This is a genomic window from Mesorhizobium sp. ES1-6, assembly GCF_020164775.1.
Lineage (GTDB): Bacteria > Pseudomonadota > Alphaproteobacteria > Rhizobiales > Rhizobiaceae > Mesorhizobium.
The window spans coordinates 172,556-390,535 of the sequence record NZ_JAIUGU010000006.1; the positions used below are offsets into that span (position 1 = coordinate 172,556).

Consider the following 217,980-nt stretch of genomic DNA (forward strand, 5'->3'; position numbering starts at 1 on the left):
GCGTGTCACGCCGACCGCGAGCACGATGGTGAAAGCTTCGACGACCTCGACCAGGGAGGCGAGAAATGCCGCCGTGACTGTCGAGAGGATGGGTGTCAGTGTCTGCATGAAACTTCCTGTCTGGCTCGACCTCATTTCGAGGTCGCGGATCGTAATCCAGAATCACCCTGTGCGGCCAGCAGCCCGGAGCGTTTCGAGCGACAGCGCAAGCAGGCGAGTGAAACAGGCCCGGATCAGATCAGGCCAGACATATCGGAGAAGGCCATAGCCTTGCGCAGCACTTCGGCGAAGCGCTCGCCGGCCACCTCGCGCGGGCCGCTGTTGTCGATCGACGTCACGCCAGGACCGGACAAGGTCACATTGGCGCCGCGCGCCAGGCGGGCCAGCACTTCGCCGCGCGACTCGCGGCCGCGCATGGCCAACCGCTCGGCCAGCACCTCGGGCGAGGCGGTGATCTCGACAATCGCCAGATTGGCATAGCGTTCGCGCAAGGTGGGGATGATCGCGCGCGACACGTTGGCGACGGCCACGTGGCCATTGGAAACAGACCAGTCGACATCGGCGGGCAGGCCATAGCGCAGGCCATGCGCTTCCCAGGACACGGCGAAGGCACCGTCGGCCTCGGCCTCGGCGAAGGCGGCGTCGGCCAGCGTGTCGTGGTCCTCGCTCGCCGCGTCGCTCGGCCTGGTGATGACGCGGCGCACGAACTCCAGCTGCGTCTCATCGGCGAAAAGCGCCTTGGCGTAGCCGATCACCGTGTCCTTGCCGGCACCGCTGGGTCCGACGACGGCGACGAAGACGCCGTGACGGATCGGAAAGGTCTCGGCGGACAGTTCGCGTTCGATCAAGGCCGACACCATCATGCCACCCGGCGTCCCTGCCGCCAGACGGTGCGCACGACCGGAACGTGATCGTCGACGCGCACCCGCACCAGATCGGCGCGACGGCCCTGCTCGATGACGCCGCGATCGTCGAGGCCGACGGCTTGCGCCGGGTTCTTCGACACCATGGCGACGGCCTGCGGCAGCGAAATGCCCTCGACCATGTCGCCGAGGAAGAAGGCCGACTGGATCAGGCTGAAGGGGATGTAGTCGGACGACAGGATGTCGAGCAGGCCGTCGCTGGCCAAGGTGCGGGCCGAAACATTGCCGGAATGCGAGGCGCCGCGCATGACATTGGGCGCGCCCATCAGCACGCCGAGCCCGGCGGCCTTCGAGGCCCGCGCCGCTTCCTCGGTGGTGGGGAACTCGGCGACCCGCACGCCCTGCTCGATGGCCTCGTCGACATGAGCCGACGTGGCGTCGTCGTGGCTGGCGAGCACGATGCCGCGCTCCTGGCAGGCGGCGGCGATGAAGACGCGGTTCGGTCCTGAATTGCGTGCCGATTCGCCCATCCGCTTCTCGCAGAATTTCTTGAAATCCTGATCCGAGAGCTTCAGCTTGCGCTGGTAGTAGTAGGCATAGGTTTCAAGATTGACGAACTGGCGCTGGCCCGGCGCATGGTCCATCAGCGACGCCAGTTTCACCCTGCCGTCGGTGTCGAAATTGGCGAAGGCCCTCAGGCAATCCGGTGCCGAGACCTCGCAGCGCAGATGGATGAAATGGTCAGCCCGCAGCCGATCCTGCTGGACACTGTCCTCGATCGCGTCGGCGAGCTTGCGGATGTCGTCCGAAGTGAGGTCGGCGTCCTCGTCCATGCCGACGCGGAGCGCATCGAGCACGGTGGTGATGCCGGCGGTCGCCACCTGGGCGTCATGCGCAAGCACAGCGGCGATCGGATTCCAGCGCACCTTCGGCCGTGGCGCGTAGTGGCCCTCGAGATGGTCGGTGTGGAGCTCGACCAGCCCTGGAATGATGAAGTCGCCACCCATGTCCTCGCCGGCCCGGGAAGCACCGGCATCGATGCCGTCGATAAGGCCGTCACGCAGCACCAGCGACCCTTCGACGATCTCGTCGGGAAGAACGATGCGGGCGTTGGAAAGAACGGTCTCGGCGGTCATTGCGGGTAGTCCCTGGTTGTTGCAGTCGGGTTGGTTCAGGCGATTTTTCGGGCCGGGCGGCGTCCAAGCGCGTGCTGGGAAAGCACCATGAACGGCGCACCGGGTTCCGGTTCGACAAACAATGTCAGCGCATCCACCAGCACGGGCTGCCTCAAGACGTCGGCGAAAAGGCCATCGATCGCCGCGCGCAGACGCGGACTTTCCTGCGGCCCGGCCCGGCCCGAGAGGGTCATGTGGAAGCGGAAGGTCTCGAAGACATAGGGATAGCCCCACTGGCAGAGATTGCGGAACTCGGCCGGCTTCAGCGAATCCGGGCTGCGCCGCTCGATCTCGGCCTCGGACAGCGGCGCGCGAAACCGGTCGAAATCGCGCACGACATCGTCGGCGAAGCGGTTGAGAGGAGGCAGCGGCCCCTCCGGCACCAGCGCGAAGAAGCTGTCGATCTGGCTGACGACCAGGCGCGGGATCGTCACGACAGGCGTCGCCTCGGCAAAATGATCGAGCGCCGCGCGCAGCGAGGTTTCTGTCTCGTTGGCGGCCAGATGGAAGGGCGCTTTCAGCGTCGCGTGGAAGCCGTAGCGGCGCGCCGAGGCGGTGTGGAAGGCCACTTCCGCCGCCGACAGGTCGGCCACCGCCTCAACCGGCCTGGTCGCGGCACCGAACGGGTCGCGGCCGAGCCAGTTGGCGGCGATACGCGCCAGCGGCTCGTCCTGCCTGGGGGTGAAATAGATGGCATAACGCATGGGACGTCCTCGTCAGAAACGTTGCCATAGGTGATTTCCATGACGAATTGACGAAGCTTTGACGGGTTTCCGAAGGCAAATCGACCCTCAGGGTCCTTAGCCGACGATTTTTTCCAAACTGGACCAATAGGTTCCGCCCGAAGCGCGGACCGGTCAGGCCTTCATCAACCATTCGTGCTCGGGCGCGTTGTGGAATTTCCACGTCCGCTTCGGTCCGGCCATGACGTTGAGGTAATAGAGGTCGTAGCCATGGCAGGCGGCACAGGGGTGATAGCCCCTGGGCACCAGCACGACATCGCCGTCCTCGATCGCCATGGCTTCATCCAGGGCGCGATGGCCATCCTTGCCGGCGTCGGTGTAGACGCGCTGGAAGGCAAAGCCCTGCGGCGGGTTGAGGCGGTGGTAGTAGGTTTCCTCGAGATAGGATTCGGCGGGCAGATCGTCCTGGTCGTGCTTGTGCGGCGGGTAGCTCGACGTGTGGCCGCCGGGCGTGATGACCTCGACCACCAGCAGCGAGTCGGCCGGCTGGCCCTCAGGCAGGATGTTGGTGACGTAGCGCGTGTTGGTGCCCTTGCCGCGCACCTCCCGGCCGAGATCGTCCGGTCCGATCACCCGGACCGGCAGGCCGCCGCCAAGGCCGGGTGCCGAGCAGACGGCAAGTTCCAGTTCGGTATCGGCCGTCACCGACCAGTCCGATCCCTGCGGCACGTAGACCGACCACGGCTTGCCCTCGAAGGGCGACATGCGCTCGCCGAGCAGGCCGAGATCGGTGCCGCCGGCTGTTGCCGTACCCTTGCCGGTCACGAAGACCAGGCAGACTTCGCGGTCGTCCGACCGTCCCGAGGCGCTTTCGCCCGGCTTCAGCCGATGCAGATCGAAACCGACATAGGTCCAGCCAGCGCTTTGCGGCGTGACATGCGCGACGCGGCCATTGCCCTTGTCGGCCTTGACGAGCAGTTTCGACATTGTTGTTTCTCCTCTTGGATTGGAACTGGCAGTTGCAGCCATGCCGGCGCTTTCACCGGTTGTTCAAAAGAAGCGTCGCAGACGCCTCGGATTGGCCGAGGCCCTCCCAACTTCGTCATCCTAGGGCGAAGCAGGAGCGAAGCTCCGTCGCGGAGACCCTAGGATCCATTCCGTGACCTCGGTCGAAGGGCGCAAGCGGAGCGAGATTCTGCACCGTCGCAACACTTCCATTTCACGGCATGGATCCTAGGGTCTGCGCCGCGTCGCTACGCTCCTTGCTCCGCCCTAGGATGACGAAGCGGGGAGCGTTTTGGCCAATCACCAACGTATGCGATCCGTTGCGCAGGTATCCAATCCACTGGAACCTCTTCCATCATTCCTTCGGTTCGACGCCGACCGTGGGTTCCTCAGGCGTCGCCTTCGCCTCCTCCACAGGCCTGTACAGATAAAAAAACTGCCAGACGGCATATCCGGCGAAGCCAAGCGCAATCACGCCCCAGAATGGCGTGCCGCTGGCGAACTCGATGATCGACCAGATGACGCAGACCGCGACGACGGCGATGCGCCGCCACAGCGGCCGGAAGAACGGGTGTTCATAATCTTTCATCGCGCCATCCGAGAGTTGCTGAACCAGTTCTCAGATAAGCCACCCGAGGCGACCAATCCAGCCTTCAGGCATTCGGGAAGCCCTGCGTCTCGACGGTGTAGCCGGCAGCCGTCATCACCCGCATCAACTCCTTGTGGCCGACCTGCGCCATCTTGAGCGGCGGGTTCTTCCTCGGATCCTGTTCGGCCTCGACCACGAACCAGCCTTCATAGCCATGGTCGGCGAAGCGCTGCACGATGGCGCCGAAATCGAGCGAACCGTCGCCCGGCACGGTGAAGGCGCCGAGCGCCACGGCGTCGAGGAAGGACTGTTTCGTACGATCAAGCTTGTCGATCACATCCATGCGCACATCCTTCACATGCACATGGCTGATGCGCTTGTGGTGGTTGTCGATGGCGCGCAGTACCTCGCCGCCGGCAAAGGCGAGGTGTCCGGCATCGAGCAGCAGTGGGATGCCTTCGCCGGAATGGCGCATGAAGGCATCGAGCTCCGGCTCGGTCTCGACCACAGCCGCCATGTGATGGTGATAGGACAGCGGCATGCCTTGCCCGGCGCACCATTCGCCGAATTCGGTCAGGCGCCGCGCGTAGGCCTTCATCTCGTCGCCCGACAGCTTCGGCTTGATGGCGAGCGGCTTGGAGCGGTCGCCCTGGATCGAGCGGCCGACCTCGCCATAGACGATGCAGGGCGCGTTGACCGCCTTGAACAGGTCGATCATCGGCTGGATGCGATCCTTGTTGGCGGCCATCTCCTCGTCGACCAGCGTGCCGGAAAACCAGCCGCCGCATAGGGTCACGTCGGCGGCCTTCAGGATCGGCAGCATCACCTTTGGGTCGTTGGGAAAGCGCCGGCCCATTTCCATGCCGGTGAAGCCGGCCGAGCGCGACTGGCGCAGGCACTCTTCCAGCGACACGTCATCGCTCAGTTCGGCAAGATCGTCGTTCCACCACGCGATGGGGGACATGCCCAGTTTGGCTTTCAAGTCGTCACTCCGGGTTAGAACTGCTTGTTACCGTTGGTTGGCGCTGCCCCTCATCCGCCTGCCGGCACCTTCTCCCCGTAGGGACGGGGAGAAGGCAGGAGCTTCAGCGCCGGCGTCAATCGCCGACGCTCTGCATTTGCCGCTTCTCGTCATAGGCCTTGCGCGCCGCGTTCACTTGGCTGCGCGCCGATACCTCGGGCACCGCCACGTCCCACCAATGGCCGCCGGCATCGGTGGAAACCAGCGGATCGGTGTCGATGACCAGCACTGTGGTGCGGTCGTTCTTTTTCGCCTGAGCCAGCGCTGTCTCCAGTCCGGCGATCGACGAAACCTTTTCGGATATCGCGCCCATGCTGGCGGCATGGGCGGCAAAGTCGACATCGGGCAGGATCTCGTGGCGCGAGTCCTTCAGGAGGTTGTTGAAGTTGGCACCGCCGGTCGCCATCTGCAGCCGGTTGATGCAGCCATAACCCCTGTTGTCGAGCAGCACGATGGTCAGTTTCAAACCGAGCATCACCGAGGTGGCGATCTCGGAATTCAGCATCAGGTAGGAGCCGTCGCCGATCATGACGACGACCTCCTCGCCGGGCTTGGCCATCTTGGTGCCGAGCCCGCCGGCGATTTCGTACCCCATGGTCGAGAAGCCGTATTCGGCATGGTAGGAGCCGGGCGCGCCCGCTTGCCAAAGCTTGTGCAATTCGCCGGGCAGGCCGCCGGCGGCATGCAGCAGCGTCACGCCTGATCCCATGGCGCGCTGCACGGCGCCAATCACCTGCGCGTCGGAGGGGAAAGCGGCGTTGGTCGATGCCGTCACCTTGGCGGCATCGGCCTGCCAGGCCGTCTTGCCGGTGGCCGCATTGTCGGTCCAGGCGGCAGGCGCCTTCCAGCCGTGCAGCGCGGCGCCGAGTTCGGCGAGCCCTTCCGCCGCGTCCGCGACCAGCGGCAGCGCCCGATGCTTGCCGGCATCGAAAGGCTGAACGTTGAGCCCGATGATGGTCTTGCCGGAATTCTTGAACAGCGCCCACGAGCCGGTGGTGAAATCCTGCAGGCGCGTGCCGATGGCGAGCACGACGTCGGCCTCTTCCGCCAGCCGGTTGGCGGCCGAGGTGCCGGTGACGCCGACCGCCGCCATGTTGAGCTTGTGATCGTCCGGCAGCGAGGACTTGCCGCCTTGCGTCTCGCAAACCGGAATGCCAGCGCCTTCGGCGAATTTCGCCAGTTCGTCGGAAGCCCGCGAATAGAGAACGCCGCCGCCTGCGATGATCAGCGGCTTCCTGGCGCCCTTGAGTGCGGCGACGGCCGCCGCCAGTTCGCCACGGTCGGGACGCGGCCGGCGCTGGTGCCAGACCCACTCGGCAAAGAAGCTCTCGGGATAGTCATAGGCTTCGGCCTGCACGTCCTGGCAGAGCGACAGCGTCACCGGGCCGCAATCGGCCGGATCGGTCAGCACCTGCATGGCGCGGCCGAGCGCCGGGATGATCTGCTCCGGCCGGGTGATGCGGTCGAAATAGCGCGACACCGGGCGGAAACAGTCGTTGACCGTCGCCGTGCCGTCGGAAAAATCCTCGGCCTGCTGCAGCACCGGATCGGGGATCCGGTTGGCGAAAACGTCGCCCGGCAAAAACAGGATGGGCAACCTGTTTACATGGGCAAGGGCCGCCGCTGTCACCATGTTCAGCGCGCCCGGGCCGATAGACGAGGTCGCGGCCATGAAGCGGCGGCGGAAATTGGCCTTGCCATAAGCGATCGCCGCATGCGCCATCGCCTGCTCGTTGTGGGCGCGGAAGGTCGGCAGCTCGTCGCGCACCTGGTAGAGCGCCTCGCCGATGCCGGCGACATTGCCATGGCCGAAGATAGCCCAGACGCCGCCGAAGATCGGCACCTTGGCGCCGTCGATCTCGGTCATCTGGCGGGACAGGAAGCGGGTCAGCGCCTGCGCCATCGTCAGGCGGATTGTCTTGCTCATGGTTGTTTCCTCCGCAGTCCCTGTGTCGCGGCCTTCTTATGCCGCCTTGCGGCCGCGCGCGGCAAGCCACGCTTCGGTCAACTGTTCGAAGCGCGAGGCCATGTCGGCGACGGCCTCGTCATCGGACATCTTGCCGGAGAGCCACTGTTCGGCGGCATGGACGAAGATGGTGCGGCCGACGGCAAAGCCCTTGACGATGGGCGCCTTGGCGGTGGCGGCAAAAGCCGCCTCCAGCTCGTCCTGCGGCGCCTCCAGCCCAAGCAGGACGATGCCGCGGCACCAGGGATCGTGCTTCAGGATCACCGCCTCGATCTTGGCCCAGGCGCCGCTCGACGCCTGCGGCTCGAGCTTCCACCAGTCCGGCTTGATGCCGAGCGCATAGAGTTCCTCCAGCGCGCGCGGGATCGTCGTGTCGTCGAGCTTGCCATGCTTGCCGGCGATGATCTCGATGAGAAGTTCCCGGCCGACCTTGCGCGCGGCCTCGAACAGCGCGCGCAGCTTCTGCTGCTGCTCTTCCTTCAAGGCCGCCGGATCGTCGGGATGGTAGAAGCACAGGCACTTGATGCAGTGATCGATCGGCCATTCGGCGAGTTGAGAGCCGATGTCCTGCGAGAATTCGAAGCGCAGCGGCCGCGAACCCGGCAGTTCCACCGGCCGGCCGAGCCAGGCGAAGGGATGCCTGGCGAATTCGAACATCGCCTCGCGGCCGTGCTTCTCGTCGATCAGCATGCCGTAGCCGTCGCGGCCGGCGGCGACCTTGGCCGCCGCCTTGACCGCCAGCACCTTGAAATCACGGATGCGCGCCGGATCGGCGCCGGTCTTGGCCGCGACGTCCTCGAGCTGCACACGGTGGTCGCAAGCGAGCGCCATCAGCGAAGGGATGTCGCTGCGGCGAGTGGTTGCCCAATGGATGTGGTTGATCGCCTCGTCCATGCGCAGCGCGCGATGCTTGCTGCCGTTCTTGAGGAAGAACTGCAGTTCCTCGAAGGTCGGATATTCCGGCGCGCACAAGAGCCGGGACACGGCGAAGGCGCCGCAGGCATTGGCCCAGGTCGCCGCGGTTTTGAAACTTTCGCCACCGAGCCAGCCGCGCAGCAGACCGGACATGAAGGCGTCACCTGCGCCCAGGACATTGTAGATCTCGATCGGGAACCCCTCGCCGACGATGCCGTCCTCGAGATCGTCGCTGGTCGGCCCGTCATAGACGATGCAGCCCATGGCGCCGCGCTTCAGGACGATGGTCGCCGAGGACAGGGCGCGGATCGTCTTCAACGCGCTCAGGCAGTCATCGGCGCCGGACGCGATCATGATCTCTTCCTCGGTGCCGACGATGAGATCGCAATCGGGCAGCACCGTCTTCAACTGGGCCGAGACCCGGTCCGACTTGACATAGCGCTCAAAACCTTCGGCATGACCGGCGAGACCCCACAGGTTCGGCCGGTAGTCGATGTCGAAGACAACCTTGCCGCCCCTGGCCTTCATGATACGGATCGCCTTGCGCTGGGCGGCGTCGCTGTTGGGGCGGGAAAAATGCGTGCCGGTGACGACGATGGCGCGGGCCGAGGCGATGAACGCCTCATCGATATCCTCTTCGGCCAGCGCCATGTCGGCGCAGTCGGCGCGGTAGAAGATCATCGGCGAGACGCCTTCGCTCTCGACCGAGAGCAGAACCAGCGCGGTCAGCCGCTCCTTGTCGGTCTTCAGCCCGTCGGTGTTGACGCCTTCGCGTTTCAGCTGTTCGCGGATGAAGCGGCCCATCTGCTCGTCGCCGACGCGCGTCAGCAGCGCCGAGCGCAGGCCGAGCCTTGCCGTGCCGACGGAAATGTTGGCCGGGCAGCCGCCGACCGACTTGGCGAAGGAGGTGATGTCCTCCAGCCGCGATCCGATCTGCTGGCCATAGAGGTCGACGGACGCGCGACCGATGGTGATGACATCGAGCGGCGCCTGTCTTGCGTCCACGGCTTCGCTCATTGGAACCTCCCGTCGGTCTTGTCGTCATGGACAACATTGTTGGGTAACACGCGCGAGCGGCAGCGTGGCGCCGGGAATATGAAATAATAATTCCAATCCATAGTCAATATGGAATGAGCGTTCCCTTGGCTAAAATCGCCTTTTTGGATGTCAGCTCAGGCCTTGCGCTTGCGGCCCACGTCGCGCCGCTTCTCGCCGACGCCGACCGTCAGCGCCATGGCCAGCGCCATTGTCGCCGACAGCGAGCGGAAACCGGCGAAATCCGCCTCGGCAACCTCGAACCAGACCCTGGCGAACTGGGCCAGCGGCGAGAATGAGCTGTCGGTGATGGCAACGATCGGCACGCCCTGCTCGGAAATGGCGCGCGCCTCCTCGATGGTGGCCGGCGCGTAGGGCGAGAAGCTGATGGCGATGACGGCGTCCGCCGGCGTGGCGAAGCCGACCATCTCGGCATTCAGTCCGGCGGCCGATTCGATCAACTGGTTGCGGATCTTCAGCTTGCCCAGCGCGTAGGCGATATAGCTCGCCACCGGATAGGAGCGCCGCTTGGCCAGGACATAGATGGTCTGCGCCTTCGCCAGCAGCGAAATCGCCTCTTCCAGATGCGCGTCGTCCAGCGTGCGGGAAATGTCGTTGAGCGAGGTGCTGGCGGCGGCGATGAACCCGTCGAAGATCGCCCGGTGGCCGGCGCCGCCCTCGGCCTTCGCGCGCAGCGCCTGCAGCCGCTCGTCATAGGAAGAGTTGCGCTCGCGCAACCGCTCGCGGAATACCTGCTGCAGGCTGGTGAAGCCGTCGAAACCGAGTTGCTGGGCGAAGCGGATCAGGGTCGAGGGCTGCACGCCGGCCGAAGCGGCGATGCTGGCGGCGGTGCCGAAAGCGATATCGTCGGGATTGTCGAGCGCATAGGCGGCAATCTGGGCGATGCGCTTGGGCAGGCTCTCACGCCGGTCCAGGATCGTGGCGCGCAGCGTCTCGAAGTCGCGAGGTACCTGTTCGTCCATCGTTCTCCGCCCAAGCCTGTCTGGAGGCCCTCTGTGCCCCATCATAGCGGGCCTGCGCAAGAACGCCATAAAAAATGAGACAGACATTCCATTCCAGAGAAAAATGGACTAATTCATCCACGCAGTATCTACGGCAGCGGAGGAACGAAAAATGGTCGGCGTCGGTCTTATCGGCACGGGCTTCATGGGCAAATGCCACGCCATCGCGTGGAGCGCCGTCGGGGCCGTCTTCCCCGACGCGACCAAGCCACGGCTCGTCCATCTGGGCGAGGTCAACGAGGACCTTGCCAGGCGCAAGGCCGGCGAGTTCGGCTTCGCCAAGGCGTCGGGCGACTGGCGTGCCGTGGTCAACGATCCCGAAGTCGACGTCGTCTCGCTGACGACGCCCAACCAGTTTCATCCCGAAATGGCGATCGCCGTCCTCGAGGCTGGCAAGCATCTGTGGTGCGAAAAGCCGATGGCGCCGAGCTTCGCCGAGGCCGAGGCAATGGCGGCCGCGGCCAAGACTTCAGGCAAGATCGCGGCGCTCGGCTACAATTACATCCAGAGCCCGGCCATACGTCACATCGGCGCGCTGCTCGACGAGAAGATCATCGGCGAGGTCAACCATCTGCGCATCGAGATGGACGAGGACTTCATGGCCGACCCCGAGGCGCTGTTCTTCTGGAAACACGAGGCGACTTCCGGCTATGGCGCGCTCGACGATTTCGCCGTGCATCCGCTGTCGCTGGTCTCAGCACTGTTCGGCCGCGTCGCCAGCGTCATCTGCGACATGGCCAAGCCCTATGCCGACCGCAAGCTGGCGCCAGGCGGGCGCCGCGCGGTCGAGACCTACGATATCGCCAGCGTGCTGATGCACCTGGAAAACGGCATTGCCGGGACGCTGCTGGTCAACCGCTCGGCCTGGGGCCGCAAGGGGCGCATCGCCATCCAGATCTTCGGCTCCAAGGGCTCGATCCTGTTCGACCAGGAGCGGATGAACGAATTCCAGCTCTATTTGACATCGGATCGCCCGACCGAACAGGGCTATCGCACCATCCTGGTGGCGCCGCAGCACAAGCCTTATGACCTTTTCGTGCCAGCGCCCGGCCACAGCCTCGGCTTCAACGATCTCAAGATCATCGAATGCCACGAATTGCTGACACGGCTTGCCGGCAAGCCGGCCCGGCTCATCGAGTTCGCCGAAGGGCTGGAGATCGAGCGCACCGTGCACGCCATGGCAAAGTCGTTCGAGGAAAAGCGCTGGGTGGATGTGCGGTAAGCCGAGCCAGAAGGCAGTCATGCCTATGCCTGCCCAGATCGCCCTTGAAGGACGGCCTGGGCCAGTCGCCTGACACCAGGCGCCGCATCCTCGCGATGCAAGGCGGAGAAGCCAAGAAGAAGGCCGTGACCTGCCACCGGCGCAAGGTGCATCGGGGAAACCGGCAGCACGGTTACGCCGGACCGGCGCGCCGCTTGTGCGATCGAAACATCGTCAAGGCCCTGGGACAACCGCGCGAACAGGTGGACGCCTTGCATCGGCACTTCAATCGCGATGCCCGGCTGATCGACAAATTGTTCTCGCAAAAGCGTCACCAACATGTCGCGCGACGCACGATACGCTTCCCGCAGCCGCCTGAGGTGGCTGGAAAAATGCCCCTCGCTCAGGAAGTCGGCGACCACCAGTTGATGAAACGGGGCAGGAAAGCGGTCGATCAGCACACGCATCGCACGGAAAGCCGGCACCAGCTCTGCCGGGACCACCAGGTAGCCCAGCCGAAAACCTGGCAGCAGCGCCTTGCTGAAGGTGCCGAAATAGATAACCCTGTCGTACTCGTCGACGCCTTGCAGCGCCGCCAGTGGGCGATCGTCGTAGCGAAACTCGCTGTCGTAATCGTCCTCGAGAACCCACGCCCCCTTGGCCGCGGCCCAGTCGATCAAGGCCAGGCGGCGCGCCATCGAAAGGACCGTGCCTGTCGGATATTGGTGTGACGGCGTCACATAGACGGCCCTGACGTTTTCTCCTCGTTTGGCCAGCAAATCCACATTGATCCCTTGCCGGTCAACCGGGACAGGAATGGGCTCGGCGCCTCCGGCCGTAAAGGCCAGACGCGCCGGCGGATAGCTCGGATCCTCGATCGCAATCGTGTCTCGCGGGTCGATCAGGGTACGAATGGCAAGGTCAATCGCCTGCTGGGAGCCGGACGTGATGAAGACGCGGTCGGGTTCGCAGCGTACGCCCCGGGCTGCCGCAAGATAGGTCGCCACCTCACGGCGCAGACGCTCCTCGCCTTGCGGATCCCGATAGTGATCACTGAGCGCTTCGAGATGGCGATGGCCTATGCGTTTGAGAACGGCCCGTGTCCTGTCGTCCGGTTCGGCCCGACCGGTGGCGAAAGGGACCTGGGGCTGCGGGTCCAGCGACGGGTTTCCGATGACCGAGCGTGCGGCGGACGAGATATCGCTCTTTGCCGTTGACCGACTGGTCCGGCGCGTGCGCTCCGCCCGCCCTGGGACATCGGCCGAAACGAAGGTGCCGGAGCCATGGTGGCCTACGACATAGCTCTCGCTCAGCAACGTATCGTAGGCCTCGACAACGACACCGCGCGAGACGCCCCACAACCCGGCCGCCGCCCGCGTCGAGGGCAAGCGTGCGCCGGCTGGCATCCGGCCGGAGACGATCGCGTCGCGCAGGGCGAAATAGAGCTGCCGGCCAATCGAGGCCCGCGACGCGCGGTCGATGGCGATGTCGACCAGATGCGTGGCGCCTTCGTGCCGGCGCGATGCCTTTTCGGCCATGGCGCTCCCCAAGTGGTCCCCGGTCTCCATTTCAAGAGGACGTGTAAATTGATCGAAATCCAAGAGATCACTGTACCACATTTGTCCTGGATATGCAGGCCGTCTTGATTGGAAAGGGGCAGCTCCCATGCGCAGCGCACACGCCTATCTGCTTTTTTTCGCCACCTTGCTCACATCGATGGGCTATGGCGCCACCTTCCTTCTCACGGAGCATTTTCGAGCGCTCGGCGGCAGCGAGATCCAAACCGGCACGACGCTTGGCGGCGCCATGCTGGGGACACTTGTCGGCGTTCCCCTCGTCGGCTGGCTCGCCTGGCGTCTTGGCGCGGGCCGCATGGCCGGACTTGGCGCGGTGCTGGTTGCCGGCGGCTATCTCGGCCTGGCGTCCCTGTCGGCGCTGACGCCCCTGATCAGCGTTGCCGGCTTCTTCATCGGCCTTGGCTGGGGCATTTTCTTCCTGGCCGCGCCCATGGCGCTTTCCATGCGCGTGAACGATCAGGATCGCGGCTTCTGGTTTACGCGCTATGGTGCGTTCCAGATGGGTGGGATCGGCTTGAGCCCGATCGCCGCAACCGCGCTGATCAACGATCTCGGCTTGACGACCGGGCAGGCCTTCGGCGCCGTCGCCCTGGTCTGCCTGGTTGCCGCATCGCTTCTGATGGTGTTTGAAACCATCGCGGTACGGCCGCTTGCCGCGGCGATCAAGGCCGCCGGCAATGATTGGGTGCGGGCACTGCCGGCGTTGCTGCGGACGCGGGCAATGTACCCCATCCTGATGGTCGGGCTTGGCGCTTGCGTGTTTAGCGGGCTGCTGACGTTTCAGACGTCGCTTGTGCGCGGCACCGGGCTGCAGGCCAGCACCTTCTTTGCCACCTATGCGATTACCGTTGTTGCATCCCGGTTCCTGCTCGCACCGGTGATCGGTCGCGCGAAGGGCGATCATGTCGCGATCATCCTGCTGGCGGTGATGATCGCCGGCGTCATTGTCGCCTTCGGACTCACCTATGGCGTGGTGATCCAGATCGCCAGTGCGATCCTGCTGGGTGTCGGCTACGGCCTGGTCTATTCGGTCATCCAGACACAGGTAGTGAACGACGCTCCCGCCGAACACCGAAATGCCGCGCTGACATGGTTCGTCGTTGCTTATTTCCTGGGTGTCTTTGGTTTCCCGGTGCTCGGCGGATGGCTGATCGTCCGTGTAGGGACCAATGAATTTCTGATTGCGGTCCTCCTGTTTGCGATGGCCGAAATCGGACTGGCGCTGCTGCGCGGACAGCGTCTTGCCGCCGCGGGCGCCGAGGCGACATGAGGGCTGCTGCCCTCGCGAGGCCACCTCAGCCGCAGACAGCCGTGTTCGTCTCCCAGCCATTGACCCAGATTTGCCGCAAGCGGTCGCCTTCGCCCTTGAAGCGTAGGCCGGTCGGCTGGCAGTCCTCAATGCGGTCGCTGCGGAAATTGCGGATCGCCTGGCGCAGCTCGCACCAGGCAACGATGTTGGCGGTTTCGGCGTAGTAGATCAGCGCGATCGGGCGGATGAGCCGCTCGGAGGCGCGGCCTGCTTCGTCGCGATAGGATAGGTCGAGCTTTTCCTCGTCGCGGATGGCGCGGCGCACCAGCGCCAGGTCGATCGTGCCGGCGGCGGGCGCGGCAAAGCCCCAGGCGTGCAGCGCATTGGCGTCGAGCGTCTGGCGCAAGGGCGGCGGCACGGCGCCGGCGATCTTGGCGCTGACGCGCTTGGCCGCCTGCTTGAGCTCGTCATCGCCGGTGCGTTCGAGCAAAGCCAGCGACAGCACGATCGCCTCCATCTCCTCGATCGAGAACATCAGCGGCGGCAGGTCGAAGCCGGGACGCAGGATGTAGCCGATGCCGCGGCCGCCCTCGATCGGGACACGCATGGCCTGAAGGGCGGCGATGTCGCGGTAGATCGAGCGGATCGTCACCTCCAACTGCCCGGCAATCGTAGCCGCCGTTACCGGCTGCCTGGCCAGCCGCAGGATCTGGATGATCTCGAACAGGCGCGAGGCCTTGCGCATTTCTCTCACCGGCTGCGATCACAACTGACACATCATCGTCAGTTGGCTCGATCTATAGCATCGCCCATCGGCTTGAAAATCAACAAATTCCTTGGCGGCATGCCGACAAGGGCGACAGGCAACTGACATGAGTTACGCGGAAAATCTCTGGCTTTTCTTTCTTCTCCTGTTCGGCATCATCGCCGTTCCGGGCATGGACATGCTGTTCGTGCTCGCCAATGCGCTGACCGGTGGACGCGACAGGGGCCTGGCCGCGACCGGCGGCATCATGGTCGGCGGCATGGTGCACACGCTGAACGGCGCCGTCGGCGTCGGCCTGCTCATGCATTTCGTGCCTGTTCTGTTCAAACCGCTGCTGATCGCCGGTGCCGCCTACATGGCCTATATCGGCATCACGCTGATGCGCAGCTCCATCACCGTCGGTCATGAAGGGCCCGCCGGCAGCCGTTCCGCATGGAAAGCATTTCGCCAGGGTTTCGTGACCTGCCTGATCAATCCGAAGGCCTATCTCTTCGTGCTGGCCGTCTACCCGCAGTTCCTGAAACCGCACTACGGTCCGATCTGGATGCAGGCGACGATCATGGGTCTGCTGACCGTGCTGACGCAAGCCGCGATCTATGGCGGGCTGGCCATTTCAGCCGGCCGCAGCCGCAGCCTTCTGATCGCCAATCCGCGGGCGACCGCTCTTGCCGGCCGCGCGGCCGGGCTGCTGCTGTTCGTGGTCTCGGTCTTCACCGCATGGGAGGGGCTGAGGGCGGCGTAATCCCAGTCAGCGCCGCCCTTCCCGCATCGCCATAATATCAGGCGGCGCCCTGACGGCTGTCCAGCATGGCGCGCCGCGCCGAGCGGCGCCATTCGACGGCACCGGCAAGGCCATGCAGCACCGTTTCGGTGGTCGCCCAGTCGATGCAGCCATCGGTGATGCTCTGGCCGTAGGTGAGCGGCTGGCCGGGCACGACATCCTGCCGGCCGGCGACGAGATTGCTTTCGATCATGACGCCGATGATGCGCTCGTCGCCCGCCGCCACCTGACTCGCCACGTCAGCCGCCACCTTGGGCTGGTTTTCCGGCTTCTTGGCCGAGTTGGCGTGGCTGACATCGATCATCAGGCGCGGCGCGATGCCGATGCGGGCGAGCTCCACCGAGGCGGCCTCGACGCTTGCCGCGTCATAGTTCGGCTGAACACCGCCGCGCAGGATGACATGGCAATCCTCGTTTCCGGTCGTCGCCGCGATCGCGCTGCGTCCGCCCTTGGTCACCGCCATGAAATGGTGAGGCTGGGCGGCCGACTTCACCGCCTCGCCGGCGATCCTTAGATTGCCGTCGGTGCCGTTCTTGAAGCCGACCGGGCAAGACAGGCCCGAGGCCAGTTCGCGATGGATCTGGCTCTCGGTCGTGCGCGCGCCGATGGCGCCCCAGGCGACGAGGTCGGCAATGTATTGCGGCGTCGTCATGTCGAGGAATTCGGTCGCCGCCGGCAGGCCGAGATTGTTGACGGCCGAAAGCACGTTGCGCGCCATGCGCAGCCCCTTGTCGATGTTGAAGCTGCCGTCGAGGTCGGGATCGTTGATCAGGCCTTTCCAGCCGACCGTCGTGCGCGGCTTCTCGAAATAGACCCGCATGACGATCTCGAGCCGGTCGGACAGGGCCTCGCGCAGCGCCGCCAGACGGCTGGCATAGTCAACGGCCGCGACCGGATCGTGGATGGAACATGGGCCGACGATGACAACAAGTCGATCGTCGGCCCCCGTCAGGATGGAATGGATGGCGTTGCGCGAGGCGGCAACGGTGCGCGTCGCCGTGAGTGAGCGCGGTATCTCGCGCATCACCTCTTCCGGCGTGCTCAGCAGTCTGAGTTCCTTGACCCGAAGGTCGTCTGTGGTGGTCAACACGGCTTTCTGCTCCTGTTTGGGAACCTGCCGGCTGAAACAAAAAAGCCGCCAGGTCTGGCGGCTTGTCGGACTGTTTGCTGCAATCTTCAGATCGAGCGCAATCCTCCCGCCGCCAGCGAGCTGCTAAAGTACCAATAGGTGGCGGTCAGGTGGATCATGCCGTCCATATAGTCGAAGCGGCGGCGTTTGTCACGTGCCTTGGTAACGGCCAATGGGCCGAACTCTCGCGATTTTCGTCATCCCTGGGCGAAGCAGGAGCGAAGCTCCGTCGCGCTGCGAAGCAGTTCCAGGGGTCTGCGCCGCGTCGCTGCGCTCCTTGCTCCGCCCGTGGATGATGAAGTCACAGGCGTCTTCGCTAACACCTCCAATCCCAGCCACGCGATGACGTCGCTGGCGACCTGCCGTGTCGAGTCGTTCATCCGGCCCAGGGGTCGATCAACTCAAGTCCAAAACCCTCGAAATCCTTCGTATTGCGCGTTGCCAAGGTCAGTTGCCCCGCGATTGCAGTGGCTGCGATGAGGCCATCCATGGAAGACAGGCCGCGACCGCTACGCTTGGCAAGGCCCATCAAGTCCCCCCAGGCCAAGGCAACCGCTTCGTCCACCGGCAAAACCCTCTGCTCGAAGCGCTGCGGCAGGTCTCGGGCGAGCCATTCGGCCAATGCCTCGCGTTTGCGACCCTCATCCATGAGGGCGACGCCGCGCCGGATCTCGGCGATAGACACGACACTGATGAATGAATGATCCTCGTCAAGCCCGTCCAGCCACTCCAGAACGCGTTTGTCGGGCGACGGCCTCGTCACCTCGGACAGGACATTCGTGTCGAGCAGCAGCCTCACAGCGGCAGGTCACGCGGTTCGTCGCGCTGACGTTCGAGGTCGAGATCCGCGCCGCGCAGCGGCGAGTCCAGCAGGAACTCCGCAAGCGTGCCCTTGCGCGCGGTCTTGCGCTGCCATTCCTCGGCCGAGACGACAACCACGCTTGGTTTGCCGTTTCTGGTGATTGTCTGCGGCGACGACTGCGCGCGCTCGATAACCTCCGAGAGCCGGGCTTTTGCTCCAGCGACCGTCCAGTTGGTACCTTCCTTGGGTGCGGACAGCATTTCAATCCCCATGACCAGTCTGACTATCTTGACTATATGGGAATGGCGATGCGCCGGCAACAAGGGCCGACGCATCGCGAAGCGGCTTCTGGATGAGAGACTATTCGGTTGCCGCTATTCCGGCGACGACCCCGCAACGCTCTGGTCGTAGTCGACCAGCGATCCGGTCATGACGCCCGATTGTGGGCTGACCATGTAGCTGATCAGCCGCGCCAGCTGGTCCGGCTTGACCAATTGGCCCATCGGCTGCGCCGCTTCGGCCTTCGCCAGCCAGTCGTCCGGTGCGTCGTGCCATTTCTTCTGCACGATGTCCTCGCCTTCGGTGTCCATCCAGCCGGGCAGCACGGCGTTGCAGCGGATGCGGTTGAAGCGATAGGCGTTGGCGACGTTCTTGGTCAGCGTCATCAGCGCGCCCTTGCTGGTCGAATAGGGCGTCAGGAAGGACTGGCCGGTATGCGCCGACATCGACAGCACGTTGACGATCGAGCCGGGGGACTTTTTCTCCAAGAGATGCGCCACCACGCCCTGCATCAGGAAAAACGGGCCGCGCACATTGGTGTCGAAGATCTGGTCGAAAAGCTGTTCCGATGTATCGACAAGCGAGCCGCGCGCAGAGGTGGCGGCGGCGTTGACCAGCGCGTTGATCGTACCGAAATGCGAGAGCGCGGTGGCGACCGCGCGTTTGCAGTCGGCAACATCGGAAACGTCGGCGCTGATGAAGATGGCGTCGACGCCTGATTTCTTGAAATGGGCGACAGCCTTGTCGCCCTTCTCCTGGGAGCGGCCGATGAGCGCCAGCGCCCGGCAGCCCTCGTCGGCCAGCGCCTCGGCGACGGCGAAGCCGATGCCTTGCGCGCCGCCGGTGACGATGGCGCGTGTGTTCGAATTGCGATCGGCGGATGCGCTCATCGCTGTGCTCCTACCTTGGGTCCGAATTTCTGGTTCTTACTTGTCGAGACGAACGGTCATGCCCGTGGTCGCCGACTTCAGCGCCGCATCCGCCAGCCTGAGCGCCACGAGGCCGTCCGCGCCGCTCGGCGCCGCTTTCTTGCCTGATGTCGCAGCGGTGATGAAGGCGGCGATCTCGAGGGCATAAGCGTCGAGATAGCGGGTCATGAAGAAGTCGTGCAGCGGCGGGCGGGTGTAGCCCTTCTCGTTGGCGAGTTCGATCGACACCGGGCGCTGGTTTTCGGCCGCGACCATACCCTTCGAACCATGCACCTCGATGCGCTGGTCGTAGCCATAGGTGGCGCGGCGCGAGTTGGAGATGACCGCCTGCTTGCCCGATGCGGTCTCGAGGATGACGCTGACCGAGTCGAAATCGCCGGCTTCGCCGATCTTCTTGTCGACCAGCACCGAGGCATGGGCGCTGACCGCGACGGGCTCTTCGCCGAGCAGGAAGCGCGCCATGTCGAAATCATGGATAGTCATGTCGCGGAAAATGCCGCCGGAGCGCGCGATGTAGTCGAGCGGCGGGGCGCCGGGATCGCGCGAGGTGATGGTGACCATCTCGACCGTGCCGATGGCGCCGTCGTCGATCGCCTTGCGCACGGCGGCGAAATGCGGATCGAAGCGCCTGTTGAAGCCGACCATCAGCGTCGCCTTGGCCTTGTCGACCACATCAAGGCATTTTTCGACGCGCTTGACATCGAGATCGATCGGCTTCTCGCAGAAGATCGCCTTGCCGGCCTTGGCGAAGCGCTCGATCAGATCGGCATGCGTGTCGGTCGGCGTGCAGATGACGACGGCGTCGATGTCTTTCGATTTTTCGATAGCGTCGATGGTGCGCACCTCGGCGCCATAGGCGCTCGCCAGTTCGCTCGCCGCCTTCTCGAAGGCATCTGCGACGGCGACCAGTTTTGCCTGGGGGTTGGAACCCACGGCGCGGGCGTGGACCTTGCCGATGCGGCCGGCACCAAGGAGGGCGAAGCGAACAGTCATGGAGATCTTCCTCTAGGGGATGGGTTCGAAGCACGGCGCCGGTCATGGGCGCTGGATGATTTTCCGGTCAAGACAAATCGACGGGAAGGCGATGACCATCGCCTCCGCGCCCGGCCCTCAGGCCGCGAGTTCCGCCTCCCCGGTCTTGGCGCCGGTGATGTAGGATACGATGTCCTGCCCGTCGGTGTTCTCCTTGCGCAGATTGGCGACGATGCGGCCGCGCCGGAACACCACGATACGGTCGCAAAGGTCGAACACCTGGCGCATGTTGTGGCTGATCAGGATCAGCGGCTCGCCATTGTCCTTCAGCGTGCGGATGATGTTTTCGACCTGCGCCGTTTCCTGCACGCCAAGGGCCGCCGTCGGCTCGTCCATGATGATCAGCTTGGAGGCGAAGGTCGCCGTCCTGGCGATCGCCACGCACTGGCGCTGGCCACCCGACATATGGCGGATGGTGTTGGATAAATTGGGGATTTTCACCGCCGTGCGGACCAGCGCCGCCTCGGTCGCCTTGCGCATGTATTTACGGTCGAGGATCGAGAATGGCCCGAGATTGAACAGCACCTTTTCGCGGCCGAGGAACAGGTTCGACGGCACGTCGAGATCGTCGGCCAGGGCCAGGTTCTGGAACACCGTCTCGATGCCCGCCTCGCGCGCCTCAATCGGGCCGGCGAAGTTCACTTCCTTGCCGTCGAACCAGACCTGGCCGCTCGTCCGTTGCTCGACGGCGGTGATCTGGCGCACGAAGGTCGACTTGCCGGCGCCGTTGTCGCCCATGATGGCGACATGCTCGCCCTTGCGCAGCTCGAAATTGGCGCCTTCGAGCGCGTGCACGCCGCCATAGCGCTTGGTGAGGTTTTCCGTCTTCAGGACGATGTCTGACATGGTCAAGCCCTCAATGCCCGCATGCGCTGGCGCCACTGGTCGAGAACGACCGCGCCGACGATGATCACGCCCTTGACCATCTCCTGATAGTAGGCGTCGAGGCGCAGGAAGGTGAAGCCGGAGATGATGACGCCGAAGATCAGCGCGCCGATCACCGTGCCGATGATGGAGCCACGGCCGCCCGACAGCGAGACGCCGCCGATGACCGCCATGGCGATGGCGTCGAGTTCGTACATCACGCCCATGCCGGCCTGGGCGGTGAGGTTCTTGGAGGACAGCACCACGGCGGCGAGCGCGGCGAGAATGCCGGCGATGACATAGACGAGGATCTTGTGGTTGGCGATCTTGATGCCCGACATGCGCGCGGCATCCTCGTTGGAGCCGATCGCGTAACAATGCTTGCCATATCGGGTGTAGGTCATGATCAGCTGGAACAGCACGGCCAGCGACAGGAAGATGATGACCGGCATCAGGCCCTTGCCGATTGCCGCGAAACTGTCCGTGGGAAACGAGATCGGCTGCCCCTTCGACCACCATTTGGCAATGCCGCGCGCGGTGACCATCATGCCGAGCGTGGCGATGAAGGGCGGGATGCGCGTGTAGGCGATCAGCGCGCCGTTGACGAGGCCGGCGAGCAGGCCGCAGCCGATCGCCACCAGCACCGGCACGATGACGGGCAGGTCGGTCCAGCCTTGCGCCAGGAACATGGCCTTGGGGTTGGGATTGCCGTTGACGGTCGCGACCTGGGCGAAGCTCATGGCGATCATGGCGGTGGCGCCGACGATCGAGCCCGAGGACAGGTCGATGCCACCTGTAATGATCACCTGCGTGACGCCGATGGCGATGATGCCGACGATCGACACCTGCAGGATGATGATCTGCAGGCGCGCCTCGTTGAAGATGCCGGCGACGTCGGCGCGGGTATTGAACAGGAAGGAGTCGCCGAGGAAGACCCGGCCGATCAGTTCGAAGATGACGACGAGGATGACGAGCGCCAGGAAGACGTTGAATTCGGCCGGCCATGTGCGCTTCCTGGCGTCATAACCGACCCCGCCGACGCCGTGAGATGTTTGTGCCAATCTTCTATCCTCCGTCAGCCGCGGTCGTTCCTCGGGCACCGGTCGGCGTCGAGGGAAAGGGAGCGGCGCTGTCTGCGCGAGAGCGCCGCTCCGTATGTCCGCAGCTCAGTTCTTCTTCAGGAACTTGTCGATGTTGGCCGGCGTGACCAGCTGGAACGGGACATAGACCTTGTGTTCGACCTTCTCGCCCTTGGCGAGTTTCAGCGCCGCATCCAGCGCGCCGGCGCCCTGGCCGGCGGCGTCCTGGAAGACGGTGGCGTCGAGGTCGCCCGCCTGCATGGCTGCAAGCGCGTCCTGGGTGGCGTCGACGCCGCCGACGACAACCGACTTCATGTCGATGTTGGCGGCCTTCATCGCCTGGATGGCGCCGATGGCGCTTTCGTCATTGTTGGCGATGACGCCGTCGAACTTCTTGCCGGTCGACAGCCAGTTGGTCATCAGGTTCTGGGCCTGGTCGCGGTCCCAGTTCGAGGTCTGCTTGTCGATGATCTTGATGAAGCTGCAGTCCGGCGTGGCTATCACCTCTTCGATGTCCTTGGTGCGCTGCACGGCCGCCTGGTTGGAAAGCTCGCCCATGATGACATAGACATTGGCTTCCTTCTTGCCGGCTTCCTTGAACAGGCGGCAGACTTCCTTGGTCTCGAGCGTGCCGGAATCGGCTTCGTTCGAGGCGACGAAGGCCTGGTTGTCGGGCAGCGTGTCGACATTGACCGGCTGGCGGTTGACGTAGACCAGCGGGATCTTGGCCGCGGCCGCCGCATCCGACATCGCCTGCGTGGCCGAGGTGTCGACCGGGTTGACGATGATGGCGTCGACGCCGGAAGCGGCGAAATTCTTGATCTGGTCAAGCTGCTTGGCGACGTCGTTCTGCGCGTCTTCGACCTGCAGCTCGACGCCGCTCATGCCCTTGGCTTGCTCGATCATGCCGTTGCGCAGCACGGTGAGGAAGTTGTCGTCGAACTTGGCCATCGAGACGCCGATCTTGGCGGCCATGGCCGATGAACTCATCAGCGCCGCGAAGGCGACGCCCAAAAGCAGTTTCTTCATTTTAATCTCTCCTCCACTTTGGTGTCCGGTTGCACCGATCTCTCCGGAATCCCCGATCTCCCCGGGGAATCTCTCCCTGCCGTCTCTCTCCCGGGGATGGCGCCTGCCGTTTGCTGCAACGCCAAAGCCTCTGTTTGAAACAGATGTTACGGAACGAAAGAACCAAAATGCATGACTGGTGAAATATTTATTCCATTTCGTCGGGAGGCGTCAAGGGCGATTCCAAACTCGGGCTCGCGATTTTCGGCCGGCTCTGATGGATTCTATCATTTCAGCGGGCCGGTTCATGACGGCGGATCGCTGAAGCGTCCTGTCGCTTCGTCGAAACGCCCTGTCTCTCGTCCTGGCGCGTCCCGGACCCGCTGCGCATTTCCCGAAATGGCGTCAGATGTTTTCCGGCAAATAGATGTCGAAGGGCAGGAAGGTCTGACCCGGCGCATTGGCCGCGCCGGCTTCGATGGCATGCGCCATCCGATCGACGAGCTCACGACAGAGCGCGGCAAGCGGCGTCGAGATCACCATGGTAAGGATGTTGTCGGCGAGCGCCGCGCGCGATTCGGCGTTGATCTCGTTGCAGACGACCACTGGCATGTTGACGGGCTTCGCTGCCCGCAATGCCGAGACGGCGCCTTCCATGCCGCCGCCGGCGACGTAGCAGCCGACGAGATCCGGATATCGTGCCAGAAGATCGATCATCGCATCATGGGTTACCTGGTTGGCCTCCAGATTGACCAACGTCTCCAGCACGGCGAAATCCGGCGCATGCTCGCGGAAGAAGGAACGGAAGCCGATCTCACGCAGCTCGTGGCCATGGAAGCGATGGCTGCCGACGAAGAGGGCGACCTTGCCAGGCGTCCTCGCCGCCCTGGCGATCATCCAGGCCGCGGTGCGGCCGACCTTGCGGTTGTCGAGGCCGACATAACCCTCGCGGACGCCAGCAGCGAAGTCGGACAGCAGGGAGAAGACCGGCAGCCCCCTGGCCTTTAGCGCCTCCACGACCGCGGTCAGCGTCGGATGGTCGGGACCGACCACGGCGATGGCCCGTGATTTCACCGCCAGCCCGCGCATTTGGGCGGCGATTTCGTCCGGCGCCAGGGAACTGGCGAAATCGACGGTCGCGACGCCGCGGAAGCGCTGCGATTGCGCGACCGCCAGTTCGAGTTCCCGCGCGAAGTCGCCATAGAAAACGTCATTACCTCGAAGCAGCAGGAAGCCCAGCCGATACTCGGGCAGTTCCTGGCGCATCCGTTGCTTGATCAGGCCGGCCGCGTGATAGCCGATCTCGGTCGCCGCCTCGTAGACGCGGCGCGCCGTTTCCTCGCGCACCGGCAGTCGATTGTTGAGCACCCGGTCCACCGTGGCGACGCTGACGCCGGAGACGCGCGCCAGATCTGATATCGTCGGCCGTTTCGCCATGATCGCCCTCGTTCGATTGCCCGACAGGCATACATCAACTTGATAGGAAATGATAGAAACTATCTTTGTGATGTTGAGTCTATCATGGCTCGGCGTTATTTCTGAGCATGGAGCCAGTTGTGATCGGCATTCGCATGGCGAATGCCCCTGCCTTGGGAGGCAATCATGTCCATAGCGCCGTCCCGGCGTGACTACAGCCTGATCGGCCGCGACGCCCGGCTTGCCGTCGAAAACGGCCTGTCGGCGGCGCAGTGGTATCACACCGACATTCCCCGCAAGCAGATGAAGGAGCTGATGCAGCGCTCCGATGGGCCGGCGATCCGCGACACCGCGATCTGGCTCGCCGCTCTTATCGTCAGCGGCGCCGGCGGCGCCTGGTTCTGGGGCACGTGGTGGTGCGTGCCGTTCTTCTTCGTCTATGGCGTGCTCTACGGCTCGTCCACCGATTCGCGCTGGCACGAATGCGGCCACGGCACGGCGTTCCGCACGCAGTGGATGAATGACGCGGTCTATCAGATCGCCTGCTTCATGATCATGCGCAATCCGGTGACCTGGCGCTGGAGCCACACACGCCATCACACCGACACCATCATCGTCGGCCGCGATCCCGAAATCTCGGTCATGCGGCCGCCGGATCTGGTGCGCCTCGTCCTCGGCTTTGTCGGCGTGCTCGATGCGTGGCATGCGATGTCGGATATGCTGCGCAACGCCGCCGGCAATATCAGCGCGGCGGAAAAAACCTTCATTCCAGAGCAGGAGCAGAAGAAGGCGATCCGCATTGCCCGCATCTGGACGGCGATCTACGCCGCGACAATTACGCTGGCGCTCTATACCGGATCGTTCCTGCCCTTGATGCTGGTCGGCCTGCCCAGGCTCTACGGCGCCTGGCATCACGTGATGGTCGGCCTGCTGCAGCATGGCGGTCTCGCCGACAACGTCACCGACCATCGGCTGAACAGCCGCACCGTCTACATGAACCCGATCAGCCGCTTCATCTACTGGAACATGAACTACCATGTCGAACATCACATGTTCCCGATGGTGCCCTACCATGCGCTGCCGAAGCTGCACGCGCTGATCAAGCACGATTTGCCGGCACCGACGCCGTCGATCCTGGCCGGCTACCGCGAGATGATCCCAGCCTTCCGCCGCCAGCTGCGCAACGAGGATTACTTCCTCAAGCGCGAGCTGCCGCCGACCGCCAGGCCATACCGCGAGGACTTCCACAACGACGCCGTCGCCGCGGCGGCGGAATGACATCCACGACCGCAGGGGAGGACTGAATGAGCGATTGGGTCGAGGCGTGCTCCGCCGGTGACATCGATGAAGAGGACGTGATGCGCTTCGATCATGGCGGGCGCACCTTCGCCATCTATCGCAGCCCGGACGACGAATATTTCGCCACCGACGGCTTGTGCACGCATGAGAAGGTGCATCTCGCCGACGGGCTGGTGATGGACGACATCATCGAATGCCCCAAGCACAATGGCCGTTTCAACTACAAGACGGGCGCGGCCAAAGGCGCGCCGGTCTGCGTCAACCTCAGGACCTATCCGGTCAAGGTCGATGGCGGCAAAGTGCTGGTTCGGATCGGATGACCGGCATGGCACGCGGAATGGTGATCATCGGGGCCGGCGAATGCGGCGGACGGGCAGCACTCACGCTGCGCGATCTCGGCTATGACGGGCCGGTGACGCTGGTCGGCGACGAGCCGCATCTGCCCTATGAACGGCCGCCTTTGTCCAAGGACGCGATGGTCAGCGACGCGCCCGCGATCAAGGCAATCGCCAGCGACGAGGTCCTGGCCGAAAAATCGATCCGTCACGTCCATTCCGTCCAGGCCGTGGCGATCGATCGCGCGGCGCATGCGGTGCGTCTGTCCGACGGTTCGGTGCTGCCTTACGACAAACTGCTGCTCGCCACCGGCTCGACGCCGCGCAAGCTGCCGATGCCTGGCCTTGGCGGGCGCTGCGTCTATCTCAGGACATTCACCGACGCGCTGGCCATCCGCGCCCATCTCCGCGCCGGCAACCGCATCGCCATCATCGGCGGCGGCTTCATCGGCCTCGAGCTTGCGGCAGCCGCGCGCAAGCTCGGCGCTTCGGTCACCGTCATCGAGGCGCAGCCGCGCATCCTGATGCGCGGCGTGCCGGCCGAGATCGCCGAAATCGTCCACGCCGCGCATGTCGCCGAAGGCGTCGACATCCTGTGCGGCGACGGCATCGGATCCATCGCAGACGACGGCAGAGAGGTGCGCGTGACGCTTGCCGGCGGGCGCGAGATAGCGGCCGATCTCGCTGTCATCGGCATCGGCGCCGTGCCGGTGACCGCGCTCGCGGCGGAAGCCGACCTTGCCATCGACAACGGCATTGCCGTCGACGCCGAGCTGCGCGGCAGCGATCCCGATATTTATGCCGCCGGCGATTGCTGCTCGTTCCCGCTCGCCGTCTATGGCGGCCGCCGCGTGCGGCTGGAAGCCTGGCGCAATGCGCAGGAACAGGGCGCACTGGCGGCCAGGAACATGCTTGGCGCCGGCGAGGCGCATGCGGCGGTGCCGTGGTTCTGGTCGGATCAATATGGCCTCTCCCTGCAGATCGCGGGATTGTCCGACGAAGGCCGCACAGTGGTGCGCCGCGACCTCGGCGACGGCGCCTTCATCCTGTTTCATCTGGCCGAGGACGGCAGGCTGGTGGCGGCGAGCGGCATTGGCCCGGACAATGCGGTGGCCCGCGACATAAGGCTCGCCGAAATGCTGATCGGCAAGCGGGCCAAGCCGGCGCCGGAGGCACTGGGATCGCCTGACATCAAGCTGAAGGCGTTGCTGGCGGCTTGAGCTATCGCGCCAATTGTCGAAGTTGGCGCTGCGCCAACGTCGCGAAGTCCGCTGCTCGCGCAGCCTGAAACCCACGATTCGCGTCTAAAACAGTGCCTTCAGCTCCGGCAGCTTGTCGTTGACCAACCAGCCGTAATAGTTCTCTTCCGGCAACTTCACCGGCTCGCCGGCGGCGCGGCGCCTGTCGTTTTCCGCTTTCAACGCATAGGCGCGCTGCTCGGGATTGCCGACATTGTAGAGCGTGGCGGTCAGCCCCGGATTGCCCGAAATGTCGAAGCCGGCGATGGACTTGTAAGCGTCGATCGACTTCCTGATCGTGGCGGCGACGTAGGGCAGCGTCAGGTCCGGATCCATGATCGTCTTGTAGACCGAATTGGGATCGGAGACGTCGAGTTCCGGCAGCCCCGACACCTTGTGCACGAGATCGCTCATCTGCAGGGCGGTCAGCGGATTGAGCTGGCCAAGGCCGAAGGTCTGGCCGGCATAGTAGGGCTGGAAGAAGGTGGCGCCGAAACGGTTGTCGGGGAAATCCTCGCCGCCGACGGTCTTGCCGCGAAATGAACGGTTCCAGACCTGTTCGCGGCATTCCCACAGATCGTAGCTGTCCGAAATGGCGGCGCATTTCTTGAATTCAGGCCGCTTCACGAAATCGCTGATATCCTCGCCGTCATAGGCGAAGGACAGTTTGCTCGAGAGGTAGGAGATCGCCTTGACGTAATAGGTCTGCAGCCGGTCATAGGCGTCGACATTATAGGTGTGCTCGCCGACGATGGCGCCGACGATGTGCATGGGATCGATGCCATAGGCGCTTGCCGCCTTCTTGATCTTGGCGCGCAGGTCGGCGTCGCTCTGCAGCAGCGCGTAGACCTTGCGGTACTTGGCCTGGAAGGTGGTGTTGGTCGCCTGCGTGCGGCGGCTGGAGGCGCCGGGAATGTCGGGCTGCTCGGCATTGCGGTTTCCCGCCGGCACCAATGTCGCCGCGTCGGCGGCGAAAAGCGTCGCCGCCAGCGTCAAGCCGAGAATGACTGGGATGAGTTTCTTCATGCGCCGCCGCCTGCAAATGTTGCGGGCAAACTAGGTAAAGCTCAGGGTTGAGTCGAGAGCGGCCCTTCAGCGGGCAAGACGAAAGGTGGCCAGATGGTACCATCTGGCCACACATGATCCGGCCGCGGGAGAATCTCGCTCAACCCGTGCCGAAAGGATCCAGCGCCGTTCCTTACAGAATGAAGCGCGACAGATCCGTGTTTCGGGAGAGGTCGCCGACATGCTTCTTGACATAGGCGGCGTCGATGGTGACGGCCGTGCCGTTGCGGTCGGGTGCGTCGTAGGAAATCTCGTCCAGCACCCGCTCCATCACCGTCTGCAGCCGCCGCGCGCCGATATTCTCGATGCTGGCGTTGAGGTCGACGGCGACGCCGGCCAGCGAATCGATGGCATCGTCGGTGAAGGTGAGCTCGACGCCCTCGGTCTTCATCAGCGCGATATACTGCTTGATGAGGCTCGCCTCGGTCTCGGTCAGGATGCGGACGAAGTCGTCCTTTTCCAGCGCGCGCAGTTCGACGCGGATCGGCAGGCGGCCCTGCAGTTCCGGCAACAGGTCGGACGGCTTCGAGACATGGAACGCGCCCGAGGCGATGAAGAGGATGTGATCCGTCTTCAACGGCCCGTATTTGGTCGCCACCGTGGTGCCCTCGACCAGCGGCAGCAGGTCGCGCTGCACGCCTTCGCGCGAAGGGCCGCCGGAAATATCCGACCGCGCCGCGATCTTGTCGATCTCGTCGAGAAAGACGATGCCGTCATTTTCCGCAGCGTCCAGCGCCCGGCGCACGACCTCGTCCTGGTCGAGCAGCTTGTCGGATTCGTCGGCCACCAGCAGGTCGTAGGATTCCTTCACCGTGGTCTTGCGCAGCTTGGTCTTCTTGCCGCCCATCGCCTTCGACAGCATGTCGTTGATGTTGAGCACGCCGATATTGGCGCCCGGCATGCCGGGAATCTCGAAGCCGGGCATGCCGCCATTGCCGGTATCGGCCACCTCGATCTCGATTTCCTTGTCGTCGAGTTCGCCGTCGCGCAGCTTCTTGCGGAAACTGTCGCGGGTGGCCGGGCTCGCGGTCTTGCCGACCAACGCTTCCAGCACGCGTTCCTCGGCATTGACATGGGCGCGCGCTTTGACGTCCTCGCGCATCTTTTCGCGCACCAGGCCGATGGCGATCTCGACCAGATCGCGGATAATCTGCTCGACGTCGCGGCCGACATAGCCGACCTCGGTGAACTTGGTGGCCTCGACCTTGACGAACGGCGCACCGGCGAGCCGCGCCAGGCGGCGCGAGATCTCGGTCTTGCCGACGCCGGTCGGGCCGATCATCAGGATGTTCTTCGGCATCACCTCTTCGCGCATCTGGCCTTCCAGCTGCTGGCGGCGCCAGCGGTTGCGCAAGGCAATGGCCACGGCGCGCTTGGCGTCCTTCTGCCCGATGATGAAGCGGTCGAGTTCGGAAACGATTTCGCGGGGAGAAAATGTGCTCATATCACTAAATTCCACTTTGCCACTGCTTGATGGCCTCGAACGGATGCAGCAGCATGATCACGTTGAGTGTAAGATTATCCCGGATGAGGTAGCCGGTGCCCAGTTCGAAGAGGATGGCGAGGCTGACGATCACCCATATAGGTAGCCTTCGCGCCATCACAAATCCCAGCACCATGGCCAGTGTGTCGGAGACCGAATTGATGATGCTATCGCCGTAATAATCGAGCGAGATGGTGCCGGCGCGGTAGCGGTCGATGATGAACGGGCTGTTCTCCAGCAACTCCCAACCGCCCTCGATCAGAACGGCGAAGGCCAGCCTCAGCCCGATCGGCGAGCGCGGGAACAGGAAGCGTGCCAGCGCATAGAACAGGAAACCGTGGATGATGTGCGAGAAAGTGTACCAGTCCGAAATATGCTGGGAATTCTCCGAACTGTTGACCACGCCATGCCAGAGCTTGACGTAGCCGCAGGTGCAGATCGGCGTCCGGCCCATGAGATACAGCGTGACCGCCTGGAAGAAAATTAGGCCGGCCACGATCAGCAGGCCCATCCGCCAGCTGTTTTCATAGGCAGATAGGTTCTTGTCCTCGCCCGAAGCGTCCATGCCTTATCCCTCTTCCCCGTCTTCGGCATCGATGGCCATCAGCACGACGTCGCCATAGACCGATTGCCTGCGATCAATGGCCCGGAATCCGGCTTTTTCATAGGCGCGTATGGCCCTGAGATTGGCGGGGTCGGGATCGATGACGACACGCGGCACGCCTTCCTCGAACAGGTCTTCGACGAACTGACGCACGATGGCCGAGCCATGGCCGATGCCGATCAGTTCCGGCCGGCCGATCGAGACATCGATGCCCAGCGTGCCGAACGGCTGATCGGCATAGGGATGGCCGTCTTCCATATGCGGGTCATAGCTCTGCAGATAAGCGATCGGCTTTCCGTCGAGCTCGACGATCAGCGGCTCGACGGAGATCGAGTCTATGTGATCGGCAATCTCGGCGATTTCCGTCTCGGGATCGTCCCACCACTCCGCGACATGCGGCTGGGCGAGCCAGCCTGCGATCATCGGCAGGTCCTTCTTGGTGACCGGCCGAAAATCGTAAAGCACCACCCTCTCAGGCGGCATCGAGCGTTTCGACGACGAAATTGTTGTTGGTGTAGACGCAGATGTCGGACGCGATCTGCATCGCCTTGCGGGCGATCTCCTCGGCATCCTTGTCGGAATCCATCAGCGCGCGGGCGGCGGCGAGCGCGTAATTGCCGCCGGAGCCGATGGCCATGACGCCATGTTCGGGCTCCAGCACGTCGCCATTGCCGGTCAGCGCCAGCGAGACCGACTTGTCGGCGACCAGCATCATCGCTTCCAGCCGGCGCAGATAGCGGTCGGTGCGCCAATCCTTGGCGAGCTCGACGCAGGCGCGGGTGAGTTGGTCGGGATATTGTTCGAGCTTGGCTTCGAGCCGCTCCAGAAGCGTGAAGGCGTCGGCGGTCGCGCCGGCGAAACCGGCGATCACGTTGCCGCCCTTGCCGATGCGGCGCACTTTCCTGGCGTTACCCTTCATGATGGTCTGGCCAAGGCTGACCTGGCCGTCGCCGGCGATCACCACCTTGTTGCCCTTGCGCACGGTCACGATGGTCGTGGCGTGCATGGTCAGATTATCAGACATTTCCTGGCTCCGATTCGCGCGATCCCAAAAAGGCGATTGGCGCGGTACGAGTAACTTCGATCGGCCATATGTATGCATGAGGCCAATGATTGCAAACGGCTCGATAGCGACCGGGATCGCAACTGGCAATCGCCGGATCATGCTGCTAGAAGGCTCTCGTTTTCAAGCCAGCGAGCGCTTGAGGCTCGTGAACCGGTCACGATCTGGACCACTGCACAAGGATAGAGCGATGGCGCCCCGTTCCGCCGATGCAAGCCGCAAGACCAAGGAAACCGACATCTCCGTGTCGGTCCATGTCGACGGCTCCGGCAAATCGGACATCAGCACGGGCGTCGGCTTCTTCGACCACATGCTGGACCAGCTGTCGCGCCATTCGCTGATCGATATCACGGTCAAGGCCAAGGGCGACCTGCACATTGACGATCACCATACGGTCGAGGACACCGGCATCGCGCTCGGCCAGGCCTTGACCAAGGCGCTCGGCGAGCGGCGCGGCATCATGCGCTATGCCTCGATCGACCTTGCCATGGACGAGACGCTGACGCGCGCGGCGATCGACGTCTCGGGCCGCCCCTTCCTGGTCTGGAACGTTGCGTTCTCGTCGCCCAAGATCGGCACGTTCGACACCGAACTGGTGCGTGAATTCTTCCAGGCGCTGGCGCAGAACGCCGGCATCACGCTGCATGTCACCAACCATTATGGCGCCAACAACCATCATATCGCCGAGACCTGCTTCAAGGCGGTGGCGCGCGCTCTGCGCGCCGCGCTCGAGCGCGATCCGCGCCAGCCAGACGCGGTTCCCTCCACCAAGGGTTCTTTGAAGGGATAGATTGATGGCCGCCTATGTCGTGATGGAGCCGCCGGGCCGCAGCGAGAAGGTCGAGACAACGGCCTTTGTCCGCGACGGCTTCGCCTGGCTCGGCCTGCTGGTGCCGCCGCTGTGGCTTGCCTGGCACCGGCTGTGGATCGAAGCGGCATTTGCCTTTGTCGTCATGGGCGCGCTTTCGATGCTTGGCCAGAAGCTTGGCCTCGGCGTCGCCGGCTCGCTTTTGTCCCTGCTCGTCTCGCTCTATGTCGGGCTGGAGGGCCAGGGCCTGCGCATCGCGGCGCTGCGCCGCCGCGGCTGGCATGAATGGGGCGTCGTCGAGGCCGGCCGGCTCGGGGACGCCGACATGCGCTACGCCCTGGAGGCCGAGGGGCTTTCGGATGAAGCAGCACCCCCGCCGCCGCGCATCGTTCCGGATGCCGCCCTGGCGCGCCCGGCGCAGCCCGGCATGGCGCTGGGGCTGACCCACATTCCGGGACGGCGCTGAGATGCGGGTTGCGATCATCGATTACGGTTCGGGCAATCTGCGCTCGGCCACCAAGGCCTTCGAGCGCGCCGCGCGCGAGGCCGGCATCGCGGCCGAGATCGATCTGTCGGCGGATGCCGAGCGCGTGCGCACCGCGGACCGCATCGTCCTGCCAGGCGTCGGCGCTTACGCCGACTGCGCGGCCGGCCTACGCGCCGTCGAGGGCATGTGGGAAGCGGTCGAGGAGGTCGCCATCACCAAAGGGCGGCCGTTCCTTGGCATTTGCGTCGGCATGCAGCTGATGTCGCAGCGCGGCCTCGAAAAGACCATCACCGAGGGTTTCGGCTGGATCTCGGGCGACGTCAAGGAGATCCAGCCTTCCGATCCGGCGCTGAAGATCCCGCAGATCGGCTGGAACACGATCGAGCTCACGCGCCAGCACCCGCTGTTTGCCGGCATCCCGACCGGCGTGGCGGGACTGCACGCCTATTTCGTCCATTCCTACCATCTCGATGCAAGGAACCCGGACGAGGTGCTTGCGGTCGCCGACTATGGCGGCCCGGTGACGGCGACCGTCGCCCGCGACAATCTCGCCGGCACGCAGTTCCACCCCGAAAAGAGCCAGGCGCTGGGCCTGGCGCTGATCACCAATTTCCTGCGCTGGAGGCCCTGAGCATGATGAGCAAGAAGGGCGCTTGAACCGATGATCCTGTTTCCCGCCATCGATCTCAAGGACGGCCAGTGCGTGCGCCTCAGGCACGGCGATATGGCGACCGCGACGATTTACAATGATGATCCCGCCGCGCAGGCAAAAGCCTTCGAGGAGCAGGGCTTCGAGTGGCTGCACGTTGTCGACCTCAACGGCGCCTTCAAGGGCCAGAGCGTCAACAGCGCGGCGGTCGGCGCCATCCTCAAGGCGACGAAGAACCCGGTGCAGCTCGGCGGCGGCATCCGCACGCTGGCGCAGATCGAGGACTGGCTCGACCGCGGACTGGCCCGCGTCATCCTCGGCACGGTGGCTGTGCGCAATCCCGACCTGGTCAGGCAGGCCTGCAAGGCGTTTCCGGGCAAGGTCGCCGTCGGCATCGACGCCAAGGGCGGCAAGGTGGCGGTCGAGGGCTGGGCCGAGGCCTCGAGCCTGGGCGTGGTCGAGCTGGCCAGGAAATTCGAGGGCGCCGGCGTGGCCGCCATCATCTACACCGACATCGACCGTGACGGCGTGCTGAGCGGCATCAACTGGGACGCCACCATCGACCTCGCCGATGCGGTGTCGATCCCGGTCATCGCGTCGGGCGGTCTGGCTTCGATCGCCGACATCGTGCGCATGACCATGCCCGACGCGCAAAAACTCGAAGGCGCGATTTCGGGCCGCGCGCTCTATGACGGCCGCATCGACCCGGCAGAGGCGCTGGCGATCCTGCAGGGCATGCCGGCGATGGAGGCGCGGTCGTGAAGGTTTCGCTCATCCTGGCCTCCTATGACAGCGGCCACTATCATGGCGGCATGGGTCAGGGACCCGACGCCCTGATATCGGGCGGGCTCGTCGATGCCCTGACCCTTGCCGGCCATGACGTCACGGTCGAGGATATCGGACGGGTCGGCGACGACCAGGAGCGCGAGATCGCCACGGGCTTTGCCGTCTGCAACGCCGTCTCGGGCGAGGTCCGCATTGCCCGCGACAGGGGGCGGTTTCCCATCGTGCTGGCCGGAAACTGCCTGACGTCCGCCGGTGCCGTTGCCGGCGAAGGCGCCGACGCCATCATCTGGGCAGACCAGCATGGCGACCTCAACACGCCCGAGACGTCCGTATACGGCTTTCTCGACGGCATGGCGCTGTCGACAGTGCTCGGCCTGTGCTGGCGCCCGATGGCGGCGGCCATTCCCGGCTTCAAGCCGATCGATCCTTCACGCTGCGTGCTCGTCAACGCCAGGGATCTCGATCCGGCGGAGGAAAAACTTCTCGAAACATTGCCGGTCATCCGGACGGAATGTCCCGGAGTGGGGCAAGCGACGGAAAGGCTGAAGGCCGCCGGCGCCAACAGCGTGCACATGCATCTCGATCTCGACGTGCACGATCCCCAGGCGCTGCAGGCCAACCGCTACGTCACATCAGGCGGACCGAACCCGGAGCAGCTGCGCGACGCGGCCTGCGCCATGGCGCTCGCGGTGCCGATCGTCGGCATCACCGTTTCGGCCTACGATCCGGCCTTCGATGCCCAGGCCGACGTGCCGCCGCTGGTCGGACAGCTGCTCAACGACCTGCTTGCCACGATAGAGGGCCGCTGATGCTGAAAGCCCGCGTCATCCCTTGCCTCGACGTCAAGGACGGCCGCGTCGTCAAGGGCGTCAATTTCGTCGATCTCATCGACGCCGGCGATCCGGTGGAGGCCGCCAAGGCCTATGATGCCGCCGGCGCCGACGAGCTGTGCTTCCTCGACATCACCGCGTCGTCGGACAATCGCGAGACCATATTCGAGGTCATCGCCCGCACCGCCGAACAATGCTTCATGCCGCTGACCGTCGGCGGCGGCGTGCGCCATGTCGCCGACATCAGGAAATTGCTTTTGGCCGGCGCCGACAAGGTGTCGATCAACACGGCCGCGGTGAACAACCCGGATTTCGTGGCCGAGGCCGCCGACAAGTTCGGCAACCAGTGCATCGTCGTCGCCATCGATGCCAAGAAAGTGTCCGGCCCCGGCGAGGCCGACCGCTGGGAGATATTCACCCATGGCGGACGGGAAAAGACCGGCATCGACGCCGTCGAATTCGCGCGCAAAATGGTCGATCGCGGCGCCGGCGAGATCCTGCTGACCTCGATGGACCGCGACGGCACCAAGGCCGGCTACGACATCGCATTGACCCGCGCGGTGTCGGACGCGGTGCGCGCGCCCGTCATCGCTTCGGGTGGCGTCGGCACCCTCGACCACATGGTCGAAGGCATTCGCGACGGCCATGCGGGCGCCGTGCTGGCGGCGTCCATCTTCCATTTCGGCACCTACACCATCGCGCAAGCCAAGGCGCATATGGCCCAGGCCGGCCTGCCGATGCGGCTGGACTCGCTCGGGGTTCGGCCCTAGAGGCTTCCGGCTAAGAGAAAGGCTCCTTTGGCCATGGCTGAATTTTCGTTCTCCGAACTGGAGGCAATCATCGGGGAACGCGCCCGTTCGGGCGACCCCGACTCGTGGACGGCCAAATTGTTCGCGCGCGGCATGGACAAGGCGGCACAGAAGCTCGGCGAAGAGGCGGTCGAGACCGTCATCGCCGCCGTCAAGGGCGACAAACAGGGCCTCGTTTCGGAAAGCGCCGATCTTATATATCATTGGCTCGTCGTTCTCAGCATCGCGGGCGTTCCGCTGAACGACGTGCTCAGGGAGCTCGAAAGCCGCACCGGGCGTTCGGGCATCGCCGAGAAAGCGTCACGGCCCAAGGGCTGACCGCGAGGGAGGGCAGGTATCTCGATGGATCAGCTCGCGCCAACCGAGAAATATTCCCCGTTTCGCTTTTTCTCGGCCGAGCAATGGTCGCGATTCCGCGCCGACACCCCGCTGACGCTGAGCGAGGACGAATTCCGCCGCCTGCGTTCGCTCAACGACCCGGTCGACCTCGCCGAGGTCACGCGCATCTATCTGTCGCTGTCGCGGCTCTTGTCGGCGCATGTCGAGGCGAGCCAGCTTCTGTTCCGGCAGCGCCAGGCCTTTTTCAATGCCGTTGATGTCGCCAAGACGCCGTTCATCATCGGCATTGCCGGTTCGGTCGCGGTCGGCAAATCGACCACGGCGCGCGTGCTGAAGGAACTTCTGGCGCGCTGGCCGTCGAGCCCCAAGGTCGATCTCATCACCACGGACGGCTTCCTGCTGCCCAACGACGTGCTGCGGCGCGAAAACCTGATGGAGCGCAAGGGTTTCCCCGACAGCTACGATGTCGGCGCGCTGCTGCGTTTCCTGTCGGGCATCAAGTCGGCGTTGCCCGATGTCCGTGCGCCGGTCTATTCGCACCTCACCTATGACGTCATCCCGGGCGAGTTCGTCACCATCGACCGGCCCGACATCCTGATCTTCGAAGGCATCAACGTGCTGCAGCCGGGCAAGCTGCCGCAGGACGGCAAGATCGTGCCCTTCCTGTCGGACTTCTTCGACTTCGCCATCTATATCGATGCCGACGAGAAGCTGATCCACAATTGGTATATTTCCCGCTTCATGCGGCTGCGCGAGACCGCCTTCCGCAACCCGGACTCCTTCTTCCACCGCTATTCGCAGCTGTCGGAGGATGCGGCCAAGGCAATCGCCGAGGGCCTGTGGACCAACATCAACCTGAAGAACCTGCGCGAAAACATCCTGCCGACGCGCGCCCGCGCCGACCTGATCCTGCGCAAGGGCGCCGACCACCTGATCGAGGAAGTGGCGCTGCGCAAATTATAGCCGATAGAACCGGCGTGGCGGGCTTCTCCACCGGCCCGCCACGCCGGCGTTACTGTTCAGCCATTGGCGAACGGCACGGCGACATAGATCTGGCTGCCGTCGCGTTCGACCAGCAACAGCACCGACTTGCGACCCGACTTGCTGGCCTGCGCGATGGCTTGCGTGACCTGCCTGGCGCTCTTCACCGGCGCCTGGTTGACGGCGACGATGATGTCGCCGGGCTGGATACCGGCGGCGCCCGCGGCCTTGTCCGGATTGACGGTGGCAACCACCGCGCCGTGCTCGTTGTCGGCGAGGTTCATCTGCTGGCGAATGTCTGGCGTGATGTCCATCAAGCCAAGGCCGATGGCCGGGGCGCGGGACCCCTGCCCGGCGTCAGGCGCGCTGGAATCGCCATTGGATGCCGTCTTCACGTCGTCGCTGTTGCGTCCGACAGCGACGGAAATCTGCATGGCCTTGCCCTTGCGCCAGACATCCAGCGTTTCCTTGGCACCCGGCGCGACATCGGCGACGGCCCGCGACAGATCCTTGGGATCCTTGACGTCCTGCCCGGCGAAGCTGGTGATGACGTCGCCGGTTTCGACGCCGGCCTTGGCGGCGGGCGAGCCGTCATTGACCCGGGCGACCAACGCACCGGCGGGATGGTCGAGCCCGACGGCGCTGGCCACGTCAGGGGTGACCGGCTGGATCTCGACGCCGAGATAGCCGTATTCGATGTCGCCGCCCTTCATCAGCTTGGCGACCACCTTCTGTGCCTGGTCCGACGGAATGGCGAAGCCGACGCCGACGCTGCCGCCATTGGGCGAATAGATCGCCGTGTTGATGCCCACGACATTGCCGCTGACATCCACCAGCGGGCCGCCGGAATTGCCGTGATTGATCGGCGCGTCGATCTGGATGAAATCGTCGAACGGCCCACTATGCAGATCGCGGCCGCGCGCCGAGACGATACCGGCCGTTACCGTGGTGCCTATGCCGAACGGATTGCCGATCGCCAGCACCTGGTCGCCTGTCATGAGCTTGTCGGAGTCGCCCCATTGCACGGTTGGCAAGGCCCTGCCGGCCTTGATCTGCAGCACGGCGAGATCGTTCTTGGCGTCGTGACCGACAAGCTTGGCCGGAAGCTCCGTACCGTCGTCGAGCGTGACCTTGATCGAGGAGGCGCCGTCGACGACGTGGTTGTTGGTGACGATGGTGCCGTCGGCGCTGACGATGAAGCCCGAACCGAGCGCCTCGGCGCGCGGCGACTGCTGTTGTTGCGGAGGCGTCTTGGGACCAGGCATGCCCTGATCGCCGAAGAACTGGCGGAAATAGTCGTCGAAAGGCGAATTGCCGCCAAAGGGCGAACCGTCGGGCGACCCTTCGCTCATGGCTTCCGGCTGCGCCTTCATGACTGTCGTGACGGTGACGACGGCGGGCTTGGCCGCGGCCACGATGGGCGCGAACGATCCGTTTGGAGCCGTTATTCCGGCGACGGGTGTCTGGGTGGTCGCAACGGCATTGCTCAAGCCGGCACTGCCGGAATTCTGGGCAAACGAGACGACGGCGGGGGAGACGATCAGCGCGGCGCCCAGCAGGGCGGCGACGCGATGCCTACGAAGAATACCAAGGGGTGACATGGTCGTTCTGTCCGGGCGAGAGTTGATCCGGCGCCGCGGCGGCTCCTGGGAGAAAGCGTCCGTCAGCGTGTCGACGACCGGGATGGCCTGTCTCGCCTTACATGGCAGCCGGCCGGATCGACATGAGTTATCTAGGGTCCCGAATGGCCTGAATTAGGGTTTTTGCCCGACCTTACGAAGATTTAATTCAGGGCGCGCTTACGGAGCGCAGATAGGCCGACGCGATCTCACGCATGCGCCTGCCGTCGAAACTCGGGCCGTGGCCGCCATGGCCGATACGGATCGGCAGGTCGAGCAGGCGGCGCATCGTGCCGGCATAGGCCGTCCGGTCGGAGTCCGGCAAATCGTCGATCAGCATGGCGTCATAGATGGCGTCGCCGCTGAAGAACAGGCCATCGGTCTCGTCGAACAGGGCGATCGAATCCGGCGAATGACCCGGAAGATGCAGCACGCGAAATTGCCGGTCGCCGAGATCGACCACGTCGCCCTCATCGAGCGTCCGCGTCAGCGGCGCCGGCGGGATCTTGTAATCCGACGCCTTCCAGCCCGGCTCGGGCAGTTTCGAAACCGCCCCCTCGAGATCGTGGAACATGTAGGCGTAGGTCGCGGCCTCATCCATGCTCTCGAATTGCGCGGCGCTCATCCTCGGCCCGGCCCGCCACGGGAATTCGTGCAGCGAGCCGACGTGATCGAGATGGATATGGGTGGCGACGACCAGAAGCGGCTTGCCTTCGGGCGTCTCTATCCAAGGCGCCAGCGGACAGATGCCCATGCCGGTGTCGACCAGAAGGTCGGCGTCGCGGCCGGTGAAATGCCAGATGTTGGCGCGCACATAGTCGTGCACGAACGGCTCGGTCAGCATCGTCGTCCTGTCGTCGACGATGCTCCTGGAGAACCAGCCCGGCATAGGGGCCGGCATCAGACAAACGGCTTTCCGACCTTGTATTTTTCCGGCACCAGCCGCCTGAGATAGGCCATGCCGGTCTCGGACAGCTGGTTCTCCTCGGGCTTCATGAAATCGTCGGGCATGTGGCGGGTCTTGCCGGCGACGTTCTTCAGCGGCACCTTTTTCAACACTATTTTGCTGCCATCATACTGCAGCGCCACCGAGCCGCCGCCCTGCTCGGCCACGCCGACGGCGAAGGCGCCGGCATCGAAGGCCTCCTGCGCGTCAACCGCGCTGATGGCGCCGACATAGCCGCGCGGCATGTAGCCGAGCGCGTCGACGCGGGCTCGCTTGCCCGGCAGCCCCTCGGCCAATGCCCGTTCGAGCGCCGCCGGCAGGTCGCTGCCCGACAGTTTGACATTGCCGTGCTGGTCGCGTTCGAGCTTGTCCGCCGGCACCAGGCTTTCGACCAGCGCCTTGCCGTCGGCGGTGCTGACGCCTTCCGACACGGCGACGATGCAGCGCTTGTGGCGATCGAGCGTGGCGCGCACGTCGTCGATGAAGCCGGCGGCGGAGAACGGCCGCTCCGGCACGTAGACGAGATGCGGGCCGCTGCCGGGGTCGAGCTGCCAAGCTGCCGCGGCTGCGGTCAGGAAGCCGGCATGCCGGCCCATGACGATGCCGACATAAATGCCGGGCAGGGCGCGGAAATCGAGGTCGACCGAGAGGAAGGCGCCGGCGACGAACTCCGCCGCCGAGATGAAGCCCGGCGTGTGGTCGTTTTCCTCGAGATCGTTGTCGATGGTTTTCGGCGCATGGACGAAGGCGATCTTGCCGCCGGCGGCATCGGTCAGGATCTGCTGCGTGCCCGAGGTGTCGTTGCCGCCGATATAGATGAAGGCATCGGCGCCCGCCTTCTGCAGGCCCTTCAGGATGACCTCGCAATAGGCGGCGTCAGGCTTGTCGCGCGTCGAGCCGAGGGCGGCGCTCGGCGTTCCGGCGATCAGCCGCAGTCGGTCCTCCGGGATGGCGGACAGGTCGACATAGTTGCCGTCACGGATACCGCGCACGCCATGGATGGAGCCCAGCACCTTGGCGCCGGGATGGCGCTTGCGGATCTCCAGCGTGGCGCCGACGACCGTCTGGTTGATGACGGCGGTCGGGCCGCCGCCCTGCGCGATGACGAAGGTTCCGGCCATGCTTGATTTCTCCCCGGGCAATGGTTTTCAAGGCACCTTGGCCTGTCTTGCCGCATCGCGCAACGGGAGAAACGGAGGGCTAAACGATCACATGACGACGACGGGGTTTTTCTTCGACACCCGGCTGTAGAGATCGATGATGTCCTGGTTGATCAGGCGCACGCAGCCCGACGACATCGCCTGGCCGATGCTCCACCATTCGGGCGAACCATGGATGCGGTAGCCTGTGTCCTTGCCGTCCTGGTAGATGTAGAGCGCACGCGCGCCGAGCGGATTGGTGAGGCCGCCGGGCTGGCCGCCCTGCCACTTCACCAGTTCGGGCTTGCGCTGGATCATTTCGGGCGGCGGCGTCCAGGTCGGCCATTCCCGCCCGTACTGGATGTTGGCGCGGCCTGACCAGCGGAAGCCGTCCTTGCCGATGCCGACGCCGTAACGGATGGCGTCGCCGCCCGGCTGGACGAGATAGAGCATGCGTTCCTTGAGATGGACGACGATGGTGCCGGGCGCCTCGCCCGTCGTGTCGACGACGATCTGGCGGCGAAATTCCGGCTTGACCTTGAGATAAGGCACCTCGGGAACGTTGAAGCCGTTGTCGGTCAGCGCGGCGTACATGAGGTCGGGACTGGTGATGTTCTTGTCGACGCTGATCGAGGGGCGGATCGGCCGCACCGAGCCGGTGACCGTATCGTCGAGATGGAGCGCCGGCAGGTCGCCACCACCCGAAGTCGAGCAGCCGGCGACGCCAAGCAGCGCCAGGGCGCCCGCCCCGGACAGGACGGCGCGGCGGGAGAGAAGAAGATCGGTTTCGATTGCGTCGCCGTTTCGTGGCGGCGTCGGACCTTGCGGCAACTCACGCATATACCCAAACCCTACGCTGTCGGCGGGAAGCACGGTCCGGCCGGATGTCAGGCATTTTCATCATTCATGGTTGATAAAGCGTGAATGCCTTGCGCTGCCTGCGTTTGCGTCTTGCCGAGGTGACGTTGCGCCGTCCCGGCGATCGCCGCTCCCGTGTCCCTGCACAAAATCACCTCCATCGGGCCATAATCCCGGCACCGGCGTTTCCTACCTCTTCGGCGACCAGCGAGGGGCCTCCATGTGCAAGACGTTAAAAACCGACATCAAGCTTTTTGCCGCTGCCATTGCCGCGGCCGCCATGGTTCTCGGTGCCAATGTCAGCCTGGCCGATATCGTGAGCACGCTGGGCGGCGCGAACTGACCCCTGGCTGCCGCTGGCGAAACTGACGGCACGGCAATTGCGGCAACGGACGCGGCGGTTTGCGCCCGCAATTTCCTGAAAAACAAAAATCAGGCCTCTTTACATTCTCCCTGGGCTCGGGATTTATCCTTTTCCTTAACCCAAGGGGAGACAGACATGTCCTTCGAAAACTGGGCCGCCTTCGCTGCCGCGTCGACCATCCTTCTCATCATCCCGGGCCCGACAATCCTGTTGGTCGTGTCGTATGCGCTGGGCCAGGGCTGGCGCACCGCCTTGCCGATGGCCGTCGGTGTGGCGCTGGGCGACTTCACCGCCATGACCTTGTCGATGCTGGGCATCGGCGCGCTGCTGGCGGCCTCGGCGACCGTCTTCACCGTCCTGAAGCTGGTCGGCGCCGGCTATCTGATCTATCTCGGCGTGAAACTGTTCCGCGCCGGCGGCGCGCTGAAAGCAGAACCGCGCACCGACGCGGTGTCTTCGGCCAAGATGATGGCGCATACCTGGCTGGTCACCGCGCTCAACCCGAAGAGCATCACCTTCTTCGTCGCCTTCCTGCCGCAGTTTCTCGACCGGCATGCCGATTTCTGGGCGCAGATGCTGATCTTCGAGACGACGTTCCTGGCGCTCGCCTTCGCCAACGCCTTCGGTTACGCGCTGATCGCGGCACGCGCCCGCAACGTGGTGCGCAACCCCAAGGCGATCCGCATCTTCAACCGAACCGGCGGCACGCTGCTGGTCGGCGCCGGCATCGCCACCGTGGCGATGCGTTCCGGCAATTGAGAAACGCTGGCGCGCCCAAGGTGTGTTGAGATTCAGGTCAGGCCGAGCCGAAAATGGCTGATATCGAGAGCCGGAGCGGTGCGGACATGGGTCCGCGAGCACCGGAAGCGCAGATATCAGGCGTTTGCAGGCCGGCATCACCTGAATATCAGCACACCTTGCTTCACCATTTGACGCTGAAACCCAGATTGCCCTCGAGGACGCGGCGTTTGTCGCCGCCGAGATTGGTGGTGTAGTCGCCGGTGGCGAAGATGCTGACCTTGTCGGTTACTTTGGCGACGATGCCGCCACCGAACTCGAACGAGGTCGACCTGCCCTGCGTCGAGATGTCGGTCGCGTCGAAGTTGACCCGATCGGTGCCGCCGAAATCATGCCAGATGTTGGCCTTGAGGTAGGGCTGCAGCGCCATGCCGTTGACGGTGGCCTCGCCGCCCTGCAGCCGAGCGCCCAGCCGGCCGGTGACGCTGCCGTCGCTGTCGAAGGAAACCGAGGAGAAACGGTCCTTGGCATCGTCGAGCGACAGGTGCTGCCAGATCAGTTGCGCCTGCGGTTCGAGCGTCCAACCCTGTGCCAGCGCTATGGGATAGCCGCCTTCCAGCGAGGCGGTCACGCCGGTTCCGCCAATGTCGATGCCGACATCGCGCGACGACGTGGCGTCGCCGCCGAAGAAGGTGGCCATGAGGACGCCGTCGAGGTACCAGCCGCCCTGGCCGATGCGGGTCCAGTAGCCGCCGACGCTGGTGCCGCTGACATCGATGCCGCCGACGGACAGATCATTCTGGCCCAGCGCCTGGCCACGCACGTCACCCTTCATGCTGGCATAGGCGACGAACAGGCCGGCGCGGTCGATCCCGCCAGAGGCGGTTTCGCGTCCGAAGACGTCGAAGCCCGCCTGCAAGCCGAACAAGGTCCCGTCGAAGGACGGCGACACCGTTCCAGACCAGCCCATTTTGGCGTCCTGGCCGTAGATGCGGCCCCAGACCGGCGACAGCTCCGTGTTCGACAACAGGCTCTGTTCGCCGCGCCGCTCGTGGAAGGTGCCGAGCGTCGTCATCGCCAGATGTTCGGCCACCGGCGGCAAGGCCGAATAGGTGGGCACCTCGATACGGTAGAGCAGGATCGTCTCGCCGGCCGCCGGCGTCGGCAGGTCCGGAACGGCGGTCGGCACCACCGGTGGTGGCGGCGGCGGATCCGCCGCCGGCGCTGGCGGTGGTGGCGGCGGCGCCTCGGGCTCTGGATCGCTCGCCTGCACCGGCGGTGTCGAATCGACCGGCGGGTTGTTGATGTCGCCATCGGTCGGCACCGGAACCGGCGGCAGTTCGGAGGGCGGCGGCGGCGGCTCGACCTGGGGCGCCTCCGGCTCCGGTTGCGACGTCGGTTCGAGTGCCGACGGCCCGGCGGCCGGCGTTGCCGGTGTGTTCAGCGTCGAACGCAGATACCAGTTCTCCTCGCTGCCGGCGCTGACGCCGCCCTTAAAGAGATAATATTCGAAGGCGCCGGCGGCGACCGGCGCATCGAGGGCAAAGGCGCCGGCGCTCGATGAGGCTCCGTTGACGGCCTGGACGAGCATAATGCCGTCGGCCGTGGTCTGCGCCCCGGCACCGCCGACATTGACGACGGCAATGCCGGTCGAGCCCGAAGCCGTGCCGCCCGACAGCACCAGCCGGTCGGAAGCGGAGCTGTCGTCGCCGAGTTCGGTCTGCAACAGCAGCAAGCCGCCCATGCCGACATAATTGCCAGAAATGGTCAGGCGGTCGGTGGCGCCGGTGCCGCCATTGGTCAGGTCGATGCGGCCGGCATTGACCACTTCGGCCAATTGTCCCGCGGTAAAGGCCTGGATGGAACTGTTGAAGCCGCCGCCATAGAGCGTGCTTGCTAGGTCGACGCTGAGCTTTCCGGTGCCCGTGCCGCTGTCGCCCAGCACGAGATTGCCGTCGAGGATCAGCTGGGTGTCATTGGTGGCGTCGATGGTTTCCCAGTTCTGGACCCTGGCGATGCCGTCCAGCTTGACGTTGTCGAAGGTGAGCGCATCGGTGCCGAGGCCGCCGTTCAGCGCATCGGCTCCGCCGAGATTGGCCTTGGTGAGGTTGCTCAGCCTGGCTGTATCGTTGTCGGCGCCGAGGTCGACCGAGCCATAGATGATGCCGCCGCCATCCCAGACGAAATTGTCCGCGCCGAAGCTCATCAGCACGTCGCCGCCGACGGTGCCGCCGGTGATCGTCACGCTGTCATTGCCGCCGCTGACGCTGATGTTGCCGCCGATCGTGCCGCCGGAGAGAATGACGGTGTCCTGATCGAACCCGGTGACCAGGTTGCGGTCGATGATGCCGCCCGACATGTTGAAATAGTTCTTGTCGAGCTTCATGTTGACGCGGCCGATGCGGCCGCCGGTCATCACGGCACGGTCGCCATCGTCGAAGAAATCGACGATGCGCCCGCCCGTCATGGTGAAGGTGTCGAGCCCGTCGCCCTGGTTCAGCGAACCGACCTGGCCGCCGCTCATGTTGAAGTCGTCGATGCCGGCGCCCTGCTGGACATTGCCGGCGACCATGCCGCCGCCGATGGTGAAGAAATCCGTGCCGTCGCCCTGGTCGACCAGGCCGGTGATGGTGCCGGACTGCATGTCGATGCGGTCGGTGCCGGGGCCGAAGGTGACGTTGCCGCTCACCTGGCCGGTGCCGCCGGCGGGGAAGTTCAGCGTGTTGTTGCCGCTGGTATCGGTGAGGCCGCCGCCCGAATCGCCGCTATCGCAAGTGAAGGTGTCATTTCCCGGAGACGGAACCAGCACGCATGCGGCGAAGGCCGCTGAGTTAGGCAGCAACACGAGCGCTGTAGTTGCAAGTAAGCTAATAAACCATGGATTGATTCGCTGGGGCTCTGGCCGCAGCAAAGCAATAGCTCGATCGGTGTGCTCCGAACCGTTGTCCGGAAGCTGTATTTTCAAATGCCGCATCGCGTCCCCTCTCAGATCGCGATTACAAGCCCCTTACCCGCGCCGCAATGAAGCCACAATTCGTTCGGTTTACAAAGCCTAATCTGCTTCTCATGGTTGATGAACTGGAAAGACTAGTGGACTAAACCGGGCTAGCACGCGGTTGGCGTGTCCGTGGCCCATGTATTAGGATCGCCTTGGGCCGAAGGATCGAGGCCCTGTCACGGGTCGATCAAAGGACATGGCATGGCAATCAAGGACGCATCCGGTCTCGCATTTTCAGGCGCAACGGAGGCAGGGTTCACGCCCTATAGCCAGGCGGTGCGTGAACTGCTGTGCTTTATCGGCGATCCCGTCGCCTCCGTCGACCGCGCCATCGCGGAAGATCCCGGCTTCGTCATGGCGCATGTCTTCAAGGGCTATCTCTTCGGGCTCGCCACCGAGCGCGAGGCGACGGCCGTGGCCAAGGCTTGCCACGAGGCGGCGCTGCCGCTTGCCGCGACGACGCGCGAGCAGGCGCATGTTTCGGCCCTTGGCCACCTCGCCAACGGGCGTTGGCATCAAGCCAGCCGCATTCTCGAGGACATCGCCATCGAGACCCCGCGCGACGGGCTGGCGCTGCAGGTGGGCCATCAGATCGATTTCTTCACCGGCAATGCCCGCATGCTGCGCGATCGCATCGCCCGTGCCCTGCCATCCTGGCAAAGCGGCATGCCCGGCTACCACGCCATGCTTGGCATGCAGGCGTTCGGGCTGGAGGAAATGGGGGACTATGTCAGGGCCGAGCAGCTTGGCCGCGCGGCGGTCGATATCGAGCCGCGCGACGGCTGGGCGCAGCATGCCGTCGCCCATGTCATGGAAATGCAAAGCCGGCAAAGGGACGGCATTGCCTGGATGCGTGCCAATCCCGAAACCTGGACGAGGGAGAGCTTCCTGCAGGTGCACAATTGGTGGCACCTGGCGCTGTTCCACTATGATCTCGGCGAGACCGACGAAGTGCTGGCGCTCTATGACGGCCCCATCTACAGCGTGCCATCGACGATGGCGCTCAACATGGTCGATGCCTCGGCAATCCTGTGGCGACTCCATCTTGGCGGCATCGATGTCGGCGACCGCTGGGCGGCGATCGCCGCCAACTGGCGCAAGGCCGGCGCCGGCAACTATGCCTTCAACGATGTCCACGCAATGATGGCGTTTGTCGGCGCCGAGCTCGACGGCCCGGCCCGGACCTTGCTCGAGACCCAGGGCGAGGCCATGCACGGCAACGACGACAATGCGAACTTCACAAGGGATGTCGGCCATCCCCTGACGCTCGCCATCAAGGCGTTCGGTGATGGCAATTATGCCGAGACCGTGCGCCTGATCCGGCCAATCCGGGCGATCGCCCACCGTTTCGGCGGCAGCCACGCGCAGCGCGACGTCATCGATTTGACGCTGATCGAGGCGGCCCTGCGCGCCGGTGACGCTGCGCTTGCCAGAGCACTTGCGGCGGAACGGTCGATGGCGCGACCCGACAGTCCGCTGTCGGCGCTCCTTTCACGGCGTGCGGCCGATTTGTCGGAGAATTGACCCGCGACGGTTCTTGCCTTAAAAACTGGCTGAAGCATATTTTTCGGGCTCCGAAAAAAATAAGAACGTGGGAGGAAACCATGTATCTCGGCCTCGACCTGGGCACGTCGGGCGTCAAGGCGCTGCTGATCGACGCCGGACAGGGCGTCATCGGCTCCGGCCATGGCTCACTTGATGTCTCGCGGCCGCATCCCGGCTGGTCCGAGCAGGATCCCCTGCACTGGATACGCGCCTGCGAGGACGCGATCGCCGAACTGAAAGCCTCTCATCCGGCACAGGTCGCGGCGGTGAAAGGCATCGGCCTGTCCGGCCAGATGCATGGCGCGACCTTGCTCGATGCCGCTGATCAGGTGCTGCGCCCCTGCATTCTCTGGAACGATACGCGCAGCCATGTCGAGGCGGCGGCACTCGACGCCGATCCGCGCTTCCGCGCGCTCACCGGCAACATCGTCTTTCCCGGGTTCACCGCGCCCAAGCTCGCCTGGGTGAAGAACAACGAGCCCGCCGTCTTCGCCAAGGTGGCAAAAGTGCTGTTGCCGAAGGACTTCCTGCGGCTCTGGCTGACTGGCGAACATATGTCGGAAATGTCCGACTCGGCCGGTACGTCATGGCTCGATGTCGGCAAGCGCCGCTGGTCACCAGAACTGCTCGCCGCGACATCGCTAGACGAGAAACACATGCCGTCGCTGGTCGAGGGCACCGCGAAGGCCGGCGGCCTGCGCGCCGAATTGGCGTCCAAATGGGGCATCGCGGGCGGCATTCCGGTGGCTGGCGGCGCCGGCGACAACGCGGCTTCCGCCTGCGGCATGGGCACGGTCGGCGCCGGCCATGCCTTTGTTTCGCTCGGCACGTCGGGCGTGCTGTTTGCCGCCAATGCATCCTATCTGCCCAACCCGGCAAGCGCGGTGCACACCTTCTGCCACGCGCTGCCAAACACCTGGCACCAGATGGGCGTCATCCTGTCGGCGACCGATTCGCTCAACTGGCTGTCGGAAATCACCGGCAAGGGCGCCGGCGAGTTGACCGGGGAACTCGGGGAGACGCTGAAAGCGCCGAGCGGCGTGTCCTTCCTGCCCTATCTCTCGGGGGAGCGCACGCCGCATAATGATTCCGCCATTCGCGGTTCCTTCACCGGCCTGGCGCATGAATCCAGCCGCGCCGTGCTGACCCAGGCCGTGCTCGAAGGCGTCGCCTTCGCCTTCCGCGACAGCCTCGAAGCGCTGAAGACGGCCGGCACCAGCTTGACGCGGGTGACCGCGATCGGCGGCGGCTCGCGCTCGCGCTACTGGCTGAAAGCCATCGCCACCGCGCTGCAACTGCCGATCGACATCCCCGCCGACGGCGATTTCGGGGCTGCGTTTGGTGCGGCGAGGCTCGGGCTGATCGCGGCGACGGACGCCGATCCGCTGGCCGTGTGCACGGCGCCAAGGACGGATGCGACGATCGAACCGGATGCCGCGCTTGGTGGGGCGTATGCCGATGCCTATCAACGCTACCGGGCGTTGTATCCGGCGATAAAGGCTGTAACCGCGTGAGTTGGCGCGAGGCGCCCCCCTCTGCCCTGCCGGGCATCTCCCCCTCTAGGGGGGAGATTAGCAGCGTCGACGGCTCAGCCAATCTTGATGGGCTGGTAATTTGCGAAGCCGGAAAAGCCAGCCAATCTCCCCCCTCGAGGGGGAGATGCCCGGCAGGGCAGAGGGGGGCGCCTCGCACCTCCCTTCCTAAGTTAGCCTCACTGCGCCGGCACCTTGTCCAGAAACCCGGTGACGCTCTTCAAGCGCCCGTCCTCGATGAGACCGATATCAGTGCCTTCGATGACGGACGGGACACCCTCCGGGCCGAGATTCCAGGAAAACCGGATCTTGTCGGCAAAGCCGTCCGGCGTGCCCTTAAGCGAGAAGCGGAAGCCGGCAAAGCGCTGCTGGACGCTGGCGATCAGCGCCGCGACGCCTTCATGGCCGTCGCCCTGCATGAGCGGATCTCGATAGCTGACGTCTTCGGTGAAAACAGCCTCGAGCAAGGCTGCCCGGCGGTCGGCATCGCTCTCGTTCCAGGCGGTGATGTAGTTCTGTGCGATCGTGTTGAGGTCGGTCATCATCTGTCTCCTTCGTTTGGCGGTTTTGACAGGACCGTTTTCGACCAGCACCGGCGTGAAACCAATTACGCCTGAGGTAATCGGGCAAAACTATCTTGGAGAGGAAGAGAACCCATGAGCAGCGGATTTTTCGGCGACATCCAGACAATCAAATATGAAGGACCGGATTCGACCAATCCGCTGGCCTATCGTTTCTACAATCCCGACGAAGTGGTCGCCGGTAAGCGGCTGGAGGACCATCTGCGCTTCGCCGTCGCCTACTGGCATTCCTTCGCCTGGCCGGGCGGCGACCCGTTCGGCGGCCAGACCTTCGACCGTCCCTGGTTCCCCAAGGCCGGCGGCGTCGACACGATGGAACTGGCGAAGCTGAAAGCGGACGTCGCCTTCGAGATGTTTTCGCTGCTCGGCGCGCCCTATTTCTGCTTCCACGACGCCGATGTGCGGCCCGAGGGCAGGGATTTCTCCGAAAGCGCTGCCCGCCTGGATGAGATCGCCGATTATTTCGCCGGCAAGATGAAGCAGACCGGCGTCAAGCTGCTCTGGGGCACGGCCAACCTGTTCTCCAATCGCCGCTTCATGTCGGGCGCGGCGACCAATCCCGATCCGGATGTCTTCGCTTACGCGGCAGCGACGGTGAAGAACTGCATCGACGTCACCAAGCGGCTGAAGGGCGAGAACTACGTGCTGTGGGGAGGGCGCGAGGGCTATGAGACGCTGCTCAACACCGACCTTGCCCGCGAGCAGGAACAGGCCGGCCGTTTCCTCAACCTCGTCGTCGATTACAAGCACAAGATCGGCTTCAAGGGCACCATCCTGATCGAGCCGAAGCCGCAGGAGCCGACAAAGCACCAGTACGACTATGATGTCGCGACCGTCTACGGCTTCCTCAAGCGCTTCGGTCTCGAGAAGGAGGTCAAGCTCAACATCGAGCAAGGCCATGCCATTCTGGCCGGCCATTCCTTCGAGCACGAACTGGCCTTGGCCAATGCGCTGGGGGTCTTCGGCTCGATCGACATGAACCGCAACGACTACCAGTCGGGCTGGGACACCGACCAGTTTCCCAACAACGTGCCGGAGATGGCGCTTGCCTATTACCAGGTCCTGCAGGCCGGCGGCTTCAAGACCGGCGGCACCAATTTCGACGCCAAGTTGCGCCGCCAGTCGCTCGACCCCCAGGACCTGCTGATCGGCCATATCGGTGGCATGGATTCTTGCGCACGCGGCCTCAAGGCGGCAGCCAAGATGGTCGAAGACAAGGCGCTGTCGGGTCCGCTGGCGGAGCGCTATGCCGGCTGGAACAGCGCCGAGGCCAAGGCGATGCTTGCGGGCAAGCGCACGCTGGAGGAGATCGCGGAGCGCGTGGTGAAGAAGAAGATCGAGCCGCAGCCGCGCTCCGGCCGCCAGGAACTGCTGGAAAACATCGTCAACCGCTACGTCTGACGCTGCCTGACCATCGGCAATCCAAGCCGGCGTACTATTCGATTCGAAAGCTTGGCGCGCGGAAACCTTTTGCGCGCCATGCTGAAATCGACGACAAGGTTTTGCCCTTGCCGCCTCTCAATGACCTCGCTCCTGCCTTCAAACTGCCGTCACGAATCTCGTATAGATATCGCTCGTGGCGGGAGAGGAAGAAGGAGGCGACCCGATGCAGAACGAACGTGAAATCGACGCCCTGCTCTCACCTGAAGCGGCCGGCTCGATCATCGACCGGCTGATGGCCATGCCGCATCCCCGGGATGGCGCGCGCCGCACCAACGAATGGGACCGCGCCGTCGCCAGCCGCTTGGAGACCCATCTCGCACGGCAGATGCGCTCGCAGATCAACGGCGGCAGCGACCGCCAGAATGCTGCCTGATTCCCGAATCGACCCCGGCCCTAATCAACCGCGGCGAAGCCTGACAGGGGCTTCGCCAAAAGCTCTCGAAAAGGCTCTCGAAAAGGCCGCGGCGGACGAAAAACCCGTCCGCCCGGCAATGTCGGCCATGGCGATCCGCGTGTCGACCACGAGCCGGCGCGCGGCGCCCAGCCGCAGCCTGAGATAATAGGCGCCCGGCGTCTCGCCGATCGACTTTCGAAAGATGCTCTCCAGGGTCCGCGCCGTCACACCGGCGCGCTTGGCGACCGCTTCTATGGTCAGCGGCTGGTCGACATGCGATTCCATCAGCCGGATAGCCTGCGCCAGGCGCGGATCGTAGCCGTCGAGCCGGCCGAGCGAGACCAGCGGCTGCGCATCGGTCGCGGCACGGGCCTGGTCGTAGATGAAGACGCTGGCGACATCGAGCGCCACGGCCATGCCGAGCCGCGTGCGAATGAGATGCAGCATCAGGTCGAAGGTCGGCGACGCGCCGCCCGAGGTGAACACCGGCCCGTCGATGACATAGCGGTCCGGCCGGACGTCGACGCCGGGAAAGGCCGAGGAAAAATCCTCCATGTCCTCCCAATGGGTGGTGGCGCTGCGGCCTTCCAGCAGGCCGGCGCGCGCCACCAGCCAGGTGCCGGCCTCGACACCGCCGCAGGCGCGGGCCGCGCGCGCCGCCCTCCGCAACCCTGAAAGCAGAGCCGACGTCGCGTAATTCTGGGTGCCGAAACCGGCGACGACGACGAGAACGTCGGTTGGCTCGGCCGCGTCGAAACGGCCGCTGACCGCCACCGGCAGGCCGCATGTGGTGACCGGCGCCTCGCCGGTGACCGAGACCAGCTTGAAATCGAACAGGGTCTCGCCGGAGATGCGGTTGGCGGCGCGCAACGGGTCGACGGCCGAGGCGACGCACATGATGGACGACCCGGAAAACACCAGGAACGTCACCTTGAGGGTCTCGCGTTCGGCGCGAAAGACAGATTTTTCGCTTTTGATCATATCGTCTTCGTAAAACGCAAAGCAGTTTCGATCAAGGCAAGCGATGCTTGGTGCCTGTTCGAATGGGAGGAAAGTTCCGATGCCGCTTGCGATGAACCGTGAGGTCTTCATTACCTGTGCCGTGACCGGTTCCGGCGGTTCGCAGGATCGCAGCCCGCATGTGCCGCGCTCACCCAAGCAGATCGCCGATTCGGCCATCGATGCGGCCAAGGCGGGTGCGGCCATCGTCCATTGCCATGTGCGCGATCCTGAAACCGGCAAGCCCCGGCGCGACGTGCATCTCTACCGCGAGGTGACCGAGCGCATCCGCGCGGCGGACGTCGACGTCATCCTGAACCTCACCGCCGGCATGGGAGGCGACATGGTGTTCGGCTCGCCGGAAGCGCCGCTGCCGCTCAACGAAAAGGGCACCGACATGGGCGGCGCCACCAACCGCATGGAGCACGTGCGCCAGTGCCTGCCGGAAATCTGCACGCTCGACTGCGGCACGATGAATTTCGCCGAGGCCGACTATGTGATGACCAACACGCCCGGCATGCTGCGCGCCATGGGCGGCATGATGACGGCGCTGGGCGTCAAGCCGGAGATCGAGGCCTTCGACACCGGGCATCTGTGGTTCGCCAAGCAGCTGGTCGAGGAAGAAGTGCTCAACGCCGACGCGCTGGTGCAGCTCTGCATGGGCGTGCCGTGGGGTGCGCCCGACGACCTCAACACCTTCATGGCCATGGTCAACAACGTGCCCTCGACCTGGAACTGGTCGGCCTTCGCCATCGGCCGCAACCAGATGGCCTATGCGGCGGCGGCGGTGCTCGCCGGCGGCAATGTCCGCGTCGGCCTGGAAGACAATCTCTGGCTCGACAAGGGTGTGCTGGCGACCAATGCGCAACTGGTCGAGCGCGCCGCCTCGATCGTCACCAATCTCGGCGCCCGTATCCTTGGGCCGGAAGAGGTGCGCCAGAAACTCAACCTGACCAAACGGGCGCCGATCGCGGCATAAATTATTCGCAGGGAGGGTCGAAATGGCTACCGTCAAATTCACCGCTATGAAGGATGGCGACAGGCAAGATTACGAGTTCCTGACCGCCCATGAAATCGACTATGCCGCCAGGACCGGCGAGCGGCTGCTCGATGCCCTGGTCCAGCTCGACGAAGGCCTGTCGGGCTACAAGATCACCCGGCTCGGCCATTCGCTGCAGGCGGCGACGCGGGCCTGGCGCGATGGCGCCGACACCGACTGGATCGCCTGCGCCCTGCTGCACGATATCGGCGATATCTACGCGCCCTACAATCACGACGAATATGCCGCGTCGATCCTGAAACCCTTCGTGCGCGAGCAATGCACCTGGGTGGTGGAAAAGCACGGCGACTTCCAGCGGCTCTATTACGCCCATCATCTCGGCGGCAACAGGCACGCGCGCGACCGCTTCGCCGGCCATGCCTATTTCGACGATTGCGACCAGTTTTGCGAGCGCTGGGACCAGTCCAGCTTCGATCCCGATTACGAGACGCTGCCGATCGAGTTCTTCCGGCCCTTCGTTCTCGAAGTCTTCGCCCGCAAGGCCTACGACCCCTCGGTGATCCGCGCCGGCGAGCGCGTGCCCCTCACCGATCCCCAGACAGCCAGCACAAGAACCGGAGCTTCCGCATGAGCATCATCAACAAGGCGGCCGCCATCGGCGGCGGTGTCATCGGCGCCGGCTGGGTGGCGCGGCTGCTCTTGAACGGCATCGACGTCTCCATTTTCGATCCCGATCCCGAAGCCTCGCGCAAGGTCTCGGAAGTGATGAAAGGCGCGCGCCGCGCCTACAGGCAGATGGTGCCCGGCGGCCTGCCCAAGGAGGGCAAGCTCACCTTCGCCAAGACCATCGCCGAAGCGGTGGCCGACGCCGATTTCATCCAGGAGAGCGTGCCGGAACGGCTCGACCTCAAGCACCGCGTGCTGGCCGAGATCGACGCCCATGCGCCGGCCAACGCCATTGTCGGTTCGTCCACATCAGGCATCAGGCCGACCGACATGCAGGTGGCGATGAAGAAGCATCCGGAGCGGCTGGTCGTCGGCCATCCGTTCAACCCGGTCTACCTCCTGCCGCTGGTCGAGATCGTCGGCGGCGACCAGACCTTCCCCGAGGCGATCGAGGTCGCCAAGGAAATCTATGCCTCGATCGGCATGAAGCCGGTCGTCATCCGCAAGGAAATAGAAGCCTTTGTCGGCGACCGCCTGCTCGAAGCCGCCTGGCGCGAGGCGCTGTGGCTGATCAAGGACGGCATCTGCACCGTCGAGGAACTCGACGACATCATGCGCTACGGCTTCGGCCTGCGCTGGGCGCAGATGGGCATGTTCCAGGTCTACCGCGTCGCCGGCGGCGAAGCCGGCATGCGCCACTTCATGGCGCAGTTCGGGCCCTGCCTGAAATGGCCGTGGACCAAGCTGATGGACGTGCCCGAGTTCAACGACGAGCTGGTCGACCTGATCGCCACCCAGTCGGACGACCAGGCACATGGCCTGTCGATCCGCGAGTTGGAAAAGATCCGCGACGACAATCTGGTCGCCATCATGGATGCGCTGTCGAAGCAGAACAAGGGCAAGGGCTGGGGCGCCGGCGCGCTGCACAAGGATTACACCAAACAGCTCGCCAAGCTGGCGGCGAAGAAGCCCGTGGCTTCAAAGGCGGCGGAAAATGCCAAGGCCGCCAAGCCGGTCAAGAAAGCCGAAAAGCCGAAGAAAAAGAAGAAGGGCTGAGAGCATGGATTTCGGTCTTTCGGAAGAGCAGAAGCTCATCGTCGAGACGACGCGTGCCTTCGTCGAGAACGAGCTTTATCCGCATGAGCGCGAGGTCGAGCGCACCGGCGTGTTGCGCCGCGAGCTGATCGAGGAGCTCAAGGCCAAGGCGATCGAGGCCGGGCTCTATGCAGCCAACATGCCGGCCGATGTCGGCGGTGCCGGCCTCGATACGGTGACCTGGCTGCTCTACGAAAAGGAGCTCGGCCGGGCTAATTACGCGCTGCACTGGACCTGCGTGGCGCGCCCCTCCAACATCCTGCTCGCCGGCACGCCGGAGCAGCGCGAAAAGTATCTTTTCCCCTGCATCCGTGGCGAGAAATGGGATTGTCTCGCCATGACCGAGCCCGGCGCAGGCTCCGACCTGCGCGGCATGAAGGCATCAGCCGTGCAGGACGGCGACGACTGGGTGCTGAACGGCACCAAGCATTTTATCTCCCATGCCGATCTCGCCGACTTCGCCATCGTCTTCATGGCCTCGGGCGAGGAAGAAACCACGCGTGGCAAGCGCAAGAAGATCACCGCCTTTTTCGTCGACAAGGGCACCAAGGGTTTCACCGTGCGCGACGGCTATCGCAACGTCTCGCATCGCGGCTATACCAACGCCATCCTCGAATTCGACGATTGCCGGCTGCCGGCATCCCAGGTCCTGGGCGAGGTGCACAAGGGCTTCGACGTCGCCAATTCATGGCTCGGCGCCACGCGCCTGCAGGTCGGCGCCACCTGTCTCGGCCGTGCCGAGCGGGCGCTTGGCCATGCCATCGAATACGCCGCGCAGCGCCAGCAGTTCGGCCAGCAAATCGGCAAGTTCCAGGGCGTGTCGTTCAAGCTCGCCGACATGGCGACGGAACTCAAGGCCGCCGACCTGATGGTCTTCGAAGCTGGCTGGAAGTACGATCAGGGCACCGTCACCGACCAGGACATGGCCATGGCCAAGCTGAAGGCCACCGAAATGCTCGCCTTTGTCGCCGACGAGGCGATCCAGATCCATGGCGGCATGGGGCTGATGGACGACCTGCCACTGGAGCGCATCTGGCGCGACGCCCGGGTCGAGCGCATCTGGGAAGGCACGTCGGAGATTCAGCGACATATTATTTCGCGGGCGCTGCTGCGTCCGTTCGGCGCTTAGAGCATGATCGCCAAAGCCGGGATTCGGTTTTGTCGGCAAACGCGATCGTTTGTCCTGAGATCGCGTTCAAAAAGAAAAGATGACCATGCATAAACTCGAACGTCTCCTGCGCCCGAAATCGATCGCCGTGTTCGGTGGCGTGCAGGCCGCCGCCGTCGTGGCGCAATCGATCAAGATGGGTTTTGCCGGCGAGATCTGGCCGGTGCATCCGACCAAGGACGAGGTCGCCGGCCGCAAGGCCTACCGGTCCGTCGCGGACCTGCCGGGTGCGCCTGACGCGGCCTTTGTCGGCGTCAACCGGCATTTGACCATCGAGGTGATCAAGGCGCTGGCCGAACGCGGCGCCGGCGGCGCCGTCTGCTTTGCCGCCGGATTTCTCGAAACCGAAGCCTATGACGACGACGGCGAACGGCTTCAGGCCGAACTGGTCGCGGCCGCCGGCCAGATGCCGATCATCGGGCCGAACTGCTACGGCCTGATCAACTATGCCGACGGCGCGCTTTTGTGGCCCGACCAGCATGGCGGCATCAGGCTGGACGAGGGCGGCAAGGGCGTCGCCATCATCACCCAGTCCTCCAACATCGCCATCAACATGACGATGCAGAAGCGCGGCCTGCCGATCGCCTTCCTGATGACCGCCGGCAACCAGGCGCAGACCGGCCTGTCCGAAATGGCGCTCGGCCTGATCGAGGACGAGCGCGTCACCTCGCTCGGCCTGCACATCGAAGCTTTCGACTCGGTAGCCGGCTTCGAGCGCCTGGCGGCGCGGGCGCGCGAGCTCAGGAAGCCGATCATCGCCATGAAGGTCGGCCGCTCCGAACAGGCACGGCAGGCCACCGTCTCGCACACCGCCTCGCTCGCCGGCTCGGACGCTGCTTCGGGCGCTTTCCTCAGGCGGCTCGGCATTGCACGGGTCGATTCCATCCCCAGCTTCATCGAGGCGCTGAAGCTGCTGCACATCACCGGGCCGTTGCTCGGCTATACCTTGTCGTCGATGAGCTGCTCGGGCGGCGAGGCCTCGGTCATGGCCGACAGCGCCGAGGGTCGCTGGGTCAACTTCCCGGTGCTGACGGAAACCCATCGCGCCCACGTCAAATCGACGCTCGGGCCGCTGGTCGCGGTGGCCAATCCCCTGGACTACCACACCTTCATCTGGAACAACGAGCCGGCGATGACGGCCACCTTCACCGCCATGGTGTCAGGCGGCTTCGATCTCAACATGCTGGTGCTCGACTTTCCGCGCCCCGACCGCTGCTCGGTGACCGACTGGTGGGCGACGCTGCGCGCCTTCGAATCGGCACTGAAGACCAACAAGGCGCATGGCGCCATCGTCTCGTCGCTGCCCGAGAACCTGCCCGAGGAATACACCGCCGAGCTGATGGCGCGCGGCATGGTGCCGTTGTTCGGCATTTCGGAAGCGATGGACGCCGCGCAGGCCGCCGCCTTCATCGGCTGGGCCTGGCGCGAGCCGCTGGCGCAGCCGGTGGATACGTCCGCCTCCGGAGTCGCCGGTGGCGATCATGTCACGCCCGACGAGGCGCAAGCCAAGGCGCGGTTGATCAAGGCCGGGCTGCCCGTGCCCAGGGGCGAGCGCGCCGGCAATGCGGTCGAGGCGGTGATCTCCTCGATGGCGCTCGGCTTCCCCGTCGCCCTGAAAGCGCTCGGCGTCACCCACAAATCCGAGGTCGGCGCCGTCAGGCTCAACCTCAAGGACGCCGAATCGGTGAGCACCGCGGCGCACGATCTTCTGCCGCTCGGCACCGGGCTCTATGTCGAGCGCATGGTGCGCGACGGCGTCGCCGAACTGATCGTCGGCTTCACACGCGACCCGATGTTCGGCGCTGTCATGACACTAGGCACCGGCGGCGTGCTGGTCGAACTGCTGCGCGACAGCGTCACGTTGATGCTGCCGGCGACCCGCGACGACATCGAGGCGGCGCTACGCGGGCTGAAACTGTTCCCGCTGCTCGAAGGCTATCGCGGCCGGCCGAAAGCCGACGTCGCCGCCGCCATCGACGCGATCGCTGGCATTGCCGCTTTCGTGCAGCAGAATGCCGGCGAGATCGAGGAACTCGACATCAATCCGCTGATCGTCTGCTCGGAAGGCAAGGGCGCCTGGATCGCCGACGCCTTGCTGGTGCTTGGAGAAAAGAAGAATGTCTGACGTCATTTCGACCCGCCGCGAAGGCTCGATCCTCGAGGTCACGCTCGACCGGCCCAAGGCCAATGCGATCGACCTGAAAACCTCACGGCTGATGGGCGAGACCTTCAAGGCGTTCCGCGACGATCCGGACCTGCGCGTCGCCATCGTCAAGACCGCCGGCGACAAGTTCTTCAGCGCCGGCTGGGACCTCAAGGCCGCCGCCTCCGGCGACGCGGTCGATGGCGACTATGGCGTCGGCGGCTTTGCCGGCCTGCAGGAATTGCGCGACCTGAACAAGCCGGTGATCGCCTGCGTCAATGGCATGGCGGTGGGCGGCGGCTTCGAGCTGGCGCTGTCCTGCGATCTCATCTACGCCTCGGACCATTCCTCCTTCGCACTGCCCGAAATCCGCGCCGGCACGCTGGCCGACGCCGCGACGATCAAGCTGCCGAAGCGCATCCCCTACCATGTCGCCATGGACCTTTTGCTCACCGGCCGCTGGATGGATGTCGCCGAGGCGCATCGCTGGGGCCTTGTCAACGAGGTGCTGCCCAAGGAAAAGCTCGAGGACCGCGTCTGGGAGATCGCCCGCCTGCTCGCCAGCGGCCCGCCGCTGGTCTTCGCCGCGATCAAGGAGACGGCCCGGGTGGCAGAATCGCTGACCTTCCAGGATGCGATGAACAAGGTGACGCGCCGGCAATTGGCGACCGTCGATGCGCTCTATGGGTCGGAGGACGGTATGGAGGGGTTCCGTGCTTTCGCGGAAAAGCGCGAGCCGGTGTGGAAGGGGAAGTGACACTGGAGATGACGGCGCCAATCGACCCAGCACCGGTGACCGACTACAGAACCCTCATCGACGCCGAGACCTGGGCCTTCATCGAGCGGACCAATTCCTATTATCCGCCCGACACGATCGACCACACGATCACCCAGCAGCGCGAGATTTATGACCGGATGTGCCGCGAGTTCTTTGCCGGCTATCCGCAAGGCGTGACGGCCGAAACCACGGCCATTGCCGCGCCCGCGCACGATATCCCGATCCGCATCTACCGTAACGCAAGGCCGGACGATGCGGCGATGGTGGTCTACATTCATGGCGGTGGTTTCATCCTCGGCGGTCTGGATAGCCATGACGATGTCTGCGCCGAGCTTTGCGGCCGCACCGGCCACGAAGTGGTCTCGGTCGATTACCGGCTGGCGCCGGAGCATTTGCATCCGGCCGCTTTCGACGATGCGATGAGCGCCTTCGAATGGGCCGCAGGGACCTACAACCGCCCGGTCGTGCTGTGCGGCGACAGCGCCGGCGGCAATCTTTGCGCCGCCGTCGCGCACGCGACGCGTGGCCATGCGAAGAAGCCGATCGGCCAGGTGCTGATCTATCCCGGCCTCGGCGGCGATCGCTCGCGCGGCTCCTATGTGACGCACGCCGAAGCGCCTATGCTGACGGTGCGCGACCTCGAATTCTACAAGCATATCCGCACCGGCGGCACCGACCAGACCGGCGACATCACGCTGTCGCCGCTGGCCGACGCCGATTTCGCCAATTTGCCGCCGACCGTGCTGATCACCGCCGAGTGCGACCCGCTGTCATCCGATGGCGAGGCTTATCGCGACCGCATCGTCGCGGCAGGCGGGCGCGCCACCTGGTTCGAGGAGCCCGGCCTGGTGCACGGCTATCTCAGAGCCCGGCACACGGTCGGCCGCGCCCGCGCGAGCTTCACCCGCATCGTCGACGCGGTGGCGACGCTCGCAAAGGGCGGCTGGACCTGGTAGGGGCCGGGGGCTTTCCCCGCTCAGGAGGCCTTGGCCAGGAAACTCTGATAGTCCGATTTCGCCTGCAGCAGGCGCAGCACGTTCTCGCGCGATCCCCGCACATGCGCGCGCGCCAGGGCGCCGGCCTTGACGGCGTCGCCTGCGCAGATCGCCTCGACGATCTCGGCATGCTCGTCGCGGGCGATCTTCCATTCATCGAGCCACAAGAGTTCGGTCCAGACATAATGCTGGCACTTGTCGAGGATGCCGCACAGCATGCCGTGCAGCATGACATTGCCGCTGATCTCGGCAATGACGCGGTGCAGGTCGATGCCAACCTCCAGTTCCTGGAATTTTTCTCTCGTCGTGCGATCCGGGATGGCGGCCAGCCGCTCGCATTCGGCCAGCATGGCGCGCAGCCGCGCCTTGTCCTTGTCGGTCGCCGCGGTGGCCGCCAGTTCCGTCGCATGGCCGTCGAGCAGTTCGCGGATGTCGAATGCCTCGCGGAACATGTTGATGTCGAACTCGGTGACGGCATAACCCTGGCGCGGCCGGCCGGTGACCAGCCCGTCGCGCTCAAGCCGGTTGAAGGCCTCGCGCACCGGCGTGCGGCTGACATTGAGTTTTGCCGCGATGTCGCTTTCGGTGACGCGCGAGCCTGGCGGAATCTGGCCGGTCACGATCATCGCCTTGAGCGCGGAATAGACCGAGTCGCGCAGCGTGTTTTTGGTTTCCTTGGCCAAGTTCCGTTTCCAGTTCTGCGGCCGCTCTGGCCGGACATTGCCTCGTTTGTAGTCGCAGTCGGCGCAATTTGCCACGCCTTGCGGCCCCGTCCCATCGCGTCGAACTGACCGTGTGGTCGCAGTTGACAACACCGATCTCTCGGCTACATTCGAAATTGTATACAAAATCGCATGCTAAATCAAAAACAAATGGGAACACCGGTCGGAGAACCGAAATGAACAGGATCAGAAAAGTTAGCGTTGTGGCGATCGCGGGCCTCATTGCCTCCACGGCAGTGCCCGCCATCGCCGCCGACACGATCACCGTCGCCTCATGGGGCGGCACCTATCAGGAGGCGCAGACCAAGGCGTTCTTCACCCCGGCTGCTGACGCACTGGGCATCACCATCAAGCAGGACACCACCAACGGCCTCGACGACGTGCGGCTGCAGGTGACCGGCAATGCGGTGAAGTGGGACATCACCGAACTTGGCGCCGACGAATGCGCGCGCGGCTCGAAGGAAGGGCTGTTCGAAAAGCTGGATTACGGCATCATCGACAAGAGCGGCATCAACCCGAAGCTGGTGCATGACGACTGGGTCGGCATTTCCTACACCTCCGTTGTGCTGATCTACCGGACCGACGTCTTCGGCGACAAAGGCCCGAAGACCTGGGCCGACTTCTGGAACGTGGAAAAATTCCCGGGACGGCGCGCGCTGTCGAGCAGCCAGGCGACGGAAACGCTGAGCGTCGCCGCGCTCGCTTCGGGCCTGCCGATCGACAAGGTCTACCCCGTCGACATCGACGGCGCGCTGAAGTCGGTCGACAAGATCCGCGGCCATGTCGATGCCTGGTGGACCTCCGGCGCCCAGGCCATGCAGCTGGTGAAGGACGGCGAGGTCGACATGGCGAGCATCTGGAACGGCCGTGCCGGCACCTTGAAGAAGGAAGGCGCGCCGGTCAGCTTCTCCTTCGACCAGGGCGTGCTTACCGCCGACTGCATGGTCATCCCCAAGGGCGCCAAGAACAAGGAAGCGGCGATGAAGGCACTGGCGATGTTCGTCAGCCCGCAGTTGCAGGCCAATCTGCCGCTCTATGTCGACAATGGGCCGGTCAACGAAAAGGCCTTCGAGACCGGCAAGATCCCGCCGGAGCGGATCAAGGACATCAACTCGGCGCCCGAAAACGTCAAGAAGCAGGTGCTGCAGGATGCCGAGTTCTGGCGCGACAACCTCGTCGAGGCGACGGAAAAGTTCAACAATCTGATCCAGCAATAGGCCGGAATCCCTGGGGCGGCGCTAGCGCCGCCCTGTTCCCTCAGTCTTCTGCCCAGGAGAGAAAAAACTTGTCCATTGCACCATCCGCGCTGCCGATCAGCATGCGCCGGATCGAAAAGAGATTTGGCAGCGTGCCGGTGCTGCGCGACCTGAACCTCGATGTCGAGGCCGGCGAGTTCCTGACCTTGCTCGGCCCCTCCGGCTCGGGAAAGACGACGCTGCTGATGATCCTGGCCGGTTTCGTCAGGGCCAATGGCGGGAGCATCAAGGTCGGCGGCGACGAGATCATCACCACGCCGCCGCACAGGCGCAATATCGGCATGGTGTTCCAGAACTATGCGCTGTTTCCGCATATGAACGTCTTCCACAACATCGCCTTCCCGCTGAAACAGCGCGGCGTCGCGGCCGCCGAGACGGCGCAGCGGGTGGAGAAGGCGCTGGAGCTGGTGAAATTGCTGGGGCTGGGCGAGCGCCGCGTCGACCAGCTTTCCGGCGGCCAACGCCAGCGCGTGGCCCTGGCGCGCGCCATCGTCTTCGAGCCGCGCATCGTCTTGATGGGTGAACCCTTGTCGGCGCTCGACAAGGGCCTGCGTGAGCACATGCAGATCGAGCTGCGCGCGCTTCATCGCCGTCTTGGCATGACCACGGTCTATGTCACGCACGACCAGCGCGAAGCCATCACCATGTCTGACCGCATCGCCGTCATGAATGGCGGCCGCATCGAACAGCTCGACCGGCCCGAAACCCTCTACGCGTCGCCGAAGACGCAATTCGTCGCCGGCTTCATCGGCGAATCGAATTTCGTGCCCGTAGAAAGCCGCAACGGTTCGGTCTGGTATGAAGACAGGAAGATCCGCACCACCGCACCTTCGCCCGCGCCCGGCCGATATCTGATGGTGGTGCGGCCGGAAAAGCTGCGGCTGGTGGCGAATGCCGAACTGGCCGACGGCATCAATGTGCTTAGCGCTACGCTCAGCGACATCATCTACCAGGGCGACAGCTTCGTCTGCTACGCCTCGCTGCGCGACGGCCGCCAACTGACGCTGCGCGACTATTGCCGCAGCGACGTGCTGGCAAAGCTGCCGGCGCCCGGCCAGCCGATCACCCTCGGCCTCGATGCGCAGGACACCATTCTGGTGGCGGCCGAGGGATGAGCGCGCAATCCGCCCTCCTGAAAGAGAGCCCCGGGCCGGCGGGCCAGGATTTCAACGCCAAGGCGCTGCGCGCCGATGCGCGACGCGAGCAGCTCAGGCTGCTGGCGCTGTTGGCGCCAAGCCTGTTCCTCGTCGGCGCCATCATCATCGTGCCCATCGGCTGGCTGTTCTGGCTGTCGCTGTTCGACGAGTCCGGGGCCTTGAGCGCCGCCAACTATGCGCGTTTCTTCGAGCAGGCCTCCTACATCAAGACCTTCATCACCACCTTCAAGGTCGCGTTCATTGTCACCGGCGCCTGCGTCCTGCTTGGCTATCCCCTGGCCTACATGCTGTCGCAACTGCCGCGCCGCGCGGCGTCGATCTGCCTGATCTTCGTCATCCTGCCGTTCTGGACCTCGGTCCTGGTGCGCACCTATGCCTGGCTGGTGATCCTGCAACGCAAGGGCCTGATAAACAGCTGGTTGATCGACCTCGGCGTGATCAGCCAGCCGCTGTCGCTCGCCAACAATCTTTCCGGCGTCGTCATCGGCATGACGCACATCCTTTTGCCGTTCCTGGTGTTGCCGCTCTATGCCTCGATGAAGACCATCGACACCGACTGCCTGCGCGCCGGCATGAACCTCGGCGCCAGTCCGGCCGCTACGTTCCGGCAGATCTTCTTTCCGCTGTCGCTGCCCGGCCTCGCCTCGGGCGTGGTCATCGTCTTCGTGCTCTGCCTCGGCTTCTTCGTCACGCCGGCGCTGATGGGCGGCGGCAAGGTGGTGATGTGGGCGATGCGCATGGAGCAGACCACCAGCCTCTATTCCAACTGGGGCGCCGGCGCGGCACTCGGCGTGGTGCTGCTGGTCGTGACGCTGGCCTTGCTCGGCCTGTTCCAATGGCTGCTCGGCGCACGCACCACCGGCGTTTGGAGCTCGCGATGAGTGGAGATATCGGCCTGCCGATCTCGCACCGGCAACGCCTGTGGCTTTACGCACTCGGCGGCCTCGTGCTTTTGTTCCTGATCGCGCCTTCGGTCATCATCGTCATCATGTCATTCTCGGATTCGACGCTGCTGCAGTTCCCGCCACAGCAATGGTCGCTGCGCTGGTACCAGAGCTATTTCCAGTCGCTGGAATGGCGAGATGCAACCATCGTCTCGGTCAAGGTGGCTGTCATGACGGTGCTGGTGGCGACGCCGCTCGGCACCGCCGCCGCCTATGCGATCAACCGGGGCACGCTGCGCTTCAACGGCACCATCAATGCGCTGCTGACGGCATCGTTGATCATCCCGGTGATCCTGATCGGCATCGGCACCTTTTTCCTCTATGCGCGCATCGGGCTCAACAACACGCTGACCGGGCTGGTCATCGCGCATACGGTGCAGGCGCTGCCGCTGGTGGTGCTGACCGTGCTGTCGGGCCTGCGTTCCTACGACATGAACCAGGAACGCGTCGCGCGAAGCCTCGGCGCCGGGCGCATCGCCGCCTTCTGGCAGGTAACGATGCCGCAGATCCGCTTCTCGATCGTCTCCGGCGCGCTGTTTGCCTTCATCACCTCCTTCGACGAGGTGGTGGTTTCGCTATTCATATCGGGAGGCGAGACCACGACGCTGACACGCCGCATGTTCAATGCGCTGCGCGACCAGATCGACCCGACCATCGCCGCCATCTCGACCTGCCTGATCGTGCTGTCGGTCCTGCTTTTGTCCGTCGCGCAGATCTTCGGACGGCGGCGTTGATTTCACCAAACCAATTCGCAGACGTGACCAGGGGATATCCAGACCAAAATGCGTGACTTTCAATTCCCCGGCCGCTCGCCGGTTCGTGCCACCGAGGCCATGGCCGCCACCTCGCACCCGCTTTCGACCCTTGCGGCGATCGAGATGCTGCGCGCCGGCGGCAACGCCATGGACGCCGCCATCTGCGCCGCCGCCGTACAGGGCGTGGTCGAGCCGCAATCGACCGGGATAGGCGGCGATTGCTTTGTCCTCTACTGCCCCAAGGGACAAAACGAGGTGCTGGCTTTCAACGGTTCCGGCCGAGCGCCGGCAGCCGCGACCGTCGACTGGTATCTGGAAAAGGGTTTCGATAGCATCCCGCTCCAAGGGCCGCATCCCGTCACCGTGCCGGGCGCCATCGACGCCTGGTGCCGGCTGCTCGAGGATCATGGCAGCAAGAACCTGGCCGAGGTGCTGGCGCCGGCGATCCACTATGCCGAGAACGGCTATGTCGTGCACGACCGCGTCGCCTTGGACTGGGCCGACCCGGAAATCGATCTTTCCGCCGACGAACATTGCGCGCGCATCTTCCTGCCGGGCGGCAAGGCGCCGAAGGCCGGCGACGTGCATCGGCAGCCGGAACTCGGCGCCACTTTGCGGATAATCGCTAAGCACGGCCGCGCCGGATTCTATGAAGGCGCCGTCGCCGACGACATGGTGCGCCGGCTCAAGGAATTGGGCGGGCTGCATTCGCATGAAGATTTCGCCGCGACAAGGGGCGACTATGTGGCGCCGGTGAGCATCAGCTATGGCGGCCACGAGATCCACCAGATGCCGCCGAACAACCAGGGCCTGACGGCGCTGTTGATGCTGAACGTGCTGTCGGGCTTCAACCTTAGCGGGCTCGACCCCAACGGCGCCGAGCGCCTGCATCTGGAAATCGAGGCCGGGCGGCTAGCCTACCGCGACCGCGACCGCTACGTCGGCGACCAGGACCATGTCCCGGTGCCGGTGGGAGAGCTTCTGTCGGCGGCCTATGCCGAGCGGCTGCGCGCCGAGATCGACCGCGAGCGCGCCATGACGCATCTGCCTGACGTGCAACTGCCGGGCAGCGACACGGTCTACATCTCGGTCGTCGACCGCGACCGCAACGCGGTCTCCTTCATCAACTCGACCTATTATTCCTTCGGCAGCGGCGTCGTCGGCCCGAAGAGCGGCGTGGTGCTGCAGAACCGCGGCTCGAGCTTCCGCCTCGACGCAGGCCACCCCAACGCCATCGCGCCCGGCAAGCGGCCCATGCACACGATCATGCCCGGCATGGCGACGAGGAATGGCCGCGTGGTGATGCCGTTCGGCGTCATGGGCGGCGGCTACCAGCCGTTCGGCCATGTTCATCTGCTCACCAATATGATCGACTTCGGCATGGACCCGCAGCAGGCGCTGGACGCGCCACGGGTGTTCTTCAATGACGGCATGGTGGAGGCGGAGCGCAACGTGCCCACCGAGGCGATCGAAGGTCTGCGCCGGCGCGGCCACGCCATCACCGAGCCGCACCATCCGCTGGGCGGCGGCCAGGCGGTGCTGATCGACTGGGAGAAGGGAACGCTGACCGGCGCGTCGGACCCGCGCAAGGATGGGATGGCGCTGGGGTATTGAGGATGGCGCGGTGGCGATTGGTTCTGGGACGTTGGCGCTGCCCCTCATCCGCCTGCCGGCACCTTCTCCCCGTAAACGGGGAGAAGAGAGTTAGTCACCGACGTCGCGGCCAGCTTCTTTCGCCCCGTTTACGGGGAGGAATGCCCGGCAGGGCAATGAGGGGCAGCGCGGACGTAGAAAATTTGCCCCGCTGGACTTTCACAAGCTTTGAAACATAGTCGGTGACCATGACCCAAAACCGCACAGACCTCTCCCGCCGCCTCGTCGCCGGCGCCGATGATGCCCCCGCAATCCTGGCGCCTGACCGGCCCACACTGACCCATGGCGGCTTGCGCGCGCTGATCGCGACGACCGCCACTCAGCTCCACGCGCTCGGCATCGGCCGAGGCGACAGGGTGGCGATCGTGCTGCCGAACGGGCCGGAGATGGCGACGGCCTTCATCACGGTGGCGGCCACAGCCTCGACGGCGCCGCTCAACCCCGCCTACCGGGCCGACGAACTCGATTTCTATCTGACCGATATCGGCGCCAAGGCGATCCTCGTCACGGAGACCGAGACCGGCCCGGCGGTGACGGTGGCCGAGCGTCTCGGCATCGGTGTGCTGCGGCTCACCGTGCCGCCTGATGCGCCAGCCGGCAGCTTCGCCATCGAGGGGGCGGCGATCAGCCCACAGGCGGCGCCCGCCATGGCCGGGGACGACGATATCGCGCTGTTGCTGCACACGTCGGGCACGACGTCGCGGCCCAAGCTGGTGCCGCTCAGCCATGCCAATGTCGCGGCCTCCGCCCGCCATATCGGCGCAACGCTCGGCCTGACGGCCAGTGATCGCTGTCTCAACATCATGCCGCTGTTCCACATCCATGGGTTGATCGCGGCGGTGCTGTCGTCGCTCGCCGCCGGCGGCAGCATTTACTGCACGCCGGGCTTCAACGCGCTGCGCTTCTTCCAGTGGCTGAGCGACGCGAAACCAAGCTGGTACACGGCGGTGCCGACCATGCACCAGGCGATCCTGCCGCGCGCGGCGCGCAATGAAGAGGTGCGGGCGACGGCTAGGCTGCGCTTCATCCGCTCGTCCTCGGCGTCGCTGCCGGCGCAGGTGATGGCCGAACTCGAAACGACCTTCGGCTGCCCGGTCATCGAATCCTACGGGATGACCGAGGCCGCGCACCAGATGGCCTCGAACCGGCTGCCGCCGGGCCTTCGCAAGCCGGGCAGTGTCGGCGCATCGGCCGGGCCGGAGGTGGCTGTGATGGCACCGGACGGCCGGCTGCTCGAACCGGGCGAGACGGGCGAGATCGTCATTCGCGGACCCAATGTGACGGCAGGCTACGAGAAGAACCCGGACGCCAACGCCACGGCCTTCGCGCATGGCTGGTTCCACACCGGCGACCAGGGCGTGCTCGACGAGGACGGATATCTCAGGGTCACCGGGCGATTGAAGGAGATCATCAACCGGGGCGGCGAAAAGATCTCGCCGCTCGAGGTCGACGACGTGCTGATGGACCATCCGGCTGTGGCGCAGGTCGTCACCTTCGCCATGCCGCACGAAAAACTTGGCGAGGAGGTGGCGGCGGCGGTGGTGCTGCGCGAAGGCATGAGCGCCAGCGAGAGCGATATCCGCGCCCATGCCGCGACGCGGCTCGCCGATTTCAAAGTGCCGCGCAAGGTGCTGATCCTGGACGAGATCCCGAAGGGCGCGACCGGCAAGCTGCAGCGCATCGGGCTCGCCGCCAAGCTCGGGCTCTAATGCATGTCGCTTGGAAGTGTCCCAGATAGCGGCATGCATGGAATCAAAGGCTCACTAGGATGAAGATCACCATCTTCGGCGCCGGCGCCATCGGCGGTTATCTCGCCGCCAAACTGGCGATCGCCGGCCGCACCGATCTGTCGATCGTCGCCCGCGGCGCCCATCTCGAGGCGATCAAAGAACATGGCCTGCGCCTGATCGAGGACGGGCAGGAAACGACCGCCCCGGTCCGCGCTGCCGACAAGGCGGAAGAGCTTGGCGCGCAGGACTATGTCGTGCTGGCGCTGAAGGCGCATTCCGTCGCGCCGGCGCTCGACCAGATCGCACCGCTGCTTGGGGACCACACATCCGTTGTCACCATGCAGAACGGCGTTCCCTGGTGGTATTTCTACAAGGCCGGCGACGCGCTCGAAGGCACCAGGCTGCATCAGGTCGACCCCGGCGGCACGATCTGGGACCGGCTCGGCCCGCGGCGCGTCATCGGCTCGGTCGTCTATCCCGCCGTCGAAGTCGATGCGCCAGGCCTCATCCGCCATGTCGAAGGCAGGCGCTTCTCGCTCGGCGAGCCCTCCGGCGAGAAGAGCGAGCGGGTGACGCTGCTCGCCGGCGAGATGGTCAAGGCCGGCCTGCAGGCGCCGGTGCGCGACGACATCAGAAGCGAAATCTGGGTAAAACTGTGGGGCAACCTCTCCTTCAACCCGATCTCGGCGCTGACCGGCTCGACGCTTGCCGCAATCGTCGCCGACGAGGGCACCCGCGCGCTCGCCCGCGCCATGATGCTGGAAGCGCAGGCGATCGGCGAAAGCCTCGGCGTCCGCTTCCCCATCGACGTCGACCGCCGCATCAAGGGCGCCGGCGATGTCGGCGAGCACAAGACCTCGATGCTGCAAGACCTGGAACGCGGCCGCCCAATGGAAATCGACGCGCTGGTGGGGGCGGTGCAGGAGCTTGGGCGGCTTACGGGGAAGCCGACGCCAGCTATCGATGGAGTGCTGGCGCTGGTGAAGAGGCTGGCGGTGGAGCGGGGGTGTTATGGGGGATAGAGGCGCGGACACGCCACGAACAGCTGCCGCAACGCCACGCAACCGAGGCGATGCTGGATTGCCGGGAGATCGAGATCGACAAGTTCGATGTCAGGCTGAACGCGGCCTACAACACGCTGATGCAGCGCGAACATGGCGCCGAACGCACACTGCAGCGCGAACAGCGCGCCTGGCTGAAGCACCATCTGCGGGAGGCGCACCGTCTTGCCGCCGATCCAAACAACGGATCGGCCGCCTTCCTCGACTCTCAGGGGTCTGAACTCGATGATTTGAGCGCACGCACGGCCGAACTCGAAAAGCGCGTCCAGAAAAACGGATAGTCGTCCAACCGAGTGCCGAAACGATCAGCCCTTGCCTACGCGATTGAAAAGCCGCGCGTAAACCTCCCCCACAATCCCGCGCCGGAACACCAGCACGCAGACCATGAAGATCAGCCCGGTGGCGATCGTCACCGGGAAACCTGACGTGGCCAGCGTGTTTTCCAGGCCGACGACGAGGCTGGCGCCGATGATCGGGCCGACCATGGTGCCGATGCCGCCGAGAAGCGTCATCAGGATGACCTCGCCCGACATCTGCCAGGTGACGTCGGTGAGGGTGGCGAACTGGAAGACGATCGCCTTGAGCGAGCCGGCGAGCCCGGCCAGCGCAGCGGACATGACGAAGGCGCCGAGTTTGTAGCTGGCTACGGAATAGCCCAGCGAAATGGCGCGGTTCTCGTTTTCGCGGATCGAGCGCAGGATCATGCCGAAGGGCGAATTGACGATCCGCCAGATGGCGAAGACGCCTATCAGGACCACGGCAAGCACGAAATAATACATGTTCATCGAGACGTTCAGGTCGAGGACGCCGAAGAGCATGCCGCGCGGCACGCCCTGGATGCCGTCCTCGCCTTGCGTGAACGGCGCCTGGACGCAAAAGAAGAAGAACATCTGCGACAGCGCCAGCGTGATCATGGCGAAATAGATGCCTTGCCGGCGAATGGCGAAGAAGCCCATGACGAGGCCGAGCAGTGCCGCGCCCGCCATGCCGAGCAGGATGCCGGCTTCGGGCGGCCAGCCCCAGACCTTGACGGCGTGCGCGGTGAAATAGGCGGCGCCGCCGAAGAAGGTGGCGTGGCCGAAGGACAGCAGCCCGGTGTAGCCGAGCAGGAGATTGAAGGCGCAGGCAAACAGCGCGAAGCACAGCATCTTCATCAGGAAGATCGGGTAGACGAAGAAGGGGGCCGCCAGCAGCGCCAGTATGCCGAGCGCGACAATCGTCCATTCAAGTCTCGCCGAGGGTTTGGCCGATGTCTCGCGAAGCGCCAGCTCTGACATGTCGGATGTCCCTTCCGCCATGTCAGGCATCCCTTCCGAACAGGCCGGCGGGCCGGACCAGGAGCACGATCACCATGATGACGAAGACGACGAGGTTGGAGGCCTCGGGGTAGAAGACCTTGGTCAGGCCTTCGGCCAGCCCGAGCATGTAGCCGGTGACGATGGCGCCGAGGATCGAACCCATGCCGCCGACCACGACCACCGCGAAGACGACGATGATGAGGTCCGACCCCATCAGCGGGCTGACCTGGTAGACGGGTGCCGCCAGTATGCCGGCCAGCCCGGCAAGGGCGGAGCCGAGGCCATAAGTGAGGGTCAAAAGCAACGGCACGTTGACGCCGAAGGCCTGGACGAGGCGGGGATTCTCGGTTGCGGCGCGCAGGTAGGAACCGAGCCTGGTCTTCTCGATCAGCGCCCAGGTTCCGAAGCAGACGATCGCCGAGGCGACGACGACCCAGCCGCGATAATTGGGCAGGAACATGAAGCCAAGATTGGTGCCGCCGGCAAGCAGCGGCGGCACGGCGTAGGGGTTTCCCGACACGCCGTAATAGTAGCGGAAGATGCCTTCGAGCACGAGCGCGAGGCCGAAGGTGAAGAGCAGGCCGTAGAGCGGATCAGTGTCGTAGAGCCTGGACAGCGCCAGGCGTTCGACGACGACGCCGAACAGGCCGACGATCAGCGGCGCCAGGATCAGCGCCGGCCAATAGCCGATGCCGAGATAAGTGAGCAGGAGATAGCCTGTGAAGGCGCCCAGCATATATTGAGCGCCATGGGCGAAATTGATGACGCGCAGCAGGCCGAAGATCACGGCCAGGCCAAGGCTCAGCATGGCGTAGAAGGAGCCGTTGATCAGCCCGACCAGCAACTGGCCGAGCAATGCCTGGACGGGGATGCCGAAGATCATCGTCATGGCGCCATCATACACCCAGGATTTCGTGGAGCAGCGTCATGCGATCCGCCAGTTCGCCGGTGGGGAACCCGGCCACGACCTTGCCGTGTTCCATCAGGTAGAAACGGTCGGCGACACGGCTGGCGAAGCGGAAATTCTGCTCGACCAGCAGGATGGTCATGCCGCGCTTCTTCAACGTCACCAAGAGCTCGCGGATGCGCTGCACGATGACAGGTGCGAGGCCCTCGGTCGGTTCGTCCAGGAGCAGCATCTTGACGCCGGTGCGCAGCATGCGCGCGATCGCCAGCATCTGCTGTTCGCCGCCCGACAGCCGCGTGCCGGGACTGTTGCGCCGCTCCTTCAGATTGGGAAAGAGATCGAAGATTTCCTCGACGCTCATGCCGCCCTTAGCGACGACAGGCGGCAGCACCAGGTTCTCGTCGACGGTCAGGGTCGAGAAGATGCCACGTTCCTCCGGCACGAAGCCGATGCCTTGATGGGCGGTGCGGTGCAGCGGCAGCCGCATCAGGTCCACGCCGTCGAAAACGACCTGCCCGGTTCGCCGGCGGATCAGGCCCATGATGGCGCGCAGCGTCGTCGTCTTGCCGACGCCGTTGCGGCCGAGCAGCGTCACCGTCTCGCCGGCAAACACATCCAGGTCGACGCCGTGCAGCGCATGGCCTTCGCCGTACCAGGCGTTGAGGCCGCTGACCGCAAGCAGGGGCGAAGCGCTAGTCATCGGCGGTGCCCATATAGGCAACCTTGACGCGCTCGTCGCGGCTGACGGTGGCGTAGTCGCCGGCGGCAAGCACCTCGCCGCGCTGCATCACCGTTATCCAGTCGCAGAGATCGGCCACCACGGTCAGATTATGCTCGACCATGAGGATGGCGCGGTCCTTGGCCACCGAACGGATGAGGGCGGAAACCGTGGCGACGTCCTCATGACCCATGCCGGCCATCGGCTCGTCGAGCAGCAGCACTTTCGGATCCAGCGCCAGCGTCGTGGCGATCTCGAGCACGCGCTTGCGGCCGTAGGAGAGATCGCTTGCCAGCCTGTTCCTGGCATCGTCGAGACCGAAGGAGCGCAGCAGTTCCATGGCGCGCGGCGTCAACCGGTCGAGTGCGGCCAACGAGCGCCAGAACTGGACGCCAACCCCGGCCGGGCGCTGCAACGCGACGCGCACATTGTCGAGCACGCTGAGATGCGGAAAGATCGCCGATATCTGGAACGAGCGCACCAGCCCCATGCGCGCCACCCTGGCCGGCGGTGTGCGGGTGATGTCCTGGCCGAGCAGCTCGATCCTGCCGCTGGTCGGCGCCAGGAATTTTGTCAGCAGGTTGAAGACGGTGGTCTTGCCGGCGCCGTTGGGTCCGATCAAGGCATGGATCTTGCGATGGCGGACATCGAGGTCGACATTTTTGACGGCGACGAAGCCGGCAAAGTCACGCCGCAGGCCGCGGGCGGAAAGCACCACCCGCGGTTCCTTGCCGGTCAGGTCGGGCGGCGCCATGGCCGCGCCGGTCACTGGGCCGCCGTCGCGCAGCCGCTGTCCTTTTCGCTCAGGAAAGCCTCCTTGCCGGGAATGGTGGCGAGATACTTGTAGTAGTCCCAATCCTTGGTGCTCTCGCTCGGTGCCTTGACCTGGTATAGATACATGTCGTGCACCATGTTGCCTTCGGCCTGCACCTTGCCGCCAGTGATGACGGCGTCGTCGACGGGCAGCGAATGGAGCTGCTTGGCGACCGCTTCGGTCTCGTCGGTGCCGGCCTTGTCGATCGCCTTCAAATATTGCGTCACAGCCGAATAGGTCGCGGCCTGGATCATGTTGGGCATGCGGTTGGTGCGCTTGAAGAAGCGCTGCCCGAATTCGCGGCTCTTGTCGTCGCGGTCCCAGTAATAGCCCTCGGTCAGCACGACGCCTTGCGCGGCCTGCAGGCCGAGCCCATGCACCTCGGCCAGCGTGAACAGAAGCGCTGCCAGGCGCTGGCCGCCCTGGACGATGCCGAATTCGGCCGCCTGCTTGATCGAATTGGAGGTGTCGAGACCGGCATTGGCCAGGCCGATGACCTTTGCGCCCGACGACTGTGCCTGCAGCAGGAAGGACGAATAGTCGGTCGAGCCGAGGGGGTACCGCACTTCGCCCAGTATCTTGCCGCCATGGCTCTCGACAAATTTGGATGTCTGCTCCTTCAGCGAATAGCCGAAGGCATAATCGACGGTGACGAAGAACCAGCTGTCGCCGCCCTGCTGGACGAGGGAGCCGCCGGTTCCCACCGCCTGCGAGTGGGTGTCATAGGCCCAGTGGAAACCGTAGGGCGAGCATTGCTTGCCAGTGAGGTCGGTGGTCGCCGCCCCGGTGACGATGTCGATCTTTTTCTTTTCCTTGGAAATCCCTTGCACGGCGAGCGCGACAGAAGAGGTCGTCAGCTCCATGATGGCGTCGACCTGCTCGGTGTCATACCACTGGCGGGCGATGTTGGAGGCGATATCGGGCTTGTTCTGATGGTCGGCGCTGATGATCTCGACCGGCGCGCCCTGCACCTTGCCGCCGAAATCCTCGACCGCCATCTTGGCTGCTTCGACCGACCATTTGCCGCCGAAATCGGCATAGACGCCGGATTGGTCGTTGAGGATGCCGATCTTGACTTTCCCGTCGGAAATCTCGGCGGCCGAAGCCGGAATAGTGGTGGCCGCGAGGAGCGCGGCGGAAACGACATGGCATAGCTTCATGAGTTTACTTCCTCCCAGTGTGGATGAATCCGTCCGCCCCCTACGATCGTCATCCGCAAGCACAATGGAACATTAGGAAAATGAGGCGGAAGGGCAAGAGGCGGGCGCGGATTTCATGCCGGCGAGCCCGTGCCGATCCGGCCGATAGCATTCCCCCAGCCGGAAGCCGGGGAAGAGACACGAACATGTGAACCGCCCATGCGGGCACGGCTATGAAGCGTTCTCAGGAGGCAATAAGCGCCTTCAGCCCTCGGCGGCGACGAGATGGCCGTCGCCGACATCGCTCAGCGCCAGTTTCAGCGGCGCCTCGCCGATCTTGCGGGTGGCGCTGGGGATTTCCTGGTCGAGGCGGGCGAAACGGCTCCTGCGCCGCGTGGGATCGGGCACCGGCACGGCTTCGATCAGGCGCCTGGTGTAGGGGTGGCGCGGGTTTGAAAAAACCTGGTCGCGCGTGCCCATCTCGACGATCTGGCCGAGATACATGACGGCGACGCGGTCGGAGATGTTCTCGACGACGGCCATGTCGTGCGAAATGAAGAGATAGGCGACGCCGAATTCGCGCTGCAACTCCTTCAACAAGTCGAGCACGCGCGCCTGCACGGAAACGTCGAGCGCCGAGACGCTTTCGTCGGCGATGATCAGTTTTGGCCGCAGCGCCAGGGCGCGGGCGATGCAGACGCGCTGGCGCTGGCCACCGGAAAACTCGTGCGGATAATGCTCCATCTGATCCGATGACAGGCCGACACGGTCGAACAAGGCCGCCACACGCTCGCGGCGCTCCTGCTTCGAGGCGATGCCGTGGATCAGCAGCGGCTCGGCGACGAGATCGCCGACGCGCATGCGCGGGTCGAGCGAGGCGAAGGGGTCCTGGAAGATCATCTGCACGTCGCGGCGAACCGCCTTGCGCTCGTCGCGGCCGAGACCGGACAAATTGCGACCGCCGACGACGATGTCGCCGCTGTACGGCACCAGCCCGGCCAGCGCCTTGGCGGTGGTCGACTTGCCGCAGCCGGATTCGCCGACCAGCGCCAGCGTTTCGTTGGGCGCGATCGAAAAGCTGACGCCCTCGACGGCGTGAACGCGGCGGGTGACCTGGCCAAAGATGCCGCCATGCAGGTCGAAGCGGACGTGGAGGTCTTTTATATCGGCGACATTGGCCGGCATTGCGGCTTCGGCAATCTCTTTCGATGCCTGCCGGCCGACGCCACTGCCGATGCGCGGCACGGCGGCGAGCAGCTCGCGCGTATAATCGGCTCGCGGCCTGGCGAAAATATCCGATGTCTTGCCTTCCTCGACCATGCGGCCGTGGCGCATGATGATGACGCGGTCGGCCATCTCGGCGACCACGCCCATGTCGTGGGTGATGAGAATGACGCTGGTGCCGTGCTTCTTCTGCAGGTCGCGCAGCAATTCCAGCACCTCGCCCTGCACGGTGACGTCGAGCGCCGTCGTCGGCTCGTCGGCGATCAGCACGTCGGGTTCCAGCGCCAACGCCATGGCGATCATCACGCGCTGGCGCATGCCGCCGGACAGCTCGTGCGGAAATTGCCTTAGCCGGCTTTCGGCCTCCGAAATACGCACCGCCTTCAGCGCCTCGATGGCGCGCCGGCGGGCTTGCGTAGGCGACAGGCTGGTATGCGCCTCGATGGATTCGGTGAGCTGGCGGCCGATCGACAGAACCGGATTGAGCGAGGTCATAGGTTCCTGGAAGATCATGGCGATGCGATCGCCGCGAATATGGCGCATCCGGCGTTCGTCGAGTGTGGTGAGGTCGGTGTCGGCCAGATGGATCGAGCCGGCGGAGATGCGCGCCGCGGGCTGCGGCAGCAATTGCATGATCGCCAGCGCCGTCATCGATTTCCCGGAGCCGGACTCGCCGGCGATGCAGAGCGTTTCGCCACGGGCAAGCGCCAGAGAGAGGTTGGAGACGACCTCGCGGGAGCCCTCCTCGCCGCGCACGGAGACGGAGAGATTGGTTATGGTGAGGATGGGGTTGGTGGTCATTGCAGGCGCAGGCTTCCGAGAGGTTTGGCGGGGCACGCCCCCCTCTGTCCTGCCGGACATCTCCCCCTCGAGGGGGGAGATTGGTTGTGACGAGGGCTTTCGCCAATTTTCAACGGCGAGGAATGGGCGCGGCGATAAAGCTGCCGATCTCCCCCCTTGAGGGGGAGATGCCCGGCAGGGCAGAGGGGGGTGCGGCGCCGACCTTTCATTCAAACACGCAGCGCGGAAAGTAGAACGACACCACCCAGTTGGGCATGTCGACGATCTCGCTGATCCTGAGATCGCCGCAGACCGAGGCCAGCATGTAGCCCTCGACCGGATCTATTCCGTAGCGCCCGGCGAGCAGGTCGACCATCTGGGCAACCGCTTCCTTGGCGCCAGCCATCAGGTCCGGCCCGATGCCGGTCGTCACCTCATAGCCCTTGGCGTCGAGATGGCGCGTCACCGGGCCCGATGTGGTGAAGCGCGGCGTCTTCAGCCTGGCGTCCTTGACCAGATCGAGCTTGAGCACGACGTCCATCGGGCTTTCGATCGCCGTGCCGCAGACCTCGCCATCGCCTTGCGCGGCATGCGTGTCGCCGACCGAGAACAGGGCGCCCGCCACCTCCACCGGCAGATAGAGCGTGGTGCCTGCGGCAAGGTCGCGAATGTCGAGATTGCCGCCGACGCGACGTGGCGGCACCACCGAGTGATGACCCATCTCGGCTGGTGCGTTGCCGATGGTGCCGGCGAACGGTTTCAGCGGCACGCGCGCGTTTTTCCCGAACAATGCCGGCTCGAGCGAGGCGGCGTCGTATTTCCAGATGTTCAGCGCCGGCTCCTTGAAGTCGTCGGCGAGCAGACCGAAGCCGGGAATATTCGCCGTCCAGCCGAAGCCGGACGGTTTGAACATCTCGATCGTCACCTTCAGCGCATCGCCCGGCTCGGCGCCCTCGACGAAGATCGGACCGGTGACCGGGTTGATCTGACCAAAGTCGAGCTTGGCGATGTCGGCGACCGTGCTGTCGGGCTGCAACTGGCCGCCCGAGGAATCCAGACACTGGAACTCGATGGTGGAGCCGGGCGCCACACGCTGCGCCGGGACAAACGAATTGTCCCAGCCGAAATGGTGATGGCGCCCGTGGATGGTGTAATCGCAGTTATTGCACATCTTTTACGTACACATTGTCATAGTTGATCGGGATATGGACCGGGTCGACATAGAGGTTGTCGGCACCGCCCATGCGCGCGGACTTCATGGTGAAGCGCTGTTCGTTGAACACCGGCGCCCAGGGCGCATCCTCCATCACCTTGTCGTAGATGGCGCTCCACATCTTGTCGCGCTCGCCCGCCTTGGCCGGGTCCACCACCGAGTCTGCCTCGGCCGCCTTGGCGTCGAGATCCTTGTTGCAATACCACGACCAGTTCCAGCCGCCCGGAACAGCCCCGGCGCAGCCCAGGATCGGTCCGTAGAAGTTCGATGGATCGGGGAAGTCGGCGATCCAGGCCATCCCGCCCGACCAGATCATCGGCGCGCCGGCCTTGTCGCCGCCGGCGGCGATGACGTTGGCTTGCGCCAGGGACTGGATGCTGGCCTTGATGCCGATTGCCGCCAGGTCCTGCTGGATCGCCTGGGCGATGCGCGGGTTGGGATCGGTGTTCATGGCGAACAATTGCGTCTCGAAGCCATCGGGATGACCGGCCTCGGCAAGCAGCGCCTTGGCCTTGGCGACATCATAGGGATAGCCCTTGTATTCCTTGTCGTAGCCCGGCATCGACGGCGGCAGCGGCTGGTTGGCCGGCACGGCACGGCCGTTGATGATCTGGATGATGCGCGCCTTGTTGAGCGCCATGTTGACGGCCTGGCGCACCTTCACATTGTCGAACGGCGCCATTGTGGTGTTCATGGTGACGTAACCGGTGTGCAGCTGACCGCCTTCGACGACGCGCGCCTTCTGCTCGGGATCGGCCATCACCTCCTGGAATTTTGCCGGCGGAATGCCGTCGCCGGGCACGTCGATCTCGCCCTTCTGCAGGCGCAGCAACGCCACGATCGGCTCCTGGCCGATCTCGAAGGTGATCTTGTCGAGATGCGGCAGGCCCTTGTGCCAATAGTCCGGATTGCGTTCGAAGACGATGCGCTGGCCGAGCGTCCACTCGGCGAGTTTGAACGCCCCGGTGCCGACCGGATGCTTGCCGAAATCGGCGCCGTATTTCTCCACCTCTTCCTTCGGCACGACATGCGAGAAATTGATGGCCATGACATGCAGGAAGGTGGCGTCGGGGCGGGTCAGCTCGAACTTGACCGTGTAGGGATCGACGACGGTGACGCCCGACAGCGTCTCGGCCTTACTGGCGGCGACGTCGTCATAGCCCTTGATCGAGCCGAAGAAGCCGGCGCCCGGGCTTTGCGTCTTTGGGTTGGTGACACGGTCGAGCGAGTATTTCACATCGTCGGCGGTCATCTCGCGGCCATTGTGGAATTTCACGCCATGCCTGAGCTTGAAGGTGAAGGTCTTGCCGTCGGGCGAAATCTGGTAGCTTTCGGCGAGGTCGGGTTTGAGATTGGTGGTGCCCGGCTCGTAATCCATCAGCCCGTCGAACAGGCTCTTGATCATCGACCAATTCTGCCAGTCATAGCCGATCGCCGGATCGAGCGTCGCGACATCGTCCTTGTAGGTGATGGTGATGGCGCCGCCCTGCTTGGCGTTCGGGTCGATCGTGTCCTCGGCCCGGGCGCTCGTCATGCCGAGCATCAGCGCCAGCGCCGATGCCGCCACGGTCGATGCGAGAAACTTCTTCATTGTCATGTTCCCTTTCTCTGTTTGTTTTCTTGGTTTCATCCGAGCTTGATGCTCATCTCAGTTTGATGCGGGGGTCGATGAACGGCGCGATGATGTCGGCCAAGAGGTTGCCGAGCACGATAGCGAAAGCCGACACCAGCGTGACACCCATGATGATTGGGATGTCGACACGCTGGATGGCCTGCCAGGCGAGTTGGCCGATGCCGGGCCAGCCGAACACGCTCTCGACGACGACGATGCCGCCCATGAAGATGCCGATGTCGATGCCGATCATGGCGATGACCGGCAGGATGGCGTTGGGCAGGGCGTGGCGGAAGATGATGGCGCCGCGAGCCAGGCCTTTCGCACGCGCGGTGCGCACATAATCCTGGCGCAGCACGTCGATCATCGAAGAGCGCATCATGCGTGCGTACCAGCCGGCGCCGAGGATGCCCATGGTCAGCGATGGCAGCACGAGATGGCGCCAGGTGCCGTAGCCACCGATCGGAAACCAGCTCAATCGCACGGCAAAGACGTAGAGCAGCAAAAGGCCGACGACGAATTGCGGCGCCGAGACGCCGACGAAGGAGGCGACCATCAGCGTCTGGTCGGTGGCGGTGCCGCGCTTGACGGCGGCGATCAGGCCCATCGAGAGGCCGATCAGCAATTCGCACAGGATGGCGCCGGCCATCAGAAGCAGGCTCGCCGGCAGGCGCGAGACGATGAGTTCGGTCACTTCGGAGCGCTGGATGTAGGAGCGGCCGAGATCGCCACTGACGAGCTTCGTGAGATAGTGCCAGTACTGGACGATGAAGGGTTGGTCGAGGCCGAGCTGTTGGCGGATGTTCTCCACCGTCTGCGGCGTGGCGCTGCGGCCGGCGATCTGGCGCACCGGATCGGCGGGCAGGAGATAGAGCAGCGCGAAGGTGATCAGCGAGACGCCGAGCAGGATGAGCAGCGACTGGATCAGCCGGCGGCCGAGATAGGCGATCATGCCCGGCCTCCCATCATGCCCGGCCCCTTTGCGTCGGGTCGAGAATGTCGCGCAGCGCGTCGCCGATCAGGTTGAAGGCCAGCGCCAGCGCCAGGATCGCGGCGCCGGGAAAGAAAACCAGCCAGGGCGCGGCCTGAAAATAGGTCTGGTTCTCGAAGATGATGTTGCCCCACGATGCCGTCGGCGGCTGCACGCCGATGCCGAGGAAGGAGAGCGTCGCTTCGAGCAGCACCGTGGTCGAGATGCCGAGCGTGCCCCAGACGATGATGGTGGGCAGGAGATGCGGCAGGATGTGGCGAAACAGGATGCGCGGCGCACTCGCGCCGATGGTGCGCTCGGCGTCGATGAATTCGCGCTCGGCGAGCGAGGACGTCTCGGTGTAGATGACGCGCGCCGTCTGCACCCAGTTGACCAGGGCGATGACCATGGCGACGATCCACAGGCTGGGCTGGAACACGGCCGCCAGGCAGATGGCTAGCAGCAGCGCCGGGAAGGCCATCATCAGATCGGTGAAACGCATCAACACACTGCCGACCCAGCCGCGGAAATAGCCCGCGGTGACCCCGACCAGCGTGCCGATGAAGAGCGCGACGCCATTGGCGACGATGCCGATGATCAAGGAGGTGCGGGCGCCGTAGAGGATGCGGGTCAACAGGTCACGCCCGAGCAGGTCGGTGCCCAGCCAGAATTTCGCATTCGGCGGCAGCGGCGAGCCCTCGATGGTCAAGCCATCGAACATCTGCTCGTTGGGGTCGTAGCCGGTCAGCCACGGCGCCAGGATCGCGCCGGCGACGACGACGGCCACGATGACCAGGCCGAGCAGCGCCAGGCGGCGCTGGGCCAGCCGGCGCCAGACGCCGGCGCGCGGTTTTAACGGCATGCGCGCCGTCGCCGCGAGGTCAGGCGCGATGGGACTGGTCATCGCCGCTCTCCCCGCTCTTGGCCTCTCCCGTTACGTCCTCGGTCATTGCCACGATACGGCGCGCGGCGTCCTCGACGCTGATCTGCCAGCTCATCGCCAGTGAGCGCAGTTGCGCATAGGCGCGCTCGTCGTCGCTGCCTTTGGCCAAAGCTGAGACAGCCCGCACGATGGTCTGGCGTTCGGCGACGCGCTGGCGCAGCGCGGCAATCTCGCCGGCTAAGTTCTTTCGTGCCTCGAAGCTCTGGCGCGCGATCAGCAGTGCGCTGTAGACGCCGGCATTGCCGACCGGCTTCAGGAGCTGGGCGTCGGCCTTGTGCGACAGCGCCCATTCGATGCGACCGGGCGCTTCCGAGCCGATCAGCGCCACCAGCGGCATCGGCGCCTCGCCCGGCTTCCAGGGAAATTGCTCGTCGAAGCCGAGATCGGCATCGAAGAAGACGAAGTCCGCGGCCAGCGCTTCCGCCGCCAGTTCCGGCCAGCAGTCCACGGTGACAAGGCCGATGGCCGACAATTGCCTGGTGATCGCCTGCACCGTCGGGTGCGGGCGATGCAGGACAAACGCCCTGGCGCCGCCGAGATTGGGGATGCGCGGCGTGCGGGTCACGACACCACCCGCAGGCGCGGCCGGCCGAATGTTTTTGCCGGATCGTAGCGTGACAGGTAGGGATCCGGTGCGACCTCGTCCTCGCGGCTGACGACTTCGAAGAAACCGTCAGCGATCCGGCCTATGATGACGGGCAGCGTGGCGTGCTGGGAATGCGCGTCGATGGCGATCGGTCCGAGCCGGGTGGAAAAGCGCCGCTCGGCGAAGGTCCTGGAAAATTCCGCCGGGCCGGCCTCGGGATCACGCGACAGCACGTCGGCCATCACTTGCACCGAGGCATAGGCCGAGGCTTCGAAGGACGAGGCGAAGGCGGCCGGACGCGGCGCGAAATAGGGCCCGACCGACAGATGGCCTTTGCCCGTCTCGCCGATCGCCGGCAGCTCGCCCTCGGTCAGGTTGCAGGAAATGACCGGGCAGTTTTGCGGGCTGAAGGCCGGATCCTCGACGCCCAGGTCGCGATAGGCGGCCAGGAAGGCATAGGACGAGGTGCCGATCAGATTGTTGAGGATGAAATTCGGCCGCGTCGCCCTGATTTCGGCAATCAGGCGCGACACGTCGGTCTCGCCGATGCGCAGATAGCGCTCGCCCAAGACCTTGCCGCCGGCATCGGCGATCAGGTCGCGCGCGACACGGTTCATCTCCCAGCCCCAGATGTAGTTCGATCCGAGCAGAAAACCGTTGGCGCCGAAGCGCGGCACGACATGCGCCAGTAGCGGCACCAGGTGCTGGTTGGGACAGGCGTGCATGTAGACGACATGCTCGTTGGCCTCGAACCCCTCATAGGGGCAGGCATACCAGAGCATGCCGCCCGCCTTCTCCAGCACGGGAATGGTCTCCTTGCGGCTCCAGGAGGTGACGCAGCCGACGACGTGGCGGGCGCTGCTGGTCCTGAAAATGTCCTCGCAGAGCGTCGCGTAGCGGTCGGCGTTGCTTTGCGGATCGCGTTCGACCGGCACCAGTTCGATACCCGAGCTGCGGTCGGCATTGATGTCGGCGATGGCGCGCATGGCGCCGATGCGGCACGCGTCGGAGACGAGCTGATAGCTCCCCGAGCGGGAATAGAGGATGCCGATTTCGATACGCCGTTTCAAACAAGACCCCAGAAATGACAATGCCCCGCAGCCAGCGCCGGAAAGGCGAGGCATACGAGGCATATTTGCCGCCCGGCGATCAGAGCCGGTATTTTGCGCTAGCGTATTCGGTCCGGCGGGGCAGTCAAGCCCTCAACGCCATCCGCGTCAAATACCGAAGCCCGGCCATCGCCGTTTCCCGCGGAATCCCCTTGTCGCCCCACCTATTTGGTCACCTGCCTGTGTTGGCGGGCATAGGCCACGCAAGCGTCCACGGTGCTGACACAGAGCGCGTCGCGCCTGCTGGGCAGATTGTTGTCGCCGGCGTAGGCAACTTCGGCGACGCGGCCGCCGACCATGCGGACTTGCGTGTCGCAATAGCCGCCGGGGGCGACATTGAGGGAACCACCGAGGGCCGGGACCGGCCCCACCGACAGGGTGGGGACGACGATGCTGAGATTGCCGCGCTGAACGACGCGCTTGTAAGTCCAGATCTGGCCGGATCCGCCGGCGTCCGCGGTGGCGGTTGGAAACCCCGCGCACATTCGAACGTCGGCTTCGCTGAGGCCGACCATCTCCTTGCGAGCCGCCGCCGCCGTAGGATCGACCTTGGCGATGCGCGACGTGTCGTCGGGAACGACGCAGGAAGACTGGACGACGACGACGAGACCAGAAAGGGCAAGCTTTCGAATAGTGGAAAATGTCATACCGATTGTTGAGATCGCGTGGCGCCCTGCCGCACTCTCTACCTAGGCAAGAAGGCCGCCCGATCAACCCGCCCGCCTTCACGAAAAGGTGGCCATGGCCGCATCAGGGAAGAATGCTGGTCGCAGGCACAATCAATCAGCGTAAGGATCAATGTCCCTGCAACTGCCGCCGGCGCCACGCGGCTGGGCAGTTTGCGCTCGAGGCGAGGCGAACGGCCCACGCCGCGGAGCGGTCAGCCTTTGCCGTCGATCAGGATTTCCAGGGATCGAGCAATTGCTCGAGCCGTTCACGGCCGAAGCGTCGTTCGATGTCGTCATAGATGACGCGACGTTCGGGCGACAGCACCTCGATCAGCGCCGAGCCGGCCGGAGCAATGGCGAGCACGACGCAACGGCCGTCGCCTTGCGCCTTGTTGCGGGTGATGAATTTTCGGCCTTCGAGGGTCTTGATGATGCGGGTCAGGCTGGGCGGCAGCACCGAGGCGCGATCCGCAAGCTCCGTCGCCTCGATCGGACCGGCCTCGCTCAGCACGTGCAGCACCCGCCATTGCTGCTCGGTCACGTCATGCGCGACCAACAATTGTAACAACACTATAAATCCGGAGGGAAACACGACGGCCGGGCTCGTGGGCACCTCGCCGGCTCTTCTGGGCCACGGGATCGGATCGCAACGGACGATAGCCGATCCTGCGGCGTGTTTTGCTCTCTTCCCCAAAATTTTTGAGAGAATATTCCCGGCTTGGCCGAGAACGGCGAAACACGTTCTTTGATAAAATCGATAGAATTCTGATGATGTGACCAAGCCTAGGCAACCCGCCTTGCTGCCATGACTTCACAACCCCAGAGAATCAGACATGTCCGACTTCAACAACACTTTGTCCTCTTCCCCAAGGTCAACCATCAACCGGCGCAGCGGCCTCGCTCTGCTGTTCGCCTCGGCTGTGGCGATCGGCAGCCTGATGGCGCCGCATGCCTCCTTCGCCGAGGACAAGAAGGCGATCAAGGTCGGCATCATCAGCGGCGAGGACGAGGATGTCTGGCGCGTCGTGGTCGCTAAAGCCGCCGAGAAGGGCCTGAGCATCGAGACCGTGGTGTTCAACGACTATACCCAGCCCAACGAGGCGCTGGAGCGCGGCGAGATCGACGCCAACGCCTTCCAGCACCAGCCCTATCTCGACAACCAGATCAAGACGCAGGGCTACCATATCGTGCGCGTCGGCTATACCGGCGTGTGGCCGATCGGCCTCTACTCCAAGAAGTACACGAAGGTCGCCGACCTGCCGGAAGGCGCGGTGATCGGCGTGCCGAACGACCCGTCCAATGAAGGCCGGGCGCTGCGCGTGCTGCAGAATGAGGGCGTGATCAAGCTGAAGGACGGCGCCGGCATCCTGGCCACCACCGCCGACATCGCCGAGAATGCGAAGAAATTCGAGATCAAGGAGCTCGACGCCGGTATCGTCGGCCGCTCGGTCGAGGATCTCGACGCCGCCGTGGTCAACACCGACTGGGCGCTGAAAAGCGGCCTGACCCCGGAAAACCGCATCGCGCAGGAGTCGATCGCCGACAATCCCTATCGCAACTTCATCGCCGTCAAGGTCGGCAACGAGAACGAGGCCTGGGTGAAGACGCTGGTCGCCTCCTACCAGAACGAGGCGGTCAAGGCTGAGTTCGACAAGGTCTACAAGGGCACCGGTCTCAGCGCCTACTGAGCAAATCCTGGCACGAAAGTGTCTGCTTTGACGAGAGAAGTGCGGTCCGTGCGATGCGCGGGCAGCAATCCTGTTTCGGGATCCGCGTATGAACCAGCATGCGACCGCAGCCATCGAGAACACGGACGACGCCGATGCACCGGCACAGGACGTTGTGCGCCTTGTCGAGCTGAAGCGCCGCTTCGGCGCGACGGCGGCGCTCGACGGCATTTCACTGACGGTGCGCAAGGGCGAGATCCTCGGCATCATCGGCCGCAGCGGCGCCGGCAAATCGACGCTGATCCGCTGCCTGAACGGGCTGGAGCGCCCCGACACCGGCGAGGTGTTCATCGAGGGCCGCGAGATCAGCCGGCTCCGCGAGCGTGACCTGCAGCCGCTGCGGCGGCGCATCGGCATGATCTTCCAGCATTTCAACCTGCTGTCGGCCAAGACCGTCGAGGACAATGTGGCGCTGCCGCTGAAGATCGGGGGCCGGCCAAAGGCCGAGCGGCTGAAGCGGGCGGCGGAGCTGCTCGATCTCGTCGGCCTGTCGGAAAAGGCGAAAGCCTATCCGGCGTCGCTGTCGGGCGGCCAGAAGCAGCGCGTCGGCATTGCCAGGGCGCTGGCCGCTCGGCCGGCGCTGCTTCTGTCTGACGAAGCGACATCGGCGCTCGACCCGGAGACGACCCGGTCCATTCTCGCCCTGCTCAAGGACATCAACCGGCAGCTTGGCCTGACCATCCTTTTGATCACCCACGAGATGGAGGTGATCCGCTCGATCGCCGACCGCGTGGCGATCATCGACGCCGGACGCATCGTCGAGCAAGGGCCGGTCTGGTCGGTGTTCGCCGATCCGCAATCCGGCATCACAAAACGCCTGCTCGGCGCCATCCGGCCGCAACTGCCGCCGGAGCTGGCGGCCCGGCTCCGTCCGTCAGCCGGCGCGCAAACCATCCTGCGGGTGGATGTGGCCGGCGAAGCCGCGCGCGGCCCACTGCTCTCCGACCTTGCGAGAGCCGTGCCTGGCGCCTTCCGGCTCGTTCATGGCGGCATCGACCATATTCAGCAGCAGCCGGTCGGAACGCTGTTCCTGTCCATCCCTGGCGGCGATGCGGGCCATCTCGCCGAGGTGATCGCTTTTCTAAAGTCCCGCCAGGCGCGGGTGGAGGTGCTTGGCCATGTCGCCGATCCTGTTTGAGCTTCTGCTGCGGTCGATCCGGGAGACGGTGCTGATGACGGCCGCCTCCGGCCTGATCTCGCTGGTCTTCGGCCTGCCGCTCGGCTTGGCGCTGATCGCCACGGAGCGCGGCGGCATAGCCGAAAGCCCGTGGGTGAACCGGGTGCTCGCCGCCGTCATCAACGGCTTCCGCTCGGTGCCGTTCATCATCCTTCTGGTGGCGCTGATCCCGGTGACGCGGCTGATCGTCGGCACCTCGATCGGCACCTGGGCGGCGATCGTGCCGCTGTCGATCGCCGCCACGCCCTACTATGCGCGCATCGCCGAAGTGTCGCTGCGGGAGGTCGACCACGGGCTGATCGAGGCGGCGCGCGCGATGGGCGGCAACCGCTGGACCATCATCCGCGAGGTGCTGGTGCCGGAGGCGCTGCCCGGCATCGTCGCCGGCTTCACCGTGACGCTGGTGACGCTGGTCGGCGCCTCGGCCATGGCCGGCGCCATCGGTGCGGGCGGACTCGGCGACCTTGCCATCCGCTACGGCTATCAGCGGTTTGAAACCAGCGTGATGATCGCCGTGGTGATCGTGCTGATCATACTGGTTTGCGGCATCCAGTGGGTAGGGGATCGTCTGGTGGCGCGGCTCGATCGCCGGGGGTGATGAGCCGGCTGACTGTCAGCGATTGGGGCCACCGCCGATCGCTTCGCCATAGGATGACGATGTCAGGCCGTTTCGGCCAATCGCGAAGGCAGCGGCCTGTCGACGCAAGTCGCGCTAACCCCGCAACCTCGCCCCTTCCGGATCGAAGAACGGCATCGGCGCCACCATGGCGCGGACCGGCTTGCCTTCAATGGCGATGCTGAGTTCCGTTCCAACAGCCGTGAACGGCAGCCGCAGATGCGCTGTCGCCAGCACCTTGCCCAGGGAATAGCCATGGTCGCTGTAGGTGACCACGCCGACATCCCTGCCATCGGCCATCACCCGCGCATCCGTCGCTGCCGGCGTGTCGCCATCGAGGATCAGGCCGGTCCAGCGTTCGTCGAGACCCTTGTCGCGCACTTTGAACAGCGCTTCGCGGCCGATGAAATCGCCCTTGTCGAACTTGATCCAGCGGTCGAGGCCGACATGGAACGGCGTGCGGGTCTCGTCCATGTCGATGCCATGCGCGGGATAGGCCTTTTCCAGACCGAGCGTGAACATGGCCAGCACGCCATAGGGCTTCAGGCCGAAATCGCGGCCGGCCTTCATCAGCGCGTCCCAGACCGAAGCCGCCTCATCGGCCGGCACGAAGAGTTCGAAGCCGAGTTCGCCGGTGACGCCGGTGCGCGAGATCAACACCTTGGTTTCGCCGACACGCCCCGAGGTGAACGCCCAGCGCTTCAACCCATCGAGATCGGCATCCGTGACCAGAGCTTTCAACAGGTCGCGCGAGCGCGGGCCCTGGATGGTGGGAAAAGCGACCGCCGCCGTGATGTCGGTGACATAGGCCTTGCGGCCCTCAGCATGATGCTGCAGCCAGGGCAGCATCTTCAGGCGGTTGACGGAGCCGGTCACCAGCATGAAGTGCTCGGGTGCCAGCCGGAACACGGTGAGATCGTCCATGATGCCGCCATCCTCGCGGCAGACCGTGGAGTAGCGGACCTGGCCCGGCTTCATCGCCGAGGCATCGTTGACGATGACATGGTTGACCAGCGCCTCGGCGTCCGGTCCCTTGATGTCCATCTTGCCCATGGTGCTGAGGTCCTGCACGCCGACATTGGCGCGCGTGTTCAGGTGTTCGTCGGCAATGCCGGAATAGTATTTGGCCGAGATGAAGTCGCCGCCGACACGGCCCATGGTGGCGCCAAGCCCGACAATACCGCTGTAGAAAGGGGAGCGCCGCTCGGCCAAGGAATTTCTCCGTATGGATGAAAATCGGCAGCGCCATCAGGCGCTGCCGGAGGGGGTTTGTCGTCGGTCTCAGGAACCGTAGACGTCGAAGGCAAAATACTTGTCGTTGATCTCCTTGTATTTTCCGTTGGCGCGCAGCGCGTCGATCGCCGCGTTGAACCTGTCGGCCAGGTCCTTGTTGCCCTTCTGCAGCGCGATGCCGACGCCGGGGCCATGAATGGCCGGATCGGCGGTCAGCGTGCCCAGCAATTTGCAGCAGGCGCCGTCGGGCTTCTTCAGCCATTCGGTCAGGATAATCGAGCCATCCATCATCGCGTCGAGGCGGCCATTGGCCATGTCGGTGCGGGCGTCGTCGCCCGTCGGATAGGCCTTGACGGTCGATCCCTTGTATTTCTGCTCGGCGAAATTCTGGTGGATGGTGGCGCTCTGCACGCCGAGCACCTTGCCCTTGAGATCGTCCGGCGAGGTGCCCGCGATGGTCGACTCCTTCGGCACGGCGATGGCCGGCGGCGTCTGGTAGTATTTGTGGGTGAACTCGACCTTCTGCGCCCGCTCGGGCGTGATGGTGATGTTGATGATGGCGTCGAACTTGCCGGCCTGCAGCGCGGGGATCGAACCGTCGAAGTCCTGGACGGCGAATTCGCACTCGACCTTCATCTCGGTGCACAGCGCCTTGCCGAGATCGATGTCGAAACCGCCCAGCGTGCCGTCGGCATTGGCGTAGTTGAAGGGCGGATAGGCACCCTCGGTGCCAAGCCGCAGTTTCTCCTGGGCGGAAGCAGCACCCGTGGCGAGGGTGACGGCGACGGAAGCGGCAAGCACGAAACGACCAAAAAGATGCATGTTCGAGATCTCCGTTGACCGGATAAATCTACGGGCTTTCATGCTCCCGGCGGAGACGGAAACGACATGTCATGCGGCGATCACGGCGCTGTGAACGATCCGCGCGGGCGACCTGCGGTGGTTAGCCGGTTTGCTGATTGTGCATTGCCATCCGATCGTCGATGAGATCACCCGCCGCCAATACGACGCCAAATTTTTCCCTGGCTTGCTCGAAGGTGTAATAGCCCAGCGCCACATCGCGCCGCACCTGCTCCGCGTCTCGCTCACGCGGATCGCCATAACCGCCGCCGCCGGGCGTGCCGACGCGCACGCGGTCGCCGGCCTTCAGCGGGATGTCCTGCTCCTTGGAAAGGTGCGGCGGTATGTGTTCCGCGCCATCGCGGAAGACGATCACGCTGTTGGGTTCGCCGTCCTCCCCGCCAAGGACGCCTTGCGGCCCGAAACGGCCATGGTCCATGACGAAGGACGCGCGCGCCTCGCCGCGCAGGATCTCGACCTCGTAGGCGAGGCCGAAACCGCCGCGATGCTTGCCGGCGCCGCCCGAGCCTTCGCGCAAGGCATAGTGGCGGTAGAGCACGGGAAAGGCCTGCTCCATGATCTCGACCGGCGGCGATTTCGAAATGCCGATGGTCGAGCAGCCATTTGTGAGGCCGTCATGGCCCGAATTGCCGCCATAGCCGCCGCCGGATATTTGGTACATGACATAATCGCGGCCGCGCGCGGGATCGCTGCCGCCAAGCGCGAAATTGCCGCTGGAGCCGGCGGGAGCCGCCGTCACCTTGTCGGGCAACGCCTGCACCATGGCGGCGAACACCGCCTCGGCGATGCGCTGCGACACCTCGGCTGCGCAGCCCGAGACCGGGCGCGGATACTTTGCATCGAGGAAAGTGCCCTCCGGCCGTTTGACCTCAAGCGGTTCAAAAGCGCCGGCGCTGATCGGCACGTCCGGGAAGATATGGCGCATGGCGAGATAGACCGAGGACAGGGTGGTCGCCAATACGCTGTTCATCGGCCCGGCGCAGGGCTTCGACGAGCCGGAGAAATCGAAGGTCAGCGTGTTGTCCTTTTTTTCGACGGCGAGCGCTATGGTCAGGGGCTCGTTGACCACGCCGTCGGAATCGACAAAGGCTCGGGAGCGGTAGGTGCCGTCGGGAATGGCGGATATGTTGGCGCGCATCTGCTCGGCGGCGCGGCGGCGCAGTTCGGCGATCGCCGCGACAACGGTTTCGTCTCCGTAACGATCCAAGATTCCATTGAGCCTATCCTGGCCGATCAGCAGGGCTGCTGCTTGCGCCCTGATGTCGCCGATGCGCTGGTCGGCAACCCGGATGTTGGAGCAGATGATGGCGTAGATTTCAGGATCGAGCACGCCCTTCTTGAACAGCTTTACCGGCGGCAGCCGCAGGCCTTCCTGCTCGACGGCGGTGGCGGATGCCGAGAAGCCGCCGGGCACGGAGCCTCCAATGTCGGGCCAATGGCCGGTGTTGGACAACCAGCAGAAGATCTTTCCGCCGCGATAGACGGGCATGACGAAGCGCACGTCCATCAGATGCGTGCCGCCGAGATAGGGGTCGTTCACGATGTAGATGTCGCCCGGCTCCGGGGCCAGGCAGCGGCCATCGGCGATCATTTCGATCACCGTCCTGGTCGAATATTGCATGACGCCGACGAACACCGGCAGGCCCTGGCTGCCCTGCGCGATCAGCGAACCGTCAACGGCGGAATAGATGCCGTCGGAACGGTCGTTGGCCTCGGCGATGACGGGCGAGAAGGCGGCGCGGGAAAAGGTCAGGTCCATCTCGTCGCAGACCTGCTGCAAGGCGGCCTGGAGGACCGAAAGCGTAATGGCGTCGAGCTTTGCCATATCAATGTCGGGCATCTCAGGCCTCGCCGATGTCGATGATGATGTTGCCGTCGGGGTCCGAGCGCGCGCGGTCGCCGGGCTCGAGCACGGTGGTGGCGTCCATCTGTTCGAGGATCGCCGGGCCTTCGATGATGGCGTCGAGCGGCAGCTTTTCCCTGATGTATACCGGCGTGTCGTGCCAGTGGCCGGCGTACCAGACCGGCCGGATTTCACGCCGCGCCTCTTCCAGTGTTTTTGCGCGACCGGCCGGGTCGATCAGGCGCGACAGGTCGATCGCCGGGCGCACGCCGGTGACCGAGGTATTGAGGTTGACGAGGTTGGCGCGGATTTCCGGCAGCTCGACCTTGAAGCGGGCGAAATAGGCTTTTTCGAACAAAGCCTGCAATTCGCTCCGCGTCACCGTCGAAGACGGCAGCGGCACGTTGATGATGTGGGTTTGGCCGACGAACTGCATGTCGGCGGAATGGGTGACGCGGATCCTCTCCGGTTTCACCGCCTCCTTGCCGATCAACTCCCCACCTTCGTTCCGGTGCCGTTCCAATACTTGGTGGAGCTGGCTTTCATCAAGAAGGGCCACGGGCTGGTTGATGGTGTTGACGAAATCATGGCGCAGATCGGCGACGACGCAGCCGAGCGCGTTGGTGATGCCGGGACGGGCCGGCACCAGCACTTTGGGCAGGCCGAGTTCGCGGGCGAGCGCGGTGGCGTGCAGCGGCCCGGCGCCGCCGAAGGCGAACAGCGCGAAATCGCGCGGGTCATGACCGCGCGACACCGAGACCATGCGGATGGCGCCGGCCATCTTCATGTTGCCGAGGCGCAGCACCGCGCCAGCCGCCTCGACGCCGGACAGGCCGGTCGCCTTGCCGATCCTGTCCTCGAAAATGCCGGTGACGCGCTCCGCCGTGACCGGATTGTCGACCGCCAGCAATTTCTTCGGCGCCAGCCGGCCGAGCACAAGATTGGCGTCGGTGATGGTCGGCTCGGTGCCGCCACGGCCGTAGCAGATCGGGCCGGGATTGGCGCCGGCACTTTCCGGGCCGATCTGGATCAGGCCGGCCGCATCGACGCGGGCGATCGAGCCGCCGCCGGCGCCGACCGTGTGCACCGCCACCATCGGCACGTGGATGGGCATGGCATATTCGATCTCGATCTCGTTCGAGACCGCCGGCTCGGCATTGCGGATCAACGCCACGTCGGTGGAAGTGCCGCCCATGTCGTAGGTGACGAGGTTTTCGAAGCCGGCGCGCTTGCCCGTATAGGCGGCGGCGATGACGCCGGAGGCGGGGCCCGACATCACCGTCTTGGCCGATTCACGTGTGACGAAGCGGGCCGAGATCATCCCGCCATTGCCGTTCATGATGAGGAAGTCGCGGCCATAGCCTTGTGCCGCCAATTCCTTGCGCAGCCGCTCGACATAGCGCTCGAGGATCGGCTGCACCGAGGCATTAACCGAGGCCGTTACGCCGCGTTCGAATTCGCGCGCTTCCGACAGCAGCGCATGGCCCGTGGTGATGTAGCCGTTCGGCCAGAATTCGGCGGCGATTTCGGCTGCGCGCCGCTCATGTCCGGGGTTGGCGTAGGAGTGCAGGAAGTGGATGACGAGGGATTCGCAGCCGGCGGCGATAAGCGCCTGCACGGCATCGCGCATTTCGGCCTCGTCGAGTGGCGTGCGGATAGCGCCTGAGGCCTCGACACGCTCCGACACTTCGAGCCTGAGATTGCGCGGAATGATGGGAACGAAGGTGCCCGTCATGCCATAGGGCTGCGGCCGCGTGCGCCGGCCGAGCTCGATCACGTCGCGAAAACCGCGCGTGGTGATCATGCCGGTTTGGCCAGCCGGCGCTCCAGCACCGCATTGGTGGTGGTGGTCGTGCCATGCACGATGAGGTCGATGCCGTCGACCGGAAAACCGGTGGCGCCGAGCGCCGACACCACGCCAAAAGCCTGGTTGTCGACCGTGGTCGGGGTCTTGGCGAGATAGACCTTGCCACCGTCCTTGCCATCGATCAGAAGCAGGTCGGTGAAGGTTCCGCCGACATCGATGCCGGCAACCACGCTGCCCAGGGAATCCGGCGACAGCACCGAAAAATTCTCTTCCATTGTCGAAACCCGAAATGCTGGGACTACGGATATGCCGCAGTTTGGAAAGGTGTTTCACGGCGCCATCTTGACGCAAATATCGTTTGTATACTAATAAATTCCCGACACAAGAGCTTACCGCCTCGGTAGCGTGCATGGCACGCCGGGACCTGAATGGTTCGGGCGCGCACGGGAAAGTTCGGCGCCCGCGTCTCTCATTGGGCGAGAAGGTTGGAATTGATGAACACCACGCCCGCGTTCAACACCGCTGAAGCCCGTCCGCTGCAGTTCCCGATTCCGGCCAATGTCTATGCGCAAACCGTCGTCTCGGTGAAGCACTATACCGACCGGCTGTTCTCGTTCCGCATCACCCGGCCGCAGTCGCTGCGCTTCCGCTCCGGCGAGTTCGTCATGATCGGCCTGCCCAACGCCGAGAAGCCGGTGTACCGTGCGTATTCCGTGGCAAGCCCGGCCTGGGACGAAGAGCTGGAATTCTTCTCGATCAAGGTGCCGGACGGCCCGCTGACGTCGGAGTTGCAGAAGATCCAGGTCGGCGACACCGTCATCATGCGCCAGAAGTCGACCGGCACGCTGGTCGTCGACGCGCTGACGCCGGCCAAGCGGCTGTTCATGATCTCGACCGGCACCGGCATCGCGCCCTTCGCCAGCCTGCTGCGCGATCCCGACACGTACGAGAAATTCGACCAGCTGATCCTGACCCATACCTGCCGCGACAATGCCGAACTGATCTATGGCCAGGAACTGGTGGCGGCGCTGGAAAGCGACCCGCTTATCGGCGAGCTGACCACCGGGCGCGTTACGCTCTACAATTCGACGACCCGCGAAGAGTCGGCGCGCATGGGCCGCATCACCGCGCTGATCGGCTCGGGCAAGTTCTACAGCGACCTCGGCATCGAGAAGCTCGATCCGGAAACCGACCGCATCATGATCTGCGGCTCGATGCATATGCTGAAGGACGTCAAGGAATTGGCCGAAAGCCTCGGCTTCCAGGAAGGTTCGCTCAGCCATCCCGCGACTTTTGTCGTCGAACGCGCCTTCGTCGGCTGAGGCCCGCGCTTAACGCTCGGCAATCGAGTTTTGACCTTCCGGTCAAAAATTAGCTGCTTTTGCAGCCTTTTTCAGCTATCCCTCGCTTGAGGACTCGTGAAGCGCGGCTTCGCGGGCTATCTTCGTGCGTGTTGCCCAAAGCTGTCGAACGGCTTTGGGCGAACGATGCGCACCAGGACATCAAGCGCACGCCGCTGAATGAAAGGGCAGGAGATGAGCAGCACAATCCGCGACGCCGATCTTGGCACCAAGGTGACGCCGCTGCCGGCACGCGCCGCCGCCAACACCCCGGTGCCGCTGGACCATCACATCGCGCGCAATCCTGGCCTCAAGCTCGACCTCGGCTTTCTGGAATCGGTGCGCAGCGTCAACCGTTCGGCGCTGGAACGCCGCGTCGCCAGCCTGACCAAACGGCGCTCGATCAAGGCCGACAACCAGGCGGCCTGGCTGCTGCGGTCGATCGCCTGCATGGACCTGACAACGCTCAACTCCAACGACACCGAGGAGCGCGTGCGCCGGCTCTGCGCCAAGGCGATCAACCCGCTGCGCCGCGACATCATGGAGGGCCTGGGCATTGCGGGCGAGACCATCCGGCCGGCCGCCGTCTGCGTCTACCATCCCTTCGTCGCCACCGCCGTCGATGCCGTGCGCGGCACCGGCATCCATGTCGCCGCCGTCTCCACGGCTTTCCCGCATGGGCTGGCGCCGCTGTCGACCCGGCTGCAGGAAATCGAGGCCTCGGTACGCGACGGCGCCGACGAGATCGACGTCGTCATTCCGCGCGGCCTGGTGTTCGGCGCCAAATGGCGCGAGCTTTACAACGAGATCGTCTCGATGCGCGCCGCCTGCGGTGAAGCGCATCTGAAAGTCATCCTCGGCACAGGCGACCTCGCCACGCTGCGCAACGTCATGCTGGCCTCGATGGTGGCGATGATGGCGGGCGCCGATTTCATAAAAACCTCGACCGGCAAGGAAAGCGTCAACGCCACGCTGCCCGTTGGCCTGGCCATGGTGCGCGCCATCAGGGCCTATTTCGAGGAGACCGGCTATCTCATCGGATTCAAGCCGGCCGGCGGCATTTCCACGGCCAAGGTTTCGCTCGACTGGCTGGTGCTGATGAAGGAAGAGCTCGGCCGGCCGTGGCTGGAGCCCGAGCTGTTCCGCTTCGGCGCGTCGAGCCTGCTGACCGATATAGAGCGCCAGCTCGAACATCACCTGACCGGGCACTATTCGGCCAATCACCGCCACGCGATAGCTTAGCGTCAGAGTTTGACGGGCGTAACGGAATGCCTTCTCTGACAATTATCTGGAGTGCCTGATGAACATTCTCGAACGCTATCACGCCATGGAATACGGCCCGGCGCCGGAAGCCCGCAACGAGGCCGACGCCTGGTTGGCCGCGCGCGACTTTGGCAAGGCGCTGTTCATCGACGGCGCATGGAAGGCCGCTTCCGGCGGCAAGACCTTCGAGACCAGAGAACCGTCTTCGGGCAAGCTTCTGGCCAAGGTGTCGGATGCGAATGCCGCCGATATCGACGCGGCTGTCGCCGCGGCCACGAAGGCGCTGCCGAAGTGGTCGGCCGCCTCGGGATACCAGCGCGCGAAAGTGCTCTACGCCATCGGCCGCGCCATGCAGCGTCACCAGCGGTTGTTCGCGGTGCTTGAATCGATCGACAATGGCAAGCCGATCCGCGAGAGCCGCGACATCGACGTGCCGCTGGCGATCCGTCATTTTATCCATCATGCCGGCTGGGCGCAGGCGCTGGACAAGGATTTCCCCGGCCACAAGGGCGTCGGTGTCGTCGGCCAGATCATCCCGTGGAATTTTCCGTTGCTGATGCTGGCCTGGAAGATAGCGCCGGCACTCGCCGCCGGATGCACCGTGGTGCTGAAGCCGGCCGAGTTCACGCCGCTGACCGCTATCCTGTTCGCCGAAATCTGCGAACGCGCCGGCGTGCCGAAGGGCGTCGTCAACATCGTCCAGGGCGGTCCGGAAGCAGGTGCGGCGATCGTCAACCATCCCGGCATCCAGAAGATCGCCTTCACCGGCTCTTCCGAGGTCGGCAAGATCATCCGCAAGGCCACCGCCGGGTCGGGCAAGAAACTGTCGCTGGAGCTTGGCGGCAAATCCGCCTTCATCGTCTTCGAGGATGCCGACCTCGACAGCGCCGTCGAGGGCCTCGTCGACGGCATCTGGTTCAACCAGGGCCAGGTGTGCTGCGCCGGTTCGCGGCTGCTGGTGCAGGAAGGCATTGCCGAAGCCTTGATCGCCAAGGTCAAAACGCGGATGAGCCGACTGCGCGTCGGCAGTCCGCTCGACAAGAACACCGATATCGGGCCGCTGGTCGACGCCACACAGCTCGACCGGGTCAAGGGTCTGGTCGCGGAAGGCGCCAGGCAGGGCGCCGTCTGCTGGCAGCCGGATGCGGCGCTGCCGTCTTCCGGCTACTACCACCTGCCGACGTTGGCCACCGGTGTTTCGCCGGCTAATATTCTTGCCCAGGAAGAGGTGTTCGGCCCGGTGCTGGCAACCATGACCTTCCGCAACACCGAGGAAGCGGTCGAACTGGCCAACAACACGCGCTACGGGCTCGCCGCCTCTGTGTGGAGCGAGAACGTCAATCTGGCCCTTCATGTCGCGCCGCAGCTCAAGGCCGGCGTCGTCTGGGTCAACGGCACCAACATGTTCGACGCCGCCTGCGGCTTCGGCGGCTACCGCGAGAGCGGTTTCGGGCGCGAGGGCGGTCGTGAGGGGATGTTCGAATATCTGACGGCAAAGCTGCCGCTCGGCCCGGTCATCAAACCGGCGACGTCGTCCGCTCGGCCCGTCGAGCAGGCCGACGGTAGCGTCATCGACCGCACGGCAAAACTGTTCATCGGCGGCAAGCAGGTGCGGCCCGATGGCAATTACTCGCTTGGCATCGCCACCGCCAAGGGCAAGCTTGCCGGCGAGATCGGGCTCGGCAGCCGCAAGGATATCCGTGACGCCGTTTCCGCCGCGCGCGCCTGCAAGAGCTGGCCGGAAGCAACCGCCTATAACAGGTCGCAGGTGCTTTATTACCTGGCCGAGAACCTTTCCGGCCGTGCGGGCGAGTTTGCCGCCCGCCTCACCGAGCTGACCGGCGCCAACGCCAAGGGCGCGCGGGACGAGGTCGAGCTCTCGATCGAACGGCTGTTCCTCTATGCCGGCCTTGCCGACAAGTTCGAGGGACGCGTGCACCAGCCGCCGGCGCGTGCCGTGACGCTGGCGCTGCATGAGCCGGTCGGCGTCATCGGCATCGTCGCGCCCGACAATCAGCCCTTGCTCGGCTTCATCTCGCTGGTCGCTCCGGCGCTGGCCATGGGCAACACGGTGGTCGCCGCGCCTTCGGAACGGTATCCGCTGCTGGCGACCGATCTCTATCAGATCATCGAATATTCCGACGTGCCGGCCGGCGCCATCAACATCGTCACCGGCCGCAGCGCCGAACTTGCCGGCGTGCTGGCCAAGCATGACGATGTCGACGGGCTCTGGCTGTTCGCCGACGCTGACACCTGCGCCAAGGCGGAAGCCGACTCCATCGGCAATCTCAAGCGCGTCTGGAGCGGCAATGGCCGGAGCCTCGACTGGGCCTCCGAAGAGGCCGCCGGCGATGCTTTCCTGCGCCGCGCCATCGAGGTGAAGAACGTCTGGGTGCCTTACGGCGATTGATTTCCATGCTGCCGCAATGGTGATCGTGTTCGGGCTTGACGCCCGTGCATATGTTCTTTAACGAGAAAAAACATCTTTATCAGTGAACTGGCGCGGGCCGCACGATCGCGCCTGACTGGCACATGACGTCTTCGCCGGCCGCCGATAAAGGCAATTGATCCAAGCAGGCGAGGAAAAGACATGGCGGATCTGGCAGGCAAGATCGTTGTCATCACGGCGGCGGCGCAAGGCATCGGCAAGGCAAGCGCACTGGCCTTCGCCAAGGCAGGTGCTGTCGTCCATGCCACCGACATCAACGAGACGCTGCTGGCGGAACTCGCCAAGACATCAGGAATCAAGACCCGCAAGGTCGACGTCCTCAACGACGAGGCGGTCAACGCGGCCTTCGCCGAGATCGGCCGTGTCGACGTTCTGTTCAACTGCGCCGGCTTCGTCCATTCCGGCTCGATCCTGGAGATGAAGGATGGCGACCTCGATTTCGCGCTGAACCTCAACGTCCGCGCCATGGTCCGGACCATCAGGGCCGTGCTGCCCGGCATGCTGGAGCGCGGCGACGGATCGATCATCAACATGGCCTCGCTCGCCAGCTCGACCAAGGGTGTCCCAAACCGCTTCGTCTATGGCCTGAGCAAGGCCGCCGTCATCGGCCTGACCAAGGCGGTCGCGGCCGACTATGTCGGCAAGGGCATACGCTGCAACGCCATCTGCCCCGGCACGGTCGAGAGCCCGTCGCTGCAGGACCGCATGCACGCTCAGGGCGACTACGACGCCGCCCGTGCCGCATTCATCGCCCGCCAGCCGATGGGCCGGCTCGGCACGCCGGAGGAAATCGCAGATCTCGCCGTCTATCTGGCCGGCGCCACCTATACGTCCGGGCAGGCCTATAATATCGACGGCGGCTGGTCGATCTGATCGCGTCCGGAGACGATTGCCGGCAACCGGACGATCGGGTTCGACGAAGGATCGGGAAGTCTGAAAATCCCGCCCACCGGCGATCAAAACGGGCTGCCCGCGCTTGTCGTGAAGCAGGCCGGTGGCTAGGGTCCGGCCCGGTTCCGGAAGGGCTGATGCCCCGGCGGAGAGTTTGTAGAACGGCCCGAGGCCGCAATCAGGAGAAGATGCATGAAACTGCTGCGCTATGGCGAGGTGGGGAGCGAACGTCCCGGCCTACTCGATGCGGATGGAACGATCCGCGATCTCTCCGCCCATGTCGCCGACATTGCCGGCACCACGCTTCATCCTGCGTCGCTGGACATGCTGTCGAAGCTCGATGCGAAGTCGCTGCCTGTTGTTTCCGGCAAGCCTCGCCTCGGCGCCTGCGTTGCCGGCACCGGCAAGTTCATCTGCATCGGCCTCAACTATTCAGACCATGCCGCCGAGACCGGCGCCACCGTGCCCTCCGAGCCGATCATCTTCATGAAGGCAAGCTCGGCCATCGTCGGCCCCGACGATGACGTGCTGATCCCGCGCGGTTCCGAGAAGACCGACTGGGAAGTCGAGCTCGGCGTGGTCATCGGCAAGACAGCCAAGTATGTCAGCGAGGCCGACGCACTGGACTATGTCGCCGGCTATTGCGTCTCGCACGACGTCTCCGAACGCGCCTTCCAGGCCGAGCGCCAGGGCCAGTGGACCAAGGGCAAGAGCTGCGACACGTTCGGCCCGACCGGCCCATGGCTGGTCACCAAGGACGAGGTCGCCGACCCGCAGAACCTGAAAATGTGGCTAACTGTCAACGGCAAGACGATGCAGAACGGCTCGACCAAGACCATGGTCTATGGCGTTGCCTATCTCGTCTCTTACCTCAGCCAGTTCATGTCGCTGCATCCCGGCGACATCATCTCGACCGGCACCCCGCCCGGCGTCGGCCTCGGCATGAAGCCGCCGGTGTTTTTGAAGGCCGGCGATGTGGTGGAGTTGGGAATCGAAGGGCTGGGGCAGCAGAAGCAGACGTTTAGGGCTGACGTTTAAGCGCGAGATTTTGGGCGTCATCGCTGCCCCTCATCTGGCTGCGCCATCTTCTCCCCGTGAACGGGGAGAAGGACGCTGTCATCGCTACTTCGCAAATTACGCCAGCCTCGCCGCCAGCTTCTTTCTCCCCGTTCTACGGGGAGAAATGCCCGGCAGGGCAATGAGGGGCGGCGCTGGCCTTTCCTGTGAAAGCTACTTCAGCACCTTCCCATCCGCACCAAACCGATAGGTCTTGCCCGGCTCCGGCGTCGCGTAAAGCGTGGTGCCGGGCTCCGCGTCGTAGACGCCGAAAATCCGCACAGTAATCAGCCCGGCCTTTTCGCAATCGAGATAAAGATTGGTGTCGGCACCGAGATGCTCGGCATGCACGACGGTGCCCTTCCAGGCGCCGGCCTTCGGATCGACGGTTAGATGCTCGGGCCGCACGCCGATGGTCTTGGCGGTTTCGCCCAGACGCGCACCGTCGACGAAATTCATCTTGGGCGAGCCGATGAAGCCGGCGACGAACTCGTTTGCCGGCGCATTGTAGAGTTCCATAGGTCCGCCGATCTGCTCGATGCGCCCGGCGTTGAGCACGACGATCTTGTCGGCCAGGGTCATCGCCTCGACCTGGTCGTGGGTGACGTAGATCATCGTCGCCTTGAGGCGGCGGTGCAGCTGCGCGATTTCCAGCCGCGTGTTGACGCGCAACGCGGCATCGAGGTTCGACAGCGGCTCGTCGAACAGGAACAGTTTCGGCTCGCGCACCACGGCGCGGCCGATGGCGACGCGCTGGCGTTGGCCGCCGGAGAGTTCCGCTGGCCGCCTTTCGAGATAAGGTTCCAGCGACAGCATGGATGAGGCGACGCCGATGCGGCGATCGATCTCGGTCGCCGGGGTGTTCGCCTGCTTGAGGCCGAGCCCCATATTGTTCCTGACCGTCAGATGCGGGTAGAGCGCGTAGGTCTGGAACACCATGGCGATGCCGCGTTTGGCCGGCGGGGTGACCGAGACGTCCTCGCCATCGATCAGCACCCGGCCCGAGGTGGAATCCTCCAGCCCGGCGATGACCCTGAGCAAGGTCGACTTGCCGCAGCCGGAGGGGCCGACAAAGACGACGAATTCGCCATCCGTCACTTCGAGGTCGATGCCCTTCAGCACCTCGACCGGCCCGAAGGCCTTCTTCACATTCTCGATTTTCAGCGAGCCCACGGCTTCGTCCCTGTTCTAGAGTTTCACGGCGGCGCCGGTGCGCACGCTCTCGTCGGCGGCAAGGCAGACGTCGAGCGAGCGCACCGCATCGTCCATGTGGCGGGTCAGGTCCAGGTCCTCGCGGATCGCCTTGAGGACGAAAGCCTGTTCGAGATCGCAGAGGTCCTGATGGCCCGGTTCGCCTGCCATCGACAGCAGCTCGTCCGGCTTTAGGAACTTGCCGTCCGCGCCGGTCGCGGCACTGTGCAGGCGGATGGTCGAGGTCTTGGTGTGGGTGTCGATGTCGTCCGACTTGACGCCCTCCTTCATGACGATCGACACGCAGCCCTTGGGCGACATGACATCCTTCACGAAGAAGGCCGTCTCTGAGATCATCGGACCCCAACCGGCCTCGTACCAGCCGACCGAGCCGTCATCGAACAGCACCTGCAGATGGCCGTAATTGTACATGGTGGGCGCGACCTCGTCGGTCAGCCGCACGCCCATGCCGCGCACCTCGACCGGCCTGGCGTCAGTGATCTGCAGCATCACGTCGAGATAGTGCACGCCGCAATCGACGATCGGCGAGGTCGTCCGCATCAACTGCTTGTGCGTCTCCCAGGTATGGCCTGAGGATTGCTGATTGAGGTTCATGCGGAAGACGTAGGGACCGCCGAGCTTGCGCGCCTCGGCGATCAGCCTGATCCAGGACGGGTGATGGCGCAGGATATAGCCGATCACCAGTTTTCGACCATTGGCCTTGGCGGCGGCGACCACGCGCTTGGCATCCGCCACCGTCGTTGCCAGCGGCTTTTCGACGAAGACATGGCATCCGGCCTCGAACGCCCTCACCGCATAGTCGGCATGGCTGTCCGAATAGGTGGCGATGCAGGCGACATCGGGCTTCTCCTCGCGCAACGCGTCGTCGAAGGAGCGCCTGATGTCATAGCCGGACAGCCCGTCCGGCAGCGGCACGTCGGAGCGGTTGACCAGGGCCGCGATCTCGAAGCCTGGATTGTTGTGATAGGCCAGCGCATGGCTGCGCCCCATATTGCCGAGCCCGGCGACGACGACACGAAGGGGTTTTTGCACGCTCACTTGACGGCTCCGGAGGTGATGCCGCGGATCAGTTGCCGCGAGAAGATGACGTAGAGGACCAGCACCGGCAGGATCGCCAGCGAGAGTGCGGCCAGGATGGCGTTCCAGTTGGTGACGAACTGGCCGAGGAAGAGCTGCGCGCCGAGCGTCACCGTCTTGGTTTCTTCCGACGGCGCCAGGATCAGCGGGAACCACAGGTCGTTCCAGATCGGGATCATGGTGAAGACGGCGACCGTCGCCATCGAAGGCCTGACCAGCGGCACCACCAGGCGGAAGAAGATGGTGTATTCCGACAGGCCGTCGATGCGGCCGGCGTTCTTCAGATCGTCGGACACCTGCTTCATGAATTCGGACAGGATGAAGACGGCGAGCGGCAGCCCCTGCGCGGTGTAGACCAGGATCAGCGCGGTCAGCGTGTTGACCAGCCCGCTCGCCACCATCAATTGGAGGATGGCGACGGTGGCGAGCCGGATCGGGATCATGATCCCGAGCGCCAGATAAAGCCCCATCAGCGTGTTGCCGCGGAAGCGGTATTCCGAAAGCGCGAAAGCGGCCATGGCGCCGAACAGCAGCACGAAGAACAGCGAGCCGACGGTGACGACCAGGCTGTTCTGGAAATAATGGATGAAGTCGCCCTGGCCGATCACCGTGGTGTAGCCGATCAGGTCGAACGTCTTTGGCGTCGGCGGCGTCAGCGGCGCGCCGAAGATGCCGGCGCGGGACTTGAACGAATTCATGATGACCAGGATCACCGGAAACAGCGCGATCGCCGTGTAGGTCAGCAGGATCGCGTGGGCGCCGATGGCGCGGGGCAGTGAACGGGTTGCGATGCTCATCTCCGTCCCCTCTAAAACTGATACCGACGCAGGCGCGTCTGGATGAGGAAGAGGTAGACGCAGACACCGCCGAGGATGATCAGAAACATGATCGTGGCGATGGTCGCGCCCATATTGGGGTCGCCGACCTGCAACTGGAAGCCGAAGAAGGCGCGATAGAGGAAGGTGCCGAGAATGTCGGTCGAATAGTTCGGCCCGGCGAGTGCGCCCTGCGCGGTGTAGATCAGGTCGAAGGCATTGAAATTGCCGACGAAGGTGAGGATCGAGATGATGCCGATCGACGGCAGGATCAGCGGCAGCTTGATCTTCCAGAACTGCGACAGGCCGGTGATGCCATCGCATTCGGCCGCCTCGATCACCTCTTCGGGGATCGACAGCAGGGCGGCATAGATCAGCATCATCGGAATGCCTATGAATTGCCACACCGAGATCAAGCTGAGCGCCGTCAGTGCGTATTGCTCCTTGCCGAGCCAGGGTGTGAACAGGCTTTTCAGGCCGACGAAATCGAGCAGATGCGGCGCCACGCCCCAGAGCGGTGACAGGATCAGCTTCCAGGCAAAGCCGACGATGACGAAGGACAGGATGGTCGGCACGAAGATGGCGGTGCGGTAGAAGGCCGAGAACCGCAGCTTGGGGCTGGACAACAGCGCCGCCAAAAGCACGCCGACCGGGTTCTGCACCAGCATGTGGATGATGAAGAACCAGACATTGTTCCTCAGCGCATTCCAGAAATTGACCGACCAGTTGGGGTCGCCGAACAGGGTGCGGAAATTGTCCAGGCCGACGAAGACCTGGGACTGGTCGACGTTGCGGAACAGCGACAGCTGCAGCGTGCCGGCCAGCGGCAGGATCATGATCGCGGTGTAGACGAGCACCGCCGGCGCCAGGAAGACGGCGATATGCCAGCGGAACGGTCTTTTCGGTCGTGTTTGTGCGGCCATGAGTTCGGTCCCCGCCGATCAAGGTTCTGGGCAAATGCGTTTGCCGGCAGCGCCGCCCTCACCCTTACCCTCTCCTCGTGAAGGACGGGGAGAGGGGTCGCCAGCGTCGCGGCTAGTCCCTTCTCCCCGTCACTATACGGGGAGAAGGTGCCGGCAGGCGGATGCGGGGCGGCGCCATCGTTCGCGGTCGATGCTATCGAAAAAGGCAGGGCCGTCCACTTGGAACGGCCCTGCTCCGTTGCCTGAGCTCTTATTTCGCCGGCTTATACCAGCTGTCGAGACCGGTCTGCAGCTTCTTGGCCGCGGCTTCCGGCGTGTCGGTGCCGTTGATGACATTGGCCGATTCGACCCAGGTCTCGTTTTCGAGGTTCGGCGTGCCGCGCGACAGGATCTGGTAGGTCGAGCGGATCGTCGACTTGCACTTGCCACGCCAGGAGACGAATTCCTGCGCCAGCGGGTCTTCCATCTTCACCGGCGCGGAGTTCAGGCTGAAGAAGCCCGGCAGCGCGTTGGCGTAGATGGTGGCGAAGTCAGCGGAAGCCACCCAGGACAGGAAGGTCTTGGCAGCGTCGGCATTCTTCGAAGCCGCGTTCAGGCCCATGCCGATGTCGGTATGGTCCGAGATGTAGCAGGTGTCGCCGGCCTTCTCGACCGGTGGCAGGAAGGCGCCCATCTTGAACTGGGCCTGGGTGTTGAACAGGCCGATTTCCCACGAGCCGGCCGGGTAGATGGCGGCGCGGCCGAGCGTGAACAGGTTCTGGCTGTCCGGATAGGTCTGGGCCTCGAAGCCGTCACCGAGATAAGGCTTCCACTTGGCCAGTTCCTCATAGGGCGCGACCCAGTCCTTGTCGGTCAGCTTCTGCTCGCCCTTGATCAGCGCGGCGCGGCCCTCCTCTCCCTTCCAGTAGTTCGGGCCGATGTTCTGGTAGCCCATGGTCGCGGCTTCCCAGAGATCCTTGGTGCCCATCGCCATCGGGATGTAGGTGCCGTCGGCCTTGATCTTGTCGAGCGCGGCGAAGAACTCGTCGCGGGTTTCCGGCACCTTGATGCCGAGCTTGTCGAAGGCGTCCTTGTTGTAGATGAAGCCGTGGATGACGGACGCCATCGGCACGCAGAAGCTCGACTTGCCGTCATCGGTCTGCCAGGCGGACTTGGCGACAGGCGAGAAGTTTTCCATGCCGGGCAGCGCCGAGAGATCGGCAAGGTTGCCCTTCTTGAACAGTTCGAGCGACTTGTCGAACGGGCGGCAGGTGATCAGGTCGCCCGCCGAGCCGGCGGCGAGCTTGGCGCCGAGCGCGGCGTCATACTCGGTCGGTGCCGAGGGCGCGAACACCACCTTGATGCCCGGGTTCTTGGCTTCGAAGGCCGGGATCAGCTTGTCCTTCCAGATGGCGAGGTCGTCGCCGCGCCAGCTTTCGATGTTGAGCGTTACGTCCGCGGCGTGAGCCAACCCGGCCGAGCCGAGAATGGATGTGCCCAGAAGCAGTGCCGTCAGTAGTTTCGTTGTCATGCTCAGTCTCCCTGTTGACCTTTTTCAGGTTCGGTTTTGATGAGAACCCAGGCTTTGGAACCCTTGTTCCCCTCGAAAGCCCGTTTCACCCGATGGAAATCGGGATGAAACAGGCTTTATTTCTTTGTTCGGGCACGATCGTTTCCGAAAAGCGGTTTCCGCTTTTCGGCATCATGCCCCAGCGCGGAAAGGGCGGGCCGCAGTTTCTGGCCTGTCCCTTCCAGTATTTTCCGCGCCGCTTCCGCACTGTCGACGCCGGCGGCGAGCAGAATGGCGGTCTTGACGGCACCGCTGCTCTTTTCGAGCAGCCGGGCCGCCTCTTCCCTGTCGCGCCCGCTGATGGCGGCGACGATGCGCGCCGCCCGGTCGCGCAGCTTCATGTTGTCGGCCATGAGGTTGACCATATAGCCGTCATGCACATGGCCAAGATGAATTGCGGTCAGCGTCGACAGCATGTTGAGCGCGATCTTCTGCGCGGTGCCGGCGCCCATGCGGGTCGAGCCGGCAATGACTTCCGGTGGCGTTTCGAGCAGGATGGCGGTGTCGGCCTGCCTGAGCAGAGCCGTATCCCGGTTGTTGGCGATGCCGATGGTGGCGGCGCCCCGGCGCCGCGCCTCTTCGACGGCGCGCACCGCATAGGGCGTGGTGCCGGAGGCGGAAAGGGCGATCAGGCAATCGCCCGCGCCGATGCCGGCACTGGAGACCGCGGTCGCGGCCTCCTCGGTGTCGTCCTCGGGTCCGCCGGCCAATGTCCTGAAAGCGTCGTCGCCGCCGGCGATCAGGATGGCGATGCGGTCGCGCTGGATGCCGAACGTGCCCGGCAGTTCCAGCGCGTCGGCCAGCGCCATCAGGCCAGAGCTGCCTGCCGCGGCATAGGCAAGCTTGCCGCCGCCGCTGAGGCTGCCGGCAATGATCTCGGCTGCCCTGGCAATAGAGGGGATGGCGTTGCGGACGGCTTTCGCGGCCTCGACCTGCGCATCGGCCAGCGCACCGAGGATCGCTTCGGGAGCCTGGATATCCAGCCCCTCGGCGTTCCCATGCAGCGCTTCGGTGCGCGTTTCGACCATCCCTGCTCCTCCAAACTTCGAAAACAATACCAAAAAAATACCACTTGTCCACACGCATTAACGAATTCGTCGGCTGGAAATCGCTATGCCGGCAAAATGATTAGGTTTTTCAATAAAATACGGCTTAATCTTTTTGAAAGACAAATTAAGCCTTGGCTATTGGTATTTTATTGGTATTATCTGCGCGGAGGAGAAATCGCGTGAAATTCGTGCTCGGTATCGATGGCGGCGGCACCAGCTGCAGGGCCGCCCTGGCAACAGTGGACGGCATCGTCCTCGGCCGCGCCAAGAGCGGCGCCGCCAACATCCGCACCGACCTTACCGGAGCGCGCGCCAACATCGTCGATGCGGCGCGGCAGGCCTTCATCGCCGCCGCTCAGGATCCGGAGCTGATCCCGCAGACACCCGCCATTCTTGGGCTTGCCGGCGCCAATGTCGGCACTTACCGGCAGCAGCTCGAGGCAATCCTGCCGTTCAGCATCAGCCGCGTCGAGACCGATGCCGAGATCGCGCTCGAAGGCGCCGTCGGTTCCGGTGACGGCGCGATGGCGATCCTGGGCACCGGCACCGCCTATATGGCACGCAAGGATGGCAAATCGCGCGCCATTGGCGGCTGGGGGTTCCAGGTCGGCGACCAGGGCAGTGGCGCCCGCATCGGCCGCGACCTCCTGGAACAGACATTGCTCGCGCATGATGGCGTGCGCCAGGCCTCGCCGCTGACCGACAGCATGATGGCCGTCTTCCGCAACAATCCCGAGGACGTGGTCGAGTTCACCACCAACGCCAAACCAGGCGATTTCGGCGGCTTCGCACCGAAAGTGTTCGAACACGCTGGGAAGGGCGACATCGTCGCCAACTGGATCCTCGACAGGGCGGTCGCCGATGTCGAGGCCTCGCTCGGCGCGCTCGACCTCGCCGCCGGCGCGCCGCTCTGCCTGCTCGGCGGGCTGGCGCCGCTCTATGCGCCGCGCCTGTCGGCGCGCTACCGCGCCCTGCTGAAGGAACCGCTCGACGATGCGCTCGGCGGTGCGGTCCAGATGGCGGCGCGCCTGTTCGCCAGGACGGAGGCCGCACGATGAGCGATGCCGCCGACCAGATCTTCGCCACGCTCAAGCAATCCTCGCAGAGCGGCGCGCCGCTTTACCTGCAGCTCAGGAAGAGCATCGAGGACGCCGTCAATCGCGGCGTGATCGGGCCCGGCGACGCGCTGCCCTCCGAGCGCGACATCGCCACCAAGGCCGATATCTCCCGCGTCACCGTGCGCAAGGCGGTGCAGGACCTGGTCAAGGGCGGCATTCTCGTCCAGCGCCACGGCTCCGGCACCTTCGTGGCGCCGCGCATGGAACGCGTCGAGCAGTCGCTGTCGCGGCTGACCTCCTTCACCGAGGACATGGCGCGACGCGGCATGGCCGTGCGTTCGGCCTGGCTCGATCGCGGCCTCTACGCCCCCTCGCCCGACGAGATGATGGTGCTCGGCCTGTCATCGAACGAGTTGGTGGCGCGCGTGGCGCGCCTGCGCATCGCCAACGACACGCCGCTGGCCATCGAGCGCGCCTCACTGTCGGCCAGCGTGCTGCCCGACCCGGCCGGCATCGGCTCCTCGCTCTACGCGGCGCTGGAACTGACCGGCAACCGGCCGGTGCGGGCGGTGCAGCGTATCTCCGCTGCCAATCTCGGCGACAGTGACGCGCGCCTGCTGGAAGTGCCGCCGGGCATTGCCGGCCTGCATATCGAGCGGATTTCCTATCTGGCGAGCGGCAAGGTGATCGAATTCACCCGCTCCATCTACCGGGGCGACGCCTATGATTTCGTCGCCGAACTGCGGCTGACAGGGCCGAGCGAAGAGGGCCGACCATGATTGCCAACACCACTCATATGCAGCGCGAGATCGAGGAGATCCCGCAGGCCGTCGCCCGCCTGCTCGACGGCTCCGGCGCCGTGCTGGCCGAAGCCGGCCGCGGCATCCGGGAACGCGACCCGCATTTCGTCGTCACCGTGGCGCGCGGTTCGTCCGACCACGCCGCCACCTTCATGAAATACGCCGTCGAGCTGACCGCCGGCCTTGCCGTCGCCTCTGTCGGCCCCTCCATCGCCTCGATCTACGGCCGCAAGCTGCGGCTTGACGGCTCGGCGTGTCTCGCGATCTCGCAGTCGGGCAAGAGCCCCGACATCGTCGCCATGGCCGAAACCGCCAGGGCCGGCGGCGCGCTGACCATCGCCGTCACCAACACCGCCGATTCGCCGCTCGCGCGGGTTTCGGACTATGCGATCGACATCCTGGCCGGACCGGAGCGCAGCGTCGCGGCCACCAAGACCTTCATCAATTCCGCCGTTGCCGGTCTTGCCCTGATGGCGCATTCGACCGGCGACGAAGCGCTGCTTGCGGCGCTTGCACGCCTGCCCGAGCATTTCGGCAAGGCGATCGCCTGCGACTGGATGAGCGTGCTGGCCGAAACGATCGAGAAGCAGAAGTCGTTGTTCATCCTCGGCCGCGGCCCGTCGGCGGCGATGGCCAACGAGGCAGCGCTGAAATTCAAAGAGACCTGCGGGATGCATGCCGAGGCCTATAGCGCGGCCGAGGTCATGCATGGCCCGCTGGCGCTGATCGGCCCCGACTTTCCGGTGCTGGCGCTGGCCGCGCGCGATGCGTCCGAGCCCTCCGTCGCCGAAGCCGCCGACAGCCTGGCGGCCAAGGGCGCGCCGGTGTTCGTCACCTCGGCACTTGCCAACCGCGCCACGCGGCTGCCGCATGTCGCTACCGGTCATCCGCTGACCGATCCGCTGACGCTGATCGTCTCCTTCTACATGTTCGTCGAGGCCTTTGCCCGCCATCGCGGCCTCGATCCGGATGCGCCGCGCAACCTTCGCAAGGTGACGGAGACCGTATGAGCGACCGTTTTGCCCTGACCGGCGCCCGCATTTTCGACGGCGACGACTGGCATGAAGGTGCCGCCCTTGTCGTGCGTGAGGGCCTCGTCGAGGCCATCGTGCCGGCTGGCGCCATCGCTTCCGATATTCGCGCCGTCGACACGGGCGGCGGCATGCTGGTGCCGGGCTTCGTCGACATCCAGGTCAATGGCGGCGGCGGGGTCATGCTCAACGACCATCCCGATGTCGCCTCCATCGAAACCATCTGCCGCGCGCACGCGCCGTTCGGCACGTCGGCGCTGCTGCCGACGCTGATCACCGACACACCCGCGATCACCGCGGCCGCCATCGCCGCGGGCGAAGCGGCAGCGCTGCAAAAAGTGCCGGGCTTTTTAGGCCTGCATCTGGAAGGTCCGCATCTGTCGGTCGCCCGCAAGGGCGCGCATGATCCGGCGCTGATCCGGCCGATGACGGATGCCGACCAGGCCATGCTGATCGCGGCGCGGGACAAGCTGCCGGTGCTGCTCACCACGATCGCGCCGGAATCCGTCGACCCGGCCCGCGTCGCGGCCTTGGCCAAGGCCGGAATCATCGTCAGCCTCGGTCATTCCGACACGGGTTTTGCCACGGCAAAAACCTTCGCCGAGGCCGGCGCCAGCGTGGTCACGCATCTGTTCAACGCGATGAGCCAGATCGGCAACCGCGAGCCCGGACTGGCGGGTGCGGCCATCGATGTCGGTGCCTTGTCGGCCGGTCTGATCGCCGACGGCATCCATGTTCATCCGGCAACGATCAGGATCGCGCTCGATGCCAAGCAGGGACCGGGCAGGATCGTGCTGGTCACCGACGCGATGGCGACGATCGGCACCGACATGACGGCGTTCACGCTGAACGGCCGCACCATCTACCGCAGGGATGGCAGCCTGAGACTTGCCGACGGCACGCTGGCCGGGGCCGACCTCGACATGATCTCGGCCATCCGGTTCATGCACCGCACCGTCGGCATCGAACTTTCCGAAGCCTTGCGCATGGCTTCGCTCTATCCGGCGCAGGCGATCGGCCAGTCGCACCGGCTTGGCCGCTTTGCCAATGGCACGGCGGCGGACATCGTTGCGCTGTCGGACGATCTTGGCATAGGAAGCGTCTGGATCGGCGGCGACAAGGTGTTCGAGGCTGTCGCTCCACGCTGAGAGCGAGGCCATGCAGACAATCGATTGTGTCGTCGCCGGAGCAGGCGTCGTCGGGCTTGCCACTGCCAGGGCGCTTGCCTTGTCGGGCCGCGAGGTGGTGGTGATCGAGAAAGCCGACGCGATCGGCACCGTCACCAGTTCGCGCAATTCGGAAGTCATCCATGCCGGGCTCTATTACGTGCCCGGCAGCCTGAAGGCCCGGCTCTGCGTCAAAGGCCGGCGGCTTCTCTACGCCTACTGCGCCGAACACAATATCGGCCATCGCCGCGCCGGCAAGCTGATTGTCGCCAGCGAGCCCGGCCAGGCGGACGGGCTGCGGGCGATCGAGGCCAATGCGAAACGCTGCGGCGTCGACGATGTCGAGCTTTTGACGCGCGGCGAGGCGGAGCGGCTGGAACCGGCACTGACATGTGCCGGCGCGCTGCTGTCGCCATCGACCGGCATCATAGACAGCCATGGGCTGATGCTGTCGCTGCGCGGCGACGCCGAAGCGGCCGGTGCATCCTTCGCTTTCCTCACTTCCGTTGCCGGGGCGACGATCGAAGCTGGCGGGATCCGTATCGATACACGTGATGCCAGTGGCGAGACCTTCGCCCTCGCGGCCGGCGCTTTCATCAACGCCACTGGCCTCGACGCGCAGGCGTTGGCCGGGCGAATCGAGGGTTTCCCGAGCGATTTCGTCCCCCGGCAGTGGCTGGCGCGCGGCAATTATTTCGTGCTTCCGGGGCGGTCGCCGTTTTCACGGCTGATCTATCCGGTTCCGGTCGAGGGCGGCCTCGGCGTTCATCTGACGCTCGACCTCGCCGGCAATGCACGCTTTGGCCCCGACGTCGAATGGATCGACGGCGTCGACTACACGGTCGACCCCGGCCGAAGTGCCGTCTTCTACGAGGCGATCCGCCGCTATTGGCCCGACCTTGCCAACCATGCCCTGCAGCCGGCCTATGCCGGTATCAGGCCGAAGCTCTCGGGACCCGGGCAGCCCGCTGCGGACTTCCTGGTGCAGGGGCCGGCCGATCACGGCGCGGGCCGGATCGTCAATCTGTTCGGCATAGAGAGCCCCGGCCTGACGGCGAGCCTGGCGATCGCCGACCATGTCGTCGAACTCTTGTACCCGGCCTGAGCCGGCGTTCGCGCGCCGAAGCGGAATGTCTACTTAGCCGGCTTTGTAAGCGTAAAGATCCTTGTAGGTGTCGCGAAGCAAGTTTTTCTGCACCTTGCCCATCGTGTTGCGCGGCAGGTCGTCGACGAAGATCACCTGCTTCGGATGCTTGTACTTCGCCATGCGGCCGGCGATGGCGTCGAGGATCTCGGCCGCGCTGATCCGCGACGCTGGCGAGCGCACAACGACTGCGGTGACGCCTTCGCCGAAGTCGGGATGGGCAAGGCCGATGACGGCACTTTCCAGGACGCCGTCGAGCGCGTCGATCTCGCTTTCAAGTTCTTTGGGATAGACGTTGTAGCCGCCTGATATGATCAGGTCCTTGCCGCGACCGACAATGTGGACGTAGCCATCGGCGTCGATGGTGCCGAGGTCGCCCGTGATGAAGAAGCGGTCGGCGCGGAATTCCGCCTTGGTCTTCTCCGGCATGCGCCAGTAACCGCCAAAGACGTTCGGCCCCTTCACCTCGATCATGCCGACCTCGCCCTGGGCAAGTGGCTTGCCGGTCTCGGGATCGGCGATGCGCAGCGACACGCCCGGCAAAGGGAAGCCGACAGTGCCGGCGCGCCGCTCGCCGTCATAGGGATTGGAGGTGTTCATGTTGGTCTCGGTCATGCCGTAGCGCTCGAGGATGGCGTGGCCGGTACGACCGTGCCATGCCTTGTGCGTCTCGGCCAGCAGCGGCGCGGAGCCAGCGACGAAAAGACGGATGTTTTTCGCCGCCTCGCGGTCCAGGCCCTCCTGCTGCAACAGCCTGGTGTAGAAGGTCGGCACGCCCATCAGAACGGTGGCGCGCGGCAGCAGCGAGACGATGCGGCCCGCGTCGAATTTCTGCTCGAACAGCATCGAGGCGCCGGCCATCAGGACGACATTGGTGGCGACGAACAGGCCGTGCGTGTGGAAGATCGGCAGCGCGTGGATGAGCACGTCATCCCCGGTGAAGCGCCATTGCTCGACCAGGACCCGGGCGTTCGAGGCGAGATTCTCGTGGCTGAGCATGGCGCCTTTCGAACGGCCGGTCGTTCCCGATGTGTAAAGGATCGCCGCAAGGTCGTCCGCGCCGCGCTCGACATCATGGAAATCGCCGGACTGCCGCGATGCCTGGTCTGCGAGCGATCCCTGGCCATCGCGGTCGAGCGTGACCACGACGGCACCGGACGGCTCGACCATCCCCGCGATATCCGCCGACCGTGCCGGGTCGCACACGATCACCCGAGGCGCGGCATCCCCAAAGAAATAGCCGAGCTCGGCCAGCGTATAGGCGGTGTTGAGGGGCAGGAAGACGGCGCCGGCGCGCACGCAGGCGAGATAGAGCAGAACCATCTCCGGGCTCTTCTCGACCTGCACGGCAACCCGGTCGCCGGGCGCGACATCCATTTGCAGCAGCGCATGCGCGAGCTGCGCCGAGCGCGCCAGCATGTCGCCATAGGTGAACGAGCGTCCATCATCGGTCTCCATCAGCAGACGCCCGGGCGCCGGCATCCGGGACCGGAATGCATCGAACAGATGATTGCTCATGAAAACTTCCTGGGGTGGCCGCGACTGGCGCACCGGCCATGTTCGGGTCGGCACGCAGGCGAAGCGTTCGCGTTTCCCAGCCCTGCCGTCAAGACCGCTGACGGCTACCCGCGGCACCCGTCTACCGAAAGATTGAAAAAGGATAGGACAGCAAAGCGCGACGATCAGACAGCCGTCAACGATGGATGCGCCGGCCCGGAACGGCGGCGGCTTTTGGCGCCTCGTCTTGCTTGAAGCGTTCCATGCACATGGCGGCGGTCAGCTGGTAGTGATCGATCAGGGCCCGGACGGCGCCATCCGCGTTTCCGTCGAGCGCATTTTCGGCGATCAGCCGGTGCTCGGCGAAATCGTCGCGCTGGACGTTCTCGCCGTCATTGGCCATCTGGCGGTAGCGGTAGGCGTGATCGGAAAGCTGATCGCAGAATCCCACCAGCCAGTGCGAACGGCAGGCCGAGATCAGCACCCGGTGGAAGGTGCGGTGCAATTTCTCCCAGTCCGGATCGAGCGACGAGCTAATTTGCGGCGAAAGCCGTGAGGCGCGCCCGAGGCGATGCAGCGCCAGCACCAGTTGTTCTTCCCATTCGGCCGTGCGGTGGGCGATCGATTCGCGCAGCGCCCGCTCCTCGAGCCAGCAGCGGGTGCGCGTCAGCTCCTCGAGCTCCTTCGCGCTGACAGGCATGATGAAGAAGCCACGCTGGTCGTGGCGACCAAGGAGACCTTCGGAAGCAAGACGATTGAGGGCTTCGCGAACCGGAGAGGCACCGGCGCCATACTTGGAAACGACCCACTCGACGCGCAGCTTGCTTTCGGTTTCCAAAGCGCCGCTCAGAAGATCATCACGCAATTGATGATAGACCGTGCTGGCAAGCGTACTCTTGGCTCCCGTGCCGTCGTCGTTCAGATTGGCAGCTCCGTATGTCAAAAGCGACTCCTTGTCCCCAACTGTCATCTTGGGCAATTCGAGTCCGAAAATTCCCCTTCTGTACATGTATCATATAGCGCCGCACTTTCGCTGCTCAAGCAGAAGATAGCGCTATTGTACTTTAGAACAAAGAAATATACCCGAACCGCCGTCCGATCGCGGGAATTCGTATATCTCTACAACCAGCAGAACTTAACGTGTTTTGTATGCACGCAGGATTATCTGTTTCCTTGGTCCCGTGAGAGCATCTTTTCTGTCGCGCGCAAAGACAGCGGCAAGGTTCGGCCGAATCAGGCTTTCCGTACGGATTTGATTCGGCCGGGACGCCGAAGGGCCGTCTCCGCACCATGTTCTTAGTGGCCTAACGGGATTGAGAACCGGGCGATGGCGCGGAGTTAGCCGACGGCCTTGTCGGCCGCCGTCCTGATCGCTTCGATGTTGGCGCGGTACGCCTCGACACTGCCACCCCTGAAGATGGCGGCACCGGCCACCAGAACGTCGGCGCCGGCCGCGGTGACCAGAGGCGCGGTTTCCGGAGAGACGCCGCCGTCGATCTCGATGCGGATCGGCCGGTCGCCGATCAACGCCTTGACCCTTCTTACCTTGTCGACCATTGCCGGGATGAAGGCCTGCCCGCCAAAACCCGGATTGACGGTCATGATCAGGATCAGGTCGAGCCGGTCGAGCACATATTCGATCGCCGTTTCCGGCGTCGCCGGATTGAGCGAGACGCCGGCCTTCTTGCCGAGGTTCCGGATGGTCTGCAGCGAGCGGTCGAGATGCGGCCCGGCCTCGGCATGCACCGTCATGCCGTCGCAACCGGCCTCGGCGAAGGCGGCCAGATAGGGATCGGCGGGCGCGATCATCAGGTGGCAATCGAAAAAGGCCTTGGTGCGGTCGCGGATCGCCTTGATGACGGGCGGGCCGAAGGTGATGTTGGGCACGAAATGCCCATCCATGACATCGAGATGGATCCAGTCGGCACCGGCCGCCGCCACAGCCTCGACCTCGTCGCCGAGCTTCGAGAAATCCGATGCCAGCACCGACGGTGCGATCAAGGTTTTTTTGCTCATCTCGAGGCCTTTCCGGACGCCCTTTTCATACGGTCGTCCCAAACCGACTGCCTAAAGCGCTCCCGGCGACTTGTCGAGGGCACAAGTATGGCGGTTCCACAGGCAGGGGTAACGTCGCGGCGCGCGCTGGTCCTCGGCCGCCAAATCCACCGCCTGCGCGGATCATGAAGAAACCCGCCGGATTGCTCCGGCGGGTTTCTCGTTCGGTGAAGCGCGGACTTACTGCTGCTGGAGTTTCAGGATTCTGTTTGGAGCAGGATCCTGTTGCTGGTCGCTCTGCTGGCGCCGCGGCAGCAATTGCAGCAATTGGCCCGGGTTGAGCTCCAGAGACGGCTGACCGCGGATCGGCCGGCAGTTCGGATACCGCCCGATCGTACCTTCCGGGCAACGCCGCCTGATGATCGGCTGGCACTGGCCGTTGATCATCTGCGAGCCTGGCGCGCATTCCTCCTGCTCCCTGGGCCGGCGGCATGCGCCGTCGATCACCTCGGTCCCACGCGGACAGACGCACTCGCCGCGCTTGTTGTGGATCTGTCCACGTATGTCGCACTGCTCCAGTTGCGGCTGCTTGCGCCGGCAGGCGCCGTCCCGCACCTCCGTGCCTCTCGGGCAGACGCAATCGCCATTGGCGTCGGGGACCTGGCCACGGATCGTGCACTGGTCAGGCTTCGGCCGGATCGGACGGCAGGCCCTGTCGCGCACTTCGGTCCCCTGCGGACAGACGCAGTCCCCGTCCGCATTGTGGACCTGGCCACGGATGGTGCACTGCTCGGGCTTCGGCCGGACAGGTCGGCAGGCGCCGTTGCGCACCTCGGTCCCTTGCGGGCAGACGCAGTCTCCATCCGCATTGTGGACCTGGCCACGGATGGTGCACTGCTCGGGCTTCGGCCGGAGCGGACGGCAGGCGCCGTTGCGCACCTCGGTGCCCCTTGGGCAGACACAATCGCCGTCGGCATTGTGGATCTGACCGCGGATGGTGCACTGCTCGGGCTGGTCGGTACTGACGCACTTTCCGTTCTCGAGTGCGGTGCCGCGCGGGCAGACGCAGCGTCCGTCCTCGGTGCGGATCTGGCCTTCCAGCAGAACGCAGCGCTTCGGCGGAGGCGTCGGCAGAACATTGGTGCCGCCGCCCGTGCACTGGCCGTTGCGGAAGGTGGTGCCTTCCGGGCAGACGCATCTGCCGGCATCGTTCATGACAAAGCCCGGCGAGCACTGGTTCTTCACCTCATGCGTGATGATGAAGGGATGGCACGAATAGGCCTTGCCGCGTTTGCCCCGCACATTGGTGGCGTCCCTGGACAGCACGTCGCCGCCGCCCTGCACCCGTGTGTCGGGAGAGAGCACGCCGACGCAGTTCTGGCCATCGACGTTGCCCTGCAGATTGGCGAGACGCCCATCGTCGGGGATGACAACCGTCACGCGGTGTGACTGGCTCTCGCCAGCGCCGAGCGTCAGGTTGGCTATGCAGGAGGCCGGCAGGGTCGTCGGCTCCGGCGAACAGCCGAAGGGCGGGTCGATCGAGGTGATCTCGACGCCTTCGAGCCGGCCAAGCCCTTCCACGCCGATCGCATCGCCGATGCGAACCGGACCGGAGAAGGGGCTCGTCCCGTCATTGGTGATGGTGATGTCGAACGAGCAGGGTTGGCCGAGCCTGCATTCGCGGTCGCCGGTCTTCTCGACACGGATGGTCGAGGAGCCGCCGCCCTTGGCGCAGGCCTGGCCGATCGGATAGACGACGTCGTCGCCCTGCGCCGGGCCATAGGAGCCGCGCGCGCAGTTCTCGAACTCGCCATTGGCCGAAACCGTCACGTCGAAGTGCCTGGAGGTTCCGGGCGTCATGACGGCGCCTGGTATCTGGCACGACAGCGTGTTGGCCGGAACCGGTCCACACGCCCATTCCGCGCCGTCGGGGGTGACGGTCTGGATCTGGACGGGCGCACCGCCCGACACCAAAGTGGCGGCGTCGTTGACCCGCACCGGACCGGTGGGGGCGGCTGTGCCGACGCTGCTGACGGTGATGCGGCAGGAAACCAGCGACGCACCGGCGAGCGAGCCGTTGCACACCTTGGTGATGCGCAAGGTCGGCTGGCCGCCATTGGGATGGCGGATGCGTTCCTTGGCGCAGGCCTTGTTGTTGGTGAGGTCGACCTCACCGGGAATGGCCTTGACCTCGGCGCAGTTCTCGACCGTGTCGGACCGGTAACCGGCTGGCACGACCGCCTTGACGAAGATCGGCGTCGAGGCGCCCGCCGGCAACGAGATGCCGGCATTGTCGCAGCGGAACTGGCCGGGGCCGTTCGGGCCGCATGTCCAGGGCGGGCTCGGCCCGAAGGTCGAGGATGTCGGCGCGCCGCTTGGGTAGTTGTCGATCACCGTCAGCGGCCCGTTATAGGTCGATGTGCCGTTGTTGATGATGTCGATGATGAAGGTGCAGACGCCATCGGCGGTGCAGACTTCGGTGCGGGCACGCTTCTTCAGGATCAGGTCGACCTTCTTGTCGACCGGCGGCTGGCAATCCGGGTTGCGGTCGCCGCGCCGGCAGATCGGGATCGAGGCACAGGCACGGTCATTGGCCTGGCTGCCGAACAGCGGCTTGCCGCTGGCGCCGTAATTGTAGGTGGCGCAGTTGCGCAGCACGCTGCCTTGCCAGCCTCCGGCCGGCTTGAAGCCGAGCTTGAGGTCGACAAAGGCCCCCGGATTGAGCGTAGTGACCGGATAGGTGCACGTCATCGGGGTGGTACCCGGCGCACAGACCCAGGGCGGATTGGGCCCTGAATCGAGCGTCGAGCCGGCCGGCAGCGTCACCTCGTCGAGCACGATCTTGCCGTTGTAGGGCGCGGTGCCGACATTGGTGACCCGGATGGTGAAGTCGCAGCCACCACCCATCGTGCAGCGTGTGACATCAGCATGTTTTTCAACCTTGAGGTCGGGTTCCTTGTCCTTGGGCGGGCACCTCTGGTCACGCGGGATGATGATGTCGATGGTTTGCGTGCAGCACAGGCCCCAGCCTTCCTTCGGCCCGGCATAGGTCTCGATGCCGGTGACGACGAGATGGATGACGTCACCGGGTGAAGCGCCGACGATCTTCCAGTTGAGCACCCCGCCGCCCGCCGGCACCTTCTGGGTGTCGGGGATGATGGTGATGCCTGGTGAGGTCGTCGAAACCTGCACCCACTTGCCGCCCATCTCGGGGCCGACAGGCATGTGGTAGATGAAGGCGCCACCGCCGGGGACGCAGTCGACCGTGCCGCGCTCGACCTTGAAGCATTCATGGTCGGTCGGCGGCGGAGGCCGCTTGTCACAGTTGGTGAGGTCGATGCGGATCGAGGTCTTCGCGCCGGTCTTGTAGTCGCCGTCATCGGGCTTGCCCGGATCCTGCGACGGGATGATGGTGCCGGTGCCGGCCTCGTTGCTCACCTTGATCAGGCCCTGATTGTCGACTGTGGTCGGCGACGGAAACGCCGCATGGTCGATCTTGGCCGTGATCTGGAAGGTGATGACGCGTTCATTGGCGGCACCGGCGCCGTCGAGATCGGCGGCCGAAAGCCGGAAATCGGAGACCGTGGCCGTGTCGTTTGGATTTGCCGAGGTGCTGATCGAAACGCCGGACAGCGGACCGCCGGAGGCGTCCGTGCCGTCTCCGGAGACCGTCGCGCCGACGATGGCCAAGCCGTGCGGAAGCTGGTCCTTGAACTCGATCTTGAGCTTCTTCAACAGGGCTATCATGCCCGGATCGGCAAAACCTCGCGGATCGCCTCGCAGGCCGAAGCTCAGCGAATAGAGGACATAGTCGCAGCTTCGCTGGGTGCCTTTCTTGGTGAAGAAGGGGACCAGCCGCTCCGGCCTGGGGTTGACGACACGCGAATTGTCGAGGTCAAGCCTCTGTTCCGGAGTGATCGGGGTGGTGTCTTCCGCCTGGCTTTGCAGGGGGGCAAGCGTGGCGACCGCGATACCGGCCGCCATCAGCCAGCGCGCACCGCGCCTGGCATATGACAGGGGTTTCATGATCGTCTCCATGACGGTTTGCTGAGCGTTTACGGGTGAGGACAGGGCAAGAATGTTCATCTTTGCCTCCTCAACGTTCGCAGCTGACGGCGGGGGTGCGGAGCGGCAAGGTCATCTTGCAGCAAGGGTAATAGCCACCCTTGTCCTTGTCGGACTTCCTGTAGAAGCACAGCCCGACATCCACTCGGTCGCCCGGATAGTGGCCGGTGATGTCGATCGTGTAAGGCTTGCCCGGTGCATGCGACATGGGTGATGTCACCCCGACGCCTGGCGTCCTGGACTGGACCTTGATCGAATCGCCGCCGAAGCCGGCATGGTCATGGAGATAGAGATCGGCCTCGAGACCGCGCGGCGTACAGTAATACTGCACGTCCTCGACATCGAGACACGGAGGCAGATTGCCGGGCGGTGGGAAGTCCGGCGGGTAGAAGGGTGGCTCATAGCCGCCCGGTATTTCCTCGTAATAGCCGGCACGGCCCTCGCAGGGATGCCAGACGGCGACGTCGCCGACATGGCCTTCCACTTCGGGGTCTTCGAAATAGCCGTCGAAATCGACGAACCAGGAGCCGAAAGGCGGCACGTTGGCCGGCTTGACCAGGTCCTTGGGCGTGATTTGCACGCCATGCACGGCGAGCGGGCCGCCGGCGGCGAGTTTTTCGGCAAGCTCGGGATTGTCGCGCAATTTGTCGCCGGTGTTGACCAAGGTCTGCGTGCAGACGGAGGTGTCGAGATTGCCGTCGAAATCATAGCCATATTGCAGGTCGAGGCCGCCGGCCGACTGCCGGTTGCCTTGCGGGAAGCCGACGGCGTATTCCTGCGGCGTTTCCGCCCAGACCGATTCCGTCGTCGGATTGTCCGGATCCTCTCTGAAGTAGCGGATCACCTCGCCCTTGCCGGAATCGGCGAACCGGCTGTAATCATAGCGGTTTTCGACCGGACCGCGCTGGGCGAGATACATGAAGCCGCTGTTGTCGAAGGCAATGTCGGTGACGGCGTAGTCCTTGTCGGCCTTCACGGTCAGTTCCCAGCGCGGATCACCGGCAAAGGTGCCGTCGCGGGCAATGCCCACCGACCAGATTTCGGATTTTTCGCCGACCGAATAGTAGAGCCGGCCGCCATGATAGGAGACGGCCCAGACGCGGCGCTCGTCCTGGGTGTAGCCCCAGCTGTCGGGGTCTTCGGTGTCGAAGGCCGCGCCCTGTATATCCATCACCGCGCCATCGTCGGCGACCGGGGGCAGCCCATGCGCCGGGCGGCCCGCGACGCCGTGGTCGAACGTGTCGACCAGTCTGCCGCCGGCGTCGATGCGATGGATCAGGCCGGTGTCGAGGTCGGAGGCGAAGAACTGGCGATGAACGGGGTCGAAGGTGATATTGCCGATGCCGGGGCCGCTATTGGTATCAATGTCGGCGAATTTGGCGACCTGGCCTGAGATACCGTCGATCTTCCAGATGGTGCCCGGTCCGCCGCCGTTTTCGGTGCCGAACTGGCCATCCATGAAGGTGGCGCCCGCCGTGCCGCGGCGCTGCCGTTCCGGCCTGCCGTCCTTGTCGGCATCCGGCGTGACGATCTCGACGCCATGCAGCGAAGTTGCGGCGGCGTAGAGGTTGGGGATATCCGACGGCACACCGTCGCGCACGCCGTCATCATAGGTCAGGCCGAACACCTCGCCGATCTGGCCCGCCGTCACCTCGAAAGGCGGCGGCGTGAAGACGAGCTGGCCCGAGGCCGGACCGCCAAGGTGCGAAACGTCGAACACGCGCAAGGTGGCGCGCGAGGTGTCGATGAAGGTTTCGTCGACCGGGTCGACGCCGGGCGGCAAGCCCTGGTCGAAATCGGGGATGATGGTGCCGGGGAAGCCGGTGACCGCCATCGAGCCGGGATAGATGATCTGGGTTTCCTGCGCCCGGGCCGCGCCGCCCGACAACAGGCCGGCGGCCAGCGCCAGCGCCAGAAAGCCGCCGCCCGCATGGGCGGCCCTGCGCAAATGGCCATAGAGAGAAGGCACGAACGAGCCGCGGATGCGAGACATGACACTACCCCCGTAGTCCAGGGGAGCAACGTCCGGGCTTGCCGCGCAAATCAGGGCAAGGCGCGGTGGTCCGGCTCGTTCTTCCCTGATCGAATTGTCTGCTTTCCTCTCCATTAGAATACGCTTGCTCTTCCGCAGGGTCAACGGAATCAACCGGAAGCCCAGCGCATCGACCTCGTCCCGAAGGCGGTGGCCGCGCCGAGCTCCCGTTGGTCCCGGAGACCGTGGAGTCTCTGGGTTGCTGGTCATGGGGGCTTCCTTTCCAGGGCCGCACCATGCGGCGCCTGGACATCAGTCGCGGGCTGGCACGGAAAGGTTCATGGAAGCCTTGCGCAGAATGCTTGCGCCCGATGCCGCCTGTTCTTATATACGCGCCAAGCCGTGCGGCGCCGGAACACCGGTCGTCGAACGGGATTTCTTGTGAACAGGGGCTTTCGTCGGAACGCCTTACGGGTCCTGAAAGCCTGCTTAGCGGAGAGACTAGAACAATGGCAAAAGTAATCGGTATCGATCTCGGCACCACCAACTCCTGCATCGCCATCATGGACGGCAAGGAGCCGAAGGTGATCGAGAATGCGGAAGGCGCGCGCACGACGCCTTCCATCGTCGCCATCTCGGGCGACGGCGAACGTCTCGTCGGCCAGCCGGCCAAGCGCCAGGCGGTCACCAATCCTGAAAACACCATCTTCGCGGTCAAGCGCCTGATCGGTCGCCGCTATGACGATCCGGTGACGGAGAAGGACAAGAAGCTTGTCCCCTACAAGATCGTCAAGGGCGACAATGGCGATGCCTGGGTCGAGGCCGGCGGCAAGAAGCAGTCGCCCAGCCAGATCTCGGCCATGATCCTGCAGAAGATGAAGGAAACGGCGGAAGCCTATCTCGGCGAGAAGGTCGAGAAGGCGGTCATCACCGTTCCGGCCTATTTCAACGACGCCCAGCGGCAGGCCACCAAGGACGCCGGCAAGATCGCCGGCCTGGAAGTGCTGCGCATCATCAACGAGCCGACGGCCGCGGCACTAGCCTACGGCCTCGACAAGAAGGAAGGCAAGACCATTGCGGTCTATGACCTTGGCGGCGGCACGTTCGACATTTCGGTGCTGGAAATCGGCGACGGCGTGTTCGAGGTGAAGTCGACCAATGGCGACACCTTCCTCGGCGGCGAGGATTTCGACATGCGCCTGGTCGAGTATCTGGCGGCCGAATTCAAGAAGGAACAGGGCATCGACCTGAAGGCCGACAAGCTTGCCCTGCAGCGCCTCAAGGAAGCGGCCGAGAAGGCCAAGATCGAGCTGTCGTCGACGACGCAGACCGAGATCAACCTGCCCTTCATCACCGCCGACGCGACCGGCCCGAAGCACCTGACGCTGAAGCTGACCCGCGCCAAGTTCGAAAGCCTGGTCGAGGATCTCGTCCAGCGCACCATCGAACCGTGCAAGGCGGCACTCAAGGATGCTGGCCTGAAGGCTGGCGAGATCGACGAAGTGGTCCTGGTCGGCGGCATGACCCGCATGCCCAAGATCCAGGAGATCGTGAAGCAGTTCTTCGGCAAGGAGCCGCACAAGGGCGTCAACCCCGATGAGGTCGTCGCTTTGGGCGCCGCCATCCAGGCCGGCGTGCTGCAGGGCGACGTCAAGGACGTGCTGCTTCTCGACGTGACGCCGCTGTCGCTCGGCATCGAGACGCTGGGTGGCGTGTTCACCCGGCTGATCGAACGCAACACGACGATTCCGACCAAGAAGAGCCAGGTGTTCTCCACGGCCGAGGATTCGCAGTCGGCCGTGACCATCCGCGTTTTCCAGGGCGAGCGTGAAATGGCCGCCGACAACAAGGCGCTCGGCCAGTTCGACCTGGTCGGCATCCCGCCGGCGCCGCGCGGCGTGCCGCAGATCGAGGTCACCTTCGACATCGACGCCAACGGCATCGTCAACGTGTCGGCCAAGGACAAGGGCACCGGCAAGGAGCACCAGATCCGCATCCAGGCCTCGGGTGGTCTTTCGGACGCCGACATCGAGAAGATGGTCAAGGACGCCGAGGCCAATGCCGACACCGACAAGAAGCGTCGCGCCGTGGTCGAGGCCCGCAACCAGGCCGAAGCGCTTGTGCATTCGTCGGAGAAGTCGCTGAAGGAATATGGCGACAAGGTCTCCGAGGCCGAGCGGACGGCGATTTCGGATGCGATCGCGGCGCTGAAGACCGCTGCGGAAGGCGATGACCCGGCCGACATCGAGGCCAAGAGCCAGGCGCTTGCCGAAGCTTCCATGAAGCTTGGCCAGGCCATGTACGAGGCCTCGCAGAAGGACGCGGCGGAAGCCGACGCCAAGGCGGATGCCGCCAAGGATAGCGACGTGGTCGATGCCGATTTCGAGGAAATCGACGAGGACGACGACAAGAAGAAGTCGGCCTGAAGGGCCTGACGGCAAGATATGCGAAAAGCCCGGCGCAGGCCGGGCTTTTTTGCAACCCTTGCCGAAAAAGTGCGGGCCTTGCCGAAAAAGTGCGGGGCCTTGCGTAAAAAGTGACAGAAAAGTCCCGACGGATGCTCGCCAGCACTGGCATCCGGGCGGCACCGATCCTAAATCGAAACAACGTGCCGGCAAACGACGCGACAATGCAGCAAGACGTTGAGCATCCGGACAGCGGGAAAAAATGAAAGCTGATTTCTACGAAACGCTGGGCGTGCAAAAGGGCGCCGACGAGAAGGAGCTCAAGAGCGCTTTTCGCAAGCTCGCCATGCAGTTCCATCCCGACCGCAACCCCGGCGATCATGCCTGCGAGCACAAGTTCAAGGAAATCAACGAAGCCTACGAGACGCTGAAGGACCCGCAGAAGCGCGCGGCCTATGATCGTTTCGGCCACGCCGCCTTCGAGCAGGGCGGCATGAATGGCGGTGCGCATGGCTTTGGCGCTGGCGGCTTCGCCGACATTTTCGAGGATATTTTCGGCGACATGATGGGTGGGCGCCAGCGCCGCTCTTCCGGTGGCCGCGAGCGCGGCGCCGACCTGCGCTACAACATGGAAATCTCGCTGGAGGAAGCCTTCGCCGGAAAGACCGCGCAAATCCGCGTGCCGGCTTCGATCTCGTGCACGGAATGCTCGGGCAGCGGCGCCAAGCCCGGCACCCAGCCGGTCACCTGCTCGATGTGCAACGGCCATGGCAAGGTGCGCGCCACGCAAGGCTTCTTCTCGATCGAGCGGACCTGCCCACAATGCCAGGGCCGCGGCCAGACGATCAAGGACCCATGCCCGAAATGCGCCGGCCAGGGCCGCGTCACCGAGGAGCGCTCGCTGTCGGTCAACATCCCGGCCGGCATCGAGGACGGCACCCGCATCCGCTTGGCCAATGAGGGCGAGGCCGGCCTGCGCGGCGGGCCCTCGGGCGACCTCTACATCTTCCTGGCGGTGAAGCCGCACGAATTCTTCCAGCGCGACGGCGCCGATCTCTATTGCAAGGTGCCGATCTCGATGACGACGGCCGCCCTTGGCGGCTCCTTCGAGGTAACGACGCTGGACGGCACCCAGACCAAAGTAAAAGTGACCGAAGGCACGCAGAACGGGCGCCAGTTCCGCCTCAAGGGCAAGGGCATGCCGGTGCTGCGCCAGCCCAATGTCGGCGACCTTTACATCCAGACCGCCGTCGAGACGCCGCAGAACCTGACGCGCCGCCAGCGCGAACTGCTGGAAGAGTTCGAACAGCTCTCCTCGCAGGACAATTCGCCCCAATCGAGCGGCTTTTTCGCCCGAATGAAGGATTTTTTCGAGTCTTTCGGCGAGCGTTGACCGCCGGTCGCAAGCAAGCCAATGCAGCCTGCTGACCGGCAAAGCGAGGCGCGACGAAAACTATCTTATCCACGACATCCGCATGTCCGCGCCTTGCCTTGCGTCATCCAGGTGTTAAGTACCTCCCAAGGGGAGCGCTGAGGAGAGCTTGCATGGCACGTGGTCACGGACTGCGGAAGGCGTTTGCCGAGAAGTTCGACGACGAACTCAAATTCTTCAAGGGCTGGATCGACAAGCCGAAGACGGTCGGCTCCATCGTTCCGACCAGCTCGATCACCGCGCGCAAGATGGCCTCGATCGTCAACCCGAAGTCCGGCCTGCCGGTGCTCGAGGTCGGTCCCGGCACCGGGGTCATCACCCGCGCCATCCTCGCCCAGGGCGTGCGGCCCGAAAACCTCTACGCGGTCGAATATTCCACCGATTTCGTGCGCCATCTGCGCCAGCTCTATCCCGGCGTCAACGTCATCGAGGGCGATGCCTTCAACCTCAACGCCACGCTTGGCGAGAGGAGCGGGATGATCTTCGATAGCGTCGTTTCCGGGGTGCCCCTGCTCAACTTCCCGGTCGCCCAGCGCATCGCCTATATCGAAAGCCTGCTCGACCGCATCCCGGCCGGACGGCCGATCGTCCAGCTGACCTATGGCCCGATGTCGCCGATCCCGGCCGGCCGCGGCGACTATACGGTCAAGCATTTCGATTTCATCTTCCGCAACATCCCGCCGACGCAGCTGTGGATCTACCGGCGCGAAGCGCATTAGGCTGTGTTGATATTCAGGTGAGGCCGGCCTGACCTGAATCTCAGCACAGCCTGGAGTGCGCCTTCCAAAAAACGCCTTTCGATTTTGCGCCGATGCGTTGATTTGATCGAACCTTGGCTGTACGTGTGCCAGAACAAGGTTGGCCCATGGCAGTGATCCCGAAAATCCTCGTCTTCGCCGGCTCGGTGCGCACGGGCGCCTATAGTGGCAGGACCGCCGACGTGGCGCAGAAGGAACTGGCGGTGCAGGGCGCCGAGGTGACCCGCATTTCGCTCGCGGACTATCCCTTGCCGATCCTCGACGAAGACCTGGAAAAGGAAAAAGGCGTTCCCGAAAACGCCCAGAGGCTCGCACGGCTCATCGCCGCTCATGACGGGCTGCTGATCGCGACGCCGGAATATAATGGCTCCATCCCGCCGCTGCTCAAGAACTCGATCGACTGGGTGAGCCGGGTGCGACGGGATGGCGGCCGATCGGTCAGGCCGCTTGCCGGCAAGGTCGCGGGCCTCTGCTCGTCCTCCAACGGCCACTTCGCCGGCATCCGCTGCATCAACCATCTGCGCGCCGTGCTGGTGCGCTGCCAGATGGAGGTTGTGACACCGGAATGCTCGGTGCCGGAGGGGGGCGACGCCTTCGACGGGGACGGTCATTTCCGTGACGAAAGACTGCACAAAGCGATGGAGCACCTATGCCGCACGCTGATCGAGACCTCGCGCATGCTGTCGACCAGGGTCGAGGCGTGACCGCCGCAACCATGCAGGCCCATTCCATGCAAGAGCGACTGATCGTCGGCCTCGACGTGCCGACGGTGAAAGAGGCCGAGCGGGCGGTGCGCGAGCTCGACGGCGTCGTCTCCTTCTACAAGATCGGCTACCAGCTGGCCTTTGCCGGCGGCCTCGACTTCGCCAGGGAACTGGCCGGTGGCGGGACGAAAATCTTCCTCGACATGAAGCTGCTCGACATCGATCACACGGTGGCCAAGGGCGTCGAGAACATCGTCAAGATGGGCATGACCATGCTGACCATCCATGCCTATCCCAAGGCGATGGCGGCGGCGGTGGAGGCGGCGCGCGGCAGCGAGCTTTGCCTGCTCGCCGTCAGCGTGCTGACCTCGATGGACGAGCAGGACATGATCGATGTCGGCTATGAATACGACCCGCACACGCTGGTGCTGCGGCGTTCGGAACAGGCGCTGCATGCCGGCATGGGCGGCATCGTCTGCTCGGCCGCGGAGGCCGAGGCGGTGCGCCGCATCGTCGGCCCCGACATGGCGGTGGTGACACCCGGCATCCGGCCAACGGGGAGCGACCATGGCGACCAGAAGCGGGTGGTGACACCGGGGCAGGCGGTCCGAAACGGCGCCAGCCATCTGGTCGTCGGACGACCTATCGTCGCGGCCAGCGACCGGCGCGCCGCGGCTGAAGCCATTCTGGAAGAAATGCGCTCGGCCTGACGGGCCCGCACGAATAGGAGAAAAGACAATGCCCAAGGGATACTGGATCGCCCGCGTCGATGTGCGCGACGCGGAAGGCTACAAGGATTACGTGGCGGCCGCCAAGCCGGCCTTCGAGCGCTTCGGCGCGACATTCCTGGCCCGCGGCGGCGACCATGAGAAAGCCGAGGGTCCCGGCCGCGCGCGCAATGTCATCATCGAGTTTCCATCGCTCGCCGCCGCGCATGACTGCTACCACTCGCCGGAGTATCAGCGCGCCGTCGCCATCCGCCAGAAGGTCGCCGACGGCGAGATCGTGCTGGTCGAGGGGATTTAGTCGACGCCTCTTGGTTTCGCCATCCTTGGGCGTAGCGACGCGAAGCGACGACCCGAGGAATCCATTCCGTGACCTTGACCAGGAATGCGGCGGTGAAGAATTCTGCCCGGTCGCGACGCTTCTGAGTCACGGGATGGATTCCAGGGTCTGCGCGCGTCGCTTCGCTCCTTGCTCCGCCCTGGAATGACGAAGTTGTTCGGTCTCAGCCAATCATGAAGATCACGGCATCAGCCTATTCGCCGCCGTTTGCGCCATCGCGTCGGCCAGGCTCAGCCCCCACTGCGCGCGGCAATATCCGCGAAAATCGAAACAGGGCAGGCCGGGGCAGACCTCGAACTCGATGAGATGAACCGTATCGTCGGCCTCCACCCTGAGATCGATGGAAAACACGTCGCGCAGGCCGAGGCCCTGGATCAGCCGTTCGGCGATCCGGCGGATCCTGGCATCGGCGCCGGGCTGGCTGTCGCCAACGGCCACGAGCTCCGGTTCGAGGTACTCACCCGCCGCCTTCGCCGCCTCGCCAGTGTCGCCATAGAGCGCCAGGCTGTCGGCCATGGTCTGGAAATCCGCGCCCGACTCGACAAAGGCGATGCCGAGCGCCTCGACGCCGGTTTCCGGCTTCAAGCCGAGAAAGCTGGCGCGCACGTTGCGGCCGGCGACATAGGGCTGGACGACGACATCGTCGCGATATCTGGCGAAAACACGCCGGCTGAGCTCCAGCGCGTGGCCGAGATCGCTTACGCGCGAATCCGGCCAGATGCCGATCTTGGCGCCGAGCCGGTTGGGCTTGACGAACCAGCCGGCGGTGGAGGCCGGCGGCTCGACCAGCCATTTCCCATCCCGGGCAAGACCCGCCTGAGGCACTGGCAGGCCGAGCGCCCCAAGCACTGCGCCGGAGCGGAACTTGTCCTGGCAGAGCGCGAAGAGCGAATCGTCGGCGCCGATTGTCTTGAACCCGCCCAGCCTCGCCAAGGCTGGCGCGGCACCGCCGCGAAAATAGGCGATGCCGTCGGTTAGCGTCCAGACCAGCGTCGTGGACGGATCGGCTCCGGTGAGGGTGCTTGCGGCGTCGTCCAGTTCCACCGGAAAAAAGGCGAGGCCGCCTCTGTCGCAGGCGGCGGCCAGCGTGTCGAATTCGGGCGCGAGATCGGTCGACTGCGCCAGATAGGACGAAATCTCGGCGGCTCGCTCCGGTGCATGGCCATCTGCGACCAGGCGATCGAGGCAAGCCTTCTCCGGTTCATGGACAAGGATCAGGGTTGGCTTGTGGCTCGACATCGATGCGTGAATCCCGGCAATGCGATCCCCCACAATCGCACAGCCGACACAAACGGCTTTCGCGAAACCGACTCAAGCCGGACGCCTGCGTGACAGCACCGCTATGGGCGTGAGCGGTGCCGGTCGCCCAGCCTGTTCAAGCGATCAGGACGCGCGGCTCCAGGCGACCATTGACAGGAATGTCGATCAGGAAGGTCATGCCACCCTGCAGGTCGAGCAGACGTTGCTTCTCGTTCTTGCCGGACCAGGCCGAGGTGACCGCCAGCCGATCGGCATTCTTGCCGACGAAGGCCGGGCAGGATGGCTGCGTCACCGGCATGGCGACCGTGCGGACGAGCTTGCCGTCCGGTCCATAGGCCTCGATGACGCTGCCGCCCCAGACAGCGTTCCACAGGATGCCGTCGCGGTCGAGCACCGAACCGTCGATATAGCCTTTGGCCGACCGGTGATCGACGAAGATTTTCGGCTCGCCGGCGGGCAGTCCGGTCGCCGGATCGCAGGCAACGCGCATCAGCAGTCCGGTCGAGGTGTCGGTATAGTAAGCGAGCGCGCCGTCTGATGAAAAGCAGATCGAGTTGGACACGGTGATGTCCGAAAACAGGCGGCGCAGTTCGCCTTTGAAAAACCAGTAGATCGAGCCGGCGCCCTTTTCCTCGCCCTTGCCCATGGTGCCGACCCAGAAGGCGCCGCAGGGATGGACGCGAGAATCGTTGGAACGGGTGACCGGATTGTCGGCTTCGATCGGGGTGTGCAACGTCATCTTGCCGGTCGCGACGTCACGGACATGGAGGCCGGTCTCGGTGGCGATCAGCTGGCGCTTGTCGTCGACGACAGCGATGGCGCTGGCCATCTGGCCGAGTTCGTGAACCTTTGTGGCGCCGCCGGACAGCTGCTTTTCCAGAAGCTGGCCGTTGACGATGTCGAACCAGAACAGCGCATCGGTGCCGGGATCGTAGCTCGGCCCTTCGCCGAGCTGGCAGACATGGTCGGAAAAAACCGAAACGATCGCTTCGTTCATCATGCGTCTCCGCCGAACACGGCGTCCCAGGCCGCCACCGCCGCCTGGGCCCGCGCGGCCACGTCGTCGACGCTCATGCCCGGCTTGAACAGGCTGGAGCCCAGCCCGAAGACCGTCACGCCAACCGCCTTGTAACCGGCAAAATCCTTCTCCGAAACGCCGCCGACCGCGCCGACCAGCGTCTGCGCCGGCAGCACCGCCCGGATCGCGGATATGCCCGAGGCGCCGAGCACGCTGGCGGGAAAGAATTTCAACGCCGAGGCGCCGAGCCGGATCGCCTGGAAAGCCTCGGTCGGGGTGAACACGCCGGGCATGGTGACCATGCCGTAGTGCGCGGCGCGGCCCATCACCTCGGCATCGATGTTGGGGCTGACCAGCAGCCTCCCGCCGGCCTGGTGAAGGCCGTCGACGTCGGCCGCCGTCAGCACCGTACCGGCGCCGACCAGCGCTGACTTCGGCAGCACTTGAACAATCCTGGCGATCGACGAAAACGGCTGGGGCGAATTGAGCGGCACCTCGATCGCCTCGATGCCGGCATCGAACAATGCCTGGCCGATGGCGATCGCCTCAGTCGGCTTGAGGCCGCGCAGGATGGCGACCAGCCCGCGCTTGAGCTTCGGGAAAGGGGCGGTCTGGCTCATGGGGCTGCTCCGGTTCTGGCGATCATGCCGTTCTCGCGCGCGGCTTCTATGAGACCGGCGCGTACTGCCTCGTCGGCATCGACGGTGCGCAGACCAAGCCCGGCAAGGCCAATCGCGGCCTGGTAGAGCCCAGCCAGCGCGCCCGAGGCTACCAGCACGACCGATGTCGCGCCGGCGCCATGACGGCGCCGGGCCGACGCGATCTCGCCGCCGATCAGCAGGCCGGACAGGCAGGCCGCCGCATCCTCCGACTTCAAATCCTGCAAGAGCCCGGCGGCGCGGATGGCAAACAGCCGTGAGGTGACATCGCCACCCTCGCCAAGCGCCTGCTCGCACCATTGCCGGAAGAACGGACTGTCCACCGCCACCGGAGCCGGATGCTCGCCCAGCGAATGCTTGAGGATCGAATGCGCAGATAGCACCGAGAACAATTCGCCGGTCGGCCAGGTGCCGAAGCCGGCAACCGCGCCATCTTCGACCGCGACCCATTTCGAGTGCGTGCCGGGCATGCAGACAAGATGCCGCCCCCTTGCCGGCAAACCGGCGCCGGCGAGCTGTGTTTCCTCGCCGCGCATGACGTCGGGCGCATCGGCCAGACGCTGGGCAAGGCCCGGAACGATGCGGATATCGCGGCGCTCACCCTCGATTCGGGCCGCGCCGCGCAGGATGGCACCGATCGGTGCAGGCACGGTCACATAGGGCGCCTCGATCCAGCCCTGGCGGGAGCCAGCCATGCCGCAGATGATGACGGGCAGCGCATCAGGCGCCCCCATGGCGGTCAGATGGCCTTCCAGCACGTTGGAGAACCCCTTTTCGCGCGCGGTGATCAGGCCATCGTCGCCGCGGCGCTCGGCAAGGACGTTGCCATTGCCATCGATCAGCCAGGCCCGGAGCCGGGTCGTGCCCCAGTCGAGCGCCGCCACCGCCGGAGCGGCAAATCCCGCGCTCACAGGAAGCCCCCATCGACGATCAGCATCTGCGCGGTCAGCATGCGCGAGGCGTCGGAGGCCAGGAACAGGACCGTGCCGATCATGTCGTCCGGCCGCATGACCTGCTTGATGCACTGCTTGGCGACATGGGCGGCCAGCGCGCCTTCAGTCACCCAGCGCTCCTGCTGCCGCTCGGTGATCACCCAGCCGGGCGCGACGGCGTTGACGCGGATGCGATCAAGCCCGAGCTTGCCGGCCAACCCCTTGGTGAGACCCAGTATGCCGGCCTTGGCGGCGGTATAGGCCGGCATGTCGGGATGGTTGATGAGGTAGGAGGTCGAGGTGAAATTGATAATCGAGCCGCCGCCCGCCCGCTTCATGCCCGGCGCCACCGCCTGCGCGGTGAAGAAATGCGGCCGCAGGTTGATGGCGAGATTATTGTCCCAGAATTCGACGCTGACATCCTCGACGGCATGGCGTTCGTCCCAGGCGGCGTTGTTGACCAGCACCGTGACGTCGCCATGCGCGTCGGCGGCCTGGGCCGCGGCCGCGCGCAAGGCCTCGACGTCGCGCAGATCGGTCTTGAGATAGAGCGGCCGCCGGCCAAGTTCCTTCTCGATGCTGTCGGCAAGCGCGGTGCTCGGCGTGTCGGCGATGTCGATGAAGGCGACCTTGGCGCCCTGGCGCACGAACCCTTCGGTCAGGGCCGCGCCGATGCCGGAGCCGCCGCCGGTAATCAGTACCGAAGCGCCTTCGAGGTCGGCAAAACGCGCCGATGGCATCATGATTGTCGTCTCCCGGGTCAACCGGCGCGCATCCTAGCCAGACACGTCCGGTGGGCAAGGGCGAAAAGACGGTTTTCCGGCTTATGTCAGACAAAAAGGCGGAGGCGACAACGCTCCATGCGGGGCAGCGCCTGAATCCGCCGCTCAGATCGCCTTGGCGCGCAAGGCGCCACGGAAGGAATCGCGGAGATAGCCCAATGTGGCGTCGGCATCGGCCGGTTTGCCGAACAGATAGCCCTGTCCGCCGGCGCAACCGAACTGGACCAGCCGGTCGGCCTGCGCTTCCTCCTCGATGCCTTCGGCGACCACGTCCATGCCGAGCCCTTCGCACATTGCGAGGATGGCGCGGATGATGTGCTCGGACGGCCGGTCGTCGAGAATGGAGGAGACGAAGGCGCGGTCGATCTTGAGCTTGTCGAAATGGAATTCACGCAAGCGGCCGAGCGAGGACTGGCCGGTGCCGAAATCGTCGAGCGAGACGCGGATGCCGACGCGGCGCAGATCCTCGACGATCTGCGCGGCCGAGGCCGGGTCGTTCATCAGGCCGGTTTCGGTGATCTCGATCTCCAGCCGGCGCGGATCGAAGCCGGTGCGGTCGAGGATCCCCAGTATGTGCAGGCCGGTGTTCTGGTCGACGAGTTGCGAGGGCGACAGGTTGAAGGACAGGAACAGGTCCTTCGGCCAGCTCCTGGCGGCTTCGGTCGCCTTGCGCAGTACGAGTTGCGACAGCGGGCCGATGATGCCGCGCTCCTCGGCGATCGGGATGAAGACGGTCGGCGGCACCGCGCCGAGGTCGCGATCGGTCCAGCGCGCCAGCGTCTCGAAGCCGATGGTGCGGCGCGTGGTGAGGTCGACGATCGGCTGGAAATGCGGCTCCACCTCGCCGGCGGAGACGGCGCGGCGCAGCGCCTGCTCGATACGGGTGACGCGCTTGGCGGCCTCTTCCATCTCGCGGGTGTAGACGACGACGCGGCCGCGGCCGGAGCGCTTGGCATGGTAAAGCGCCGTTTCGGCCTTGTTGATGAGGATCTCGGTGGTTTCGTCGCCGGAATAGAACAGCGAGCAGCCGACCGAGGCCGAAAGCCTGGCGGTGCGCTCGCCGACATCGTAGGGCGCTGACAGTATCTCGATCAACATGCGGGACTTTTCGGCCGCCGCGTCCTCCGAGAACACCAGCGGGTAGAGGAAGGCGAATTCGTCGGCGCCGATGCGGCAGACCGTCGAATGGCCGTCCATCGAGGCGCGCAGCCGCATCGCGACCTGGATCAGGATGTCGTCGCCGGCCTTGTGGCCGAACAGATCGTTGATCGGCTTGAAGCCGTCGAGGTCGAGAATGCCGACGGTGAAGGGCGCGGGATCGTCGGCGCGGTCGCTGATCAGACGATCCACCTTGTCGAAGAAGCGGCGATGATTGCCAAGCCCGGTCAACGGATCGGTGAATGCCAGATCCGTGCTTTCCCTGTTTGCCTGACCGGTGCCAAACGGAGTTTGCATCGGTGTCCCTGTTCGTCCCTGCTCTTGTCGTCGGAATTTATTTTCGAGACTGGCAGCAAACCCTTTAGGAAACGTATCGCGTGAACCGATTTTTGTAGCCGGAGCATGATCCCGAAAAATGGCATCCGGCCTTCACCGTGAACCACGCCTGGACAGGGAGCGGATGCCTTCGAGAAGCCGGCTACAAGATACGTCAAGCACATGGATTTTCAGCCGCCGGGCCGGACGCGGTACAGTTCCAGAGGGGCGCCACGGGTCTCGGCCACCGGCTCCAACCATTCCGGCACGCTGCCGCGCATCAGTCCGGCCAGGAAGCCGTCCGGCGCCTTGGCCGCGAATAGCCGGCTTTCCGGGTTGCCGCGGCAGAGCGCGACAATTCCGACATGGTGGCTTTCGACGACGGCTTTCGCGTCGGTGGGCGAGCCCAGCAAGGCTTCGAACGCCAGCAGGTTTCCGGCGACGTTGCGATGGTAGGGCCCGGCGAACACGCGATGACCGGTGAAGGCGAGGATCGGCGAGCCGAGATTGGAGATGGCGAGCACCGTGGTGGGGGCCAGCGCGCCAAGCGTGGCGAACGAAGCCTTGCTGTTGCAGGGTGCATTGATGCCGGCGGCGCTGACAGGTGCCGCGGTTTCGAACGCGCTCGATGCGGCTTGAGCGGCACCCGCCCAGATCGCGTTCACCGAGATCAGCCAGGCCGCGGCCATCCGGAGCACCGAGCCGCTGGACGGGCTGGCCTCTGCCCGCTGCCGCCATTTGGCGATCCAGGCCGAAAGCGGGATCACCGCGAAGACGATGGAGAAGGTCGAGCCGCGCACTTCCCAGGCGCTGACGAGGAGTGCCACCACCAGCAGCGCGGCGACGAGGCTATCCTGCCGCCGCCAGCCGCCATGGCTGAAGCGGAGCGCCATCAGGACGATCGCCACCAGCGGCGTGGCAAAACGCGCCACGGCCCTTGCCGGATCGTCGACGACAAGCTGGGTGATCGACTGCGCCTCTTCGATGTGGTCGAGCCATATCTGCCGCAGGCGCGGGTCGAGATCGGCATAGGGCGCTGCCAGGCATTGCGGGAACAGGAGCCCGACAAGGAGCGCGAGAGCGACGGCAAGCAAGGCAAGCGATATCAGGCGCCGGGCCGCCGTCGCGTTGGCGGCCTTCCATGAAGCAATGATTGCCAAGCCGCTGCCGGCAAGCCCGGTGACGGCGAACTGCACGACCGAGAATGTGTCGCACTGGGCCACGCCCCAGGACGAGACGGGAATGGTGGCGGCGAAGACGAGGGCCGAGGCGCCGGCGAGGCCGAGGCCAAAATCCCTGGCGATCAATCTTTCGCCGTCACCCGTGCCGAGAAACAGCAGCGCGACGACGGCGCCGAGGGTTCCGGCATAGGGCGCGCTCTCCATGCCGATGGCGAGGGTCAGCGTGGCGCAGATGCCCGCGACAAAGGCAGCCGGCCGATGCATGGGCGCCTCGAGCAGCAAGGCGAGGCTTGCCAGCGTCAGCATCAACTGGACATTGTGATGGTCCAGCGCGCCGGGAGAAAAAATACCGATGTAGTACAAGGCCGCCCCACCGACGACGGCGGCGGGCAGCACGGCGGGCGCGCCGGCGAAAGCGCGCGCGGCGCGCATGACGAAGAAGATCGCCAGCCAGAACTGCAGGGAAGGCCAGAAAATTTGCACGATGTGTTCGGCCAAAGCGGGGCTGCCCGTCAGGCTCGAAGCCGCAAGGATGCCCAGCGCGAGCGGCGCGTCGAGCAGCCGCGACCAGTGCATGAGGAAGCCGCCCTCCAAACCCATCCTGTACTGGTGCAGGTCGAACCAGCCCTGGCCCCCCAGCAGATCGCGAACCTCGACCAGTTGCAGCAGGCTGTCATTGTCGCCCGCGGGATTGGCCAGTTGCGGGAATCCTTGCAGGGCCTCGAGGGCCAGCAACAGCAAGACCGCAAGCAGCGCAAACGCAATATCGGATCGCCAGAAGCCGTGGCGCGTTTGCTTGGAAGTTTTCTGGAACATGGTCACGAGCGGCTTCATTCCGTGCGGAGCACCGCATTGTAGCGCGCCGGTTTCAACAAAGGGTAAAATCAGAACAACCGCCAGGGACGTGTCCGACGGTTTCGGGCTGGAATCGAGCAAGACAAGAAGGCGGCCATCCCGGCGTTTCCCTGAGCCTGCTCAGGCGCGCATCGGGAAAACCCAAAGCGAGGACAGGATATAGCTCAGCGTACTGGTCGCGACCGTCATCAGCGCCGACATGGCGAGCGCGGACATGCCGAGATACGCTACCGCTGTATGGGAGACGGCGCCGGAAAAGACCGCGCACCCCGCTTGCACCGCCAGATAGCGGGGCAAGGCACGAGCATGATCGTGCTGCCCGCCAAAGGTCCAGCCTCGTTGCGCCCAATACGCAACGGCAACCGTGAGCGCGTAAGCAAGCAGGCTGCCCAGGAAGGGCGAGAGGCCGAGCGAGACCAGCAGCCACGACAGGGCAAACAGAAGCAACGCGGCGGCCACGCCAACCGTCAGGAAGCGGAACAGCCGTGTCTGGACGAGGTCGGTCACGGTTCCTCGCGGGCCGGCGTTTCCTGGAACTGGCCTGCCTTCAGCCGCTTGACCGGTATTTCCAGGACCCCGAGCAGGAAAGCCGAAAAGAAGGCCTGAAACGAAATGACGATCAGGCTGAGGCCGAGGACGACGATGCGCGGGATTTCGGAATCATTCAACGGGCCGAAATTGAGGTGGGCCCAGCGCATGACGGCATAGAGGCAGAACAGCAGGCCAGCGGCAAAGCAGATGCCGGCATTGGCGGCGAGGCGGTCGGTGCTGATGGTCCTGGTCAGCCAGTCGGACCCGCGGCTGCGCGGCAGGATGCCGGTGATCTCGGCATAGTATCTCGAAATGGCGCCGAAGGTGATGAGCTGGATGCCGGTGACGACCATGAAGCAGGCGGCGACGAAGGTGTTGAGATCGAGCGAAAGATTGTCGACCACCCGCAAGGGGCCGAACACCAGCAGGGCGGCAAACAGCGAGCCAAGGCCGGAAAGCACCGCGCCCGGGATAAAGAACATCCAGCGCGGATTGTAGACCAGCAGGAATTTGAGATGCCGCCAGCCGTCGCGCCAGGTCCGCAGATGCGGCGGCCGGCTGCGGCCGTCCGGCTTGAGCGTGGTCGGTACTTCCTCGATACGCAGGCCGGCAAGCGCGCTGCGCACCACCATTTCGCTGGCGAATTCCATGCCGGTCGTCTGCAGATCGAGCTTGCGGATGCTGTCGGCATTGAAGCCGCGCAGGCCGCAGTGGAAATCCCCCGTCTTGATGCTGAAGAACAGCCGGCCGACGAAACTAAGCACCGGATTGCCGAGATACCGATGCAGCGGCGGCATGGCGCCGGCCTCGATGCCGCCCCGGAAGCGGTTGCCCATGACCAGGTCGGCGCCGCCGCGCAGCCGCGCCACGAATGTCTCCAGCGCACCGAAATCATAGCTGTCATCGGCGTCGCCCATGATGATGAAGCGCCCCCTGGCGGCGGCGATGCCGCCCAGAAGTGCCGCGCCATAGCCCTTTTGCGCGACCGGGACGACACGGGCGCCGCCTTGCGCGGCAATCTCCTGAGAGCCGTCGTTGCTGCCATTGTCGGCGATCAGCACCTCACCCGGGATTCCGGTCTTGTCGAGAAATGCCCTGGCCTTGCCAATGCAAACGGCCAGCGTCTCGGCCTCGTTGAGACACGGCATCAGGATGGTGAGTTCGAGCTGCTGGGAGGAGGCTGCGCGGACGGCAGTGAGCGCGTTCATGATCGTTGTCCAACGGAGACACCCTGTCCGGCACCGGCCGTCAGGGTTTTCGGCGCCGATCTTGTCCGATAAGGCTTAAGAAAGCGATGACATGCGTTCTCGCCTTGTCTGTAACGGCCGGCACGTCTGGCTGATCGCAATGTTCAAAACCTGCGATTGGCAGAAGGCGCCGCGACCCTTATATCGCTTGCGTCGACTGCGCTGGGGATCCGCCATGAAGCTGAAAATCGCCGTCCAGATGGACCATGTCTCCACCGTGTCGATCGCCGGCGACACCTCGTTCGCGCTGTCGCTGGAAGCGCAGCGGCGCGGCCATCAATTGTTTCACTACACGCCCGACCGGCTGTCGCTGCGCGACGGCAAGGTGTTTGCCCGCATCGAGGAGATGCAGGTGCGCGACGAGAAGGGCAACCATTACACGCTGGGCGACAAGGTGCGCACCGACCTGTCGGAGATGGACGTGATCCTGCTGCGCCAGGATCCGCCCTTCGACATGAACTACATCACCACCACGCACATGCTCGAGCGCATCCATCCGAAGACGCTGGTCGTCAACGACCCGGCCTGGGTGCGCAACAGCCCCGAAAAGATCTTCGTCACCGAATTCCCGGACCTGATGCCGGAGACGCTGATCACCAAGGATCCGCTGGAGGTGGCCGCCTTCCGCAAGGAGTTTGGCGACATCATCGTCAAGCCGCTCTACGGCAATGGCGGCGCCGGCATCTTCCATCTCAAGGAAGACGACCGCAACCTCGCCTCGCTGCTCGAAATGTTCGCCCAGCTGTCGCGCGAGCCCTATATCGTGCAGCGCTATCTGAAGGACGTGCGCAAGGGCGACAAGCGCATCATCCTCATCGATGGCGAGGCGGTCGGCGCCATCAACAGGGTGCCGGCCGAGCACGATTCGCGCTCCAACATGCATGTCGGCGGCCGCGCCGAGAAGACCGAGTTGACGACACGCGAGCGCGAGATCTGCGCCCGCATCGGACCGTCGCTGAAGGAACGCGGCTTCATCCTGGTCGGCATCGACGTCATCGGCGACTACATGACCGAGATCAACGTTACCTCGCCGACCGGCGTGCGCGAAGTCGCACGCTTCGGAGGCGCCGACATCGCCAGCCTGTTCTGGGACGCGGTGGAGGCCAAGCGCGGGAAATAGCGCTTACAGCCTATGAGGGTTTGGCATATTGCTCGGCGCTCATGCCAGGCTGAGCAGCCGTTTTCACTTTGTTTTAACCATGTTCCGCTTTTTGCAACCGCGTACAAATCGCGATGCAACCGAAGCGATTACCGGTTCCGGTGATGTTCCTGATTTGGTCGAAAACCTGTGCATCCCGGCCAGGCGTGGCAGGCGCGCCGCAACGAGCTTGGCGGTCCCTACGACGGGGTGGTGGCGCTCGCCGTGCTGATCCATGTGCCGCGCGACCAGATCGACCAGGTTCTGGCGAAGATTGCGCGCTCCTTGCGGCCCGGTGGCGCCTTTGTCGTCTCGATGCGCGAAGGCGAAGGCGAAACGGGCGGCAGATACCATACGGTCGACTGGCGTAGGGACGCCTTCGCGACTCGCATCGAGGCCGCCGGCATGGAGCTTCTCAGCCACGCCTTCCGCGTCGGCAGGAAGGAGCGGGGGTGGAATACTTTCCTGGCGGCGAGGCCGTCGTGACCCCGCGCGTCCTCGAGGCGCCCGCCCGGCATCCGGTGAGGCTCGTCTTCCGGGGAGGTCGCGAACACGGCGAGGCTTGTTGCGTGCGCAGCAGGCGAAAAGTCCATCCGACCGTGCGCGGCGTCCTCTTTGTTCCTGTATTGTTCTTGCCTTGGGCTGAAATCTGTGGTTGTCTTGCGTTGACACCGCTCGCGGCCTGTTCACACGGGCCAAGACGAGCCGCATCCGGGGGCAAAACATGGTGGCGCGGGTTCGTACGGTCGCTTTCCAGGGCATCGAGGCCGTGCCGGTCGACGTGCAGGTGATGATCGCGCCCGGCAAGGTTAACATGCATATCGTCGGCCTGCCCGACAAGGCGGTGGCCGAAAGCCGCGAGCGGGTGCAGGCGGCGCTGCATGCGTCAGGCCTGTCGATGCCGTCGAAGAAGGTGACGGTCAACCTCGCTCCGGCCGACCTGCCGAAGGAAGGCAGCCACTACGATTTGCCGATCGCGCTCGGCCTGATGGCGGCACTTGGCGCCATTCCGGGCGACATGCTGGCCGGCTATGTCGTGCTGGGCGAACTGTCGCTCGATGGCACGATCACGGCGGTGGCCGGCGCCTTGCCGGCGGCGATCGGTGCCAATGCCGAGGGCAAGGGGCTGATCTGTCCCTTCGCCTGCGGGCCGGAAGCGGCTTGGGCGGGAAAAGATTTTGATATCCTCGCGCCGCGCAGCCTGATTGCGATCGCCAATCATTTCCGCGGCACGCAGGTGCTGTCGCGCCCCGAAGCCGGCATCCGCGCCGCGCCGCGCGACCTGCCCGACCTTGCCGACATCAAGGGCCAGGAGACGGCCAAGCGGGCGCTGGAAGTGGCCGCCGCCGGTGGCCACAATCTGCTGATGATCGGCCCGCCAGGTTCAGGCAAATCGATGCTGGCGCAGCGGCTGCCGTCGATCCTGCCGCCGCTGGCGCCGAAGGAATTGCTGGAGGTCTCGATGATCGCCTCGGTGGCGGGCGAACTCGGCGAAGGCAAGCTGACTGATCGGCGGCCGTTCCGGGCGCCGCATCATTCGGCCTCGATGGCGGCGATGGTCGGCGGCGGCCTGCGTGCGCGGCCGGGCGAAGTGTCGCTTGCCCATCATGGCGTGCTGTTCCTCGACGAATTCCCCGAATTCACGCCGCAAACGCTCGATGCGTTGCGCCAGCCGCTGGAGACCGGCGACTGCATGATCGCGCGCGCCAACCACCGCGTCACCTATCCGGCGCGCATCCAGCTGGTGGCGGCGATGAACCCGTGCCGCTGCGGCATGGCCGGCGAGCCCGGCTATCGCTGCCTGCGCGGCGAACGCTGCCGCACCGACTATCAGGCGCGCATCTCCGGCCCGCTGCTCGACCGCATCGATCTCAGGATCGAAGTGCCGGCGGTTTCGGCCAGCGACCTGATCCGGCCCGACCGGGCGGAGAAGAGCGCGGACGTTGCACTGCGCGTCGGCCGCGCCCGCGCCCTCCAGCGCGAGCGTTTCGAGCGGCTCGGCGTCAGCAGCGCCACCACCAATGCGCATTGTTCTCCGGCAATCATCGAGACAATCGCGATGCCGGATGCGGCAGGCCTGTCGCTGCTCAAGGATGCCAGCGAAAAACTCGCTTTTTCGGCGCGGGCCTATCACCGCGTGCTGAAAGTGGCACGAACGCTGGCCGACCTCGATGCCAGCGAAACCGTCGGCCGCATCCATCTGGCCGAGGCGATTTCCTACCGGATGAGTGCGGAGCGCGTGGCGCAGGCGGCGTAGGCGCTTTGGGCCGTCCTGCTTTTCAGGCTCTATCGCGCGCTTTCAGCTCGAGCCGCCGCGCGTGCAGCACCGGCTCGGTGTAGCCATTCGGCTGGCTCGTTCCCTTGAACACCAGGTCGCATGCGGCCTGGAAGGCGATGGACTTGTCGAAGTCGGCGGCCATGGGCTGATAGAGCGGGTCGCCGACATTTTGCAGATCGACGATCGCCGCCATGCGTTGCAGCGAATCCCGCACCTGGATTTCCGTGCACACTTTGTGGCGCAGCCAGTTGGCGATGTGCTGCGAGGAGATGCGCAGCGTGGCGCGGTCTTCCATCAGACCGACATCGTTGATGTCGGGCACCTTGGAGCAGCCGACGCCCTGGTCGATCCAGCGCACGACGTAACCCAGAATGCCCTGCGCGTTGTTGTCGAGCTCGCGCTGGATCTCGTCGGGCGTCCAGTTCGGCCGCACGGCCACCGGCACCGACAATATATCGTCGAGCTTGGCCTTCGGCCGGCTCTTCAACGCCGCCTGGACGGCATGGACATCGACCTTTTGATAATGCGTGGCGTGCAGGGTCGCCGCCGTCGGCGACGGCACCCAGGCGGTGTTGGCGCCGGCCTTGGGATGGGCGATCTTCTGTTCCAGCATCGCCGCCATCAAATCCGGCATCGCCCACATGCCCTTGCCTATCTGGGCGTGGCCAGCGAGGCCGCATTCCAAGCCCATATCGACATTCCAGGCCTCGTAGGCGGAAATCCAGGCGGCCTGCTTCATGTCGCCCTTGCGGATCATCGGGCCGGCTTCCATCGAGGTGTGGATCTCGTCGCCGGTGCGGTCGAGGAAACCGGTGTTGATGAACACCACGCGCTCGCGTGCCGCGCGGATCGCCTCCTTGAGATTGATGGTGGTGCGCCGCTCCTCGTCCATGATGCCCATCTTGATGGTGTTTTTGGCCATGCCGAGCAGTGCCTCGACGCGGTCGAAGATCTCGACGGCGAAGGCGACTTCCTCCGGCCCGTGCATCTTGGGCTTCACGACATACATCGAGCCGGCGCGGGAGTTCATCCGCCGTCCCTTCGGCCCGACATCGTGCAGCGCGATCAGCGCCGTCATCGCCGCGTCCATGATGCCTTCCGGCACCTCGTTGCCGTCGCGATCCAGGATCGCCGGATTGGTCATGAGGTGGCCGACATTCCTGACCAGCATCAGCGAGCGGCCAGGCACGGTGAGCTGGCCCCCGGCGGGCGCGGTGTAGGCGCGGTCGGGATTGAGCCTGCGGACAAAGCTCTTGCCGCCCTTGCTGATCTCTTCGGCGAGGTCGCCCTTCATCAGGCCGAGCCAGTTGCGGTAGACGACGACCTTGTCCTGCGCATCCACCGCTGCGACCGAATCCTCGCAGTCCTGGATGGTGGTCAGCGCCGATTCCAGGATGACGTCGGCGATGCCGGCCGGATCGGTGCGGCCGATCTGGTTGGCCCGGTCGACAACGATCTCGACGTGCAATCCGTTTTTCACCAGCAGCACGGCTTCAGGGTTGGCCGCGTCGCCGCGATAGCCGACGAATTGCCTGGGATCGGCCAGCGTCGTCGAGCCGGCGCCGGCGCCGAGCTTCAGGGCGCCGTTGGCCACCGACAGGCCGTTGACCCCTGCCCATTTGCCCGAGGTGAGCGGCACCGACTGGTCGAGAAAGTCCTTGGCCCAGGCGATGACCTTGGCGCCGCGCGCCGGGTTGAAGCCCTTGCCCTTCCCGGCACCATCCGTTTCGGGAATGGCATCGGTGCCGTAGAGCGCATCGTAGAGCGAGCCCCAGCGCGCATTGGCGGCGTTGAGCGCATAGCGCGCGTTCATCACAGGCACGACGAGCTGCGGCCCGGCGACGACGGCGATCTCCGGATCGACATTTTCGGTCGAGACGCTGAAGGCCGGCCCTTCCGGCACGAGATAGCCAATCTCCTTCAGGAACGCCTTGTAGGCCTCCATGTCGATGGGCGCGCCATTGTCGCGGTACCAGCCGTCGAGCTTTTCCTGCAGGGCATCGCGTTTTGCCAGCAGCGCCCGGTTCTTCGGGGCAAGATCGTGGACGATGGCAGAAAAACCGTCCCAGAACCGCGCCGCTTCGATGCCGGTGCCGGGCAATGCCTCGTTGACGACGAAGTCAGTGAGCTCGCGGGCAATCCGCAGTCCGGCGATCTCGACACGATCGGTCATCAGGCTGTCTCCAGATATCAGGCGTTGCCGGGCTTTGGCATGTCAGGGTTGCATGGTCAATTCAGCTTAGGTTGAAGGCGGGTCGCAACAGCGTCCTTCTCCCCGTTCTACGGGGAGAAGATGGCGGCGGCCAGATGAGGGGCGGCGCGGAGGTAGGTGAGGTGGCGGGGCGGCGAAACTGCGTTGGCTGGCGCTGCCCCTCATCCGCCCTTCGGGCACCTTCTCCCCGTGAAACGGGGAGAAGGAAAGAGGCGCTCACACCGCGATCCTCGGCCTGCCCGAGGCGACTGCCACGACATGCGCTTCGATGAACATGCGTTGGGCTTCGACGGTCGAGACCCGGAACTCGGTGGCGACTTCGATCTCGGCGCTGTCGGTGCCGGCATCGCGGGCGCGTTGGGCGACGATCGCTCGGACATCGATCTCGGCGGCCGCGAGCGCCGCCGCCTCGTCGAGGAAGTCGCGCACCGTTTCTCCCGAGGCCAGGCGAAACAGGCCCTCCTTGGGCTGGCTGACGCGGGCCTCGGCCGAGACCCGGACCTGGCCGACGACCGCGCCGAGCGCGTTGGCGACATCGGTATCCCCAGGCACCACGCACTCATTGCCGACGAGCGGTGCCAGGCCGGCATAGTGCAGCGGGGCCGAGGCGCCGAGCCCAATGACCGGCCGGTCGAGCGCGACGCTGAGGCGGGCAATGCCGGGATGGGCATCGACGGCGCGCTGCACCAGCGCGTGCGCCACGGTCGCCGCGCCGTCGAGCCCGTCCTCGGCAAAGGCGGTTTCCAGGATGTATTCGGCCGACCAGCGCGTCAGCGTCACCAGCACGCGTTCCGAAATGACCTCCGGCGAGGCCGCGATAGGCTGGCCACGGCCATCGCGCCTGCGGGCGAACAATTCGGCGCCGAGGCGGGCGGGCGCGGCATCCCAGTTCGCTTGCTTGCCCAGCACATGCGCGGCGTCGGACGGGGTGAAGCCGCAGATATGCACCAGCCCGCGCGAGACCAGCCGGTTCAGCGTGGCATTCTGGGCGTTCGAGGTCAGCAGCCTGTCGAGGGCAAGCGGCACCGCGCCGATCGCCTCGTAAAGCTTCGCCTCGGGCGCGGTCAGCCCCGCGGCGAGCCGATCAGGCACGCCGGTGCGAACCGCGAAGCGGCCATCCATGCGGCCGGTGTTGGGGGCGCGCAACTGACGTTCGAGTTCCGCGATCACCGCGGCGCCGTGCGCCATGCCGGCCAGCGCCAGCGGCACCAGGCGGCGCGGCCCGAGCAGGATTTTCGGGTTGAGCGCGCCGTCCTCCAGCGTCACCTCGGAATCGCCGCCGAGGCCAAAGGTGCGCATGGCCACCGCCTCGACCATGGTGCGGAAGCCCCCGACGGTGGCGCCTTCCGGATCGAGCCGCGGCCGGCCGCCATCGAGCACGGCGACATCGGTGGTGGTGCCGCCAATGTCGGACACCACGGCATTGTCCAGGCCGGTCATGTGGCGGGCGCCGACCAGGCTGGCGGCGGGACCCGACAGGATGGTTTCGATCGGCCGCTGCCGTGCAAACGCCGCCGAAACCAGCGCGCCATCGCCGCGCACCACCATCAGGGGAGCGGCGATGTTGCGCGCCTGAAGAAACCCCTCCGTCGCCGCCACCAGCCGGTCGATCATCGAGATCAGCCTGGCATTGAGCAGCGTGGTGAGCGCCCGGCGCGGGCCGCCGAGCTTGGCCGACAGCTCATGGCTCGATGTCACCGGCAGCCCGGTCTTTTCCCGGATCAGCTCGCGGGTGGCGATCTCGTGCGCGGGATTGCGGGTGGCGAAATAGGCGCAGACTGCGAAGCCGGACACCGACGCGCCAAGTTCCGGCAGCATCGCCTCCAGCCCGGATAGATCGAGCTTTGCCGCATTGCCGTGCACGTCATGGCCGCCCGGGCAGAAGACCACCGGGTCGGTCCCGAGCGCGGTCTTCAGCCCGTCTCGGGCAAGGTCGGCTTCCGAAAAGCCGATCATGACCAGCGCGACGCGGCCACCCTGGCCCTCGACCAGCGCGTTGGTGGCGAGCGTCGTCGACATCGAGACCAGTTTTATGGCAGCCGGATCGGTGCCCGCCTTGTCCAGCACCGCATCGACGGCGCCCGAGATACCGACGGCCAGATCATGCCGCGTGGTCAGCGCCTTGGCCTTGGCCAGCACCTTGCCCTTGTTCGGTCCCTGCTGCGGACCTTCGGTCTCGGACCACAGCACGGCATCGGTGTAGGTGCCGCCGGTGTCGATGCCGAGGAAGAGAGGTTTTGGCTTGGGTTTGGCGGTCATGAGCGGGGCGGTCCGGCTGGCGAGAGATTTGTTGCGAAGCCCTTAGCCGATACCGACTTGGGGATAAAGGCGAGAGCGATGGGCCACAAGCGATCTCCCCCCTCGTTACTATTCGCCGGGTATTAAAGGCAGCGCTCTACGGCGCCCCCCTCTGTCCTGCCGGACATCTCCCCCACGAGGGGGGAGCTTGGCTACTCGCCTATCCCACGAACCCCACTCTCTTATGGCTGCCATCGCAGAACGGTTTGTTGGCCGAATGGCCGCAGCGGCAAAGGAAGACCTTGGTGGTGCGGTCGATCGTGTGGCCGGTGCCGGTGACGATCTCGGCATTGCCTTCGAGCTTGAGCGGGCCGTTGGTGGTCGGCGCCGCTTTCAGCGGGCCGTTGCGGGCCTCCAGCGCGGGGGTGTCCTTCAGCGCCGGTTCGCCGGTGGCGGCAAAACCAGCCTTGATATGGCTGTTGTCGCAGAACGGCTTGTTCTGGGAGGCGCCGCAGCGGCAGAGCGTGGCGCGGAAAAATGTCTCGTCGCCGAGCACGATCTCGGCATGGACCGCCAGCGGGCCGTTTTCGCGCAAGCGTACGGTGTTGACCACCGGCGGTTTTTCCTGCGGCCCGCCATCCTTGCGGACATAGGTGATGGCGCCCGAAGGGCAGTTCTCGGCCAGCGCGACGACCTTCTCGGCGCTGGCCGCCTCGGGATGGATCCATTGGCCCGGCGCGTTGGGCACGAAGACATGCGGGTCGCCGAGCACGCAATTGCGCGAATGGATGCAGCGCCTGCCGGAAACCCGACGTCGATTTTTTCGCCCTCGACCGTGCCGGCCATCGCGGTGCTCCTGTTTGCCTGGAGCGCGCCGCGCCTGAATGCACAGGCGGGCGCGCCTTGGGTATGGTCTTGTAGCGAAGCTATGGCTCGAACAGGAAAACCGTCAAGCTGGCAAACCGGTCAGGGGACCAGGTCGATCTCCTCGGTCTCGCCGCCGCTGCACGTATAGCAGCAATCCTCGCATTTCTCCTTGTTGCCGGGGCCGACGCCCCAATAGGTGCCCTCGTCGCCATCGACCCAGGCGCCGTAGCAGATCGATTCGCCCTCGTTGCAGGAAATCGGCAGCTGCTTGGTCTCGCCGTCGTCGAGATAGAAATCCTTGCCATCGCCCGGCCAGACATAGTCGCGGTCCTGGCTGTAGAGCTCGAGGCGCATGGCATTGGGGTGGCTGTTCTTGACGGCGAAGGTGACGTCGCCGGCCTGGGCGGCGGGCGTGAACAGGAAGGCAATTGAAAACGCGGCGGCGAGCCGGCGCGCTGATATGACTGACATGGAAACCCCCGATATGGAATCGGCCCCCACGGCCGACGGGGGATCATGCCATGACGCGGGCGGGGGCTAAAGGGATGCCAACGGCAATCCCTAATATAATCGCATGTGCAAACCGGCGAACCGGCGTCATCGCCGACTTCGCTCTATCGTTGCCAGAAAGGCAGCTTGGCGATCTCTTCATCGACCTGCTGTCTGGTCAGACCGATATCGTCGATCAGATGCGGATTAGCTTCCGAGATTCGCTTGAGATCCCAGCGGAAGCGGGCCCGTTGACGCCAGGCCGCGATGGTGTTTCGCAGGCTGGCAAGGCCGTAGCGCCGGCGCGACGCCTGGCCCACGAGCGTTCCCCGTCGCGCTGCCTGATGCGGGGTCGATGCAAAGGTGTTGGTCATGGCAACCTCCATGTGGTTTGGCGCCCATACGCTTTGAGAATGGACCGCCTCGAGCTGAAAGAGGTTGGAGTCTGCAGGATACGGGCGGCGGCGTAATTAAGCCCTCCCAAATAGTTCTCAAAAGTTCCAAACCTGCGCTAACTCTTTGTTTTGACGGCACTCCCAGGGAGCGCGCGCCACGCGTTTCGCCGGCAAGACGCCTCACACTTTTCCCGGAATTGCTCTATAGATGGGCCCATGCAGGGATCGCGCTTTGCCTTTGGTCCGTTCGTGCTTGATCCGGGTGCGGGAACGCTGCTTCGGAACGACGACCCCGTTGCCGTCGGCTATCGCGGGCTGAAGCTGCTTGCGGCGCTCGTCGGACGGCCCGGCGAAATCCTGCAAAAAGCCGAACTGATGGACGCTGCGTGGCCGGGAACGGCCGTCGAGGAAGGCAACCTCACCGTACAGATCGCACAGCTGCGCAAGCTGCTCGGTCCGCCCGGCATTGCGGGTGAAGCGGGTGGCGAATGGATCGCGACCGTTCCGCGCGTCGGCTATCGCTTCGCGGGGACCGTCGAGCTCCTTACTGGCGCCAGACCAAAACCCCTGCCGCTGCCGGACAAGCCGTCGATAGCGGTGTTGCCCTTCGTCAATTTCAGCAACGATCCGGGGCAGGATTCCTTCTGCGACGGCTTGACCGAAGACTTGATCACCGACCTGTCGAGAATCTCCGGCCTGTTCGTCATCGCGCGCAATTCGACCTTTGCCTACAAGGGAAAGGCGATTGATGTGCGCGCGATCGCCGGGGAGCTTGGCGTCCGCTATTTGCTGGAAGGCAGCGCGAGGCGCGAGGCGGGGCGCGTGCGCATCAATGCACAGCTCGTCGACGCGGCGAGCGGCGACCATCTATGGGCGGAACGCTTCGACCGCGGCCTCGACGATATCTTTGCCGTCCAGGATGAGGTGACGGCCAAGATCGTGGAGGCATTGCTCGGCCGGCTGCGCGCGCCGCCGCCACGCAACCGGCCCACCAATCTCGACGCCTACGATCTGTGCGTGCGGGCGCGCAAGCTGATCGACGATTCGCCGCAGACGGCGCGGGAAGCGCATCTGATGCTGACGCGCGCGATTGCGCTCGATCCCGACTATGCCGAGGCCTATCGCTGGCTGGCCATGAACCACTGGATGGGATGGGTGCATTGGGGCGAACCGGTCGACCCCAATCGCCGCCTTGCCGTGGATCTGGCGCGCAAGGCGGTCTCGATCGATCCCAACGATGCCGGCTGCCACTGGGTGCTCGGCAATCTGCTTGCCTATGAACATGATTTCGCCAGGGCGGATGCCGAATTCGCCAGGGCGTTCGAACTCGACCCCAACGAGGCCGACGCCTGGGCGACATTAGCTGACATAACCACCCTGGCGGGACGGGTCGAGGAGGGTCTGGAGCAGATCCGCAAGGCTTTCCGGCTGAACCCGTTTCCGGCGAGCTGGTACTATCTGACGCTCGGCCAGGCGCAATATGCGGCGCGCGAATATGAAGCCGCCATCGAGACGCTGCGCCGGGACGAGACCTACCGCACGAGCTCCCGCCGCTTCCTCGCGGCAAGCCTGGCGCAACTCGGCCGGCTCGACGAGGCGCGCGCCGAGGTCGAGCTGTTCCTCGTCGGCAATCCGCATTTCACCACCAGCCACTGGGTGTGGACCGAACCGTTCCGCGACGACGCGACGCGCGACCATTTCGTCGACGGCTTCCGCAAGGCCGGCCTTCCGGATTGACGCGCCGGCGTGGCCGACGCGCGGCAAGCACTGTTACGGCACCAGGTCGATCGTCTCGGTCGTGTGCTCCACGCAGATGAAGCAGCAGGTGTCGCAAGGCTGGTCGTTATCGGGCCCGACGCCGGCGGAGATCTGGTCGTTGCCGTCGACCCAAGCGCCATAGCAGATGCGTTCGCCCTGATTGCAGGAGATCGGCACCGATTTCCGCGAGCCCGGATCGACAAGGAAGACCTTGTCGTTGCCCGGCCAGACCGTCTCGCGGTCGCGGCTGAACAGCTCGATCGCGACCGGCTCCTTGCGCAGGTTCTTGACGAAAAACGCCATGTCGGCGGCCTCGGCCGAATTGACCAGGACCAGTGCCGCCAGCGCAACCATGCGAAACAGCGTCACCGCCGACCTCCCCGAATCATCGCGGGCAGGTTCGCACGCCCGCCGGGAACTAGGAAGACAGGCAAGCTGCACCGTTAACGAACTCGGCCCGTTAACAAACTCGGCCGTTAACAAACTCGGAAGGAGTTGCTTAACCGTTCACGGCTATGTGACCTCCCGGGGGGTCCATGGCAAAGTGAGTATGATGAGCGACAGCCCTGAGAAGCGCAGCGAATGGCGCGCCATTTTTTACGTACAAGCCCGCGTCGCCATCCTGTTCGTACCGGTGGTGGCCAGCCTGCTGCTCATCGCCGCGCTTGCCGGCAACGACCGCAAATCCGTTCCCGATGTCGACCGTACCGTTACGGGCTCGGTACGATAGGCAGCGGGACTCCCTGCCGCTGATCCGCTTGTGCTCGGGTTGCTTCAGGAGCGCGCCGGCAGCATGCGCTTGAGCACGTCATCCCTGCGGACAAAATGATGCCATAGCGCCGCCGCCGCGTGCAGCCCGGCAAGGATGAGGATGAGATTGGCGCACAGGCTGTGCAGCTCCCTGATGGAACGCGCCGTACCGCTGTTCGGCGCAAACGGAGCCGGAATGGTGAAGAGGCCGAAAAAGCTCAAGGCGTCGCCCCTGTACCAGGTGAGCAGGATGCCAAGCACCGGAATGGTTACCAGCAGCGCGTAAAGCAGGAGATGCGCGACCCTGGCCGCCCATCGCTCGAGCCCCGACATTTCCCGCGGCAGTCCCGGCGTTCCCACCGTCAGGCGCAGGGCGACGCGGATGACGACCAGCGCGAAAAGCAGCATCCCGAAGGAAATGTGGAACCACCAGACCAGCGCACGGCCGGGATCGCCGCGTGGAAAAAGATCCTCCAGATAAGTCAATCCGTAGAGGCCTATGACCAGTACGAAGACGGCCCAGTGGATGGCTTTCTGCGCGCCTGTGTAGGTGGGGTTCATTTGGCTCGTCCAGTTTTGAATGTTTCTAAACTAGCCGCGATCATGTCAAAGCTTTGTCGCAACAGGGGCTTTGTCGCAACAGAGGTTCTTTCGGCCGGGCGCTTGCAGACTGCGTTGCACAAAAGAGCCCGGACGAACCGGGCTTTTGGGTTTTCTCGGCGGCATCCGGGCCGCTCTGCGTCAATAGAAGCGCGGGATCGGGCCGTTCTGGGGGGTGGTGCGGTCGCCGAGGTCGAGAAACACCTCGTCCACGTAGCACCAGCCCCAACCTTCCGGCGGGTCGTAGCCCTCGATGACGGGATGGCTGGTGGCGTGAAAATGCTTGGTGGCGTGGCGGTTGGGGGAGTCGTCGCAGCAGCCGACATGGCCGCAGGTGCGGCAGAGCCGCAGATGCACCCACCACGAGCCGCTCTTCAGGCATTCCTCGCAGCCGAGCGCGCTCGGCGTCACGTCCTTCACATCAGCCGCGTGTCTGCACTCGTCCGCCATCGCACTCTCCCGACCTGGCTCTCATTTGAAGCATGATCTTTTTCCGAAAACCGGTTCCCCGTTTTCGGGATCATAATTTCGGCGCGTCGGCGGGGCTGCCTTCCCGCGCCAGAAATGCATGCAAGGCAGCGACCACCTGGGCGCCTTCGCCGACGGCCGCCGCGACGCGTTTGACCGAGCCGGAGCGCACGTCGCCGATGGCGAATACGCCGCTGCGGCTCGTCTCCATGCCACTGTTAGCCGATGCTATGTCCGATCCGGTGCGGATGAAACCCCTGGCATCCAGCGCCACGTCGGATTGGGCGAGCCAGTCGGTGTTCGGTTCGGCGCCGATGAACAGGAAGAGATGGCGGATCGGCCGCGTCGTTACCGCGCCGCTTGAGCGGTCGCGCCAACGGACAGTGGCAAGATTGCCTTCCTCGCCGTCCAGCGCCTGGATTTCGGTGCCGGTCAGCACCTCGATGTTCGGCTGCGCCCTGATGCGCTCGACGAGGTAACGCGACATCGAGGCCTCGAGACCGCCGCCACGCGCCAACAGCACCACCTTCCTGACTTGGCTGGCAAGGTACACGGCCGCCTGGCCGGCCGAATTGCCGGCGCCGACCAGTGCCACTTCCTGGCCGCCGCAAAGCCGCGCTTCGATGGGCGAGGCCCAATAATGCACGCATGTGCCCTCGAACGCGGCGAGGTTGGCGACATCGAGGCGGCGATAGCGCGCGCCGCTGGCGATCACCACGGAGCGCGTGCGCACCGTCTCGCCGTCGCCGACCGCAAGCTGGTAGCGCGCGCCCTCGCCGGCGGGACCGAGCAGCTTCACCTCGTCGGGGATGACCATTTCGACACCGAATTTCTGCGCCTGATTCTAGGCGCGCGCCATCAGCGCCATGCCGGTAATGCCGGTCGGGAAACCGAGATAGTTCTCGATGCGCGCGGAGGCGCCGGCCTGGCCGCCGAAGGCCCGGCAATCGAGCACGATGGTCGACAGCCCTTCGGAGGCCGCATAGACCGCCGCCGCCAGCCCCGCCGGCCCGGCGCCGACGATGGCAACGTCATAGACTTTGCTGGCATCGACCGGCCGCAACAGCCCGATGCAGCGAGCGAGGTCGTTCTCGCCGGGATTGTGCAGCAGCTTGCCGCTTGGGCAGAGCACGATCGGCAGATGGTGCGGGTCGACATGGAACCGCTCGATCAACGTTTTCGCGCAGGGGTCGCTGTCGGAATCGAGCGCGCGGTGGGGCTGGCCGCTGCGGGCGAGAAAACCCTGCAGCCGCAGGACGTCGCCATTGCCCGGAGGACCGATGACGATCGGCCCGCTGATGCCGCTTTCGAGCAGGCCGACGCGGCGCAGGATCAGCGCCCGCATGACGCGCTCGCCGAGATTGGCCTCCTGCACCATCAGGTCGCGCAAACGCTGCGAGGGGATGACGACGGCCTCGACCGGTTCGACAGCCTCGGCATTGACCAGCGACGGACGGCTGGAGAGCTGCGCCAGCTCGCCGACGAAATTGCCGGGGCCATGGGTGATGATCGGCTCGCGCGAGCCGATCGAGGCCTGCGTGATGGCGACCTCGCCCGACAGGATGAGGATCAGGCCGGGCGAGACCTCACCAGCGGTGACGACAGGATCGCCGGCGGCATAGGTCCGTGCCTCGCCGAACCGGCGCATCCGCTCGACATCCGCATCGCCGAGGATGGGAAACATCTGGTCGCGGCGCGCGGCAATGGTCGGGCTGACGGAAGGGGCCATGGCGCGAGCGTAGCGAAGTGGTGGGGCGGTTTGAAGCGGTTTGTTCGGAGACTGGCCAAGAGGGGAGGGTCTTCACGAAAAGACCGCGTCGCACGGAATGCCGAGGTCAGGCCCAGGTGCAAGCTTTTTGCGTGCGTGCGTGCAACCCCCCGGCGCCCCGCCCAGCTACAATTGAGAAATAAGATTCAATACTTCGGAAAATTCGAGAAAGGAGCCGTTGGCACACTGTGAGCGTCCTGACACCCTCTTGGAGGCTAGATGTGGAAGAAGCCGCGAAATTGCTCACGGCACTTGGCGACTGCATCGAAGTCATCGAGGCCTATCTGACTGCCGCCCAACGATCGACACTGGACGGTTTGCTGGCTGCCCTTCCAACCCAATCGCCGACGGGAAGCGCCACCATGGTGCATCGGGAGCTGGATGCCCGACGGAGTACGCATTGAGACCGTTCGGTCGCAGCGGGCTTCATTCGTCATGCCACGAGGGCAAAGTCGCTTTGGCGACGCCGTGGAGGCGAAAACTACGATTGCCGCTGAAGATATCCCGTTGGTAGTCGGGAAAGATGGTGCCCAGAAGAGGACTCGAACCTCCACTCCTTGCGGAACACGGACCTGAACCGTGCGCGTCTACCAATTCCGCCATCTGGGCTGGTGCGGGCTCATGTAAGCGGGCAAGCGATGGCTGTCAACGCGCTTTTTTCGCGGGCCGATGCTCGCCGGCTCAGTTTCGGGCGCCGGCGCCGCCCCTCACCTGCCTGCCGGCATCCTCTCCCCGTATAGTGACGGGGGAGGAACGCTCTCAACCTTCCAGTACTTCCTTGGAAGCCACGGTCGAATCCGCGTTGAGCTGGTAGATGATCGGCACGCCGGTGCCGAGTTCGAGCTTGACGATCTCCTCGCCAGACTTGCCGTCCAGCGCCATGATCAGCGCGCGCAGCGAATTGCCGTGGGCGGCGACCAGCACCGTGCCGCCGCGCAGCACATGCGGCTGCAGGTCGTGCAGGTAATAGGGCCAGACGCGGGCACCGGTGTCCTTCAGGCTTTCGCCGGCGGGCGGCGGCACGTCGTAGGAGCGGCGCCAGACATGCACCTGCTCTTCGCCCCACTTCTTGCGGGCATCGTCCTTGTTGAGGCCAGAGAGGTCGCCATAGTCGCGCTCGTTCAGCGCCTGGTCGCGGATGGTCTGGAGGTCGCTCTGGCCGACGGCGTCGAGAATGTGCTGGCAGGTTTTCTGCGCCCGGATCAGCGCCGAGGTGAAGGCGATGTCGAATTTCAGGCCGCGCGCCTTGAGCTTCTGGCCGGCGGCCTTGGCCTCGGCGTGGCCCTGCTCGGTCAGGTCGACGTCGCGCCAGCCGGTGAACAGGTTCTTCAGGTTCCATTCGCTCTGGCCGTGGCGCACGAGCACGAGGGTTCTCGACATTTTTGCTCCCTTGGGGTTGGCGGATCGGAAGCTCAGCTTAGGCCGAGCACGTCCCGCATCGAATACAGTCCCGGCTTCTGGCCCCGCGCCCAGAGCGCGGCCTTGACCGCGCCGCGGGCGAAGATGGCGCGGTCCTCGGCATGATGGGACAGCGTGATGCGCTCGCCGGTGCCGGCCAGGATCACGCTGTGGTCGCCGACCACCGAGCCGCCGCGCAACGTGGCGAAGCCGATCGTGCCTTGCTTTCGCACACCCGTATGGCCATCGCGTGAACGCACGTCATTGCCGGAAAGCGCGATGCCGCGCCCGGCGGCGGCGGCCTCGCCGAGCAGCAGTGCGGTGCCCGACGGCGCATCGACCTTGTGCCTGTGGTGCATTTCGAGGATCTCGATGTCGAAATCGTCGGCGTCGAGCGCGCGCGCCGCCTGTTCGACCAGCACCGCCAGCAGATTGACGCCGAGGCTCATATTGCCCGACTTGACGATGGTCGCGTGGCGGGCGGCCGCGGCGATCCTGGCATTGTCATCGGCCGAGCAGCCAGTCGTGCCGATGACGTGGACGATACGCGCCTGCGCTGCGTAGCCGGCGAATTCGACTGATGAGGCCGGCGTGGTGAAATCGAGCACGCCATCGGCTTTGGCGAAGACCGGCAGCGGATCGTCTGATATCGGCACATTGATGATGCCGATGCCCGCCAGTTCACCGACATCCTTGCCTAGATAGGGAGAATCCGGGCGCTCGACAGCGCCAATGACGCGGGCGCCCGGAATGGTGTGGATGGCGCGGATCAGCGTCTGGCCCATGCGGCCGGCGGCGCCCACCACCACAAGGCCCAGATCGCCTGCTTCGCTCATGTGCTCCTCACAGCAGTCTTCTTCGCACGCGTGGCCCGGACCGGAGTTTGGATCGGCTTGCTGTCATCGACAAGCCCCAGCCCCTTCTTGCCCTGGATGCGGTGGAAGCGGGAATAGATGCTGTCCGGGTCGGCCATCAGCGTCGCATGGGTGCCTTCCTCGACCAATCGTCCCTCTTCCAGCACGATGATGTGATCCGCATTGACCACCGTCGACAGACGATGCGCTATGACGATGGTGGTACGGCCTTCCATGACATGGGTCAGCGCCTCCTGGACGCGGGCCTCCGCCTCGTTGTCGAGCGCCGAGGTCGCCTCATCGAGTAGCAGGATCGGTGCCTGGCGCACGATGGCGCGGGCGATCGAGACGCGCTGGCGCTGGCCGCCGGAAAGGGTCGAGCCGCCTTCGCCGACCGGTGTGTCGTAACCTTGCGGCTGCTGGCGGATGAACTCGTCGGCGGCGGCCTGCGTCGCGGCCTGCTCGATCTCCGCGTCGGTGGCCGATAGCCGGCCGTAGCGGATGTTGTCGCGGATCGTGCCCTCGAACAGATAGGGTGCCTGCGCCACATAGGCGATCGACTGCCGCAGCGAATGCTTGGTCACCTTCGAGATGTCCTGGCCATCGACCGCGATGCTGCCCTGGTCGACGTCATAGAAGCGCTGCAAGAGCGCTACCAGCGTCGATTTGCCGGCGCCCGAGGCACCGACGATGGCCGTGACCTTGCCGGCGGCGGCGGTAAAGCTCAGGTCCCTCAGCACCGGCATGTCGGCGTTGTAGCCGAACGTCACATTGTCGAAGCGCACCTCGCCGGTGGTGATCCTGGCCTCGACAGCATCGGGCGCATCGCCCTGTTTCGGCTCCAGGTCGAGCAACTCGTAGATCATGCGTGCGTTGACCAGCGCCCGTTCCATGCCCACCTGTGTGCGCGCCAGGCGTCTTGCCGGATCGTAGGCCATGATCAGCGCGGTGATGAAGGAAAACACCGCGCCCGGCGGCTGCCCGAGATACAGCGCCCGGTAACCGGAATAGGCGAGCACGGAGGTGATGGCGAGACCGCCCAGAATCTCGGAAATCGGCGACAGCCGCTCCGAGACGCGGGCAATCTTGTTGTTCCGCTGCTCGGCCGTGTCCGCCATGATGCCGATGCGGCGCGCCAGCTCGGCCTCCAAGGTAAAGGCCTTGACGATGGCGATGCCTTGTGTGGCCTCCTGCACGGACCCGTTCAGCCGTGAATTGATCAGCACGGATTCCCGGTTGATACGCCGCAGTCGGCGGGTGATGTAGACGACGGCCCAAATCAGTGGAGGGCCGATCAGCAGCGAGCTGAGCGACAGCACCGGATCCTGGTAGATCATGACGCCGACGAGAGCGACCAGCGTGACCGCGTCGCGGCTGATGGAGGTCAGTGTCAGCGACAGCAGATCGCGAACGCCGCCGACATTCTCGCTGACCTGTGCCGCCAGCCGACCGGAGCGCGTATCGTTGAAGAAGTTGACGCCGAGCTTCATCAGATGGTCGAAAGCACGCTTCTGGTAGCGCGCGACCAGATTGTTGCCGATACTGGCCAACGCGACTGCCTGGCCGTAACCGGCGAAGCCGCGCAGCAGCGAGGCTCCCATGAAACCGGCGCAGATCAACCAGAGCATATCGCCGCGCCGTTCGTAGAAGATCTGGTTGATCATCGGGGCCATGATCCACGCCGTGAAGGCGGTGGTGCCGGAAACGATCAGCAAGCAGGCGACGGCAACGACATAGGTCCAACGATACTCGTTGCCGTTTTCAGCGAGGATGCGGCGGAGCACCGCCGTGACCTCGCCGGGGGTGGCTTTTTGCTTGTTTGGATTTTGGCGTGTCAAATCAGAAGGCTTTGTCGGTTTCCGCTTCCCGTGGCCGGGCAATTCGGCACCCCTATTAGCGCCAAGCAGCCGGCTTGCCTATGCCTTCGAGTGACTAACTTCGTCGCGCCACCGCCGGCCCGCCGTCTGGACGCCGAACAGCGAGGGGTTCCTGGCATAGGCGGCAAGGCCGAGAAGGGCGGCCAGCGGATGGGTTATGACGTAGACGGGCATGGTGCGCATCAGCGCGCTGTGCGGCGCCTTGTCCTCGAAGGCGGCGCGGAAATTGCCCTCCTTCAGCGCCGGCACGATTTTTTGCGCGATGCCGCCGGTGAGGAACACGCCGCCACGGCTCATGAACACCAAGGCAAGGTCGCCCGCCGTACGCCCGAGACAGGTGACGAAGGTCTCCAGCGCTTCCTGCGCCACCGGATCGGTCTTGGCCAGCGCCGCACCGGTGACCTCCGCCGGCGTGGTCAAGGGCGCCGGCTTGCCATCGGCCCTGGCCACCGCCCGGTAGACGTTGACCAGGCCGCGCCCACACAGGATCTGCTCGCCCGAAACGCGGCCCTCGAGCTTCTCGATATGCGGGAAGACCTGGTAGTCGCGCGGCGTGCGCGGCCCGATGTCCATATGGCCGCCTTCGCCGGGCACCGGAATCCAGTGGTGCAGCGCGTGGACCAGCCCGGCGACGCCGAGTCCGGTTCCGGGGCCGAGCACGACGCGCCCGGCGTTGGGCTCGGGCGCGCCGCCGCCGATCTTTTCCATATGCTCTTCGCCGAGCGCCACGACGGCCAGCGCCTGCGCCTCGAAATCGTTGAGGACGACGATATCGCTCAGGCCCAGATTGGCGAACATCTGCCTCGGCTTGACGACCCAGGGACAGTTGGTGAGCTCGATCTCGTCACCATCGACCGGGCCGGCCACGGCCAGTACCGCCGAATTGGGGCGGACGGACGAGCGGTCGAGCACCGCCGCCTGGATCGCCTCGTCGATGGTGTTGTAATTGGCGGTTTGGACGATCATCGGCTCGCCGGCCTCGGAATTAGCGTCGAGCACGATCGAAAAGCGCGCATTGGTGCCGCCGATATCGCCGATCAGGATCGGAAACCGCAGCAAAGTCTCGTCATCGGCTGTGCTTGGCATGCTCTCGTCCGTTCCCCGGCGCCCCCAACGGCGCTTTGCCGTTCTTCCGTTGACTAGCGCATGGGTTTGAAAAGGGAAACGGTTTTCGAACCGGCCGGCGTGCAGGGTCGGGTTATGCGGCCAAACGGCCACTGTTTCATGAAAACAGGCCGCTAAACCGATTGAGACGGCCGATGGCGCCCAACACTCATTTCGCGGGCGGTCGTGGCCGCGGCACCGGCACGCCGACCTCGGGCGTCGCCGTGAAGGCGTTCACCGCGCTTGGCAGGCCGGCCGTCCCGCTTGCCGTGGTGGCGGGCAGCGACGGCGCTTCCGGTTCGGGCGCGGCAACCGCGACTGGCACGGCGCCGCCGTGATAGGTCGCCGCCTCGGCCGAGGCCGGCCCCGGCGCGTCGAGCACGGCCCGGCATTCCTTAGGCAGGTTGGCCATCGTCATCACGTCGCGCGCCTTGGGCGCATCGGGGTTCTTGTTGGGCCGCCACGGCTCCTGGGTGAACCACCAGGCCAGCGGCTTGCCGCAGCCATCGTCATCCGGCGTCGCTTCCTGCGCCTTGCAGGTGGGCGAGCCGGGCTGGCAGCCGATACGCATGTGGAAATGGTAGTCGTGGCCCCAGAACGGCCTGATCTTGCGCAGCCAGGTGCGGTCGCCCTTCACCGTGTCGCAGAGCTTTTTCTTGATGCCGGGATTGACCAGGATGCGCTCGACTTGCGGATAGCTCGCCGCCCGCTTCAGCAACGCCGTGTGCCGCGGCGTCCACAATGCGTCCTTCACCAGATGCGTCTTCTCGTCGACCATCAGCGTGGCGCTCATGGTCTCGCGCTGCGCCCTGGTCATGGTGCGGTCGGGCATCGGCGTCAGCCAGATGTCGGCGTCGAGCCCGATCTGGTGCGAGGCATGGCCGGTCAGCATCGGGCCGCCGCGCGGCTGCGCGATGTCGCCGATCAAAAGGCCCGGCCAGCCATCGGCGGCCGCGTCGCGCGACAGTTGCTCGATCGTGGCGATCATTGCCGGATGGCCCCAGCGACGGTTGCGCGACGGCCGCATCACCTGCCAGGTCGGGCCGTCCATGGGAATGGCGACGCCGCCGGCAAAACAGCCCTTGGAATAGAAGCCGAAGGATTGCGGCGCGGTGGCGGTCGGCAGTTTCTCGGCGCCGAACAGGTCTTTCGCCCGCTCCTCGGCGGCCGCCGGCTGTGCGGCCAGGCCTGCAATGGCCAGCACCACCGCCAACACCGCATTTCTGGCGCCGAGCGATCGCGTCGATGATTTCATGAACCGCACCCCCGTGCCTGCAACCGCCGAATCATACCACGCCAAGCGTCACGCTTCGATCGTCCTCATGCCTTGGCGCCCTTCATCGGGCTGCGCGGCGCGCCGTCGCGCCAGTCGCCGCTTGCCCACATATGGTCGAAGGCGGCGCGATAGTCGGGAAAGCGAAACCGATAGCCCGCCGCCTTGATCGCCGCATTGGCGACCCGCTTGTTCTCGGCATAGAAGGACCGCACCATGGGCGAAAGTTGGGCGCCCTCGAAGGGAATTTCGGGCGGCGCCTCGATACCCATCAGCGAAGCGGCGTAGGCGACGACATCCTGCGGCGGCGCCGGCTCGTCGTCGGTGAAGTTGAAGATGCCGCCCGTATTGCCGCCGATCAGATGCCAAAGCGCGCCTGCAATGTCATCGCAATGGATGCGGTTGAACACCTGATCCGGCTTGACCAGCCGCCTTGCGGTGCCGTTTTCCAGATTGACCAGCGCATTGCGCCCCGGCCCGTAAATGCCGGACAGCCGCAGGATCGCCACCGGCCGGTCGATTTCCCTGCCGAACTTCTGCCACGCCTGCTCGGCCTCGACCCGCATGACCGAGCGCTTCGACACCGGCCGGCAGGCGGCCGTTTCATCGACCCAGGCGCCGCCATGATCGCCATAGACACCAACGGTCGAGAGATAGCCGATCCATTGCAGGTCGGGCATCCCTACGATTGCCTCGCGGGTGGCATTCAACACGGGATCGCCGGGGTCTTCCGGGGCGACCGAGATCACAAGATGCGTGGTTTTCTCAAGCGTTTCGCCGATTTCGTTCGTCAACTTGCCGTCGAACAGCAGCGGGACGATGCCGGCCTGGCGCAGCGCTTCGAATTTTTCCTCGGAGCGTGTCGTGCCGACGATCGTGGCGGCTCCCCTGTTGGCACGGGCAAAGGCCTTGCCGGAATAGCCGGCGCCGAAGATGAGTATCCGCTTTTCGTTCATGCATGCGTCCTGGTTGGCCGCGCCAGGCGCCATTCCTCGCGGACGGCGCCGTCGCTCTCGCTCCGCAGGCCGTCCGCGGCCCGTTCGGCATATTCGGTTTCCGGCACCAGCCGCGCCAGCGCCCAAATTGCCGCGCCCCGCACCAGCGGCGAGGCATCGCCGAGCAAGGACCGCACGGTACCGGCAAGCGACTGTTCGCCGGAATTGCCGGCGGCAATCAGCACGTTGCGGACAAAACGGTCGCGGCCAATGCGTTTGATCGGCGAACCGGAGAAGAAGGCCCGGAAGGCAGCATCGTCCAGCCGCAACAGCTCGACCAGCGGCGGCTCGCGCAAATCGTCGCGGGCGGCGAGCTTGGTCTCGGACGCGGCGCGGGCGAACTTGTTCCACGGACAGGCGGCGAGACAGTCGTCGCAGCCATAGATGCGGTTGCCGATTTTCTCCCGAAATTCATGCGGGATCGGCCCCTTGTTCTCGATGGTCAGGTACGAAATGCAGCGCCGCGCATCGAGCCTATAGGGCGCGGGGAAGGCATCGGTCGGGCAAGCGTCGAGGCAGGCGCGGCAGGAGCCGCAATGGTCGATCTCGGGCTTGTCCGGTTCCAGTTCGGCCGTGGTGAAAATGGTGCCGAGGAACAGCCAGGAGCCATGCTCGCGGCTCACCAGATTGGTGTGTTTTCCCTGCCAGCCCAGACCCGCGGCCTCGGCCAGCGGCTTTTCCATGACGGGTGCCGTGTCGACGAAGACCTTCACGTCGCCGCCCGTCCGCGCCACGATCTTGCCGGCGATTTCCTTCAGCCGGCCCTTGATCACCTCGTGATAGTCGCGGTTTTTCGCATAGACCGAGATGGCGCCCCGATCGGGCCTGGCCAGAACCTCGCGCGGATCCTCGTCAGGCCCGTAATTCATCGCCAGCACGACGATCGAGCGCACGTCGGGCCAAAGCGTCGAAGGCTCGCTGCGGCGCGCGATCGTCTCGGCGATCCAGTCCATCGAGCCATGAAAACCGTCGGCGACGAATTCGGCGAGCCGCGCCGGAGCCAGCGGGATGGCGTCGGGAGCGGTGACGGCAATGGCAGCGAAGCCGGCGCGCCGCGCCTCCGCGTCGATCAGCGCACGCAGTTTTGCCGCGTTAGAAGTCGAGGTCCGCATAGTGCGACACCGGCGACAGGCCGCGCACGCGGTCGGTCAAGAGCGGCCGGAACGAAGGCCGCGACTTCACCCGCGTGTACCATTCGCGCGCGGCGGGATGTTCGCGCCAGTCGATCTCGCCGAGATAGTCGAGCACAGAGAGCGTCGCGGCGGCCGCCAGGTCGGCATAGGTGACCCTGCCGCCGGCCAGCCAGTGGCGGGTGCCGGCCAGCCAATTGGTGTATTTCATGTGCTGGCGGATGTTGGCGCGCGCGGCGCGGATGGCGCCCGAATCGGGCGAGCCGCCGCCAGCCGTTTCCGGCATCACCGGCTTCAGCACGCGCTCGCGCACGAGGTGGCGGGTGACCTCGCTCTCGGCCTTGTTGAGATACCAGTCGATCAGCCGGCGGATTTCGGCGCGCTGCATCGGGTCTTCGGCGAACAGCCGCTTGTCGCGCTTGAGCACGCCGCGCGTCTCGTCGAGATATTCGGAAATCACCGTCGCGCCGATGATCGGCACGTCGCCTTCGGCCAGCAGGATCGGCAGCGTGCCGGCCGGGTTCAGCGCCAGAAACTCCTTGCGCCGCGTCCAGGGCTTCTCCTCGATCAGCGCCAGCTCCTCGCCGTACTCGCCAAAGGCCAGGCGGACGAAGCGGCAGGTGGCGAACATGGGGTGATGGAAAAGCGTCAGCATGGTTCCGCGATGATAAAGCGCACTGGTGTGGTTTGGATTTGAAGTTCCTGTCCCCTCAACGGCATCCGCGTTCAGGAACTTCAAATCCAAACCACACCAGAACTTGAGTTGGCAGTGTGGCTCAGAACCCGGAATTCGCGCATCGCGCTCGTCCCAGCTATGGCGAATTCCGGATTGCCACACTGGCGAATCGCAGGGCGCACCGGTAAGTCTTGGCCGCCCGGTTAGCGGGCCGTCAGGGGTGCTGCGACCTATAGGGGGACTTCAACGCCATGACAAGCAAGCCGTGCCGTTAGCCGTCATGCAAATGCCGAGGTAGAAATGGAAAGCCAGACCATCGTCGAAGCCCTGCTGCTCGGCCTGTTGGAGGGACTGACCGAATTCATACCGGTGTCCTCGACCGGCCATATCCTGCTCGCCGGCCATTTCCTCGGCTTCCAGTCGACCGGCAAGGCCTTCGAGATCCTGATCCAGCTCGGCGCCATCCTGGCGATCCTGAGCGTCTATTTCCGCCGGCTGTGGCAGATGCTGCTCGACCTGCCGCATGACCGGCTGACGCGGCATTTCGTCATCGGCATCCTCATCGCCTTCCTGCCGGCGGCGATCATCGGCGCGCTGGCGCACGACTTCATCAAGACGGTGCTGTTCGAATCGCCACGACTGATCTGCATCATGCTGATCATCGGCGGCGTGGTGCTACTGGTTGTCGACCGCATGAATCTCAAGCCCGTCTATCGCGACGTCGAGCGGTTTCCGACCCGACTTTACCTGCAGATCGGGCTGTTCCAGTGCCTGTCGCTGATCCCCGGCACCTCGCGCTCGGGCTCGACCATCGTCGGCGCGCTGCTGCTCGGCGTCGACAAGCGCGCGGCGGCGGAATTTTCTTTCTTCCTCGCCATCCCGACCATGGTCGGCGCCTTCGCCTTCGACCTGTTCAAGAACCGCAACGTGCTGACCTCGGCCGACCTGCCGATCATCGCGATCGGCTTCGTCGCCGCCTTCGTCACGGCCTTGGTCGTGGTGCGCTACCTCCTCGATTACGTCTCGCGCAACGGCTACTCGCTGTTCGGCTGGTGGCGGCTGGTTGTGGGGATCGTCGGGCTGGTAGCGTTGATGATCTGGGGATGAGCGCAGCGACCGGTTCGGTTGGAGCCACATATCCCCAAACGTCAGCGCCGCCCCTCACCTGCCTGCCGGCATCCTCTCCCCGTATAGGGACGGGGAGAGGGCGCTGTCATCCGCGATTTCGCCAACTACACCGGTTGCAAGAAGGTCGCCGTCGCTGCGGCCGCCTCCCTTCTCCCAGTCCCTATACGGGGAGAAGTGCCCGGCAGGGCGATGAGGGGCAGCACTAACTTCAACGAATGGATTGCCCTTCGGCAACGAGCCTAATTCCGCCCATAAAACGCATTCGGGACATGCACCGGCCAGCGCCAGGGCAGCACGGCAACCATGTCGAAGCGCATCGACAGCCTGCCATAGTCGGGCTGTCGCGATAGCCAGACGTCGGCCGCACCCTCGATGCGGCGCTCCGATTCGCGGCCGATCGCCTCCATGGCCTCGATCAGCGTGCGGCGCGCCTTGACCTCGACGAACAGCACCAGATCGCCACGCCGCGCGATCAGGTCGATCTCGCCAAAGCGGGTGCGGTGGCGGCGTGCCAGGATGCGGTAGCCTTTCAACATCAGCGCCACGGCCGCCAGCCATTCGCCGCGATGGCCGCGCCGGTACGCTTTCAGGCGGCTGGCGCTCGGGCGCTCAGCCATCGTCGCCTTCTCGAAGTTCAAGCAGCCGCCGATAAAGCGCCTGCTTCTGGCCGCCGGTCATTTTCGCGGCTTCCGCCGCCGCCTTGGAGGCCGGCATCTCCGCCGCCAGCGATAGCAGCAGGCGGTCGATGTCTTCGGGCTGATCGGCCTTTGCCTCGGCGGGACCGACGCAGACGACGATCTCGCCCTTCGGCGTGTCCGCCGCCGCGTAATGATCGGCGAGCGCTTGCAGCGTGCCGGTGCGGGTTTCCTCGAACGTCTTGGTCAATTCCCGGCCGATGGCGGCCTTGCGCTCGCCGCCGAGGGCCTCGACCATGGCGCCGAGCGACTCGGCCAGCCGGCGCGGCGATTCGAAGAAGATCAGCGTCGCAGGTACCGCCTTCAGCGTCTCCAGCCGCGACAACCGCTGGCCAACCTTGACCGGCAGGAAGCCGGCGAACAGGAAAGCGTCCGACGGCAGGCCGGATGCGGTGAGCGCTGCTAGCGGCGCCGACGGGCCGGGAATCGGCACGACGCGAATGCCGTGCTCGAGCGCCTCGCCGACCAGCCGGTAGCCGGGGTCGGAGACCAGCGGCGTGCCGGCATCCGAAATCAGCGCCACGCTCTGTCCGGCTTCGAGTGCTGCGATCAACTTCGGCCCGGCCTCGCCGGCATTGTGCTCGTGATAGGCGGTGGTGCGGCGGCGAATGCCGTAGCGGTCGAGCAGCACGCGCGACACGCGCGTGTCCTCGCAGGCGACGATGTCGGCGGCGGCCAGCGTCTCCAGCGCGCGCAGCGTGATATCGGCGAGGTTGCCGATCGGCGTCGCCACCAGATAGAGCGCCGGATCGAGCGGACGGGCCGCGATTTCGGTCTGCCCGACCACATAGCTGCGCTTGCCCGTCTCGCCAGTCACCGATGCCGTCTCCGTCCGGGTTCGTCTTACCAAATCTTGTTTGGCATGGCTGGCGCCGGCTTGCAAAACTCACGCCGATGTAAGGTGGCCGCCATTCCTTCGCCACAGTGGGGAACGAAACCGGTTTTGGCAGATTTAGCCCCTGATTCCCCTAGGGAGGACAGGATGGACAGCCTGAAGATACAGGACGCGTTCGCGCCCTATTATGCCGATCGCAATCGTGCCGCGCGGCGGGACAAGCGGCTGCCCGCCAAGGCCGGCCCGACAGCGGAGCCGACAGCCTTGCCCACCAACGTAAAGCTTTCCGACAACAAACCCGACAGCACGACGGAGCACTGACCGGACGATGCCCAATCGCTTCGATATCTTCATCACCCGTCTTGAGACGAAAAACGCCCGCAACGGCGTACCCTTGCCCTCATTGGGGGACCAGCACCGCGGTCGCCGCGACAAGGACAACGCCAAGCCAGTCCGGAACGGTGAGGCCCACGCGGAGAAAGAACGCGGAAAGCACCGCCACAAGCACGACGCCTGACCGGGCTCGGATTGGCGACACGGCCGCCCGAAGGTGGCGAACGCTGGGCCAAGCGCTCAGTCCAGATAGCGTGAAACACGCGCCTTCAGAAGCGCTATCAGCTCCCGATCCATGAATTCGTACTCGTCCGGGATGTCGAGGCAGATCACCTTGGCCGCCTTCAGGCTGGCCTTGAATTTCTTCTGCAGTTTCGTCCGGTGGGTTTTCTCCATGACAAAAATGATGTCGGCCCAGCCGACCAGCTCATGCGTCAGCGGCGTATCGGCGTCGTGATTGGTGCCGGCCGACGCGACCTTTATGTCGCGGCGCGTGGAAAACACCTGCTCGGCGGTCGGGCTGCGCAAGCGGTTCTGGCTGCAGACGAAGAGGATGTTCTTCACGGGCTCCTCTGGACCGTCATTACCGCGCCAGGTCCGCCACCACGGCGTCCAGCACGATCATGCCGGCGGGGGTGGCGCGCAGGCGCGCATTGCCGATCGGCGCCACCAGCCCCTCGCCCTGCAGCACCGAAAGCCGGGTGCTGGACAAGCCGCGTCCGGAAAACGCCTCGTAACGCGTGAGGTCGATGCCTTCGGCAAGCCTCAGCCCCATCAGCAGGAACTCGTCGGCTTCTTCCGAACGCGTCAGGAGCTCGCCGCCGGTGATGCCATGGCCCTTGGCCTCGACCAGATTGGCCCAGGTCTCCGGCATTCTCTCCGCGATCGTCACCACCCGGTGGCCGTTCTCGACGAAGCGTCCATGCGCGCCGGGGCCGACGCCGACATATTCGCCGTAGCGCCAGTAGGTCAGATTGTGCCGGCTCTCGGCGCCTGGCCGCGCGTGGTTGGAAATCTCATAAGCCGGCAAACCATGCGCCGCCGTGATCTCCTGCGTCAGCGCATAGAGATCGGCGGCGTGGTCGTTGTCGGGAATGATGAACTTCTTCGCCGCGTGCAGCGCGTGGAAGGGCGTGCCTTCCTCGATGGTCAGCTGGTAGAGCGACAGATGGTCGGCGGCATGGCCGATCGCCTGTTCAAGCTCGGCCTGCCAAGCCTCCGGCGTCTGTCCTGGGCGGGCATAGATCAGGTCGAAGGAGAGCCTTGGAAAAATCTCGCGCGCCAGCCCGATGGCGTGCAGCGCTTCCTCGACATTGTGCAGCCGGCCAAGGAAGCGCAGATCCTTGTCGTTCAGTGCCTGCACACCGAGTGACACCCGGTTGACGCCCGCCATGCGGTAGCCGCGAAACCGCTCGGCCTCGACGGAGGACGGATTGGCCTCCAGCGTCACCTCGATGCCGTCAGGCGCCGACCAATTCTTGGCCACCGCGTCGAGAACCCTGGCCACCGTTTCCGGCTTCATCAGCGACGGCGTGCCGCCGCCGAGAAAGATGCTGGTGACCTCGCGCGGCCCGGTGCGCTGGCGCATCGTCGCCAGCTCGGCCTCGAAGGCGGCGGCAAAGCGCTCCTGGTCGACCGGCTGGTGGCGGACATGGCTGTTGAAGTCGCAATACGGGCACTTGGCCGCGCAGAACGGCCAATGCACGTAGACGCCGAAGCCCGGGCCGCGGTCGAGCGGCATGTTGGTGCTGGACCCGATCATTCCGAACCAAGCCGGGCGCGGGCGAATTTCTGGAAGGCGCGGGCGCGGTGCGACAGCGCCGTCGGCTGGCCGGGCTTCCAGCCGTGCTTTTGCTCCGCGCTCATCTCGCCGAAAGTCTTGTCGAAGCCATTGGGCAGGAACACCGGATCGTAGCCGAAGCCGAGTTCGCCGCGCGGCGGCCAGACCAACGTGCCTTCGGCCTCGCCGCGATAATATTCGGCCTCGCCGTCTGGGAAGGCGAGGCAGATGACGGCGACGAAGCGGCCCGTGCGCTGGCCGGGCGTGGCCGCGCCGACCTCCTGCATCGCCACTTCGGTGCGCTGCATGGCCATGGCGAAATCGCGCGATCCTTCAGGAGTTTCAGCCCAGTTGGCGGTGTAGACGCCGGGCGCGCCATCGAGCGCGTCGACGCACAGGCCCGAATCGTCCGACAGCGCCGGCAGGCCGGTCGCCTTGGCGGCGGCGAAGGCCTTGATGTAGGCGTTTTCCTCGAAGGTGGTGCCGGTCTCCTCTGGCTCGGGCAGGCCGTAGGCCTTGGCTGATTTCGCCTCGAAGCCGAACGGTCCCATCAAATCGGCGAATTCGCGCAGCTTGCCTTCATTGTGGCTGGCGACGACGATCTTCTTGCCATCAAGTGTATGCATCAAAGGCCCCAGATTCTCGGCTCGGCGAACTCGATCGAGTTGCCCGAGGGGTCGCGTATATAGAGCGAACGCCCGCCTTGCGGCCATTCGAATTCGCTTTCGATGGCGATTTTCCTCGCCTGAAGATGGGCTTTCCAGGCGTCGATTTCAGCGGCGGTCGCGGCAAAGCACAGATGGCCGTCGCCGACAGCGCCGTGCGGAGGGACTTTCAGCTTCGCATCGGGCGCGGGCGGGATTTTGGTTGCCTCGGCGTTGAAGATGAGCAGAACGCCCGGTCCGCAGCGGAAGAAGAGGTGGCGGCCTTCGACCTTGCCGAGGAGGATGAGGCCGAGGATGTCGGTGTAGAACGTTTCCGCCTCAGCGAGGTCGGTGACATAGAGGGCCGATTCCAGGATTGCGGAGGGTGTCACGAGGCGCCCCCCTCTGCCCTGCCGGGCATCTCCCCCTCAAGTGGGGAGATTGGCGGTTTCAGCTTCGCCGCACATCCTGCGCCGTTGATAGATGTCGAAAGCCGATCGAACATCCGATCTCCCCCCTTGAGGGGGAGATGGCCGGCAGGCCAGAGGGGGGCGTTCAAGCTCGGCATCGAAACTCAGGCCACCGCCATCTGCTGCAGGCTGACCAGGCGGGAAATGCCCTTCTTGGCCAATCCCATCAAATCCACGAACTGCGCTTCGGAAAAGGGTTCGCCCTCGGCGGTGCCCTGGATCTCGACGATGCCGCCATTGCCGGTCATGACGAAATTGGCGTCGGTGCCTGCCGAGGAATCCTCGATATAGTCGAGGTCGATGACCGGCTGGCCATCATGGATGCCGCAGGAGATCGCCGCGACATGGTCCTTGAGCACCTTCGAAACGCTGGCCATCTGACGCGCTTCCATCCAGCGCAGGCAATCGTAAAGCGCCACCCAACCACCGGTGATCGAGGCGGTGCGGGTGCCGCCATCGGCCTGGATGACGTCGCAGTCGACGGTGATCTGCTGTTCGCCGAGTGCCTGCAGGTCGACCACGGCACGCAGCGAGCGGCCGATCAGGCGCTGGATCTCCAGCGTGCGGCCGCCCTGCTTGCCGGCGGAAGCCTCGCGGCGCATGCGCTCGCCGGTCGAGCGCGGCAGCATGCCATATTCGGCCGTGACCCAGCCCTTGCCGGAATTGCGCATCCAGCCCGGCACCTTTTCCTCAAGGCTCGCGGTGCACAGCACATGGGTGTCGCCGAACTTCACCAGGCACGAGCCTTCGGCGTGCTTGGAGACGCCGCGCTCGAAAGAGATGGCGCGCATTTCGTCGAATTGGCGTTTGGAGGGGCGCATTCGGCCTGCTTTCTGTCAGTTTCTTGAAATCGTGGCCGGCTTTTAGACGCAAGGGGGGCAGCGCGCAAAGGAAAACGGACCTGGGATCCGAGACAGGCACCCCGGGGTGATCGGCCACAGACACCGGGTTGCGCGCGGCGTACCGAAGTCTATATCCTGAACACGGAGGTTTTTGGCCGAATGACCAAGGCAGTCGATCCCGCTTCGCAGTCGCCCGCTCTTCAATCCCTCGACATGCGCTCGCGCGACATTTTCCGGCGCATCGTCGATTCCTATCTGAGGGACGGCGAGCCCGTGGGCTCGCGCAGCCTGTCGCGCATCCTGCCCTCCTCGCTGTCGCCGGCCACCATCCGCAACGTGATGAGCGACCTCGAACATCTCGGGCTGATCTACGCGCCGCATATCTCGGCCGGGCGGCTGCCGACGCAGGCCGGCCTGCGCTTCTTCGTCGATGCCTTCATGGAGCTTGGCGACCTCTCCGACGAGGAGCGCCGCACCATCGAGGCGCAGGTGCGCGCCTCCGGCTCCGGCGCCACGCTGGAGCACATGCTGACCGAGGCCAGCCAGATGCTGTCGGGCATGTCGCGCGGCGCCGGCCTGGTGCTGGCCGCCAAGAACGAGGTAGCGCTGAAGCATATCGAATTCATCCAGCTCGAGCCGACCAAGGCGCTGGCCGTGCTGGTGTCGCAAAACGGCGACGTCGAGAATCGCGTCGTCGACCTGCCCGCCGGCACCACGGTCTCGCAGCTGCACGAGGCCTCGAATTTTCTCAATGCGCATATTCGCGGCCGCACGCTGGCCGAGGCGCGCACCGAGATCGCCCGCATCAAGGAGGAGACGCGGGCCGCGCTAGACACGCTGTCGCAGGATCTCGTCGAAAAGGGGCTGGCGGTGTGGGCGGGCGCCGAAAGCGGCCTGCCGGCACGGCTCATCGTGCGCGGCCGCGCCAATCTGCTCGAAAACGTCACCGCCCAGGCCGACATCGAGCTATTGCGACATTTGTTCGAGGACATGGAGACGCAGGACGGGCTGATCCAGTTGCTCGACCTTGCCGAGCAGGGATCGGGCGTGCGCATCTTCATCGGCTCGGAAAACAAGCTGTTCTCGCTGTCGGGCTCGTCGCTGGTTGTGGCGCCCTATCGCGACAAGGATGCCCGCGTCGTCGGCGCGCTCGGCGTCATCGGCCCGACCCGGCTCAACTATGCTCGCATCGTGCCGATGGTGGATTATACGGCGCAGCTGATTTCCCGCATGCTGCGCTAAGGTGACGATATTCAGGGGAGACCGGTCTGCAAACGGCTGCTACCTGCGCCTCCGGTGCTCACGTACAAAAGTACGCTCAGCTCCGGTGTCGGTATCAACCGTTTTCGACTCGGCCTGACCTGAATATCGACACCTTGGAGCCCCAGAATCGAACAACAGGCAGCAAGGAGAAGAAGAATGGCGCTGGAATCGTTCAAGGCCCAGATCAGCCTGCTGCTGGAGGAGATGGTCAATCAGCCCGAGGACGTGCACGAGGTGCAGGAGCAGTTGCGCGAGAAACTGCGGGAAATGCGCGCCATGGGCCTGCCGCTGCCGGCCGATCTCGTCGAGCTGGAAAAGCGCCTGGACAGCGACCTCGACGCCACCGAAGCTTGATAACCGCTCTACCGTCGCTCCAACCGGACGTGTGGCATGGAACTATCCGCCAGGCTCGGCCGTTGCCGCTGCGCGCGGCAATCGATTTGCGGCACGACGCGGAGGTCTCTCATGATCAGACTTGCCTCAATGGCCGCCATCCCGGTCAGCCTCATCATTGCCGGTTCGGCCCTGGCGGCCGATCAGCCGGTGCTCAAGGGTCCGGCCGCCTTCGGTGACTGGCGCGCCGACAGGCCGGGCGTGCGCCGGCTGATCAAGCCGGAAGACCTGCCGAAGCCCTACGTCACCAAATCGGCCTCGAACAGCGCGGGGCTAGCGGACATGCCAGCGGACGCAAAGCCGCAACTGCCGCCCGGGTTCTCGGCCCAGCTGATCGCCTCTGGCATCGACAATCCGCGCGTCGTGCGCGTGGCGCCGAACGGCGACCTGTTCGTCGCCGACAGCGAGGCCAACCAGGTTCGCGTCTATCGGCTGACAAAGGGCGGCGCGCAACCGGCCGAGCAAGGGGTCTTCGCCGGCAATCTCAACCAGCCCTACGGCATTGCCTTCTATCCCTTGGGCAACGACCCGCAATGGGTCTATGTCGCCAACAGCGACAGCATCGTGCGCTTCCCCTACAGGAGCGGCGAGTTGAAGGCATCCGGCGAGCCGGAAACCATCATCGACAACATTCCGGCTAGTCACCACTGGACGCGCGACATCGCCTTTTCGCCCGACGGCAAGACGCTCTATCTGTCGGTCGGCTCCGGCTCGAACGTCGCCGAGGACATGGGCAAAGAACCGGAAGGCGGTCTCGAAACATGGGTCAAGTTGCAGCCGATCGGCGCGACCTGGGGATCCGAGGAGGGCCGCGCCGACGTCAGGGCCTTCGATCCCGACGGGAAGAACGGACGCATCGTCGCCACCGGCCTGCGCAACTGTTCGGGCATGACGATCCAGCCGGCGACCGGCGCGCTGTGGTGCGTCGTCAACGAGCGCGACGCGCTCGGCGACAATGTGCCGGCCGAATACGCGACATCGGTCAGGGACGGCGCCTTCTATGGCTGGCCGTGGTATTATATCGGCGGCAATGAGGATCCGCGCCACAAGGGCGAGCGCCCCGACCTCGCTGGCAAGGCCACTGTTCCCGATGTGCTGATGCAGGCCCATTCGGCACCGCTCAACATCGCCTTCTACACCGGCAAGGCTTTCCCGCAGGAGTATCAGGGCGATGCCTTCGTTGCCCTGCACGGCTCCTGGAATCGCGGCAACCGCACCGGCTACAAGGTGGTGCGTTTGCTGTTCAAGGACGGCAAACCGACCGGTGAATACGAGGATTTCATGACTGGCTTCGTCGTTTCCAACGGCGAGGTGTGGGGCCGGCCGGTCGGTGTGGCGGTGGCAAACGACGGCGCGCTGATCGTGACCGAGGATGGCAACGGTACCATCTGGCGCGTGACTTACGGTGATGGCCGCTCCTGAGGAGCCTTTGGGTGGCCAGCGCAGGCCCCCTCACCCGGATTGCCAAAACCGAATTGCAAGGGCAATTCGGGGCAATCCGACCTCTCCCCTAGGGGAGAGGAGTCTTGCAGGCGCTGGCGCCCGTCTCTTCTCCCTCGGGAAGAAGGTGGCCGCGAAGCGGCCGGATGAGGGGGCTTCGTAAGGCGAGGCCTTTATATCTGGTGCAATAGAATTCGACCCCAGGGAATTCAACGTTGGCCGGTCCTATGCGATAAGGCGCTCTGATCAGAGACCGCATCCATGACCCTTACCGGCTTCCTCGCCTACAGCGCCGCTCTCGGCATCGCCGCCGCCATTCCAGGCCCCGGCGTCACCGCGCTTGTCGCGCGGGCGCTGGGCTCGGGCTTTCGCTCGTCGCTGGCCATGTCGTTTGGCCTGATGCTGGGCGACCTCATCTATCTGACCGCCGTGGTGCTGGGCCTCGCCTTCGTCGCGCAGGAGTTCGGCATGGTGTTCCTGGCCGTCAAGTGGGCCGGCGTCGCCTATCTCGCTTTTCTCGGCTGGCGTTTCTGGACAGCCGGCATCACGCCCGAGACGGTCGAAGCCAGGAAAGGCAAGGGCGGGCTGGTGTCCAGCTTCCTCGCTGGCCTCACCGTGACGCTCGGCAATCCCAAGACGATGATCTTCTACCTCGCCATCACGCCGACCATCGTCGACCTGAAGACGATCACGCTCGCCGATTACGGCATTCTCGCCGCGCTGACGGTCGTCGTCCTGTTCGTCGTGCTGGTGCCTTACCTGGCACTCGCCGCCAAGGCGCGCTGGTTCCTGAAATCGCCGAAAGCGCTCAAGCTGCTGAACCGCACCGCCGCCACCTTCATGGTCGGCGCGGCGGCGGCGATCGCCGCCCGCCAATAGGGCTTCGGCCAAACCGTTCCGCAAACCATTTGTTTCGGGAAACGCTTTTCCGGAGCAAACGGGTTTTCAGCACGGCCCCTACTCGGATATTTCTTGCCGACAGCCTATCTTGCGCGGCTGAACAGCTTATCGTGCTGGCAGGAATGCCACTCGCCTGAATACTCCTCTTGCCTGAAATACTCTCTTGCCTGAAATTCTGGGAGCGAAACCAATGAACAAGCCCGTCACCTCCGCCCGCGTGCCCGGCCGCGGCCGCATCTACCCATCCATCACCGACACGATCGGCGATACGCCCCTGGTCCGGCTCGAGAAGTTCGCCAAGGAGAAGGGCATCGTCGCCAATCTGGTCGCCAAGCTCGAATTCTTTAATCCGATCGCCTCGGTCAAGGACCGTATCGGCGTGGCGATGATCGAGGCGCTGGAGGCATCGGGCAAGATCGCGCCCGGCAAGACCACGCTGATCGAACCGACATCGGGCAACACCGGCATCGCGCTTGCCTTCGCCGCCGCCGCCAAGGGCTACAAGTTGATCCTGACCATGCCCGAGACGATGTCGATCGAGCGCCGCAAGATGCTGGCGCTGCTCGGCGCCGAACTGGTGCTGACCGAAGGCCCGAAAGGCATGAAGGGCGCCATCGCCAAGGCCGACGAACTGGCCGCGACGATCCCCAACGCCGTCATCCCGCAGCAGTTCGAAAACCCCGCCAATCCGGAAATCCACCGCAAGACGACAGCGGAGGAGATCTGGAACGACACGCAGGGCGAGATCGATATCTTCGTTGCCGGCATCGGCACGGGCGGCACCATCACCGGCGTCGGCCAGGTCTTGAAGAAGCGCAAGCCAGCGCTGCATGTCGTCGCCGTCGAGCCGGAAGCCTCGCCGGTGCTGTCGGGCGGCCAGCCCGGCCCGCACAAGATCCAGGGCATCGGCGCCGGCTTTGCGCCCAAAATCCTCGACACCACGATCTATGACGAGATCGTCAAGGTCTCGAACGAGGATTCCGTCGCCAATGCGCGCCTCATCGCCCGCCTCGAAGGCGTGCCGGTCGGCATCTCGTCGGGCGCGGCACTGCAAGCAGCGATCGTCGTCGGTTCGCGGCCCGAGAACAAGGGCAAGACCCTGGTCGTGGTCATTCCCGACTTCGCCGAGCGGTATCTGTCGACGATCCTGTTCGAGGGGCTGGGGTCTTAAGGGTTTCGCGCACCCATCTTCCCTTCTCCCCTTGTTGGGTCCGAAGGACGGGCCGAGACCAGTGGCTCGCCCGGGCAGTGGATCGGCGCGTCGCGCCGGAAGCGGCTTTCCTCGCGCACGAGATGTGGCCGGCCTGACCGGCCGAAAAAGCCGTCCACGCTCCGCGACCTCACTGTATGAGCGCGCTGCGTTTTGCCTGCAGGAAGCGGCGCACCGCGGGATCGCGCTCCAGGCCGATCGCGCGATCATAGGCTTCGAACGCTTGCGGTGCCTGGCCGAGCCTGGCCAGCAGGCCGGCACGCGCGGCCCAGTAGGGCTGGTAGTCGTCGAGCCGCTTGTCGTCGCCCAGCACGTAAAGCGCCGCCAGCCCCGCCACCGCACCCTCGGTCTCGGCGATCGCCACCGCGCGGTTGATGGCCACGACCGGCGATCCGGCGATCGAAAACAGCGCTTCGTAGAGCGCGCGGATCGCCGCCCAGTCGGTGCGGCCGCTCAGCCGTCGCGCCACATGCGCGGACTGGACCGCCGCCTCGAGCTGGTAGCGGCCGATGGCGCCCATTGTGGCGGCACGGCCGAGCAGGCCTTCGGCCTCGTCGACCAGGGCGTGATCCCACAGCGCATGGTCCTGCTCGGCGAGCGGCACATAATCTCCGGCCATGTCGCGACGTGCCGCGCGGCGCGCCTCGGCGAACAGCATCAGCGACAGCAGGCCGAGCGCCTCCGGCTCGTCCGGCAGCAGCGAGGCGACCAGCCGGCCGAGCCAGATGCCTTCGGTGGCGAGGTTGCGACGCCGCGTCTCGGTGCCGGCCGGGTCGGACCAACCTTCGGCGAAAGCGGCGTAGATCGCCTCCAGCACCGCGTCCAGCCTTTCGCCGAGTTCGGTCCGCTCCGGCACGCGGAACGGAATGCCGGTCTCGCGGATGCGGCTCTTGGCGCGCACCAGGCGCTGGCCCATCGTGGCCGGCGAGACCAGAAAGGCGGACGCGATCGTCGCGGCATCGAAGCCGAGGATGGTCTGCAGGATCAGCGGCGCCCGCACGCCGGCCTCGATCGCCGGATGGGCGCAGGCGAACATCAGCCGCAGCCGTTCGTCGGGCAGATCCTGGTCGGTCATGCGTGCCTCCGCCTCCTCGGCAATCAGCTTGAGATGGTCGCGGCCGGCTTCGCTGGTGAGCCGCCGCCGCACCGCATCGACTCGCCGCCGCCTCGCCACGGCGAGCAGCCAGGCTTCCGGCTTTTGCGGCACGCCGGTGCGCGGCCAGCGTTCCAGTGCCGCCGCGAAGGCGTCGGCCAGCGCATCCTCGGCGCCGGCCACGTCGCGCGTGCGCGCCGCCAGCCAGGCCACCAGCTTGCCATAGCTCTGGCGGGCGGCGGCCTCCGCGGCCGCCCGGGCGATCTCGGGGCGACTGTCCATCACGCCGTCACTTCCTGGGCATGTAATCGTCCAGTTCCCAGATCGGCCGCAACTCGACCGTGCCGGTGCTGGCCGCCGGGCAGCGTGCCGCCCATTCGATGGCGGTGTCGATGTCGGCCGCCTCGATCATGTAGAAGCCGGCGAGCTGCTCCTTGGTGTCGGCATAGGGGCCGTCGATGACGTTGGTCTTGCCATCGGCGATCCGCACCGATGTCGTCGCCTGGCTCGGACGCAGCCGGTCGCCGGCCAGCCAGGTGCCGGATTTCTTCAACGCCTCGGTATAGGCACCATAGGCCGCGCTCATCTGCTGGGCCGCCTCGATCGGCACATTCGCCAGCGCGGCTTCGTTGGCATAGATCATGATCATGTATCGCATGGGTTTTCTCCCGTGGTTTCGAAGGCCGCGTCCTTGCGAGGCCGGACGTATGTCGCGCGGCGGCGACCGATTTCGACAGCTCGCGGAAAAACTTTCCGCTCCGGCCGCGCCTTGTGCAAGCGGGCATGTGTTTGGCACCCTCTCAACCATTCGTCTAACGCGCCGAATTGCGGGTTGGCATTTCCCTTCCGCTGTCTAAACTCGCCTCCGTTCGTATCAGGGAGGTGATGCGGTCAATATTTCAGGGAGGAACCAGATGCTGAATTTCAGAACGAAAATTGTTGCTGCCGGCGCGATGGCGCTTTCACTTGGACTTGGCGCGGTGTCGGCCACCGCCCAGGAGTTCATCAACGTGCTGACCGGCGGAACTTCGGGCGTCTATTATCCGCTCGGCGTGGCGCTGTCGGAAATCTACGGCAAGGGCATCGAGGGCGCCCGCACCCAGGTGCAGGCGACCAAGGCCTCGGTCGAGAACCTCAACCTCCTGCAGCAAGGCAAGGGCGAGATCGCCTTCGCGCTGGGCGATTCCGTCAAGATGGCCGCCGAAGGCAATGCCGAGGCGGGCTTCCCCGGCAAGCTCGACAAATTGCGCGGCATCGCCGCCATCTACCCCAATTACATCCAGATCGTCGCCAGCCAGGAGTCCGGCATCAAAACACTGGCCGACCTCAAGGGCAAGAGCCTGTCGGTCGGCGCGCCGGCCTCGGGCACCGAGCTCAACGCACGCGCCATCTTCGCCGCCGCCGGGCTGAAATACGAGGATCTCGGCCGCGTCGAATACCTGCCCTTCGCCGAATCGGTCGAGCTGATCAAGAACCGCCAGCTCGACGCCACGCTGCAGTCGGCCGGGCTCGGCGTCGCCTCGATCCGCGACCTCGCCACCTCGCTGCCGATCAACGTCGTGGCGGTGCCGGCCGAAGATGTCGCCAAGATCGGCTCGCCCTATCTGTCGGTGATCATTCCCAAGGGCACTTATGAGGGCCAGAGCGAGGATGTCGCGACGGCCGCCGTCGGCAATTTCCTGATCACCCGCGCCGATGTCTCCGACGAGACCGCCTACCAGATGACCAAGCTGATGTTCGACCATCTCGACCAGCTCGCCGCCGCCCACGCCGCCGCCAAGGCGATCGATCCGGCCAAGGCGCTCGACGGCATGCCGGTGCCGCTGCATCCGGGAGCCGAGCGCTACTACAAGGAAAAGGGTTTGTTGAAGTAAGGGTGCGGCAACCGGAGATGTCTTCGCGAGGTGCCGCCTCGTCCTGCAATTTGCCCGCTTTGGAGTGCGTCGGATGAGCCAAGCAGCAGCCTCTGGTACGACAGCCGACCGCAAATCTTCCACCTCCCATCTCCCCGCGACCGAGGAGCAGGTCGAGGGCCTGCCGCCGGGCTTCGGCGACGGCATCGCCGGCAAGGCGGCCTTCGCCATCGCCGTCGCCTTTTCCGCCTTCCAGATCTACATCGCCGCCTATGGCAGCCTTCCGAGCCAGGTGGTGCGGGCCATGCATGTCGGCTTCCTGCTGCTGCTCGGCTTCGCCCTGATCGCCAATCTGCGCGCCACCAGTCTGGCGGCCAAGATCGCGTTCTGGACGCTGGGCGTGCTCGGCTTCGGTACCGGCCTGTACAATTGGGTGTTCTATAACGACCTCATCCGCCGCTCCGGCTTCCTCACCACGCCCGACCTGATCGTCGGCGCCGTGCTGGTGGTGCTGGTGTTCGAGGCGGCCAGGCGGCTGATGGGGCTGCCGCTGGCGGTCATCGCCTTCATCTTCCTCGCCTATTGTTTCGTCGGCAACCATTTGCCGGCGCCGTTCGTCCATCGCGGCTATGATTTCGCCCAGCTCGTCGACACCTTCGCTTACGGCACCGAAGGCATTTACGGCACGCCGATCTATGTCTCGGCCGCCTATATCTTCATCTTCGTCGTCTTCGCCGCCTTTCTCGAACGCGCCGGCATGATCGCGCTGTTCAACGATTTCGCGCTCGGCCTGGTCGGCACCTGGCGCGGCGGCCCAGCGCAGGTCTGCGTGCTGTCGTCGGCGCTGATGGGCACGATCTCCGGCTCCGGCGTCGCCAATGTGGTGGCGAGCGGCCAGTTCACCATTCCGCTGATGAAACGCTTCGGCTTCCGCTCGGCCTTCGCCGGGGCCGTCGAGGCAACCTCGTCCATGGGCGGCCAGATCATGCCGCCGGTGATGGGCGCGGTCGCCTTCATCATGGCCGAGACGCTGAACATCCCCTATGCCGAGGTGGTCAAGGCGGCGATCATTCCTGCCTTGCTCTATTTCGGCGCCTGCTTCTGGCAGGTGCATCTGGAGGCCGGCAAGGCCGGCCTGCGCGGCATGGCCAAGGCGGACCTGCCCAACCCATGGGAGGCGGTGCGGCGGCACTGGCCGCTGGTGCTGCCGCTGGCGGCGCTGATCTATCTGTTGTTCGCCGGCTATACGCCTGTCTTCGCCGGCACGATGGGCCTGGCGCTGACCATCGTGCTTATCCTCGGCACGCCGCTGGCGGCGCTGATCAGGCCGCTGGCCTTCCGCGTCGTCTTCTGGCTGGCGCTCGGACTTGCCGCCGCCTCCTTCATGAAATTCGGCGTCAACATCCTCAGCCTTGTCATCGCGGCGCTCGTCATAGCCTGCCTCGCCTTCAAGGGCGGACGCGAGACGCTGCAAATCTGCGTGGACTCGCTCGCCGAGGGCGCCAAGAACGCGCTGCCGGTGGGCATTGCCTGCGCCATCGTCGGCATCGTCATCGGCACGCTGACGCTGACCGGCATCGCCTCCACCTTCATCGGCTGGATCATCTCGATCGGCGAGAACAATCTGTTCCTGTCGCTGGTGCTGACCATGCTGACCTGCCTGGTGCTCGGCATGGGCATCCCGACCATCCCCAACTACATCATCACCTCGTCGCTGGCCGGACCGGCGCTGCTCTCGCTCGGCGTGCCGCTGGTGGTCAGCCACATGTTCGTCTTCTATTTCGGCATCATGGCCGATCTGACGCCACCGGTGGCGCTGGCCGCGTTTGCCGCGGCACCCATGGCCAAGGAGAGCGGGCTCAAGATCGGCATCCAGGCGACCAAGCTTGCCATTGCCGGCTTCGTGGTGCCGTTCATGGCGGTCTACACGCCGGCGCTGATGCTGCAGGACGCCGGCCCGATCGCCGCCCAGTTCGGCTATCCCGTCGAGGTCGCCTATATCGTCGTCAAGGCGTGCATGGGCGTCGTGCTGTGGGGGGCGGCCGCGGTCGGCTTCCTCGCCAGGCGCATGGCCTGGTGGGAGCGGCTCGTCGCCTTCGCCGCCGGCGTGCTCCTGGTGGCGGCGCTACCGCTCACCGACGAGGCGGGATGGGCGCTGTCGCTGGCCTGGATCGGCTGGCATGTCTGGCGGGCGCGGCAAGCGTCGACCGCCGCGTGAGCCTGTGCATCCTTGCCGCCGGCAAGACAGCGACACTGACTGTTGCCGCCTTCACGCTGTCCTGGACGCATTCGGTGGAGCGGACGCGCTGGGAAGAGAACTGGACGGTGACGCCGTCCGGCCTGCAAGTGGTCGAGGCCCGTATCAAGGGCTCGGGCGCCGGCATGGAGCCGCCGGAAGGGGCCGTGCTGCGCGACGGCTGGTGGGTCTATGCGCCCTGGGTCGGCCCGCAGCCGCGTCTCGTGCTCGCAGCCTCCGGCGCGACCGGCGATGGCTGGACGCTGTGCACGGTTCAGGGCTGTATGGAACTCGGCAGGACGGCGGGCGAAACGATCTCGCTCGAGCCGTGCGAACCCTTGGGTTCCAGCCAGCCGCGATAGCGCACGATCAGGCCGGTGAGCGGGTGCGAAATCTCGACGTGGAGTATGTCGCGGCGAACAGGATTCGCCTGATCTTTTGTAAGCTTCTGATTTTGTGTATGTCGTTGTCTGGAATCGATGACACTTCCGGGCGACATGCATTAGCCGATCAGCCGCCCGCGCAGCTCGGCCGACGGGACGTCGCAGCTGTCCTTCCTGCCGAACAGGGCATAACGATTCCCGGCGATGCGATCGTAGAACCAGTCGCGTAGCGGGCGTGGCAACAGCAACAAAGCCCTGGCAGCTCGCCAGGGCCAGCCAAGCTCGGTCATGACGGCGACGAAACTATCGAGACGCGTGAAGGGGACGCCGCCGACCAGGACGAGATTGGTTTCGTAGCTGTCGGTCGGCAGGTTGTATCCGCGGAACAGGACCTCGCCGAGCGGCGATTGCGCGGTTGCGAAGCGGAAGCGCGCCTTGCGGTCGAGGCGGACCACCATGCGCACGAAGCCCGAGCAGAACACGCAGACGCCGTCGAAAACGATCAGCGGCTGGCTTGCATCAAAAGATAGGGAAGGCGGCTTGGGACGGTCGGTCACGCTGGCCTCGGCTGCTTATGTCCCTAGGACCCTAAGCCAGCCGATAGCGGTGTCAAAGACGCGACGTTGTCGCACGCCGCCGGTCGGCGAAAATCGGCCGCTCGGCGCGATAGGTCGTGCCGCGGGTGTTGGCGTCCGGCCTGCAGATGCGGCTGTTGTGGCGGTTCTCGAAAGTCATGTCAGTGCGCGCCCAGCGAAGTGCCGCGACGGGCGCAGGCCGGACCGGGGCCGCGCATATAATAGCGCTCCGGCCGATAGGTCGGCGCGACGAACTCGCGGATGGCGGCGGCATAGCCGATGAGGTGCGTGAGGAAGTTCATTTTCCCTGTCCCTGTCCCGATTTTCGGATGTCCCTTCCGAATTGCGAGCACGATAGCATCGAGGCGTGAATAGTCGGTGAACGTGATGTTAATTTTTGGTCGAAAACCCGTTGCTTCATGGCCGGAATGCGGCTGATTCGGGGTGTTTCCGCGCCTTTTGTCACCATTCCAGCCAGTGTGACTTTTGCATCACATATGTTTCGTTTGAATGTCGCCTTGGCGCGCTTGTGTTTCAACTTCCGGGCCGTCGTTGAAATTTCCTTGCCCGATGGCCGGCAAGCTCCGGAACCGGCCCGCGCAGCGGACGTTGGCCCACAGGACCGGCATTGCCGGCTCGCGGGCGCTGCCCAGCAGGCAGGCCGGAAACCCCACGGCAAGAGCAATGGAAAGGCTGAAATCATGGGCTTCTTTTCGAAGGACATCAAAACGCTGAACGATCTCTTCGTGCACACGCTGCGCGACATCTATTATGCCGAGAAGCAGATCGAGAAGGCGCTGCCAAAGATGGTCGACAAGGCAACCGACCCGCAATTGAAGGCCGGCTTCGAAAAACATCTCGAACAGACCAAGGGCCATATCGCACGCGTCGAGGAGGTGTTCGAGTTGTTTGGCGTGAAGGCCAAGCAGGTGAACTGCCCGGCCATCGACGGCATTCTCGAAGAGGCCGACGACGTCAGCGGCGATGTCGACGACAAGGATGTTCTCGACGCCGCGCTGATCGCCTCCGCCCAGGCCGTCGAGCATTATGAAATGACCCGCTACGGCACGTTGATCGCCTGGGCCAAGCAGCTCGGCCGCAGCGACTGCGCCAATGTGCTGGCCAAGAACCTGAAGGAGGAGCAGGCGACTGATCGCAAGCTGACCGAAATGGCGGAAAGCAAGATCAACCTCCAAGCCGCCGAGTAGGGCAGGCCGCCAAATAGGACCGGGGCCGGAGGCAACCGCGCCGGACCCGGCCGGACAGGATTGGAACCGGGCGGGGTGGTCGCCCGTTCCACCTGATCTTTCTCTCACGGGGAACCATCATGGCGCCGCGCCCGGCCTGGAAAGGCTATCTGAAGCTCTCGCTGGTCACGTGCGCCATCGAACTGACCAATGTCGTCACCCATGCCGAGAAAGTCTCGTTCCGCATCCTCAACCGCAAGACCGGCAATACGGTGAAGCGGATCTATGTCGACGCCGAAACCGGCAAACCGATCGAGGACGGCGACGAGATCAAGGGTTACGAGGTCGACAAGGGCGATTTCGTCCACATAGAGGAGGACGAGATCGAGGCGGTGCAGATCGAATCCTCGCACACGATGAGCCTCGACGGCTTCGTCGACAAAGCCTCGATCGAGCAGATCTATCTCGACACGCCCTATTATGTCACGCCGGCCGACACGGTTTCGGAAGAGGCGTTCGCCGTCATCCGCGACGCCATGGCGGGCAAGAAGATGGCCGGGCTTGCCCGCATCGTTCTGTACAGCCGCGAACGTCCCGTGGTCATCGAGCCGCTGGGCAAGGGCATGGTGCTGACGACGCTGCGCTACGACAACACGGTGCGCCAGCCCGAGAGCGTCTTCGGCGACATCAAGGCGGTGAAGACCGACCAGGAGATGACGGATCTGGCCGAGCTCATAATTGACAAGAAGAAAGCGAAGTTCGATCCCTCGAAATTCGAGGACAAGTATGAGGATGCCCTGCTCGAACTGGTCCGCGCCAAGAAGGCGGGACACAAGGCGCCGAAGGCCAGGGCCGCCCCCAAACCCTCCAACGTCGTCAATCTGTTCGACGCGCTGAAGAAAAGCCTGTCGTCGGATTCAGGATCGACGAAGTCATCCTCGGCGAAAGCCAAGCCGGCGGCGAAGCGCGCCAAGGCGAAAAGCGTTGCGCCGAAGCGCAAATCGGCCTGAGGATACGACATGGCAAGCCTCGAACAATATCATTCGAAGCGTGACTTCAAGAAGACCGGCGAGCCGGCCGGCAAGGTTACGCGCGGGCAGAAGGACGGCGGCATCTTCGTCATCCAGAAGCACGCCGCGACAAGGCTGCATTACGATTTTCGCCTCGAGCATGACGGCGTGCTGTGGAGCTGGGCGGTGACGCGCGGTCCCAGCCTCGACCCGCACGAAAAACGGCTGGCCGTGCATGTCGAGGATCATCCCATCGACTATGCCGGCTTCGAAGGCACCATCCCCAAGGGCGAATATGGCGGCGGCTCGGTTCTCGTCTGGGATGAAGGACGCTGGACGCCCGAGGGCGATCCCGCGACGATGATGAAGAAGGGCCATATCAACTTCGAGCTCGATGGTCACAAGCTGCGTGGCAAATGGCATCTGGTTCGGCTGCGGCCGCGCCCGGGCGAAAAGCGGGACAACTGGCTGCTGATCAAGTCCGACGATGCCGCCGCGCGCCCCGGCGAGGACATTCTGAAGGACGAGCCGAAATCGGTGAAATCGGGCCTGACGATCGAGGAAGTCGGCGAGGGCAAGGCGGCCGAGGGCGAGAAACCGAAGGTCTGGCACTCCAACAAGCCGGCCACTGGCAAGGCCAAGGCCGGGGCCAGAAAACTCGACTTCATCGAACCGCAGCTGGCCACGCTGGAGCGGGACGCACCGTCGGGCCAGGACTGGCTGCATGAGGTGAAGTTCGACGGCTATCGCATGCAGGCGCAGATCGCCGGCACCGAGGTTCGGCTCCTGACCCGCACCGGCCTCGACTGGACGGAAAAATTCGGCGGCGAGATCGCGGCCGAACTGGCCGGGCTGAAATGCAGCGATGCCATCATCGACGGCGAGATCGTCGTGCTGGCCGACAGCGGCGTGTCGTCCTTCGCGCTGCTGCAGCAGGATCTGTCGGCGAAGCGTACGAACCGGTTCATCTACTATGTGTTCGACCTGATGCGGCTCGACGGCAAGGATTTGCGCCGGGAACCGCTGGTCGAGCGCAAGCGGGCCTTGCAGGACCTGCTCGGCGAGCAAGCCGACAATGCGGCGTTGCGTTTCTCCGACCATTTCGCCGAACCCGGCAAGATCATGCTGGAACATGCCTGCCGCATGGGGCTGGAAGGCGTCGTCTCGAAGCGCGCCGATGCGCCCTACCGTAGCGGACGCGGCCCGGCTTGGGTCAAATCGAAATGCACGGCGCGCCAGGAATTCGTCATCGGCGGCTATCTGCCGTCGGACAAGGCCGGACGCGGCCTGCGCTCGCTGCTGGTCGGCTATTACGAAGGCGGCGGCCTGCACTATGCCGGCCGTGTCGGCACCGGCTTCTCCACCAAGGGTGCCAACGATCTGAAGAAGAAGCTCGATGCGCTGAAGGCAAAGGGTTCGCCCTTCGACGCAGCCGTGCCGAAGGGCAAGGGGCTGGTCTGGGTCAAGCCGGAACTGGTCGGCGAAGTGGAGTTTCGCAGCTGGACGTCGGACCGTATAATACGCCATGCCTCGTTCCAGGGGCTGCGCGAGGACAAGCCGGCGGAGGAAGTCGTGCAGGAAAAGCCCAAGGCGGCGACAGGCAAGCCAGCGACAGGCAAGGGTCCGGCCAAGCCGACCGCAGGCGGCGCCGGCAAGGCCGGCGGAATGACGACCTCGATAAAACTCTCCCATCCCGACAAGCTGTTGTGGCCCGACGAGAAAATATCGAAGCAGAACCTGCTCGACCACTATGCGCAGGTCTGGCCGCGCATGGAGCAATTTGTCGTCAACCGGCCGCTCAGTCTGGTGCGCGCACCCGACGGCATTGGTGGGCAGCGCTTCTTCCAGAAACACGCCTCGCCCGGCATGAGCGACAAGATCCTGCGCATGAAGGACCCCACCGACGGCGAGGAAATCCTCTTCGTCAGGGATTTCGACGGCGTCGCGGCACTCGTCCAGTACGGTGTGGTCGAGATCCATATCTGGGGCTGCACCATCGACAAGCTTGAACAGCCGGATCAGATCATCTTCGATCTCGACCCCGACGAGGGCGTCGAGGTGAAGGCGGTGCGCGAGGCGGCGCTCGACATCAGGGGCAAGCTCGATGATCTGTCGCTGCCCAATTTCGTCAAGACCTCCGGCGGCAAGGGTTACCATGTGCTGGTGCCGCTGAAACCCTCGGCGGACTGGGACGAGGTGAAGGGTTTCGCCCATGATTTCGCCAGGGCGCTGGAGCAGGGCGCGCCTGACCGCTACACGGCGACGCTGTCGAAGAAGGCGCGCACGGGAAAAATCTTCGTCGACTATCTGCGCAATGGCAGGGGCTCGACGACAGTGGCGCCCTATTCGTCGCGAGCCAAGAAGGGTGCTACGGTATCGATGCCGGTGACTTGGGCCGAAATCGAGGCTGGCTTGGCCCCGAACGCCTTCCCGATCGGCGACAAGACGACGATGAGGCGGCTGGCGGACGCGGATCCGTGGGTGGATTTCTTCAAGCAGGGAAAGGCTTTGAAGCGGGGGTAATTCGACTTTCGACGCCGGGGGGCACCACCCCCCTCTGTCCTGCCGGACATCTCCCCCTCAAGGGGGGAGATCGGCTGTCATCTGGGCCTTCGCCAATTTTCATCGTCTGAAAGAAAGTGTCGGCATCGAAACTGCCAATCTCCCCCCTTGAGGGGGAGATGCCCGGCAGGGCAGAGGGGGGCGCTGTCCCGCCGACATCTCCGCAGTTCCATCACCCCAAAAACACCCTCTCGAAAGCCTGCTTGCCCGGTGGCGAGAAAACCACGGCGCGGCTGTCCTTCTCGCGGCGCGCCCATTTCTCGGCAAGGATCTTGTCGAGGATGGCGGCGCCCAGCGTGCCGGCGAGGTGCGAGCGGCGCACGCTCCAGTCGAGGCAGGCGCGGCAGACCGGCCGCCTGGGCTTGGTGTAGACGTCGATGCCGATCGCCGCGAAATGCGATGCCGCCGACGGGCCGAGCCTGATCTCCTTGTCGTCGCGCAGCAGGATGTTCTTGTCGACGAGGCGGTCCAGCATCGCAACAGCCTGCTCGCCGGCAAGGTGATCATAACAGACGCGCGCGATGCGCATCGCGCCGTCACGCGGGCCCGGCCGGACGCGCTTGGGGCCAACGGCTTCGGCCACGCCGGTGATGGCTTCGATCATGCCGGCCACTTGCGGGCCGGCCAGCCCGTAATAGCGATGCCGGCCCTGGCTCGCCACGGTCAGCAGGCCGCCCTCCATCAATTTGGACAGATGCGAGGAGGCGGTCGGCAGCGACACGCCGGCCTCCAGCGCCAATTCGCTCGCCGTCAATGCCGTGCCGCCCATCAGGGCGTTCAGCATGTTCGCGCGGGCCGGGTCGCCGACCAGGCTGGCGATGCGGGCTATGTCGGGTCCTTCACGCATGGTTTGTCCTCCATCGAAGTATTCTCGTCAGATAACCACTATTCTGCGGTCAGATCAAGGAGACGACGATGACATCCGCTTCCACCCCGCTCGCCAGCCGCAGCCCGTTCCCGTTCGTCGCCTGGGTCCGGCTGGGGCTGCTGGCCCGCTGGTATGACCGCCATCTGCAGCGGCTCGACCTTGCCGAGAACACGGCAGGACGTGCGCCGCGAATGCGCGAAGCCCTTCTGGCAGGCCTAGCAGATCGGCCGGCGCGACGTTTCGACGTCGCTCGAATTATCGATGCACACTCAGAGGAGAAAAAATGACCATCACCTGCTTCATCCGCTACGAGATCGACCCGTTCGGCAAGGCGGCTTTCGAGGAGTATGCCCGCAACTGGGGCCAGGCCATTCCGCGCTGCGGTGCCGATCTGATCGGCTATTTCGCGCCGCATGAAGGCTCGGCCACGACCGCCTATGCCGCCTATAACATCGAAAGCCTGGCGGCCTACGAAGCCTATCGCGCCCGGCTTGCCGCCGACCCCGCCGGCAAGGCAAACTACGAATTCGCCCGCCGCGAACGATTTATCGTCAAGGAGGACCGCATGTTCCTGAAGCACGTCTCCGGCCCGCATGCGAAGCTGGTACTGCCGTGATCGCCGTCATCTTCGAAGTTCAGCCGGCGGAGGGCAAGCGCGAGGCCTATCTCGGCATCGCGGCCAGCCTGCGGCCGCTACTCGACGGCATCGATGGCTTCATCTCCATCGAGCGCTTCCAGAGCCTGGCCGACCCGAACCGCGTGCTGTCGCTGTCATTCTGGCGCGACGAGGAGGCGGTCAAGGCATGGCGCAATACGGAAGAACACCGGCAGGCGCAGCAGGCGGGGCGCGGCGGTATATTTGCCGGCTATCGATTACGGATCGCCGATGTGGTGCGAGATTACGGGCTGACGGAACGCGACGAGGCGCCGGCGGACAGCCGCGCGGTGAATGGGTGAGGAGAGGCGCGGCTCTTCTTCCCCCCTTGTGAGGGAAGGTGGCCTCGCGAAGCGAGGTCGGATGAGGGGTGTTCCAGGGAATGCCGACGTCTCACTCCGCTGGAACACCCCTCATCCGTCTCGGCGCTACGCGCCGATCCACCTTCTCCCACAAGGGGAGAAGGGAAAAGTTCACGCATTGCCGATCAGCACGCCGGCCGCGAACACCAGGGCGCCGCCCAGAACCACCTGGAAGGCGGCGCGCAGGAAGGGGGTCTGCATGTAGCGGTTCTGGACGAAGGCGATGGCCCACAATTCGAAGAACACCACCACGGCGGCAACGGCGGTGGCCGTCCAGAAATGCGGGATGATGTAAGGCAGCGCGTGGCCGAGACCGCCGAGCGTCGTCATGATGCCGACGGTCAGGCCACGCTTGATCGGCGAGCCCCTGCCCGACAATTTGCCGTCGTCGGAAGCGACCTCGGTGAAGCCCATCGAAATGCCGGCGCCGATCGAGGCGGCAAGCCCGACCAGCAGCGTCTGCCAGGTGTCATGCGTGGCGAAGGCGGCGGCGAAGATCGGCGCCAGCGTCGACACCGAGCCGTCCATCAGCCCGGCCAGGCCCGGTTGCACATAGGTGAGGATGAACTGGCGCTGCTCGGCCGTCGCCTCCTCGACCCTGACGTCGCCTGGAACATGTTCCTGCTCCAGCGCATGCGCCGAGCTTTCATGGCTCTGTTCGGCCACGGCCAGATCGTCGAGCAGTTTGCGGGTCGAGGCATCCGACGTGCGCTTGGCCGCCTCGACATAGAACAGATAGGCCTGCCGCTCCATCGCCTCGGCCTGGCGGCGCACGGCCTCGATGCCGAGCGGCCGCACCAGCCAGTCAGGCTTGCGCTCGTAATAGCCCTTTACATGCTCGCGGCGGATCAGCGGAATGCGCTCGCCGAAACGCTTGCGGAAGAGTTCGATCAGGGAGTCGCGATGGCCGTCTTCCTCCTCGGCCATGGCCTCGAAAACCTTGGCCGATTGCGGAAAAGTCTCGGCCAGCCCGTCCGCATAGGCCCGGTAGATGCGCCCGTCATCTTCCTCCGATGAAATGGCGAGCGCCAGGATCTCCTGTTCGGACAACGATTCGAAAGAGCGACGGCCGAAGCCGAAAACACGGGAAAGCATGAGGAAATTACCCTAGTTTAGAATTGTTCTAAACTAGGGTTTACGGTGACCTCGGTCAACCGCGCCGGTGATCGCGGGTCAAGATTTGTTGAAGCGTCCGGCTCTTCATTATCAGCGAATGTTCACCTATATGTCGGAGCCAAGCCAGAAAAGGAAACGACAGATGACGGCCAAGAAGCCTCCGCATGCCTATGACGCCAAGCCTGTTCTCGACCTCATCGCCAGCATAGAAGCCGACCTGCAACGCCTGAAGGCGCTGGTCGAACAGCAGATCGAGAAATTCGACCCCGCCAATCCGCACAACAAGGCCCCGGACGGCAAGCTGACCGAGGAAGGCGTCGAGTGCTGCTACCGCATGTTCGACGAAGGCAAGTCGCGCTATTCGGTGGCCCAGCAGATGAAGATCTCGTTCGCCGCCGCCACGCACCGCTTCAACAATTGGCGCAAGCTTGGCGGGACGAAGAGGCAAAGGACGCTGCTGGGGTGAATTTGCCGAAATGTCGGCGGGACAGCACCCCCCTCTGGCCTGCCGGCCATCTCCCCCGCAAGGGGGGAGATCGGATGTGGCTTCGGCCTTCGCCAATCTCCAAGATCTCAAAGCGCGACGCATGAACTGCCAATCTCCCCCCTTGCGGGGGAGATGTCCGGCAGAACAGAGGGGGGTGTGCAGGCCGCAACGCTAGCGACACTTGGCACCTCGTCGCATTGCCAAACTTTGTAACCATCACATCTTTTCGTTGGCATCGCACGGCTCTTTGCGTGCACCATGGCGCGATCACACTCCGCAGGACCCGCCATGACCACCCCTCCCGGCATCGCCGATATCCACGCCGCCGCCGCACGCCTCTCGGGCCTGATCGTCGAAACCCCCCTGATCGAATCGGCCGAGCTGAGCAGGCGGTTCGGCGGCCGCATCCTGTTCAAGCCGGAGACGCTGCAGCGCACCGGCTCGTTCAAGTTCCGCGGCGCCTACAACAAGCTGTCGACGCTGAGCGAGGAGGAGCGGTCCCGTGGCGTCGTTGCTTTCTCCTCGGGCAACCACGCGCAAGGGGTGGCAGCTTCCGCCGCGATGTTCGGCGTCAAGGCGGTCATCGCCATGCCAGCGGACGCGCCTGACATGAAGATCGCCAATGTCCGCAAGATGGGAGCGGAGGTGGTGCCGTTCGACCGTTTCAAGGACGACCGCATGACAGTGATCCGTCCCTATCTGGACAAGGGCATGGCGTTGGTGCCGCCCTTCGACGACCCGGCCATCATTGCCGGCCAAGGCACGATCGGACTGGAGCTGGTGAAGCAGGCGCGGGCGCTCGGCGTATCGCTCGACGCGGTCGTCATCCCCTGCGGCGGTGGTGGCCTGACCAGCGGCATTTCCGTCGCGGTCAAGGATGCCTCGCCCGGCACCGCGATCTGGGCGGTCGAGCCCGAGCATTTCGACGACACGCGCCGCTCGCTGGCGGCGGGCGCCAGGGTTTCGAACGAGCCGGGCCACAGTTCGATCTGCGACGCCATCCTCACCGCCGAGCCGGGTGCCATCACCTTCGAGATCAACCGCCGCAACCTCGCCGGCGCCATCGCGGTTTCCGACAAGGCGACGGCGCAGGCGATGCGCGACGCCATGGCCTACCTCAAGCTGGTGGTCGAGCCCGGCGGCTGCGTCGCGCTGGCAGCCCTGTCATCGGGCGAGATCGACCTGTCGGGCAAATGCGTTGCCGTGGTGCTGTCGGGCGGCAATGTCGATTTCGGCACCTATGCCGGGATCATGGCGGCATAGAGCGTCGTCGTCCCTGCCCGTGTGATCTCCGCACCTCCCGCACGAGGAATTCGGGCGGCTCCAGGCACCTGGGCAAGCTCTCCTCAGTCCAGCGTCCGCCTGAAGCGCACCAACGCCACGCCGGCAAACAATGCGACAAAGACCACCAGCCAGCCGATCTCGGTCGCCACCGCCGGCAGTTGGGCGCCCTTCAGCATCACCGCGCGGGTGATGCGCAGGAAATGCGTCAGCGGAAAGATCTCGCCGAAGGTCTGCGCCCAGTCCGGCATGCCGCGATAGGGGAACATGAAGCCCGACAGCATGATCGACGGCAGGAAGAAGAAGAAGGTGAGCTGAAGGGCCTGCATCTGCGTGCGCGCGATGGTCGAGATCGTATAGCCGAGCAGAACCAGGGACAGCACGAACACCAGCACCGCCGACAGGAGAAGCGTCATCGAGCCGGTGAAGGGGATCGCGAACAGAAGCTTCGACGCCGCCAGCACCACCACCACCTGCACCGCGCCGACCGCCAGATAGGGCAGCACCTTGCCCATCATGATCTCCAGCGGGCTCGACGGCATCGCCAGGAGGTTCTCCATCGTGCCGCGCTCGGTCTCGCGCGTCAGCGCGATCGAGGTCATCATCACCATGGTCATCTGCAGGATGACGCCGAGCAGGCCGGGCACGATGTTGTATTGCGAGATGCCTTCGGGATTGTAGCGGCGGTGGACGACGACATCGAGCTGTCCCCTGGCGGCCTCAGCGGCGGCTTCCTGCGTGCCCTGTGCCCGCAGCAGCGCCTGGCCGGCGATGGTGCCGAGCGTCGAGATGGCGCCGCTGGCAACCGCCGGATCGGTGGCATCGGCCTCGATCAGGATCTGTGGCTTGTCGCCGCGCTCGACACGCCGGGCGAAGTCGGCGGGGATGGTGACGACGAAGGCGACATCGCCGCGCGCCATCAGGAACTCGGCCTCATCAGCGCTTTGCGCGACATGGTCGAAGCGGTAATAGCCGGTGGTCTGCAGCGCCGAGACCATGGCGCGGGTGTAGGGGTCGCTGCTGGTCGCCACCAGGGCCGCCGGCAGGCTCTTCGGATCGTTGTTGATGGCGTAGCCGAACAGGACGAGCTGGATGAGGGGCACGCCCAGCATCATGGCGAAAGTGATGCGGTCGCGCCGCATCTGGATGAATTCCTTGATCAGCAAGGCGCCGAGCCTGGCGAAGGAAAAGACGCTGTTCATGCCATATTGTCCTTCGAACCCGCCATGAACTGGATGAAGACGTCCTCCAGGCTGGTTTCGCCCGGCGTCACCGTCACGCCCTTGTGCTGTCTCTCGACATCGGCAAGGGCGGCTTCCAGCTTCTTCCTGTCGGAGCCGACGACATGCAGCGTTGCGCCGAACGGCGCCACCTGGTCGACGCCGGGGCGGCCTTGCAGCGCCTGCGCCACCTGGTCGAGCTTTGGACCCTGCAGCACGAAGGTGGTCAGGCCCGCATTCTTCACCACCTCGGCGACGGTGCCGGTGGCCAGCATCTTGCCGTAGGAGATGTAGGAGATGCGGTGGCAGCGCTCGGCCTCGTCCATGTAGTGGGTGGAGACCAGCACGGTGAGCCCGCCGCTGGCCAGGCGATGGATCTCGTCCCAGAATTCGCGCCGCGCCTTCGGGTCGACGCCGGCGGTCGGCTCGTCGAGCAGGAGCAGTCTAGGCTTGTGCATGATGCAGGCGGCGAGTGCCAGCCGCTGCTTCCAGCCGCCGGACAAGGTGCCGGCAAGCTGGTTGCGGCGCGTGGTGAGCCCAAGTTCCTCCAGCGTGCGCGAGACATACTCCTCGACCGGCCTCAGCCGGTAGAGCCGCGCCACGAATTCGAGGTTCTCGCCGATCGTCAGATCCTCGTAGAACGAGAATTTCTGCGTCATGTAGCCGACTTCACGTTTGATCTTGAGACTGTCCGTGCGGATGTTGAAACCCAGCACCGTGCCGTCGCCCTCGTCCGGCGTCAGCAGGCCGCACATGATGCGGATGGTGGTGGTCTTGCCCGAGCCGTTGGGGCCGAGGAAGCCGACGATTTCGCCCTCGGCGACCGACATGGTCACATGGTCGACGACGGTCTTGTCGCCGAAGCGCTTGACCAGGCCGTGAACGTCGATGGCGTTCATTTCGCCGTTCCCGCGAGATCGACGTCGACGATCTGGCCGGGCTGCAGTGGACCCGTATCGCCCTCCGGCCGCGCCTCGACGAGGTAGACAAGCTTCTGCCGGTTTTCGAGGGAGTAGATCACCGGCGGCGTGAATTCGGGATCGGGCGAGATATAGCTGACGCGCGCTTTCACGCCCTCGCCGCAGCCGTCGCAATGGACGCTGAGCAGGCTGCCGACCTTGACCGAGGAGAAGGCGCTTTCGGGAATATAGACGCTGAGCTTCACCGCGCCGTCGGGGAGCACCGAGATGACAGGCGCGGTCGGACCCGCCGTGTCGCCGGGGTTGCGGATGACGTCGTTGACGCGGCCGGGCGACGGGGCAGCCAACACCCGTTTGGAGAGCCGCCATTGCGCCTGATCCAGCGCCGCCTGTGCCTGTTTGACCTGGTTGTCGGCGGCCTTGATCGTTTCGGCGCGCGCCGGCAGCCCGCCGACCGCAAGGTTGGCCTCCGCCTGGCCGACCTGCGCATTGGCCGTCTCCAGCGTCGCGGAAGCCGTGTCGAAATCAGCTTGCGTGCCGGCGCCGCGTTTGAACAGGTCGCTGGCGCGGTCGAACTTTCGCCTGGCGTCGGCGGCCTGTGCCCTGGTCATGTCGACCTCGGCCTTCAGCACGGCGATTTCCTCCGGGCGCTTGCCGACCTGGAGGTCGGCATACTGCGCCTGCGCCTGCGCAAGGGCTGCCTGCGCCTGCGCCACCGCGATCTTGGCGTCGGCATTTTCAAGCGTCACCACGGTGGCTCCCGGTGTCACGCGGTCGCCGCGCTTGACCGTCACCGTCTCGACCTGTGCCACCTCGATCGGCGCCAGGAGCACATAATCGCCCTCGACATAGCCGACGGCGAGCGGGGCCGCCGGCGCGCAGGCGCCGAACAGTTGAGCGGCGAGTGGCAGCGAACACAGGAAGCTCATTGTCTTGATCCCTTCATCCCTGCCCCCTTTCGGGCGGCCAGCATGGCGCCGAGGTTGTCCGTGGTGACGGCCACCACCTTGGCGGCCTCGGCGGCCCCGATGTCGTGCCAGCCCATGCGGCGCATGACAGCCTCGCGGCCGATGCGGAAATAGATGACCTGGCCGATCAGCGTAAACACGGTGAGCCGGGTGCGTTCGCTCTCGGCCGGCTCGCCGGTGGCCTGTTCCCACAGCAAACACAACCGGCGATGCGCCGGCTCGAAGACGCCGTCATAGATGCGGTCGAGCGCCGCCGTCGGATGCGACAGCTCGCGCAGCACGAACTGCACGATCTCGCCGGCCTGGGGGCTCGCCACGACAAAGCCGACCATCCGCTCCAGCGCCGCGATGAGCTGTGCCCGCGCCGCCTCCGGATCGCCAGCCGTCACGGCCTGTCCATCGAGCGTCTGACCGGCGCCCAGTGCTTGGCCGGCGCCCAGTGCTTGGCCGGCGCCCAGTGCCTGGCCAGCGACTGCCTGAATGGTCTCGACGATGAAGTCGGCGGCGGCGGCGCGAAGACCTTCCTTGCCGCCGAAATGATAGGCGATGGAGCCGATATTTGCCCCAGCCTCGGCCGCCAGCTCGCGCGTCGAGGTGCCGTCGAAACCTTGCCGTCCGAACAGTTTCAGCGCCGCCTGGACGAGCGCCGCCCGCGTCAGCTCCGCCGGGGACGTCTCGCGTCGGGGCGGCTTGGCATCTGGCATTTTGATCATGACAGGACTTTAATCAATCGATTGATTAAAGTCAACTTATAAGCGAGGGCGTCTTGCCATCGCGCGCGGCAAACGCTTTAGTGCGCGGCCATGGGCAAGGAAGTCGAGCGTAAGTTCCTGGTCTCCAGCACCGCATGGCGGGATCTGGTGGAAGCGGAGATCCGCATTCTCCAGTTCTATCTCGCCACGGCACCCGGACGAACCGTCCGTATCCGCATCAGCGATGGCGCCTCGGCCAGGCTGACGCTCAAATTCGGCAGCAGAGCGCGCGAACGCGACGAATTCGAATATCCGGTCCCGCTGGAGGAGGCTGTGGAGATGCTGGACTTCGCCATCGGACGTGTCATCGAGAAGACACGTCACCATGTTAGGCATCGCGGCTATCTCTATGAAGTCGATGTCTTTGGCGGCGCACTGGCGGGACTTGTGGTGGCCGAGCTCGAGACTCCGGAAGACGTTCCGGACGAAATGCTGCCTGACTGGCTCGGCCGTGAAGTCACCGGCGAGCAGAAATTTTACAACGCGTCGCTCGCCCTCGGGGGGATACCGGAGATCGCCGCATGAGCTTTCGCATAGATCCGCGCCTGCCGCTGACCGGCGAGGTCAGGCGTATCCTTGCCGAGGAAATCGGCAAGGCGCTCCTGCATCTGGATGTGGCGCGCACCCGGCCGGAGCAGGGGCTGCACAAATGCCGTAAGCGGCTGAAGAGCGCGCGTGCCTTGCTGCGCCTTGTTCGTTCCGGAGACGAAACATTCTGCGCCACGGAAAACCAATGCTATCGCAATGTCGCCGCGCTGCTTGCCGGCCCGCGCGAAGCGACAGCGCTGATCGAAACCATCGACCGGCTTGCGGCGGGTTTTGCCAGGGAAAGCGCCGATGGCGGGCTCGATGCCGTGCGCGACAGGCTGATCGCACGCCAGCATGATCTGCACGAAGGCGCCGGGCTGCGGGCAGCGATCGGCGCGGCCACCGCCGCTTGCGAAGAGGGCATGAAGCGCATCGAAACCCTTGCCCTGCCCGGCCAGCCGGAACAGGCTGCCGACGTGCTTGCCGAAGGCGCGCGCGTCACCTTGCGCCGTGCCAGGAAGGCGCTCGACAAGGCCGGCGCGCGTGGCGAGGCCGACGATTTCCACGACCTGCGGAAGGCTGCCAAGACACATGGCATGCACCTGTCACTGCTGGGCAGGCTGTGGCCGAGCCCGATCAAGGCGCGGCGCAAGGCCGTCGACGCGCTGGGCGAGCGGCTCGGCGAACTGCACGACGTTTTCGTCATGCGCGCGCTGCTCGAGGCCGACGACCAGCCGCTTGGCCCGCCAGAGGACACAAAACTTCTAGGCAAGCTGCTGAAGCGCTCCGAAAAGAGCCTGAAGAAGGCCTGCCTTGCCGAAGCGACCGAACTGTTTGGCGACAGTCCCAAGCGCTCGACGAAAAGGCTTGCCCGCAAGGCGCGCGACGATCTCGCCGGTGCCTCGACCACGGACGATCTGGCCGCCGCCTAAATAAACTTCCTGTTTGTTGCTTCACCACAATTGCTGTACATTCACCGCTTCATCTACGAACCGTCATGGAACGACAAGGTGTCGTCGTTCAAGGTCAAGCGCGGCTGCACCACCACGCTGTGGGAACATATCGACCGCGGCGGCCACCATTTCCGCTCCAGCAGAAGCTACTCCTATGTTGGCAGCGGCTGGAACGAAAAGGCCAGCGAGGCCGAATGCGATTGCGGCGGCGGCGCCAACTATTGACCGATGGCCTATGCCGGCAGCGGCGGCCGCTTTTTGACCAGGGAAGGCTGATCCTTCGTCCGCGCGCCGGCATCCCGCGCATGCGGGCCGATCGGCATGATCGCCTCGAACGGCGTGGCGCCGAAGGCAAACGTCCATTTGTAGCCGACCAGCCCATCTTCCGGCGTGGTGTGCTGGTCGTGATGGGCCAAGAGTTTGGCGCGATCGGCCAGCTCCTCGGCCTCGCGCCGCACCATCTCCGCCGTTTCCGGCCGCATCCGCCTGGAGAAGCTGACGAAGGTCGCTTCCTTCTCGATATGGGTGATCGCCCAGCCGATGAAATTCTTGTTGGTCATCTCGAACAGCGGCCTCAGCGGCCCCTCGAAATTCCACTGGATCGGCGTTTCGACCAAGAGCCTTGCCGACAGGCCACGGCCGAGCGCGATCAGGCCGAGTTCCTCGAGATCGCGCAGATAGAGGAACATCGAGGCTTCGCTCAAGCCTTGCGAGCGCATGATGCCTTCAGGCGTGAATTTTTCCGACAGCATGACGAAGACGAACAGCAGTGCCGGACGGCCGGCGAGCCGGCGCTCGATCTCGGGTGCGACGCGGTTGACCGGTCCCGGCCCCCTGCTCATCGAGCCGAGCACGTTTTCCAGCTCCACGCCGGCGGCAGCACAGATCTCCACCAGACGGTCGAGCTTGCAGTTCTTGTCATGGAAGATGCGCTTCACCGTCGGCTCGGAAACGCCCATGCGTTCGGCGAGTTCGCGATAGGTGACGCCCTTGGCCTTCAGCGTCCGTTTCAGCGCCTCGAAGATCAGACCGTTCATGGAATGCACCTGTTGCCGGAAGTTTCGTATCGGTATTCGATACTAGCGGCAATTGCCCTTCCCGGAAAGTATCGAAAATCATAGGTCTCCGCCGTCATCACAGGAGACCGGACATGAAACGCCTCATCGCTACCGCTTTTTCCGCGGCCATCGGAATCGCCGCCCCGCCAGTCGCCCAAGCCGCAGAGCTCTGGCGCGCCACGGGCCTCGAGCAGCCGGAATCGGCGCTGTTCGACGCCGCCAACGGCCGCGTCATCGTTTCCAACATCGTGGGCAATCCGGGCGATGCCGACGGCAATGGTTATCTCAGCGTGCTGTCCCTCGACGGCAAGACAGTGACCCAGCACTGGACGGACGGCATGGACGCGCCAAAGGGCATGGCGATAGCGGGCGGCAAACTCTATGTCGCCGACATCACCAAGGTCCGCGTCGTCGACCTCGCCAGCGGCAAACTGATCGCCAGCATCGCGGTGCCGAATGCCGTGTTCCTCAACGACATGACGGCGGACGCTTCCGGCCACGTCTACGTCACCGATATGCTGGCGGATGCGATCTACCGCATCGACGGCGACAGGCCGGAGCTGTTCGTCAGGGACCCGCTAATCGCCTCGCCCAACGGCGTCTTCGCCGATGGCGACAGGCTCATCGTCGCCTCATGGGGCAAGGGCATCAAGGCCGACTTCAGCACGGCCGAGCCGGGCGGGCTGCTGGCGGTGGACCTCGCCAGCAAGGCAGTGACGCCGCTGGCGGGGGCGCAGAAATTCGCCGACCTCGACGGCGTCATCGCCATTGGCGACACCGTCTACGCCACCGCCTACATGACCGGCACGCTCTATCGTTACAGGGAAGGCGGCGCGCCGGAAGAAGTAGCGCATTTCAAGCCGGGCAGCGCCGACATCGGCACCGACGGCAAGTCGATCCTCTACGTGCCGTTGATGAACGAGGGCGAGGTCGCGGCGTTCAAGATCGATTGAGCGCCGCGAGGCGTAGCAGGGGTGATGGTCAGACCCGCAGCAGCGTCTTGATGGCGCGGCGCTCGTCCATGGCCTTGTAGCCTTCGGCCACCTGGTCGAGCGGCAGGACCAGGTCGAACACCTTGCCGGGATTGATCTTGCCCTCGGTGACGAGGGCGATCAGTTCGGGCAGGTAGCGGCGCACGGGTGCCGGGCCGCCATGCAGGTGCACATGGGCGAAGAACAGCTGTTGCCCATCCAGTTGCACCTGGTGCGGGACGCCGACATAGGAGACGTAACCGCCTTTGCGGGTCGAACCGATCGCCTGCTTCATCGATTCCTGCGTGCCGACGCATTCGAGCACGGAGTCGGCGCCGATGCCGCCGGTCATGTCCAGGATGCGGGCGACGCCTTCCTCACCGCGCTCGGTGACGATGTCGGTGGCGCCGAATTCCAAGGCGAGCTTCTGGCGCGGCTCGTGCCGGCTCATGACGATGATGCGCTCGGCGCCCATCTGCCTGGCGGAAAGCGCGGCAAGCAGGCCTACCGCGCCGTCGCCGACCACCGCGACCGTCGACCCTGGTTTTACGTTGGCGGCGTCGGCGGCGAACCAGCCGGTGCCCAGCACGTCGGACGTGGCGAGCAGGCTCGGGATCATCTCGGCCGAAGGCTGATCGGACAGCGCCACCAAGGTGCCGTCGGCCAGCGGCACGCGCAGGAAAGGCGCCTGGGCGCCGGTCATGAATGTCCGGTGCTGGCATGACGACTGATAGCCGTTGCGGCAATTGGGGCAGGTGTTGTCGGAGGTCGCGAACGACCCGACCACGAACTGGCCCGGGCGGATGGTTCGAACCGCGCTGCCGACCTCCTCGACGACACCGCAATATTCGTGGCCCATATGGGCGGGCTCGGCGATCGGTTGCAGGCCGCGATAGGGCCACAGATCCGATCCGCAGACGCAGGTCGCCGACAATCGCACGATCGCGTCGGTGGGCAGCAGGATCTCGGGATCCGCCACTTCCTCGCAGCGAATGTCGCCGGGGCTGTAAAGAACGGTGCCGCGCATGGAACGTCTCCTATCGGTTGGTGTCGTATTGCGCATCGGTGACGTGATCGAGCCAGTCGACCGCCTTGCCGTCGAGCGCTTCCTGGATGGCGATGTGCGTCATTGCCGTGCTCGGACTGGCGCCGTGCCAGTGTCTTTCGCCAGGCGCGAACCAGACGACGTCGCCGGGGCGGATTTCCTCGACGGGACCGCCTTCGCGCTGCACACGGCCCAGGCCAGCCGTGACGATCAGTGTCTGGCCGAGCGGATGGGTGTGCCAGGCCGTGCGTGCGCCTGGCTCGAATGTGACGGCGGCGCCCGCGGCGCGTGCCGGGGCAGGCGCGGAAAACAGGGGATCGATGCGGACCGTGCCGGTGAACCACTCGGCGGGTCCCTTGGCGGACGGCTTGGCGCCGGCGCGTTGGATATCCATGGAACAACCCTTTCCTTTCCTGGTGTCAGTGAATGCGCTCGATGCGCAGGGGGAATTCTCCGCGCGTCAGCAGGGGCTCGAATCCGTCGTCGAGGCGCCCGAGCCGGATCAGCCCGGTTGACCAGCTATACCCGGCATAAAACAACGCCAGATTGCCCCAGGGCGCGAAGTAGCAGAGGTCGCCGGGCCGTTCGTTGCCGAACGAACCGCTGCCTTGTTCGGTGAGCTTGCGCGGCAGATAGGCGATCTTCTCGTTGCCGGCGTAGTTGTCGATCGTCAGATCCAGCGGCAGCAAGGCATGAAAATCCCGTGCCGAGGGATTGTCGTACAGCGTGGCCGTCATCGTCTGCCCGTTGAAGCCGATCCTGATCTTCATGTCCGTGGGCTCCTGGCTTGCCGGGTCGGCGCCTTGCTGCCCGAAAGCCTGTCCAGGCAAGACCGCCGCCTGCGCGATCGCGGCCCAGAGCAGCGTGCGTCGGGTGACCTGTCGTCGTGTCACGACTGTCGGCTCGCCAAGGTGGAGGTCGCCGCCGCGACGGCAAATAGCGTCGAGCCGAGGAGAAGCAAGGCGGCGAGGGCGAAGGGGCTCCACCAGCCGGCGGTGTCGAACAGCAACCCGCCGGCAAACGCGCCGAAAGTGATGGCGAACTGGATCAGCGCGACCTGCAGGCCTCCGCCCGCCTCGAGATCGTTCGGGATGACCTTGGCCATCCACGTGTTCCATGCCACCGGAATGGGCGTGGTGAACAATCCCCACAGCAGGAGCAGGATCGCGGTCGCGGCGGCGAAGGGGCCAAGCGCGATCAACAGCAGCGCGATGAGCGTAAGGATAGCCGGCAGGCCAATGAGCACGGCGCCCAGATGCGAGCGCAGGGCGAAACCGACGAGCGACGTGCCGACGAGGCCCGCCAGCCCGAGCCCGAGCAGGACCATCGAGAGCGTGTTCACGTCGAGCCCGGTGACGCCTTCGAGAAATGGACGCAGGTAGGTGGAAAGGGAGAACTGGCCCATGAAGGCGAGCGTGGTGGCCGCCATGCCGATGGCGAAGGCGCGGTTGCCGAGAAGGCCGAACATGCGCCTGGCCGAGACGGGTTCTTCGGCGGGCATGCTGGGCAGGACGGCGAGTTGCCAGACGATGGCGGCGAGCCCGATCGGCACGACGATGAAGAAGGCGCCGCGCCATCCGATCAGGCCGCCGAGAAAACTTCCAAGCGGCGCCGCGATGACCGTGGCGAACGCCGTCCCGCCCTGCAGCATGGCGATCGCCTTGGGCAAGTCGTCGCGCGAGACGATGCGCGCCAGAATGGCTGTCGACAGTGACCAGAAGCCGCCGATCGACACGCCGATCAGGGCCCGTCCGAGCATGAACACCGGATAGTTCGGCGCAAAGGTGATCGCCAGTCCGGAGACGACGAGCACGACGGTGTAGAGAAGGACGACCGTGCGCCGGTCCAGCCTCGACAGCAGGGCGTTGCCGAACAGGCTGGTGACGACGGCGAAGAATCCCGAGACGGAGATCGCCTGGCCGGCCTGGCCTTCGGTGATGGCCAGGTCCCTGGCGACTGGCGTGAGCAGGCTGACGGGCATGAACTCCGACGCCACCAGGACGAAGGTGAGCAGTGACAGGCAGATCACCGCGCCCCAGGCGCTCGGTGATTCGGCAAGTTGGCTGTCATAGGTGGTTTCCATGCGCCTCGGCCCGCGACGGGACCCTCCAACGGTTTTCGTTGGTGGCTATATAAATCGCCCGGACTGCCCCGATTAGCCGTTGTAATTCGCATGGACTTATCCAATTCTGATATAAATAATACACGAGGGCTGGCCATGAACCGCCGCGACCTGAACGACATGCTCTGGTTCCAGGCGGTGGCCGAGGAAAGCAGCTTCACCAAAGCGGCCGCAAAGCTCGGCACGTCCCAGTCGACGCTCAGCCACACCGTGAAGCAGCTCGAGGCGCGCCTCGGCCTGCGCCTGCTGACCCGAACCACGCGCAGCGTCTCGCCGACCGAAGCCGGGGAGCGGTTGCTGCGCGCTTTGGCGCCGCGCATCCAGGATATCGAAAACGACATCGACGCGCTGATGGCGTTTCGCGACAAGCCGTCGGGCAATGTGCGGATCACACTCTCCGATCACGCGCTGGACTGGATCGTCTGGCCGAAGCTGAAACCGGTCCTGCGGCACTATCGCGACATTCACGTCGAACTGAATGTCGACAATGGCTTCCGCAACATCGTCGAGGAGCGGTTCGACGCCGGCGTGCGGCTGGGGGAAAGCGTCGACAAGGACATGATCGCCATTCGCATCAGCCCCGACTGGCGGCTGGTTGTCGTCGCGTCGCCTGAATATCTCGCCCGGCATCCGGCGCCCGGCACACCCCTGGACCTCGTCCAGCACGATTGCATCAACCACCGCCAGTCACGGTCGGGCGGCCTCTATGCCTGGGAGTTCGCCAGGGACGGGCGAGAGCTGAGGGTGCGTATAGACGGACAGCTGACCTTCAATTCGACGATCCCCATGATCGACGCCGCCGTCAGCGGCCTCGGGATCGCCTATGTGCCTGAGAATTTGGTGGCCGACGAGATCCGGTCGGGCCGGCTGGTGCTGATGCTCGACGAATGGTGCCCGCTGTTTCCGGGCTATTACCTCTACTATCCGACCCGGCGGCAGAACTCACCTGCCTTCGCGGTGATCGCCAATGCCTTGCGCCATACGGATGTCTCATCATGAGCCTGACCGCGCCCCGCCTGCTCGCGCGGGAAGAACTGCCGCACGATACGGCAGCGCTTGCCCGCCATCTCATCGGCAAGCTGGTGGTGCGCGACTTGCCCGAAGGCAAGGTCAGCGGCCGGATCGTCGAGACTGAAGCCTATGTCGTCGGCGATGCCGCCGGACATGGTTTTCGGGGGATGACGGCGCGCAACCGCTCGCTGTTTCTCGAGCGGGGGCACGCCTATGTCTATCTCGCCTATGGCATCTCGTTCATGCTGAATGTTTCGAGCGAGGCGCCGGGCATCGGCACCGGCGTTCTGATCCGGGCTCTGGAGCCGCTGGAAGGCATTCCGATCATGCGGCTGAACCGTGGCGTAGAACGGCTGCGCGACCTGACGCGCGGGCCGGGACGACTGGCCGCGGCACTGCGGATCGATCGTTCGCTCGACGGGCTCGACCTTTGCCAGAGAGGCCCGCTATGGCTGGCGGATGACGGGCACTACGCCGGCGAGATCGGACAGAGCACCCGGATCGGGATCTCCAAGGACGCCGAGCGCCTGCTGCGCTTCCATGTCAGGAAAAATCCCTTCATCAGCGGCCCGGGGTCGCTCAACCGCTGAGGGGAGGCTTCTCCGCCTCTTGTTTTCCCGCCAGTTGGGCCCGCGCGTCGCGGATCGAGGCGGCGTAGGTCACCAGCGGCCGCTTGACGCCGTGGTTGATCAGCATGCGCCGTATCCGCGGCGAGGCGCCCGATATGATGAAGCGCACGCCGGCGCGGCTGGCCTTGCGGGCCGCGCTTTCGATGACATTGACCGCGGTCGAATCGAAAAGCGGCACGGCCGAACAGTCGAGGATGAAATTCTTGCGCTGGTCGGCGATGCGGTCGAGCACACTGCCGACGGTGGAGGCGGCACCGAAGAAGAAGGCGCCCGAGATGCGATAGACGACGGTGTCGGCGTCGACAGCCGCGCTGGAATCGTAGGCGCGACCGCCGTCGGCGCCGTCGGCGACATCGTCCTGGGCCAGCTCCGCCTCGACCGCGACTGACTTCGCCATGCGGTCGATGAACAGGATCGAGCCGAGCGCGAAGCCGACGACGATGCCTTCGGTCAGGTCGCGGAAGACGACGATCAGGAAGGTCGCCATCAGCACCAGCGCATCGCCCCGCGAGGCCCTGAGCAGCGTGGCGAAGGCCTGTTTCTCGACCATGTTCCAGCAGACCACCGCCAGCACGCCGGCAAGGGCGGAGAGCGGAATGTAGCTGGCCAGCGGTGCGGCCGCCAGCATCAGCACCAGCAGGATGGCCGAATGGACCATGCCCGAGACCGGGCCGTGCGCGCCGGCCCGCACATTGGTGGCGGTGCGGGCGATGGTGCCGGTGGCGCAGATGCCGCCGAACAGGGCGGACGCGATGTTGGCGAAGCCTTGCGCGACCAGCTCGCAATTCGACCGATGCCGCCGCCCCGTCATGCCGTCGGCGACGACGGCCGACAGCAGCGATTCGATGGCGCCGAGCAGCGCGAAGGCGACGGCATCCGGCAGCACCTCGATCATCCTGTCGAGACTGACCGGGGGCAGGCCGGGCCATTGCAGGCTGCGCGGAATGCCGCCATAGCGCGTGCCGATCGTCGCGGCCGGCAGCGCGAACAACGCCACCACGATCGAGGCAAGCCCGATGGCGATCAGCATGGAAGGCCATTTCGGCCGCCAGCGCTTCAGGAAAACGATGGTTGCCATGGTCAGCACCGCCACCGACGTCGCCGCGAGGTTGATCGTGCCGGACGCTTCGCCAAGCGCGATCAACTTGGGGACGAACGGTCCGGGCTCCCTGACCGGCATGGTCAGCCCGAACAGTTCGACGATCTGGCCACAGAAGATGATGACGGCAATGCCGGCGGTGAAGCCGACGGTGACCGGATAGGGAATGAATTTGATGTAGGTGCCGAGCCTGAGATAGCCGATGGCCAGCAGGAACACGCCCGCCATCATCGTCGCCAGCAGCAGGCCGTCGACGCCGACGCGCGCGACCGTCGCCGCCACCAGCACGATGAAGGCGCCGGCCGGGCCGCCGATCTGAAAGCGGCTGCCACCGAAGGCCGAGATGAGGAAGCCGCCGACGATGGAAGTGTAGAGGCCACGTTCCGGCGTGACGCCGGAAGCGATCGCGATTGCCATCGACAGCGGCAGCGCGACGATGGCGACCGTCAGGCCGGACATCACGTCGGCCTTGAATTGCGGCAGGTGGTAACCCTCCCGCCAGACCGTCACCAGTTTCGGTGTGAACAGTTCGGAAAAGGTCGGTTTTGCCGACCCTTGAGGCGATCCACGGGCCGGCCCGTGAACCCGATGACGGGCCGGTTGATGCACTGCTTGACGGGCTTGGTCCATGGGCTGCCTTCCGCACCTCGCAAAGGCGGCGGGATCGTCGGCAGGACTGTCGGCGGTCGCCGTCGCGACTTATGCCGGCTCAGCCTTGGGATCCGGCGGCACCGCGGACTTGAGGCGCACGCCCCTGCCGCCGCGTTCGCTGGCATGGTTCTCGCCGATCAGCTCCACCCCGGCCTCGTCGAGAGCCTGGATGACCTTCATCAGCGTATCGACCACGCCCCTGACCACGCCGTCGCTCGCTTCCATGCGCTGGATGGTCGGAAGCGAGACGCCGGCGCGCTCGGCGAGCGTCTTCTGGTCAATGCCGGCCAAGGCCCTTGCGGCACGCATCTGCGCGGCAGTGATCATCGGCCGGAACCCATGTCTGAGTCTGCTGATATAACGTATAATACCATCATTGTGATGTTTCAAGCATCATCATGCATATATCAGACATGTAAGTTCACTCGCTTTCACCGACCACCTTGCGGCGCTGCAGCATCCGCGCCGCCAGCCAGCATAGCATCGCCCAAGCAAAACCGGCGCACCAGCCCGCCAGCACGTCTGACGGCCAGTGGACGCCGAGATAGATGCGGCTGACGCCGACCAGCACCGTTGTCAGCACGGCAAGGGACAGGACATAGATCTTGGTCGCCCGGCCACGCAGGAACCGCGCAGCGAGCGAGCCGAGCGTCAAGTAGGTCACCGCCGACAGCATGGCGTGGCCGCTCGGGAAGGAGAGCGAGGTCTCGTTGACGAGATGCGAGATCAGTTCGGGCCGCGGCCGGTCGACGCCGACTTTCAACAGGCTGGACAGAAGCTGGCCACCGGCGACGGCGACGAACATGAGAAGTGCCGTCCCCGGCCTCCGGATCAACAAGAGGTAGACGATGGTCGCCGCCGTGATCAGCACCAGCACGCTGGCGCTGCCAAGGCTTGTGATGTCGCGCATCGCCCCTTCCAGCCATGGCGGACCGATGGGAACGCCGGGCTGGCCCGGCTGGCGGAAGGCGAGCAGGATCTCGGTGTCGAAACCATGCGCGGCGGTGGCGCGTGCCAGCTCCATCAGCTCGACGAAACCCCACAGCCCGCCGGCGATGGCCAGGCCGGCCAGCAGCACCGGGAATTCGATCCGGTTGAGCAGCGTGCTTGCGGGATCTTTCATCGAGCCGTCATCCCTGACCATCGTCCCTTCATCGCCCTTGTCATCGCCCTTGCAGATAGGGGCCAAGCGTGATCAGCGCCACGGCCGCGACCGCCAGCACGATGCCGGCCGCCTGCAGCGCATTGACGCGCTCGCCGAAGAACACCAGTGCGACGACGTTGACCGAGACCAGCTGGATCACCGCCGAGAGGCTGAAAGATACCGACATGCCGAACTCGCGGATCAGCCGCAGCATGATCAGATTGCCCAGCGAATAGAGTGCCAGCGTCAGCAGGATCTTGCCCAGGCTGGGCGCCAGCCCCCATTGCTTGGCGGCGGTCGCCGCCAGCAGGAAGATCACCGTCGAAAAGCCAAGCTGCAGCAATCCCGAAAAACTCAACGTCCGTCCCCCTCGAAGCGGCTCTGGCCGCGTGCGTGGCGGACCTTGTTCCCGAAGCATGCCGGTCCGTCAAGCGATGTCATGCCCATGGCGGCCTCGTGCTAACGAGGGTCTTGGCAACGGCGGGGCTGAGGCTCAATGTGGTGAAAATCGCCCAGCCTGTCGATAAAAGGGCGATCAGGGGCTCATGATTCGTATTCTTCAGAACTTGGCGCGGCGCTGGAGCGAGCTTTCCCTCGCCTTGCAGTTCGTCGTTGCCGGCGGGTTCGGCTTGCTGGTCGTCATGCTGGTGGTGGGCGCCTGGGTGACGACGCAGATCCGGGAGGGGGTCACCCGCAATTCGGCCGCCACGACGGCGCTCTACGTCGACAGCGTGATCGCGCCGCTGTTGCCCGACCTGCGCAAGAACGAGGAGCTCAGCGAGTCCGTCAAGCAGGCGCTCGACGAGACGCTCGGCCAGGGCGCGCTCGGCAAACGCCTGGTGTCGTTCAGGCTCTGGCGCCGCGACGGCACCGTGCTCTATTCGAAAGACGCCGCCTTGATAGGCCGGCGCTTCGAGGTGACCGAAAATCTGCGTTCCGCCTTCCAGGGCAACGTTACCGCCCAGTTCGATACGTTCGACGAGAACGAAGAGAAGGAGCGGTCCTCGGGCGTGCCGTTGCTGGAGATCTACAACCCCGTGCGCGAACCCTGGTCCGGCGATGTGGTCGCCGTCACCGAATTCTATGAGGTCGCCAGCGACTTCAAGGCCACGCTGGCATCGGCGCTGCTGTCGAGCTGGCTGGTCGTGGCCGGCACCACCTTGATGGCATTCCTGCTCCTGTCGGGCATCGTGCTGCGCGGCAGCCGCACCATCGACGACCAGCGCGGGGCGCTGCGCCGCCAGGTGTCGGAGCTGCAGGACCTGGTGACGCAGAACAGCGCCCTGCGGCACCGCGTGCAGCGGGCGTCACGCCGCGCCACCGCGCTCAACGAAAGATATCTGCGCCGGATCGGCGCCGACCTGCATGACGGCCCGGCCCAGCTCGTGGCCCTGGCGGCGCTGCGCATGGACAGTCCCGTGTTTACCGGCGACGGCCTTGCCAGCGAGGGCCGCTCGACCGAGGTCGCGATGATCCGCAAGACCCTGGAGGACGCGATGCGCGAAATACGCGGCATCTGCACCGGCCTGGTCCTGCCGCAGATAGAAACGGCGGCGGTGGCGGACGTGTTGCGGCTGGCCGTCGAGGAACATGAGCGCCGGACGGGCACGGCGGTGAGGCTCACACAGCCCGCGCATTTGCCCGAGCCCGGCGCTTCTGAGAAGATCAGCATCTATCGCTTCGTGCAGGAGGGGCTGAACAATGCCTACCGCCACGGGCGGGGCAAGGATCAGGCGGTGCGCGCGGGCATGAAAAACGGCAGGCTTTTCGTCGAAGTGTCGGATGGCGGGCCGGGTTTCGATCCGGCGCGGGCCGAAGGATTGGGGCTCGCCGGCCTGAGAGAGCGGGTTGAAAGCATTGGCGGACAGTTCGAAACCCTGACGGGGCCGAAGGGCACGAAACTGGTGATCCGTCTTTCGGTCGAGGAGCAAGCATGATGGGCGCCATCCGTATCGCCATTGTCGACGACCACCCTCTCTTCCGCGAGGGTGTGACACGCAGCCTGTCGGAGATAGGAGGCTTCGAGGTGGTCGGGGAAGGGGCTACCGCGCAGGATGCGGAACGCATCGCCTCGACCGTGCAGCCCGACATCTTGCTGCTCGATATTTCCATGCCGGGCGGCGGCCTGCCCGCGGTCGCGAACATCCTTGCCGACCACCCCGCCCAGAAGATCGTCATGCTGACCGTGTCGGAGGCCAATTCCGACGTCACCAAGGCCCTGAACGCGGGGGTGCACGGCTACATCCTCAAAGGCGTCGGGTCGCGCGCGCTTGCCGATATCCTGCGCAACGTGGCGGCCGGTGAAAGCTATCTTTCGCCGACGCTATCGGCGCGGCTGCTTTCCGATGTTCAGTCCCTGCAGCCCGCCAACGGCATGGCGGACCGGCTGCGGCAACTCACCGGTCGACAGACCGAAATCCTGCGGCTGGTGGCGGAGGGGCTCAGCAACAAGGAAGTGGCCTTGCGCCTGGAGCTGCAGGAGAAGACCGTCAAGCATCACATGACGGGGGTGCTGTCGAAACTCAACGTGCGGAACCGCACCGAAGCGGCCCTGATGATGCGCGAGTTTCGCGACCGCGAGAGGGATCGCCCGTAGAGGTGGGCAGCGTTCAATGGAACAGCCGGCCCGCTCGCCGCGCGCTTTTCCCGCGAAAGCGGTTATGTATCGCGGCACTGGAATGCCGCGCAAAACGAGGTCACCTCCGCCGGGGGGCGGCGGAGGTGACGTGTGAAACTGGTCGTTGCCTGTTGACCAGTTTCACAAGGCCGAAATTCACGGGGCCGAAATTCACGGGGCCGAGATTCACAGAGCCCAGATTCGCGCTGCCTGGAGTCACAGAGCCTTGAGACGGCTGACATCGGCGGGTGTGGCACGGCGATCGATGATCGTGCGGCCGAGCTTGTCCTTCATGCTGAAACGGCCGTTCTCTATTTTCTCCGTCAAGCCATCGGGGTGCTGAACCGTAATCTTGTTGCCGTCCACGTCGACCTTGTCGCCGGTCGTGGCGTTGACATGACTGCTCTTCGCACCCTGGCCCTTGCCGGCCCCCGAATTGCCGCCACCGTTATCAGCGCCGTTGCCGTTGCCGTTGCCGTTGTTTCCGTTGCCGTTGCCGTTGTTGCCGCCGCCGTTTCCGTTGCCACTATTATTTCCGCTGCCGCCATTGCCGTTTCCGCCGCTGCTGTTCCCACCGCCGCTATTGCCGCCGTTTCCGCCGCCACTATTCCCGCCGCCGTTGCCGCCGCCATTTCCACCACCGCCGCCGCCCTTGCCGGCAAGCGCGGTCGCGGCCTCGAGTCCGGGAACGAAGCCATGAAAGGCAATTCCATAAGGAGCGATGGTCAGCACCAGCAGAGCCGCCGAGCCGAAAGCCAGCCGGCAACAACGGGCCGTTATCGATCCGTGCATCCTGATCTCCGTCGATTGAGCCGGCGCGCCCACCCCAACGTCGCAGTGCGACCAACATCGCCGAAACAAATGGTGACCGGAAGCGACCTCCGACCGTTGCGTTTGTCTTCCAAGACCTTTGCAGGCGCAAGATTGGACCAAAGTCCCATGCCGGTCGTGAAAAAGCGGTGTCGTGAGGGAGCGATGGCGGGGATACGATGTCACGAAAATGTGATCAGCAAGCTATAAGGCGGTTGAAAAGGCAACAAGCTCCAGCCAAATCCAAGCCAGAGGCTCCCATGACCGAACATCGCTCCCCCGACGTCCGATTCCGCACCAGCCTGCTCGAGGAAAACGAGGGACCGGCCAACAATCCCAGCGAAAACCGCACGATGGGCGAGATCATCGCCGCGCGGTTTTCGCGCCGTGGCTTCCTCAAGGGGTCGCTCGCCGTCTCGGCGATCGCCGCCACCGTCAGCCCGCTGGCTCTGATCGCCGCCGACGATGCCCGCGCCGCGGAAGGCTCCGCCTTCAAATTCGACGAACTGGAAGCCGGCATCGACGACAAGCACCATGTCGCGCCGGGCTACGACGCCGACGTTCTGTTGCGCTGGGGCGATCCGCTGTTCGCCGATTCGCCGGACTTCGATCCGACGAAGCAGTCGGCGCAGGCCCAGGCCAGGCAGTTCGGCTACAACAACGACTATGTCGGCTACATTCCGCTCGACGGTTCGGCCGAACATGGCCTGCTGGTGGTCAACCACGAATACACCAACCCGCATCTGATGTTCCCGGGCATCGTCAAGATCGTCGAGAAGGACGGCAAGAAGTCGGCCGAGGTGGCGCCGCTCGCGAAGGAGCAGGTCGATGTCGAGATGGCCGCCCATGGCGGCACCATCGTCGAGATCCGCAAGGATGGCGGCAAGTGGCAGGTGGTGCGCGACGGCAAGCTCAACCGCCGCATCACCGCCAACACCGAAATGGCGCTGTCGGGCCCGGTCGCCGGCCATGACCGCGTCAAGACCAATGCCGACCCATCCGGCGCCAAGGTGTTCGGCACCATCAACAATTGCGCCGGCGGCGTCACGCCCTGGGGCACCTATGTGATGTCCGAGGAGAACATTCACGGCTACTTCTCCGGCGAACTGCCGGAAGGCCACAAGGAAGCGGCCAACTACAAGCGCCTCGGCATCCCGGAAGGCGCTTATGAATGGGGCGCGCATTACGACCGCTTCAACCTCGCCAAGGAGCCGAACGAGGCCAACCGCTTCGGCTGGATCGTCGAGGTCGACGTCACCGATCCGAATTCGGTGCCGCGCAAGCGCACTGCCATGGGCCGCTTCAAGCATGAGGGCGCCGAATCGATCGTCGCCAAGGACGGCCGCGTCGTCTTCTATCTCGGCGACGACGAGCGCTTCGACTATGTCTACAAATTCGTCACCAAGGGCACATTCAACGCCAACGACCCTGCCGCCAACAAGGACCTGCTCGACGACGGCACGTTGCATGTCGCCAAATTCACCGAGGACGGTTCGGTTGAATGGCTGCCGATCGTGTTCGGCCAGGGTCCGCTGACGGCGGAAAACGGCTTTGCCGGCCAGGTCGACGTGCTGATCGAGACACGCCGCGCCGCCGACCTGCTCGGCGCCACCAAGATGGACCGGCCCGAGGACATCCAGCCAAATGGCGTCAACGGCAAGGTCTATGTCATGCTGACCAACAATTCCAAGCGCAAGGCCGACCAGGTCGACGCCGCCAATCCGCGCGCCGAAAACGCCTTCGGCCACATCATCGAAATATCGGAGGACGGCGGTGATTTCGCCGCTGCCAAGGGCAAGTGGGAAGTGCTGCTGAAATGTGGCGATCCCTCGGTGGCCGATGTCGGCGCCACCTTCTCCACCGCGACGACGGGCAATGGCTGGTTCGGCATGCCCGACAATTGCGCGGTCGATTCGGCCGGCCGCCTGTGGGTCGCCACCGACGGCCAGGGTCCGAAGGCCACCGGCCGCACCGATGGCCTGTGGGCGGTGGACACGGAAGGATCGGCGCGGGCGACCTCGAAACTGTTCTTCCGCGTACCGATCGGCGCCGAGATGTGCGGCCCGCTGTTTACGCCGGACGATCAGACCGCCTTCGTCGCCGTCCAGCATCCGGGCGACGGCGGCGAAGACTGGGAAGCGTTCGGCCGGCCCTCCTACTATGAGGACCTGTCGACGCGTTGGCCCGATTTCAAGCCCGACATGCCGGTGCGGCCGGCGGTCGTGGCGATCACCAAGCAGGGCGGCGGCAAGATCGCCATCTGACATCGGACAAGACAAACCGAGAGGGGGCTCCGGATCGCCGGAGCCCCCTTCTTTTGCGCGGTATTGCATTCAAGCCTCGGGAAAGATTGGCAATTTAAACAGGGCGCCCTAGATCGTGATGAGGAGATCATCGCCATGCCCAAGTCGATCTACGACCGTGGCCTGCTCAAACCCGACGAGGTGGCCACCTTGCAACGTGTCTTCGACGAGGCCTGCCGCCGACGGCAAGCCCATCCCGAATCCGCCGAGGCGCGTGAATTGGCGCTCACCTTGCTTGCCCTCTACAATGCCGGCATGGTCGACGAGGAGACGCTGACGGAGGCTGTCGGTTTCCGGCGGCTGGAGCCGAAATCGGCGTAGCATCCGAGATCAGCACGTCGCGTCGAAACGGATTCATGCTGTCAGCGTGATGCGCTGGATGGATGGGTCGCACCGGCGATGCGCTTGGCGATGGCCTTGGCCAAAATGGCGGCATTGGCGAAGCAGCCGCGGATGCTCGGCCGCATGCCGGTGAACCACAGGCCGGGAAGTTTCGGATCGTCCTGGCCGCCATTGAAGAGCGGAACGCCCTTCTCGTCGAGCACGCCGAGATTGCCGACCATGCGCTCCAGCCCGGTGCGGTAGCCGGTCGCGGCAATGACGATGTCGGGAGCGATCAGGCTGCCATCGGCCAGGATGACGCCATCGCGGGTGAACTCCCGTATCCCCGGCACCACCACGATCCTGCCCGATTTGATGGCATCGACGGCGCCGTCGTCCGCGGCGATCGCGGTGTAGTCCGACATCAAACGGCTGGCGCCGCCGGCAGGCGCGGGCGGCATGCCGAATTTGGTCAGATCGCCGAACACCAGACGCTGCGTCGCCGCCATCACGACGTCGGCGACGCGCGGCGGCAGGCGCGCCATGAGCGGCGAGAGGCGGTGCACGGCGATCTTGCCGATGCGCTTGGGCAACAGGGCGGGGCCGCTGCGAGCCGACAGCCAGACAGCTGAAGTATCGATGCCCGACAGATGATTGAGGGCATCGAAGCCCGAATTTCCGGCGCCGACAACCAGCACCTTCTTGCCCGCATAGGCCTGGGCGTCGCCAAAATCCGCCGAATGGACGATCCGGCCCGCGAACGCTTGCATGCCCTTCCACTGCGGCGTGAAGGGTTCCCTGTCGCGGCCGGTGGCGACAACGACATGACGCGCCAGGCGCGAGCCGGCGCTGGTGCGCACGGCCCAGTGATCGCCCTTGAACATGACGGCCTCGACGGAAACGCCAAACTCCACCGTCAAGCGGTTCGCCTCATGGAAATCGTTCATATGGCGGATGACGACATCCCGGTGCGGAAAGGCGGGGGTCCCCTTCGGATAGGCAAGGCCGGGCAGCGCGGAGAGATCGCGATGGGTGTTGAGGTGCAGCTGCTCGTGGCGCCGGCGCCAGGGTTCGGCCAGCCGGCTTTCCCTCTCCAGGATCACCGTCGCGACGCCGGCCTTGATCAAAGCCTGCGCGACAGCCAGCCCGGCGGCACCGGCGCCAATGACGATCACCGGCTCGACCGCCACCAACTGCTCCATCATCGTCCGGGTTGTCGTATCAGCCATGCACTCTCGAATCCCACTCACCTAGCGGCAACCCCGAAAGGTTCGCAGGCCGTTGTAACGGTTTGATCGCGCACAGGGTCCGAACGGCAACCCGATGCCGTTTCCAGGCCCCGCGCCGAGCCGCGATGCCGATCGGGAGGATTCCGTGCGCCCGGCGAAAACAGCCGGGGCGGCAGCGCGGCCAAAACGACGACATGACGGTTTCCCGCTTCTGTCCGAATACATCCAGCCCTATATGGCATATCGGCGGCATCGGCGATAATCAGGTCGCGGCAATGTGATTGATTCGAGGTCCGGGGGCTGGCGGACCTCTTCTGACGGCGCAGGAATCCGAACCCGTAACCCATTCGGCTTCCCGCAAGAAATCAAGGCGCCACGGCGGTCCAGCTTGCCATTCAAGGCATGCGGCGCCGCAGACGGCACGCGGAATCTCGACCATGCCCTCCTTGCGGATCTATTTCGACAAAATCCTCGAGGGCGCCTCGCCCAAGGTCGAGCGCCTGGCGCTGACGCATGTCGAGCGCCTGGCGCTGGTGCGCCGTCATGGCGACTTCTCGCTCGCTTACTCCACCGCCGTGCAGCAAAAGCTTTCCTATTTCGGCGACGCGAACGGCTACATCGCCTTCGGCACCAAGATGAGGCATCATTTCGCGCTTGGCGACCCTGTGGTGGCTCCGGCGCTGCGGCCCGACATGATCAGGCGTTTCGTCGAGGCCGCCGGCAGCCCGTGGTTCGTGCAGATCGGCGCGGAGACCGCGCGCGTGCTGGCCGGGCTCGGCTACAAGGTCAACCGGCTGGGCATCGACACCCGGCTTGTCCTGCCCGACCATGATTTTTCCGGAAAGCGCAACGAGACCGTGCGCTATTCCGAGCGCTGGCTGTTGAAGAAAGGCTTTTCGTTCGAGGAGGACAAGCGCACCGTCCATCTCGACGAGATCAAGCGGCTGTCGGACAACTGGCGCGGCGACCGCATCGTCAAGCGCTGGGAGATGGGCTTCCTCAATCGTCCCTTCAACGATCAGCTCGGCACCGACATGCGCCGTTTCGTGCTGCATGGCCCCGATGGCGAGCTCATCGCCCTGCTCGACTTCGACCCACTTTTCGCCGGCGGCAAGGTGATCGGCTATACCACCGCCTTCAAGCGCAAGCATATCGATGCCTCGCCGCATGCCGAGATCGGCCTGACCAAATACGCCGTCGACCGGTTTCGCGAGGAAGGCATCTCCGTGGTGACGCTCGGCCTGTCGCCGCTCGTCGACGTGGGGCCGAGCGGATTTTCAGAAAGCGACTTCTGGCGCAACACCTTCCAGCGCGCCTACGATTCGCCCTGGGTCAACCGCCGCAGGTTCAACCTGCAGGGACAGGCGGCATTCAAGCGCCGCTTCCACGGCACCGAGGAGCCGGTCTACATCGCCTTTCGCGAGGGGACCTATATCGAGATGCTGGGGTTGCTGCGGCTGGTCAAGGCTATTTGAACTCTACAGGACTTGGGTTCTCCGCCCCCACTTCCGTAAGCTCTATGTACATATCTTCCGTAACTTGCGTGACTGATCGGCGCGACACTTGATTGCCATGTGGTTCCCCCAATCCGTCGCTGCTTCGCAGCGCCACCTTTCCCCCCCCTCCGGAGGGAAAGGAAGGGAGCCTCATTGGAAAAGCGTTGACGGCAAAAAGCTTGGCGCCTTTCCTCTCCCCCGTCGATCGGGGGGTCCGAAGGACGGGCGAGACCCGTGGCTCGCCCCGGCAAGGTGGCTCGGCGAAGCCGAGACGGAGTGGGGGTCGACCAGCGCAGCGTAAGACAATGCATGCGCCAAGCTGCCACATACACCAGACCAACCGCGTCAGTTGCGCAGCCGGTAGCCGGTCTTGAAAATCCAGGCGACGATCGCGATACAGACGCCCAGGAACACCAGCGTCATGCCGAGGCTGACGCCGACCGAGACGTCGGCCTTGCCGTAGAAGCTCCAGCGGAAGCCGCTGATCAGGTAGACCACCGGATTGAACAGCGTGATCGTCTTCCAGATGCCGGGCAGCATGTGGATCGAATAGAAGCTGCCGCCGAGGAAGGTCAGCGGGGTGATGATCAGCAGCGGCACCAACTGCAGCTGCTCGAAGCTTTTCGCCCAGATGCCGATGATGAAGCCAAACAGGCTGAAGGTCACCGCCGTCAGGACCAGGAAGGAGAGCATCCAGAACGGATGTTCGATGTGCAGCGGCACGAACAGCGAGGCGGTGGCGAGGATGATCAGGCCGAGGATGATCGACTTGGTGGCCGCGCCGCCGACATAGGCGATGACGATCTCCAGATAGGAGACCGGCGCCGACAGGAGTTCGTAGATCGAGCCTACGAATTTCGGGAAATAGATGGCGAAGGACGCGTTGGAGATCGACTGCGTCAAGAGCGACAGCATGATCAGGCCCGGCACGATGAAGGCGCCGTAGCTGATGCCGTCGATCTCGGTGATACGCGAGCCGATGGCCGAGCCGAAGACGACGAAATAGAGCGATGTCGAGATGACCGGCGAGATGATGCTCTGCAGCACGGTGCGGAACGCGCGCGCCATCTCGACCCGGTAGATCGCCCATACAGCGCGCAGGTTCATGGCTCTTGCCTCAGAAGATTGACGAAGATCTCCTCGAGCGAGCTGTTCTTGGTGTCGAGATCGCGGAACTGGACGCCTGCCGCCTCGAGATCCCTGATCAGCGAGGCAACGCCCGGCCGGTCGCTCTGATTGTCATAGGTGTAGGTGAGCTGGCTGCCGTCGCCCGACAGTTCGAGCGCATAGCGCGAGAGCCCTTCGGGCACGCTGGCGAGCGGCGCGCGCAGCTCCATCGTCATCTGCTTGCGGCCGAGCTTGCGCATCAGCTCGGCCTTGTCCTCGACCAGGATGATCTCGCCGCGGTTGATGACGCCGACGCGGTCGGCCATGGCCTCGGCTTCCTCGATATAGTGCGTGGTGAGGATGATGGTGACGCCGTCCTCGCGCAGCCGGCGCACCATTTCCCACATGTCCTGGCGCAACTCGACGTCGACGCCGGCGGTCGGCTCGTCGAGAAACAGGATGCGCGGCTCGTGCGACAGCGCCTTGGCGATCATCAGCCGACGCTTCATGCCGCCCGACAGGGTGATGGCCTTGGCGTCCTTCTTGTCCCACAGCGACAGGTCGCGCAACACCTTTTCGACGAAGGCCGGATTGGCCGGCTTGCCGAACAGGCCGCGGCTGTAGTTGACGGTTGCCCAGACGCTCTCGAAGGCGTCGATGGTGAGCTCCTGCGGCACCAGCCCGATCAGGCTGCGCGCGGCGCGATAGTCCCTGTTGATGTCATGGCCATCGACGGTGACGGTGCCCGACGAGCGGTTGACGATGCCGCAGACGATCGAGATCAGCGTCGTCTTGCCGGCGCCATTGGGGCCGAGCAGCGCGAATATCTCGCCGCGCTCTATGTCGAGATTGACTTGTTTGAGCGCGGTGAAGCCGGTGGCGTAGGTCTTGGAGACCCCGGAAATGGACAGAATGGAGGGCATGGCTGAAAACTGCTGCCTGAAAGAGGTGACTTGATATAGGCCTGTTGTCGGCCAGCGCAACCACAAGTCAATGCCCTGCTGCCAGTTCTGGACATCGAGGCTCGGGGCCGGCTGGAAATGCATCGCCTGCAACCGGTAAATTGTCCTGTGGCGTTGAGCCTCGCGGCAGGACGCCGCTTTGACCTGACCGCGCTTCGGGCCTATCCTCCGCCAGTATTGGAGCAATTCCAGGAAAAGTGTAGCGCGCTTTCCCTCGGGAATTGCGTCGAATAATAAGCAGCCGGAGCCCGCCATGGACCCGCTTATTCTGTCGCGCATGCAGTTCGGCGCGAATATTTCGTTCCATATCCTGTTTCCGACGATCACCATTGCGCTTGGCTGGGTGCTGCTGTTCTTCAAGCTGCGCTACAATGCGACCAATGATTCCGCCTGGATGCGCGCCTATTTCACCTGGGTGAAGGTGTTCGCGCTGTCCTTTGCCATGGGCGTCGTCTCGGGCGTCACCATGAGCTTCCAGTTCGGCACCAACTGGCCGGGCTACATGCAGCATGTCGGCAACATCGCCGGGCCGCTGCTGGCCTATGAGATCCTCACCGCCTTTTTCCTCGAGGCCGCCTTCCTCGGCATCATGCTGTTCGGCTTCCGCCGCGTCTCCAACCGCGTCCACACGCTGGCGACGGTGCTGGTCGCCGGCGGCACGACGCTGTCGGCCTTCTGGATCATCGCGCTCAATTCCTGGATGCAGACGCCGGCCGGGTTCGAGATGCGCGATGGCGTGGCGCACGCCGTCGACTGGTGGGCCATCGTCTTCAACCCGTCCATGCCCTACCGGCTGGTGCACATGCTGCTCGCCTCGGGGCTGACCGTGTCGTTCCTGATCGCCGGCCTGTCGGCGCTGCGCTACCTCAAGGGCGACCGTTCGGAATCGATGTGGAAGGCGCTGCGCACCGGCGTCTTCACCGCCGCCATCCTTATCCCGATCCAGATTCTTGCCGGCGACCAGCATGGGCTGAACACGCTGGAGCACCAGCCGCAGAAGATCGCGGCCATGGAAGCCAACTGGAACACGGGGCCTAACGTGCCTCTGGTGCTGTTCGCGCTGCCCGACGAGGCGGCGAAGGAAAACAGATTCGAGATCGCCATTCCCGACGGCGCCAGCCTTATCCTGCGGCACAGCACCGACGGTGTCGTGCCGGGGCTGAACGATTATCCGGGCAACCATCCGCCGGTCTTTCCGCTCTTCTGGAGTTTTCGCATCATGGTCGGCACCGGGCTTTTAATGCTCGCCGTGTCGTGGTCGGCGGCCTTCTTCCTCAAGCGCCGGCATTCGCTGCCCAGGCCGCTCGCCATGCTGATGGTGCCGATGGCGTTGTCGGGCTGGCTGGCGACGCTCGCCGGTTGGTACACGACCGAGATCGGCCGCCAGCCCTGGCTGGTGACGGGGGTGCTGAAAACCGCCGACGCCGTAGGTCCGGTGGCGGGCAGCCATGTCGCGCTGACGCTCGCCATCTACCTCCTGCTCTACGTGCTGTTGCTGATCGCCTATCTCGGCGTGCTGGTGCATCTGGCGCTGAAGGCGGCCAAGGATGGCGATTCCTCGCCGCTGCCGGGCGTGATGAAGATAGCGATGTCGCAACCGGCGGCGGAGGAGTGAGAAAATGAGCTACGACTGGCCAACCCTGCTCCCGCTCATCTTCGCCGGCCTGATGGGCCTCGCCATCCTGATCTATGTCATCCTCGACGGGTTCGACCTCGGCATCGGCATCCTGTTCGCGGCGGCAGAAGACACCGAACAGGACACGATGATCGCCGCGATCGGCCCGTTCTGGGACGCCAACGAAACCTGGCTGGTGCTGGCCGTCGGCCTGCTGCTGGTCGCCTTCCCGCTGGCGCATGGCCTCATCCTCACCGCACTCTACATTCCCGTCTTCTTGCTTCTGGTCGGGCTGATCCTACGCGGCGTCGCCTTCGACTTCCGCGCCAAGGTGCCGGCGGGGAAGAAACATCGCTGGAACCGTATTTTCTTCCTGGGCTCGGTTATCGCCTCGCTGGCGCAAGGCTATATGCTGGGCGTCTATGTGCTCGGCCTCGATGTCGACGTGGGCGGCATGGCGTTCGGCGTGCTGGTGGCGTTCTGCCTGGCGGCAGCCTACGCGGCGATGGGCGCTGCCTGGGTGATCTACAAGACCGAAGGCGAGCTGCAGAAGAAGGCGGTGCGCTGGCTGCGCACCGCGCTGGTGCTGACCGCGCTCGGCATGGCCGCCGTGTCGCTGGCGACGCCCTTCGCCAGCCCGCGCATCTTCGCCAAATGGTTCGTCTGGCCGGAAATGCTTTATCTGTCGCCGCTGCCGATCCTGTCGGCGCTGCTTTTCCTGTGGCTGTGGCGGCAGACCTTCCATCTGCCCAAGCCCGATGACCGCCATGCCTTGAGGCCGTTCCTGACGCTGGCGGCGATCTTCGCGCTCGGCTTTGCCGGTCTTGCCTGGTCGTTCTACCCGTTCGTGGTGCCCGACAAACTGACCATCTGGCAGGCGGCGTCGGCGCCCGAAAGCCTCGCCATCATCCTGGTCGGCACCGTGGTGGTGCTGCCGGTGATCATCTTCTATTCGTTCTACGCCTACCGTGTGTTCGGCGGCAAGGCGACGGATCTGACGTATGACTGAGGGTTATGACAGCGTCTTTCTCCCCGTTCACGGGGAGAAATGCCCGGCAGGGCAATGAGGGGCAGCGCAAACCTGTCAAGCAAAGCGGATGGCCCAATCCTTCAAATGCCGGCGCCGCCCCTCATCCGCCTGCCGGCACCTTCTCCCCGTAAACGCAGGGCTGTCCGGGGAAAATTATACATATTGGAAGCCCATCTGATTTGGGGAGGTCCACTTGGTTCGGCGGCTTGG

209 protein-coding genes, 1 tRNA gene and 3 pseudogenes (1 of these 213 running past the window's edge) are annotated in these 217,980 nt (G+C 64.8%); 92 read left to right on the forward strand and 121 right to left on the reverse strand.

All coding sequences use genetic code 11. The features are described from left to right. From LB564_RS17220 to LB564_RS17265, 10 genes are all read right to left on the reverse strand, one after another. Positions 1–108, reverse strand: the start of a protein-coding gene (locus LB564_RS17220; protein ID WP_224539496.1) for a COG4280 domain-containing protein. Its footprint begins 648 nt before the window's first position; the window shows 108 of its 756 coding nt (coding positions 1–108); the start codon lies at positions 106–108; its stop codon lies off the left edge, out of view. 125 nt (positions 109–233) lie between these two features. Further along, complete coding sequence (gene phnN / locus LB564_RS17225; protein ID WP_181173594.1) at positions 234–863, reverse strand: phosphonate metabolism protein/1,5-bisphosphokinase (PRPP-forming) PhnN; 630 nt, start codon at positions 861–863, stop codon at positions 234–236. Next, positions 860–1,999, reverse strand: a complete 1,140-nt coding sequence (locus tag LB564_RS17230; protein WP_224539498.1) for an alpha-D-ribose 1-methylphosphonate 5-triphosphate diphosphatase — start codon at positions 1,997–1,999, stop codon at positions 860–862. The genes phnN and LB564_RS17230 overlap by 4 nt, the downstream gene beginning before the upstream one ends. A gap of 35 nt (positions 2,000–2,034) precedes the next feature. Continuing rightward, on the reverse strand, positions 2,035–2,742 hold the full coding sequence (locus LB564_RS17235) for a DUF1045 domain-containing protein (protein WP_140703243.1): 708 nt from the start codon (positions 2,740–2,742) through the stop codon (positions 2,035–2,037). 153 nt (positions 2,743–2,895) lie between these two features. Further along, entirely contained in the window at positions 2,896–3,708 is an 813-nt protein-coding gene (gene iolB, locus LB564_RS17240) for a 5-deoxy-glucuronate isomerase (RefSeq protein ID WP_224539499.1), read from the reverse strand. Positions 3,709–4,081: 373 nt separating this feature from the next. Next, positions 4,082–4,315, reverse strand: coding sequence for a DUF3329 domain-containing protein (locus LB564_RS17245; RefSeq protein WP_140703246.1), 234 nt, complete (start codon positions 4,313–4,315; stop codon positions 4,082–4,084). 64 nt (positions 4,316–4,379) lie between these two features. After that, positions 4,380–5,297 (reverse strand): myo-inosose-2 dehydratase, encoded by a 918-nt coding sequence (iolE, locus tag LB564_RS17250; protein WP_224539501.1) that lies wholly within the window; start codon positions 5,295–5,297, stop codon positions 4,380–4,382. A 115-nt stretch (positions 5,298–5,412) separates the two neighbouring features. Next, a complete protein-coding gene (iolD, locus tag LB564_RS17255; RefSeq protein ID WP_224539503.1) occupies positions 5,413–7,263 on the reverse strand; it encodes a 3D-(3,5/4)-trihydroxycyclohexane-1,2-dione acylhydrolase (decyclizing) in 1,851 nt (616 codons plus the stop codon). 36 nt (positions 7,264–7,299) lie between these two features. Further along, on the reverse strand, positions 7,300–9,234 hold the full coding sequence (locus tag LB564_RS17260; protein WP_224539506.1) for a bifunctional 5-dehydro-2-deoxygluconokinase/5-dehydro-2-deoxyphosphogluconate aldolase: 1,935 nt from the start codon (positions 9,232–9,234) through the stop codon (positions 7,300–7,302). 155 nt (positions 9,235–9,389) lie between these two features. Continuing rightward, the gene (locus LB564_RS17265; protein WP_140703250.1) at positions 9,390–10,235 is read right to left on the reverse strand and encodes a MurR/RpiR family transcriptional regulator; all 846 of its coding nucleotides are present in this window, start codon (positions 10,233–10,235) and stop codon (positions 9,390–9,392) included. Positions 10,236–10,386: 151 nt separating this feature from the next. Here LB564_RS17265 and LB564_RS17270 point away from each other — a divergent pair, with 151 nt between their 5' ends. Continuing rightward, entirely contained in the window at positions 10,387–11,496 is a 1,110-nt protein-coding gene (locus LB564_RS17270) for a Gfo/Idh/MocA family protein (RefSeq protein ID WP_224539507.1), read from the forward strand. A gap of 23 nt (positions 11,497–11,519) precedes the next feature. Here LB564_RS17270 and LB564_RS17275 read toward each other — a convergent pair whose 3' ends face one another. Then, a complete protein-coding gene (locus LB564_RS17275; protein ID WP_224539509.1) occupies positions 11,520–13,013 on the reverse strand; it encodes a PLP-dependent aminotransferase family protein in 1,494 nt (497 codons plus the stop codon). 127 nt (positions 13,014–13,140) lie between these two features. On the opposite strand from LB564_RS17275, the gene LB564_RS17280 reads away from it, so the two are divergent. Beyond that, complete coding sequence (locus tag LB564_RS17280) at positions 13,141–14,322, forward strand: MFS transporter (protein ID WP_224539510.1); 1,182 nt, start codon at positions 13,141–13,143, stop codon at positions 14,320–14,322. A gap of 25 nt (positions 14,323–14,347) precedes the next feature. Here the strand turns inward: LB564_RS17280 and LB564_RS17285 are convergent, their stop codons facing one another. Continuing rightward, positions 14,348–15,046, reverse strand: coding sequence for a helix-turn-helix transcriptional regulator (locus LB564_RS17285; RefSeq protein WP_224539512.1), 699 nt, complete (start codon positions 15,044–15,046; stop codon positions 14,348–14,350). A 127-nt stretch (positions 15,047–15,173) separates the two neighbouring features. Here LB564_RS17285 and LB564_RS17290 point away from each other — a divergent pair, with 127 nt between their 5' ends. Continuing rightward, positions 15,174–15,809, forward strand: coding sequence for a LysE family translocator (locus tag LB564_RS17290; RefSeq protein WP_224539514.1), 636 nt, complete (start codon positions 15,174–15,176; stop codon positions 15,807–15,809). A gap of 37 nt (positions 15,810–15,846) precedes the next feature. On the opposite strand, the gene LB564_RS17295 is transcribed toward LB564_RS17290, so the two are convergent. The 10 genes from LB564_RS17295 to LB564_RS17335 form a co-directional block, all read right to left on the reverse strand. Continuing rightward, the gene (locus LB564_RS17295; protein WP_224539515.1) at positions 15,847–16,938 is read right to left on the reverse strand and encodes a 3-deoxy-7-phosphoheptulonate synthase; all 1,092 of its coding nucleotides are present in this window, start codon (positions 16,936–16,938) and stop codon (positions 15,847–15,849) included. Between the two features lie 86 nt (positions 16,939–17,024). Continuing rightward, positions 17,025–17,150, reverse strand: a complete 126-nt coding sequence (locus LB564_RS31495) for a hypothetical protein (RefSeq protein ID WP_263491087.1) — start codon at positions 17,148–17,150, stop codon at positions 17,025–17,027. A 203-nt stretch (positions 17,151–17,353) separates the two neighbouring features. Continuing rightward, positions 17,354–17,776, reverse strand: coding sequence for a type II toxin-antitoxin system VapC family toxin (locus tag LB564_RS17300; protein WP_224539517.1), 423 nt, complete (start codon positions 17,774–17,776; stop codon positions 17,354–17,356). Beyond that, a complete protein-coding gene (locus tag LB564_RS17305; protein ID WP_224539518.1) occupies positions 17,773–18,039 on the reverse strand; it encodes a type II toxin-antitoxin system Phd/YefM family antitoxin in 267 nt (88 codons plus the stop codon). Before LB564_RS17305 ends, LB564_RS17300 begins: the two co-directional genes overlap by 4 nt. A 114-nt stretch (positions 18,040–18,153) precedes the next feature. Then, complete coding sequence (locus LB564_RS17310; RefSeq protein ID WP_224539520.1) at positions 18,154–18,948, reverse strand: SDR family oxidoreductase; 795 nt, start codon at positions 18,946–18,948, stop codon at positions 18,154–18,156. Between the two features lie 36 nt (positions 18,949–18,984). Continuing rightward, positions 18,985–19,980 (reverse strand): inositol 2-dehydrogenase, encoded by a 996-nt coding sequence (gene iolG, locus LB564_RS17315; protein WP_224539522.1) that lies wholly within the window; start codon positions 19,978–19,980, stop codon positions 18,985–18,987. A gap of 117 nt (positions 19,981–20,097) precedes the next feature. Further along, positions 20,098–20,865, reverse strand: coding sequence for an ATP-binding cassette domain-containing protein (locus tag LB564_RS17320; protein WP_023772158.1), 768 nt, complete (start codon positions 20,863–20,865; stop codon positions 20,098–20,100). Between the two features lie 2 nt (positions 20,866–20,867). Then, positions 20,868–21,944 (reverse strand): ABC transporter permease, encoded by a 1,077-nt coding sequence (locus tag LB564_RS17325; protein ID WP_140703258.1) that lies wholly within the window; start codon positions 21,942–21,944, stop codon positions 20,868–20,870. A 105-nt stretch (positions 21,945–22,049) separates the two neighbouring features. Further along, the gene (locus LB564_RS17330) at positions 22,050–22,991 is read right to left on the reverse strand and encodes a sugar ABC transporter substrate-binding protein (RefSeq protein ID WP_140703260.1); all 942 of its coding nucleotides are present in this window, start codon (positions 22,989–22,991) and stop codon (positions 22,050–22,052) included. Positions 22,992–23,375: 384 nt separating this feature from the next. Beyond that, positions 23,376–24,407 carry a LacI family DNA-binding transcriptional regulator gene (locus tag LB564_RS17335; RefSeq protein ID WP_224539525.1) on the reverse strand — a complete coding sequence of 344 codons (1,032 nt, stop codon included), beginning with the start codon at positions 24,405–24,407 and terminating at the stop codon, positions 23,376–23,378. Between the two features lie 165 nt (positions 24,408–24,572). Here LB564_RS17335 and LB564_RS17340 point away from each other — a divergent pair, with 165 nt between their 5' ends. From LB564_RS17340 to LB564_RS17350, 3 genes are read left to right on the forward strand one after another with little or no spacing between them, the layout of a single operon-like run. Next, entirely contained in the window at positions 24,573–25,664 is a 1,092-nt protein-coding gene (locus LB564_RS17340; protein WP_224539527.1) for a fatty acid desaturase family protein, read from the forward strand. Positions 25,665–25,690: 26 nt separating this feature from the next. Next, positions 25,691–26,005, forward strand: coding sequence for a MocE family 2Fe-2S type ferredoxin (locus tag LB564_RS17345; RefSeq protein ID WP_224539529.1), 315 nt, complete (start codon positions 25,691–25,693; stop codon positions 26,003–26,005). Next, positions 26,002–27,240, forward strand: a complete 1,239-nt coding sequence (locus LB564_RS17350) for an NAD(P)/FAD-dependent oxidoreductase (RefSeq protein ID WP_224539531.1) — start codon at positions 26,002–26,004, stop codon at positions 27,238–27,240. Before LB564_RS17345 ends, LB564_RS17350 begins: the two co-directional genes overlap by 4 nt. A gap of 84 nt (positions 27,241–27,324) precedes the next feature. Here the strand turns inward: LB564_RS17350 and LB564_RS17355 are convergent, their stop codons facing one another. The 5 genes from LB564_RS17355 to hslV form a co-directional block, all read right to left on the reverse strand. Further along, on the reverse strand, positions 27,325–28,284 hold the full coding sequence (locus tag LB564_RS17355; protein WP_224539533.1) for a DUF1402 family protein: 960 nt from the start codon (positions 28,282–28,284) through the stop codon (positions 27,325–27,327). 172 nt (positions 28,285–28,456) lie between these two features. Further along, positions 28,457–29,767 (reverse strand): ATP-dependent protease ATPase subunit HslU, encoded by a 1,311-nt coding sequence (hslU, locus tag LB564_RS17360; RefSeq protein ID WP_224539535.1) that lies wholly within the window; start codon positions 29,765–29,767, stop codon positions 28,457–28,459. 4 nt (positions 29,768–29,771) lie between these two features. Continuing rightward, complete coding sequence (locus tag LB564_RS17365; protein WP_224539537.1) at positions 29,772–30,371, reverse strand: DUF2585 domain-containing protein; 600 nt, start codon at positions 30,369–30,371, stop codon at positions 29,772–29,774. Positions 30,372–30,374: 3 nt separating this feature from the next. Continuing rightward, a complete protein-coding gene (locus LB564_RS17370) occupies positions 30,375–30,893 on the reverse strand; it encodes a GNAT family N-acetyltransferase (RefSeq protein WP_224539539.1) in 519 nt (172 codons plus the stop codon). Next, positions 30,883–31,434 carry an ATP-dependent protease subunit HslV gene (gene hslV / locus LB564_RS17375; protein ID WP_027142430.1) on the reverse strand — a complete coding sequence of 184 codons (552 nt, stop codon included), beginning with the start codon at positions 31,432–31,434 and terminating at the stop codon, positions 30,883–30,885. The genes LB564_RS17370 and hslV overlap by 11 nt, the downstream gene beginning before the upstream one ends. Positions 31,435–31,663: 229 nt before the next feature. Here hslV and hisB point away from each other — a divergent pair, with 229 nt between their 5' ends. The 8 genes from hisB to coaA are packed head-to-tail and all read left to right on the forward strand — an operon-like array spanning position 31,664 to position 37,144. Continuing rightward, positions 31,664–32,263: an imidazoleglycerol-phosphate dehydratase HisB gene (hisB, locus tag LB564_RS17380; protein ID WP_140703278.1), complete on the forward strand. Its 600-nt coding sequence runs from the start codon at positions 31,664–31,666 to the stop codon at positions 32,261–32,263. 4 nt (positions 32,264–32,267) lie between these two features. Beyond that, positions 32,268–32,747: a DUF2628 domain-containing protein gene (locus LB564_RS17385; RefSeq protein ID WP_224539541.1), complete on the forward strand. Its 480-nt coding sequence runs from the start codon at positions 32,268–32,270 to the stop codon at positions 32,745–32,747. A gap of 1 nt (position 32,748) precedes the next feature. Next, positions 32,749–33,399, forward strand: coding sequence for an imidazole glycerol phosphate synthase subunit HisH (gene hisH, locus LB564_RS17390; RefSeq protein WP_224539543.1), 651 nt, complete (start codon positions 32,749–32,751; stop codon positions 33,397–33,399). A gap of 30 nt (positions 33,400–33,429) precedes the next feature. After that, positions 33,430–34,179: a 1-(5-phosphoribosyl)-5-[(5-phosphoribosylamino)methylideneamino]imidazole-4-carboxamide isomerase gene (gene hisA, locus LB564_RS17395; RefSeq protein ID WP_224539545.1), complete on the forward strand. Its 750-nt coding sequence runs from the start codon at positions 33,430–33,432 to the stop codon at positions 34,177–34,179. Beyond that, positions 34,176–35,012, forward strand: a complete 837-nt coding sequence (locus LB564_RS17400; RefSeq protein WP_224539547.1) for an arginase family protein — start codon at positions 34,176–34,178, stop codon at positions 35,010–35,012. Before hisA ends, LB564_RS17400 begins: the two co-directional genes overlap by 4 nt. Next, entirely contained in the window at positions 35,012–35,803 is a 792-nt protein-coding gene (gene hisF / locus LB564_RS17405) for an imidazole glycerol phosphate synthase subunit HisF (protein WP_224539549.1), read from the forward strand. Before LB564_RS17400 ends, hisF begins: the two co-directional genes overlap by 1 nt. Before the next feature lie 33 nt (positions 35,804–35,836). Continuing rightward, the gene (locus LB564_RS17410) at positions 35,837–36,160 is read left to right on the forward strand and encodes a phosphoribosyl-ATP diphosphatase (protein WP_140703288.1); all 324 of its coding nucleotides are present in this window, start codon (positions 35,837–35,839) and stop codon (positions 36,158–36,160) included. 24 nt (positions 36,161–36,184) lie between these two features. Next, a complete protein-coding gene (gene coaA, locus LB564_RS17415; protein ID WP_140703290.1) occupies positions 36,185–37,144 on the forward strand; it encodes a type I pantothenate kinase in 960 nt (319 codons plus the stop codon). Positions 37,145–37,200: 56 nt separating this feature from the next. Here the strand turns inward: coaA and LB564_RS17420 are convergent, their stop codons facing one another. The 4 genes from LB564_RS17420 to LB564_RS17435 all read right to left on the reverse strand — a co-directional run bounded on the left by LB564_RS17420 (position 37,201) and on the right by LB564_RS17435 (position 41,706). Further along, the gene (locus tag LB564_RS17420) at positions 37,201–38,763 is read right to left on the reverse strand and encodes a DegQ family serine endoprotease (protein WP_224539551.1); all 1,563 of its coding nucleotides are present in this window, start codon (positions 38,761–38,763) and stop codon (positions 37,201–37,203) included. A 187-nt stretch (positions 38,764–38,950) separates the two neighbouring features. Next, on the reverse strand, positions 38,951–39,670 hold the full coding sequence (locus LB564_RS17425; RefSeq protein ID WP_224539812.1) for an MBL fold metallo-hydrolase: 720 nt from the start codon (positions 39,668–39,670) through the stop codon (positions 38,951–38,953). Positions 39,671–39,681: 11 nt separating this feature from the next. Next, entirely contained in the window at positions 39,682–40,848 is a 1,167-nt protein-coding gene (locus tag LB564_RS17430; protein WP_224539553.1) for a diphosphate--fructose-6-phosphate 1-phosphotransferase, read from the reverse strand. Positions 40,849–40,935: 87 nt separating this feature from the next. Continuing rightward, a complete protein-coding gene (locus LB564_RS17435; protein ID WP_224539555.1) occupies positions 40,936–41,706 on the reverse strand; it encodes a L,D-transpeptidase in 771 nt (256 codons plus the stop codon). 238 nt (positions 41,707–41,944) lie between these two features. Here LB564_RS17435 and LB564_RS31500 point away from each other — a divergent pair, with 238 nt between their 5' ends. Beyond that, the gene (locus LB564_RS31500; RefSeq protein ID WP_140703298.1) at positions 41,945–42,067 is read left to right on the forward strand and encodes a hypothetical protein; all 123 of its coding nucleotides are present in this window, start codon (positions 41,945–41,947) and stop codon (positions 42,065–42,067) included. A gap of 156 nt (positions 42,068–42,223) precedes the next feature. Further along, entirely contained in the window at positions 42,224–42,847 is a 624-nt protein-coding gene (locus LB564_RS17440; protein WP_224539556.1) for a LysE family translocator, read from the forward strand. Between the two features lie 163 nt (positions 42,848–43,010). On the opposite strand, the gene LB564_RS17445 is transcribed toward LB564_RS17440, so the two are convergent. Further along, entirely contained in the window at positions 43,011–45,800 is a 2,790-nt protein-coding gene (locus tag LB564_RS17445) for an autotransporter outer membrane beta-barrel domain-containing protein (RefSeq protein WP_224539558.1), read from the reverse strand. Positions 45,801–46,025: 225 nt separating this feature from the next. Here LB564_RS17445 and LB564_RS17450 point away from each other — a divergent pair, with 225 nt between their 5' ends. After that, on the forward strand, positions 46,026–47,348 hold the full coding sequence (locus tag LB564_RS17450; RefSeq protein WP_224539559.1) for a tetratricopeptide repeat protein: 1,323 nt from the start codon (positions 46,026–46,028) through the stop codon (positions 47,346–47,348). Positions 47,349–47,428: 80 nt separating this feature from the next. Then, on the forward strand, positions 47,429–48,883 hold the full coding sequence (xylB, locus tag LB564_RS17455; RefSeq protein ID WP_224539561.1) for a xylulokinase: 1,455 nt from the start codon (positions 47,429–47,431) through the stop codon (positions 48,881–48,883). Positions 48,884–49,080: 197 nt separating this feature from the next. On the opposite strand, the gene LB564_RS17460 is transcribed toward xylB, so the two are convergent. Continuing rightward, on the reverse strand, positions 49,081–49,443 hold the full coding sequence (locus tag LB564_RS17460; protein ID WP_224539563.1) for a nuclear transport factor 2 family protein: 363 nt from the start codon (positions 49,441–49,443) through the stop codon (positions 49,081–49,083). Positions 49,444–49,557: 114 nt separating this feature from the next. Between LB564_RS17460 and xylA the strand changes: the two genes are divergently transcribed. Next, on the forward strand, positions 49,558–50,883 hold the full coding sequence (xylA, locus tag LB564_RS17465) for a xylose isomerase (RefSeq protein ID WP_224539565.1): 1,326 nt from the start codon (positions 49,558–49,560) through the stop codon (positions 50,881–50,883). 205 nt (positions 50,884–51,088) lie between these two features. Continuing rightward, positions 51,089–51,298 carry a hypothetical protein gene (locus LB564_RS17470; RefSeq protein ID WP_140703308.1) on the forward strand — a complete coding sequence of 70 codons (210 nt, stop codon included), beginning with the start codon at positions 51,089–51,091 and terminating at the stop codon, positions 51,296–51,298. A gap of 24 nt (positions 51,299–51,322) precedes the next feature. Here LB564_RS17470 and LB564_RS17475 read toward each other — a convergent pair whose 3' ends face one another. After that, positions 51,323–52,300 (reverse strand): GlxA family transcriptional regulator, encoded by a 978-nt coding sequence (locus LB564_RS17475; protein WP_224539567.1) that lies wholly within the window; start codon positions 52,298–52,300, stop codon positions 51,323–51,325. 79 nt (positions 52,301–52,379) lie between these two features. On the opposite strand from LB564_RS17475, the gene LB564_RS17480 reads away from it, so the two are divergent. The 7 genes from LB564_RS17480 to LB564_RS17510 all read left to right on the forward strand — a co-directional run bounded on the left by LB564_RS17480 (position 52,380) and on the right by LB564_RS17510 (position 60,124). Then, a complete protein-coding gene (locus LB564_RS17480; protein WP_224539568.1) occupies positions 52,380–53,297 on the forward strand; it encodes a 3-keto-5-aminohexanoate cleavage protein in 918 nt (305 codons plus the stop codon). Between the two features lie 22 nt (positions 53,298–53,319). Further along, positions 53,320–53,949, forward strand: coding sequence for an HD domain-containing protein (locus tag LB564_RS17485; protein ID WP_224539570.1), 630 nt, complete (start codon positions 53,320–53,322; stop codon positions 53,947–53,949). Next, positions 53,946–55,040 (forward strand): carnitine 3-dehydrogenase, encoded by a 1,095-nt coding sequence (locus tag LB564_RS17490; protein ID WP_224539572.1) that lies wholly within the window; start codon positions 53,946–53,948, stop codon positions 55,038–55,040. Before LB564_RS17485 ends, LB564_RS17490 begins: the two co-directional genes overlap by 4 nt. 4 nt (positions 55,041–55,044) lie before the next feature. Next, a complete protein-coding gene (locus tag LB564_RS17495; RefSeq protein WP_224539574.1) occupies positions 55,045–56,208 on the forward strand; it encodes an acyl-CoA dehydrogenase family protein in 1,164 nt (387 codons plus the stop codon). An 85-nt stretch (positions 56,209–56,293) separates the two neighbouring features. After that, complete coding sequence (locus LB564_RS17500) at positions 56,294–58,372, forward strand: acetate--CoA ligase family protein (RefSeq protein ID WP_224539576.1); 2,079 nt, start codon at positions 56,294–56,296, stop codon at positions 58,370–58,372. After that, positions 58,365–59,147, forward strand: coding sequence for a carnitinyl-CoA dehydratase (locus tag LB564_RS17505; protein WP_224539578.1), 783 nt, complete (start codon positions 58,365–58,367; stop codon positions 59,145–59,147). Before LB564_RS17500 ends, LB564_RS17505 begins: the two co-directional genes overlap by 8 nt. A 35-nt stretch (positions 59,148–59,182) precedes the next feature. Next, positions 59,183–60,124, forward strand: a complete 942-nt coding sequence (locus LB564_RS17510) for an alpha/beta hydrolase (RefSeq protein ID WP_224539814.1) — start codon at positions 59,183–59,185, stop codon at positions 60,122–60,124. 20 nt (positions 60,125–60,144) lie between these two features. Here the strand turns inward: LB564_RS17510 and LB564_RS17515 are convergent, their stop codons facing one another. Continuing rightward, positions 60,145–60,846 carry a GntR family transcriptional regulator gene (locus LB564_RS17515; RefSeq protein WP_181173596.1) on the reverse strand — a complete coding sequence of 234 codons (702 nt, stop codon included), beginning with the start codon at positions 60,844–60,846 and terminating at the stop codon, positions 60,145–60,147. Positions 60,847–61,061: 215 nt separating this feature from the next. Here LB564_RS17515 and LB564_RS17520 point away from each other — a divergent pair, with 215 nt between their 5' ends. From LB564_RS17520 to LB564_RS17555, 8 genes are all read left to right on the forward strand, one after another. Then, complete coding sequence (locus LB564_RS17520; protein WP_224539581.1) at positions 61,062–62,102, forward strand: ABC transporter substrate-binding protein; 1,041 nt, start codon at positions 61,062–61,064, stop codon at positions 62,100–62,102. A gap of 68 nt (positions 62,103–62,170) precedes the next feature. Beyond that, a complete protein-coding gene (locus LB564_RS17525) occupies positions 62,171–63,256 on the forward strand; it encodes an ABC transporter ATP-binding protein (RefSeq protein ID WP_224539583.1) in 1,086 nt (361 codons plus the stop codon). Continuing rightward, positions 63,253–64,179: an ABC transporter permease gene (locus LB564_RS17530; RefSeq protein ID WP_224539584.1), complete on the forward strand. Its 927-nt coding sequence runs from the start codon at positions 63,253–63,255 to the stop codon at positions 64,177–64,179. The genes LB564_RS17525 and LB564_RS17530 overlap by 4 nt, the downstream gene beginning before the upstream one ends. Continuing rightward, a complete protein-coding gene (locus tag LB564_RS17535) occupies positions 64,176–64,976 on the forward strand; it encodes an ABC transporter permease (protein WP_140703329.1) in 801 nt (266 codons plus the stop codon). The genes LB564_RS17530 and LB564_RS17535 overlap by 4 nt, the downstream gene beginning before the upstream one ends. A 48-nt stretch (positions 64,977–65,024) precedes the next feature. Continuing rightward, on the forward strand, positions 65,025–66,611 hold the full coding sequence (ggt, locus tag LB564_RS17540; protein ID WP_224539587.1) for a gamma-glutamyltransferase: 1,587 nt from the start codon (positions 65,025–65,027) through the stop codon (positions 66,609–66,611). 227 nt (positions 66,612–66,838) lie between these two features. Next, entirely contained in the window at positions 66,839–68,359 is a 1,521-nt protein-coding gene (locus tag LB564_RS17545; RefSeq protein ID WP_224539816.1) for an acyl--CoA ligase, read from the forward strand. A gap of 59 nt (positions 68,360–68,418) precedes the next feature. After that, the gene (locus LB564_RS17550) at positions 68,419–69,402 is read left to right on the forward strand and encodes a 2-dehydropantoate 2-reductase (RefSeq protein ID WP_224539589.1); all 984 of its coding nucleotides are present in this window, start codon (positions 68,419–68,421) and stop codon (positions 69,400–69,402) included. After that, complete coding sequence (locus tag LB564_RS17555) at positions 69,387–69,722, forward strand: lysozyme inhibitor LprI family protein (RefSeq protein WP_411910147.1); 336 nt, start codon at positions 69,387–69,389, stop codon at positions 69,720–69,722. Before LB564_RS17550 ends, LB564_RS17555 begins: the two co-directional genes overlap by 16 nt. Positions 69,723–69,746: 24 nt before the next feature. On the opposite strand, the gene LB564_RS17560 is transcribed toward LB564_RS17555, so the two are convergent. The 14 genes from LB564_RS17560 to hpaR all read right to left on the reverse strand — a co-directional run bounded on the left by LB564_RS17560 (position 69,747) and on the right by hpaR (position 83,990). Next, the gene (locus LB564_RS17560; protein ID WP_224539820.1) at positions 69,747–70,718 is read right to left on the reverse strand and encodes a branched-chain amino acid ABC transporter permease; all 972 of its coding nucleotides are present in this window, start codon (positions 70,716–70,718) and stop codon (positions 69,747–69,749) included. A 22-nt stretch (positions 70,719–70,740) separates the two neighbouring features. Continuing rightward, a complete protein-coding gene (locus LB564_RS17565; protein ID WP_224539591.1) occupies positions 70,741–71,628 on the reverse strand; it encodes a branched-chain amino acid ABC transporter permease in 888 nt (295 codons plus the stop codon). A 7-nt stretch (positions 71,629–71,635) separates the two neighbouring features. After that, the gene (locus LB564_RS17570) at positions 71,636–72,346 is read right to left on the reverse strand and encodes an ABC transporter ATP-binding protein (protein ID WP_224539593.1); all 711 of its coding nucleotides are present in this window, start codon (positions 72,344–72,346) and stop codon (positions 71,636–71,638) included. Further along, positions 72,339–73,118: an ABC transporter ATP-binding protein gene (locus LB564_RS17575; RefSeq protein WP_224539822.1), complete on the reverse strand. Its 780-nt coding sequence runs from the start codon at positions 73,116–73,118 to the stop codon at positions 72,339–72,341. Before LB564_RS17575 ends, LB564_RS17570 begins: the two co-directional genes overlap by 8 nt. Positions 73,119–73,129: 11 nt before the next feature. Further along, positions 73,130–74,338: an ABC transporter substrate-binding protein gene (locus tag LB564_RS17580; RefSeq protein WP_224539595.1), complete on the reverse strand. Its 1,209-nt coding sequence runs from the start codon at positions 74,336–74,338 to the stop codon at positions 73,130–73,132. 243 nt (positions 74,339–74,581) lie between these two features. After that, on the reverse strand, positions 74,582–76,342 hold the full coding sequence (locus LB564_RS17585) for an ABC transporter ATP-binding protein (protein WP_224539597.1): 1,761 nt from the start codon (positions 76,340–76,342) through the stop codon (positions 74,582–74,584). 205 nt (positions 76,343–76,547) lie between these two features. Next, positions 76,548–77,492, reverse strand: coding sequence for an acetamidase/formamidase family protein (locus LB564_RS17590; protein ID WP_224539599.1), 945 nt, complete (start codon positions 77,490–77,492; stop codon positions 76,548–76,550). Then, positions 77,482–79,125 carry an ABC transporter substrate-binding protein gene (locus tag LB564_RS17595; RefSeq protein ID WP_224539602.1) on the reverse strand — a complete coding sequence of 548 codons (1,644 nt, stop codon included), beginning with the start codon at positions 79,123–79,125 and terminating at the stop codon, positions 77,482–77,484. Before LB564_RS17595 ends, LB564_RS17590 begins: the two co-directional genes overlap by 11 nt. A gap of 52 nt (positions 79,126–79,177) precedes the next feature. Continuing rightward, positions 79,178–80,098 carry an ABC transporter permease gene (locus LB564_RS17600; protein WP_224539604.1) on the reverse strand — a complete coding sequence of 307 codons (921 nt, stop codon included), beginning with the start codon at positions 80,096–80,098 and terminating at the stop codon, positions 79,178–79,180. Positions 80,099–80,111: 13 nt separating this feature from the next. Then, complete coding sequence (locus LB564_RS17605; RefSeq protein WP_411910146.1) at positions 80,112–81,020, reverse strand: ABC transporter permease; 909 nt, start codon at positions 81,018–81,020, stop codon at positions 80,112–80,114. Then, a complete protein-coding gene (locus LB564_RS17610; RefSeq protein ID WP_224539606.1) occupies positions 80,998–81,624 on the reverse strand; it encodes an ANTAR domain-containing response regulator in 627 nt (208 codons plus the stop codon). Before LB564_RS17610 ends, LB564_RS17605 begins: the two co-directional genes overlap by 23 nt. Further along, positions 81,621–82,715: a transporter substrate-binding protein gene (locus LB564_RS17615; RefSeq protein ID WP_224539608.1), complete on the reverse strand. Its 1,095-nt coding sequence runs from the start codon at positions 82,713–82,715 to the stop codon at positions 81,621–81,623. The genes LB564_RS17610 and LB564_RS17615 overlap by 4 nt, the downstream gene beginning before the upstream one ends. 203 nt (positions 82,716–82,918) lie before the next feature. Continuing rightward, complete coding sequence (locus LB564_RS17620) at positions 82,919–83,401, reverse strand: hypothetical protein (RefSeq protein ID WP_224539609.1); 483 nt, start codon at positions 83,399–83,401, stop codon at positions 82,919–82,921. A gap of 250 nt (positions 83,402–83,651) precedes the next feature. Beyond that, positions 83,652–83,990 carry a homoprotocatechuate degradation operon regulator HpaR gene (gene hpaR / locus LB564_RS17625; protein WP_224539611.1) on the reverse strand — a complete coding sequence of 113 codons (339 nt, stop codon included), beginning with the start codon at positions 83,988–83,990 and terminating at the stop codon, positions 83,652–83,654. 265 nt (positions 83,991–84,255) lie between these two features. Here hpaR and LB564_RS17630 point away from each other — a divergent pair, with 265 nt between their 5' ends. From LB564_RS17630 to LB564_RS17640, 3 genes are all read left to right on the forward strand, one after another. Then, complete coding sequence (locus LB564_RS17630; RefSeq protein WP_224539613.1) at positions 84,256–85,110, forward strand: MetQ/NlpA family lipoprotein; 855 nt, start codon at positions 84,256–84,258, stop codon at positions 85,108–85,110. 88 nt (positions 85,111–85,198) lie between these two features. Further along, positions 85,199–86,287: a methionine ABC transporter ATP-binding protein gene (locus LB564_RS17635; RefSeq protein WP_224539615.1), complete on the forward strand. Its 1,089-nt coding sequence runs from the start codon at positions 85,199–85,201 to the stop codon at positions 86,285–86,287. Continuing rightward, positions 86,268–86,924, forward strand: coding sequence for a methionine ABC transporter permease (locus LB564_RS17640; RefSeq protein WP_224539617.1), 657 nt, complete (start codon positions 86,268–86,270; stop codon positions 86,922–86,924). The genes LB564_RS17635 and LB564_RS17640 overlap by 20 nt, the downstream gene beginning before the upstream one ends. Positions 86,925–87,038: 114 nt before the next feature. On the opposite strand, the gene LB564_RS17645 is transcribed toward LB564_RS17640, so the two are convergent. The 4 genes and pseudogenes from LB564_RS17645 to LB564_RS17660 all read right to left on the reverse strand — a co-directional run bounded on the left by LB564_RS17645 (position 87,039) and on the right by LB564_RS17660 (position 92,961). Beyond that, the gene (locus LB564_RS17645) at positions 87,039–88,154 is read right to left on the reverse strand and encodes an aminomethyltransferase family protein (RefSeq protein ID WP_224539619.1); all 1,116 of its coding nucleotides are present in this window, start codon (positions 88,152–88,154) and stop codon (positions 87,039–87,041) included. Positions 88,155–88,223: 69 nt separating this feature from the next. After that, complete coding sequence (locus LB564_RS17650) at positions 88,224–88,997, reverse strand: ABC transporter substrate-binding protein (protein ID WP_224539620.1); 774 nt, start codon at positions 88,995–88,997, stop codon at positions 88,224–88,226. A 121-nt stretch (positions 88,998–89,118) separates the two neighbouring features. Further along, the gene (locus tag LB564_RS17655; RefSeq protein ID WP_224539826.1) at positions 89,119–90,861 is read right to left on the reverse strand and encodes a hydantoinase B/oxoprolinase family protein; all 1,743 of its coding nucleotides are present in this window, start codon (positions 90,859–90,861) and stop codon (positions 89,119–89,121) included. Positions 90,862–90,877: 16 nt separating this feature from the next. Further along, positions 90,878–92,961 (reverse strand): annotated as a pseudogene (locus LB564_RS17660) (hydantoinase/oxoprolinase family protein). Between the two features lie 219 nt (positions 92,962–93,180). On the opposite strand from LB564_RS17660, the gene LB564_RS17665 reads away from it, so the two are divergent. The 5 genes from LB564_RS17665 to LB564_RS17685 all read left to right on the forward strand — a co-directional run bounded on the left by LB564_RS17665 (position 93,181) and on the right by LB564_RS17685 (position 99,667). Beyond that, positions 93,181–94,008, forward strand: a complete 828-nt coding sequence (locus tag LB564_RS17665) for a ferredoxin--NADP reductase (RefSeq protein WP_140703371.1) — start codon at positions 93,181–93,183, stop codon at positions 94,006–94,008. Positions 94,009–94,221: 213 nt separating this feature from the next. Next, positions 94,222–95,268, forward strand: a complete 1,047-nt coding sequence (gene deoC, locus LB564_RS17670) for a deoxyribose-phosphate aldolase (RefSeq protein ID WP_224539622.1) — start codon at positions 94,222–94,224, stop codon at positions 95,266–95,268. A 58-nt stretch (positions 95,269–95,326) separates the two neighbouring features. Further along, positions 95,327–97,699: an aldehyde dehydrogenase family protein gene (locus LB564_RS17675; protein ID WP_224539624.1), complete on the forward strand. Its 2,373-nt coding sequence runs from the start codon at positions 95,327–95,329 to the stop codon at positions 97,697–97,699. Positions 97,700–97,879: 180 nt separating this feature from the next. Further along, positions 97,880–98,611, forward strand: a complete 732-nt coding sequence (locus LB564_RS17680) for an SDR family oxidoreductase (protein ID WP_224539626.1) — start codon at positions 97,880–97,882, stop codon at positions 98,609–98,611. A gap of 210 nt (positions 98,612–98,821) precedes the next feature. Then, positions 98,822–99,667 (forward strand): fumarylacetoacetate hydrolase family protein, encoded by an 846-nt coding sequence (locus LB564_RS17685; protein ID WP_224539628.1) that lies wholly within the window; start codon positions 98,822–98,824, stop codon positions 99,665–99,667. A 192-nt stretch (positions 99,668–99,859) separates the two neighbouring features. On the opposite strand, the gene LB564_RS17690 is transcribed toward LB564_RS17685, so the two are convergent. The 6 genes from LB564_RS17690 to LB564_RS17715 all read right to left on the reverse strand — a co-directional run bounded on the left by LB564_RS17690 (position 99,860) and on the right by LB564_RS17715 (position 106,289). Beyond that, on the reverse strand, positions 99,860–100,858 hold the full coding sequence (locus LB564_RS17690; protein ID WP_224539630.1) for an ABC transporter ATP-binding protein: 999 nt from the start codon (positions 100,856–100,858) through the stop codon (positions 99,860–99,862). A 15-nt stretch (positions 100,859–100,873) separates the two neighbouring features. Continuing rightward, positions 100,874–101,935 (reverse strand): Gfo/Idh/MocA family protein, encoded by a 1,062-nt coding sequence (locus LB564_RS17695; RefSeq protein WP_224539632.1) that lies wholly within the window; start codon positions 101,933–101,935, stop codon positions 100,874–100,876. Further along, complete coding sequence (locus LB564_RS17700) at positions 101,932–102,771, reverse strand: carbohydrate ABC transporter permease (protein ID WP_224539634.1); 840 nt, start codon at positions 102,769–102,771, stop codon at positions 101,932–101,934. The genes LB564_RS17695 and LB564_RS17700 overlap by 4 nt, the downstream gene beginning before the upstream one ends. Positions 102,772–102,782: 11 nt before the next feature. Beyond that, positions 102,783–103,712, reverse strand: coding sequence for a carbohydrate ABC transporter permease (locus tag LB564_RS17705; RefSeq protein ID WP_224539636.1), 930 nt, complete (start codon positions 103,710–103,712; stop codon positions 102,783–102,785). A gap of 250 nt (positions 103,713–103,962) precedes the next feature. Further along, the gene (locus LB564_RS17710; protein ID WP_224539637.1) at positions 103,963–105,222 is read right to left on the reverse strand and encodes an ABC transporter substrate-binding protein; all 1,260 of its coding nucleotides are present in this window, start codon (positions 105,220–105,222) and stop codon (positions 103,963–103,965) included. 116 nt (positions 105,223–105,338) lie between these two features. Beyond that, on the reverse strand, positions 105,339–106,289 hold the full coding sequence (locus LB564_RS17715) for an N-acetylmuramic acid 6-phosphate etherase (protein WP_224539640.1): 951 nt from the start codon (positions 106,287–106,289) through the stop codon (positions 105,339–105,341). Positions 106,290–106,489: 200 nt separating this feature from the next. On the opposite strand from LB564_RS17715, the gene LB564_RS17720 reads away from it, so the two are divergent. The 5 genes from LB564_RS17720 to LB564_RS17740 are packed head-to-tail and all read left to right on the forward strand — an operon-like array spanning position 106,490 to position 111,470. Then, on the forward strand, positions 106,490–107,368 hold the full coding sequence (locus LB564_RS17720; protein WP_224539641.1) for a BadF/BadG/BcrA/BcrD ATPase family protein: 879 nt from the start codon (positions 106,490–106,492) through the stop codon (positions 107,366–107,368). Then, complete coding sequence (locus LB564_RS17725) at positions 107,365–108,147, forward strand: GntR family transcriptional regulator (RefSeq protein WP_224539643.1); 783 nt, start codon at positions 107,365–107,367, stop codon at positions 108,145–108,147. The genes LB564_RS17720 and LB564_RS17725 overlap by 4 nt, the downstream gene beginning before the upstream one ends. Next, complete coding sequence (locus tag LB564_RS17730) at positions 108,144–109,178, forward strand: SIS domain-containing protein (RefSeq protein ID WP_224539645.1); 1,035 nt, start codon at positions 108,144–108,146, stop codon at positions 109,176–109,178. Before LB564_RS17725 ends, LB564_RS17730 begins: the two co-directional genes overlap by 4 nt. Beyond that, positions 109,175–110,347 carry an N-acetylglucosamine-6-phosphate deacetylase gene (gene nagA, locus LB564_RS17735; RefSeq protein ID WP_224539647.1) on the forward strand — a complete coding sequence of 391 codons (1,173 nt, stop codon included), beginning with the start codon at positions 109,175–109,177 and terminating at the stop codon, positions 110,345–110,347. Before LB564_RS17730 ends, nagA begins: the two co-directional genes overlap by 4 nt. A gap of 10 nt (positions 110,348–110,357) precedes the next feature. Further along, positions 110,358–111,470, forward strand: a complete 1,113-nt coding sequence (locus LB564_RS17740; protein WP_224539649.1) for an NAD(P)/FAD-dependent oxidoreductase — start codon at positions 110,358–110,360, stop codon at positions 111,468–111,470. Between the two features lie 33 nt (positions 111,471–111,503). On the opposite strand, the gene LB564_RS17745 is transcribed toward LB564_RS17740, so the two are convergent. The 5 genes from LB564_RS17745 to LB564_RS17765 all read right to left on the reverse strand — a co-directional run bounded on the left by LB564_RS17745 (position 111,504) and on the right by LB564_RS17765 (position 121,059). Next, positions 111,504–113,027 carry a malonate--CoA ligase gene (locus LB564_RS17745; protein WP_224539650.1) on the reverse strand — a complete coding sequence of 508 codons (1,524 nt, stop codon included), beginning with the start codon at positions 113,025–113,027 and terminating at the stop codon, positions 111,504–111,506. A gap of 175 nt (positions 113,028–113,202) precedes the next feature. After that, a complete protein-coding gene (locus LB564_RS17750; protein WP_224539827.1) occupies positions 113,203–113,949 on the reverse strand; it encodes a GntR family transcriptional regulator in 747 nt (248 codons plus the stop codon). A gap of 395 nt (positions 113,950–114,344) precedes the next feature. Then, on the reverse strand, positions 114,345–115,022 hold the full coding sequence (gene rpe, locus LB564_RS17755) for a ribulose-phosphate 3-epimerase (RefSeq protein WP_224539652.1): 678 nt from the start codon (positions 115,020–115,022) through the stop codon (positions 114,345–114,347). A gap of 219 nt (positions 115,023–115,241) precedes the next feature. Beyond that, on the reverse strand, positions 115,242–119,087 hold the full coding sequence (locus tag LB564_RS17760) for a DUF11 domain-containing protein (RefSeq protein WP_224539654.1): 3,846 nt from the start codon (positions 119,085–119,087) through the stop codon (positions 115,242–115,244). A 10-nt stretch (positions 119,088–119,097) separates the two neighbouring features. Beyond that, positions 119,098–121,059, reverse strand: coding sequence for a hypothetical protein (locus tag LB564_RS17765; RefSeq protein WP_224539655.1), 1,962 nt, complete (start codon positions 121,057–121,059; stop codon positions 119,098–119,100). A gap of 488 nt (positions 121,060–121,547) precedes the next feature. On the opposite strand from LB564_RS17765, the gene dnaK reads away from it, so the two are divergent. The 6 genes from dnaK to LB564_RS17795 all read left to right on the forward strand — a co-directional run bounded on the left by dnaK (position 121,548) and on the right by LB564_RS17795 (position 127,363). Continuing rightward, positions 121,548–123,464, forward strand: coding sequence for a molecular chaperone DnaK (dnaK, locus tag LB564_RS17770; protein WP_224539657.1), 1,917 nt, complete (start codon positions 121,548–121,550; stop codon positions 123,462–123,464). A gap of 241 nt (positions 123,465–123,705) precedes the next feature. Beyond that, positions 123,706–124,836, forward strand: a complete 1,131-nt coding sequence (dnaJ, locus tag LB564_RS17775) for a molecular chaperone DnaJ (protein WP_140703410.1) — start codon at positions 123,706–123,708, stop codon at positions 124,834–124,836. Positions 124,837–124,988: 152 nt separating this feature from the next. Further along, entirely contained in the window at positions 124,989–125,594 is a 606-nt protein-coding gene (pmtA, locus tag LB564_RS17780) for a phospholipid N-methyltransferase PmtA (protein WP_140506955.1), read from the forward strand. A 146-nt stretch (positions 125,595–125,740) separates the two neighbouring features. Continuing rightward, positions 125,741–126,337: an NADPH-dependent FMN reductase gene (locus LB564_RS17785; RefSeq protein WP_224539659.1), complete on the forward strand. Its 597-nt coding sequence runs from the start codon at positions 125,741–125,743 to the stop codon at positions 126,335–126,337. Between the two features lie 11 nt (positions 126,338–126,348). Continuing rightward, positions 126,349–127,047, forward strand: a complete 699-nt coding sequence (gene pyrF / locus LB564_RS17790; RefSeq protein ID WP_263491119.1) for an orotidine-5'-phosphate decarboxylase — start codon at positions 126,349–126,351, stop codon at positions 127,045–127,047. Positions 127,048–127,075: 28 nt separating this feature from the next. Then, the gene (locus tag LB564_RS17795; RefSeq protein WP_140733522.1) at positions 127,076–127,363 is read left to right on the forward strand and encodes a DUF1330 domain-containing protein; all 288 of its coding nucleotides are present in this window, start codon (positions 127,076–127,078) and stop codon (positions 127,361–127,363) included. A 219-nt stretch (positions 127,364–127,582) separates the two neighbouring features. Here the strand turns inward: LB564_RS17795 and LB564_RS17800 are convergent, their stop codons facing one another. The 9 genes from LB564_RS17800 to LB564_RS17840 form a co-directional block, all read right to left on the reverse strand. Beyond that, positions 127,583–128,641 (reverse strand): D-alanine:D-lactate ligase-like protein, encoded by a 1,059-nt coding sequence (locus LB564_RS17800; protein ID WP_224539662.1) that lies wholly within the window; start codon positions 128,639–128,641, stop codon positions 127,583–127,585. 136 nt (positions 128,642–128,777) lie between these two features. Beyond that, on the reverse strand, positions 128,778–129,659 hold the full coding sequence (locus LB564_RS17805; protein WP_224539664.1) for an SMP-30/gluconolactonase/LRE family protein: 882 nt from the start codon (positions 129,657–129,659) through the stop codon (positions 128,778–128,780). Further along, complete coding sequence (locus LB564_RS17810; protein ID WP_140703417.1) at positions 129,659–130,300, reverse strand: 2-dehydro-3-deoxy-6-phosphogalactonate aldolase; 642 nt, start codon at positions 130,298–130,300, stop codon at positions 129,659–129,661. Before LB564_RS17810 ends, LB564_RS17805 begins: the two co-directional genes overlap by 1 nt. Beyond that, positions 130,297–131,250, reverse strand: a complete 954-nt coding sequence (locus LB564_RS17815; RefSeq protein ID WP_224539667.1) for a 2-dehydro-3-deoxygalactonokinase — start codon at positions 131,248–131,250, stop codon at positions 130,297–130,299. The genes LB564_RS17810 and LB564_RS17815 overlap by 4 nt, the downstream gene beginning before the upstream one ends. Further along, complete coding sequence (locus tag LB564_RS17820; RefSeq protein WP_224539668.1) at positions 131,247–132,014, reverse strand: SDR family NAD(P)-dependent oxidoreductase; 768 nt, start codon at positions 132,012–132,014, stop codon at positions 131,247–131,249. Before LB564_RS17820 ends, LB564_RS17815 begins: the two co-directional genes overlap by 4 nt. A 144-nt stretch (positions 132,015–132,158) precedes the next feature. Further along, the gene (locus LB564_RS17825; protein WP_224539670.1) at positions 132,159–133,508 is read right to left on the reverse strand and encodes a putative bifunctional diguanylate cyclase/phosphodiesterase; all 1,350 of its coding nucleotides are present in this window, start codon (positions 133,506–133,508) and stop codon (positions 132,159–132,161) included. Between the two features lie 209 nt (positions 133,509–133,717). Then, positions 133,718–135,523 (reverse strand): GtrA family protein, encoded by a 1,806-nt coding sequence (locus LB564_RS17830; RefSeq protein ID WP_224539672.1) that lies wholly within the window; start codon positions 135,521–135,523, stop codon positions 133,718–133,720. Positions 135,524–135,682: 159 nt separating this feature from the next. Further along, entirely contained in the window at positions 135,683–136,069 is a 387-nt protein-coding gene (locus tag LB564_RS17835; RefSeq protein WP_224539674.1) for a GtrA family protein, read from the reverse strand. Further along, entirely contained in the window at positions 136,066–137,301 is a 1,236-nt protein-coding gene (locus LB564_RS17840; RefSeq protein ID WP_224539675.1) for a glycosyltransferase family 2 protein, read from the reverse strand. The genes LB564_RS17835 and LB564_RS17840 overlap by 4 nt, the downstream gene beginning before the upstream one ends. A 214-nt stretch (positions 137,302–137,515) precedes the next feature. Here LB564_RS17840 and gshB point away from each other — a divergent pair, with 214 nt between their 5' ends. The 3 genes and pseudogenes from gshB to LB564_RS17855 all read left to right on the forward strand — a co-directional run bounded on the left by gshB (position 137,516) and on the right by LB564_RS17855 (position 140,735). Further along, on the forward strand, positions 137,516–138,460 hold the full coding sequence (gene gshB, locus LB564_RS17845; RefSeq protein ID WP_224539677.1) for a glutathione synthase: 945 nt from the start codon (positions 137,516–137,518) through the stop codon (positions 138,458–138,460). A gap of 201 nt (positions 138,461–138,661) precedes the next feature. Beyond that, positions 138,662–138,964, forward strand: a pseudogene (locus LB564_RS17850) (methyltransferase domain-containing protein); the annotation flags it as partial. Between the two features lie 238 nt (positions 138,965–139,202). Next, positions 139,203–140,735 carry a YifB family Mg chelatase-like AAA ATPase gene (locus LB564_RS17855; RefSeq protein ID WP_140703434.1) on the forward strand — a complete coding sequence of 511 codons (1,533 nt, stop codon included), beginning with the start codon at positions 139,203–139,205 and terminating at the stop codon, positions 140,733–140,735. Between the two features lie 22 nt (positions 140,736–140,757). Here LB564_RS17855 and LB564_RS17860 read toward each other — a convergent pair whose 3' ends face one another. From LB564_RS17860 to LB564_RS17880, 5 genes are all read right to left on the reverse strand, one after another. Then, the gene (locus LB564_RS17860; RefSeq protein WP_224539679.1) at positions 140,758–142,929 is read right to left on the reverse strand and encodes a malate synthase G; all 2,172 of its coding nucleotides are present in this window, start codon (positions 142,927–142,929) and stop codon (positions 140,758–140,760) included. 255 nt (positions 142,930–143,184) lie between these two features. Continuing rightward, the gene (locus tag LB564_RS17865; RefSeq protein ID WP_140703438.1) at positions 143,185–145,227 is read right to left on the reverse strand and encodes a hydantoinase/oxoprolinase family protein; all 2,043 of its coding nucleotides are present in this window, start codon (positions 145,225–145,227) and stop codon (positions 143,185–143,187) included. Positions 145,228–145,426: 199 nt separating this feature from the next. Continuing rightward, complete coding sequence (locus LB564_RS17870; protein WP_318012815.1) at positions 145,427–145,978, reverse strand: CDGSH iron-sulfur domain-containing protein; 552 nt, start codon at positions 145,976–145,978, stop codon at positions 145,427–145,429. Positions 145,979–146,172: 194 nt separating this feature from the next. Further along, positions 146,173–146,544, reverse strand: coding sequence for a hypothetical protein (locus tag LB564_RS17875; protein ID WP_224539681.1), 372 nt, complete (start codon positions 146,542–146,544; stop codon positions 146,173–146,175). 143 nt (positions 146,545–146,687) lie between these two features. Continuing rightward, entirely contained in the window at positions 146,688–146,936 is a 249-nt protein-coding gene (locus LB564_RS17880; protein WP_224539683.1) for a DUF1127 domain-containing protein, read from the reverse strand. 237 nt (positions 146,937–147,173) lie between these two features. On the opposite strand from LB564_RS17880, the gene LB564_RS17885 reads away from it, so the two are divergent. Continuing rightward, positions 147,174–148,694 (forward strand): winged helix-turn-helix domain-containing tetratricopeptide repeat protein, encoded by a 1,521-nt coding sequence (locus tag LB564_RS17885; RefSeq protein ID WP_224539685.1) that lies wholly within the window; start codon positions 147,174–147,176, stop codon positions 148,692–148,694. A 33-nt stretch (positions 148,695–148,727) separates the two neighbouring features. Here LB564_RS17885 and LB564_RS17890 read toward each other — a convergent pair whose 3' ends face one another. Continuing rightward, positions 148,728–149,084, reverse strand: coding sequence for a hypothetical protein (locus LB564_RS17890; RefSeq protein WP_140703448.1), 357 nt, complete (start codon positions 149,082–149,084; stop codon positions 148,728–148,730). A gap of 184 nt (positions 149,085–149,268) precedes the next feature. Between LB564_RS17890 and LB564_RS17895 the strand changes: the two genes are divergently transcribed. Beyond that, the gene (locus LB564_RS17895) at positions 149,269–149,445 is read left to right on the forward strand and encodes a hypothetical protein (RefSeq protein WP_015314704.1); all 177 of its coding nucleotides are present in this window, start codon (positions 149,269–149,271) and stop codon (positions 149,443–149,445) included. Positions 149,446–149,489: 44 nt separating this feature from the next. On the opposite strand, the gene LB564_RS17900 is transcribed toward LB564_RS17895, so the two are convergent. From LB564_RS17900 to LB564_RS17910, 3 genes and pseudogenes are all read right to left on the reverse strand, one after another. After that, entirely contained in the window at positions 149,490–150,026 is a 537-nt protein-coding gene (locus tag LB564_RS17900) for a cytochrome b (RefSeq protein WP_224539687.1), read from the reverse strand. Positions 150,027–150,206: 180 nt separating this feature from the next. Next, positions 150,207–150,515: a UBP-type zinc finger domain-containing protein gene (locus tag LB564_RS17905; protein WP_140703452.1), complete on the reverse strand. Its 309-nt coding sequence runs from the start codon at positions 150,513–150,515 to the stop codon at positions 150,207–150,209. A 70-nt stretch (positions 150,516–150,585) separates the two neighbouring features. Continuing rightward, positions 150,586–152,262, reverse strand: a pseudogene (locus LB564_RS17910) (FAD-dependent oxidoreductase). 260 nt (positions 152,263–152,522) lie between these two features. Between LB564_RS17910 and LB564_RS17915 the strand changes: the two are divergent. After that, positions 152,523–152,705, forward strand: a complete 183-nt coding sequence (locus LB564_RS17915) for a hypothetical protein (protein WP_224539688.1) — start codon at positions 152,523–152,525, stop codon at positions 152,703–152,705. A 120-nt stretch (positions 152,706–152,825) separates the two neighbouring features. On the opposite strand, the gene LB564_RS17920 is transcribed toward LB564_RS17915, so the two are convergent. The 9 genes from LB564_RS17920 to LB564_RS17960 form a co-directional block, all read right to left on the reverse strand. Further along, positions 152,826–152,910 (reverse strand) — tRNA-Leu (locus tag LB564_RS17920). A gap of 150 nt (positions 152,911–153,060) precedes the next feature. Further along, entirely contained in the window at positions 153,061–153,681 is a 621-nt protein-coding gene (locus tag LB564_RS17925; RefSeq protein ID WP_140703458.1) for a 2,3-bisphosphoglycerate-dependent phosphoglycerate mutase, read from the reverse strand. A gap of 32 nt (positions 153,682–153,713) precedes the next feature. After that, a complete protein-coding gene (gene dapB, locus LB564_RS17930) occupies positions 153,714–154,535 on the reverse strand; it encodes a 4-hydroxy-tetrahydrodipicolinate reductase (RefSeq protein ID WP_224539690.1) in 822 nt (273 codons plus the stop codon). Then, positions 154,532–156,391 carry an ABC transporter ATP-binding protein gene (locus LB564_RS17935; protein ID WP_224539692.1) on the reverse strand — a complete coding sequence of 620 codons (1,860 nt, stop codon included), beginning with the start codon at positions 156,389–156,391 and terminating at the stop codon, positions 154,532–154,534. Before LB564_RS17935 ends, dapB begins: the two co-directional genes overlap by 4 nt. Positions 156,392–156,469: 78 nt before the next feature. Next, positions 156,470–157,516: a glucokinase gene (locus LB564_RS17940; RefSeq protein ID WP_224539694.1), complete on the reverse strand. Its 1,047-nt coding sequence runs from the start codon at positions 157,514–157,516 to the stop codon at positions 156,470–156,472. Between the two features lie 187 nt (positions 157,517–157,703). Then, entirely contained in the window at positions 157,704–158,789 is a 1,086-nt protein-coding gene (gene mepA, locus LB564_RS17945) for a penicillin-insensitive murein endopeptidase (protein WP_140703466.1), read from the reverse strand. A gap of 65 nt (positions 158,790–158,854) precedes the next feature. Next, a complete protein-coding gene (locus tag LB564_RS17950; protein WP_224539697.1) occupies positions 158,855–159,763 on the reverse strand; it encodes an SDR family oxidoreductase in 909 nt (302 codons plus the stop codon). Continuing rightward, positions 159,760–160,914 (reverse strand): tRNA epoxyqueuosine(34) reductase QueG, encoded by a 1,155-nt coding sequence (gene queG, locus LB564_RS17955; protein ID WP_224539699.1) that lies wholly within the window; start codon positions 160,912–160,914, stop codon positions 159,760–159,762. The genes LB564_RS17950 and queG overlap by 4 nt, the downstream gene beginning before the upstream one ends. After that, the gene (locus LB564_RS17960) at positions 160,895–161,587 is read right to left on the reverse strand and encodes a glutathione S-transferase family protein (RefSeq protein ID WP_015314714.1); all 693 of its coding nucleotides are present in this window, start codon (positions 161,585–161,587) and stop codon (positions 160,895–160,897) included. Before LB564_RS17960 ends, queG begins: the two co-directional genes overlap by 20 nt. 321 nt (positions 161,588–161,908) lie before the next feature. On the opposite strand from LB564_RS17960, the gene LB564_RS17965 reads away from it, so the two are divergent. Further along, the gene (locus LB564_RS17965; protein WP_015314715.1) at positions 161,909–162,715 is read left to right on the forward strand and encodes an undecaprenyl-diphosphate phosphatase; all 807 of its coding nucleotides are present in this window, start codon (positions 161,909–161,911) and stop codon (positions 162,713–162,715) included. A gap of 260 nt (positions 162,716–162,975) precedes the next feature. On the opposite strand, the gene LB564_RS17970 is transcribed toward LB564_RS17965, so the two are convergent. Continuing rightward, a complete protein-coding gene (locus LB564_RS17970) occupies positions 162,976–163,353 on the reverse strand; it encodes a YraN family protein (protein ID WP_224539701.1) in 378 nt (125 codons plus the stop codon). Continuing rightward, a complete protein-coding gene (rsmI, locus tag LB564_RS17975) occupies positions 163,346–164,248 on the reverse strand; it encodes a 16S rRNA (cytidine(1402)-2'-O)-methyltransferase (protein ID WP_224539703.1) in 903 nt (300 codons plus the stop codon). Before rsmI ends, LB564_RS17970 begins: the two co-directional genes overlap by 8 nt. A 165-nt stretch (positions 164,249–164,413) precedes the next feature. Here rsmI and LB564_RS17980 point away from each other — a divergent pair, with 165 nt between their 5' ends. Both LB564_RS17980 and LB564_RS17985 read left to right on the forward strand, forming a co-directional pair. Then, entirely contained in the window at positions 164,414–164,587 is a 174-nt protein-coding gene (locus LB564_RS17980; RefSeq protein ID WP_224539704.1) for a hypothetical protein, read from the forward strand. A 7-nt stretch (positions 164,588–164,594) separates the two neighbouring features. Next, positions 164,595–164,783 (forward strand): hypothetical protein, encoded by a 189-nt coding sequence (locus LB564_RS17985; protein ID WP_135933149.1) that lies wholly within the window; start codon positions 164,595–164,597, stop codon positions 164,781–164,783. Positions 164,784–164,839: 56 nt separating this feature from the next. Here the strand turns inward: LB564_RS17985 and LB564_RS17990 are convergent, their stop codons facing one another. The 5 genes from LB564_RS17990 to rph form a co-directional block, all read right to left on the reverse strand. Then, positions 164,840–165,163, reverse strand: a complete 324-nt coding sequence (locus tag LB564_RS17990) for a low molecular weight protein tyrosine phosphatase family protein (protein WP_224539706.1) — start codon at positions 165,161–165,163, stop codon at positions 164,840–164,842. A 19-nt stretch (positions 165,164–165,182) separates the two neighbouring features. Continuing rightward, positions 165,183–166,361, reverse strand: coding sequence for a radical SAM family heme chaperone HemW (hemW, locus tag LB564_RS17995; protein ID WP_224539709.1), 1,179 nt, complete (start codon positions 166,359–166,361; stop codon positions 165,183–165,185). Then, the gene (rdgB, locus tag LB564_RS18000; protein ID WP_224539711.1) at positions 166,358–167,005 is read right to left on the reverse strand and encodes an RdgB/HAM1 family non-canonical purine NTP pyrophosphatase; all 648 of its coding nucleotides are present in this window, start codon (positions 167,003–167,005) and stop codon (positions 166,358–166,360) included. The genes hemW and rdgB overlap by 4 nt, the downstream gene beginning before the upstream one ends. Then, positions 167,005–167,415 carry a VOC family protein gene (locus LB564_RS18005; protein ID WP_140703482.1) on the reverse strand — a complete coding sequence of 137 codons (411 nt, stop codon included), beginning with the start codon at positions 167,413–167,415 and terminating at the stop codon, positions 167,005–167,007. Before LB564_RS18005 ends, rdgB begins: the two co-directional genes overlap by 1 nt. A gap of 182 nt (positions 167,416–167,597) precedes the next feature. Continuing rightward, complete coding sequence (rph, locus tag LB564_RS18010) at positions 167,598–168,314, reverse strand: ribonuclease PH (RefSeq protein WP_224539713.1); 717 nt, start codon at positions 168,312–168,314, stop codon at positions 167,598–167,600. 180 nt (positions 168,315–168,494) lie between these two features. Here rph and hrcA point away from each other — a divergent pair, with 180 nt between their 5' ends. The 5 genes from hrcA (at position 168,495) to cysK (ending at position 173,502) form a co-directional block, all read left to right on the forward strand. After that, a complete protein-coding gene (gene hrcA, locus LB564_RS18015) occupies positions 168,495–169,577 on the forward strand; it encodes a heat-inducible transcriptional repressor HrcA (protein WP_140703489.1) in 1,083 nt (360 codons plus the stop codon). A gap of 177 nt (positions 169,578–169,754) precedes the next feature. Then, positions 169,755–169,952, forward strand: a complete 198-nt coding sequence (locus tag LB564_RS18020; RefSeq protein ID WP_140703491.1) for a hypothetical protein — start codon at positions 169,755–169,757, stop codon at positions 169,950–169,952. Between the two features lie 111 nt (positions 169,953–170,063). Next, positions 170,064–171,413 (forward strand): PQQ-dependent sugar dehydrogenase, encoded by a 1,350-nt coding sequence (locus LB564_RS18025; protein ID WP_224539715.1) that lies wholly within the window; start codon positions 170,064–170,066, stop codon positions 171,411–171,413. Positions 171,414–171,692: 279 nt separating this feature from the next. After that, positions 171,693–172,310: a LysE family translocator gene (locus tag LB564_RS18030; RefSeq protein WP_140703493.1), complete on the forward strand. Its 618-nt coding sequence runs from the start codon at positions 171,693–171,695 to the stop codon at positions 172,308–172,310. A 211-nt stretch (positions 172,311–172,521) separates the two neighbouring features. Further along, positions 172,522–173,502 (forward strand): cysteine synthase A, encoded by a 981-nt coding sequence (cysK, locus tag LB564_RS18035; protein WP_224539717.1) that lies wholly within the window; start codon positions 172,522–172,524, stop codon positions 173,500–173,502. Between the two features lie 169 nt (positions 173,503–173,671). Here cysK and LB564_RS18040 read toward each other — a convergent pair whose 3' ends face one another. Next, positions 173,672–174,916: an RNA polymerase sigma factor gene (locus LB564_RS18040; RefSeq protein WP_224539831.1), complete on the reverse strand. Its 1,245-nt coding sequence runs from the start codon at positions 174,914–174,916 to the stop codon at positions 173,672–173,674. 7 nt (positions 174,917–174,923) lie between these two features. Then, positions 174,924–175,292 (reverse strand): YciI family protein, encoded by a 369-nt coding sequence (locus LB564_RS18045; protein WP_140703497.1) that lies wholly within the window; start codon positions 175,290–175,292, stop codon positions 174,924–174,926. Positions 175,293–175,548: 256 nt separating this feature from the next. Here LB564_RS18045 and LB564_RS18050 point away from each other — a divergent pair, with 256 nt between their 5' ends. The 3 genes from LB564_RS18050 to LB564_RS18060 all read left to right on the forward strand — a co-directional run bounded on the left by LB564_RS18050 (position 175,549) and on the right by LB564_RS18060 (position 179,085). Then, on the forward strand, positions 175,549–176,508 hold the full coding sequence (locus LB564_RS18050) for a TAXI family TRAP transporter solute-binding subunit (protein WP_224539719.1): 960 nt from the start codon (positions 175,549–175,551) through the stop codon (positions 176,506–176,508). Between the two features lie 73 nt (positions 176,509–176,581). After that, positions 176,582–178,705, forward strand: a complete 2,124-nt coding sequence (locus tag LB564_RS18055) for a TRAP transporter permease (RefSeq protein WP_224539721.1) — start codon at positions 176,582–176,584, stop codon at positions 178,703–178,705. Next, a complete protein-coding gene (locus LB564_RS18060) occupies positions 178,702–179,085 on the forward strand; it encodes a DUF1850 domain-containing protein (protein ID WP_224539723.1) in 384 nt (127 codons plus the stop codon). Before LB564_RS18055 ends, LB564_RS18060 begins: the two co-directional genes overlap by 4 nt. 140 nt (positions 179,086–179,225) lie before the next feature. Here the strand turns inward: LB564_RS18060 and LB564_RS18065 are convergent, their stop codons facing one another. Together LB564_RS18065 and LB564_RS18070 are read right to left on the reverse strand one after the other, a co-directional pair. Next, positions 179,226–179,663 carry a thiol-disulfide oxidoreductase DCC family protein gene (locus tag LB564_RS18065; protein ID WP_224539725.1) on the reverse strand — a complete coding sequence of 146 codons (438 nt, stop codon included), beginning with the start codon at positions 179,661–179,663 and terminating at the stop codon, positions 179,226–179,228. A 179-nt stretch (positions 179,664–179,842) separates the two neighbouring features. Further along, positions 179,843–179,983 (reverse strand): hypothetical protein, encoded by a 141-nt coding sequence (locus LB564_RS18070; RefSeq protein ID WP_013892047.1) that lies wholly within the window; start codon positions 179,981–179,983, stop codon positions 179,843–179,845. A gap of 399 nt (positions 179,984–180,382) precedes the next feature. Here LB564_RS18070 and LB564_RS18075 point away from each other — a divergent pair, with 399 nt between their 5' ends. The 3 genes from LB564_RS18075 to ligD all read left to right on the forward strand — a co-directional run bounded on the left by LB564_RS18075 (position 180,383) and on the right by ligD (position 184,401). Further along, positions 180,383–180,889: a ferritin-like domain-containing protein gene (locus tag LB564_RS18075; protein WP_224539728.1), complete on the forward strand. Its 507-nt coding sequence runs from the start codon at positions 180,383–180,385 to the stop codon at positions 180,887–180,889. A gap of 119 nt (positions 180,890–181,008) precedes the next feature. Beyond that, a complete protein-coding gene (locus LB564_RS18080; protein WP_224539730.1) occupies positions 181,009–181,878 on the forward strand; it encodes a Ku protein in 870 nt (289 codons plus the stop codon). A 9-nt stretch (positions 181,879–181,887) separates the two neighbouring features. Next, entirely contained in the window at positions 181,888–184,401 is a 2,514-nt protein-coding gene (ligD, locus tag LB564_RS18085) for a DNA ligase D (protein WP_224539733.1), read from the forward strand. Between the two features lie 211 nt (positions 184,402–184,612). On the opposite strand, the gene LB564_RS18095 is transcribed toward ligD, so the two are convergent. Then, entirely contained in the window at positions 184,613–185,287 is a 675-nt protein-coding gene (locus tag LB564_RS18095) for an ArsR/SmtB family transcription factor (RefSeq protein ID WP_224539735.1), read from the reverse strand. A 68-nt stretch (positions 185,288–185,355) separates the two neighbouring features. Here LB564_RS18095 and LB564_RS18100 point away from each other — a divergent pair, with 68 nt between their 5' ends. Genes LB564_RS18100 through LB564_RS18110 form a run of 3 tightly spaced genes read left to right on the forward strand, consistent with a single transcriptional unit; the run spans position 185,356 to position 186,265 of the window. Beyond that, complete coding sequence (locus LB564_RS18100) at positions 185,356–185,595, forward strand: hypothetical protein (RefSeq protein ID WP_224539736.1); 240 nt, start codon at positions 185,356–185,358, stop codon at positions 185,593–185,595. Continuing rightward, positions 185,592–185,924, forward strand: a complete 333-nt coding sequence (locus LB564_RS18105; RefSeq protein WP_224539738.1) for an NIPSNAP family protein — start codon at positions 185,592–185,594, stop codon at positions 185,922–185,924. The genes LB564_RS18100 and LB564_RS18105 overlap by 4 nt, the downstream gene beginning before the upstream one ends. Then, positions 185,921–186,265 (forward strand): antibiotic biosynthesis monooxygenase family protein, encoded by a 345-nt coding sequence (locus tag LB564_RS18110; protein WP_224539739.1) that lies wholly within the window; start codon positions 185,921–185,923, stop codon positions 186,263–186,265. Before LB564_RS18105 ends, LB564_RS18110 begins: the two co-directional genes overlap by 4 nt. A gap of 171 nt (positions 186,266–186,436) precedes the next feature. Here LB564_RS18110 and mbfA read toward each other — a convergent pair whose 3' ends face one another. Then, positions 186,437–187,420 carry an iron exporter MbfA gene (gene mbfA, locus LB564_RS18115; protein ID WP_140703515.1) on the reverse strand — a complete coding sequence of 328 codons (984 nt, stop codon included), beginning with the start codon at positions 187,418–187,420 and terminating at the stop codon, positions 186,437–186,439. A 163-nt stretch (positions 187,421–187,583) separates the two neighbouring features. Here mbfA and LB564_RS18120 point away from each other — a divergent pair, with 163 nt between their 5' ends. Together LB564_RS18120 and LB564_RS18125 are read left to right on the forward strand one after the other, a co-directional pair. Next, on the forward strand, positions 187,584–187,907 hold the full coding sequence (locus tag LB564_RS18120) for a hypothetical protein (protein WP_224539742.1): 324 nt from the start codon (positions 187,584–187,586) through the stop codon (positions 187,905–187,907). A 309-nt stretch (positions 187,908–188,216) separates the two neighbouring features. After that, on the forward strand, positions 188,217–189,191 hold the full coding sequence (locus LB564_RS18125; protein WP_224539744.1) for a threonine/serine dehydratase: 975 nt from the start codon (positions 188,217–188,219) through the stop codon (positions 189,189–189,191). Between the two features lie 83 nt (positions 189,192–189,274). On the opposite strand, the gene LB564_RS18130 is transcribed toward LB564_RS18125, so the two are convergent. From LB564_RS18130 to LB564_RS18145, 4 genes are read right to left on the reverse strand one after another with little or no spacing between them, the layout of a single operon-like run. After that, positions 189,275–190,411 carry an ABC transporter permease gene (locus LB564_RS18130; protein ID WP_140703520.1) on the reverse strand — a complete coding sequence of 379 codons (1,137 nt, stop codon included), beginning with the start codon at positions 190,409–190,411 and terminating at the stop codon, positions 189,275–189,277. Further along, positions 190,408–191,328 carry an ABC transporter ATP-binding protein gene (locus LB564_RS18135; RefSeq protein WP_224539746.1) on the reverse strand — a complete coding sequence of 307 codons (921 nt, stop codon included), beginning with the start codon at positions 191,326–191,328 and terminating at the stop codon, positions 190,408–190,410. Before LB564_RS18135 ends, LB564_RS18130 begins: the two co-directional genes overlap by 4 nt. Beyond that, positions 191,325–192,278, reverse strand: a complete 954-nt coding sequence (locus LB564_RS18140) for an HlyD family secretion protein (RefSeq protein WP_224539747.1) — start codon at positions 192,276–192,278, stop codon at positions 191,325–191,327. Before LB564_RS18140 ends, LB564_RS18135 begins: the two co-directional genes overlap by 4 nt. Beyond that, positions 192,275–193,030 carry a CerR family C-terminal domain-containing protein gene (locus LB564_RS18145; RefSeq protein WP_224539749.1) on the reverse strand — a complete coding sequence of 252 codons (756 nt, stop codon included), beginning with the start codon at positions 193,028–193,030 and terminating at the stop codon, positions 192,275–192,277. Before LB564_RS18145 ends, LB564_RS18140 begins: the two co-directional genes overlap by 4 nt. 90 nt (positions 193,031–193,120) lie before the next feature. On the opposite strand from LB564_RS18145, the gene LB564_RS18150 reads away from it, so the two are divergent. The 3 genes from LB564_RS18150 to LB564_RS18160 are packed head-to-tail and all read left to right on the forward strand — an operon-like array spanning position 193,121 to position 194,775. Further along, the gene (locus LB564_RS18150; RefSeq protein ID WP_224539751.1) at positions 193,121–193,594 is read left to right on the forward strand and encodes a CYTH domain-containing protein; all 474 of its coding nucleotides are present in this window, start codon (positions 193,121–193,123) and stop codon (positions 193,592–193,594) included. Beyond that, on the forward strand, positions 193,591–194,529 hold the full coding sequence (locus LB564_RS18155) for a CHAD domain-containing protein (RefSeq protein ID WP_224539753.1): 939 nt from the start codon (positions 193,591–193,593) through the stop codon (positions 194,527–194,529). The genes LB564_RS18150 and LB564_RS18155 overlap by 4 nt, the downstream gene beginning before the upstream one ends. Positions 194,530–194,559: 30 nt before the next feature. Next, the gene (locus LB564_RS18160; RefSeq protein WP_224539755.1) at positions 194,560–194,775 is read left to right on the forward strand and encodes a hypothetical protein; all 216 of its coding nucleotides are present in this window, start codon (positions 194,560–194,562) and stop codon (positions 194,773–194,775) included. An 8-nt stretch (positions 194,776–194,783) separates the two neighbouring features. Here the strand turns inward: LB564_RS18160 and LB564_RS18165 are convergent, their stop codons facing one another. Beyond that, the gene (locus LB564_RS18165; RefSeq protein ID WP_224539757.1) at positions 194,784–195,587 is read right to left on the reverse strand and encodes a helix-turn-helix domain-containing protein; all 804 of its coding nucleotides are present in this window, start codon (positions 195,585–195,587) and stop codon (positions 194,784–194,786) included. A gap of 113 nt (positions 195,588–195,700) precedes the next feature. Between LB564_RS18165 and LB564_RS18170 the strand changes: the two genes are divergently transcribed. Next, entirely contained in the window at positions 195,701–196,561 is an 861-nt protein-coding gene (locus LB564_RS18170; protein WP_224539759.1) for an SMP-30/gluconolactonase/LRE family protein, read from the forward strand. 28 nt (positions 196,562–196,589) lie between these two features. Here LB564_RS18170 and LB564_RS18175 read toward each other — a convergent pair whose 3' ends face one another. Genes LB564_RS18175 through LB564_RS18190 form a run of 4 tightly spaced genes read right to left on the reverse strand, consistent with a single transcriptional unit; the run spans position 196,590 to position 199,707 of the window. Then, the gene (locus LB564_RS18175) at positions 196,590–197,606 is read right to left on the reverse strand and encodes a zinc-dependent alcohol dehydrogenase family protein (RefSeq protein ID WP_224539761.1); all 1,017 of its coding nucleotides are present in this window, start codon (positions 197,604–197,606) and stop codon (positions 196,590–196,592) included. Between the two features lie 10 nt (positions 197,607–197,616). Then, the gene (locus LB564_RS18180) at positions 197,617–198,018 is read right to left on the reverse strand and encodes a cupin domain-containing protein (protein ID WP_224539763.1); all 402 of its coding nucleotides are present in this window, start codon (positions 198,016–198,018) and stop codon (positions 197,617–197,619) included. 25 nt (positions 198,019–198,043) lie between these two features. Next, positions 198,044–198,517 (reverse strand): cyclophilin-like fold protein, encoded by a 474-nt coding sequence (locus tag LB564_RS18185; protein WP_224539765.1) that lies wholly within the window; start codon positions 198,515–198,517, stop codon positions 198,044–198,046. Continuing rightward, entirely contained in the window at positions 198,514–199,707 is a 1,194-nt protein-coding gene (locus LB564_RS18190; RefSeq protein ID WP_224539767.1) for an MFS transporter, read from the reverse strand. The genes LB564_RS18185 and LB564_RS18190 overlap by 4 nt, the downstream gene beginning before the upstream one ends. Positions 199,708–199,842: 135 nt before the next feature. Between LB564_RS18190 and LB564_RS18195 the strand changes: the two genes are divergently transcribed. Both LB564_RS18195 and LB564_RS18200 read left to right on the forward strand, forming a co-directional pair. Next, entirely contained in the window at positions 199,843–200,745 is a 903-nt protein-coding gene (locus LB564_RS18195) for a LysR family transcriptional regulator (RefSeq protein ID WP_224539769.1), read from the forward strand. Next, the gene (locus LB564_RS18200) at positions 200,742–201,347 is read left to right on the forward strand and encodes a DNA-3-methyladenine glycosylase (RefSeq protein ID WP_224539771.1); all 606 of its coding nucleotides are present in this window, start codon (positions 200,742–200,744) and stop codon (positions 201,345–201,347) included. The genes LB564_RS18195 and LB564_RS18200 overlap by 4 nt, the downstream gene beginning before the upstream one ends. Here the strand turns inward: LB564_RS18200 and LB564_RS18205 are convergent. The 4 genes from LB564_RS18205 to LB564_RS18220 form a co-directional block, all read right to left on the reverse strand. Then, the gene (locus LB564_RS18205) at positions 201,337–203,115 is read right to left on the reverse strand and encodes a SulP family inorganic anion transporter (RefSeq protein ID WP_224539773.1); all 1,779 of its coding nucleotides are present in this window, start codon (positions 203,113–203,115) and stop codon (positions 201,337–201,339) included. The two genes, LB564_RS18200 and LB564_RS18205, sit on opposite strands and share 11 nt — an antisense overlap. A gap of 69 nt (positions 203,116–203,184) precedes the next feature. Continuing rightward, the gene (locus LB564_RS18210) at positions 203,185–203,463 is read right to left on the reverse strand and encodes a helix-turn-helix domain-containing protein (RefSeq protein WP_140703547.1); all 279 of its coding nucleotides are present in this window, start codon (positions 203,461–203,463) and stop codon (positions 203,185–203,187) included. Positions 203,464–203,557: 94 nt separating this feature from the next. Then, positions 203,558–204,259, reverse strand: coding sequence for a phosphatase PAP2 family protein (locus tag LB564_RS18215; protein ID WP_224539774.1), 702 nt, complete (start codon positions 204,257–204,259; stop codon positions 203,558–203,560). A 40-nt stretch (positions 204,260–204,299) separates the two neighbouring features. After that, positions 204,300–204,638 (reverse strand): hypothetical protein, encoded by a 339-nt coding sequence (locus LB564_RS18220; RefSeq protein WP_140703972.1) that lies wholly within the window; start codon positions 204,636–204,638, stop codon positions 204,300–204,302. 187 nt (positions 204,639–204,825) lie between these two features. On the opposite strand from LB564_RS18220, the gene LB564_RS18225 reads away from it, so the two are divergent. Next, positions 204,826–206,217 (forward strand): sensor histidine kinase, encoded by a 1,392-nt coding sequence (locus LB564_RS18225; RefSeq protein WP_224539776.1) that lies wholly within the window; start codon positions 204,826–204,828, stop codon positions 206,215–206,217. Continuing rightward, positions 206,214–206,876 (forward strand): response regulator, encoded by a 663-nt coding sequence (locus LB564_RS18230; RefSeq protein WP_140703550.1) that lies wholly within the window; start codon positions 206,214–206,216, stop codon positions 206,874–206,876. Before LB564_RS18225 ends, LB564_RS18230 begins: the two co-directional genes overlap by 4 nt. A gap of 237 nt (positions 206,877–207,113) precedes the next feature. Here the strand turns inward: LB564_RS18230 and LB564_RS18235 are convergent, their stop codons facing one another. Then, positions 207,114–207,689, reverse strand: a complete 576-nt coding sequence (locus tag LB564_RS18235; protein WP_224539833.1) for a hypothetical protein — start codon at positions 207,687–207,689, stop codon at positions 207,114–207,116. Positions 207,690–207,967: 278 nt separating this feature from the next. On the opposite strand from LB564_RS18235, the gene LB564_RS18240 reads away from it, so the two are divergent. Then, complete coding sequence (locus tag LB564_RS18240) at positions 207,968–209,971, forward strand: PhoX family protein (RefSeq protein WP_224539779.1); 2,004 nt, start codon at positions 207,968–207,970, stop codon at positions 209,969–209,971. 135 nt (positions 209,972–210,106) lie between these two features. After that, positions 210,107–210,331, forward strand: a complete 225-nt coding sequence (locus LB564_RS18245; protein ID WP_140703554.1) for a hypothetical protein — start codon at positions 210,107–210,109, stop codon at positions 210,329–210,331. Between the two features lie 41 nt (positions 210,332–210,372). Here LB564_RS18245 and LB564_RS18250 read toward each other — a convergent pair whose 3' ends face one another. Beyond that, positions 210,373–211,560 (reverse strand): flavin-containing monooxygenase, encoded by a 1,188-nt coding sequence (locus LB564_RS18250; protein WP_224539780.1) that lies wholly within the window; start codon positions 211,558–211,560, stop codon positions 210,373–210,375. Positions 211,561–211,997: 437 nt separating this feature from the next. Here LB564_RS18250 and LB564_RS18255 point away from each other — a divergent pair, with 437 nt between their 5' ends. Next, positions 211,998–213,035, forward strand: a complete 1,038-nt coding sequence (locus LB564_RS18255; protein WP_224539782.1) for a phosphatidylglycerol lysyltransferase domain-containing protein — start codon at positions 211,998–212,000, stop codon at positions 213,033–213,035. Between the two features lie 366 nt (positions 213,036–213,401). On the opposite strand, the gene LB564_RS18260 is transcribed toward LB564_RS18255, so the two are convergent. Together LB564_RS18260 and LB564_RS18265 are read right to left on the reverse strand one after the other, a co-directional pair. Further along, positions 213,402–214,163, reverse strand: a complete 762-nt coding sequence (locus LB564_RS18260; RefSeq protein WP_140703560.1) for an ABC transporter permease — start codon at positions 214,161–214,163, stop codon at positions 213,402–213,404. Further along, positions 214,160–215,086 carry an ABC transporter ATP-binding protein gene (locus LB564_RS18265; RefSeq protein ID WP_224539784.1) on the reverse strand — a complete coding sequence of 309 codons (927 nt, stop codon included), beginning with the start codon at positions 215,084–215,086 and terminating at the stop codon, positions 214,160–214,162. Before LB564_RS18265 ends, LB564_RS18260 begins: the two co-directional genes overlap by 4 nt. Before the next feature lie 292 nt (positions 215,087–215,378). Between LB564_RS18265 and LB564_RS18270 the strand changes: the two genes are divergently transcribed. Both LB564_RS18270 and LB564_RS18275 read left to right on the forward strand, forming a co-directional pair. After that, positions 215,379–216,740 carry a cytochrome ubiquinol oxidase subunit I gene (locus tag LB564_RS18270; RefSeq protein ID WP_224539786.1) on the forward strand — a complete coding sequence of 454 codons (1,362 nt, stop codon included), beginning with the start codon at positions 215,379–215,381 and terminating at the stop codon, positions 216,738–216,740. 4 nt (positions 216,741–216,744) lie between these two features. Continuing rightward, positions 216,745–217,749, forward strand: coding sequence for a cytochrome d ubiquinol oxidase subunit II (locus LB564_RS18275; RefSeq protein ID WP_224539787.1), 1,005 nt, complete (start codon positions 216,745–216,747; stop codon positions 217,747–217,749). Positions 217,750–217,980: the final 231 nt, after the last annotated feature.

Coding starts and splice junctions, on each gene's coding strand:
- LB564_RS17440 (WP_224539556.1), top strand. CDS start 42,224: ATGTCCTTCGAAAACTGGGCCGCCTTCGCTGCCGCGTCGACCATCCTT.
- LB564_RS17585 (WP_224539597.1), bottom strand. CDS start 76,342: ATGACCACCAACCCCATCCTCACCATAACCAATCTCTCCGTCTCCGTG.
- LB564_RS17745 (WP_224539650.1), bottom strand. CDS start 113,027: ATGAGCAATCATCTGTTCGATGCATTCCGGTCCCGGATGCCGGCGCCC.
- LB564_RS18255 (WP_224539782.1), top strand. CDS start 211,998: ATGCCCTCCTTGCGGATCTATTTCGACAAAATCCTCGAGGGCGCCTCG.
- LB564_RS31500 (WP_140703298.1), top strand. CDS start 41,945: ATGTGCAAGACGTTAAAAACCGACATCAAGCTTTTTGCCGCTGCCATT.
- cysK (WP_224539717.1), top strand. CDS start 172,522: ATGAACAAGCCCGTCACCTCCGCCCGCGTGCCCGGCCGCGGCCGCATC.
- LB564_RS17330 (WP_140703260.1), bottom strand. CDS start 22,991: ATGAAGAAACTGCTTTTGGGCGTCGCCTTCGCGGCGCTGATGAGTTCA.
- LB564_RS17305 (WP_224539518.1), bottom strand. CDS start 18,039: ATGCTGTCCGCACCCAAGGAAGGTACCAACTGGACGGTCGCTGGAGCA.
- LB564_RS18270 (WP_224539786.1), top strand. CDS start 215,379: ATGGACCCGCTTATTCTGTCGCGCATGCAGTTCGGCGCGAATATTTCG.
- dnaJ (WP_140703410.1), top strand. CDS start 123,706: ATGAAAGCTGATTTCTACGAAACGCTGGGCGTGCAAAAGGGCGCCGAC.
- LB564_RS18200 (WP_224539771.1), top strand. CDS start 200,742: ATGAGCCTGACCGCGCCCCGCCTGCTCGCGCGGGAAGAACTGCCGCAC.
- LB564_RS18210 (WP_140703547.1), bottom strand. CDS start 203,463: ATGATCACTGCCGCGCAGATGCGTGCCGCAAGGGCCTTGGCCGGCATT.
- rpe (WP_224539652.1), bottom strand. CDS start 115,022: ATGAGCAAAAAAACCTTGATCGCACCGTCGGTGCTGGCATCGGATTTC.
- LB564_RS18145 (WP_224539749.1), bottom strand. CDS start 193,030: ATGATCAAAATGCCAGATGCCAAGCCGCCCCGACGCGAGACGTCCCCG.
- LB564_RS17800 (WP_224539662.1), bottom strand. CDS start 128,641: ATGTCGAGCCACAAGCCAACCCTGATCCTTGTCCATGAACCGGAGAAG.
- LB564_RS18245 (WP_140703554.1), top strand. CDS start 210,107: ATGCCCAAGTCGATCTACGACCGTGGCCTGCTCAAACCCGACGAGGTG.
- LB564_RS17940 (WP_224539694.1), bottom strand. CDS start 157,516: ATGCCAAGCACAGCCGATGACGAGACTTTGCTGCGGTTTCCGATCCTG.
- LB564_RS17520 (WP_224539581.1), top strand. CDS start 61,062: ATGAACAGGATCAGAAAAGTTAGCGTTGTGGCGATCGCGGGCCTCATT.
- LB564_RS17950 (WP_224539697.1), bottom strand. CDS start 159,763: ATGAACGAAAAGCGGATACTCATCTTCGGCGCCGGCTATTCCGGCAAG.
- LB564_RS17370 (WP_224539539.1), bottom strand. CDS start 30,893: ATGCCGCCTGAGAGGGTGGTGCTTTACGATTTTCGGCCGGTCACCAAG.
- LB564_RS17260 (WP_224539506.1), bottom strand. CDS start 9,234: ATGAGCGAAGCCGTGGACGCAAGACAGGCGCCGCTCGATGTCATCACC.
- LB564_RS17570 (WP_224539593.1), bottom strand. CDS start 72,346: ATGACTAGCGCTTCGCCCCTGCTTGCGGTCAGCGGCCTCAACGCCTGG.
- LB564_RS17765 (WP_224539655.1), bottom strand. CDS start 121,059: ATGTCTCGCATCCGCGGCTCGTTCGTGCCTTCTCTCTATGGCCATTTG.
- LB564_RS18020 (WP_140703491.1), top strand. CDS start 169,755: ATGGCGCTGGAATCGTTCAAGGCCCAGATCAGCCTGCTGCTGGAGGAG.
- LB564_RS17535 (WP_140703329.1), top strand. CDS start 64,176: ATGAGTGGAGATATCGGCCTGCCGATCTCGCACCGGCAACGCCTGTGG.
- LB564_RS17320 (WP_023772158.1), bottom strand. CDS start 20,865: ATGTCAGACATCGTCCTGAAGACGGAAAACCTCACCAAGCGCTATGGC.
- LB564_RS18230 (WP_140703550.1), top strand. CDS start 206,214: ATGATGGGCGCCATCCGTATCGCCATTGTCGACGACCACCCTCTCTTC.
- queG (WP_224539699.1), bottom strand. CDS start 160,914: ATGCGGACCTCGACTTCTAACGCGGCAAAACTGCGTGCGCTGATCGAC.
- LB564_RS17685 (WP_224539628.1), top strand. CDS start 98,822: ATGAAACTGCTGCGCTATGGCGAGGTGGGGAGCGAACGTCCCGGCCTA.
- LB564_RS18260 (WP_140703560.1), bottom strand. CDS start 214,163: ATGAACCTGCGCGCTGTATGGGCGATCTACCGGGTCGAGATGGCGCGC.
- iolG (WP_224539522.1), bottom strand. CDS start 19,980: ATGACTGTTCGCTTCGCCCTCCTTGGTGCCGGCCGCATCGGCAAGGTC.
- LB564_RS17680 (WP_224539626.1), top strand. CDS start 97,880: ATGGCGGATCTGGCAGGCAAGATCGTTGTCATCACGGCGGCGGCGCAA.
- LB564_RS17740 (WP_224539649.1), top strand. CDS start 110,358: ATGCAGACAATCGATTGTGTCGTCGCCGGAGCAGGCGTCGTCGGGCTT.
- LB564_RS17480 (WP_224539568.1), top strand. CDS start 52,380: ATGCCGCTTGCGATGAACCGTGAGGTCTTCATTACCTGTGCCGTGACC.
- LB564_RS17795 (WP_140733522.1), top strand. CDS start 127,076: ATGCCCAAGGGATACTGGATCGCCCGCGTCGATGTGCGCGACGCGGAA.
- LB564_RS18215 (WP_224539774.1), bottom strand. CDS start 204,259: ATGAAAGATCCCGCAAGCACGCTGCTCAACCGGATCGAATTCCCGGTG.
- LB564_RS17805 (WP_224539664.1), bottom strand. CDS start 129,659: ATGAACGAAGCGATCGTTTCGGTTTTTTCCGACCATGTCTGCCAGCTC.
- LB564_RS17285 (WP_224539512.1), bottom strand. CDS start 15,046: ATGCGCAAGGCCTCGCGCCTGTTCGAGATCATCCAGATCCTGCGGCTG.
- LB564_RS17760 (WP_224539654.1), bottom strand. CDS start 119,087: ATGAACATTCTTGCCCTGTCCTCACCCGTAAACGCTCAGCAAACCGTC.
- LB564_RS18080 (WP_224539730.1), top strand. CDS start 181,009: ATGGCGCCGCGCCCGGCCTGGAAAGGCTATCTGAAGCTCTCGCTGGTC.
- LB564_RS17410 (WP_140703288.1), top strand. CDS start 35,837: ATGGCTGAATTTTCGTTCTCCGAACTGGAGGCAATCATCGGGGAACGC.
- LB564_RS17905 (WP_140703452.1), bottom strand. CDS start 150,515: ATGGCGGACGAGTGCAGACACGCGGCTGATGTGAAGGACGTGACGCCG.
- coaA (WP_140703290.1), top strand. CDS start 36,185: ATGGATCAGCTCGCGCCAACCGAGAAATATTCCCCGTTTCGCTTTTTC.
- LB564_RS17280 (WP_224539510.1), top strand. CDS start 13,141: ATGCGCAGCGCACACGCCTATCTGCTTTTTTTCGCCACCTTGCTCACA.
- LB564_RS17965 (WP_015314715.1), top strand. CDS start 161,909: ATGGAAAGCCAGACCATCGTCGAAGCCCTGCTGCTCGGCCTGTTGGAG.
- LB564_RS17485 (WP_224539570.1), top strand. CDS start 53,320: ATGGCTACCGTCAAATTCACCGCTATGAAGGATGGCGACAGGCAAGAT.
- LB564_RS17505 (WP_224539578.1), top strand. CDS start 58,365: ATGTCTGACGTCATTTCGACCCGCCGCGAAGGCTCGATCCTCGAGGTC.
- LB564_RS18195 (WP_224539769.1), top strand. CDS start 199,843: ATGAACCGCCGCGACCTGAACGACATGCTCTGGTTCCAGGCGGTGGCC.
- LB564_RS17895 (WP_015314704.1), top strand. CDS start 149,269: ATGAGCGACAGCCCTGAGAAGCGCAGCGAATGGCGCGCCATTTTTTAC.
- LB564_RS17650 (WP_224539620.1), bottom strand. CDS start 88,997: ATGCATCTTTTTGGTCGTTTCGTGCTTGCCGCTTCCGTCGCCGTCACC.
- LB564_RS17470 (WP_140703308.1), top strand. CDS start 51,089: ATGCAGAACGAACGTGAAATCGACGCCCTGCTCTCACCTGAAGCGGCC.
- LB564_RS17985 (WP_135933149.1), top strand. CDS start 164,595: ATGCCCAATCGCTTCGATATCTTCATCACCCGTCTTGAGACGAAAAAC.
- LB564_RS18135 (WP_224539746.1), bottom strand. CDS start 191,328: ATGAACGCCATCGACGTTCACGGCCTGGTCAAGCGCTTCGGCGACAAG.
- LB564_RS18180 (WP_224539763.1), bottom strand. CDS start 198,018: ATGGATATCCAACGCGCCGGCGCCAAGCCGTCCGCCAAGGGACCCGCC.
- LB564_RS17550 (WP_224539589.1), top strand. CDS start 68,419: ATGAAGATCACCATCTTCGGCGCCGGCGCCATCGGCGGTTATCTCGCC.
- LB564_RS18175 (WP_224539761.1), bottom strand. CDS start 197,606: ATGCGCGGCACCGTTCTTTACAGCCCCGGCGACATTCGCTGCGAGGAA.
- LB564_RS18130 (WP_140703520.1), bottom strand. CDS start 190,411: ATGAACAGCGTCTTTTCCTTCGCCAGGCTCGGCGCCTTGCTGATCAAG.
- LB564_RS17560 (WP_224539820.1), bottom strand. CDS start 70,718: ATGTCAGAGCTGGCGCTTCGCGAGACATCGGCCAAACCCTCGGCGAGA.
- LB564_RS18165 (WP_224539757.1), bottom strand. CDS start 195,587: ATGAACGGTCTGATCTTCGAGGCGCTGAAACGGACGCTGAAGGCCAAG.
- LB564_RS17880 (WP_224539683.1), bottom strand. CDS start 146,936: ATGACCAACACCTTTGCATCGACCCCGCATCAGGCAGCGCGACGGGGA.
- LB564_RS17785 (WP_224539659.1), top strand. CDS start 125,741: ATGGCAGTGATCCCGAAAATCCTCGTCTTCGCCGGCTCGGTGCGCACG.
- LB564_RS17460 (WP_224539563.1), bottom strand. CDS start 49,443: ATGACCGACCTCAACACGATCGCACAGAACTACATCACCGCCTGGAAC.
- hslU (WP_224539535.1), bottom strand. CDS start 29,767: ATGAGCACATTTTCTCCCCGCGAAATCGTTTCCGAACTCGACCGCTTC.
- LB564_RS18140 (WP_224539747.1), bottom strand. CDS start 192,278: ATGAGCTTCCTGTGTTCGCTGCCACTCGCCGCTCAACTGTTCGGCGCC.
- nagA (WP_224539647.1), top strand. CDS start 109,175: ATGAGCGACCGTTTTGCCCTGACCGGCGCCCGCATTTTCGACGGCGAC.
- LB564_RS18170 (WP_224539759.1), top strand. CDS start 195,701: ATGAAACGCCTCATCGCTACCGCTTTTTCCGCGGCCATCGGAATCGCC.
- LB564_RS17365 (WP_224539537.1), bottom strand. CDS start 30,371: ATGGACGCTTCGGGCGAGGACAAGAACCTATCTGCCTATGAAAACAGC.
- LB564_RS17235 (WP_140703243.1), bottom strand. CDS start 2,742: ATGCGTTATGCCATCTATTTCACCCCCAGGCAGGACGAGCCGCTGGCG.
- LB564_RS17900 (WP_224539687.1), bottom strand. CDS start 150,026: ATGAACCCCACCTACACAGGCGCGCAGAAAGCCATCCACTGGGCCGTC.
- LB564_RS17705 (WP_224539636.1), bottom strand. CDS start 103,712: ATGGCCGCACAAACACGACCGAAAAGACCGTTCCGCTGGCATATCGCC.
- LB564_RS17340 (WP_224539527.1), top strand. CDS start 24,573: ATGTCCATAGCGCCGTCCCGGCGTGACTACAGCCTGATCGGCCGCGAC.
- LB564_RS18235 (WP_224539833.1), bottom strand. CDS start 207,689: ATGCACGGATCGATAACGGCCCGTTGTTGCCGGCTGGCTTTCGGCTCG.
- LB564_RS17875 (WP_224539681.1), bottom strand. CDS start 146,544: ATGTCAGTCATATCAGCGCGCCGGCTCGCCGCCGCGTTTTCAATTGCC.
- LB564_RS17490 (WP_224539572.1), top strand. CDS start 53,946: ATGAGCATCATCAACAAGGCGGCCGCCATCGGCGGCGGTGTCATCGGC.
- LB564_RS18125 (WP_224539744.1), top strand. CDS start 188,217: ATGACCACCCCTCCCGGCATCGCCGATATCCACGCCGCCGCCGCACGC.
- LB564_RS17265 (WP_140703250.1), bottom strand. CDS start 10,235: ATGGACGAACAGGTACCTCGCGACTTCGAGACGCTGCGCGCCACGATC.
- LB564_RS17655 (WP_224539826.1), bottom strand. CDS start 90,861: ATGGCAAAGCTCGACGCCATTACGCTTTCGGTCCTCCAGGCCGCCTTG.
- LB564_RS17345 (WP_224539529.1), top strand. CDS start 25,691: ATGAGCGATTGGGTCGAGGCGTGCTCCGCCGGTGACATCGATGAAGAG.
- LB564_RS17580 (WP_224539595.1), bottom strand. CDS start 74,338: ATGAAGCTATGCCATGTCGTTTCCGCCGCGCTCCTCGCGGCCACCACT.
- mbfA (WP_140703515.1), bottom strand. CDS start 187,420: ATGCTTTCCCGTGTTTTCGGCTTCGGCCGTCGCTCTTTCGAATCGTTG.
- LB564_RS17980 (WP_224539704.1), top strand. CDS start 164,414: ATGGACAGCCTGAAGATACAGGACGCGTTCGCGCCCTATTATGCCGAT.
- LB564_RS17855 (WP_140703434.1), top strand. CDS start 139,203: ATGGTGGCGCGGGTTCGTACGGTCGCTTTCCAGGGCATCGAGGCCGTG.
- xylA (WP_224539565.1), top strand. CDS start 49,558: ATGAGCAGCGGATTTTTCGGCGACATCCAGACAATCAAATATGAAGGA.
- LB564_RS18225 (WP_224539776.1), top strand. CDS start 204,826: ATGATTCGTATTCTTCAGAACTTGGCGCGGCGCTGGAGCGAGCTTTCC.
- LB564_RS18100 (WP_224539736.1), top strand. CDS start 185,356: ATGACATCCGCTTCCACCCCGCTCGCCAGCCGCAGCCCGTTCCCGTTC.
- LB564_RS17355 (WP_224539533.1), bottom strand. CDS start 28,284: ATGAAGAAACTCATCCCAGTCATTCTCGGCTTGACGCTGGCGGCGACG.
- LB564_RS17335 (WP_224539525.1), bottom strand. CDS start 24,407: ATGGCGAAACGGCCGACGATATCAGATCTGGCGCGCGTCTCCGGCGTC.
- LB564_RS17725 (WP_224539643.1), top strand. CDS start 107,365: ATGAGCGATGCCGCCGACCAGATCTTCGCCACGCTCAAGCAATCCTCG.
- LB564_RS17575 (WP_224539822.1), bottom strand. CDS start 73,118: ATGGCGCCGCCCGACCTGACCGGCAAGGAACCGCGGGTGGTGCTTTCC.
- LB564_RS18075 (WP_224539728.1), top strand. CDS start 180,383: ATGGGCTTCTTTTCGAAGGACATCAAAACGCTGAACGATCTCTTCGTG.
- LB564_RS18025 (WP_224539715.1), top strand. CDS start 170,064: ATGATCAGACTTGCCTCAATGGCCGCCATCCCGGTCAGCCTCATCATT.
- LB564_RS17310 (WP_224539520.1), bottom strand. CDS start 18,948: ATGAGCGCATCCGCCGATCGCAATTCGAACACACGCGCCATCGTCACC.
- ggt (WP_224539587.1), top strand. CDS start 65,025: ATGCGTGACTTTCAATTCCCCGGCCGCTCGCCGGTTCGTGCCACCGAG.
- LB564_RS17710 (WP_224539637.1), bottom strand. CDS start 105,222: ATGACAACGAAACTACTGACGGCACTGCTTCTGGGCACATCCATTCTC.
- LB564_RS17620 (WP_224539609.1), bottom strand. CDS start 83,401: ATGACATTTTCCACTATTCGAAAGCTTGCCCTTTCTGGTCTCGTCGTC.
- LB564_RS17500 (WP_224539576.1), top strand. CDS start 56,294: ATGCATAAACTCGAACGTCTCCTGCGCCCGAAATCGATCGCCGTGTTC.
- LB564_RS17245 (WP_140703246.1), bottom strand. CDS start 4,315: ATGAAAGATTATGAACACCCGTTCTTCCGGCCGCTGTGGCGGCGCATC.
- hrcA (WP_140703489.1), top strand. CDS start 168,495: ATGACCAAGGCAGTCGATCCCGCTTCGCAGTCGCCCGCTCTTCAATCC.
- LB564_RS17840 (WP_224539675.1), bottom strand. CDS start 137,301: ATGAACGCGCTCACTGCCGTCCGCGCAGCCTCCTCCCAGCAGCTCGAA.
- LB564_RS17425 (WP_224539812.1), bottom strand. CDS start 39,670: ATGCCGGGCTGGTTCTCCAGGAGCATCGTCGACGACAGGACGACGATG.
- LB564_RS17590 (WP_224539599.1), bottom strand. CDS start 77,492: ATGTGCAATAACTGCGATTACACCATCCACGGGCGCCATCACCATTTC.
- LB564_RS17820 (WP_224539668.1), bottom strand. CDS start 132,014: ATGATGCCATCGGCGCGTTTTGCCGACCTCGAAGGCGCTTCGGTACTG.
- xylB (WP_224539561.1), top strand. CDS start 47,429: ATGTATCTCGGCCTCGACCTGGGCACGTCGGGCGTCAAGGCGCTGCTG.
- LB564_RS17830 (WP_224539672.1), bottom strand. CDS start 135,523: ATGTTCCAGAAAACTTCCAAGCAAACGCGCCACGGCTTCTGGCGATCC.
- LB564_RS18240 (WP_224539779.1), top strand. CDS start 207,968: ATGACCGAACATCGCTCCCCCGACGTCCGATTCCGCACCAGCCTGCTC.
- LB564_RS18070 (WP_013892047.1), bottom strand. CDS start 179,983: ATGAACTTCCTCACGCACCTCATCGGCTATGCCGCCGCCATCCGCGAG.
- LB564_RS18050 (WP_224539719.1), top strand. CDS start 175,549: ATGCTGAATTTCAGAACGAAAATTGTTGCTGCCGGCGCGATGGCGCTT.
- LB564_RS17640 (WP_224539617.1), top strand. CDS start 86,268: ATGTCGCCGATCCTGTTTGAGCTTCTGCTGCGGTCGATCCGGGAGACG.
- LB564_RS17605 (WP_411910146.1), bottom strand. CDS start 81,020: ATGACCAGTCCCATCGCGCCTGACCTCGCGGCGACGGCGCGCATGCCG.
- hslV (WP_027142430.1), bottom strand. CDS start 31,434: ATGTCTGATAATCTGACCATGCACGCCACGACCATCGTGACCGTGCGC.
- LB564_RS17675 (WP_224539624.1), top strand. CDS start 95,327: ATGAACATTCTCGAACGCTATCACGCCATGGAATACGGCCCGGCGCCG.
- LB564_RS17350 (WP_224539531.1), top strand. CDS start 26,002: ATGACCGGCATGGCACGCGGAATGGTGATCATCGGGGCCGGCGAATGC.
- mepA (WP_140703466.1), bottom strand. CDS start 158,789: ATGAAATCATCGACGCGATCGCTCGGCGCCAGAAATGCGGTGTTGGCG.
- rph (WP_224539713.1), bottom strand. CDS start 168,314: ATGCGCCCCTCCAAACGCCAATTCGACGAAATGCGCGCCATCTCTTTC.
- rdgB (WP_224539711.1), bottom strand. CDS start 167,005: ATGCATACACTTGATGGCAAGAAGATCGTCGTCGCCAGCCACAATGAA.
- LB564_RS17595 (WP_224539602.1), bottom strand. CDS start 79,125: ATGAAGAAGTTTCTCGCATCGACCGTGGCGGCATCGGCGCTGGCGCTG.
- LB564_RS17475 (WP_224539567.1), bottom strand. CDS start 52,300: ATGATCAAAAGCGAAAAATCTGTCTTTCGCGCCGAACGCGAGACCCTC.
- phnN (WP_181173594.1), bottom strand. CDS start 863: ATGATGGTGTCGGCCTTGATCGAACGCGAACTGTCCGCCGAGACCTTT.
- LB564_RS18190 (WP_224539767.1), bottom strand. CDS start 199,707: ATGGAAACCACCTATGACAGCCAACTTGCCGAATCACCGAGCGCCTGG.
- LB564_RS18265 (WP_224539784.1), bottom strand. CDS start 215,086: ATGCCCTCCATTCTGTCCATTTCCGGGGTCTCCAAGACCTACGCCACC.
- LB564_RS17600 (WP_224539604.1), bottom strand. CDS start 80,098: ATGATCGCCTATCTCGGCCGCCGGCTGATCCAGTCGCTGCTCATCCTG.
- LB564_RS17495 (WP_224539574.1), top strand. CDS start 55,045: ATGGATTTCGGTCTTTCGGAAGAGCAGAAGCTCATCGTCGAGACGACG.
- LB564_RS17860 (WP_224539679.1), bottom strand. CDS start 142,929: ATGACCGATCGTGTCGAGATCGCCGGACTGCGGATTGCCCGCGAGCTC.
- LB564_RS17810 (WP_140703417.1), bottom strand. CDS start 130,300: ATGAGCCAGACCGCCCCTTTCCCGAAGCTCAAGCGCGGGCTGGTCGCC.
- LB564_RS17275 (WP_224539509.1), bottom strand. CDS start 13,013: ATGGCCGAAAAGGCATCGCGCCGGCACGAAGGCGCCACGCATCTGGTC.
- hisA (WP_224539545.1), top strand. CDS start 33,430: ATGATCCTGTTTCCCGCCATCGATCTCAAGGACGGCCAGTGCGTGCGC.
- LB564_RS17530 (WP_224539584.1), top strand. CDS start 63,253: ATGAGCGCGCAATCCGCCCTCCTGAAAGAGAGCCCCGGGCCGGCGGGC.
- LB564_RS17825 (WP_224539670.1), bottom strand. CDS start 133,508: ATGCAAACTCCGTTTGGCACCGGTCAGGCAAACAGGGAAAGCACGGAT.
- LB564_RS17445 (WP_224539558.1), bottom strand. CDS start 45,800: ATGCGGCATTTGAAAATACAGCTTCCGGACAACGGTTCGGAGCACACC.
- LB564_RS17420 (WP_224539551.1), bottom strand. CDS start 38,763: ATGTCACCCCTTGGTATTCTTCGTAGGCATCGCGTCGCCGCCCTGCTG.
- LB564_RS17430 (WP_224539553.1), bottom strand. CDS start 40,848: ATGGCCGGAACCTTCGTCATCGCGCAGGGCGGCGGCCCGACCGCCGTC.
- pmtA (WP_140506955.1), top strand. CDS start 124,989: ATGGCACGTGGTCACGGACTGCGGAAGGCGTTTGCCGAGAAGTTCGAC.
- dnaK (WP_224539657.1), top strand. CDS start 121,548: ATGGCAAAAGTAATCGGTATCGATCTCGGCACCACCAACTCCTGCATC.
- LB564_RS17230 (WP_224539498.1), bottom strand. CDS start 1,999: ATGACCGCCGAGACCGTTCTTTCCAACGCCCGCATCGTTCTTCCCGAC.
- LB564_RS18055 (WP_224539721.1), top strand. CDS start 176,582: ATGAGCCAAGCAGCAGCCTCTGGTACGACAGCCGACCGCAAATCTTCC.
- LB564_RS17435 (WP_224539555.1), bottom strand. CDS start 41,706: ATGCGTGAGTTGCCGCAAGGTCCGACGCCGCCACGAAACGGCGACGCA.
- iolB (WP_224539499.1), bottom strand. CDS start 3,708: ATGTCGAAACTGCTCGTCAAGGCCGACAAGGGCAATGGCCGCGTCGCG.
- LB564_RS18045 (WP_140703497.1), bottom strand. CDS start 175,292: ATGCGATACATGATCATGATCTATGCCAACGAAGCCGCGCTGGCGAAT.
- LB564_RS17290 (WP_224539514.1), top strand. CDS start 15,174: ATGAGTTACGCGGAAAATCTCTGGCTTTTCTTTCTTCTCCTGTTCGGC.
- LB564_RS18040 (WP_224539831.1), bottom strand. CDS start 174,916: ATGGACAGTCGCCCCGAGATCGCCCGGGCGGCCGCGGAGGCCGCCGCC.
- LB564_RS18250 (WP_224539780.1), bottom strand. CDS start 211,560: ATGGCTGATACGACAACCCGGACGATGATGGAGCAGTTGGTGGCGGTC.
- dapB (WP_224539690.1), bottom strand. CDS start 154,535: ATGAGCGAAGCAGGCGATCTGGGCCTTGTGGTGGTGGGCGCCGCCGGC.
- LB564_RS17865 (WP_140703438.1), bottom strand. CDS start 145,227: ATGACCGCCAAACCCAAGCCAAAACCTCTCTTCCTCGGCATCGACACC.
- LB564_RS17450 (WP_224539559.1), top strand. CDS start 46,026: ATGGCAATCAAGGACGCATCCGGTCTCGCATTTTCAGGCGCAACGGAG.
- hisF (WP_224539549.1), top strand. CDS start 35,012: ATGCTGAAAGCCCGCGTCATCCCTTGCCTCGACGTCAAGGACGGCCGC.
- iolD (WP_224539503.1), bottom strand. CDS start 7,263: ATGAGCAAGACAATCCGCCTGACGATGGCGCAGGCGCTGACCCGCTTC.
- LB564_RS18095 (WP_224539735.1), bottom strand. CDS start 185,287: ATGCGTGAAGGACCCGACATAGCCCGCATCGCCAGCCTGGTCGGCGAC.
- LB564_RS17385 (WP_224539541.1), top strand. CDS start 32,268: ATGGCCGCCTATGTCGTGATGGAGCCGCCGGGCCGCAGCGAGAAGGTC.
- LB564_RS17630 (WP_224539613.1), top strand. CDS start 84,256: ATGTCCGACTTCAACAACACTTTGTCCTCTTCCCCAAGGTCAACCATC.
- hisH (WP_224539543.1), top strand. CDS start 32,749: ATGCGGGTTGCGATCATCGATTACGGTTCGGGCAATCTGCGCTCGGCC.
- LB564_RS18275 (WP_224539787.1), top strand. CDS start 216,745: ATGAGCTACGACTGGCCAACCCTGCTCCCGCTCATCTTCGCCGGCCTG.
- LB564_RS18105 (WP_224539738.1), top strand. CDS start 185,592: ATGACCATCACCTGCTTCATCCGCTACGAGATCGACCCGTTCGGCAAG.
- LB564_RS17545 (WP_224539816.1), top strand. CDS start 66,839: ATGACCCAAAACCGCACAGACCTCTCCCGCCGCCTCGTCGCCGGCGCC.
- pyrF (WP_263491119.1), top strand. CDS start 126,349: ATGCAGGCCCATTCCATGCAAGAGCGACTGATCGTCGGCCTCGACGTG.
- LB564_RS18150 (WP_224539751.1), top strand. CDS start 193,121: ATGGGCAAGGAAGTCGAGCGTAAGTTCCTGGTCTCCAGCACCGCATGG.
- hisB (WP_140703278.1), top strand. CDS start 31,664: ATGGCGCCCCGTTCCGCCGATGCAAGCCGCAAGACCAAGGAAACCGAC.
- LB564_RS18205 (WP_224539773.1), bottom strand. CDS start 203,115: ATGGACCAAGCCCGTCAAGCAGTGCATCAACCGGCCCGTCATCGGGTT.
- LB564_RS17700 (WP_224539634.1), bottom strand. CDS start 102,771: ATGAGCATCGCAACCCGTTCACTGCCCCGCGCCATCGGCGCCCACGCG.
- LB564_RS17960 (WP_015314714.1), bottom strand. CDS start 161,587: ATGCTGACGCTTTTCCATCACCCCATGTTCGCCACCTGCCGCTTCGTC.
- LB564_RS18120 (WP_224539742.1), top strand. CDS start 187,584: ATGACGGCCAAGAAGCCTCCGCATGCCTATGACGCCAAGCCTGTTCTC.
- LB564_RS17270 (WP_224539507.1), top strand. CDS start 10,387: ATGGTCGGCGTCGGTCTTATCGGCACGGGCTTCATGGGCAAATGCCAC.
- LB564_RS17730 (WP_224539645.1), top strand. CDS start 108,144: ATGATTGCCAACACCACTCATATGCAGCGCGAGATCGAGGAGATCCCG.
- LB564_RS17885 (WP_224539685.1), top strand. CDS start 147,174: ATGCAGGGATCGCGCTTTGCCTTTGGTCCGTTCGTGCTTGATCCGGGT.
- hemW (WP_224539709.1), bottom strand. CDS start 166,361: ATGATCGGGTCCAGCACCAACATGCCGCTCGACCGCGGCCCGGGCTTC.
- LB564_RS17715 (WP_224539640.1), bottom strand. CDS start 106,289: ATGGTCGAAACGCGCACCGAAGCGCTGCATGGGAACGCCGAGGGGCTG.
- LB564_RS17925 (WP_140703458.1), bottom strand. CDS start 153,681: ATGTCGAGAACCCTCGTGCTCGTGCGCCACGGCCAGAGCGAATGGAAC.
- deoC (WP_224539622.1), top strand. CDS start 94,222: ATGAGCAGCACAATCCGCGACGCCGATCTTGGCACCAAGGTGACGCCG.
- LB564_RS17970 (WP_224539701.1), bottom strand. CDS start 163,353: ATGGCTGAGCGCCCGAGCGCCAGCCGCCTGAAAGCGTACCGGCGCGGC.
- LB564_RS18030 (WP_140703493.1), top strand. CDS start 171,693: ATGACCCTTACCGGCTTCCTCGCCTACAGCGCCGCTCTCGGCATCGCC.
- gshB (WP_224539677.1), top strand. CDS start 137,516: ATGAAGCTGAAAATCGCCGTCCAGATGGACCATGTCTCCACCGTGTCG.
- LB564_RS17635 (WP_224539615.1), top strand. CDS start 85,199: ATGAACCAGCATGCGACCGCAGCCATCGAGAACACGGACGACGCCGAT.
- LB564_RS17665 (WP_140703371.1), top strand. CDS start 93,181: ATGAACACCACGCCCGCGTTCAACACCGCTGAAGCCCGTCCGCTGCAG.
- LB564_RS17565 (WP_224539591.1), bottom strand. CDS start 71,628: ATGACGATGATCTTCGGCATCCCCGTCCAGGCATTGCTCGGCCAGTTG.
- LB564_RS18155 (WP_224539753.1), top strand. CDS start 193,591: ATGAGCTTTCGCATAGATCCGCGCCTGCCGCTGACCGGCGAGGTCAGG.
- ligD (WP_224539733.1), top strand. CDS start 181,888: ATGGCAAGCCTCGAACAATATCATTCGAAGCGTGACTTCAAGAAGACC.